Below are 229992 nucleotides of genomic sequence, written 5' to 3' on the forward strand. Positions count from 1 at the left end.
CTCCTTTCATGGCATCCACCAAGATATTCAACACCATTGGAGTCATCATGACTAACACATAACCTAATCCAGCACCTTGCATCATTGAGAAGCCTTTCTCTTTATTACCAATCATAATAAATAAAGCTCCGCCTAATACCACAACCATTGCAACTGGATAAGCCATAGCCTGAACTAAGCCTATTAATGGATCGAATGCTTTTACAACTGAGTTATACATTTGATCTGAACTTTGAGCAAATACTGGCTTTGCTGTGAAAAATGGTGCTACAGCTAAAGGAGCTAATGAAATGCCATGAAATTTAGTCTTTGCCTTGTAACTACCGTCCATAAACTCACCAAACTTATAAGTCTTCGTTTTCATGTGAATCCCCCTTAGATAAAGTCAGTATTTAAATACACATCTGCGTCTAAACCTTCGCATAATTCCAGCAACTTATTTCTCCTGTATTCTGTTGTGGTCATCCAAATTATCTTGGGTACGTTGCGAAATGCGTTACGTTCAATTAAACGCCTATACTTATCTATTTTCGTTCGATTCTTTTTCATTGTCTGTGTATTATCGACTTCGACAATGAAATACCTGTTATCTAATTGAAAGATTGCATCAGGCACAACTGTTATCTTTCCTAATTTAATACGCATCTCATTTTCCCATGTCTCAGGGCTACCATAAGCAACATACAAAGCGTTTCTCATCAAGTAATGATTAATATTCCCAGTTTTTTTACGTACCTTGTCACACTCAACTCTAGAACGTCCCTTACTGTTCAGGTAGTAGATGTTCTGACCATCTTTAAAAGTGTTGAGATAAGGGCTCATTCGTTGCAATACTTTCTGAGCGTTACGGTCACTTTTTAGATCATGTAAGACTTGTAATTGTCCCCTAGTCATATAGTCAAGCTTTTTCAAGGATAAGAGTATCTGTTCTTCCCTCTCCATTCTCTTTGCCTTGTTCTGATCCATGGTGTTCCCCCTTTACATGGTGTTCCCCCTTTGACCGAATCATAATATGCGGCTTAATAATCCTCTCAATATCTTTTTCTTTAATGTAGGGAGTTTGTGTAGTATGATTTTTAACTCTTCTGAATATTGCTCTTCCTTCAATCTCTGGAATCTCCTCAGCCCCACCTTCATCTAATACGGCTCTACTTTGCACATTGGTTTCTAATCGAAAACACAATCTTACACCGACATTTGCACGTACCTGCGAAGGCAGAGTCTCATTTGTAGGGTATTGAGTTGCATAGATCAGTCTGTAACCTGCCGACCTACCACGTCTTGCAATATCTACAACTATATCCCTGCTTTCATCATCGAGACTTGCTGCCTCATCAATAACAATAAAATCACGTTCTTTTTGTCCTGCCCTTTTAATATCTTTTATGCCATTCTCAAACAACCAATCTAATTTCTTTTCCATGTCCTTTTGAATATTTTCTAATATTCGCTTTGCTTCCTTAGTGCTTCTCCCAAAATTATTAGTTTGTTTTAACCCTTTGAAAGTGCCTAGTTCGGAGCCTCCCTTTAAATCGATCAAATTAAGCCTTACCTTGTCAGGTTGGTTCTTGACTAAAACAGAAATCAAAAGTTTTAAAAAGTCTGATTTTCCAAAACCTGTTGCACCAGCTACAATCATGTGGGGTCTTTTCTCAAAGTCATGAGTCATTAATTTATCCAATGTATATCCAACTGGTACTTTCCACCCTTTAACACTCTCCATCATTTCATCACTATAGGGATACATAGTTTCAAGTCCCTTATCGTAAACCCTAAATTTCAGCATTCCGTCATATTCCATTTCTATATGTTTATCTAATTTAATACGGTTGTTAGCAATGTTTCTGATTTGCTTTAATACATCCTTTTTCCAATTGATACTTTTCAGGTTAGACAAATTAAAATCTGACTGACTCTTATTATTTAGTCCATCGATGAACAGTTGTTTCTTTTCCTCAAAATCATTGAACGATAAGCCAAGTGGAATTTTATAAACATACTCGGTATAATTTTCCTTCCTCGTTTTTCGATAAATCCGAATCCCCTTTTTCACCTTATTTTCTCGGACAAACAATCCTGAACTGTCTGCGATTTTCTGGATCTTCGCATGATCATTTGAGTTTTTGTTCTGATAAAAATAAGTCCCTCCGACCACAGCTAACATACTTGCAGATGAAGCAATCTCAAAGAGCAAATCGCCACCCCTTTCAAGGTATCTTGATAAAGATAGTTGCTGTTCAAGCGAATTTTGATAAAGGTTATGGATTCAGTCATATCAACAACTTTGAAATTCGCATAGATGTTACATTGCCGTATTTGAAAACGTATATGCCTAAGTATAGTAATTGCATAGGTTGTCCTATGACAAATTAGTTCTAATTTATTAAAGGGAAAAGTTGATTTATGTAGAAGTAGTATGCAGGTGATAATATGGAATGTAATTTAAATGAGTGGATAAACAAACGTGGGTATAAGAAAAAATGGCTTGCCTCTCAAATAGGCGTAAGTGGAAATGTTCTTTCAAGATGGTGTAATGGGAGAAGCGAACCATCATTAAGAAATGCTTTAATGCTTGCAGAATTATTGGAGTGTAATGTTGAGGACTTATTCAAATTGAAATAAAAAAACCCTACACCTAATGAAAGATGTAGGGGAAAATAGGATTAAAAGGGTGATTCACTTTACATCTCACTAAATTGTGTAGATGTGTGGTATGGAGAAATTATTTCCATTGTAGTATATATTTTCTTTTTTGTGTAGAAGTAATAAAGCATAAGGTATATTTTTACACTTTCTTTACTTCCTTTATTTTTCTACCCTGTATGACAGGCAGTTTATAAGCAAGTATATGGGCCGTTTCTGCAAATACGATTTCCAAACTAGCGTACTGGAGAAAACTTATCAATTGATACCGCAGCTCTTTAAATTGTCTAGACTTCTTGGGGTTAATTTTGGGGATTTGTAACGAATACAAAGAAGAGAATGTATGAGAGATATCATACAAACAAAAATAAGCCCCTCACGTTTTACTTGGTGTAGGGCTTATTACTAAGTCTTCTTTTATCCAAAGGAGAAAACTTTCTAAGTGTATTATTCTTTATAAAGAATTTCTTTGTCGAACTGTTGTTTCTATGTATCTAACTTGAGTAACGGGGTTTTGCGCACTATATTTAGTGTACTCATTTACGAGCCGTGAAAGTTCTGAAGAATCAATAGGTGACCTTCTCTTGTAAATTGACTTATGCAAATCCTCAAAATAATCAATGGTATATAATTCATCCATTTTTATAAATGATGGTGCATCAAGAGGAGGATTAAAATTATTTATTCTTTCATTAGAAGGAAATAATAATTTCCTCTCTTTTCCTCTTATAGATGAAACATTTAATAAATCTAGAGATGAATTATTATAATTCTCAATTACAAGAAAAGGTCTTTTATAATTACATGGGGTTCCGTTAGCAAAGGGTAAACTTAGTACAAGAGCGTGGCCTGCTATAATCGGCATTAGGAGATTATAACTCCTTGTTGCTCATCAAATGTTAGAGTGTAAGCCTCATCTGGACAACCTAAATTTTCTAACATCGAAAGAAGCTCTTCGTTTAACGTTATTTCATCAGGATCATAATAAAAAGTTACCCCATTAACTACCTCTGATACTTTTGAAGTATCATAATCATCATATGCTTCCAGCATTTGCTTTACTTTCTTCACGTCACCCATGAAAATTCCGTCCATTGGTCGAATGATGCTTCTTGCAGTTTTATAAATATGTGGTTGTTCTGTTTTTGATTCTCTGTAAGGTATTTGCCAACTACTTAATTCGTGATTAAGGTCTGACAATTCTTTCGCTGACATTTCACCAAAGATACTAGCTGTTAATTCTAGTGTGTGGGTTACCTCTTCATTTTCAAAAACAAGCATATTTTCAGATTGCTCAATTAAACCGTAAAGTGAATCTCTATAGGTCAATCGTACGTCATTAATAACTGTGCCATTTTCGTATGCTCTCATTTCTTCAGCAAACAACAATTTCCCATACTTAGCAACATGGATAAGTTGGGAAAAATACAATAATTTCTGCAATTTCATGTTTCCATCAAAAGTGTTACGTGGAGAATCTAGATTATTCTTAATAAACCATTTTGCCACATCAATAGCTTTAGTACTCATTTTTCTACCCCCTTCTACAATAGTATCATTAAATATTACATTTGTGATTTTAAAAATACTTTAAAGTGAATTTTTCACCCACTAATCTCTACATTCCCGTTCATATCTTATATTACACTTTTCCCCCTTTCCATAGACCCTATTTCGACAATTAGGTTAAGAATTCCTTCAATTATAAAAATATTACGTTAATAATGTCATAAAAATTTAGTTGGATATCATCTTTTTCTTGTTGGTCGATACAGCTTACTTTCTTTGTATCCCCGTTCATACCTACCACCTTCACAGGTACGTAGGTGTAATTGTGTCCATTATGGTACTTGAGTTCAACAGTTAGATTATCATTCATAGCCATTTCTAACGCAAATGCATGATCTTGGATCTGCTGCTCATCCAGTACAGGTTTATCAACTCTGGTTTGTTCCTTATAGACTTCCTGAACCATTTGAACGTGTTCAGGCATCATAAGCGAAGTCCATTTTTTAGTACCTCGATCATTAATTTCACGCATAGTCTACGCCTCCCAACAAGAACGGTTGTTCTCATTATATCCAAACAGACTAACCTTAATCAATAAAATATTCCGTTAGTTATTAATCTATTTTTTAGTAACTTATTCATTTTATGGTAAAATAGTCTTACAACAAAGGGGGAAGATGGTATGGAAATAAATTATAGAAATGGCGTGTTCTCTGTGGCTGCTGAAGGTGAATACATACTATTATTAAATAAATGTGTTTTTTATCCACAAAACTTTACAGATGAAGATCTTAATAATGAAGTGTGGATTCAGTTGGCGAGTAAAAAAGAAGGTTTTTGGAAGGTATGGTTATATAACGGGAAGTTATTATTTGAAAAATTAAGTGAGGTGAAGTTATGAGTGCGGATATATGGATGGTTATTCTAACAGGATTATACGTCTTTCTAACTTATCTTATATTAAAATCAAACAAGCGTATGATCGAAGAGACAAAGAACATGACTGACGAAACTAAAATTGCCAGAAACATGGCTTATAGACCTGAAGTTATTGGATTTTTTAAGGAAGAAAATAAAGCATTGTATTTCGAAATTAAAAATATTGGCTCTCGAGTTGCGTTTGATTGCACTTTAAGTTTAGAACCAGGGTTTAATATTTATACTTATTTACCTGAAAACGACTTCATGGATGTTGAGTCTCCTAACTTAGTAAAACGGATAAAAGTATTAGCTCCTGATCAAAGATTAGAACAATTTGTTGGAGATCATCAGGAGATTTTGAAACACTACAAGAATAGTGTTGAATCAAATCCAGATCCAATCAATAATAATGCACTTGATACAAAACTCGTAATTAGGTATTTTGATTACGAAGGAAACTGTTACTCCGAAGAATACGAAGTGACTTTATTAGATTATAACAATCACAAAGGTGTTATAAGGCGAGACACACATGACTTAGTGAATGAAATAATTAAGCTGAATAATACGATAAGTGAGTTGAAATCATTTAGAAGAAAATAACCCCACTAATAAGTGGGGAATTATTTATACTTTCCTACCAAACTGACCAGATACGTATCCTCGCTTACCATCGTAGATAACTTCCCAATATCCTCTAGGATTATTTTTGCCTTTAACAGAGCCTGAAATATTTACCGTAGCGTTCTTTTTAATTGTTCCGATATTTTTGCTACTATTCCTGTCCGGTTTATCCATTACAATTGCAGCGCTGTTAACACCAATAATTTTAATCTTGCCTTTTACTGGACTAGAAGATTTCTTAGGTGTGGCTGTTTTTGGTGCTGCTGATTTACTTCCTCCACGCATCTTGCTTAGAAGAGATATGTTTTGTGGAGCAGTACCTTTATATCTAGAAATACCATATTTAGCAGCCAATTTTGCACGATAGTTGAAGCTAGAATCTACTCCAATACTTTTTAGGTATGTAACAATACTTGTTGTTTTCATGTCTCCATTAGAAGCTGGCTTAGGAGCAGGTTTACTTGCAGTTTCCTTAATTTTAATCTTCTCACCAATTTTAAGTTTTGATGGATCAACAGATGGGTTTAGTTTCTTAAGATCGTCAACAGATAATCCTTCGTTTTCATTTGCAATACTCCAGAAAGTATCACCTTGTTGAATAGTGTGAGTAGAAGCACCAGAAGCAGGAACGCTTGCAAATTCTTTTTCGCCTGAACATACAGCACGGTAGTCAAACTCAGGGCAAGCCTTCCAAGAGTATCCCGGGAATTCATTATGCCCACGAGTACGTTTATAGTTAGGCATATCTTTCTTCAAACAATCTACAAGTTGTTTTAGTGACCGTTTTTGTGCTTCAGTAGGTTTTTCTGATCTAAAGTCTCCTACAAGGCAAATACCAACAGCGAATTTATTTGAGTTACCTACATGATAGCTAAGTACACCTAAGTCATGGTTCCATTCGATTGTACCGTCTTTAAGGATTACAAAGGCATAGGCGATTTCGTGCCATCCATTTGTATGTACATGATAATTTGCAAAAGAATAGGAGTCTCCTTCTTTTGTCAATGAATGATGAATAGCTATGTCCGTTTTAACGCTGACATCATAAACTGGTTGCCAGCCGTTATGAGCAGTCTTCCCACGTAGATCTTTTAACTGGCTTAATTTTTCAAAATGTGCCATTATTTATTCTCTCCTTGATTTAAATTTAAAAAGACTCCCTTAAAAGGAAGCCTTAATCATTTATTCTGGTTATTATTAATACCTGGTTTTTCGTCCGATTTTTCAGAAGCTTTAGTCACTGGCTTTGGAATAGGAAGCCTTTTTTTGTCTAACTTCTTGACTATGTTATCCTCTTTACCAATTTCATGTATGTATTTTGCAATACCCTTGGGAATTGGAATACCCATTCTATCTAGATTCTCAAGTATGGAGATTCCTTCATTTCCTATGTAAAAGAATACTGCCATTGTTCTAAATACGGGTGCTCCTGATCCTACGAGTACATCAAGCATATTCGCTAAAATGATGACTAGAATAAACACTCCTTTCTTAAGAATGCCTCTAAATCCTACTGCACTTTTTAACTGTTTGTTGTAAGCACCTGCAGCCATTCCAGTAAGAAAATCAATAACCATAAATACTGCTAAAACAGTTAAGGATACATGCCACCCTCCTATAAGGAACGCTGTAATTGTTCCCCCTACTGCCAAAATCATTTTTAACTCCATTCTTTTATTCCCCTTCTTAACCATTTTGCTCCTTTGTCTCCTTGTGGGATTACCATGTAATTTCTTTGACTTCTTCAATTGTCTTTGCATCTTTTACTTGAGGCTCTAAAAAGTCTCGAAACTTTGAAATATTATTTTGCTTATGCATAAGAATAGCTACAGTTAACTCACTCATAATTTCGGATGTAACAGGTATCCGTGTGTACTCTCCATCTTTTCTCACTGTCCACATGACTTCATCAACGATTCCTTCTTTCAACACTTCCTTTAGATCCCCGAAGTTTACTTGTGCTTCAAGATCATAAGAAAAATGGTACTCAACTCCATCAATGACATGAAAAAAGCCTGCTAAAATAGCAGACTCACATGCCTTATCTAATTCAATTATCTTCTTTTCTTTGGCATCTTTCAGTACCCCACCAGTATCCTTGAACAGCTTTCTGTTTTCGTATTTGTACGCAAATGGAGAGGATAAAACACCATGATTTTCTTCGACTTCAATTTCAATGCTGTTATTAGACGATGGAGAAGTTCCCCAACCGTCCACCCTACCATCTTCCAATACTTCTATGTAAATTTTTTTCAATCCGTTGGACTCCTTTCTTAATAAGATAGTACATACCTTAATACGTTCAAATCTTGAGGTGCTTCCCTGTTTCTGTCATGTCCATTTATTTCCGTGTCTGAACAATAAACATATTTCATTGAAGTTTCTGGACTTGAAATAGGAGTAGTTCCATTAATACACCACATACCACCTGCTGTTAAATTTGCGAACTCTTTAGGAACGTGTGTGAATCCCCAATGTGAGTTATCGGCACTTCCTGTATACCCACTCCAAACTAATATCCACCCATTAGGACACTCAGACATTTTCTTTGAGGGGGTTATTGTTTGGGAAGCCTGCACATACAAAGCTCCCTCCCAAAGAACCCCATAACCTTCTGTACCTATTGGATTACCATTTAAAATAACAACACCATCTTGTACTCTTAAAAGGTCGTAATCTTCTGGATTTGTAGAACCCGATTCAACACCATTTTTCAAGAAGTTTAAGCCTTCGCCTCCACCACCAGAATAATCATTAAAGAAAAGACCATTTAAACCTACAATGTCAGAGTTATTTAAGTCCATTGCTCCTGCGACATCTTCTTCACTTACATTAGAAGCCCATTTATTTGCACCAAAACGAAGACGGCTATTAATTAAAAGCTCATTTTGATTAGTTGGAAAGTCGTTTATACCAATAGATTTAAGTATAGGGTCAATAAAAAATAAAGGCTGTCCCGTGTCCAATTTTTGAGTTATTGTAGTACTGCCTAGTTCATCCATAACTCTGAACTCGAAGTTATAAGCCTTAGTGGAATCTAGTGTTAAGTTTATTTTTTCGCTTGAAAATTCCCCTCCACTTAAAGTGTGATCTAAGGAAGTCCAAAACCCAAAACCTGTCTCTTCAGAATCCTTGTATCTATACTCAATTTGATTTATTACATTCTTAGGTTCGTTATCTACACTTAACAAGGAAATGTCACCTTTAAGTTGGACTGTTGTAGTTTCCTCAAATCCATTTAATCTCTTTGTAGCTGAAACAATTGAAGGATTACTATAAGGAATCACATCTACTGGAATACTTGTAGTTGTAGTAAGACCCCTACTATCCACAGCTTTTACAACAAGTGATTGGTCATTATTTGCATCAATTGAACCGAAATCAAATTGCACATCATCACTTGAACTATAGTCAGCATTTTTACTTGTACCTGCTATTGTAGCTGAGTACGAAACCATTGAAGCTCCATTTTGAGCAGTTGCTTTTGCAGAAGCAGGAATAGTGACCACAAGGTTAGAATGATTGGAGATTATGTATTGATCGTTTAGTGTAATATCCTTCGTAGTTTGATTTGTGTCTGCATACGTATAATTTTCTTCAAATATCGGATTACTGTTTCTAACGTTGAAATTAAGTAATTCACTTGTGGTACTCCTAACCTTTATGCCATTGTAGAACGTCTCAACTTCAATTGAACCATCTTTACTCTTATCGTTCGGCATCTGATCATATAGACTCGTCTTTTCTGTTGCATCAGGAGTCCAAGAAAATGAAGAGTCTACATCTGTAAATGTCTTCGTGTATGAACCTAATTTTATTCTTAGATTATGTTCAAAATCAGAATGATCTTTATCCAGTGTTCCAGAGATTGTATCATCTACATAAACATAATGATCGAACTTGCTATTTGGTTTACTTGCAGACGGTGCTGTTAAAGTACCATCATAATATCTGCTACCAATCCAATTGTCTCCATCATATGTTTGAAGAATTACATGGGTTGGTGCGCTTGATCTTCCGTCTAACAGTTCAAAAATATTAGTATTCTGTAACAAACTGAATGAAGTTGACTTAGAAGTTTCAGAAGTGGATAGCAACACTTGATTTACGTGTTGTTCATCTCCTGATCTATCAAACACATACATTTCAACTTCATGCCTAAACCTAGAAGAATACCTTTTAATTGTTATTGTACGGTTACTACCTGCTGTCCAAGATGGACTAGAGGTTAAATGTGACTGTCTTGGAATCGTGTTTAATGTAAAGGATTGTTGATCTAAATCAATCCTACCTACCCAACCACTAATATCAACCTCAGCGTCAAAATAACCATCTAATGAAAAATTTCCTTTACCATCATCGTCATGATTAATTGTAAACTCGTAGGTCTGAATCCATTTCTTCTGATTAGCTTTAAGAGCAGCCATACCACTAGCTGTTCTTGTTACAAACGAACCGTTATTATATTGCATTGCACATGTTTTCGTTGCACTTGAGTAAACTGCACCGTAATCATCTCTAGCGATCCAGTACATCTTTGCAGTTACATCAGATTTATTTCCTGATATGTCTTGAGTTGCAGACCAATCAATTTGTAACCTCCAATGTCCATTTACATTCTTTCCAAAACTACCACTTAACGCCATACTATTTATCTATCCTTTCTTAATCAATACTTGGGATGAATGCCAGCCCCTTTATTTCAGGAGAGTCTACAACTACCATCTTTACAGGCTTAATGTTAATTTCTTTATCAACTTGTACTTTAGACACTTCTGTAACATCGCCATTTAACGTAAATACTTTTTCCATATAAACATTTCCCTCTTCATCTGCTACCTCTGAATACCCAGAAAACTCTTCAGGTGTGATTGCTGTATAACCTTTAGTATTGAATGAATTAACCTTGATACCGTTCATATCAATCCTTACATTAGTATTGTAAATTTCTCCATTAGCCATCGACCATTGACGGGGAGAGTCACCTTCGTTGAGCATAATGTTTGTGAAAGTAGCATCAGCATCATTTGACCCTACTCTAAGAGTAATATCATCCTCTTGAGCAATAAAGGTTGCTGAATAATATTTATATCCATCTGTATCCACATCGGTTTCAGTGTATTGAGAAAAGGCTCTACGGTCATCATTCATGTCACCGTTGTAAACTATCACATAAGCACGATTGTCGGAATTAGTTGCTTTAACATACCAAGACATTGTATATTCTTGACCAGCACTAACCTTAATATCTTGGTAAAGGTTTACCCAATCCGTACTCTTCTTGAAGTGAAAACCAGAACCAGCACCGATTTTTTTAAGTTCATCGTTTTGAATGGTTTCAGGTGTTCCACCACCGGTATACCAGAAATCCATATCTGCATAGCCAACAGAGTTGTTGATTAAGTTTGTTCCATTACTTTTAGAAATTTTAAAGTCAAAGGATTCTGCAGACTGTGTAAGTTCAGTCTTTGTGGCATAAGGAGAATAGTCAATATTAGCAATCTTATCGTCGGTGTTTGAATTGATTTCCTCAGCTTTTTGATCTAATTCGTCTTTAGATACCTTGTCGCCAAGTTCTTCTGCATTCGCCTTTTCATCCATTGAGTTTTGATAAGAAGGATTTGACATTACAGTTTTAACCATAGCATCTTCAGTAATCTTTTCTTCTGCATTTCCCACACGTGTATCTAATTGATCTGACATTTCTTTTGCTTTAGTCCATTCATTTTGCTTCATAGTTACGGATTGCTGTATTCTTTTAGCTGCAACAATAGGATCAACTCTTAATTGAGCATATTCCCCTAATACCACACTTCCCTTTTCAGGCTCAGTCGTACTAGATATTTTTTCTAATACACGAGCATTTAAGTAAAGCTCTGGTTCAAATGTTCTGTCTTTAATCATAATCGTGTCACCAATTGAAACATTTCCAATTAGAGAAATATCAACTTCATACTTATACTGAGGCTTATTATGCTTTTCTAATTGAGCACAAGTGTTGTTATACAATTCAGTTGGAGATGAAGCGGAATTATCTTGATAAATACCAAAGATATGTTTTCCATTGTTGCCGTATAATTCTAGGGCTTCTGGATCTGCTACAAAGTCATCACCAGTTTCAAATTTATCCCATTTAGGATCACCAACAGCCTTATCTTTAATCATCATTCCATCTCTAATACCAATCATGGCTGTGAAAAGTTGGTCAGTATTTTTAAGACGTCTTACACCTTGCAGGTTGTTACCATATTCAAATATTTTGTTAGTCTTACTTCCTCGTTTATCATATAGATTGACTACTTTTCTAACTATCCTCGTACCATTAAATTCAACCTTAAACTCAATTTCTGCATCGAATGCTTCTATTGCTTGATGAATTGCATCTAAAGAGGTAGGATAGTCTTGATATTGAATAGTCACTACATTATCGTAATAACTTTCACCTAACTCCCAACCAGTATTTGCAAGTAGCGTACTTACTACTTGGGTTAAATTTTGAGAAGTAAATTCTACAGGTCTAATTCGTTGTGTAAGCAGGTCTGCAGTAGCACCTGGCTCGCATTCTACAGTCTTTATCATTTGTTCCCCATGAATTTCTCGTATTCTTTTTATTCGATAAAACTCACTTCCATTATCATCTGTAAACACAACAAAACCTTCTGTTTCCAGAAGGCTTGCAGTCTTATGAATTACAGGAACATCAAAGGTTAATGTGTTGTATCCATTTAGAATTTGTTCTTTTCTATTGTCGTTTAAAATAGGGCAGCCATTTGGTATTGTATTATCTAAAATGCCTACTGGCTTATACTTAGCGTCTAAAACAAACCACATAGACTACTTCCACCTTTCTTTGAAGTTGATGACACAATCAGTAATTGCATCAGTATCAGAAACGGCAATACCATTTAAGCCCTTATCTAACATTAAAAAGGTTGATGAAGGGTATAACCTATCATAAAATTCTTCACCATTTAAATAAATTTCGCCCTTATCATTGTCAATTATTAGGTCATCGTCAACTCTAAATACAAAATCAATACTGTTCTCTTCAAAAGTAAGATGTTCCCATACAGTTGTGCGCCAGATAAACATATCATCAGTAGGTGCTCTGTCGTCATATGCTCCAATATGGATTTGAACGGCTGCTAAACCTTTTGAGTATGTATCTGATTGATCAATCCAGCTTCCTTCAAGTTTTTTGGTGTATCTTTCTTTATCTGAATCCCAATATCTGATACTTGCTTCCCACTCGTTTCCTTTACGGGAAATCTCCATTCTTCCGTAGAACTGGCTAAAATAATCTTTAGTTCTTCCAAAGTCATTAACAAAATAATGACCTTCTTGATAAGAGCCTGCTCGTGCTTCAAATTTTGGAAAGTCACCAGAAGTGTAATTATCAACCAATGCAACTTTACCAATTTTATTTCCATCTATGTCCAACAAGTAAAGCTCTACTCTGCCCTTTTGATCTTTATTCGTTGCTCTAAATCCTATATGCACATGGGCAGTGAAATCCTGAATTTCTGCTCCTATAGAGTGAATCATTGAAGCTCCATGCCACTTTGTTCCTTCTCCATAATCTTTACCGGATTGTCTGAATGACCTGTTATTCGTTTCAAATTCACCTACAACGCTACCACCATCAACACTAACTCCACTTGTCCAACCATCGAATGAATCCATTTCTCGGTAAACATGTTTAGGCTTAAGGTCTTTAATTACATTTACCTCTTCATCGAACGGCTCTCCAAAGTAAAGCATGTTATTATCTGTAGTTACAGCAAAATCAGTAACGTCTTTAACAAATCTCATAGACATAATTGGTGCAGTTTCTTTGTTACCCTCATTATTTACCATAGTCGTAGGATCTTCTTGATTGCCTTCATACACGTATTGCTTATCAGCTCCATAACCGTGAGGGTCATAACAGACAAATGTAATCTGTCCCTTACCAGAAGAACTGAACCGTTCGATGTCCGTTGAGCTTTCTACGATTGCCATGTAATAGATATTAGGTTTGTCTCTGAGAATAAACTTTTGAGGTTCATCATAGTCTAGCCAATCTGCTAAGTCATCCATCATTTCAAGAAGTGTCCTGTCTTTAGGAACTTTTATTGCTACATCAGCAACGAAAGTTCTAATTCCCAAAGTCTTATTTAAAAACATTTCACCATTTTTCATAGGTATGTTCATGGAATTTACTCTAGCTGGTGGGAGTGTTTGAGGTGTAACCCTTTCAACAATTAAAAAAGAGGGTGTTTCCACCCCCGCATAACTCTTTATTTCACTTGCCATTTAAATCACTCCATGCGCACGATTTTTGTCATTATCTTGTCGTTCTAATTCGTATCTAATTTCCTTAACCAATTCCTGTATATCATTACCTTTCGTATTACCTGTGTAAGCAACATAAACATTATAGTTATAATTGTTATTGCTTGTATTTGAGGTAGTGTTTCCACCTCTGGAATATCCGGCAGATGGTAAATCAGGCTGTGGCATATGAATCATACCAAGTTTTTCACCAGCTTGAAGCCATAACTCCTTCGCTCGATCACGGTATTGTTCGAGTGGAATTACAACTTCCTTTTTATTACCTTCACCGACCATAGCGTAATGCTCTTTATTGATGAATCCACCTTGTTCGTAACCTACATAACCTCCACCCTGAGACATAGCTGCGATACCCGGTGTGTTAAACACAGAGCCATAACGAGACTTAATGTAACGAATAGCTGCAACTGCATTATGTATAGGGTTATAAATATCATTCATACCCTTCATTTTATGAGCATTAAATGTAGGATCAATGGTCTGAAATAAACCCTTAGATGGTATCCCTCGTTTAGCGTTAATATCCCAAAGGTTGATTGCTCTAGGATTGTAGCCAGATTCTTTCTGTGCCTTAACCATCATAGCAGGAAGCCAAGACATAGGTGTATTGGTAACACTAAGTGCTTGTTTTACCCATCCTTCAACCTGCTTATTACTTGCAACTTTACCTGTGAAGCTACCTGCTCCGAATCCCCAATCGTCAATAAGGTCATCAATTAAATTCTTAGACCAACCGCCAATAATACCCGAAACGTTACCTACAGCATTTTTAAAGGTTTTAGGTAAGAGGCTGTCACCGAATCCCATTTTTTCAGCAGCTAGTTTCCATACAGCTTTAGAACCTTTTGTAATTACGTCAAAGTAATCTCCAATACCGTTAGCGTACATAGGCGGAAAATTATAAGAGCTAAGGAGAGCTTCTGTATGAGGGTTTGGAAGTACAGATGAGCCTGCAGGAAGGTTCTTGATAAACTCCGGTCCTTTAGTACCAAGCATAGTCAAACCTTTACCCGGAATATGGGCTAATTCTCGACCTTCTTCGCCTACAATTGCTTCTCCACCGGGATGCCTGTTGCCATTGTGTGTACCTTCTGCGTATTTTCCAACATCTCTGAATCCAGTTGCTTTTTCGCCTTTATGCTTATAGCGTAACTTTACCGTACCCTTTTTCTTAAGTTTATCCATGCCGAATAGGTCTCTAATCCAGTTTACAGCGTCAATAACTCCACCATACATTTTGTCCCAACCATTGAGGACTTCACCAGTTTCCCAGTTTACATCATCAACGTGTTCGCCAGCTTGATCTCGTGCGGAACGAACAACATCCTCATGCATATTGTTAGCATTTCTTACTACACCGTCTTTTTGTAACTCAGCTTCGTCAATTAATTTCTGAGCTTGTTCTTCCGAAATAACCCCTAGAACATCTCGTTGGTATGTAATATTGTCAACAGTATCCTCGTATTGCTTTTCAGCATTTTCAACTGTTTTATCACGTTGTTCTTTTGAGTTAGCTACAACGTCTGCTGCTTGTCTTGCTGTAATGTTTTCAGCTTGGTCTTTTAGCCTACCTAAGATAATCATTTGCTCTTCTTCCGATTCGCTCATAGTTTTCACGGCAGATTCTTTCATTTTGTCCTGAATACCTTCGATTTCTATACGTTCGGATTCTGTTAAAGCACGTTTTTCATTACTTGCCGTATTAACAATTTCAGCTATTTGATCTTCGTACTCTTGCTGTTTTTCTTTTCTTGTAGCATGTTTCTTGTCCATATCTTCAAGTATTTTTGCTTCTTCTTCGGCTGATAAAGCACTACTGTCTTCAAACAATTTCTTAGTTTTCCCAAGTTCTTCCTCGTGTCTTTCGTCCATCTTTGTAAGTATAGTGTTATTCATTTCATCATATTGACCTATTAAGTCTTCAGCCATATCTTTTGTGATTTCCGATTGCGACCATGCCATTTCGTTTAAAGCTAAAGTAGCATCTTCATCCATTTTCATGTAATCCCCAACAGCTTTTTGTGTTGAGTCAGATACTTTATCATTAAACAAATCCATTGAAGGAATAACTTCTTCATTAGCTTCCTTAAAGCCTTTCACTGCCGCAACTACTCCACCGAAAGGAGTTGCTAAGGCTAGTATATTTGTTGCCAAAGGTCCGATCTTCTCATTAAGTTTATCCCAGTTTTTCCATAAGAGGACTCCACCTGCAACAAGTCCGCCAATAGCTGCAACTGTTATTCCTATCGGTCCGGTAGCTAAACCTGCTATAGCTGCACCTAATCCACCTGCACCAGCAATAGAACCAATAACTCCTGAAACAATCGGTACTAACCCACCTATTACCCCTGCAATTGATCCTACAGCCACAAGTAACGGACCTGCTGCGGCAGTTACTGCACCTAATTTAAGGGCAAAATCCTGTGTTTTAGGAGATAAATCATTCCACCAATCAACCATACTGCTTACACCATCAGTTATTTTAGGAAGGATATCTTCCCCAACAGCTAAGAGTTTTTCGCCTAGTGGTACTAAGTCTTCCTGTGCAGTACGAAAAGCAACCTTTAATTTATGACCGAATGACTTATCTACATTTTCACCTGAGTTAGCCATTGCTCCATCAACATTTTCTAGCTCACCAGTAATGTTACCCATAGCGTACATAGAATCTTGTTCAAGGTCTTCCCATTTAGTACCGTATAGCTCTACTCCTATTTGGTTAGCTTCTACTTGATCTTCCATTCCTGAAAGGTCTTTGATTGCAGAGTTATGTAAGTCTTTAATAGTAGCTTCACCATTTTTGAAGTCCTCAAATACACCTTGAGTAGTCGGGGATAATTGACCAATAGCCTCAGCTACCCCTTCAGTTCCATCTTTAGTACGAATTTGAAACTCTTTCATAACATCGTTTATGTAATCGAGATTATAAACACCTGAATCAGTACCCTTTTTCAGTAGTTCAAAATATTCTTCTGCAGAAAATCCCATATCTTTATACAAAGGTGCATACTCAGCAAGATTGTCAAACATTTCATTAGAGAAATTCAAGCCATTTTGAGCACCCCATGCCATTAAATCAAAGGCTTCTTCTGAAGTTTCTCCGAAACCTTGCATAAGGTTATTTCCTGCTCTTGTAACTTCATTTACGTCAGCATCGAATACTCCTGCTAATGTCATTGCGTCTCTGGTTACTTGCTCTAAATCAGACTCATTTAAGTCTTTCATGTTCTGTTTTACTTGAATAATACCATCTTCGACAGCACCCATATCTTCACCGAAACCGTCTTTCCATATATCACGGGCTGTTTGGGTTAATTTTTCAGCTTCTTCTTTAGTCGATCCAAAGTATTGTTGTAATCTCTGCCTTGAAGAATCGGCATCATCAGCAACTTTTCCAAGAGCCGTACCTAAACCACCAATAAGAGGGGTAAGACTTGAAGACAGTTTACCGCCCACATCTTTTGATTTATCACCAAACTTCTCAAGTCCCTCTTGTGCTTTCTTAGCTCTGCTAGTTTGATCTTTTAAGGCTTTCTCAACGTCTTTGATTTGCCTCTCCGTCTTATTCATTGCGTTTTTAGTTTTATTGTACTGTATAAGAAGGTTTTCAGAGGCTTTATCATCTTTCCCTTTAGCCTTTACAGAATCGTCGTATCTTTTCTTCAATTCTTTTAACTTAGCTTCCTGCAAGCCGAATTGTCTGGTAAGCATCTCATTCTTGGCTTTAAGACCATCGGCTGATTGAGCAAAATCTTTAGTACCATCATGGACAGCATCAAACTCAGACTTTACACCTTTCAGCTTTCGGTTTAAATCTACCAAACTGGTAGTTGCTTGCGCTGAATCCAAACCAAGAGAGATCTTAAAAGCACCTAAGCCTTCTGACATAATCCCACCTCTTTTCTTAATTCACTTTTAAAAGAAATCCAACGCATCTATACTCACTCTTTCATTTTTACCAATTTCTCGTTTTTTCGTTTTTGCATTTACATTGGTATTCTGTTGAGGCTTAGTCATTTTCTTTTTCATGTCCCAAATAAGATTCAATTTTCTCATTGTCATTCTCCAAAATCTTTCTTCGGGAATATTTAATTCTTGAGTAGCTAAATAATAGTACCAATCCCAAGCAATAGGATTGTCTTGAGATTGGTTATTTAGTTTTTTGAGTCTTCGTCTTCCTTACTTTCTTCTTTAGAATTGTCCTCTTGCTTAAGTTGTGGGAAGAATAACGTTATACCATCAATAATTACTTCAAATATTTCTTCATAATATTTCTTATCTGCAGCCATAATTTGCCCCAAATATCGACCAACTTGATTAAGAGTAAGGTCAAACTCTTCATTTTCCTTTTCTACTAAGTGTCCAGCTAGTAAAGAAGCATATAGTAATGCACGTAAACATTTAACATCTCCCGTAGCCATTCCATTAACAGCTACGAATGGATCAATATAATGATCTTGTAACTCGCATAAAGCGTTAAAATCAAACGTCAATGGTCTTTCTTTGTCCAACTCGATATTCACTAATTTTGCTTGCTTAAAATCTTTACCTTTAATCATTTATAAATTCCTCATTTCTATAATTGGTTGAAAATAAAAAAAGGGGCAAGGAGATTAAAACTCCCTACCCCTTAGTATTTATAATGTTTTATGCAGTAGTATCTTCAGGAGTTTCATAAACAGCGTCAAACCAAGTGTCTGTTGTGCCAGCTCCTACTTCTTCATCGTCAGAATCTACTCTTGCTCTCCATTGTCCATCATCACGTTTAACGAATGTACCAGAAATAGACTGAGTTTGGTGGTCAGCAGAGTCAGCTTGTGTTTGGAAAGTCTCTTCTGGTGATTGGAATTTACCTTTGTAAAGCCAAACATAACGATATTCACCATTTGACTTCTTAGAACGGAAGCCCATAGCAAAGAAAGGTGCTAAATCCTTAGCTGAGTCAATCACTACTCCGTTAGAATCCTTTTCTTTACCAAGTAAGAGTGCATAATTTTCTGAACCTAATTCGTTAATTGTAAATGAAACTTCAACAGAAGAGAACTGTGTAATGATCTCAGCAACCGTATCATCTGCGAATAGATTTTGAGTATCAACAGATGGTGTAATGTTAGCGTCAATCGCATCTTTAATATGTACAGGTGTGTCGTAAGTTTCCACACCGTCTACTTCTTCTAATTTTGCAACGTATAATTTATCTAGACCAACTAAAGCCATTCTAATTTCCTTCTTTCATAATAATTTTTTATGAGCAGGGCAGCATATCCACCTTCTACTCGACTTGCTTATTCAACCTAAAGGACAAGTTTTTACGGTACGTTTTTGTACTAATATCATACAACTCCATAGCCCAAGTCCTTCTAAATCCATGTTCCTTTAAAGCATCTTTAACTTGCTGTTCCAATGTTTCAAGATTTCCCTTGCTATAAAGATCAACTTGTATACTATAAATCGTTGATTTCTCATCATCGTCAGCAATCAATCCTGACCTTTCGTTATAAGTGAAGAATGTTATATAAGTTGTTTCCGAACCTGTATAATGGTGAAAAGCAACAGGGGCATAAGGTTTAAGAGCATTTATGATAGTTGAATTTACACTCATAATTTAGTCGCCTTCCTTATTACTTCACCCATTGCTTGCTGAATCTCTCCTACACTGTTCTCTAATGAAGGACGCATAAACGGTTTTGCGGGAATTGAAGGAGTAGTATAAGTCTTACCATCTTTACCTTTGTATGTACCGCTTTTAGCACCGACTTCATGGAAAAATAAATAAAAGAAATCATCAGATACACCAATATCGTACAGGTCTTCATTTACATTCTTAACAACCTTGAAATTATCACGGGCATGTCGCTTATTTTGGCTTGATACAGGCACATTAGGATGCTTCTCGATCTTACTTTTTACGACTTCTGCGCCTGTTTTCATAGCCTTATCTTTCGTTTCACCGTCAAGATTTTTAGCCATCTTAGCTATTTCCCTAGTTAAATCATCGAATTTTTCTAATCCTTGAACGCCAAACTTGGACATTAAGACACTTCCCTTCCCATAATAGTTAGGGTAATATTTGCCTCATTGTCGTTAATGACTGATTCAATTTCATAAACCCTATCTTTGTAGATAACTTTCATACTATCATCTACGTGTAACCCTTTACGATAACGAATAATAAACCTTGTGATATTCTCAGTCTGATCTGCTTTAGCTTTGTGATATTCTTGTGCTGAGACAGGTTTAACCTTTGCTCGGACACTGTAAGTAGTAGGCTCAGGGTTTTCAATTAAATATCCATCATGGTCATACTGTGGCTCATCAGATGATTTACCTTGTATTTTGATACGCTTATTAAGATCCCCTGCTGAAATCATTCCTCTTCTTCCTCTACATGTGTATAAGTCAACTGAGCCAGTAAAGCTCTTACAGTGAAATCCACTTTATTTACAGCAACGTGTGAACTGGAAACAATTGACCTGTGATCATACCAGTGTGAAGTGAGCAATTTAACTATCAATTTTGCAGTGTCAGGCTGTTCATCTTCAAATTTGAATCCCGTAGCCCTCTTTACATAGTCTTCAGCAGCCAGAATAAAACTGTTAATATCCGCATCTTCTTCAATATCATCTGGTTCCAATCTCAAATAGCTTTTCATTTCGTCTAGGGTGACTAAAATTGGTTCTAACATTTAATCGCCTCCCCTAATTTAAGAAGGGGCTTATAAGCCCCATTTCAATTATGCAGTTTCAGTCACGTCAATTTCTGCTAGTACATATGCACTTGAATCAGCCTGACGCACGTCAAACCTCTCAACTACACGAGCAACGTTTTGGTTCTTAGTGAATCCAGCTTCTGTAGAAACAGCTACTTCATAAACGCCACGGTCAAAGAATTTAGCACCTTCGCTAGTAGCACCGATAAACATTGGAGCTTTGTATCCATCAGTTTCATCACCAGTTGTAGGAAGTTCTGCGTTAGAATAAACGTGTACTGGAAGACCAAGTACTAGGTATTGAGTAGCGTTTGCAGGGTCTTTCTGAAGTAATGGACGACCATTTTCATCTTCCATACCATCAAGAGCATTGAAAGCGTCTTGGTTCATAGCCATTACAGCCAGTGCTTTGATTGCAGGATCAAGGTCAACATTAACGATTTTCTTAAGAGATTTAAGGTCAGTAACAGCTTTAGCAGTCTTACCTTGTTTAAGTGCAGCAAAGATTTTAGCATTTTCAGTACGAATAGCTTTCTTAGCGAAATGTCCATTAAGGAAATTCATGAAATTAGCTGTTTCGTCTTGAAGGAAACTACGAGAAATAGGAGTTACAGAACCATAGTTAGCAACTTTGTACTCAATGTTACGGAATTTAGGCTGTTGTTCAGCAAGACCACTGTTATCTTCGTCAAAGTTTACAAGCTCAGTAATACCAGCAAGGTCTTCTTGTACGAAAGAACCGGCTTCAGTAGATACAGGAACAGTACCAATGATGTCTTTTGCAGACTTATATTGACGCTTAAGTTCGTTAATTTCATTTTTGATTTCTTCTGGTACTAGGTATCCTCCCTCAGCACTAACAGATGCTTGAACAAGAGCTCTTTCTTCTTGTGTAAGAGACTTCCCTTGTACTGCTTTAGTAAATACTGTACGGATCTCTAATTTTTGTTCTTTGTTATCACGTTTTTCCATTTTAATTTCCACCTCACGCTGTTCTTCTTTATCAAGTTCCATTTGGATTTCAATTTGTTTTTCTAGTGAACGTAATTCTTCTAACTTAGTACTTGCTTCCTCAATCTTGTTTTCTGCGTTTAGAGAACGCACTTCTTCTTTAAGTCCAGCCTTCATTTGCTTTAATTCATCTACTTTTTTCATTTAAAATTACCTCTTCCATTAATTTTTGGTATTAAAAAAGAACTTTCCTTTTAGAAAAGTTCCAGTTCAATTTCTATTTGTTTTTGTCGAAGTGCTCTTGCTTCCTTTTGTGCTTGAGCCTTCCTTAAATCTTCTTGAGCTTTCTTATGATCCTCTAGACTACGTTGTGCAATCGTTGATTCACTTGCCTGATAAGCAGGGTATGTAACTACAGATACATCGAAAATTTTGTCGAAACGCTTTATGGTACGTAAGTAAATATCATTTTGTTCATCATATTCCCATTCGTCACCGTCACCTGTAATACTGAATCCAAAGGAGCTTTGATCTATGTCGCCTCGCCCCATAGAGAAGGCTAAATCTCGTGCAAAAGACGTATCTGGTGGATCAATTATGTATTTTAGACCGAACTCGTCAACTTCGAGAGTTAATGTTCCTGATTTTGAGCGAGCTAACACCATATTAGGATCGTGATTAAAAAGTCCTCTCACATCACTCATATCAGCACCATTTAATGCAGATGGATCTATAACTTCCACAAATCCACCTAGATTCTCTGATTTTGAGTTAAATTTAAGAGCATAACCAACAATAACCTGTTTATTCTCATCATTCTCGCTTGCTCTAAGCTCAATCGGCATCGTTAGAGTCCTTGTTTCCTTGTTCATCGTCAATGTTTTCACCTCCTTCAAAGGCATCTTTGCCCTGACTTTCATAAGCCATTCCTACTTTATCAAGAGGTTGCATTGTTCCATTGACAATTAATCGGTCTCCGCCTTCTGCAGATATCAAATCTTCCTTTTTCCTTGCTTCATTTGGCTTCAAGAAACCCTTTTCAATTCCTATCGCATAAGCGTCATAACGAGTCTTAATATCAGCTCTGAGGATAGCATCAACATTAAACTTAAAGAATTTACCTTGGTTAATTTCCTTCTCAGTTAGTAACTTGTATGTAAGTTCTTGCTCATACATAGTGAGGATGGATTGTAATGTATCTCGATAAAATTCTTCATTCTGCTGAGTAACATTATTAAATTTAGCCCCAGACAAATCATTGATCATATGCTGCTTGATACCAAATGCACTTGCTATCTGTCTGATTGACAAGTTAGTTATTTCAAAGAATTGAGCATCAGCCATTGAAGTATTTATGGTTTGAAATTGGTATCCCGGTGGAACAGGCAGGATCTTACCTACGTTATCCATACCATTAGCCATTTTTTCAAACCTTTGTTTGACTCTGTTGATAGCTTCTGGTTCAATATCTCCAGTGTATTGTAAAAGCCCTTTAGCTGTTAGACCGCCTTTAAAATACTTATTTACATAATCAGAACTGTATTGCAGATTCTCTACAACAGTTGATAAGTAATCCTTGATCGGCATACCGTGAATACCATCACGAGTTAAACCTTTGAAATGTAAAACTTCTTCACTTCTGAACTTAAACTCTCTTGTATTCTGTTTGTAAACGTACCAAATAGCACTGTCTTTACCAATAATGGCATTATTATCAACCCAAATTTCAACATTAGCCATATCTAATGGATGCAAACCTTCCACTTTACCGTTAGGTGCAGTATGGATAGCAACAACAGAGTGACCGAAATAATTACGTTGAAACTCGACCATCTTCCAAAAATCAGAGGAAGACATGTTCTTATTAGGTCTTAACTTCATTTTATTATGTAGATAATGCTTACTAGCAACATCTGTTCCATTAGTGGACTCTTCATACAACTTTAATGGGAGTTTCGACACAGTATCACTAAGAATACGTAAACAAGTATAGAATGTAGCTTCACGAGCTTTATTACTCGATATACCGTCTATGTCAATCCCTAATGACCTTGCAAGTTCTTCATCAGTTGTTGTTAAACTTCTCTTACTAATCTTGTTTTTCTTGAATAGCAACTAATTCACCTCCCTCCACGAGCAAGTATATTGGAATCCAAGAAACCTAAGCCCACAAGTACCATAAATACGCCTGCTACATACAAGGCAGGTGCAATTCCAAATGAAATCAATGTTGCAACTACGATTAGCAGCAATCCTAAGAAAATCAATACGTCTTCTACATTGTCAGTTACAAATTCGACTGTATTCTTACTCTTTTTTAGAGTTTTAACTTTAGTTTTAGAACATGTTTTCTTAATCTTAGACCATGTTTCCTTCAATTTTTCTTTCACCTTATCACCATCCCAACTTATCTAACTCTTCGTCACTGTAATTACCTACATCGCCGTATTGATAATGGAATCTTGCATGAGCATGTGCGGTTATAATACTTGCTACTGGATCAATTCTTTGACTTGATTTCGATTTATCCAACATGAAATTTTCGTTATGATCCATTTTTGTGACAGCATTACCCATAGCAAAATTAATTACAGGGTTATTATCATGAATTATTTTTTCTTGATACACCAATTCTCTAAAATCTTTTGAAGCTGGTGCTAATGTCTTCATACCTTGAACGACTTTAACTGTTATGTAACCTAAATCTGCAGCATTATTAGCAAATTGAGTGGCGTTCCAATCGTCATAATAGAGAGCTTTAACTTTCCAATTGTACTTTTCAACCTGTTCGTCTATATACTTTTGCAGAAACCGATAATCCACTACATCTCCGGGGGTAAATGAGAGCCAACCTTGACGTTCGTATAAGTCATACGGCACTTTGTCGGTATTCATCTTAGACATTAACGTATTCTCAGGCATAAACGAGTGTCCTTTGACAACAAATTTATCTTCGCCAATAGGTATTAAAAAAGCCACACTCGTTAAATCGAGAGTAGCACTCAAATCTATTCCTATATAAACTTCTTTACCTGAGATATCAGGAAGGCTTTCACCCTTTCCAATACCACAATTATTCCAACGTTTAAGATCCATATAGCCATTTTCTTTTGCTTGAACCCAAATATTCATGTGTTTAGTTAGAAATTCAGTCATTTTTTCTGGTTGTTCTAAGGCTACTTTCAATCTGCTTCTTAAAGCATCCATACCTTCTTCATAAGTAGCAACGATGGGGTTTGCCTTTATCCAGTTTTTTTCCAATTTTATGTCATCTTCTGGCTCTAATTCGCAGATCATAGCGAAATATTCATCATTATCGACAGTACTTTCAGGGTCTAATATTTTAGATACGTATTCATACTCTTTAAAGCAAGGAACATTTAAATCAAGACCTGCTGTGGTTATGACTACATGGAGGGTGTTCAGCCTACCAATCATACCTGATAATAAAACGTCAAATATTTCAGATGTCTCATGGGCATGGTACTCATCAATAATATTAAGAGAAGGGAATTTACCATCTCCGGTTTTTCTCGCTTCTTTAGATAATGGTTGAATTACAGATCCACTTTTTTTATGTGTAATGACTCCGTAAGAGGTCTTGTATTTACCACTTAAGAATTTTGCATTATCAATTTGATCTAATATCTGTTGATACACAATCTTCGACTGTTCTTTGGTTACGCCAGCTATGTAAATCTGTTGTTTTTCTTCGCTTAAGAAACCTACATATGATGCTATTAATGCTTGCAGTTGCGATTTCGCTTGTTTCCTAGCTAATTGTATGTAAACACGTTTGAACTTTCGTGTATGGTTCTTTTTAGACTTCCAACAAAAGATATTTGCAACTAGAAACAACTGGAAATCAGTTAACTCAATAGGTTGATTAGCAAGTTTTCCTTCAACATGCTTGAACATTTTTGCCCAATCGTAGAAATCAATCAGCTCATCACCATCGAAGTAATACTCAAAATCATCATCTTCAATCTTATTTACATCGTCAAAGAACCTTTGACATGCTTGGACGTGCTTTTTGCAAGCCAGAATATCCCCTTCAACTATGTCAGTTGCATAACTCCATACTCTTTCAATCAGGCTCATACTCGACCACCAAATTTATTGCCTTCATCATCTTCTTTGACTTCATTAATCATGTTTCTAGCTAATGAAGCACGAGCAGCAGGCGTTAATCCAAACTCACCCATTAATTTGCTCATCTGATCAAAGGCTTGTTTCTTCTTAGTCAGGAGTGGATGAGGAATACTGTTTGTTGCCCCTGCTTTGTTCGTTTGCTCAATAGTAAAACCTTCTTCTTCAACGGTTCTTGTACATTCTATGTAATCAAGTAAAGCATCAGCGTATAAGGCTAAAGCATTGACATCAACATTCTTAAGTAATCCAGAACCCTTGAACTCTTTAACCAGTTTATTAAAGTGTTTCTTAGCTTCTTTCCTAAGCCAAGTTGGTGCTCTAACTGCATCGTCTTTAAAATTCATGTCCTCTTCTGCTTGCTTTCTTTTTTCTAATTCATCATTAGAACGATGACTCTTTGAACCCTCTAACAAATGCAAATGAGCAGGTTTTGCTTTTCTTCCCATCGGTATCACTCCTTTCTAAGTGGATTTACTTTTCCCCATCCCCAAATTAAAGGGGAGTTTGTTCACAGAAGACTTGCCGGCGACTACTGAAACATATTTTAAAGTTTTCGACTATCCCCCCATGCCATAAAAAATTTTTCTTCATCAATCTCTCAATTTAAAAAATTCATTTTACTTTTTCATTCATAATTTTATTCAATAAAAAAACATTCGATCAAATATTAATCACGAATGTCTCACCATATTCTAATTCCATAACCATAAACCCTAAACCTTATTCCATAATGCTAATTCCTAATCCTATTGCCTAATACCTATTGCTTAGTCCTATGTATGGATTGGTGACAGGAAACACAAACACTTTGTAAGTTACTTAGTGTTAACCTTAGTGACCAATCTTCCTTGACCTCAACGATGTGGTGAACAATGTCAACAGGTGTTAGCTTATCCTTGGTCATACATATCTCACACAATGGATTCATCTGTCTCTTCACATTCCTTAGATTGATCCATGCTTTACTTGAATAGAACTTCTGTTCTCTCTTATCATTACGATTCTTCTTGTATTCTTTATGTACTTCTTTACTATGCTTATCACAGTACGTATCCTTAGTTAGTACAGGGCAATGCAAATAGGCACATGCTTTAAAAGACTTACCAGGCATAGATAAATACCTACCCTTCTCAAATAAATCCCTTCCGTTACAAACGGGGTAGCCCATCTAAAACACTTACCCCATCAATACACTGTGGGTATCCCTAACCTTACAGTCAGATACCCTTTAACAATAACGGCATAGCTATATCAATACAGTGAGATAGGCTATTACATAATGGCATAAGAAAAGAGGTACAGCATAAGCCATACCCCTATCGTGTAGAACACTATCCCCTATTTAGTTACTCATCATCTAACCCTAACTCCCGTATCTTCTCAGTTACTAACCTCTCAATAACAAATGCAGCAGAGATGTTAAGTTTGCTACCTGTCTGTTTGTATAACTCTTCCTTATAATGAGCTACTAACTTTTCCATATCATCTACAGTATCCTGTTCTAATCTGTAACTCTTTTGCACCTTCAAAATAAACACTCCTAATATACGATCACCAATATCTACTTAATTATAACTGTTGCATTAATTATTGGCATTCCGGTAGATTCATCAGGATCTCCAACAGTCCCATAAACCGTTACGATGTCACCTTCAGCATAAGCTGCTTCAGTAGTGTTGACTAGTTGCACTTCATACATCCCGACCCCATCGCCTTCTTCTGACGATATAGTGAACTGTTCAAATACAGAGTCATCAACTAACGCACTTACTTCGCCTTCAACAAAAACTTTTGTTCCAACTTCAGTTTCACCACTGTTTATTGCTACAAAGTCTGCTTCTACAGCTTCATTCATTAATTCCTCATTTAGTTCTTCTGGAGTTTCTTCATCTTCGTTACTCTCTTCATCTACATTAGTTGTATCGTTTTCTGATGAGTAATCACTTGAATCAGAACTTTCTTCACTCTCGGCAGATCCACAACCAACGACACTAACTAGTAACCCAGCAAGAACAAACAAAGGAAGCAGCTTTTTAGTTTTCATCCCATCGTCCCTTTTAGAGTATTTTGAAACTAATATCATTGTAATTCAATTGTCTTACATAAGTCAACCGTTTGTTTTACATTTAATTCATTTTCGATTATGTATCTATACAACTCATTTGGTTTTAAAACCATATCCTTATCAAACAATAATGTAGTTATAATTTCACTGCAGATGTATGCGTTTGGTGCATTCCAAGGGCGTTGAATTAAATAAGAGATGATCTGTCGATAGTCATACCAACGCCCCGTAAGACTTGCAGCATTACGAACAATCATGTCTTTCCTTATATCGCTCAAAGGTATCCTCACTACTTCATAATCATTAAATTCCATTGGCACTATCCGTACTCGTGTATTCCATTGAGACTCAATACAATGAGTATTAGAAATCATCAAAGCAACATGGGAAAACTCTCCCTGGTCAAACAGTCGCACTAGAAAAGAAACAGGTGATTTACCTCGAACGAAGATTATGTCTCCTATTTCCATATCTAATTTGTTCATTTTTCTTCAAAAGAACCTGACTTTTCAATAGTTTCTTGATGATAAGTACTTATATCAAATGCTCCTTCTTCATTCATCTCAGTCAATTTCTGGTTAGTTTTGTCCATCTGAGCATTAAGTTTTTTAAACATTTCCATCTTACGTTTGTTGCTTTCCTCGAGAGCTTCGATAGCCTTGTTGAATCGCTGTATTTCTATATCATAATAATCAGTCATACTTATTCCATCCTTTCTAATAAAATAAAAAGCCACTCTTAAGGGAGTGACTTAAAGTCCTAATAAATCTTTTTTCTTACTATTAAATTCTTCTGCAGTTATAATTCCGTCATCAAGTAGTTCTTTATACTTCCTTAACTCATCTGCATCACTAGACTGGCCAGATATTTGCCTTTGGGAGGAGTAGTATTCGTTCTGCAGCGATTCAATAAGTTGCTTTAATTCTTTAGCCTGATTTAATTCCTTTTTAGTAAATGTAATGGTGTTTTCATCTTTAACAGCGTCCATTACTCCACCCTTACTTTCTGATGCACCGCTGTAAGCAAATTGAATATATCCAGTAGTAACTTTAGGCTCTTTTAGTTGTATTGCTGAAATTTCCCTAATGGGTATATTCTTTTCACCTTTGGAACCTTGCACGAAAAAGTTTTGCATTCCCTTTCGAGTCCAACGTAAATACCCATTCTCTACAGTCACAAAGAATTTGCCGTTTGATTTAAAAACAAATTCAGGCATAATTTTTTAACCCCCTTTTATCTAATTATTCACTACAATATTTCGACACACAGTTTTTTTCTCCTTCTTTTAAACCAGTATTAAATCAGGTGCTTTTATACGTCTCTTACCATCTTTAAGAAATAAATTAGAATTTATTGTCCTTAAAGTTTTAGTCAACTACCATACCTCTTCGTAGAGTTTAGGCCATATTCATCAGTTTATTACTCATCTAGTTCCCTTCCAGGTCGATTAATTTTTCTATCAACCGAATGTAATTGGTTATTAACAAGATCTAAAACTTGATCATGACGGTCTATTTCTTCATCCAAAGATTCGACTTGATCCCTTAATTCGTCAAGAGTCTTTTTCTGCTTTTCAATTATTTCTTTGTACTTCCTTTTCTCTTCAGTTCGAAGCTCACTAAAATATAGAAGATAAAAAGTAATTCCTAGTGTCATTAAAAATAAATAATTTGCTGTTATTTCTAATTTACCTTCAGGGATATTGTTTAATAAATTTACATTGGGCAATACTATGATGGCAAAAAAAGCGCCTAGATAATTAAATTCTATAAACCATTCAAACCACTTAGCCTTTCTCTCTGATAATGCCCCTAATTCAAATCTTATTTTTGTAAAATCTGCAGTAGCAAGAAAGAAAGAAGAGACGGTTAGTCCTAATAGCAATTGAACATCTAAGTTGACAAAGCCTAGAATATACAGACTCGCATAAAGGATAAATACAAAACCGATAGTATAAGAGAATTTATTCGTCATATTACCACCTCTATCTAATCATCTTCGACAGAAAGTGATATAATCCTTCTCTTGGAATTTTAAAAAGCACCCACACAAAATGTGCAAGTGCCTTAAAACTCTAACCTTAGTAATAAACAATATCGTCAGTTGCATCCACATTCGATGAAGTCTCTTCTAACAACTTCCTAGTGGTAATTAAACTATAGATATTATCTATTTTCCTGTAAAATTCCTCTAAATGATTCTCATTAGTATCTTGTTCGTTATTAAAGTAGAAAACGTTATTTGGAACTTCGACCTTCAAAGTTTGCCTATCAGATTTTTGATAGTCTAATTCAAGCACAATCGATTTGATCTCTTGGTAATTATAATTACTAATCCAAAACATGTTTCTCTTCTCATCAATCGAAACGTGAGTTAATGAGCTATCATTAAACAAAAACATTTCTAAGAGTTCATTAGTAAAAATATTCTTAGGATAAAAAACCTTGGGCTCTCCAATTTTAAGCTTTTTCAACTTTAAAATTGCTTGATGGTAAACTGCTGTTGGTTTACCTTTTAATGAAGAGTAATTTTTCTGAAAGTCTCCAAGTGTTAATGCCATCATTTCACCCCCTTCAGCCTACTACTTCTAGACTAAAAAGAGAAATCCTGCTAGATTCTGTAAATTTCATGTATGCTATTCCTTGCCTTTGCATTCTTCAACTGCTTTACTTATCGCTTGTTGTCTAGTCTCTCCATACGTAAACGTTCTAAATTGATTTGCCGAGTCTGCTCTAAAACAAGAAATTTCATAACCTTCTCCTACTTGCCAAATGTCATACATGAAGACCCCATCCTCGGTTCGATAAACTTCACGCTCTGGTTTTATATACACCTTATATCCCTCCTTCCATCTATCGTATACATTACTCTTTCGAGGGAACTAAGAGAAAAACCTGCAAAAATATGTAAAATTTTAATTTTATTTGACCTAAGTTTATATTATGTATTAAATTAAACCATTTGTTAAACGCTTGTGTGACTTACCTTTCAGTAAATAATAAACAGTATTATAATGCTTCTCATAGGCTTCGCTCATTGCAAGCACAAACGAGGAAAACTTAAATCCTTTAGTATCTCTAAATTCTATAAATTGCTCTAAGATCTCACAAACTTCATCATCTCTAAGTCGCTTAAATTTTCCTAACTTACCACGTACATTAGGATCATACTGATCTTCATATTGTTGTTTGCGTGTGCATAGCGACATTTTATAAAAGCTATCGGGATTCTCCCCAAACTTATCGTCGTGATTTATTTCCAATCCCTGATTGAGCCACCAATTACATTTAACTCCCATACCTGCACTCATAATTAAACTATGTACTGAATAAGGAGAAGATTTACCATTAACTTTGAGTGTAGTATAGCGATATCCAAAACGATTCGCTTTTTGTTTTAGGTAGCGATTACTCTTAACGCTCCAAATTAATCCCTTGTCTAAATCTGCTAAATACTCCTTACTAAAATCCAACTCCGGAATTGGTACTAAAACTGTTTCTTCTTTCATCTAAAACATCCTTCTATAATTTTTTGGTAATGTACAATCGCTTATACATTCCATTCGACTTCATCCACTATTCGGTAATATTAAAATGGACTCCAGATAGCTAACCTGAAGCCCGCACACTACCAAAAAGGACTTAAGGATGAGAAAAGCCCAATGCAACACATAAAAAGATACCCTGCCAATAAGACAGGGCTATATAAGGAGAAAATATTAATATTCCCAACGCTTCTCACCGTTGGATAATTCGCTGTAAAATTTAATTTATCTCTTGCAATTCCATTGACTATCCTTTAATATAGAATTAAGCAATAAATAATCAGGAGAAGTTTGTGATTTTTTAAGTAAAAATAATAAAAAAGAGAAGAGAACGCACCTACTGGTCTTTTAGACTTTCAATGGGCGAAATCAAAGACTAGTCTTCGCACTACATTCTCCCTCTATATTGGAAACTTCACAAACCCCTATAAATCAACCTATATGGCTATTTTTGCGAACTTTTTTCAGTAAATATTGACAAAAACGTCTCTCTATGAGTTGTGTAAAGCATATTCATCATTTTACTAGCAATCTTACTCTTATTATTCAACACATTCTTAATTATGTAATACATGGTGTCCTCATTAATCTTCTTCTTTTCTATGTAAAACTGACAATACTTTACTACATTGTCCATCGCTTCAAACTGTTCAGTTTCATTAGAATACTTTTTAGCCTTAATACTATTTACTTGTCTGACCATTTTACCAACTCGGTCAAGGATATCGTTATGTTGTTTTTTATTTACATTACGTTTTGGGTATGTATTCATTAATTTCATTATGTCAATGTTATCAAGTGGTTCTGATCGTTCAATATTATCCAGTATGTTATGTAAGTAGTCCATTGATGTCTTATAAGCTGTTACCCTATCTTTAATAGTTTTACTTTGCTTAACTGTTTTAAAAAATAAAGGTTTCAACGGCTTCAAATCTGTCGTCTCTTCCATGTATTCGATCTCATCACCAATATTGAGGTCATATAGTTTTTTAGCCATATCTATTGAGATCTCTGAAAGAATGGTGAATATTTCTGTTTTCTTTAACAACTCCTCTAATACTTCATCGTCTTCTCCATTTGTCTTTCCATCCCAATACAAACTAAGGATCTCTTGAGCCAGATTAACAACTGTACCAATGTTATCTGTAGACTCACCTAAAACATGATCGATTTCAGATTTATCTAGCATATTCAATTTATAATTCTTCTTCTGACTTTTTACGTTGTTGATTGACACCGGATATTTGCCATCCATCTCTTTTGCTCGCTGTAGAAGGATTTCAGAATCGAATAAGCAAACGACATCTCCGTCTTGGTCAGCTCCCGATAAAATATCTAAAACAGGAAATCCAATAACGTTAATAGCTACAACGTTACTTCCTAAATTGAAATACTTGTCAATTTTATCACTTTTAACATTATCAGTTATTAACACATTCGATGGGCTAGTATGTGGATTTCTGAAACCAACGTACTCTTTACCAAAAGGAAATAATTCAGTATGTATTTGATTACCTTTTAATGGTTGCTGATCTTCTTTTATGTTATGAATATCAAACTTGCGAATACTATGTAAAAGCATTTCATAGCAATTACCGATTAAAACACAGTAGTCACCGGGTATTCTTAGCTTACCCCTCTTAATGTGGTTTTTAAATCTATTCTTTTCAGCTTTTCGGAAATCACGAAACATTTTAGTTTGTACGAAGTCGGAGTTATGTCGGTACAAATCAATTAACATTTCGTTCATGTTCACTTCATTAATGCCTTTATACAGATGCTCAATATATTCATCATCATTAGATAAATTTCTTATGTATTTCACATCAAACTCTGATAGTTTTTCAACATCTTCCTCTGTAAGTTGCATTGAATTTATCATCTGATAACTGGTTTGTTGAACAAACTGCCCATCATCGTTTGTTCCTCTACTTGTTTTTGATTCAGATTTACAAACACCGAATACATTACCTTCAGTTTCTACAAACTGTCTCCAATAGTCCCACATCTGTCTTTCTTTATTGCCCCCTGAGAATAAGTGGCTGAATTTCAGAAACTTAGCAGACGAAGGAGTAGTGATCATGTCTACATCCTTAGCTTTAATTGGCTGATTAAACATGTTCTTAATTTCCCATTCGTCAAAAGAAGTATCCTCTGGACAATTAGCTTCCATAAAATCAGTTATGTTTGTAGAAAAGCTAGCTGTTTTAAACATGTGGTTTCTAAGTTGCAGCATATGTTCATCTACTTTAAAAAATTTACTATGTAATAAGCTTTGACCGTCAAATAAACTATTGGTTATTTCGGCATTTTCATCTAATATACAGTCCAGGAATCCATTTTTACCTTTTTGGACTACATTAGCCTTCCAGTTAAATGTACTTTCTACATCATCCACAATCAAGATTTTGTTTGGGTCAATGTTAAGTGTCTTTTCAATACTAGATCCAACCAAGCTCTCATATGCCATTAAAGAAGCTAAGTCAACATTAAAATTCTTGTGAAAAGGAAGTTCCATTCTCGACCACTTAATCATCTTGCTATAAAGTGATTTTTTGATAAACAAGCACTCGCCTTTTCTAGATTTTGAAGAGCTTCGTTTGTACATTTTGTATTCAGTTTTTTTACCTTTATCATCCGTTATGGTAAACCCTTTATCGTAGAGTTTCTCTCTTAACTCTTTATTCTTAACTTCCTTCCATTCCGGATACCTTTTTGGGTCACTAAATTCGTTTTCCTTAAACTCTTCAAGGCTTCGCTTGTATTGTTTTTTATTCTGAATGCGTTCTTGAATCTTTTCTTTCTGTTTACTACCTATTTGCTTATCATTAATTTTCGAATTGAGCTCTCTGATTTCCTTTTCAATATCTTTTATCTTCCTCATAACACCTTTTTGAACTTCTCCCCAACCTTCAACTTTCTGATTGAAACGGACATTTATTAAGTCGTTACTCATCAATTTTTCGCTAGTTTTATTGGGAATCGTTTTCAATTTCATTTTATGTAGTTTCATTAGTTCTAAGCTATAAGGTATCATACCCACATGCTCAAGTTTCAGGTTTTGACCTCTTTTCTCATGTCCATACAGAGCAGCGCCTTCTACGCTTGGAATATATACAGATTGTTTTTTGCTCATTACATTACCCCTTTTTATTAGTAGTTTTTAAAATTTGTATGCTAAATCTGAATGATCGTAGTCCATCTTATCTTCATCGTTCCATTCTCCGTTTTCATCTGGACGGTACAACTCTATTTCATCTAATTCCATAATGGATGTAGAGTGAACGCCCCAAACCATACCATCAGGAGACATAGAATCCATAGTTCCATACTGATAATAAATACGGCTTGGGACAGTTTTCTTGTTCCATGCTTTGTGTGAAATCAATTTGTCATTTACAAGCAAAACTACATCATTTGTATTTTCGATGATTTCACCTGCAGCAACCTTGTTTCTCTCTTCATTCTTTGCTTCAACACTTTCTTTGGCTTTTTCCATATATGGTTTATCTACTGACTTCTTGAACCAATCACCCTTAGAACTCTTCATGATCCGTTTACGTTTCTTGTCACACTCTGCTTTAAAATCTTTGTTACTGATATTTTTTATGTAAATTATGTAATCATTTTCATCTAAGTTATTGTTGTTCAGCCAATTACCAGTATCGAAATAATACTCATCGTTAGAGTTAAAATCAGGCTCACTAGAGCGGTTTTCTTCTGCTACTGGCGTTTCCTTGTCGAAAGGCTCAACGCTGTACTGGTTGCTATCCTTTTTCTTCTGACCTGCTCTTACTTCCTTATCTGTGTAATTGCCAGCCTTACAATAAATGACCTCTCTATCAACAGCATCATTAACCTTCCTCTCAGCAGTCTTAGTTGACATGTCTAAGATGTTTCCCCAACGCTCATAAGAACAAGTAAACGATCCTGCTTTCTTCCACCTGGAAACAATAAAAGTTATGTATAAATCGGTTTTACCTGTCTTACCTTCAACTGAATCAAAATAATCGTATGTAATTTGCTCATGACCTAAAACCTTATCTTCCTTTAAACCTTCGACAAATGTTACCTTGAAAAAGTTTGCACTTGAAACTTCTCGATCAATATTGATTACGGCTTTTTCTTGCAGCGACATTAGATATGTAGAAACACGTTGTCTTCCTTCTCTTGCTCTACTGTGGAAAGGACTGTTACAATAATTTCTGACATACTCTTCAATACCGTTAACGTTTACGTATGTTTCACCTTTGTAATTTGATAACCTTCTTAACACTGAATACAAATACAACTCTTCCACTGACAAGTGGTACTGACTTTTTTCCTCACCTAATACGTTATACAATTTAATGAACATTCTTCGATTCTCCATCCTTTTAAAATTAATAACCAACAAACAACAACAAACAATGTCAAAGTTGGTTTTGACCTTGACCTTTTCTCTTATCTTTTGACCTTCAAAGTGAAACTAAACACCTGACCTATATGTATTGTCTATGTGTATATATAGTCTATCTGTATACGTAGTAATTTCATGTACAATCTGTACACGTTTTTTCAAAATACGAGAAATTTTATGTACAATCCGTACAAGATTTTTCAAAAAAGTATGTACAATCTGTACACGTTTTTTTCGGAAACTATTGCTCACCGTAATTATCCAATGCCTTTTGGAGTTTAGAACTCTTTGCGTATAAGCTGAAAGTATGCCCACTCTTAGGATTAACTGCGACTGTTAGAGGGACAATTTTTGAATGGTGATATATCCAATCAGCCAACTTTCGACTATAGCAGTAGAACAGGTCTTCATTAGTAATCGTTTTATTAGTATCCATTTTTAATTATCGTCTCCCTTTCTTCATCTTTTTCTAATGAATCGCTTTCTAATAAAGCATTGAAAAGTATCTTGTAAACGTGGTGAATCTTCCTTTGCATCTCTTCTGGTGGTCCGTCCTCTTTTCTAATTATGGTGTGAAATGTATATTCCTTTCTTTTTCCCATCTTTTCACCTCCCTTCAATATTCCCAATAAAATGTCCATTTTAATCGATTACAAAAATTTCACTCTTAGCCTTGCATTAGATAATGAATCATATTATAATGAAGTCAGTTCTTGAAATGGCGTATAACATTTATTATCACGTCAAAATGAATTACGCTTTAGAGTATTCACCTTTTTATTGACCGAAAATAAGAGTTAATATTAAATTTTCAAGGTCCGAAACAGTAAAATTATGTAAGAAAAGAAAGGCAGTCCTGTAGCTACAGACTACCTCTTTTTAGTATAGCACAAATTATGTGGTTTGTGTGTATTTTCGTGTGTAAAAAATTTATTTTTTGACTATTAATAGGATCTTCACCTAAGAACTTCCAATTAATCGTCTCTTTCTACTTCGAATTCAGTGTTCGTATGAATATAGTCCATTAACATCTCAATCATTTTATCACGAACAGTGTATTCAGAATCTTCTACTATGTTAACTTCACATTCCGACATATCAATTTTTCTTTTCATTGTATCCCCCCTGATATTCTCTCTTTATCAATATAACACACCAATCCAAAAAAAGAGGTCTCTGAGCCATTCTAGAGTTTATGTATGCCTTAGTACTCCAAAGCATATAGAATGGATATAGGAAAGGCTCAGGTAGCCTTGTAAATATTTCTTAGACTAATCCTTCAAATAGTCTGTTCATTGAAAGTGAATCGGAAACTTTAATTTCAGGTCTTTCAAGCTCTCTTAGAAGGCTTTCCGCAGAGTGGTTAGGGTTAAGACTTATTATGTCGTAAAGTCTCACTGCTCCCTTCTCCACTAGGCTCATGCCTACATCTCGTCTGATTTTTTGCTGTAATAAAACCTCGATAGCATTAATGTTAAAATTTTGGATAAATGATTGCTTACTCACCATGTTCTGTGTCTGCTTGAACATTTTAAATTTGTTAATGGATACTGGAATGTTTTCTCCAAGGAAATCTTGAACGAATAATTTAATGTCCTCTACAGATTGAATGGTGTAGTTAAGTACAGATACATGATGTTCAAAAACTAATCCTAGACTCTCAATAAGTATTTCCTTCTCTTGATCCAGACTTAATCCTTCTACTCCACCAAATTCAGGCACTACAGTAAATGTTTGATTTTTCATCTTCATTTCTCCCTTATTCTTTTTTTTGGTTAATACATAGTATTATTATTAAAAACACTATTGGTTACTTTTTTGTAACAGGAAGTTTATTTTTGTAAACTTTTTTCTAGTTAATCTAAATATATACTAGCTTGGAAAATAATACAACCCCTTTTTATGAAAAAAAGTTTATTTTTTTAAACTTTACGTTTTAAGACAAGTTTCGATAGGGTATAATAGGTGACGAGAGGTGAATTTTATATGGCAATTAAAAGAAAACCAACTTCAATCATGCCTTGTTATAAGCCGTTTGAGCACACTCTTATCAATAAGGGAATCAAGAAGCAAACCCTTCGAGACGAATTAGGCATATCCGGGGCTACTTTTAGTAAAATGAAGAGAAATGAAAGCTTAAACATAGACACAATTGGTCTTATTTATGAGTACTTAGAATGTGAAAGCATTGAAGAAATTGTCCGGTTTGTGCCAATTGAGCCTGAAGAAAGCCCCTCCAAATAGGAAGGGCTTTTATTTTGCCTATATATCCAAGAAATTCATAGGTGAATGTTTCTGATATTTTTTACCGATTTCTTCCTCTGTGAAGTCCACATAGGCTTTTTGAGTTACTTCTGCGCTGCTATGACCTAATATCCTACTCAGCGTTGACCAATCCCCACCATTTAACAAATAATACTTAGCAAAGTTATTACGAAGTTGGTGTGGATGAACACTTACTCCTGCTTTATCTCCAACCTTTTTTAATGCACGTTCAAAATTACGAACATCTTGCTTTGTACCTCGTGTTGTTGGAAACACGTAAGGACTGTCTGAATACCGATCACGATATTTCATCCACCTTTTCAGCTCTACATTCATCTTCCTTGAAAAGTAAACATACCTCTCTTTATTGTTCTTGGGATTCCTAATTAGAATAGAATTATATTGAAAATCAATATCCTCTGGAAGCAGTTCGCATGATTCTCCTGCTCTAATACCCGTATCTAGAATTAATCTACATTGGAGCCATGCCCTATAATTGTGAAAAGTTGTAACGTCAAAGTGCTTAAAAAATCTTCTTAGTTCATCAGGAGTCAATAATTTCTTTTGCTTTCTTGATGGTTTAATTGCTGGAATATTATCTACGGGATTCCTCATTATCTCCTTTTCGTTATAAAGGAAATTGAAAAACACTTTAATATTTCTCAAATAATTAGAAATCGTTGTATCAGATATAGTTTTCCCTAAATCACTTCTTCGATCAGGGTAATTCTTGGTCATTGAAGATTCATTTGAAACCACAGAATACTTACCACGTTCCCTCAAATTTTTAATGTACTGCCTAATGTGAGCAGAACTTACTTTTTCTACAGAGCTAATATCATGTTCTTGCTGTAAGTAAATCTGGAACAGTCTGAGTGATTGTTCGTAACTGGCTAGTGTTTTTCGACTCAAATTTTTCGAGTCACAGTAAAGTAAAAAATTGTCTAGTTGAAATTCAAAATTATCCATAAAAATAGCCTCCACTCCACCAATATCACTCGATGAATAGAAGGCAATAAACTAAAATATTGGTTGGCTATAAAGAATAAGTTTATCGGTACACACAGAAGTTTATTGGTAAACTGTGTATGGCTTTATTCCTTATAAAGACCGTCAAATCAACATTAAGACGCTTTGTGCTCTAATCTTAAGCGGTCAGCTACCATCGCTATAAATTCGCTGTTTGTCGGTTTTGCTTTTGTAGAGGAGATTGTATAGCCAAATAAAGATGAAATTGCTTCAATATTTCCTCGGTTCCACGCCACTTCTATGGCATGACGGATAGCTCGTTCTACCCTCGAAGCCGTAGTATTATACTTAGCTGCAATATCTGGGTAAAGGACTTTTGTAATGGATCCAAGCAGGTCAATATCTGTGTAAACCATGGTGATGGCTTCTCTTAAATATAAATAGCCTTTAATGTGAGCAGGAACCCCTACTTCATGAATAATATGAGTTATACTTGTATCCAAATCAGGCTTCTTAGACTTTGTATAACTGCTGCCCATGGCCCGGTTAATTGGATCACCTACATGTTTGATCTGTCTCACCTGCTCACCTAAATGATCTAAATCAAACGGTTTCATCATAAAGTATGCCGCGCCCAATTCAACAGCTTTCTTCGTTACCTCTTCTTGTCCAAAAGCAGTAAGCATGATTACCTCAGGTGATTGGTCTCTACCTTTGAGTTCCTGTAAAACAGCCAGTCCATCAACATGAGGCATAATAATGTCCAGAATAAGTACATCCGGCTTTTTTTCCTTTAACATTTCCAAGCAGTCCCTGCCATTGAACGCCGTACCAATTACTTCAATATCTTTAGCATCTGAGAAATAATCCTCCAGAAGTCTTACTAACTCACGGTTATCATCAGCTAAACACACTTGAATTTTATCCATTTGCCCTTCCTCCTTACAAGATAATCCTGACTCTTATATAACAAATTCGACATCAGGAATAGTAACCCTCTTTATTATAGCAAATTTATTTACAAAAAATAAGGTTATCTTGAAAATGCTCCTATTTGCTCTTATATTCTATGTATTTCGATATATTTCTACATTATAAGTCGAATATTGTCGAATGAATATAAAAAGAGAGCCCTTTCTTAGAGCTCCCTTTATATCAGCTTGCTTTATCATGTTCCTGTTCTTGTTCATAAATATTTACTCCTGCTTCCTTCAGCATCCATTCTATATGAACACCATAACCTGAGGTGGGATCATTAACAAATACGTGGGTCACAGCACCGATTATTTTATCATTTTGAATGATTGGGCTGCCACTCATTCCCTGAACAATTCCTCCTGTTTTATCTAATAACTCCGGATCAGTTATTTTAACAATCATTCCTTTTGTAACAGGAGAATCCTTTGGCATATTTCGTATGATCTCAACATCAAAAGACTGTAATTTATCTCCGTTTAAGACGGTGAGTATCTCAGCTGGACCTTCTTCAATTTCATCATCTAAAGCAATGGGTAAGCCCTCTTTATATTTTTCATTTTTTAAAGGGTTCTCCAATTCTCCAAATACTCCAAAAGAACTGTTCTTTGTTATCGTACCCATACGATCATCCGTCAAGGAAAATTCAGCTTTCTTTTCACCCGGAACTCCTTGATTTCCTTTTTGTATAGAAGTTACGCGTGAATTAACGATGGTTCCTTCATGAATTTCAATTGGCTTTTTTGTATCCATATCTGCAATCACATGGCCAAGAGCTCCATATTTTTTTGAATCTGGGTCATAGAAAGTCATCGTTCCAATTCCAGCGGCTGAATCTCGGACGTACAATCCAATTTGGTACTGATCCTCTGATTTATTTATTTGTGGTTTAATTGACGTTTTAAATGTTTCTTCTCCACGTTTTACGTCAAATTTTACTTCCTCATTTTTTTCTCCGGCTTCTTTCACGATACCAGAAAGATCTTCCATATGATTTAATTCTTTACCATTTCCTTTTAAAAGAATATCTCCTACTTGAATGTCTCCATTCTCTCCCGGTGATGTCTGTCTTTCTTTATCTTCACTAACAAGGTGGTGACCAACTACAAGTACACCTTTTGTTTGTAATTCTACCCCTACCGACTGTCCTCCAGGAACTAAACGAATATCCTTAAGACGCTTCATATCTGTTTTTTTAACAGGAATTCCAGCGTATTCGTGGAATATAGCGTCCGATGTGTTCATTTTATCCATTGATAAGGCAGGGACTGACGAATCTTCATCTGTTTGTGCATTTGCCGTCTGCGATGAAGTCAGATTAATCTCGGTTGGAATTGATATATACTCTTGAAGTGGGCTTAATAAAGGGATAACAAGCATCATCAACAGGAGCATGGAGCCTAGAATATATTTCATCCTTTGTTTCTTATCCAAGGTCTACCACTCCTTTTTACTCCTGAACCAAACAAATGGCTTACTTATAATGTGGGCCTGAAACCACTTTTTTAAACGAGCATAATCACAGAAAATATAGGATGGTTTCCCTTGGCTTGAAACATTCACCAAAAGAAAAAACGCATGAGCTGTTTCATGCGTTCTGCTTATGTTTATTAGCTAAGGATAACAATTCTTTTGCGTGTTCTACAGTTGTTTCAGTCAATTCCGCACCTGTAATCATGCGGGAGATTTCATCAGCTTTATCCCGGTCTGTCAGTTCTTTTACAATGGTTGAAGTCCGTTCATTAACAACCTGCTTTTCTATCCTTATGTGGGTATCAGACATCGCAGCGACTTGTGGCAGATGTGAAATACAAAGCACCTGTGATCCTCGAGAAATTCCATATATCTTTTCGGCGATGGCCTGAGCTACCCTGCCGCTCACCCCTGTATCCACTTCATCAAAAATCACACTCGTCACTCCCTGATGCTGTGAGAAGATCCGCTTTAATGCAAGCATAATTCGTGACAACTCGCCACCTGAAGCGGTCTTATGTATTTCTTTTAAAGGTTCTCCAGGATTTGTAGAAATTAAAAAAGAAATATTATCCATACCTTTAGAATGCAATTTTACAGGTTTCCCGTTTATTTCCGGATCCGTTGCTGACCCTTCTTTCACAGAAAAACCTACATCAAATGCAGCCTTTTCTAAATAAAGGTCTTTTAGCTCCTCAAGAATCGATTCAATTAACTGCTCTGCAGCTTCTTTACGTATATCGTGTAAATGCTTGGCCTCTAATACTGCATCCTCACCACATTCAACAATTTGTGATTCCAATTTGGATAGATGAGAATCCTTGTTCTTAATTTCATCAATTTCTTCTTCAATCCGCGAGATGTATTCCATCATATCTTCAACGGTTTGTCCATATTTTTTCTTTAAACGACTTAATTCGTTCAAACGAGCCTCTATAAAATCTAAACGATCAGGATCGTATTCAAGTTCAGACATTTGAGCACTCAACTGAAAACTAAGCTCTTCAATAATATAGTAGGAGTTAGTCATTTCCTCAGAGAGTTTTCTTACTTGCTCATCGTAACCCGCCGCACTTTCTAGTGAAGACATTGCGTGACTCAGCCAGTCCAAACCTTTTTGCTCCCCGTACAATGCATTGTAAGCATCATGGATTCCCTGATAAAGCTTCTCATAATTCATAAGCTTTTGTCTTTCCTCAGTCAATTGCTCATCTTCGAGAGGTGACAACTCTGCTTCCTGAAGCTCTCTAAATTGAAATTCAAGCAAGTCAAGCCTTTGGGCCATCTCTTGTTCATTTTCACTTAACTCTTTATAACGTTTCTTTAATGTACTTAGATGGTTATACAGCCTGCGGTAGTCCTTTAAAGTACGCTCCAGCTTATTCCTCGCATAAAGATCTAATAGTTCTATATGGCGGTCTGGGTCCATCAATGATTGAGTTTCATGCTGGCTGTGAATATCAATTAATGAGCGTCCAAACTCTTTGAGAATACCTAACGTCACCAGTTTTCCGTTCACTCGGCAAATGCTCTTACCCTGGTTCGTAATCGTACGTTGGAGCACCACCATGCCTTCTTCACCAATGTCCACTCCGAAAAGATCACCCTTCTCATAAACAGGATGATTTTTTTCGATGGTAAACAAACCTTCAATTTCAGCTTTCTCGGTTCCGTGACGGACAAATTCAACCGATCCACGGGAACCTGATAATTGTTGAATCGCATCGATGATAATCGATTTTCCAGCTCCTGTTTCACCTGTTAATACCGTTAACCCCTCTTTAAATTGAATGGATACTTGATCAATAATGGCAAAATCTTTAATTGACAATTCCGTTAACATGAAGGGATCACCTCAATTTATAGCATATTTAACAGCTGGTCACTAATGTCTTCAGTCTGCTCTTGGCTTCTGCAAATAATTAAGCAAGTGTCATCTCCGCAAATGGTACCCATAATTTCTTCCCACTCCAGGTTATCAATTAAAGCACCGACCGCATTAGCATTTCCAGGTAAGGTTTTTAAGATAATAAAATGACCTGCACGATCAATGCTGACGAAGGCATCCATCATCAGGCGTTTTAGCTTTTCCAAAGGATTAAATCGCTGATCTGCCGGCAGACTGTACTTATAACGTCCATCCATCATCGGAACTTTCACCAGGTGCAGTTCTTTAATATCTCTGGACACAGTGGCCTGTGTTACGTTATATCCCATGCCTTTTAACCGATCCACTAATTCATCCTGTGTTTCAATGTCATCATTAGTAATTAATTCACGAATCTTTATGTGACGCTGGCCTTTATTCATAATCACCCTCCCAATTTCTCCTTAATAAAAGAGGCTGCTTATGAGCCTCTTTATTAATTATTATCATCTTTGGTGAACCGCATGTGCTTCATTAATGACAAGTTTAATATCATTAGAAGTCACTGCCTGTTCCTTTGTTTCATCTGTTTGGAAGTGAGCCAGAAACTCAATGTTTCCATCTCCTCCGGTTATCGGAGAAAAGGTTACGGCTTGAGCTTTAAAACCATATTCAGAAGCAAAAGATAAAATTGTCCGAACGACGTTAAAATGCACATCCGGGTCTCTTACAATCCCTCTCTTGCCAACTTGTTCTCTTCCTGCCTCAAATTGAGGTTTAATTAAGGCCACAATATCACTTTTATCTTTCAGTAATGTACGGAGGACAGGAAGGATGATTTTTAAAGAAATAAAGGAAACATCAATAGAAGCAAATTCTGGTTTCCCATATTTTAAATCCTCTGGGGTAACGTAACGAAAATTTGTCCTCTCCATTACGATCACCCGTTCATGATTCCTTAGTTTCCAATCTAATTGATTATAACCAACATCCACCGCATAACTTAACGCCACACCGTTTTGCAAAGCACAATCTGTAAATCCACCCGTAGAAGAACCTACATCAATCATGACTTTATCCTGAAGGTTAAGATCAAAATTCTTTAAAGCTTTTTCTAATTTAAGGCCTCCACGACTGACATACGGCAGGGGTCTGCCTTTTATGGTTATATCCGTATTCTCATCGACTTTAACCCCTGGTTTATCTAACCGGACCTGATCCTGAAAAACCTGTCCTGCCATAATCGTTCGTTTTGCCTTTTCTCTTGTCTCGATAAGACCTCGTTCAACGAGAAGCACATCTAACCTTACTTTTTTACCCATTATTTTAAGCCCTTTGCTGTTTAGTAAAAGTTATTCCTTTAATTTGACTGATTATATTTTCCTCTGTCAGACCGATCTCCTCCCAGAGCTTGCCGACGCTGCCATGTTCAATAAACCGGTCAGGTACACCTAGTCGTTTAATCCATGAATTATAGTTAAACTCTTCTTTGAACTCAAGCACACTTGAGCCAAAGCCTCCTTGTAAAACAGCTTCTTCTATTGTTAACACCGGAATGTTCTCTTTCATAATATCATGAAGCATAGATTCATCTAATGGCTTCATAAAACGAGCGTTTACCACTCGTACGGTTATCCCTTCTTTTCTTAACCGTTTACTGGCGCTAAGAGCAAGGGGGATGGTCGTGCCGAAAGTAAGAATAACTGCATCCTCACCTTCTTCGAGTACTTCCCAGCTTCCAATTGGAATGGTTTTTAACTCTTCGTCCATAGCCACACCAAGTCCATTTCCTCTTGGATAACGAACGGCGATTGGCCCGTCATTATATTGCACAGCCGTATGAACCATATGCTGCCCTTCATTCTCATCTTTAGGCATCATTAGGACGATGTTTGGAACAGAACGAAGGAAGGCAATATCAAAAACACCCTGGTGTGTTTCCCCATCTGCACCGACTAAACCTGCCCTGTCAATTCCAAACATAACATTTAAGTTCTGCCTGGCTACATCATGAATAACTTGATCATACCCCCGCTGCAGGAATGTGGAATAGATCGCCAGAAACGGCTTCATACCTTGTGAAGCCAGCCCCGCTGATAATGTGGTTGCATGCTGTTCTGCTATTCCTACGTCATAAAGCCGGTCAGGAAACTCTGCTTGAAATTTCTCAAGCTTCGAACCAAGAACCATTGCAGGCGTTACAGCTACAATCCTTTTATCATTACGTGCTTCTTTTCTAAGCGTATCACTAATAACTTCACTCCAGGCAGGCGGTCCATCTGCTGCTTTTATTTTTTCCCCTGACTCAATTTTATAAGGCCCAACTCCATGCCATTTGTCCTTCTGGTCAGACTCAGCTGGATGATAACCTTTACCTTTTTGAGTAATTACATGAATGATTACTGGACCTTCTGTCTTTTTTGCATAATTTAAATTTTCAAGTAAATCATGATAATCATGACCGTCTACAGGACCATAATATGTGAAACCAAGCTCTTCAAAGAACATTCCAGGCACCACAAAATACTTCATACTGTCTTTTAGACGTTCTGCAGCTTGTGCAAGTTTACCCCCAACCGCTGGAATTCGTTTTAGAAGCCATTCCAAATCATCTTTCGCACGGTTATATTTACCTGCACTGCGCATACGTCCTAAAGCGCTATGAAGAGCACCTACGTTTCTTGCTATTGACATTTCATTATCATTTAAGATAACGGTTACATTCTTTTTCTCATCACCAATGTGATTCAAGGCTTCAAGAGCCATTCCACCTGTTAAGGCTCCGTCTCCAATTATAGGGAGAATGGAGTGATTTTCACCATTTAAATCCCTGGCAATTGCCATACCCATAGCAGCCGATAATGAGGTTGAGCTATGTCCGGTTTCCCATATGTCATGTTCACTTTCATTTCTTTTTGGAAATCCGCATAACCCTTGATACTGCCGCAGAGTGTCAAATTTTTCAGCACGTCCGGTAAGAATCTTATGAATATAGGACTGATGCCCCACATCAAAAAGAAATCGATCTTTGGGACTTTCAAATACTTTGTGTAAAGCCAGCGTTAATTCAACAACACCGAGATTTGCTCCTAAGTGGCCTCCAGTGGAAGATAAGTTTTCAATTAGAAACTTTCTGACATCCATCGATAATTGATTTAATTGATCAATTGACATTCCCTTCAAGAAAGAAGGATCTTTAATCTTGTACAGATCCATAAATGGACCCCCTTATTAGTCATCGTGATTTTCTGGTGGATTTTGTAGTGGAAAGTATGTTTATTTTCAAATTCGATTCAATCCACGCAATCACTCTCGCAGCTGCAAAAATAATTTTTGTTGAGGAATGGATCGCAAAAAACTTGCCGACAGCCTTGCCGCCAACCGTTAGTGCTGCAACAATACTGGTCAATATTACCGACAGAGTGATTTGAACAGTTGATCCATCAGAGTGACCAAATACATTAGCCAGCTGTATAACTACTACGGCTGATGCCGTTCCACTCACTATACCAGATATATCCCCTATTACGTCGTTACAAAAACTTGCAAAGCGGTCAGCGTTTCTCACTATTACAATTGCTTCTTTCGCTCCAGGAATCTTCTCTGCAGCCATAGCATGGAATGGAGGCTCTGAAGCAGCTGTGGCAGCTATTCCTAGCATATCAAAAATAACACCAGTAAATACAATTAAAAGGACAATGATAAGACCTATTCCCCACACCACTCCGCTTAACACAGAAGAGGATATAATTGAAAAAATAGCCGCTAACACAAAAGTGATAACGGCAATACTAAAACTAAACTTTAGCGATTTTCTAAATTTATTGTCCATTTTCAACCTCAATATTCAAGAATAAGACTTATGTAGAAAGGAATGGTCGCAAATTGAGTAAAAATTACGGCTTAGGTCTAGTAGGTTTTCCCATTCGGATACCGAGTGTCACCACTCTGGCGGTTCCCCTTTAAACCCGAATCAACTCCGTTTCCGAAAGTTGGACTAGATTACCACTCAGTCCGTACTATAATTCCCAATTAACGTCCATAGAACAGCCTAGGGGATTTCCCCGACAGCCTTTAACCGTTCCTTAGCCTCTTTTGCAGTTCTGATTTCATATAGTTACCAGTTCAAATTTTAGTGGCCACCTAAAATCTTGAAAGGTCCATGACTATAATCCCCTCAAAACCACTCAAGGCAGGCTACGCTACCTATACAGAATCACTCCATATAAAAGTAGGTTCATACCCCATTTCATAAGAGTCTCCGGCTTAGAGACTCTCACAAGAATGGGCCTCCGCGGAAGCAGGGTCAACGCCCACATGCCTTTGTGGATCGCCCTGCGACCTTAACTCCCAGCACCGACCCAAGGCTGGGCGCCTCAAGCCGACACAAGGAACTTCATCGATGTGCCCTTTGGCGGATTTTTAGGCCCGCCTTCAGGAACGGAGGGCCGACTAGGATACTGCACCATTCCTTTTGTAAATCAAATATACCACAATCTTTAAACTTCCTCAATTATAAAACTTTGTGATACCCTTACCGGTCTCTTTGGCTTAAATATTTTATTAATTCAGATAAAATGGTGTTATTTACTCCTGCATGATCCAAAGATTTATAAGCAATTTCAGCATAGTAATTTTTTTGGTTAACCGCACCTTCCATTCCTAGAAGCTGGGGGTATGTACTTTTATGATTGCCTTCATCACTTCCAGTGGGTTTCCCAATCGTGTTTACATCCCCAACAACGTCCAGAATGTCATCTTGAATCTGGAACAGCAAACCGAGAGCATCAGCCATCCGGGTTAATTCAATCGTTTCATGATTATTTGCTTGTGCTAAAAATGCTCCCGCCATTATTGAAAATTTAAGTAGGGCACCCGTCTTGTACTTATGAATAGTTTCCAGCTTATCAAGAGGAATTGTTTGGTTCTCACTGTCCATATCCTGCATTTGACCATCGACCATTCCTTTAGGACCACTCGCTGCGGATAATTCCTTTATAAGGTACACTTTTTCTTCACTGGTTAACTCTTTGGATTCCGAAATAATTTGGAAACTTAAGGTTAAAAGTGCATCTCCAGCTAAAATAGCGGTGGCCTCATCAAACTGCTTATGGTTCGTAGGCTGTCCTCTTCTAACAGCATCATTATCCATTGCTGGCAAATCATCGTGAATTAACGAATAAGTATGGATCATTTCTAAAGCACATGCCACACTTATCCCCTTTTTAGTATCCTGTTTAAATGAATCTAATACTGCTAACAAGAGGATCGGCCGTATACGCTTCCCGCCAGCCTGAATGGAATACAGCATAGCGTCACGTAAACGTCCTTCGTTTGTATTATTGATTATATATTTCTCTAATTCAATGGTAATCTGTTGCTTATGTTTCTTAAGAAACACCATTAAACTATCCACTATTCTTCCTCCTGAACATCGAACGGCTCAAATTCCCCATGTTCATTTAGAATTTGCTGCATTTGCTTTTCCACTGTATTTAGTTTTTCATTGCAGATTTTAGAAAGCTTCATTCCATCCTGATAATACTGGATCGCTTTCTCTAAAGGAACTTCCCCTGTTTCAAGTTTTTCAACAAGTTCTTCAAGCTGATTCATTGCTTCTTCAAAACTTAGTTCGTTCTGCTCTGCATTCATTAATTCTCCTCCTCTTTCACACCGGTAATTTCACACCACAGCGTCCCATTCTTTACGTCTACCGTTATTTCATCCCCTCGTGTCACTTGATCTACACTTTTAATAACATGTCCTTTATTCGTATAAGGTATCGCATATCCTCGTTTCATGGTGTCTAAAGGATTTAGCAGAGTCAATTTTTCAAGTGTTGAACGAAATTGGTCTTTTTTCGTCCCCAGGCTGTACTGAAACTGGGTTTGTAATTGCTTCGTTACTTCTTGAAGCTGCTTTTGTTTTGCTTCTACCTCTGCCTGTGGGTGCTGCTGTTTGAGTCGGCTTCTTAAAAAGGTTAAGCGTTCATTCTGCTGTCGTGAAACAGATTTCAAATTAGAAGACATTCGTTCTATAAGTCGATCTAGTTCCTGTTCCTTTTGCTTCATTAATTGTTCAGGGTATTTAAAAGCATAGGATTTGGTTAACTGATGTAACCGCTTTTCAGCAGCAGACCGCTCAACCTCCATTGCTCTTTGCAGTCTTCTTCTTAACTGATCTACTCTTTCCTTTAATTCCAGTAAAGATGGGACTGATAGCTCTGCAGCTCCTGAAGGGGTTGCTGCCCTGATATCGGCAACGAAATCACTTATCGTTGTATCTGTCTCATGCCCTACGGCTGAAATAACAGGTATATTTGAGCGGGCAATTGCTCTTGCCACTTCTTCTTCATTAAATCCCCAGAGATCCTCTAATGAACCTCCTCCTCTACCTACAATTAATACATCACAATCCAGATTGTGATTTGCATAGTCAATGGCCTTTGAAACCGAGCTCGCTGCAGACCTCCCCTGCACAAGTACCGGAAGGATTGACACTTTAACAATGGGATATCTTCTTTTAAGCGTCGTTAATATATCACGGATTGCTGCACCTGTTGGTGAAGTCACCACCCCAATGTGCTTTGGATAGAGAGGGATCTCCTTTTTCCTTTCTGCGTTAAACAAGCCTTCTTTTTGGAGCTTTTCTTTTAACTGTTCAAACGCTAAGTAGAGAGCTCCAATGCCATCAGGCTGCATATCCTGAATATACAGTTGGTAGCTGCCCATCGGTTCATATACATTAATTTCACCACGGACTAAAACGTTCATACCGTTTTCGGGTCTGAACGCCAGTGAGCGATTATTTCCCGCGAACATAACTGCTTGAATTCTTGATTTTTCATCCTTTAAGGAAAGATACATGTGTCCCCTGCTGTGATGCTTGAAGTTTGAGATTTCTCCACGCAGCCAGACCTCCTTAAGATGAGGATCAAATGAAAGCTTCTTTTTTATATATTTAGTAAGAGCCGTAACAGTTAAATAACGATCATTCACTTGAATGTCCCCTTATTGTTTATGAATCCACTTCGCAGCTTTAATTGTATTATTAAGAAGCATAGTAATCGTCATTGGGCCAACCCCTTTAGGAACGGGCGTGATGTAGGAGGCTTTATCTAAGGCGGAATCGAAGTCCACGTCGCCTGTCAGCTTACCATCTACACGGTTCACCCCTACATCAATAACTACTGCACCCTCCTTAATGTCTTCTCCACTAATCATGTGAGGTTTACCTACCGCTACGATAAGAATGTCTGCTTGTTTAGTAAGTTCTTTCATGTTTCTCGTACGGGAGTGACAATAAGTTACAGTAGCGTTTTCGTTTAGCAACAGCTGACCTACAGGCTTGCCTACTAAATTACTGCGCCCCACGACTACTACATGACTTCCTTCAATTTTTATGTTTGCACGTTTTAACATTACAAGGATACCAAAGGGGGTACAAGGGTAGAAAGTATCCTGACCTGTCATTAGCTTACCAATATTAATCGGATGAAACCCATCTACATCTTTCTTAGGATCTATCGCTTCAATTACTTTCTGCTCATTAATCTGCTCTGGTAGAGGAAGTTGTACCAATATACCGTGTACTTCATCATCTAAATTAAGCTCATTAATTATATTTAACAGTTTTTGTTCAGGCGTATCGGCTGGAAGCTCCAATAAATCAGACTTCATACCAATATTGTCAGAGGCACGCTGTTTTCCTTTAACATAGGATTGGGAAGCTGGATCTTCCCCAACGATAATCACGACAAGCTTAGGGTAAATGCCTTCTGTACTTAAAGCAGCTACTTCCTCCTTCATTTCCTGCCTAATCTGGAGTGCTAATTCCTTACCGTAAATAATTTCTGCTGACATAAAATAATCTTCCTTCCTACCTTATCATTTTTGATAAAACACCGTTTATAAACTTACCAGACTGATCTTCCCCAAAAATCTTTGCCAACTCAACAGCTTCGTTAATTGCTACTTGAGAAGGGACGTCTTCGTTAAATTTAATTTCATATGCAGCCATTCGAAGTAGTGTTTTCTCAACACGCGCTAAACGGGCAAACGTCCAGTTTTCAAGATGGCTTTCAATCCAGGTATCAATTTGCTCTTTATTCTCAAGGACACCTAAGACCAATTGGGTCAGAAAATCGTCTGATTCTCCCTCATTAAGTACATGATCGATTGCTTCATGAGCACTAATCTCACTTGAATCCATTTGAAAAAGCGCTTGAAATGCTTTCTCTCTTGCTAATCGTCGTTTCATCTATACTTTTCTCCTTTAAAGTCATATCCGATAGAATCATAACATTTTCAATTGGTAAATGCTATTCACCATTAATAAAAGACCAGCCAGGATGAATCCCCTGCTGGCCTTTTATCATTACTCTTCTTCAGTAGCCGCTTCTTCCCTTGCTTCCATTTGCACACCTACGACATGAACATTAATTTCTTTAATTTCAAGAGCTGTCATATTTTTTAACGCCTGACGGGTGTTATCCTGAATTTGTTGAGCTGTCTCCGGTATTGAAATGCCGTAATCCATAACAACATAAGCATCAATTAGGATTCCTTCTTCATCCAGTTCAACTTTGACCCCTTTTCCATGGCTCTTTTTACCAAGACGTTCGACAACACCGGTAGCAAAATTCCCTCTCATTGCTGCTACACCTGACACTTCAGAAACAGCTATTCCGGCTATTACTTCTATCACTTCTGGAGCAATCTCTACATTACCAAGAGTTGAGCCTTCTGTAACGTTTAACAATTGTCTTTCGTCCACTTGTGACCACTCCTTAATTATTCATCCTCCATAACAGTGTACTTCTCAAGGAATTTAGTGTTAAAATCCCCTTTCACAAATACTTCGTGCTCCATCATTCTTTGATGGAAAGGGATAGTAGTTTTAACACCCTCGATTACAAATTCGTCAAGTGCCCTTTTCATTTTTTGCACGGCTTCTTCACGATCTTTACCGTATGTGATTAATTTAGCTACCATCGAATCATAATAGGGAGGAATCATGTATCCTGGATATGCAGCTGAATCCACCCGAACGCCGAGGCCGCCTGGAGGTAAATACATATCAATCTTACCGGCTGAAGGCATAAAGTTTTTAAATGGATCTTCCGCATTAATTCTGCACTCCATCGCCCATCCTTCAAATTGTATATCCTCCTGTGTAAAGCTTAACTCTTCATTATTGGCTACTTTTAACTGTTCTTTGATAAGATCGACTCCCGTAACCATCTCCGTTACAGGGTGTTCCACTTGAATCCGTGTATTCATCTCCATAAAGTAAAATTTCTGATCCTTTTGGTCATATATAAACTCGACAGTCCCTGCTCCTGAATAATCAACAGCCAGAGCAGCCTTTACCGCTGCATCTCCCATTTTCTGGCGCATATCAGGGTCAATAGCAGGTGAAGGCGTTTCTTCAATTAATTTTTGCAAGCGTCGCTGAATCGAACAATCCCTTTCTCCTAGGTGAACAGCGTTCCCATGGTTGTCGGCAAGCACCTGGATTTCAACGTGACGGAAGTCTTCAATGAATTTCTCAATGTAAACCCCAGGATTCCCAAACGCAGTTTCCGCTTCCTGTTGAGTGACTCTAATACCTTTTTCCAGGTCCTCTTCGTTTCTTGCCACTCGAATTCCTTTTCCGCCGCCGCCGGCAGTCGCTTTAATAATTACAGGGTAGCCGATCTCTTCTGCAATTTGTTTTCCTTCTTCCACATCCTTAATAATACCTGTAGAACCAGGGACAACCGGTACGCCAGCTTCTCGCATAGTTTCTCTTGCTACATCTTTTGTACCCATCTTTTGAATCGCATAGGAAGAGGGACCTACAAAAGTTATTTTACATTCCTCACACATCTCTGCAAATTCTGCATTTTCCGCTAAAAAACCATAACCAGGATGAATAGCATCCGTTTCAGTAAGTGTAGCTAAACTCATAATGTTCGTATAATTCAAGTAACTATCTTTACTTAAAGTAGGGCCTACACAATAAGCTTCATCAGCAATTTGCACGTGTAATGCTTCTTTGTCCGCTTCTGAATATACTGCGACTGTTTCTATTCCCATTTCTTTGCATGCACGTATAATTCGAACTGCTATTTCTCCACGGTTCGCTATCAAAACTTTTTTTATCATGCCATTGAACCCCCCGACTATGCTGTCTTCACTCGAAATAATGGCTGGCCATATTCGACGAGCTCTCCATCTTCTACTAAGATTTCTACAATTTCTCCGGAAACCTCAGCCTCAATCTCATTAAACAGCTTCATTGCTTCTACAATACATACGACTGAGTCTTTTTTCACTTGATCGCCAACTTTAATATAGGCGTCTTGATCAGGTGAAGGGGACTGATAAAAGGTTCCCACCATCGGGGAAGTGATTTCTTTATCATAATCAGTCTGTTTCTCTTCAGATTCTATCTTCTCATCCTTTTTCGGTGCTTCTTCTTTTGGAGCAGGGGCTGTATTAACCGCTGGTTCTGCATCTTTTGAAGCAGGCGCCTGCTGAACAGGAGCCTCTGTTACAACTTGTCCTCCGCTTTTCTTCATACATACCTTTGTTCCATTGGTTTCGTATGAAAATTCATCAATTTCTGATTCATCAATTAATTTAATAAGTTCACGTATTTCTTGAACCTTTAACATAGTTGGGCACCCCTTTATGTATATAGCTTTATGACTGGTATTAATAACTCCTTATAACATTTTACGATAGATGACCACTTCCCTGCAACTTTCCGTATCATTCACTCAAATCAACCATTAAAACCTGGTGGTGTGCAGCACCTTGATAAACTTTAACACAAACAGAAAATCCCCTTCACATCTATTGAGAAGGGGGTTCTAGTGAATTATGAAGTTGGTTGGAATTTCACTTCTACTCTCTTTTGACCAAACTCATCTGAAACCATCTGCATAATTTCTCTCGTTTCTGCCTTTGTCAGTTCTTCTGCTTGAACAGTGACTTGAATAACATCACCTTCTGATCTGACAAGGACATCATCATATGGAATGCTCGCCCGAATTGTATTTTCTAATATAGATTCCTTAGAAGATGTTTCTTGTAAAGTTTCCATTTCTTCCATTGCATCATTTTTTTCTTCTGCAGAGTAATCGCTTGAAGCTACAATCTCCGACAGTTGTTCAGATTTTTGATCTCTTTCATTCTGCATTTCTAACCGAATGGAGGCAAATAATTCATCGGTTGGCATCTCAGAACTCACTACATCTTCCGCCGCTCCTTCTTCTTCTGCGCTTTCGATGTCCTGCCATTCCTCATCCTGTATAAAAGCCATTTCTCCATTATCCGGGGAAGTCATATAATACACACTTAAAACAATAAGTAAGCTCAACATTGTTAACAACCATACCGTTTGTTTTTTTACCAAGTGAAACCCTCCCTATGATTTAGGCAGAACCGAAACTCTGTGACTCGGAACATCGAGCACTCGCGATACAGCTTCTACCACCCATTCTTTTACTTTCATTTGTTCAACACCTTTAGCTGTAACAAACACTCCGCTGACATCCGGTTTATTTGTTTGTGTCAGCAGTGGAACTTCCTGATCACCCTGCCTGACTAATACTAGCTGCTGTTCCTTTGAATAATCCTCAATTTGCCGTTCCCCTCCATTCTTATCTGTTTCTTTAGTTGTCTGCTTTCCAATGATTAGGTTTTTGTCATACACTTTCTCCTCCGTTGCGGCCAGATTAATCATTAGATCAACCTCACTGACTCCTTGAATGTTTTCCAGGAGAGGTTTCAATTGTTGTTCATACTCTTCTTCCAGGTGATCTACAGAAAGCGATGGTTCATCCGCCTTTTCCTTTGCTGTAGAACTTTCATTAGATGGAGGCGGCGGGGCACTAGTGTCAGGAGTTTGAAACCAGTTGCTAAGTAAAATGAACATCACACCAACTAACCCTATAATGATCAAGTATTTTGGCTTGTTCAGTTTCTGCCCCTCTTTCGATGACAAAGGACTTAACAGCTTACTCCACCAATTACTCATGATTTTCCTCCCAGCGTATTTCTATTTGTTCCTTGTTTAGATCCAACTGCTGAGCTGCTAACTCTTTTATCGAATCCTCATCATGATGAGGCTCGTCAGCTCTTTCCTCTTGATCCGATGCTGAGATAATAATTTCCTCGACAGACCCGGCTGCTTCTGTGGAGGACACGAATAACACAAGCTTGTCCAATGACTCAAGGGAATGAGGAGTCTCAAAAAAAGTTAAGTCGACTTCATTAATGGTTACATTCTCCGCCTTTTTAACTGGCTCTTTAAGCTGTGTGATAATTGCTTCCTCTACCTGTTTTAATGTATATGCATCTTGTCCACTCATTATTTCATTTTTCTTTTCTTCTATTGCACTCGTCATCTCTTCCGTTTCCATACTGGACTGCATTTGTCTTTCAACAGAGCTAAGTATCTGGTTGGGATCAAGTTTTAGAAATTGAAGCAGTGGATTTATAATAACGAGCAGTAATAAAATGGACATTACTAACCTTGCATACTTTTTCATAAGGCCTGACGGAAGGAGAGCGTCTGCTACCATTGCCAAAAATAAATATAATACAATTTCAGTAATCCATTGGATAAATGCCTGCATAATTCATCCACCTTATCGAACCATCATTGTAATATTACTAGCTGCCACCATGATGACAATAACTAAGAAAAACATCATCGATACCATAAGCAGTGATGCAAATATATACATCATATGCTTACTGATTACAGACATAGCCGTTACAACAGGGCCGTCTCCTACAGGTTGGAGAAGAGCGGCAGCTATTTTATAAATAAGAGCAATCGCTAAAATCTTTAGTGCAGGAAAAAGAGCAATCCCTAACAGAATAACAACGCCTGCGATTCCCAGAGTGTTTTTCAATATGAGAGAGGCCCCTAATATGGTGTCAGTAGCATCTGTAAATAAACGGCCGACTACGGGAACGAAATTCCCAGTAACAAATCGTGCCGTTTTCATTGTGACCCCATCCTGAACAGCTGTTACGGTCCCTTGTACGGATATTACTCCTAAAAAAAGTGTGAGATAGACACCCATAACAGCCATCCCCGCTTTTCTCAGCAGCTCTGCTAGCTGATCAACTTTAAAGGTTTCATTTAGAGATCCCATAATCATCAGCAGAGCAGAAGAAGCAAACAGAGGAATAAGTATAAACTTTACCAGCAGTCCACTAGACTGAACGAGAGCTACAATAATCGGATGAAAAAAAGAAATCGACATAAGATGACTAAAGGATGCCATGATTCCTAATAATAAAGGGAGTAAACCGATCATAAAGCTGCTCATGTGATTAATAGCGCCTAAAGTATATTCAATGACTTGTCCAAAGCTTTCTAAGGCTAATCCGATTAAAACAAGATAGATAACCATATAAGCTATTCTGCTGACAACTGTGTTTTCAAAAGAGGACTGCATGGCTTGCAATAATGTGCTGAACAGAGTCAGGAACAACAACGATCCTAAAAGCTTGCCATTAGATAGAAGTTCATGGAATAAAAATGATACGATGCCAGTAAGCCATCCTTCATCAGCGCTTTCTTCTTCACCCCATTGACTGAGATCTTTAAAATCCACTTTCGGCATGTATTCCCCATATTGATCTTGAAGCTGATCATAATTCTGCTCGAGTTCTTCGGTAGAGATATGATTCATCAGTGAGTTGACCTCTTCATCATTAGATGTAGTTGATGCCTCAGTGGTGGCTGGATTAATCCATAAGAACAAACTTATGCAGTAAAAAAGTAGTATTATTTTCATTTCAAACCTCAATCCTTACCCTGCGGCTCCGGGTATAAAATCCAGTATGGTCTCAATTAAGGCTGTAATGATTGGAATCGCAAGCATTAAGATAAATAGTTTGCCTGCCAGTTCGACTTTTGAAGCTAAAGAATTTAGTCCGGCATCGCGAATCAGCTGAGCTCCAAATTCAGTAATGTACGCAATGCCGATTATTTTTAAGATTGTTTTAAAGTACACGGATTCTACTTGTGCCTTCTCTGCCATGTATTGAAGAAGGGAAAATATATACTTTACGTGCTCGATCACAGACAGAAATATTAAGATGACTGTGAAGAGCAATAGCAGGAATGCAATAGAAGACTTCTGTTCTTTTAACAATATAATCAGCAGGCTTGCAACAAGACCTAGAGAGACAATCTGCACAATATCCATAGCGCTCTATCCCTGGTATAAAAAAACGGATTTAATTTGCTGAAATAAGTCTGCCAGCCTGTGTAATACAATAAACAAAACAATAATAAACCCTGTCAGCGTCACAACCTGAGCAATTTCCTCTTTCCCCATTTGCTTCAAAATGCTATGGATCATAGCGACGATTATTCCTATGCCCGCAATTTGAAATAGGATGGATGCGTCTTGAAACACAACGGTCCCTCCCCCTCATCATATAAGTAGTAAAACGACTAACAACCCACTTAACACCCCCACACCTCGTGCCAGTTTTTCATGTTTACCTGAACTTTCAATGGCTTCGTTAAGCTGTAAGTCTAGATGATGAGTCGTCAGTTTTATTTGTTTCTGCTGCTGCACCAAGTCGTGCTGGCCTATTGTCGCTCCAAACTGAATTAGTATGTCAAGATCACTCTTAGACATTGCATTCCAAAACCAATGTTTCCTCAATTCAGAACTCCAGAGTTTACTAAAATCTGTGCAATTATCTTTCTCTTTAACGAGTCCTGAGAAAAAATAGCTTACAGGCGGAGGAAGGATATGTGACAATTTTTCACAAACTTCCCAAAGGGATGATTGACTATAAACCATTTCAGCTTCAATCATCTGAAGTGCACTTTTCCATTGTCTGATTTGCCCAGGTCGTTTTCTAAACTTCGCCGCGATATCAAATCCTACCCATGTGGTTGCGACTAACACGATCAGGGCTCCGAACCATTCCATTGTTCCCATCCCCTTTCACGCTCGCCAATCGTTTTCCATTTAAATCTAATACTGTTAAATAATAATTAGATTTCGCTTGCAGCCTTTCCAATACTAAATAGCGCTCAAACAGCTGTTCTTCGACTAAATATCCAACATCCTTCCTTTTACTAACAGAAGATAGATCCTGACCGTGAACACTGCATATTACCTTAACACCTGTGTGAACTGCTTCCTTTACTGCTGCTGCGTCCTCAGCTCCTCCAATTTCATCTGCTATTAACACATCTGGGGACATTGACCGAATCATCATCATCATCCCTACGGCTTTAGGACAGCCGTCCATGACATCGGTCCGGTTTCCCACGTCCATTTGTGGAATCCCTTCGCGGCATGCAGCCAGCTCAGACCTTTCGTCGACAATCCCTATTTTCGCAGCCTCCTGTAGATAATTCGCTGAACCCACCCATCTTGAGATGTTTCGTAACACCGTAGTTTTACCCGAGTGAGGGGGGCCGATAATTAATGTGCTTTTCCAGCTGCGATTCTCAAAAATATATGGCAAAATTTCTTTGGCATTATCTATATGATTGTGGGCAACTCTTATGTTCATAAATGTAATATTTTTTAAAGAATCTATTTCATTGTTTTGAATGTTTGCCTTACCTGCTAATCCTACTCGATGCCCCCCTTCGATAGTGATAAATCCTTCCTTCATTTCTTCCTTAAACTTATAAACAGAGAATTGACTTACTTGATTTAGAACAAATGATAGATCGGCTGAAGAGATGACAGTATTCGCGATAGTTTTTACACCGTTCGCATCAATGACCTCTATCGACTTGTTCACTCGTAACCGAATTTCCTGGACAATTTTCCATCTGACGTGTCGTGATAATGCTGATGTATATACTTGAGGAAACAAGCGCATAATTTCTTTCATCTAAGGTTGTCCCCTTTTCCTGCTTTATCTTATATGTATGTCCTCTCTTAAAATATATGACTGTTGATAGGAAGCTTGATTAAAGTCTAATTGCCCGCCTTTTAAATAAGAAGAACATACTCTCACCAAACCTCTTATCCAAACTGATTGAATGTATTTTTCACAACAAAAAAGAGTGACCCCGTACCGGGATCACTCTATTACCATTATGCTAATTATGCTCGAGATACATATTTACCATCCGAAGTATTGATTACCAATACTTCTCCTTCATTTATAAAGAAGGGTACTTGAACGATTAAACCTGTCTCAAGTGTGGCAGGCTTCGTTCCACCACTTGCCGTATCACCTTTAATTCCTGGCTCTGTCTCAATAACTTTAAGCTCTACGTTGTTAGGAAGCTCGACTCCAATTGTCTCGCCTTCATAAGATTGAATTTGGACTTCCATGTTTTCTCTAAGATAATTCAACTGTTCCGATATCTGGGCAGTAGGAAGTTCAACTTGCTCATAAGTTTCAGTATCCATGAAAGCGTGCATGTCTCCCGAACCATACAAATACTGCATTTTACGGTTCTCAATATGTGCTTTCTCTACTTTTTCCCCAGCACGAAAAGTTTTTTCCTGTATATTACCATTACGTAGATTACGCAGTTTTGAACGAACAAACGCAGCCCCTTTTCCCGGTTTTACGTGTTGAAAGTCTACTACCTGCCATATCCCACCATCCACTTCGATGGTAAGACCTGTTTTAAAATCATTAACTGAAATCATAACTCTTCCTCCTTAAAGCGTAATTAATTCTTTCGGTGAATGACTCAGGGTTTCATTACCTGTCTCAGTCACTACAGTGTCATCTTCAATGCGGCAGCCACCGACCCCGGGAACATAAATACCAGGTTCGACTGTTACAACCATCCCTGATTCAAGTACAACATCCGAACGGTAAGAGAGAGCTGGGCCTTCGTGTACATCTAAACCAATTCCATGACCTGTAGAATGGCCAAAATAATCACCGTACCCTTTTTCTTTAATGTAGTCACGGGTCAGGGCATCAGCTTCTTTTCCTGTTATACCGGCTCTTATACCGTTCATTCCTCTTAATTGAGCTTGTAAAACGGTTTGATAGATTTCCTGCAACTCGTCACTGATTTGTCCGACAGCAACAGTACGAGTGATATCGGAACAATAGCCGTGATAAAGTGCTCCGAAATCCAGGGTTATTAATTCCCCTGTTTCAATCTTTTTATCAGAGGCTACCCCATGCGGTAAAGCCGATCTGTGTCCAGAAGCCACAATGATATCGAAGCTGGATGAAGCCGCACCTTGTTTTCTCATAAAAAATTCAAGCTCATTTGAAACTTCAATTTCTTTAACCCCTGGTTTTATGTAATTAAGAATATGAGAAAATGCGTCATCTGCAATCTTTGCAGCATCCTTTAATATAGTAAGCTCATCTTCGGACTTAATCAAGCGCAAATTCTCGACTAATCCGGACGTGGGGATTAATTCCGCTTTTACATGCTTACGGAATAGATCGTATTGTCCGTATGTAAGTAAATCCTTTTCAAATCCAAGCTTCGTTATATTCAATTGGTTGGCTTGTTTCGCCACTTCTTCCTGCAGGGCAGCTTTATGCTCAATAATTTTAAACCCTTTAGCTTGTTCAGCCGCCTGCTCAGTATATCTGAAATCGGTGATAAACAGAGCTTCATCTTCAGTTATTAGCAAAGCACCTGCAGTCCCAGTGAAATCAGCAATATAACGTCTGTTTTTATCTGACATAATTACTATTCCATCTACGCCCTGCTCCCCGAGGGCTTCGCGCAACTTGCCTAATTTAGTCATTTTAACGGCTCTCCCTTCAATTTATAATTTTTTCAATCAAGCCCAGCGTGGCTAGACGATAACCGTCCGTTCCAAAACCGACAACCTGTCCTGCACAAACAGCCGCAAGCATGGAGCGGTGACGAAATTCCTCACGTTGATGAACATTGGAAATATGGACTTCAATTACGGGAGCAGTTATAGAGGCAACCGCATCTCGTAATGCCACGCTCGTATGTGTATACGCAGCAGGGTTGAAAACTACTCCTGATATTTCTCCTTCTGTCTCGTGAAGTTTGTCAATCAACTCACCTTCATGGTTGGACTGAAAGTGTTCCAGCTGGAAACTGTGTTCTTCTGCTACTTCTTTGACCTTATTAATAATATCTTCTATTGTATCTGTTCCATATGTTTCGGGTTCCCTTTGTCCAAGTCTGTTAAGATTAGGACCGTTTAGAAGTAACAATCGTTGCACCTGCATCATCCACCCAACTTTAACAAAATGAATATCCTCGTCTATTTTATCATACTATGAGCATATCTTCACTTTGCAGGATGCTGATTATATTCCTGATATTCATAGGATATTGAGTAGCCAATAAAAACTCCATATAATATATATAAACAAACACTTGTTACATAAGTATCACCAGTAAGTTCATTCCAGGCCGGGACCGCTGAGAAAATAGGGTTTAATGCAAAAAATATCACAGCAAATAACGCTATTCCAAATACGATTCCAGGCCATATTCCATTTATCCGCTTCAGTGTAACATAGTAAATTAATGACACAAACATGGAGAAAAGACTTACTATAATTACAGCCAGTATCTCTGCTAAAAGAGAGCTCGTCCAATTAGTGTACCAAAAAGACCTAAAGATAAATGAAGCAGCCGATACTTCAGAAAAACTAAAATAATAAGAAATAGCACCAAGTGTACTCCACAAAATTCCTGAAACAAATCCTATTGTTATAGCCTTGGCTAAAACGCTTTGCGGCGGCTCTTGTTTCCTTTGATCTTTCATCTTATCTGCCATTACCATCACCTCACCCTTATATTTTCCAACTTCTCATTTTTCATCCAATTCATTGCAGAAAAATGGTAGTGAAACTTTTAATATTGCTGTAAAATAATAATTGAGAATGTTTTAAGACTGATAATGAAATAATGATAAATTCTCTCTTTCTATGCATAATTAACACGGGCTTGGAAAGAATTTAAAGAGCTGGTTAAATCAACGTCTCAAAATAATATGTTAAATTATGATAATCAGAAGCACTAAAGTGGTATACAAAGAGTAAGAACATCCTTAATTGAATCTAAATAAAGGAGGAACATACTATGACGAGGAACTGGGTGACTCCCGTAATTTATACACTTATTGCCCTGGCTGTATTTTATGTTGGGGTACAACTATTCACTAACACTTCCAGTTTTCTATCCTCTATTGTGATGATGATTGGGATCGCTGTCCTTATTTACGGGGCTATTTATTTCTTCTTCCTTCGCAATCGCATAGGTTCAGGAGCGAACAGGAATGAGATGAGAAAATACAAACAGGCTGTGAAGCAATCAAAGCAAAAATACAAAGCACCGAAGCCGGTCAAAGCTGCCAAAACTAACGCTGCAGCTTCAAAATCTACTTCTTTACAAAAGAAGAAATCAAAACGTAAGCAGCCCTCTCATTTAAGAGTAATTGAAGGGAATAAGAATAATAAAAAAGATCGTGCCTCGTTTTAATAAAGGCTCGATCTTTTATTTTGACCATCTTTTCAGAAAAGTTACCGCCTGTTCTCTTCCGATATTCAGGAGCTTCTCCTTTTGGACAGGACTAATATAGAAATCAGTCGTTTCAACTCCTTCTACTGGTATAAAAATAATGTCACGGCTTTTTGTGGTAGATATATAACGCGCATCATGAGCCTGTTTCATCGTACTGAATAAAGCTTGAAACATCTGGATCGAATTTTTTATTTTCCGCTCAGGCAGTTGATCAGGAGGATCACTCAGCTGCATTCCGATAATGGGACGTTTTCTCCTCCCGTGCTCATTTTCAAATAACCAGATTGGAAAGTTGCTTAACACTCCTCCGTCTACCAATAAAGATTTCCCTTTCTTGCCGTGAAGTTTTACCGGTATAAAAAAATAAGGAAGACTAGCACTGATCCTCACCGCCTTCGCCACTGAAAAAGTTCTTGGATCGATTCCATAAACCTCTTTTAAGTCATCTGGAATAACAACCATCCTGCCTAAAGTAAGATCCGAACAAATTACTTTTAAGCTTCCTTTTGGCAGGTCGCCGAATGTACGAATGTTTTTCTTCCCTAACCATTTTGCTAATAACTGCTCTAATCTTATCCCTTTATACAAACCCATTCTAAAATATAGAAATAACCATTTAGAAAAAGGAAAAATCTGATCACTAAGAGGCTGATCAATGAGCTTCTCAAAGGAGAGTTCATCCAGAATGACATTTAAGTCTTTTGCTTCATAGCCTGCAGCTTTCAAGGAAGCTACAATAGCTCCAGCAGAAGTACCTGCTACTCTTTCAAATTGGTAATTATTTTCTTCAAGCACTTCTAAAGCTCCGATAAAAGCAAGTGCTTTCACTCCACCTCCAGAGAATACACCATCTATATTCATACGCATCCCCCCACACTTATATATAGAAGAAACGCGGATTTTCTAGAACAGTGAACATGAAAAAAAGGCGTCAATAATAAACGCCTTTAAATTTCTTCGTTATTTTGTTCTTCATTTTTCTGTTGAACTTCTCTCAGACTGGAAACACGGCTCTTATCTTCTTCAAAATATTGAACCAGGTCTCCGATCCTGTCTATTGAATCCCAGCTTAAATGGTGCTCAATTCCCTCAACATCTTCATATATTTTGTCATTCTCTACTCCAATGATCTCCAGAAACTGTTCGAGCAGTTCGTGCCGGTACACTAGCCTTTTCCCTACTTTTTTTCCTTTGGGTGTAAGTATCAATCCTCGATATTTCTCGTAATTCAAATATTGGTCCCGATCCAGCTTCTGGACCATCTTTGTCACAGAAGATGGGTGGACTTGCAGATTCTCAGCTATATCCGATACACGTGCATACCCTTTATCTTCAATTAATATGTATATTTGTTCAATATAATCTTCCATACTTGGCGTTGGCATCTTAAACCCCCAATATAGCTAGTGGTCTGTAGTTCTTTTCATGAAAATGATACACTAGTTTCCTTTGGATGACAAGGAAGGTGAGAAGTCACCCAGAGTTAACGCAGACAGACTCCTGCAGCTCAGTGCTTGTTTTTTCTCGATTTTAAAAAGGTACTTGCGAAAACGCAAGTACCTCTTCACTATATTATAACCCGCATTTTAACTGGGCATTACAATTGGTACAAGTATTACATCCTCCAATGTCCTCTACAGTTCCTTTACGGCAGACAGGGCATGTATCCCCTACCTCTGATCCGATAGTTACATTCGTTTTTTCGAGTTCGTGCACAGTATCCATTAATACAACGTGAGGTTTCTTATCTTCTTCAAATTCAAATTCAGTCTGTTCTCCATCAAACGCATTTTCTTCTGCTTTCAATGTCAGCACCTGACTGTCACGGCTTCCGTCAACGTATACTGTGCCGCCTTTTGCGCCGCCATGATACAATCTTTGGTACACTTTCTCTACTTGTTCAACAGAATACCCTCTAGGTGCATTTACGGTCTTGGAAATAGAGCTGTCCACCCAGCGTTGAATGACGCATTGCGTATCTGCGTGGGCTTCTGGAGTCATTGTCATAGCTGTAATAAACCATTCAGGAAGTTGGTCAGCATCCTGCTCCGGATTTCTTTCTAGATATTCTTTAACAATATCAGCTTTTACTTCAATAAATTTACCAAGACGGCCGCTTCGATAATAAGAGAAAGAAAAATATGGTTCGAGTCCTGTGCTTACGCCAACCATTGTTCCCGTGCTTCCGGTTGGAGCTACTGTAAGCAAGTGGGAGTTTCTAATTCCGTATTGGCGGACTCCTTCCCTAATGTCTTCAGGCATATCCTTCATGTACCCTGTGTTAACAAAATTCTCTCGTAATTGTTTCGTCTCTTCATCGGTCTGTCCGATAAGGAAAGGAAAACTTCCTTTCTCTTTCGCTAACTCAATGGAAGAACGGTAAGCTGTTGTAGCGATCACTTCAAAAATCTCATCAACGAGCTGATTCCCTTCTGTGGATCCATATTCCGTTTCACAATAAATCAGCAAGTCATGTAATCCCATTACTCCCAGGCCGACACGCCTTTCACCAAGAGCCTGCTTTTTATTCTCTTCAAGGAAATATGGAGTAGCATCGATGACATTGTCCTGCATACGCACTCCGGTAGCTACTGTTTTTCTCAGCTTATCAAAATCAACCCGCTTAGCTTCTTTGTCCGCTACAGATGCCAAATTTACAGCGGCCAGATTACAGACAGAGAATGGTGCCAGCGGCTGTTCACCACATGGATTCGTTGCTACCACTTTTTGCCCGTAAGCACTGGCATTCGTTTTTTCGTTTGCATTATCGATAAAGAAAATGCCAGGCTCAGCTGAATAAGTGGCACAGATATTAATCAGTTTCCATAATTCTGCTGCTTTTACTGTGCGGTATGTACGCACAGCCAGTCCTCTTTTTTCCCATTCGCGAACATCTCCACTCTCCTGCCACTCAGCGTTGTAAAGCTTCATTTCTTCTTGGGTGTAAGATTCCACATCAGGAAAACGCAGACGATAATCTTCATTATTTTCGACAGCATCCATAAATTCTTTGGTAATACACACAGAAATATTTGCACCGGTTAAAAATTCAGGGTTATTTACTGTGTAAGTTCCTCCAGTGTGAAGTTTCTCTTCCGCTTCACGAATGCTGCTTTCGGTAAAACCACCTTGGCCGGGCATGGCTTTATAGTTAACCACACTCTGGTATAAGTCGCGTTCTGTTTCAGTTAGCGGAGTAAATTTGAGCTTTTCTTTTGCTAGTTCTTTAATCTGTTCATCTTCTGTGTTTTCAATTAAATAACGTAATATTCTCGGGTTTTGCATTTTAGAGATAATAAATTCTACAATGTCCGGATGCCAGTCAGCTAACATAATCATTTGGGCCCCGCGTCTTGACCCACCCTGTTCAACTAAGTGAGTCAGCTTAGCAATATCATCAAGCCAGGATACAGAACCGGAAGATTTCCCGTTAACCCCACGTGCTAACGTATTTCTAGGTCTTAAAGTTGAACCATTTGTTCCAACTCCTCCGCCTCGGGACATGATTTCCATCACTTGTTTACGGTGATCAGAAATCCCTTCACGAGAATCCTGGATGTATGGCATGACATAACAATTAAAGTAGGTAACATCTGTGTTTGACCCTGCGCCATAGAGAACCCTTCCTGCAGGAATAAAGTTTAAATCAGAGAGTTCCTCGTAAAAATCTTCAAAACTCTGCCGACGTGTCTCCTCATTCGATTCTACAGCAGATAACCCTGTGGCATTTCTTAACGCTATTTGTTCATAATATACTTCAAGTGGTTTATCTATCGTGTCTAAGCTGCGTGTAATTAATCCTGACTCTCGTTCTTCTTCACTATCAAGAACGTTGACAAAATCAGGCTCCACTTTTACAACTGCTTTATGAGTCTGCCAGTCAATTGATTGAATGAAACCATATCCTCTAGCCGGAAACTTAGGATCGTCCTTCACCGTTAAGACGACAAAATCACCTTCTGCTAAGGTTAATTTCTCTGTGTCCTTGAATGCATAGCGGTCAAGCATTACTAATCTCGAAACACCGCTGTGTGTAATATGCATATTTGGGGTTATTTCATGAACCTGGTCAAATTGACGAATGTCCTCGTTTAACCGTACTACATTGATTTTTGCATTAGCGTCATTTGTTGTGGACGTCACTTGCATGCAAACCTCTCCCTTCAATCATGCTTCCTGAGGCATGTCCAATAACTTCTAAAATGATTAACTATATGTAACATACCACATACAAGAATTTTTAATCAATATATTGTACTCAAAACAAAAAATATTTCTATATATTGTGGTTTTGAACAAATATGTAGAAGTTTGTCAATTTAAAAATCGTGCAATATTCTAAGTGATCAGAAGATATCTGAAGAAAATACCTTTCTGAACTTAAAAAACCACTTTTTTTATCATTTGCATTGTGAAACTTGTGAAGTTTCGACAAAATCTTTTTGAAAAAGCTTCTCTATCATAAAATATTACCAACTCTATTTCAACGATAAAAAAACTTTGAAATAAGAAGAGTTCCCCCATATAATAGATAGGGGAAGAGGGGGTATATAGAAATGGATCTTTGGATTTTAATTGGCGCAATCGTCTTCTTAATCGCATTCGGTATCTTCCGATTTATGAAGGCTAGAAAAATATTAACAACATTATCTGAAGAAGAATTTCGTCAAGGATACAGAAAAGCTCAGCTTATTGACGTACGTGAACCAAAAGAATTTGACGGCGGGCATATATTAGGAGCACGCAATATTCCACTTTCTCAAATGAGAAACCGCTTAATCGAAATTCGTAAGGATAAACCTGTTTACCTTTACTGCCAAAGTGGAGCACGCTCTACGCGTGCAGCCTTAATGCTTAACAAAAAAGGCTATAAAGACCTTAATCAGCTTCAAGGCGGCTTTAAAAAGTGGAACGGGAAGATTAAAACGAAAAAGTAAAGACGCTGCGATCGCCGCAGCGTCTTTTTTCATTAATTTTCTTTCTGATAACGAAGAATCGGCTTCCTCGCAGCTGTCGTTTCATCCATGCGGCTGACAATTGTAGTATGAGGGGCTTCCTGAACCTTCTCAGGCTCATTTTTTGCTTCTTCAGCAATCTGAAGCATCGCGTCAACAAAAGCATCCAGCGTTTCTTTTGATTCTGTTTCTGTTGGCTCAGCCATAATTGCTTCTTCTACATTTATCGGAAAATAAATGGTAGGAGGATGGTAGCCAAAATCCAACAGACGTTTAGCTATATCCAGCGTACGAACGCCCAGCTTCTTCTGCAGTCTGCCAGATAGTATAAACTCATGTTTACAATGCCGGTCAAACGGCAGTTCGTACTCGCCTTGCAGTCTGCGCATCATATAGTTTGCATTCAGTACTGCATATTCACTAACCTTCTTCAGCCCTTCAGCTCCCATTGTACGAATATAAGTGTACGCGCGGACATTAATTCCGAAGTTGCCATAATAAGGTTTCACACGACCAATTGATTTTGGCCGGTCATAATCAAATTCATAGCTTTCTTTCCGTTTGGTTAGGATCGGTTTAGGCAGGAAGGGTTCGAATTCTGCTGTGACACCAACCGGACCAGATCCTGGACCTCCCCCGCCATGCGGGCCTGTAAATGTTTTATGCAAATTTAAATGGACGACATCAAAGCCCATATCCCCTGGACGTGCATAACCTAGGATTGCATTCAAATTCGCTCCGTCATAATATAACTTTCCTCCAGCCTCGTGAATAATGGAAGCCATTTCTTCAATATGCTCTTCAAATAAACCGAGCGTATTTGGATTGGTGAGCATTAACGCTGCTGTTTGTTCATCGACCACTCGTTTAAGGTCTTCTAAGTCAACAAGTCCCTGGTCATTGGATTTGACTGTTACTGCTTCAAAACCAGCCACTGTAGCTGACGCAGGGTTTGTCCCGTGGGCGGAATCAGGTACGATGACTTTTGTGCGGTTATAATCACCATTTCCTTCATGGAAGGCACGAATCATCATTAAACCTGTCCATTCCCCGTGAGCACCTGCCGCAGGTTGAAGAGTAACACTGTCCATTCCTGTAATCTCTGCCAAAATCTCCTGTAAGTCATACATAAGCTCAAGAGCACCTTGAACCGTTTCAATCGGCTGAAGAGGATGAATATGACTGAACCCAGTAAGCCTTGCGATATCTTCATTGACTTTAGGGTTATATTTCATCGTACAAGACCCCAGCGGATAAAATCCTGAATCTACTCCATGGTTTCTGGTCGATAATGCGGTGTAATGGCGCATAATCTGCAGTTCGCTTACTTCAGGAAGATCGGGTTCATTCTTTCTTACAAATGCATCGCCTAGTTGTTTATCTATATGAGACTCTGGGACATCAAATTCAGGAAGACTAAATCCTGTACGACTCTCTTGACTAAGTTCAAAAATTAATGGAAAGTCTTGTTTAGCCACAAATATCACCTACCTCTTTAACAAACTGATCTATTTCCTCTTTTGTCCGCACTTCCGTGACAGCTATTAGCATATGGTTTTTCAGCTTCCTATTATCTCTGGATAAATCGTAGCCGCCAATTATCCCTCTTTCCAGCAATTTACGATTTACTGTCTCTATATCATCGTTAAGTTTGACTACCAGCTCGTTGAAGAAAGCTCCACTAAAGGGAATTTCAAAACCTGCACGCTCCAGCTGGTCCTTCATATAGGATGCTTTCTGTATGTTCAACCAGGCCATCCTTTTAAGTCCCTGCTTTCCAAGGGAAGACATGGCTGCTGATGAGGCCAGTGCGTTTAAAGCCTGATTCGAACAAATATTGGAAGTTGCTTTGTCTCGTCTAATGTGCTGTTCCCGAGCCTGCAGCGTCAGCACAAAACCCCTTCTTCCTTCTTCGTCTTTTGTCTGACCAACAAGTCTTCCAGGCACCTTTCGCATTAATTTTTTGGTTGTCGCAAAATAACCACAATGTGGTCCCCCAAATTGAGCAGGTATACCAAACACCTGAGCATCCCCTACAACAATATCCGCCCCAAATTCTCCGGGAGGTGTGAGGTATCCAAGAGCTAATGGGTTACTTGACGTAATCATCATCGTTTTTTTCTGCTGATCCACCAATTCTCTCACTCGATCAAGACGTTCAATTTGACCGAAGAAATTAGGATATTGCAAAACCACGCTTGCTGTATTCTCATCCAGTTCCTTTTCTAACTGATCTAAATCAGTAACGCCATTAACATGTTCAATTTCAACAATTTCAACGCCCGGCCCCTTAGCGTAAGAGTAAATAACTGCAAGAGATTCAGGGTGAATAGCTTTTGAAACAAGAACTTTCTGTTTTTTTGTCTGCCCTGCTGACAGGTTTACTGCTTCTGCTAGCGCAGTCCCTCCATCATACATAGAGGAATTGGCTACATCCATACCCGTTAACTCACAAATCATTGTCTGGAACTCAAAAATTGCCTGCAGCTCCCCTTGCGAGATTTCAGGCTGGTATGGGGTGTATGCCGTATAAAATTCAGAGCGTGATATAACGTGATCAACAATGGAAGGGATGTAGTGATCATATACGCCTGCTCCAAGGAAGCTGGTATGGGATTTAGTATCTACATTACGGTTAGCTAATTGAGTAAGCTCCTTCGTTAACGCATATTCATTTTTTGGAGGTTTAATCTTTAATTCTCCGTTGTATCGTACAGATTCCGGTATATCTGCAAATAATTCATCTGTTGACTTTACGCCAATGGTTGACAGCATTTCTTGTTTATCCTGTTCTGTCATCGGTAAGTATCGAAATTCCATAATGATTTCCTCCAATCTTAACGTTTATAAAAAGGGGTAGGTACAACCTTTGCTTTTAACTTTCTCTTGCGGACTTGCACAGTGACTTCTGTTCCGGGTGTTATATATTCGATTTTTACCAGGGCCAACCCAATGTTCTTACCAAGTGTAGGAGATTGAGTTCCTGTAGTTACAAATCCAATGTTCTCATTTCCATCAAACACTTCATAACCAGTACGGGGAATACCTTTATCAATCATTTCTAAGCCAACAAGCTTTCTGGTTAAACCCTGTTCTTCTTGACGAATTAGAGCTTCTTTGCCGATAAAGTCAGCTTCTTTATTAAGTTTAACGGCAAATTTAAGCCCGGCTTCCAGCGGAGTGATGTCCGGACTTAATTCCTGACCATACAGGGCTAAATTCGCTTCAAAACGCAAGGTATCACGTGCGCCAAGCCCAATCGGCTGAACACCGTGTTCCTGTCCATATTGTAGTATTGCCTGCCATAATTCCGGACCTGCTTCACTCGGGAGATAAATTTCAAATCCATCTTCCCCTGTATATCCTGTGCGTGAAACAATTGCTTCCGCATCCACATCCTTAAATCGTACTCTTTGAGCAAAGTTAAAGAATTTAATATCAGCCAGGCTGGTCTCTGTTAACCCCTGTAACGTCTGTTCAGCAGCAGGACCCTGAAGAGCTAGCTGAACATATTCATCCGAAACATCAGAAATAGTTACTTTCTCTCCAGCATGTTTTTTCAGCCAGTCAACGTCTTTACTGCGGTTTGCTGCATTTATAACCAGCAGATATTTATTTTCCTCCAGCATATAAACAATTAAATCATCAACGGTTCCACCATTTTCATAACACATAATCGTGTACTGGGCTTTACCAGGCTTCAGTTTAGATATATCGTTTGTCAGTAATTTTTGCAGGAAAAATAAGCTGTATTCTCCTTCTACCAATACCTCTCCCATATGAGAAACATCAAACAGACCCGCTTTCTTACGAGTAGCATGATGTTCATCTTTTATACTGGAAAATTGAACGGGTAAATCCCAGCCGCCGAAATCAATTGTTTTGGCCCCAAGTTTTTTATATTCAGGATACAAAGGGGTTCGCTTTAAATCTGCCATTTAACCACTCCTTTTTTTCATAGTTGACATAAAAAAGAGACTCCACCGTATAAAGTAGGAGTCTCTGTCCGTGCACCAGAAAGTTTCGCGTTATTCATTACGCTTGCTTCTTGGGTGGTTTACTCTCTTTAGTAAACTCTCTCCAGAGCTGCGTCCTACAGAGGTCTTCTTTGCCTGAGAGATTCACAATCATTTGCTTGCTCCTTCGGCGCTACATTACGTAGGCTCTCCCCCTGCAGTCATTCGCATTAGTATTTAGTTAGATTGAACGGGACATACTAACCTGTAAAGAATACGATAAACTCTCTCATTTTTTCAGCTTCATTATACCATAGCGATTTGAAACGTACAGATCAGATTTTAAAATTTCAAATAAATCTATAAATCGTACCGGAACAAGGAGGAATTTGATGTGATCACAATACACCCGGACAATACGTTTTTACCAAAACTCTCGCAACGCCTTGAAGAATCGGATTCCCTTTGCAGCTATGAAGAATTTAAGCTCGCTTGGCAGGGACTTAAGCTTCAATCCATTCCTCAGTTTGAGGGTGTACTAGCCTTAAATCAGCTGCCGCACATCCAATTTCTTGAACACCAGATTGATGCCTGTAACAAAGTAGTTCATGAAATGAGCGGAAGAGCGATCCTTGCAGACGAAGTAGGTCTTGGAAAAACACTCGAAGCCGGTTTAATCCTAAAAGAATACATGATTAGGGGAATGGCAAAAAAAGTATTGATCCTCACTCCCGCTTCGTTGGTTAATCAGTGGATGCAGGAACTCAGTGAGAAGTTCTATATTCAAGCAGCCTCTCCGAGAAAAAAACATGCTGACTGGAAGCACTGGGATATAACCGTAACTTCTATAGATATGGCCAAAAGAGAGCAGCACAAAGAGGAAATTCTATCTATTTCTTATGACATGATTATTATTGATGAAGCGCACAAACTGAAAAACCATCAAACGAAAAACTTTCAATTTGTGAAACAATTGAAGAAGACATATTGTCTGTTACTTACAGCGACCCCTATCCAAAATAAATTAAGTGACTTATTTAATTTAGTGTCAATACTTAAACCGGGCTATTTAGGTGATTTAACAGAATTTAAAAAGAAATATAAGAATACATCTCTTGAGGAGGAAGATACCCAGAACCATATTCATTCGCTTTTAGGCAAACTAATGATAAGGAACCTTCGAAAAGACACCGGTCTGGATGCTTCGAAACGTAAAGTCAAAAACATTACTTTGAACTTTAATGAAGAAGAACAGCAGTTCTATGATAAATTAGAAGCTTTAAAAGCAGATCACCCGTCGTTTACATGGTTAACACTAGCCAAAGAGCTTTGTTCTTCCAGAGAAGCATGCTTTATGTCTTTAAAATCACTTAATGAGAAAAATCCTTCTGACCTTTTAAAACAGCTTATGGATAGTATTGCCGAGTTACCCCACCATACAAAAGCCGAAAAAATGGCGGATTTGATTGAAAACTCGGGTGAAAAGTTCATTGTGTTTACAGAGTACCGCGCCTCGCAGTTTTATTTACAATGGTTCCTGCAGCAGAGAGGGATATCCTCTGTTCCTTTCAGCGGAAAATTTAATAAAAGTAAACGAGACTGGATGAAACAGCTTTTTAAAAACAAAGCCCAGGTAATGATTGCTACAGAAGCTGGTGCCGAGGGGATTAATCTTCAATTTTGCCATAACATGATTAACTATGATCTCCCCTGGAACCCAATGCGGCTAGAACAAAGAATCGGAAGAATTCACCGTTTCGGACAAGAAAAAGATGTAAATGTATATAATTTTGCCATTAAAAATACTCTTGAGGATCATATTCTCAGCTTACTTTATGAGAAGATACAACTATTTCAAAATGCCGTAGGTGATTTGGATGCCATTTTAGAGCAGATTCCAGGAGGCAGTTTTGAGAAACACGTTCAATCAATTCTTCAGGAATCGGACTCCCAGGGAGAAATTGATATAAAACTGAAAAATCTGGTCAGTTACGTGGAATATTCGGTTGAAGAAAGGAAGGAATTAGGGTGAACAGTGCAAGCCACTATGAATTTACGAAGACGTTTTTCGAATTAAATGGTTGTGAAATCACGGAAAAGAAACGGGGTCATATGAAAGTAAAACTTACTAAAGAAATGGATGAATCTTTGATGAACCGTCCATTCTATTGGCATTACATGAAAAAAATGAATCGTGAAGGAGATCCACTAAGTTTAACGTTCAAAGATATTCAACTAGGAGAAGAGGAGGAGGGTATTTACCTGCACCCCGGGACCCCGAAGCTGCAGCAGATTTATCAAGTGTCTCTGGAAAAAGGCTATACCACAAGGTTATATGAAAACGTGAATGCAACCGTTCAAAATATTGCTCTTCACCCCTGGTTATGTATGAATGTAAGGCTTACTTTCAGGGGAAAGCAGTCCAAAGACCTGTTACTTTCCCTTGGTTTAAACCTTATTAATGGGGCTCTCATTCATGGAATTATGGAAAAACTGGATAACCTCCCTTTAATGTCCAAAGTCGCTGACTATACATTTCCGATGACACCTTTAATTAAAATAGAGAGCGGTTATCAACGAATACTGGATCATATTGAATCTTATCTCTCAAGCCTTGACACTCACTGGGCAGAAGAGTCTCTTTCACAGCTGCACCACGAAAAAGAACTATTAGAAAGCTTCTATCACTCGCAGGATGTTGATGAAGATCAATACGAAAAGGAGCTTGAGCAGCTCCTTATACGCTACCAGCCCAGGATTCAATTGGAAGTGGCTAACGGCGGTTTACTATATTTAACCAATCAAACGTCCAACAATATGCTCACGAAAAAATCCTAACGACGATTTTTTTTAAGCATCTTTAAAGCGAATGGCAGCAGACCAAACCAATATGCTGAATTTTTTTTCGATTGTTTTGTTTGTTTCTGCTCCTTTTTTTCCTGTTTAGTCATATGCATATGTTTCATCATTTCTTCAGTTAAAAACTGTGCATACTCACTCTTTTTCATAAAGTGATCCCACCTTTACAAGAACTACCTTTATTATGTCCGGCGGATCAGCTTTTTAGACTATGAATAATTTCAGCTACAATCGTGTCTGTATCTTTTTTGTCCACGTTAATAATATGATCAGCAAGACCATGATAAACGGGACGGCGCTTATTAAACCGCTGACGGTTTCCTTCTCGATTACCCGTCCACAGAGGTCGGGTGGAATCATTAGAAAGCCTGTCATCAATTGTATCAAAGGAAGCATCCAGGAAAATAACAGTGCCATTTTTTAATGTTGCTTGATTTTCTCTGGATAAAATGACACCACCTCCTGTTGAAATTACTTTCTTTCCTTGAAATGATTTCAACAGGTTTGTTTCAAGCTCACGAAAATACTCTTCCCCATAGCGTTCAAAAATTTCCGTAATGCTCATCTGCTGATCTTTCTCAATTGTTTCATCCATCTCTATGTATTCCATATTTAAAGCGGTGCTAAGCTCCTTTGCAATTGTAGACTTTCCACTTCCCATATATCCGATTAAAAAAAACATCCAAATCACTCCAGTTTTTAAATTATAAGCAGGAATTTTACCATTTATGTCGAATTAGTATTAAAGACAGAGATTTTGAAATGAGGTGATCCATTAAGGTGAGTCAAATTGCCAGTCAAGCTAAAGAAATACTTTTATCTGCTTTTTCCAAGTCAGCCTCTGATATCCATTTCTCTCCTGACGAGAACACTACAAATATTCATTTCCGCATTTACGGTGAAAGACACTTTTACAAGTCTTTACCAACCCCAACTTACCAGAAGCTGCTCGCATATTTCAAGTTTACTTCTGGAATGGATATCGGGGAAATTACTAAACCCCAAAATGCTTCTCTTCAACACCGAGATCAATTCCAGCTATATCATTTAAGGCTATCCACTCTACCCACTATAAATAATGCGGAAAGCTTAGCCATTCGTATTCTCCCTCCTCAAGACTACGTAAACCTTGCCCGGCTTTTTCTTTTCCCTTATCAAATTCGAATAATTAGAAATTGGATGATTCATAAAAGCGGTATGATTCTTTTCACAGGTTCAACTGGCTGCGGGAAAACGACAACGATCTATTCATTACTCGAAACCATTCTTCAGGAACATTCCATCCAGGCAGTTACATTAGAAGATCCGGTAGAGAAAAACCTAAACAATATTATTCAGGTCCAAATAAACGAAAGAGCAGGTATAACTTATGATGTTGGATTAAAAGCTGCACTCCGCCACGATCCTGACTTAATTATGGTCGGGGAAATTCGAGATGAGGAAACTGCCCGCTTTGCAGTACGTGCAGCTTTAAGCGGTCATCTAATCGTAAGTACGATCCATGCAAAGGATGCGTACGGCACCGTTCAACGATTAAAGGAAATGGGTATTAAAACCGTTGATCTGGAGCAAACGCTTATTGCGATTGCCTCTCAAGAGCTTGTTCGTACGAACCTGACTAACGACGTTCCTAAAAGAGCTGCTATTCTTGAGATCCTCCACAACTCCGCCCTTCAAGCAGCTATCCATAGTATTCCCCCGCAGAATGATTCATCCTTCGTCCCCTTTTCTGCCTTAAGGAGGAAAGCCTATGCTCTCGGCTATTGGAAAAATTAAAAATATGCATCAAAGAAGAAAGAACCCTCCGCTGGCTTTTAAGCATCAAATCACCTTCTTGAGCAGAACGTGCAAACTTCTCGATAAAGGCTACCCGCTCGTCAAGTCTCTGCAGATGATAAGCTGGGATGTTCAGTTTAAAAAAGTAACTATGGAGATCATTTACGAATTAAATCGGGGAAACCCTATCGATATAGCATTTAAAAAAGCTAACTTCTCAAGACAAGTTACATCTTTTCTCTACTTTGCACGTATACATCAGGACCTTCCTGCTTTATTTAGACAATGCAGAGAGCTTTTGCAGCTACAACATACCTATAAACAAAAATTTAAAGAGGCTATGCGCTACCCCATTATACTTCTTATCTTTTTGATCGGATCGTTTAATGTGATCAAACACACCATTCTTCCCAGTTTTAGCATCCTGTTTGAGAGCGGGAATTCTTCCCCCTGGAGCCTTTTAATACTCAAAGGTTCCGATATAGCCTTAACAGTTCTCGGCATCGTATTTATGTTCATCGTACTCATAGCAGGAGGGTTTATATTAACCAATTACAAACGCCCCACTTCACAGAAATTAAAAATATATATTAGAACACCCTTTCTTCGTTCCTATAAAATGTTCACTCTGACATTTCTTTTTGCCACCCATTTAAGTTCACTTCTCACAGCAGGTCTTCCTTTAAAAGATTCGTTGAAAGTGATTTCGGATCAAACAAAATACCCCGAACTGGCTTTTTACAGCAGTCACATTCAAAACCAGTTGAAGGACGGGCAAAGTTTATCGGCATCCATCCATCAATGCGCGTTATTTCGTGAAGAGCTGACCTCTATATTCCATCAAACCAATGATTTACCAACACTCGCATCAGAGCTGCAAATGCTCTCTGAACTATTGATGGACCAATTAAAAGAAAAACTTATGAAAGCAGTACAGCTGATTCAACCAATATTTTTCATAATTGTAGCATGCTTAGTGATCTTGATTTACGCCTCCATTATGCTCCCGTTGTATCAATGGATGGATCAAATTTAAAGGAGTGGGTCTGTTGAACCAAAAAGGATTTACACTAATAGAAATGCTTATTGTTTTACTAATAATATCAGTATTACTAATAATAACAATCCCCAATTTAACCGATAATACAGAATCTATTCGAACTAAAGGATGTGAAGCCCTTGTCTTAACAACAGCCGCTCAAGTTGAATCCTATTACATTGAACACAATGCTTTTCCAGAAGATTTGAGTACTCTAGTAGAAGAAAATTATATTACTCAAACTCAATGCCCAAATGGGGAGGAACTTACTTATAACGCTGAGAATGGTCAAGTTGACAGTCCTTAATAAACAAAGCGGCTATACGCTTACAGAAGTACTTCTTGTGTTAACCGTTTTTTCTATTTCTCTTATTCTGGTCATTCCGCTTCAGAATAATGTAGTAAGAAAAATAGAAACACAGCAATATATGGAACAATTTCAAGAGGATATTTTACTTGCCCAGCAACTAACGATGACTGATCACCCTAATTATTGGATTATGATTCGCCCTGCTCATCGTGATTATTATTTGTACGATTATAAAAATAAGCTCACTATTTATCATAGAAAATTTCCAGACCAATGGAAAATAAATCTACAAAGTCTTACTTCCCCTATACGCTTTAACGCGGCAGGTACGCTGCGAAATCCAGGAACGATGACCATTGTCTCTCCCTATGCAACCTATAAAATTACCTTCCCATTTGGAAAAAGCCGGGTGTCCATTATTGAACAGTAAAGGATTAACGCTTATAGAAGTTATATGCTCATTCAGTGTACTGATGGTTGCGTCTTTATTGATTGTCCCATTACTTACTGATATAAGAAGTGATCAAAAAGCTTTATCAGAAAAAAGAAATGCGGTGATCACATTGCAAAACAAGCTGCACGAATATACAGACTCCCCTATAGCTGCACGCATAGAAAATAATATTGATGGTATTAAATTAACCTTTGAGGTTCAGCAAGGTTACATCGAGGGATGTGCTTCCTGGGAGGACCGCAATAATAAAACAGAGAGGTTATGCCTTTATGCGCCACCATAAAGAACTCGGCTTCACTTTTTTAGAAACAATCATATCTTTAACTGTAGTTACTATCCTGTTAACCCTCAGTATCCCAACTATAGAAATGATGAAAAGCAGCGGTTATTATGAAGAACTGGCAGCGTTTCAATTCTTTACTTTTATTGAGGATGAAATGAATGTCTCCACTAAATTACTCATTTCCAAAGAAAAAATCGTCATAACGGATCTTAATAACAGAAACATTGAAATTGAAAAATACAGAGATAATATTCGGAGAAGAGTAGATGCCCAGGGACACGAACTTTTGATTCACGATATTAAAGCCGTCAGTTTTACTGAAGCCGAAGGTAATTTAAAGATTCAACTAACCACAAAAAACAGAGGTGATTACTATAAGACAATTCCTTTACCCGTTCATATGTAATCAAAAAGGGATTGTATTCCCCTGGGTAGTTATTCTGGTGAACCTAATTATTCTTATTACAATTATGACAAGCAGCCTGTATCAAAATCAAATTCGGTCTACGCAGTCTCTTATTTCTTCTGCTCAACTCCAGAATCTATATTACTATGCTGAGGCTGAGATGCTGAAGATAGAGAAGACCGAGTTGCTTCTTTCAGAAAATACATTTACGCTTCCGAGCGGGGAAGCCAGCATTGACTGCGAGTCATTTAGTGAAGACTCCATAAAATGTACATGGAACATAGAAATTACTACTGGCCAAAATAAAAATTTTAAAAAAATTTATCACTATTAAAACCGATGCTTTTACCTGAACACCGGTTTTACGACTAGTGAGTTGGTCACTGCTTAGAGCAGGCTGCTAAATCTTTAAGCCCTTCTTCACTATAACCAATAACCAGCTTCTTCCCATCCGTCAAAATAGGGCGCTTTAATAGTTTTGGCTTGTTGTGAACAAGCTGCAAAAGTTCATTGACCGTTAAATTTTCGACTTCTAGGTGTAATGACTTAAACTCCTTGCTTCTTTTGGCCAGAATTTCATCAATCCCATTTGTGGTCAGTGATAAGATCTCTTTCAACTCTTTTACTGTGGGAGTTTCTCTAAAAAGGTGACGCTCGTCAAACTGAACACCTTCCGTCAATAACCATTTTTTTGTTCGCCGACAGGATGTACAACTTGGATAGCTGTAGAACTTTACTCCTTTTATTGGAATCACTCCTTTTCCTTTAAAAAATTTGTCGAATTATTGATGACCTTTTAATGTATTACCCTGTTTTAATTTAATAAACCTTATTTGTTCCTTTTTCTAACTTTTTGTTAGAGGCGGTTTAAAATTTTAAATTTGGGAAAGAGTATAAGAGATAAGTATTTGGTTTATTTACATTCTGAATTAGGTCGTTTATAATATGGATGATAGCGTTACGATGATAGATGATAAAGGAGGGGGAAGAAGCATGGATCGCATGTTTCGAGTAATGGCTTTTTGGACTGGGATATTTGCTGTCATGTTTTATACTGGCGACATGATGGAGGCAGCATTCTTGTCACTGGCACAAACAGCCTTTTTCCTTGCAATTGGGTACCTCAAACTGTCTGAACGTATGTACATATACATATTCTTTTCGTACTTGACAGTGTTTATGATTGGTTTTACTTACTATTCTTCATTCATTTTGGTTCCATCATTTGGAGGTCACTAAAAACTGCTGCCCGCTTAAAGGGCAGCAGTTTTTTCTTTACTCCATTTATGAAAAAAATGGGTTCTCCTTCTTTTCCTCTTCCACTGTTGTCGGAAGTCCATGACCCGGATAAATTTTCATATCATTTCGTAAACTAAACAGCTGGGTAGTTATACTGTCTTCCAGGATTTCTCGATCTCCTCCTGGCAGATCTGTCCTTCCTATCCCACGCTGAAACAACGTATCACCTGCTACAGTGAATCGCTGGTTCCGAAAAACAAACGATACACTGCCCGGCGAATGACCTGGTGTGTGGCGAACTTCAAAAGTAAACGGCCCGATCTCAAGAGGACCAGGCTTAAGCTCGTAATCAGCTGGTTCTGCTGTTATCTCACCAATTTGAAAAAGGGCGGAACCGTTCAATGTACTATCCGTTAACCAGTCATGTTCAGCCTGATGGAGGTACACCGGTGCTTGATAGGCTTGACGCGCGTCATCTACTGCACCGATATGATCAAAATGAGCGTGCGTTAAAAGGATCGCAATCACCTCTACCCCTTTCTCCTGAATCAATTGGTCAAGCTTTTGAAAATCCCCGCCTGGATCTACCACTAATGCCTTGTTGTTTTCAGTTATAATATAAGAATTCGTACCCATTAACCCTAAAGGTAATCTTGTAATGTTTAACACTTTATCCACCTCAAAATCATGTATTTAAAATACTTTCCAACTACTCGACAAAACCGTGCGAATACTATAAAATAAATGTGGAATCAAAACGGTACATATAGTATAACATCCAAACTGATCGGGTGATAATAAAGAAAAGGATATTGGAGGGTTTCTAGTGGTAACAGCAATTCTTCTTTTACTCGTAACCATTTTATGTGTATTTGCAGTATTTAGAGAAATTAAGACAAAAAATTTCTTTGCTGTATTATTTGCGGCTGTCTCGGCTCTGCTGTTTGGCTGGTTTTCCGTAATGACAATCTATTCAAATTTGTTTGGCTGATGATAAAAAATCCAGTTGCTCCTGCAACTGGATTTTTTATTAAGATTGGTTGCGAATAGCTTCTTCCGTTTCTAGGAGCTGATCCTGTTCATTAAAGAAGTAACGGTACATCGCTAGAGTAATAAACATGGCACTCAATGAAACAGAAGAGAAAATACTCAATGAAATTACGAGCTGATACTTAATAGCCATGGCTGGTTCCACTCCTCCTAGGATCAATCCTGTCATCATACCGGGAAGCTGTACAAGTCCTATGGTTTTAAGTTGATCCACGTTTGGAATAAGGGCAGCGTTTAATGTTTTCTGCACAATTAATTTCGAAGCTGTTTTCGGCTTTGCTCCTAAAGACAACGCGGCCAGTAACCGCCCATTGTTTTCTTTAAATTCATTTTTCATCCTTTCGAGAGCCAGACCCATTGCGACCATACTATTACCAATCACCATTCCGCTCATCGGAATAACTTCAGAAGGGGTAAACTCTACCATATCAAACAGCAGCCACATGCTGAGTACACCTACTTCAATGACTATTAATCCAAATAATATATACCAAAAAACGTGTGGAAGCTCTTTTCCTTTTAATCTTGCGTGAAAGGTAGCTACAGTGATCATAATAGTGATCATTAAAGGAATACCTATGGCAGCCCTTAAATCGAATAAATACGTCAAAAGATAGCCGATTGCAAAAAGCTGAATAGTTCCCCGGATAGTAGACCATAAAATATTCTTACTGAGACCGAGTTGATAAAAGTAAGATAATGAAAGAGGAATAAACACAAACACAATTAAGAATAACAGCGATTGATTCGAAATCTCCGGCTCCATAAACATTCACTCCCTTTATTCTTCGATAAACCTTGCAAGCTCCTTAGTATCAGGCTTGTCTAACATTTCTGGGATATTACCATCTTCAACTAGCTCACCATTAACGAGAAACAATCCTCTTTGCCCTAAACGGCGAGCCTGGTTTAAATTATGTGTAACCATAATCATCGTTAAACCGTGCTCGTTTATTAAGCTCTCTAAACATTCCTCTATTTCTTCCGCTGTCCTGTAGTCTAAAGCACTCGTCGGTTCATCAAGCAGAAGAACCTCCGGGGAGTTAGCTAATGTACGAGCTAAAGATACTCGTTGTTTTTCCCCGCCGGAAAGCTGTTCCACATCTCTATCTAAATATGAAGAAGGCAGCTGGACATAGCGGAGCAGCTGTTCAGCATGTTCATCCTGCCATTCTCCAAATAAGGCAGGTCCGTATTTAATATTGTCTAATACAGTACCAGGAAATAAATTGGGTTCCTGAAGTACTAACCCTACTCGTTTTCTTAAATCAGTAACTTCCTGTTCAACTATATCCCGACCTCCCAAGAGAATCGTTCCGTTATCAGGACTATGTAAACGGTTGAACAAGTACAGCAGTGTACTTTTCCCTGCTCCTGACGGGCCAAACAGCATAACTTTTTCTTTTTTACTAATGGAAAATGATATATTCTTTAAAGGTCCATAAGTCACATCTTCAAAACGAAACATTAGTTTTCCCCCTTTTCACTCTACGGTTCTTTTTGCGGCACCATTCTTATAATACCCGAGACGTCCATATATAAAAGCAAAAAGTCATTATGAGCATAGTCTCATAATGACTTTCCATTTAATTAAAATCATAAAATCTGAATAGATCCCCGTAGATAATATCGTTTGAATACTGTAGTTCCTGATCCACTTTTTCTCTTACCGGAGCACAGGCTTCTTCTTCCTGATCAATTTCTTCCCCTGTCCCGCGATCATAACAAATACCATCCGTATAAATGTAATCTTCACTCACAAAGCTTCCATCTCGCATTGCCACAAATCCTTTACGGTTATCTGAAAACATATCCGAGCCAAAGGTTAGATCATTTTTATCTTCAATTCCTAAAAGATTTAACAATGTTGGTTTTACATCAATCTGGCCAACGACTTCATCCCGTTTCTCCCCGTCTTCATAACCTGGAATGTGAATCATAAAAGGCACACGCTGAAGCTGCATATGTTGGTAACCATCAATTTCTTTACCAATAAACTCGCCCATCGCCTTATCGTGATATTCACTAATGCCATAGTGATCACCCATTAGAACAATGATCGAATCCTCATATAAGCCGGAAGCTTTCAATTCATCAAAGAAGACCTGTAAAGCTTCATCCGTATATCTGGCGGTTTGAAAGGAATTATTCAACGTTTGTGAACCGGAATCATGTTTATCAATATTTGCCTTCTCTTCTGGTAATTCAAATGGAAAATGGTGAGTTAACGTAATAAATTTACTGTAAAATGGTTGTTCCTGTTCCTCTAAATAAGGAATCGATTGTTTGAAAAATTCTTTATCCTCTAACCCCCACCCAAACGAATTTTCTTCTGTTTCTTCAAATGATTGATCACCGTAGAATTCATCATAACCAATGTTGTCATACATTACGTCTCTATTCCAGAAACTCTTGTTATTGGCATGAAAAACGCTGGTTTCATAATCATTCTGATTTAAAATTTCAGGAAGGGCGTTATATTCATTTTGAGCATGTGTGAAATACACAGCGCCACGATCAAGCGGATATAGTGAATTCTCCACAATAAATTCTGAATCAGATGTTTTACCTTGAGCTGTCTGGTGATAAAAATTCTCGAACCAGATAGTGTCTTCCCTTTCCTTAAGATCATTTAAGAAAGGTGTAGTTTCAGTCCCATTTATTTCAGAATCCAATAAATAATTCTGGAAGGATTCGATACTTACAAATATTACATTTTTGTCCTCCGCAACTCCAAACATATCAGAGGATTCTTTAGATCCCGTTTCTTCCTTCATATAACTTTCAATATCACTGATTTGACTGCTGTCGGCAAACACTCGTTGTGCTTTTGTTTTCGTCTGCATGGTTGCATCATAGATATGGTAGTTGTATATCCCAATATTTTTCACGAGGTATTCACGGTCAAATGCCCTCACAAACAGCATTGGACGTTCAATTTCGGCCAGGACTACGTTCCCTGCAAGGAGAAGGAAAGTAACAGCGGTTGCTGCAATCTTAGAATGCTTGTTAAAATGGGTGGCTGCATACGGTGATTTAATGCTTATCAGCCAAATTAAAACCACATCAATGATTAGCAGGATATCTTCAATATGAATAAGGGTAAGAATACTTGAAGTAAGATCAGCAGCATTATTGCCCTGAAACAAAACAGGGATAGTTATAAAGTCAGTGAAATTACGATAAAATACTAAATTTAAATATAGAATTAACGTGCCCACGACGGCTGTCCAGCGTAGATATCTCATTTGGTTTTTCGGTTTCAGCCACACGCTTATAGCAAATACTAAATAGGCGCTGGCAATTGGATTTAAAAATAAAATAACTTCCTGCATCAAATTTTCAATGGTTAAACCAAACATAAAACGATACATAAAATATGCTTTTACACCAAAGAGAAAAGATGCAATCACAAATAAAGGCAGCCGCAATTTGTTAAATTGCATGATATTTCCCCCTCCACCCTGTTTCTCAGGATGTTTATCTTTTATTAATTTCCATGCTTATGCTTTTCTAAACAATTCCCCCTAATATGACGAATATATTATCATAAAAGTTTCATTGAAAGTAGTATTTGCCATTATATTCTATATTTGCGGACGGAGGAAAGGTAATTTCCACCAGCTTGTTAACCACCCTGTTTCCCATAAAAAAAAGCCAACTTAATGACTTTTTTTAAAGACAGACCAGACATCCAACTTCTATGCTGTTTATTTTAATGATACTGGTTAACCAATGAGGCGCCTCCGATTACCCCTGCATCATTCCCCAATTCGGCAAGCTCAAATGTACACGCTTCGGCTGCTCGAGGGAGAGCATATTTCTTATAAGCCGCTCTTAAAGGATCTAACAGCTGGTTACCAGCTTTTGATACCCCTCCGCCTAATACAATCTTATCTGGGTTAATTGTAACCGTTAAATTAGCCAGAGCCAGCCCTAAAGTATCAATAACCTCATCGAGTACTTTAGCTGCTGTCTCATCCCCGTTATTTGCAGCTTCGAATACATCCTTTGCAGTAATACTGCTCAAGTCAGCCAATTGTGAAGATGAATGATGACCAAGCGCTTCCTTTGCTTTCCTAACAATCGCTGTAGCTGATGTTTCTGTTTCTAAACAGCCTGACCTTCCACAATTACACGGAGCCCCTCCTGCTGTTTTCATCGTCATGTGGCCTATTTCTGCAGCAGTACCATTAGCACCATTCAGAATATCTCCATTTGCAATTATTCCCCCGCCTACTCCGGTACCTAACGTGACGGCAATAAGATTCTCTACACCTCTTCCAGCTCCCAGCCAATTTTCTCCCAGTGCTGCAAGATTCGCATCATTGTCGACCCACACCGGCAATCCTGTTAATTCCTTTAATTCAATACCGAAGTCAAAATGTTTCCAGCCGATGTTAATTGCCTCATTGATATATCCTGTTTTCGTATCAACGAAACCAGGGGCCCCTGCACCAATTCCCAGGATAGAAGATTTATGTATGTTCAGCTCTTTTAACGTATCATTAATCGCTATGTTTATATCTCTGGTAATATTCTTCCCATGTTCACTTGTATCCGTGTGAATTTCCCATTTCTTATAAATTTTACCTTCAGTAGAAATCACCGCCAATTTGATCGTTGTACCACCAATGTCTGCTCCAATACAATATTTTTCACTCATTCTGTAATTACTCCCCTTTTTGTTTATCTCTTAATATAGCTATTTCTGAACGCAGCAGCAAAACAGCCATTGAGTACTCTTCTTTCGTTACACATTGCGCTTCATATAAGGTTTGAATTTCGTCCTCCATTAGTTCTAGTTCTGCAAGACGATCTCCTACGTAAATAAACGTCCCGAATTTCTTTAACAGTTGTTGAACATCGTAGATTGTTTTCATTTTATCACCTCTCTCATTATACCAATCCAACAACGGATTGAAAACGATTAAAGCCCTGACCATTCATTAACGGTCAGGGTCTTTAGGATGAAGGAAAGCGGGTCTTCTATTTTTCAATGGAATAGGGGAGCGGATAAAAATATCACGGAAAGCACGTAAAGAAAATGGAAGGAAAGGCCAGAGGTATGGCGTTTTAAAGGTTTGCATATTAGATAGGTACAAAATCCACAGCGTAACTCCGATGATATAGCCCTTCAAACCAAAGAAACCTGTAATTAATAATAGAGCAATTCTTGATATTCGATCGGCTAACCCTACTTCATAACTAGGTGTCGCAAAGGTTCCAATTGCTGCAATCGATAAATAGAGGACGACTTCAGGAGAGAATAGTCCTACATCTACCGCCACTTGCCCTATGAGAATTGCTGCGACAAGCCCAAGAGCTGTAGCCAGGGAAGAAGGTGTGTGTATAGCTGCCATGCGCAGCATATCGATACCAATTTCCGCGATTAAAAACTGGATAAGAAGAGGAGTTGTTCCTTCTTCCTGAGGACCGATGTAAGCCAAAGCATCAGGCAGTAAATCAGGACGGATAGAAAACAAATAATATAAAGGTAATAAGAAGACAGACATAAATAATGCAACGAATCTTACCCAGCGTAAATACGCACCCACTAAAGGCTTCTGCCTATATTCTTCCGCATGCTGCATATGGTGCCAGAAAGTGGCCGGGGTTATCATTACACTGGGGGATCCATCAATTATGATTAGGACGTGCCCTTCATACAAATGAGCAGCTGCAGTATCAGGCCGTTCAGTATAGCGTATCATCGGATAAGGATTCCAATGCTGACCGCTGATATATTCCTCAATAGTTTTTTCCGCCATAGGCAGAGCGTCCGTATCAATTTCCTTTAATACACGCTGAAGATGTTCAATCCGTTCATCATCCGCAATTTCTTTAATATAACAAAGGCAGATATCTGTTTGCGACCTTCTCCCGATTTGTAAATATTCCATACGTAAGGATCGATCCCTTACCCTTCTTCTTGTCAGGGCAGCGTTAAAGACAATCGTTTCTACAAAACCGTCTCTGGAACCTCTTACCACCCTTTCCAAATCCGGTTCTTCCGGTCCCCGTACTGGATAAGTTCTAGCATCAATCATTATGATCTCGTCGACGCCTTCAACGACAAGCGCTGTAGGCCCAGCCAGCACAGAATCCCCTGCCTTTATTAAATCTTTCTCCTGATCCAATTCCACATATGGGATATGAGTCTTTAATAGTTTTTCTAATGGATCGATACTGAGGTCATTAGGGTCGAGATAGGATAGAACCCTCATTAAATAATGGAGAATTTCATCTTTAACAAAACCATCGACCATGAATAAGGACATTTTTCTGTTCGCATAGACGACGTCCAGGTGGATCAAATCAAAGCTCTCATCTACAGCTAAATATTCTTTAAGAAAGTTTACATTCTGCTCATATTTATCGAACATAGGTTGTTTCTTTTTCATTCTCAGCCCCCCATGTTTCTTATGATGATTAGACTTTACCATTCCAGTGAAAACATACATAAACGCTCGATTATAATAACTTTTAAGCATGTCCTCAGCGCTTTCATCATAGTTCTATAACATAGAGTTATAAAGGGGATGCTGAACATTGAAATACATTTGGTTATCCATCTGCGCTTTTTTAATTTTTCTAATGGTATTTTATTTTTACAACGTATCAAAAGAAGAGACAGTCGTTAAATACTTCCCTATTGCTGAGGATGTGACTTTTGACAAGGCAGAGACCTTACTCTCCTATCAGGAAGGAGAGGGGGATGACGAATATGAGGTAGGCTGGAAGACTTCTTCAAAAAGTACTGAGCCGGTTTATCTTAGGCAGGATGTTTCTTTACTTTACGTAAATGGAAGATTAAAAGGCGTCGTTAATAAATGGAAGGAAAATGAAGCGAAGCTCACTAAACATTCCACGCTTCATGGAGAAGAAACTAAAAAATATGAAGCCATTTCTTTTCACCATGGTGAAGTACATAAAGGAGAGGATGTCATCAATAGTATTCAGGCTACTACATACGATAAATTGTACATTGTAGACTCTCCGCATTCAAAAAGGATGGCGTTTAAAAATGCTGAATCAAAAGAAGAAGAAGAATGGCAGAATAAGCTGGATCACTCCATTCATCAGCAGCTTGAAGTACAGTGGGATGGACTTAAATCTTACTACCAAATTCCTCAAGGACAGTATGAACAAGTTCCCTTAACTGATTTGCACTCATTCAATGAAGAAAACCCTTTTCCCTATACTTCATCCGAGCAATACAATAGAATATCCGGTCAGCTCTGGGAGGGATTGTACAAGAATTATGTACTGGGGATTAAGGATGCAAAATCGAAACACCCTATTCAAAGTTATATCCCTCTCCTTCTCTTCGACAAAAACGGCAAGCATTTAATGGTTTTATATGAAGATGATCAAGGTGAAAAACATCAGCTGATCCAGTATTATTAAATTGCAATTCACTATAATTTCTACTAACTGTAAGAAAATCATGTTAGCCAGGTGATTGGAACGATCAAGCCCTTTTCTTCCCTAAGCAGGGCTTGACCGCATATTTTTTTGCTCTTATATAACTGAAACTCATTCACAAAGAGAAGCCATCTCCTTTGAAGATTCCTATACTGAGCATTACTACCATACAAAATCCATAAAGAATAACAGCAACCAGCTTGTTTCTCTTTAAATGCTGCTGTGAAGGGAGCCCCACCATCATCGAAGCAATAAATCCTCCTGCTAATCCTCCTATATGGGCGCCGTTGTCAATCTGGGGTACAATTAGACCGAACGCAATATTTATCCCGATGATCATCAGCAGGTTATATCCCATGGTCTGAAAAAATAACCGCTTGTTTTTTAAACCGAAATATAATAAAGCACCGAACAAGCCAAATATCGCTCCGGAAGCTCCTGCCGCTATATTCGGATTCAGCATAAAGCTAGCTGATCCCCCAAAAATACCAGCAAGAAAATATATCGTGAGAAATCGAGTGGATCCGTATATTTTTTCAACAGCTGCTCCTAAATAAAACAAAGCCAGCATGTTCATAAGTAAGTGAACAATGCCTATATGAAGAAACATTGAGGTGATAATCCTCCACCATTCTCCTTCAATAATGGCTGGATTATATTTGGCCCCGAATTCAATAAGTGTCGAGGTTGATGTACTCGCTCCATACCTCTCCATCAGAGCAAAAACAATTAAGTTTAATATAATAAACACAAAAGTTATCACAGTTTTTCCATAAGAAAATACTTCTTGAAACTCTTTCTTTCTTCTTTTATGGATCGACATGACCTGCTGTTTTAAATATTGAGATTGTCTCTCATATTCAATTTCTTCAGTTGTGGAATGATAGGGCTGCAATGAGATCTGGAAATGTTTCATAAAGAAAGGGAGTTCTTTATACTTTTCCGCATCATCTAAGAAGTGGACACTCACTTCTTTTACATGTTTAGCTGGTGGATATTCTATACTATCCCATTCGTCAACGGGCGGATATTCTGATATGAAAACACAATGAAGACGAGTACGGCCTCCGGGGAAAACATGTTTATTTCTTGATATGTGATACTGCACATCATCAACTTCCCGTTTCAACTCATTCCTCCAATTAATCTCTTTATGAACGAGCCTCACGACAACTTGTATCCCTCGTTGTTCCTTAGCCAGCCATATCTCGCTGTTTTGAGCATCAATGAAAACTATGTCAAACCTTTGATTCACGGCTAGATCGTAAGATAATCTCCATAAATAAAATTCCTGTTGAATAAACAAAGCCTCCCACCCCTTTTTAAAAGCATACCACGTCCTAAAAAAGGAAAGCGAAAAAAGTGCATGTAAAAAAACTACCTTCAAGCCAGGTAGTTTTATACATGGATGATTCATACTTTGCTCTAGCTGCACTCAAGCTGAAAAGGTTACTTAAAAAGATTTCCGATCAGTTTTTTCCTTACAAAAGGAAGCTTCATCATAAAGCGAACACTAAATTTTCTTAGAATGGGTACTGAAGCGACAAATGGGATAAGCTTATTTCTTTGGATAAAGAGAACAGCTCCTAAAGGGAGAAGTAGCAGAGAAAGGATTACACTTTTGTTGTTCATCGTGGAAACCTCCTGATGTATTTGGTTCCCTCTAGTTTTTGTCTATTCGAGTTCAGTTATTCTAATTAGAGAATGTATTTATAATTTCATTTTCTATCATTAACTGCTGAACAGGTTCGTCAAACGTTTCAACAGGAATGGATTTAATCAACTGTTCTTTCGATAACATAGAAGCTGTCCTGCCTTGATAGTCCACCAGGTATCGATCGTAGAAACCACCGCCGTATCCAATTCGGTACCCTTGACGATCAAATAACAGCCCAGGTACTAAAATAAAATCGATGTCGTTTTTTAATACAGGGGTTGTTTTTGAGGGAGAAGGCTCCTTTAAACCATAAAAAACAGTTTCCAACTGATTGAAGTCTGTTAAGTGATAGAACGTCATCTTTTTACTTCTTGGATCGCATTTGGGAACAAATACTTTTTTCTTCTCTTCCCAGGCATGCTTAATGATTGGGTATGTACTCCATTCACCTGGTAAAGAAACCGTAGTCGCAATTGAACCGGACTGCTTAAAAGCAGCAGAGTTAAAAAGCTGTTGATGCAGCTTCTCTTCGATTAATCGCTTCTTGTTATTTGAAAAAGATTTTAGAATCAGTTTACCTTGCTCTCTCAATAATTGTTTTTTCATATAATCATCCCTATAAAAAAACAGCAGAGTATAATACTCCGCTGCTTATTTAGTCTCACGATGAAGCGTATGCTTCCCAACACGCGGGCTGTATTTTTTAAGCTCGATGCGTTCAGGGTTAGTACGCTTGTTTTTTGTAGTAATATAATTGCGGTCACCGGTCTCAGTGCAAGCAAGTGTGATATTTACACGCATGGTTTATCCCTCCAAATCAAGATTCAATTCACTGTCTTTATCCACATAATCAGACTTTATAATCGTACCAAAACTTCTGTCCGCTTTCAAGTGTGGGAATATAAATAGACGAAATAGATCATGGATATCTTCAATTAAATATGGTATAACTGTACGTGGAAAGTGAGGAATGCAACAAAATGATACCTACATTATTTACATTAGCAGCTGTTAGTGTGGTCCTATTCATCGCTTCATTTTTTATGAATGATCGGTTAAAGGATATGGAAGATCAAGTCGAGCAATTGTCCATTCAAGTCATGCAGGATACATATCAAGTTAAGAAGAAGCTTAACGTCTTAGAAGAAGAGCTGTTAACTGGTGATTCCCCTAGACAAATGATAAAACATACGCGTTCTGCTTCATCGCAAGGATCTACACTTGCCCAGACTATTAAGAGCATGTATCAGGGAGGCTATTCACCTGAGCGGATTGCCAAAGAAACAAATATGAATGTTCATGAAATCAAGTCCATTGTACATAATTACTCTTCTAAAGGTGTTACACAATGAAACAGGCCATTCGATTTTTTTCATTAGGAATAATAGTAGCAACCATTACCATTGGTACTGCTTATTGGCTGGGACTGAATGAATCATCTGAAAGTTCAACTACTATGGCTGAGAAAGATATGATCCAAGAGATAGAGAAAAGCAATTATTATGTACTTACCGAAGAAGAACTTCAGGAGCAGATTAATAATGCGCTGGCTGCAAAGAAAGATAGCGAAGACAAAGAGAGTTCAAAAGAAACCGAAAATAAAGAACCTGCTGAAGAAGAAACTGATGAACAATCAAATGAAGATGAACCAGTTCCCTATACTTTGGTTATAGAAGAAGGCGTTAGTTCAACAGAAATCAGCCAGATATTGGAGCAGGAAGGGATCATTGATAATGCTGATTCCTTTGAAACGTATATGGCTGACCGTAACTTAACTCAATATATACAAATCGGTGAATTTGAATTAAACCAAAGTATGAATAGAGATGAAGTTGCTGATGCCATCACTCAGTAATTGAATGAAAAATGACCCCTTCCATAAAAGGGGCCTTTTTTTATTCATTTAAATCGTAAGAGACTCCTTTTACAAGGTAAAGAATGCTCTCCCCTATATTTGTAAGATGATCAGCAAACCGTTCAATGTATCTTGCTGTATAGGCTGTCTGCATAATATATTGAATTTGATCCGGGTTGTTTGCCGTTAGCTCTAACAAATCTTTCGTGACTTGGCCATATAATTCGTCTACTTTATCATCTTTCTCAGCAAGTAATTTAGCAAAGGATATATCCTCGTTATGGTAGCCTTTGGTAGCAATATCAACCATAGACACCGCGTTTTCCATCATTTTCCTAATCGTAGGATGAACCGAAATGGGGTGGTCGTCCCCCAGAAAGAGAGTAGCTTTTGCAATATTTTTTCCATGGTCCGCCATTCTTTCTAAATCACTGGATATTTTAATAGCGGCAATTAATCTTCTTAAATCCGAGGCGACAGGCTGTTGTTTAGCAATCATAATCAAAGCAGAGTCGTTAATATGCTGTTCTTTTTCATTATAAACGTGATCTTCATCGATGATACGTTGTGCTGTTTTAAGATCACTATTGTATAATGCATCAACAGAGGTGCTCAGCACATTTTTAGTATCTTCCGCTAAACCTTCTACTTCAAGCTTTAACTGTTGCAGCTCTTCATTAAAAAAACGACGTGTTGTCATAATTAGGTTCCCCCTCTTGATTATCCAAATCTTCCGCTAATATAATCTTCGGTGCGTCTATCTTTAGGATTAGAAAAGATCTGATCTGTTTTGTCATACTCAATAATTTCCCCATTTAAGAAGAAAGCCGTACGATCAGAAATACGTGAGGCCTGCTGCATGTTGTGAGTCACAACTACTATCGTGTAATGTTCTTTCAGCTGCTGGATTAATTCTTCAACTCTCAGTGTAGAAATAGGATCCAGTGCTGAAGTTGGTTCATCCATCAACACAACATCAGGCTCGTTAGCAATCGCCCGGGCGATACAGATCCTTTGCTGCTGTCCACCCGATAAGCCCATTGCATTAGCATTTAATCGATCTTTCACTTCATCCCAAATTGCAGCTCGCTTTAAGCTTTTCTCCACCATCTCGTCTAAAACAGCTTTTTTACGAATCCCCTTAACTCTTGCACCAAATGCAACATTGTCATATATAGATTTAGGAAAAGGATTTGGGTGTTGAAAAACCATTCCCACTTTCGTCCGGAGTTCTTCTGGGTGATAATTGGCGTTTAAAATATCATCTCCATTATACTTAATTTCCCCTGCTACTTTTACACCAGGCACCATTTCAACCATGCGATTCAAGGCTTTTAAGAATGTAGATTTTCCACACCCTGAAGGACCAATAATAGCTGTGACCTGATTAGAAGGAATATCCATCTTTACTTCATGTAAAGCTTGAGAACTGCCATACCATAAATTTAAATTTTCTACCTGATAAGAGTGTTTCTCCATTTGAACTCATCCTTTTATAAGAAAAGTATCTCTTTAAATGCCTCATATTTATATCTAATAGTTAATAATGATTAACTGAACTTTCCAGAAATATAGTCTTCGGTACGTTGTTCTTTAGGATTTGTAAACAGGTCTGACGTGTTACCGAATTCAATTAAGTCCCCATTGTATAGGAAAGCTGTGTTATCTGAAATCCGAGCCGCCTGCTCCATGTTATGGGTTACAATGGCGATTGTATAGTGCTGTTTAAGTTCCATAACCAGATCTTCCACTTTAGCACTTGAAATAGGATCAAGCGCGGAAGTTGGTTCGTCTAATAATAATACGTTTGGCTGTAATGCCAACGCTCTAGCAATACAAAGTCTCTGCTGCTGTCCACCCGATAGCGAGAGGGCAGAAGTATCTAACCTGTCTTTAATTTCGTCCCATAATGCTGCTTGCTTCAAAGAGGTTTCCACAATTTTATTCATGTTGGACTTTGCCATACCCATAAATTTCAAGGCATGGGTTATATTCTTTCTAATCGGTTTAGGAAATGGATTCGGTTCTTGAAACACCATCCCTATTTCTTTTCTTAACGCTACCACATCAATATCTTTGTTTAAGATGTTGACCCCGTCATAATTAATTTCTCCATCATAATGGGCTGAAGGAATTTGATCATTCATGCGGTTAATAGTACGCAGCAAGGTGGATTTACCACACCCTGAAGGTCCAATAAACGCAGTAACTTTGTTTTTCTCTATCGGCATTGATACGTTTTTTACAGCTTGATGTTCACCGTAATATATACTTAGATTGCGTAAATCAAGAAGTGAATTATATTCGGGTTTATTCGTTTTATCCAAGGTTTTCTCTTTAGTTTGGTTCTCTCCATATGCTTTTTCAGCATTTTTTTCCACTTTTAACATGAGGGATCCCCTTTCTTATTTTGAACCAGTTATCTTGTTGTAAATAATGTTTCCAATCACTCGGGCTGTAACATTAAAAACAAGTACAAAAATAATCAAAACGGCTGCAGATCCGCTCGCAATTTCATCGACATCAGGCATAATTCCCTGCGAATTGACTTTCCAGATATGAACGGATAAAGTTTCAGCCGAACGAAAAGGGTTTAGCGGGGAATCAGAATTAAAAGGGTTCCACGTATCAAATTGTAAGTTGTTTGTGGAAAGCCCGGCCGTAAATAGTAAAGCAGCTGCCTCCCCAAAGATGCGTCCTGCTGACAGTAAAATTCCTGTTAATATACCAGGAAAAGCGGCTGGAACTAATATTGTTTTAACCGTATGCCAATGAGTAATTCCCAGTGCAAGGCTGGCATTTTTTTGTTTTTTAGGAACCGAGCGGATTGAATCTTCTGTTACACGAACAATTATCGGAAGGTTAAACACGGTTAGTGCCAAAGCTCCTGCAATAATTGAATAACCCAGACCGGCATATTGAACGAAAACTAGTAAACCAAACATTCCTACTACAATTGAAGGAAGAGAAGATAGTACTTCTACACTTGTACGAATAACGTTCGTTAATTTACCCGGCTTCGCATATTCTGCCAGATAGATGCCGCCCAATACACCCAGCGGCACTGAAAAAATCAATGTGACAACTAAAATATAGAAGGAATTCCAAAGTTGGTTTTTAATTCCCCCGCCTGCCATAGATGAACTGGAGTCAGAGGTTAAGAAAGACCAGTCTACGTTAGAGAGACCATTTGTCAGGATATAACCTAGTAAATATATTAAGGTTGCCGTCATAATTACCGCACACATAATGAACAAAGATGTGGCAAAATTGTTTACGAGACGTCTACTCATTACACTTTCCTCCTTGAGGACACAAAACGAATAATTATAATAAATACATAGGACATTATTAATAAGAATAGACCTAGAGACCATAGTAAGCTGTTATGCACACTTCCATAAGTGGTGTGCGGCATATCCAGCGTTATAATAGAGGTTAACGTAGCTGCTTGATCGGTAATTGACTCGGGAAGTCCTTTAACGTTCCCTATGACCATTTGAACAGCTAAAGCTTCACCGAATGCGCGTGCCATACCAAGAACGATCGCGGTCATTAAGGATGGCAGCGCTGCTGGAATTATTACTTTATATATCGTCTGCCACCTCGTTGCGCCCAGCCCATAAGAGGCATCTTTAATATCTTGCGGAATAGCTTTAATAGCATCAGCAGAAATACTAGTTATTGTGGGCAGAATCATTACCCCTACAACAATCATTCCGGCAAGCAAACTAAAACCCAGTCCTCCTACGTTCTCTCTTAATAGAGGAACAATAACCGTAACACCAATTAACCCATAAACAACCGAAGGGATACCTACTAAAATTTCAATAACAGGCTGGAGGACTTTCTGCCCCCATTTCTTCGCAATTTCGGTCATAAAGATGGCGCTGCCTATACCTAATGGAGCCGCCACTAAAGCAGCAAGAAAGGTAACGGCAAATGAACCAAATATAAACGAGAAAGCACCGCTGTTTTCTGTACCATCCCATTCAGTGGTCGTTAAAAAGTTCCATACACTCACATCAAATACAAAGAAAGTTCGAATTCCTTTATATCCAAGGAAAACAGTGATTGCAATAGTAGCCAAAATTACAATAAATGCACTGGAATAAACAAGGGCTTTACCCCTGCCTTCATTCTTTTTACTGGAAGAGCTATTCTTCTTTAGTAATCTATGATTGTTATTCTCAGACTTCTGAGCATTCTCCATAAATATCCTCCTAAAGCATGGGAAACGGGTTGAACCCAGCATCTGACAGACTAATGAACTAAGATTCAATCATTAGTTTATGTTCAGATTTCCAGGTCAACCCTTATGATATCCCGATTAAATTGTTAAGTTATAAAGCTTACTCAATATCTGATTCGTTACCTTCAGCGTCGCGTTCTACTTCCATTTCAGTAGCAGGAATATAACCTTGATCCGGAAGAAGAGAAGTTTGAACTTCTTCGCTCATCATATAATCAAGAAATTCTTTTTCCAGACCCTCAGGTTCACCTTGCGTATAGCTGTGCTGATATGCCCAGATCGGGAAATCCCCTGTTTGTACGTTTTCATCTGTAGGTTCGACTCCATCAATGCCTAATGGTACAATATCTTCGTTGCGCTCGAAGTAAGCGAATGATAGATAACCTACAGCCCCAGGAGTATCATTTACAATCTGCATCACACGGTTTGAAGAGTCTTCAGTAATTCCTTCAGCAGGCTCCTCACCGTCTAGTCCGAATTCATTGAACGTTGCTCGGGTTCCTGAACCATCAGGACGGTTGACCAGAGTGATTTCTTCGTCTGCTCCGCCAACTTCAGACCAGTTCGTGATTTCTCCTGTGAAAATGTCTTTTAGTTCATCTTTAGATAAGTTATCAACACCAACTTCTGGGTGAGCAGCTGCCGTCATACCTACAACGGCTACTTTGTGGTCCACAAGTTCATCGGCATCGATGTCATCTTTGGATTCCGCAAAATAGTCTGAATTACCAATGTCGAAGTTCCCGGCAGATACTTCACTTAATCCAGTGCCGCTGCCTCCGCCTTGAACATCGATTTGAGCGTCAGAGTTCTCAGCCATATATTCTTCAGCTGCTGCTGCCACTAGAGGCTGCATGGCACTTGAACCACCAACAGTGATGGAACCTGATTCACCAGACCCTTCTTCAGATCCTCCATCTTCGGAACCTGAACTTCCTTCCTCAGAAGATCCCCCACATGCTGCAAGTACTCCAACTACTAAGAAGAATGCAAATAGTAGTGCTAATCTCTTAAAATTCTTCATTATTTACTCCCCCTACATTCTCTAATGTTTTGGATGTTGGCTGACCAACTCACAATTCATATATTAAAGGGGGAGTATTAATTCCATATGAAAAGAAAGTAAAGGTTTTGTAAATCGTACGGATTTATGTATAAATATTTTCGAAAATGGTGAGTAATGTTGACTCATAGAACAATGGCGCCTGCGCCGGGTATGGGTCTACAAGAAAATATAGCCACAGATTAATATTTTATGGTTTTCTATAATATAAAAAAAGAGCAATGCCAGGAAAGGCATCACTCTTCATTTTCAACTTCTTCTACTTTTTCATCCGCTTCAGTGAGCTCCAGGTTAATCCCATCCTCTGCGCGTTCTTCTTTCAGGTCAAAGTAAGCATCAAGGATCCTTCGGGAGATCTCTCCATTAATGCTTGTATCCGCATCCTGACCTGTAAACGGAACAATTACGGAAAAGGCGACTTCGGGATCATCGTAAGGAGCGTATCCTACCATCGTTAAGTTTAGGGTTTCATACTGCACAGGATCACCATCTGCGTCATAAACAATATTGCCTTCATCATCACGCTCGGTAACAATCTCCTGAGCTGTACCGGTTTTCCCTGCCGGCTGGTAGTCTGCACCCTCGAAATAACCCGAAGCTGTTCCTCCTGGCAGCATTACATCACGAAAGGCTTCCTGTACTCTTGTTATGTCACTGTCATCCATCGTTAAACGATTCATTACAGTAGTATCATTTTTATTATATAGTGGTCCAAGTCCTTCTTCTTCCTGGTTTGGATTGTGCACTTCTTTAACCAGTTTAGGTTGAACTCGATTGCCTCCGTTTGCGATCGTCGAGACATACTGATTAAGCTGCATGGCGGTGTACGTACTGTATTGCCCAATAGAGAAGTCTAATACATTACCAGGGCTATCAAAATCCAGCTCTTCAAAGCCCTTAGCTTCATAAGGGAAGTCAATTCCAGTCTCCACCCCAAGTCCAAACTGGTTAAAGTGATAAACAAACCGCTGCAGCGTATCACTCTGTAAACCTAATGGGCCGTTTTCTACATATTCGTGTCCACCCATCCACATGGCAATAAAAAACATATAAACGTTGGAAGATTGCTGCAAAGCCTGACGATAGTTAACATTCCCTATCCCCGGCCGATACGAGCTTTTATCCTGACTACTTTGAAAGCGCAGGGTACGGTCATTAATTGTAGTTCCAGGGTTGATGACCCCCTCTTCAAGTCCTGTGAGGACCGTAGCTCCTTTAACTGTAGACCCCGGCATATAAGCGTTATAAACAGCTTGATAAGAGGCATCGGAAACTTTATCATCACCTGGTTCACGATCCCGGTTATATTCTTTTCCCGAGACAGCGAGTACTTCTCCATTATTCGGGTCAGACATCACAACTATTGCATTTTCCATATGTCTGTTCGCTTGAGGATTTTTTTCAATCGTTTCGACCAGCTCTTCTTCTACAATCTTGTCAACTTCCTGCTGCAATTCAATATCAAGGGAAAGCATAAGATCCTTACCTCTAGATCCTTCCCTCACCACTTCAGTATCAATTACATTATTACTTTTGTCTGTCGTGTATTGAACTTTTTCTTTCTGTCCACGTAACACACTTTCATACTGCTCTTCCAGGCCGCTCGTACCTACACGGTCGTTACGGCTGTAGTCTAGCGACATGTAGTATTCTTCTTCGTCTCTTGGTATCCCCTGATCACTCGTTGTAATTCCTCCGAGAAAACCTCTGAACGTATTCTCAAATGGGTACTCCCGCTCCCAATCAGAGGTTACATTAATTCCGGGAAGCTCGGAAAGGTGTTCCGCTACTGTTGAATATTCTTCCTGGGAAATTTCTGCATTTTTTACTACATGAGGAGACAAAGTGTATGCTTGATCCAATTCCTTCTTAATAGCAATAATTTCTTTGGTGTCATCGTCAAAGTTGCTGATTTCATCTTCTGTAATGCTATCAATTTGTTCCTGATAAACTTCCCCATTGTCTAAACCTTCTAACTCTTCTTCAGAGAGCCGGGAAGTTACCTCTTCTTCATTTTGTATAAAATAATAATCCTTCAGATCTCTTTCTGTTAATTCATCTTCAAAATCCATGTCTATATATTCGGCCATCTTTTCGGCAACCTCCAGCCTATCCTGCGGCTGAACTCCTTTAGGAGGTGTGTATGTAATCGAATAAAGAGGCTCATTATTTACCATCACACGTCCATACCGGTCATACATCTCGCCTCGAGGGACCGGTATAGTGGTCGTAGTATTTTCCGTACGATCAATCTCTTCCTGGGCAGATTCCCCTGTTAATATTTGTACAACGCCCAATTGAAGAATTAACCCTGCAAATAATAAAAACACGATAAAAAAGATAATATTTAAACGGAAAGGGACGTGTGATTTCTTTTTATTTGTTTTCTTCCCCATGGTTCCTCTCCCTTACTAATAAAGATTCCAACCTATAGTATATCATTGATTTAAGGTTAGAAAACAGTAGGAAAACCAAAGAAAAGGTATCAATTTTGTCCTGATGGTTTTGTTTTAAATTGTATGCCTTTTATTGAAAAGTAAATGATGAAATAACCGCCTCCGATAATCAGCAGAATATAAGGAATTCCAGTCTCAGGGGGGATAAAGGCAATGGCTACTAAAAACACCGCAATGGACAATACTCTTCCGGCATTAAGAAAAATTTCACGTACCACTATATACTCGATCCTCATTTCCCCTGCATTCCACGATTTCCCTATTACATCGAATGTTAAGGATTGATAAGGAACATAAAGCAACGGGAAAAACACTCCTGTTACAGCACCATAGAAGAGGAGCAGCAATAAGCTGTCTCCCATAAGCAGTAAGAGTACAGACACATACAAAACAAGACCTGCATAAAAGATAGCCTGTTTTCTCCGGCTTGGTTTAACGAATCGTGTAACAAGAAAAAAGAAGAGTAATGAAAAGCCTGAATACACAAGATTATAAATTCCTAACGTAAACTCATCTCTTGTTAAGAGATAAACCCAGATGGTAACAGCAAATAAAAATGTACCTTCTCTAAACCCTTGAGATACATGAGCTTGCAGGATTTTATTCCAATTTGCATTGTATTTTCTCTCCAGGACAATCCTTCGAAATGAAAAATTCCCCTTGGCTTTTCTTCTCGATAAACCAAAGCTTATAAAAACCGCTAAAATAAAAAAGCTGAATGAAATGGCAAATATAACCGTATAACCTGTAAGTTGATCCAGAGTAGAAATCACATAACCTGCAAATAAAGGACCTGTCATTCCGCCAAATGACTGGAGTACGCCTAGAAAACCGTTAAAGAAATCTCGTGTGTCCGGTTCAGTGATTTCGAAAGTGAGTACGTTGTAAGCCAGCCAGTAAAATCCGTAGCCAATACCGAGCAGCGATCCGAGGAGGATATTAAATTGCGCAGCCTTTTCTCCGATAATAAGAACGGCAAGAAAAAATGCTGAAAGGACAATGACTCCTGAACGAAGCACAATTACACGGTCAATTTTTTTAGCGCATTTTCCAGCAACAATAAAGGTTAACGGCTGCATAACATATATACTTAAGTTATACAATGCGATGTCTGTATAACTGTTAGACTGCTTCCATAAATAAACATTAACAAACGTACTTGATAAAAAAATACCTAATGAATAAAGTCCTCCAATTAATAGTAAGAAAATAAGATCCTTTGAGACATTTTCCTTGTTTAACCACACCTTTAACATCTTCAGCATAATTGTATATCTCCTTTAACCATCTGTTCTTAGTGTGATCAGAACACTTTGAGATATACAAAAAGAAGGGTACAGAAACGAATCTGTACCCTTCACTTCCTATTATTATTTAGCTGCGTCGTAGCGCTTAGAAACCTCATCCCAATTAACCACGTTCCAGAACGCTTTTGCGTAATCCGGACGACGGTTTTGATAGTTCAGGTAGTATGCGTGCTCCCAAACATCAAGACCAAGAATTGGTGTTTTACCTTCCATGATAGGAGAGTCCTGGTTAAGTGTATCAATCACTTCAAGCTGACCATTATTAACTACTAACCATGCCCATCCTGAACCGAAACGGCCAAGAGCTGTAGCTTCAAATTTCTCCTTGAATTGATCGAATCCACCAAAAGTCTCTTCGATTTTAGAAGCAAGCTCTCCGGAAGGCTCTCCTCCGCCGTTTGGAGAAAGAATGGTCCAGAAAAGACTGTGGTTAGCGTGTCCGCCGCCATTGTTGCGGACTGCTGTTTTAATATCTTCCGGTACAGCTTCAAGGTTATTTGCAAGCAGTTCCTCAAGTGACTTGTCTTGAAGAGCAGCGTGCCCTTCAAGTGCACTGTTAAGCTTTGTCACGTACGTGTTATGGTGCTTCGTATGGTGGATGTTCATCGTTTCCTTATCAATAGTGGGTTCAAGTGCATCGTATGCGTAAGGTAGTTCTGGTAGTTCAAATTTAGCCATGTTTAACTCCTCCTTAAATAGTATGTACATTTTGTGAATGACTTCATTCCACAATTGTACCTTACCAAAATGAAAATTTTCTTGCAAATCATTTGCACCTTGTTTGAGGTGATTTTGATTTCCCGTAATATACATTCCCGTAATGTATTTATTTAAACATAAAAAAACAAGCTTCATCGCTTGTTAGTAAATGGTGGCTCGGGACGGAATCGAACCGCCGACACACGGATTTTCAGTCCGTTGCTCTACCGACTGAGCTACCGAGCCTTATTAATTTATAACCCAGCTCTTAAAGCTGATATTATGGCAAAATATAACAAGCCATTCTGAAGCATGTCGTTCTAAATGGATGTACCGTTACGTAGTACACAAATATCGTCCTACGAATGTATAGATCATTGTCCCGAATACCGCAAAAATCAATATGTAATGGCGGAGGAGGAGGGATTCGAACCCCCGCGGGCCGTGAAGCCCCTGGCGGTTTTCAAGACCGCTCCCTTCAGCCGGACTTGGGTACTCCTCCGCAAAAAAATGGTGGACCCTGCAGGACTCGAACCTGCGACCGATCGGTTATGAGCCGATAGCTCTAACCAGCTGAGCTAAGGGTCCAACATGGGGCGGTTGATGGGGATCGAACCCACGAATGCCGGAACCACAATCCGGTGCGTTAACCACTTCGCCACAACCGCCATGTTTAAAGATAATGTATGTAGTCAAATTCAGTTTTCCATGCGAAAAGCTTCAAAGCCACTCAGCACTTGGTTTATCCAGCTTCACGGGCCAGACACTCGCGAGATAAGTCAGTCCCTTCTATGTTCCAAAGATAGGGAACTTTGCAGCGCCTGTCTTATCCGTTTCGTGTCTAAACAGGCCCCTTCAGCACTTGGTACATCCGGCTTCATGGCTTAGATGCTCGCGTCATAAGTCAATCATCTGAATGGTCAAAGATCAGACCATTACAGCTGCTTGTCTTATGCGAGTCGCATCTATCAAAGCCACTCAGCACTTGGTAGTAGCGGCGGAGGGGATCGAACCCCCGACCTCACGGGTATGAACCGTACGCTCTAGCCAGCTGAGCTACGCCGCCATGTCATAAATTGTGTCGGCTTCAATGAAGCGACGCAAATAAATATACCATGCTTTCAAGAAAGTGTCAACAACAATTTTTAAAGTGAAATCGACAACAAAAATAATATAGCATGTAGCCTCAATCGTTTCAATATATTTCAGAAATATTTTTTAAAAAAATTTGAACCGCTGAGACTCTCAGCGGTTCATTTGCTGGATTTATAAGCTTTCTTTCTCTCCAAGTACTTCTTCTGCAATATTCACTGCATGGTCGCCGATACGCTCTAAGTTACTTAGCATATCTACAAACACGATGCCGGCCTGACCCGTACATAAGCCTTCGTTCATACGGATAATATGCTTTTTACGGAATGTTCTTTCCATTCTGTCTAGTTCATTCTCTTTTTGTACAACGGACAGGGCTTCTTCACGATCCATAAATTCCAGAGATTTCGTTGCCTGTTTTACTGTCATTAACGTTAAGTCGAACATTTCATTTAAATCTTCAATGGCTTGTTCTGTCAGCAATACTTTATTTGAATTCTTATAGTCAATCAGTTCAATTATATTCTCGAAGTGGTCACCAATGCGCTCTATATCCCGGACAGAATCCATTAAAGCCGTATGCTTATGACTGTCTTCATCAGAAAGTTCAGCCTGTGAAAGATCCACTAAATAGTCAGTAATTTTACGATCCAGGTTATTTAATGCTTCCTCAATCTGCATAGCTAACTCAGAATGTTTCTGCTGTTTGTTATTTAAATATAACCCTGTTTCTTCTAGTCCTTTATAGGCATATTCACCCATTCGAATAACTTCTTCTTTCGCTTGATCCAGCGCTAAGGATGGAGATTGTTCAATAAAGATTGGATCAAGGTGTTGTGGCTTAAACTCGATTTCTGAATCATTACCAGGAATGATTTTCATTACAAGCCAAGCTAAAAAGGCGATAAATGGAAATTGAACGATGGTGTTAGCAATGTTAAAAGAGCCATGGGCAAACGCAATGGTCATTTCAGGATTCAAATCTAATGTTATCCTCAGCCAATCCACAAATGCATAAAACGGAACAAGGAGTATTAAGAATACCGTAGCACCGAGTACGTTAAAAATAACGTGAGCCGTAGCAGCTCTTTTAGCACCGACACTGGCTCCTATACTTGCTAAAACAGCCGTAATCGTCGTACCAATATTGTCACCAAACAGAACTGGAAGCGCTGCCTGCAAATCGACAAGCCCTTCACCCATCAATTGTTGTAAAATCCCAATTGTCGCACTGGAACTTTGAACGATCACTGTAAACAAAGTCCCTATAACAACGCCAAGGACAGGATTGTCACTCATGCTCACCGTAAGCTCCTGGAAGGCCTCCAGGCTTCTAAGCGGCTTCATCCCGCCACTCATAACATCTAAACCAAAGAACAGTGCACCTAGGCCAAATAAGGTCTGACCCCAGTTCGCCACCTTTTTACTCTTGAAGAAAAAGAGAAAAAATGAACCTACAGCTAAAATAGGAAGGCCATATGCTCCTACATCAATACCTATAATGAATGCAGTAACCGTAGTACCAATATTGGCTCCCATTATAACCCCGATGGCTTGTCTAAAAGTCATAAAGCCGGCGTTTACGAGGCCGACCGTCAGTACCGTCGTCGTTGTACTGCTCTGCACAAGAACCGTTACAACCAACCCGGCTAATACTCCCATAAATGGATTGCTTGTAAATTTGTCTAATATCTCTCTTAAGCGGTCGCCAGCTGTACGCTGAAGCCCATCCGCCAAATATTTCAAACCAAAAAGGAAAATACCGAGACCACCAATGAACTCAAAAATCATCTGTTGAACATCGATTTCTGCCAAAGTTTCTCCACCCTTTCTTCATCCAAGTTTTGTTTTTTATTTCTTTCTCTTTAAAACACCTTCCTCATTATTGACGATTTAAAAACGCTTTGTAAAGAGAATTCATGAATCTTAACATTAAATTTACATTCGTGTTATTTTGACAGTTTCCCAGCCATTCTTACCTTGCCTTCATGAAGCATTGTCGATTACGATAGAAACGATTAATGTAAAGGAGATATTTACATATGAGTAAAACTAAACAAATGATAAAAAGTTTCTATCATCTAAAGATGATCTCGGCATTTCGTATTCAGCCTATGGGCAGGGCTATTAGTTATTTATTCTACTTGAGTCTTGTGATTTTACTGCCCGTGCTGGGGGGAGCTTTATACACTTACTTTAGTGCTGGTGAGAGTTCTTCCATTACCAGCGGCATATCCAGTGGAATATTTATTGTGATTTTCCTTCCCTTTTTGTATTTCCTTATTTCAGCTGTTTTATTTAGCTTAGTTTCTATTCTTGCTAGTGCCGCTCTTCTCTATGCACGTCTGAAATGGCGGAGAACCGACTATAAACAGCTTTGGAACATTACCGCTTTTTCTATCACAGCACCTACCATCATTTTTGTTGTCATTGAAAGCTTTTTATTTTCTAGCTCCTGGCTGATTATCTTTCACCTTCTTATATCTGTTGTTTACGCAGGACTGGCTGTTCAACATTTACCAAAAAAAAATAGACCAGCTTAACCGCACTGGTCTATTTTTCAATTGGAGCAGATGTTTTTTTAACTAATATCCTCGTTCCATCTACGGAAACTACTCTGATTGAATCTCCTTTGTAAATCCACTGGCCGTTAGATATGGCACTGTATTCTTCTTCATCTATCTGAATGGTTCCAACCGGCCTCATATCCGTTAAGGCTTTACCTGATCGATCAACCAATTGAGAATAAGATTCTTTCATTGAGTTGTAGCCCATTTCAGAGCTAAGTTGATCAACGAGTGCAATTTTTGTCCACATTTCACGTCGTTTAAACACTTTTAGAAACATAAGAGATGAAGCACCGCCAATTAAAACACCGATCACCGCATATAATCCTGAAACCCAATTAGGTGCGCTGAAACCCACGGCAATCACCATGGCAGTAGCTCCTATCGTAGCCAGCGTGCCGTCATTGACTACTTTGCCGTCAATAATAATCAAGGTCAAACCAAGAATATAAACAAACATCATAAGAGCAAACATATCAGGAGTTAAAAAGGAGTAAAAATATACAGTAATAAACCCTAACCCTAACACGCCAAATAACCCCCGCATATTTACGAGCAGCTCGCCGATTAAAAATAATGTACCAAATAATGTAACAAGCAGGACAATCCAATCATGACTTAACAACCCCACTTCAATTCACCCTCCCTCATTCCTCTTTATTATATACGTATGACTAACTTCTTTTGTTTCAAAACAGCTGTAAAGTTTTCTATCTTCCTTCCCTCATGATATAATTTTTAAGGATAGCGCACAATTGCTGACCAATGTAAACGTTCGGTAAGTTTCAAGCGTCTATACTTCTCATTTACCATCATACCCCTTATAATGAGAGGTGGTATTTTTATAATGAGCTTTTTTCAGATACAAAGGAGCGATTATTAATGGCAATAACTCACAGAAAAGATACTCGACCTGTCAAAGTCGGTGATCTGACAATAGGTGGAGCTGATCAAGTTGTGATACAGTCCATGACTACTACTAAAACGCACGATGTTGAAGCTACAGTTGCAGAAATCCATCGTTTAGAAGAAGCAGGTTGTCAGGTTGTCCGTGTAGCTTGTCCAGACGACCGGGCGGCTGATGCAATACCAGAAATTAAAAAAAGAATTAACATTCCTTTAGTGGTCGATATCCACTTCGATTACAAAAAAGCTTTAAAAGCTATTGAAGGCGGAGCTGATAAAATCCGCATTAATCCGGGAAATATCGGGAAACGTGAAAAGGTCGAAGCGGTTGTGGAAGCAGCAAAGGCTAAGAATATTCCAATTCGTATTGGAGTAAATGCCGGGTCTCTTGAACGCCATATTCTTGAAAAATATGGCTACCCTACAGCCGACGGTATGGTGGAAAGTGCCCTGCACCATATTAGAATTCTTGAAGAATTGGATTTCCACGATATTATTGTTTCCCTTAAAGCTTCAGATGTTAAATTAGCCATAGAAGCTTACGAAAAAGCGGCCGAAGTCATTCCTTATCCGCTTCATCTGGGGATTACGGAGTCTGGTACTTTATTTGCTGGTACAGTAAAAAGTGCCGCAGGGTTAGGAGCTATTTTAAGTAAAGGGATCGGAAGCACCCTGCGTGTCAGCCTTAGTGCCGATCCTGTAGAAGAGGTAAAAGTGGCTAAAGAATTACTGAAGTCCTTTGGTTTAGCTTCCAATGCTGCCACCTTAATCTCCTGCCCAACCTGTGGACGCATCGAAATCGATTTAATTTCAATTGCCAACGAAGTTGAAGAATATATTCAATCCATTAAAGCACCGATCAAAGTAGCCGTTCTCGGATGTGCGGTAAATGGTCCTGGGGAAGCAAGAGAAGCGGATATTGGAATTGCTGGAGCGAGAGGAGAAGGGCTTCTCTTCCGTCACGGTGAAATTATTCGTAAAGTTCCCGAAGACATTATGGTTGAGGAATTAAAGAAAGAAGTAGATAAGCTGGCTGAAGAGCACTATGAAAAAGAACGATTAGAGAAAGAACAACAAGAAGCATAAGTAAAAGGTGGACCAAATTGGTCCACCTTTTTTAAGTTAGAACATCTGAGTCACGGGTGCCAGAAATAAAGAGAACAAGATAGAGACGATACTAATAATGATCGCCATATTACCTAACGTATCTGCTCCACGCCTTTTTCCTATGACACCAAATACTATTCCCACAATTCCTAATAAAAACGGAGCAAAGAAAAAGGAAAGAATGGCAGCTGCAAGTCCTACCCAAGCCATTCCTGACTTGACTTCCTCTTCCATATTCGTTTCCGCTTCTTCAGATCTAATGGGTTCATTCACAGGTACTGCCGCTTCCTGAGCATATTCTTCATCATAACTTTCACCATAGACAGGCTGATTGGCTACTCGTTCAACTTCGGTTGAGTGTTCTGCTTCTTCACTATGCTCCTGAAGCTCCTGGTTTTTCTGATCCCCTACAGACTTATTTGTTTCATCCATACTAAACCCTCACTTTCTGTTTGAGAATCATGCTTAGTATGTGAAGAAACCATTTTTTTAGCTGAGGTATATAATGGATTGAAAATCGTGTTAGTTGGCACTTGCGACTGTTTCATGACGGCTGGCTTTAGTTTGAATTTCTTTAGCATACCAGCTTTTCGCATCCCCGTTTTCCTCAATATATTCCTTTAGACCTTCTACTCCCCGATGATAAGCTGTCAGCGCCTTATCCCAGTCATTATATTTATTATATAGGTAGTCGAGATATACGACAGACAGCTGCATGGAATAGTAAGGGTCAAAAAGCAGTTCTTCCTCATAAGGAAGGCCGGCCATATCTGCGATCCATGGTGCTGTATTTTTCATAAACTGCCCCATTCCGTATGCTTTTCCATATTCTGTTTCAGGACCGACAAGATTCGGGTTAAAGGTATCTCCAGTTTCCACTTTCAGCAGCTCGTACACAACAACAGGATCTATGCCGTATTTCTCTGCCTTTTTAACTAAAAATAAGGCCCATGGCTTCTTAAATTCTCCATCACTATCTTTATAAAAAGCATGGGCCTGCTCTTCTAAGTATGCCCAGTCTTCAAAGTCACTGGTTTCTTCGGCTGCACCTTCTGATGATACATATTCATACTCTGACTTCAGTTGTTCATTCTCTTCAGTTAATTGATCATTTTTTTCTGCTAACAGCCGATTATCTCTGTCCTTATAATAATTGACGATTAAAACGGAACCAGTGACAACGACAATCGTTAAGCTGATTTGAATAAATACTGTTACTGCTCTCAAAACTAACACTCCTCACTACTACAATTCCCCACAGGGCGTACCGAATGATTCATCCCCCCGTCTCCTTAAAATAAGATTCAGCAGGAAAACTTAGAACGCTTCCCAACTCCTTAACATAAGGTGTACTGAATAGAAAACGAAGGAGAATGGATAGATGAAAAACATAGCACAACAGTACATTACCCATAAATTAAAGAACTTAACCACAGATGAATTAATTTATTACAGCCAAATGTATAACATCCCCCTGACCAGTCAACAGGCCGATCAAATTGTGAAAGAATTCAAGAAAAACAAAGAAAACCCTTTTGAAAAAAAAGGGAGAAAAAAGATGCTTCATAAACTCGCTCAAATCACCTCGAACGAAACCGCTCATTCTGTAGATATCCTGATTCACCAGCTGGCCAAACAATACGGAGTGGAGGAATGGCTCCATTAAAAAGAGAGTGCGAAATGCACTCTCCTCCCGTATTACTGCGCCATAATTTTTTCCTTTAAATCTTCTTGAAAACGACCTTCTTTAATCATTTCGATTTCAAATCGATAAGGCGGCTGCTTATTCTTTTTATCCTCACCCACATACGGGGTTTCAAGGATCTTTGGAATGTCCTTGAACGTTTCATGATGTATTACATAATGCAGGGCATCAAAGCCGATATGACCAAAACCGATATTTTCATGACGATCTTTACCAGCACCCTGTACGTTTTTACTGTCATTAACATGTACGACCTTTATTCGATCGATCCCTACAATTTTATCAAATTCATTTAGTACACCATCGAAATCATCGGTTACAGGATAACCAGCATCGTGAATGTGACAAGTATCCATGCAAACAGACAATTTATCGTTATGAGTCACACCATCGATAATCTGCGCCAATTCCTCAAAACTTCTTCCGCATTCTGACCCTTTCCCTGCCATTGTCTCTAACGCAATCTGAACGTTCTGGTCTTTATGAAGCACCTCATTTAGCCCTTCTATAATCTTAGCTATCCCCTTATCTGCTCCCTGTCCTACATGAGAACCAGGATGGAGTACAATTTGTTTAGAGCCTAAAGCTTCTGTCCTTGCGATTTCATTTCTTAAAAAATCGACACCCAGCTCAAAAGTTTCAGGTTTCGTTGTATTTCCAATGTTAATGATATACGGGGCATGAACGATAATATCGTCGATTCCGTTTTCAGTCATATGCTTTGTACCATTTTCAATATTTAATTCTTCGATTGGACGCCTTCTTGTGTTTTGGGGTGCGCCTGTATAAATCATAAACGTGGAAGAACCATATGAAGCTGCTTCTTCACTTGCTCCTAAAAGCATTTTCTTTCCCTTCATTGACACATGAGACCCGATTTTAACCATAATGGTACTCCTCTCTAACGCTTCTTACGGTAACTGTCCCGTTTAAGCTTTTTATAATTTTTATCAGCTTCTTGTTTCATCTTCTTTTTATAGCCTGGTTTTACTTTTTTAGGTTTTTTCACCATTTGCTTTGCTTTTTTCTCTAATTCAGAATGAACAGGCGTTCGTTTCTGTCTTTCTTTGTATGATTTAGCCTCTCGCCATTCTCCATTTTTCACTTCATAAAAGTTAAAAGTTAATCCCCTTTTTTCAAGTTTTTCAATTAATGGGAAATCTTCCTCTGTATATAGATTAATTGCCGTACCTTCTAAACCAGCACGGGCGGTTCTTCCTACACGGTGAATATAAAACTCCTCTTCCTTCGGCATTCTGGCGTTTATTACATGACTTACTCCTTGAATATCGATTCCTCTCGATGCCAGATCGGTTGCTACAATATACTGATAGCGAAGGCTTTGCAAATCTTTAAGCATTCTTTTTCGTTCCCGGGGGCTTAAACCACCATGTATAAGACCTGTTTCCAACCCTCTGTCTAATAAGCCTGAGGCCAGCTCATCAGCCTGTTCTTTACCATTTGTAAAAATGATCGCCAGATAAGGCTGAATACTTTTAGAAATATCCATAATTAAATCAGCCGGATCTTTATGCCGTAAAGCGACCAGACGATGTTCCATTGATTCAGGTGAAGGTTTGTTATCATCAATTTTAATGTGTGTCGGGTTTACTAAATATTTTTTTAAAAAGGGCTGAAGCCTTTCAGGAATAGTAGCTGAGAATACGAGTAACTGAAGGTCTTCATTCATGCGAATCAGAATTTGATCAACATCTTCAATAAAACCTAAATCAAGCATTAAATCTGCTTCATCAAGCACGAAAGATTTTACGTTATGCACGTCCAGAGCTTCCTCTGTAACCATATCCAAAATGCGGCCCGGTGTTCCTACAATAATTTGCGGGGGATTACTCGTAAGCTTCTCCACCATTCTTTGCTTATCTGTACCTCCAATCACCAGGCTTGATTTCCATACCTCTTCTTTCCCAGCAAGCTCAACAGCTTTTTTTACTTCATTATATATTTGCATGGCCAGTTCACGAGTAGGAGCCGTAACAACAAATTGTACATGTTGACTATCGTCTTCCAGCTGATTTAACAAAGGTAATAAATACGCGTGAGTTTTTCCGGAACCAGTGTGAGATTGTCCAATCAAACTTTCTCCACGCAATACCGCAGGAATGACCTGCTCTTGAATAGGTGTAGGATTAAAAAAACCTAACCCTTCTATAATCTGTTCAACATTAGAGCTAATTGCATATTCTTTAAATGAATGGTTACCCATAACCGTACTCCTTTAATGTAAAATATCCCTATCCTATTATAATCGACTATTAGCTGAATTGCACGAATCATAGAGATTCTTTGTCTTATTATGCTTTAGCCTTTATAATAGAGGATGAATCAATTCGTAGGAAAAGTTGATTTTTCACAGAACGAAGAGGAGGATTTATGAAATGGAAGTCATAAAAATCGCCCCTCGCGGTTATTGTTACGGAGTGGTGGATGCTATGGTCATTGCGCAGAATGCTGCCAAGGATCCTAACCTGCCGCGCCCTATATATATCTTAGGTATGATTGTTCACAACACACATGTTACAGATGCATTTGAAAGTGAAGGAATTATAACCGTCGATGGTAAAAACCGTTTAGATCTGCTCGAAGGTATTAATGATGGCACTGTCATTTTTACAGCTCACGGGGTTTCCCCTGAAGTAAAAGAACGAGCCAAAAGAAAAGGTTTGACTACGTTAGATGCGACTTGCCCCGATGTAACAAATACTCACAATTTAATTAGAGATCGAGTAGCTGACGGATATGAAATTATTTATGTTGGAAAAAAAGGACATCCTGAGCCTGAAGGTGCCATGGGTGTTGCGCCAGGTAAGGTTCATCTCGTTCAGACAGAAGAAGATGTGGAAGAGCTTGAGGTTGACAATGATAAACTGTTAATTACGAATCAGACAACAATGAGTCAGTGGGATGTTTATGATGTAATGGAGAAAGTGAAAGAAAAATATCCGCAGGTAGAAAAACACCAGGAAATTTGCATGGCTACTCAAGTGAGACAAGAAGCGGTTTCTGAGCAAGCAAAGGATGCAGATTTAACTCTCGTCGTAGGGGATCCTAAGAGTAATAACTCTAACCGTTTAGCACAGGTTTCTATGGAAATTGCCGGTACACAAGCTTACCGTATTGCTGATGTGACCGAAATTGACATCGATTGGCTTGAGGGAGTCTCCACAGTAGCTGTTACAGCAGGGGCGTCAACTCCTACCCCCATCACAAAAGAAGTCATCAAATTTATTGAACAATTTGATCCAGAAGACGAGAATACGTGGATTCGTGAATCAAAAGTAGAGCAGAAGAAAATTCTCCCTCGAGTAAAAACCAAGAAAAAATAAAAAAATAGTCCCCCTTTCTCTTAGGAGAACAGAGGGACTATTTTTTATTCAAATTTAAATGGTTCTGTGTGAGATTGAGAAATAATAACACTTAGATCTTTTCCAAAGTCATCGTCTATCCATTTCGCCAGTTCCGGGAGTATAACTTTTTCCACATGATGGCCTGGATCAATAACCGCCAGGCCGTTTTCTTCAGCTTCCTGGGCAAGGTGAAAAGACATATCACCAGTAATGTAAACATCTGCACCCTGGCTTAATGCTGACGAATAATATTTCTCGCCGCTTCCTCCTAAAACAGCTACTTTTTGAACCTTTTGTTCCGGTTTCCCTACAAAGCGTAATTGAGGTACCTCATATTTATCTTTTATCTGCCTGCATAACTCCTTTAGACTTAAAGGGTTATTTAAAACACCAATTCTCCCGATCCCTTTAGGTGCCCCATCATTTAATAAAGGGTAAAGATCATAAGCTGCTTCTTCATAAGGATGAGCCTTAATCATTGCATCTAAGACCTGAGGAAGAATTGATTTAGAAAGGATCGTTTCTATCCTTTTCTCCTCTACTTTTTCCAATTCTCCAGTATTGCCTATATAAGGGTCACTACCTTCCAAAGGCTTGAAGGTTCCCTCTCCATTTACTTGATAAGTACAGTGGCTGTAGTCTCCTATATGCCCTGCTCCAGCTTCACTTATAGCGTTACGTACTTGTTCAGTATGAGTGTGAGGCACATAAACCGCTAACTTTAAGAGCTCTTCTTTATTCGTCTCTATTAATGGCCTGGTATCCTGCAGGTCTAGCAGTCGGCTCATCACGTCATTCACTCCGCCGCTTGCAATATCCAGGTTCGTGTGTGAAGCATAAACCGATATATTGTGCTTCAGCAATTTTTGCACCACACGTCCTTTAGGCGTTTCCACATCAATTTTGTTTACCTTTACGAACAAAAGCGGATGGTGTGCGATGATAAGGTCAACACCTTCCTCTATTGCTTCATCCACTACGTTTTCCAGGACATCCAGCGTAACCATCACTTTTTCCACGTTCTGCTTCAAAGATCCTACCTGCAGGCCTACATTATCCCAGTCAAACGCATCATAAGCGGGAGCTCTATTTTCGAGCAATGCAACGATCCTACCTACTGTTATTTCTTCCTTGCTCACTGCAATACCTCCTCTAACCACCTGATTTCCTGTTCGAATTGTTCAATCTTACGTTGGTTCGGTTCAGCTGCTTTTTTCATTTGTTTAACAATTTGTTGTTTCTTAGCTTTTTCCTCCGACCACTTCTTATGAAACACCTTATTCTTTTCTCTTATTAAATGAGGGCCCAGCCATAATTCTAAATTCATATGACGTTTACTATATTCCAAATCAGGCTTTCCCTTCTCCCCGACGAGTATTTCGTAAATATGTCCATTTTCTTCAAGGATGACTTCGTTTACAAGATTGTATTGATTGGCTAAGAACCACTTTCTTATCGAACGTGCATCAATATTAGGTTGGGCAATAATTCTATTAATGTTCGATAACTTTTCCTTCCCCTGATTCAGAATCTCAGTTATAAGAGGGCCGCCCATACCAGCGATAACGACTTGATTCACTCGCTCGTCAATAACCTCTAACCCATTCCCTTGAATGACTTTAACCTGATGATCCAACTGTCGCGCTTCCACTTCTTCTAAGGCACTTAAGTAAGGTCCTTTATTTAATTCTCCCGCAATGGCGAAAGCCTCTTCGTCGTGCTGGCACACGTAACAAGGCAAATAGGCATGATCAGATCCTATGTCAGCAAAACGTATGGGTTTTTTTAAAAAACTGGCCACTGTGCCAAGTCGTTTAGACAACTGCTCCGCGTTCATTTTATTCATCTTTCCTCTCATAAAAAGAAAAGCTTCCTGTACATTTACAGAAAGCTTCTCTTCGTTTATTGATGCTCTTCAGCAAGCCATTCTGCCAATGTTGCAGCATCATCACCTGTATAAAGACCAGCCGGCATCGCACCGCCGCCCTTACCATTTTCGATAATGTCTTGAATTTCTGAAGCATCATACCTGGAACCTACTTCCTGCAGGTTCGGTCCATTCTGTCCCTCTAAGTCTCCACCGTGACAGCTTGAACATTGTTGTTCATACATTTCTTCAGGTCCTGCGGCTGTTTCTTCACTTTCTTCGCCATCTTCTGCATTTTCAATTGCTTCTCTTTCGTTAATACCTACTGATGATACAACAATCATCACTAGTATTCCTAACACAGCAATAAGTGCAAAAGGAATCACAGGGTTTCTTCTCATTAGTTGCATCCTCCTTATGTATCCCTTTAAAAGTTTGAGAGATGTCTAATCGACTATATTTATTTTACTTTAAATTCCTTCCTTAGGAAAGGGAAAACATGAAAACTTATAAAACTGTTGAAATAGCTAAACTACACTAAATAAATTTCAAATAGCGCCTGGCTGCACTCCATTTGGTTAAAATTTAATACAAGTTATGAAACTTAATTGAACGATAGTTAATAACATGTTTTTAAAAAACACTATCGATGAAAGAGCATCCTCTAGACATCGCCGGATATTTATGTAAGCGATAACAACAAATATCGACAAAAGCCCTGTTTGCATTATATTACCCATTTCAGTAAAATAAATGACAAGAAATGAAAGCGGAAGCAATAAAAGGCTTTAAAGAATTAATACAAAAATGTATGTAAAGGGAATGCTGATGACCTGCGGTGCCCTGTATATATCTTTTACAGAATATTATGGCACAGGAATCAGCCGTTTCTATTCAATTTCCTTTACTCTGTTCCAGTACGGGGTTGAGAACAACCAATACTTATAAGAAAGGTTCAGGGACCTTAAAGGTCCCTGAAAATAAACGATTAAATTCATTATTCCATAAAGTCCTTTAACCGCTTGCTTCTGCTTGGGTGTCTAAGCTTTCTAAGTGCTTTAGCTTCTATTTGACGGATACGCTCTCTTGTAACTCCGAAAACTTTTCCGACTTCTTCTAACGTTCGTGTCCGGCCGTCGTCGAGGCCAAAACGCAGACGTAATACATTCTCTTCTCGGTCAGTTAACGTATCCAATACGTCTTCAAGTTGTTCTTTTAAGAGCTCATAAGCTGCATGATCAGAAGGAGAAGTAGCTTCCTGGTCCTCAATAAAGTCACCCAAATGAGAATCATCTTCTTCTCCTATTGGAGTTTCCAGAGAAACTGGTTCTTGAGCAATTTTTAAAATTTCTCTTACTTTATCCGGCGTAAGCTCCATGTCTTGTGCGATTTCTTCAGGTGTAGGTTCACGTCCAAGGTCTTGAAGCAGCTGACGTTGAACTCTAATCAATTTATTAATCGTTTCCACCATATGAACCGGAATCCTAATCGTCCTTGCCTGGTCTGCGATAGCACGTGTTATAGCCTGTCTAATCCACCAAGTAGCATAGGTACTAAATTTAAAGCCTTTACGATAGTCAAACTTCTCCACAGCTTTAATCAAACCCATATTGCCCTCTTGAATCAGGTCAAGGAACAACATCCCACGCCCTACATAACGCTTGGCAATACTTACCACGAGACGCAGGTTTGCCTCTGCTAATTCTCTTTTTGCTTCTTCATCACCGTCTTCAATGCGGTGTGCAAGGCTGATTTCATCGTCAGCAGATAGAAGGTTTACACGTCCGATTTCTTTTAAATACATCCGGACAGGGTCATTTATTTTTACTCCAGGCGGCACACTTAAATCATTTAAATTAAATTCTTCTTCTTTGTTAAGCTGCTGCATGCTTGGATCCTGATCTGAGTCACCTATAACTTCAACACCCTGTTCATTCAGGTACTCGTAATATTCATCCATTTGATCGGAATCTAATTCAAAACTCGAGAGTTTTTCGGCTACTTCCTCGTAAGCTAAAATCCCTCGCTTCTTTCCCACTTCAAGCAGCTGTTCTTTCGCTTGCTCCAGGGTTAATTCACTTTCGTTTTCTTTAGAACGTGATGGCTGTTGTTGCTTATCCGCCATGAGTCCCCCTCCTTCCAACTATCCATACCATTAATGAGTATTTTTCAACTCTTGCTTTCGTCTCAATATTTCCATTGCAATTTCTGCAGCTTTTATGGGGTTATTATGCTGCTCTGCTTTTTTTTGTTCTGCCTCTAAGCTTTTTATATCATTGCGATCGGTACTTTCTGAACGAATTCTATGAAGATAATCGGAAATTTCCTGGTCAGATATTTCTTCATCCATTCCTGAGGACATCGTCAGTTCGATCACTAGATTCTTCAAAGATTGATCTTCCAGCCGCTCAATAAATTGACTGACGTTTGGCTCATGGCCATCTTCATAGTATGCATATAAGTGCGTTACAATAACCTGGTGTTCAGAAATATTAAAAGCTCCTCCTAATTCCTCTTGCACTTTATCAGCAATAACAGGGTTTTTCAACATATTTGCTATCAGTTTTCGTTCTGCATTATGAAAGGCTGGCAGCAGCTTATGTTGCGTAGAATTCCTTTTCAGGGGAGCATTTTGCCGATGTTTGGTCCTAGAAGCCTCTGCTTGTTTAACGTTCTGCTTAGATTGAAGATGTTCAACTTCACTTTTTAATGTCTCCATAGACATTTGGAACTCTTCAGCTAAAGCATTTAAATAATGCTCTCTTTCAATCGTACGCTCTAGTTGAGCGATCTCCTGTAATACCTTTTCGATATAGGCAATACGATCTCCTTCTAATTGAAGGTTATAATTTCTACGAAGGTAATTTATAATAAACGACGTATAAGGATCACTTGCTTCTATTACTTCTTTTTCAAAGCGATCTCCGCCAAATTTCTTTATATAGTCATCAGGATCCATGCCTTCTGGCAATCGAGCAACATGAGTCTGGCAGCCTGTCTGTTTTAAAAGCTGGGCTGCTTTTGCAGCTGCAGCTGTGCCGGCATCATCGCCATCGTAGCAGATGACCACTCGATCAGAGTATCTCTTAATTAACTTTGCCTGAGTCTGGGAGATTGAAGTCCCCATAGTTGCTACACCGTTATGAATTCCTGCCTGGTCTGCAGCAAGCACATCTGCATATCCTTCAAAAAGAACCATGGTTTTTGTCTTCCTTATTGAGGAACGTGCGAGATCAAAGTTAAAGAGCAGCCTCCCCTTCTGAAAAAGTTCAGTTTCTGGAGAATTTAGATACTTTGGTTCCTGATCTCCTAGTGACCTTCCTGCAAACGCTACGGTCTTTCCTAAATGATTTCGAAGAGGGAACATAATTCTACCACGAAAGCGATCGAAATATTCTCCATTTTCACTGGAAGTCAGCAGTCCTGCTTTTACCATGGTTTGAGGATGAAACCCCTTCTTTTCCAGGAAAGTCGCTACGAATGATGGAGATGTAGGGGAAAAACCAAGCTGGTATTTCTTTATTGTCTCTTCGGTAAAACCTCGATCCAGTAAATAACGCAAGGCTTCCTTACCCTCTTTAGAGTTTCGAAGCATGTGATTGTAAAGCTTCGTCATCCATTCATGGGCATCCAATATACTTTGAGACTCAGGATCAGTCTGCTGAACCGGACCTTCGCTTAATTCCTCAGGGAGAGAATGACCCGTGACCTCTGCCACTTTAGAAACGGCCTGAAGAAAACTGAAGCCCTCTACTTCCATTAAAAACGTATAAACGTTTCCACCCTTTCCGCATCCAAAGCAATGAAAGATCTGTTTATCACTGGATACAGAAAAAGAAGGGGTGTTTTCTCCATGAAATGGGCATAGTCCGAAGTAGTTCCTGCCCTGTCTTTTTAATTGGACATATTCCGCAACTACATCTGCAATATCAACGGACTTTCTTATCTCGTCTACTTTTTCTTCTGGGATGTGTCCAGCCATTATCATCACCGTACCAGTTGTATAGAATTACTTACTCTCGATTTTCAATGCCCGTTAAGAGTTCAGTTAAAGTTTGCGTAAACACCCTTCGATCCTCATCCGTAAATGCCCGTGGACCTTTCCATTTTTTTTTACGCTTCAATGACTGCTGTCGAAGATGCTTCTGATTCATAATATCAGTGGCTTCCCCCTCTTTTATCAGTTTACCTCTTGGCGTAATAACATAAACCCCTCTAGGCGTCAATAATACAGCTAAAGAGTAATCTTGAGTAACCACTATATCCCCTGACTTTACGCGGTTTAAAATAAAAAGGTCCACAGATTGCGAACCGTGATCAAGATACGTCCAGTTTTCATTATTTGTGCCATGCTTATAGTGATTTACTGTTGCCACAAATTTAGGCTCTAATTGAAAACTTGAGCAAACCAAACGAATCTCTTCTTGAACAGGACAACTATCGGCATCTACCCACACACTACTGTTTAAATTCTGCATACTTGAGTAATTCTACAATAATCGTTAGATTCCTTCCCTTTTCTTAATGTTTTATTATTCAGAAAAGTATATTCATGTAAATAGCAATATGATTATTTTTACACAAATAATTATTATAATACATAAGAATTAAAAAATCTATATATTTTCAAGAAAAAAAGCGCTTAAAAAATAAGCGCAAATTAATGATTTTTAATCGGCTGAAATAGAATTCTGCCGTTTTAAGTTCATAATGACGTTGGCCGTTTCTTCTACTGCTTTATGAGAAACATCGATAACATGGCAGCCTATTCTATCTACAACATCCTCAAAGTGTTCAATTTCCTGCTGAATCCGATCCATATTTGCATAGCTCGCTTCTGACCCCAAACCTAGCGACTTCAAACGTTCGCGACGGATATCATTTAATTTTTTAGGGCTGATCTTCAATCCTATACATCGCTTAGGATCAACTTTAAATAATTCTTCCGGAGGTTCTACTTCAGGCACAATTGGGACATTTGCCACTTTTAGCCGCTTGTGGGCCAGATATTGGGATAAAGGAGTCTTTGAAGTTCGTGAAACGCCAATGAGAACAATGTCTGCCTTAGTAATCCCTCTGGAATCTCTTCCATCGTCGTACTTCACAGCGAATTCGATGGCTTCTACCCGTTTGAAATAATCCTCATCCAATTTATGAACAAGGCCTGGTTCCAATCGCGGTTCCGCTTGGAAGTACCTTTGCATAGCGTCCATCATAGGGCCCATAATATCGATACACTCAAGCTCATACTCTCTGGCTTTCTTTATTAAATGAGACCGGAACTCGGGAATTACCAATGTAAAACCAATCATTGCACCGCGTTCTTTAGCTTGAGCTAAAGCTTCATTAATTGTACCTTTATCCTCAACATAAGGAATTCTCTGTACTTCAAACGGACCGTCGTCAAACTGACTCAATGCTGCTTTGACTACAAGTTCAGCAGTTTCCCCTACGGAATCGGATAGTATATAAATAAAAGGTTTCTTCAATGTTTTTCCTCTCCTTCTTAGAAGGGATTCCTATAAATGTTGATCAGTAGCAAGCTCAACCAGAGCTTTTGTAACACTAGTTTTTGTCAGTCTTCCTATAACTTCCATTCCATTCTCAACCGGCTTAACAACAGGCAGACCATCTATCTGCTTTTCAATCAGCTTCTGAGCTGCATCTAATAAAAGGTCATCTTTCTCGCAGACTGAAATATTAGGCATTCTAGTCATAATGATATGAACAGGAACCGAAGTTAAGTCCTGGTTTCCAATGCTTGCCCGAAGCAGGTCCTTCCTCGATAAAACCCCGACGAGTAAAGAATGATCATTAGTGACAAATAAAGTTCCAACATCCTCTAAGAACATTGTACAAATAGCATCATAAGCAGATACATCTTCTGCCACTACTACGGGCATAGCCTGATACTCATGAACCTTAAACTTCTTGAGTTTTTCTGTTAGAAGCTCCGACCCCGTCTTCCCTGTAAAAAAATAGCCTACTCTCGGACGCGCATCTAAATAACCGGCCATCGTTAATATAGCTAGATCAGGACGTAAAGTCGCTCTTGTAAGACTTAAGCTTTCAGCAATATTTTCCCCGGTAATCGGTCCGTTATCTTTAACAATTTGAATAATTTGCTCTTGTCTGTTGGATAGTTCCATTCTTTCACCACCCTAATCACCAACTGTGACATACTATTTATTCATTATAGCTCATTTATTTATCGGGGTAAAAGAATGAAAGTTAATACTGTTGTTTCCATTCAACTTTATTTAGGTCGGCAAAGAGAAGAACATCATCTGCAATGTTCCTAAGCAGTGCCAAACGATTCGCACGGACGGACATGTCTTCGGTCATTACCATCGTTTGATCGAAGAATGAGTGGATCGGCTCAGCAAGTTCAGATAACTGCTCAAGAGCTGACTGAAAACGACCTTCATTGTATAGGTATATATAAGATTTATGCACGTTTTTATAGTGGTTAAAAAGCGCATATTCACTATCATTTTCAAATAGCTCCGGGTTAATTGATAATTGCTCTGCTTTTGCAGCCAGATTCAATACTCGTCCCAGTGCTTCATGCACCCTTTTGAATTCCGGATCATTTCTCTTGGCAGATAGTAGCTCAGCCTTCCTTAAAGTAGACGTATATTGCTGAATTCCATTCCTAAGTACCGCTTTCACTACATCAGGAGCAATACCTTCATCTCTAAACAAGAAGCTTGCCCGCGTAGAAAAGAATTCACGTATTTCCATCTCTAACTCATTTTTACTGATGGTAGGCAGCTTTTTCTCTTCGTAAAGATGAATAACATCATCAAGCAAATCTTCTACGAACAGCGGCCAGTTACGCTCCTTTAGAATTTGTAATACACCTAGAGATTGTCTTCTTAGTCCGTATGGATCCTGAGAGCCTGAAGGCATTTTGCCGATCGCTATTGAACCTACAATTGTATCTAACTTATCAGCAACACTTACAATTGCGCCAATTTCTGTAGCAGGCAGCTGGCCATTAGCCTGCCTGGGCATGTAGTGTTCTTTTATTGCTGTTGCTACTGCTTCATCCTCACCGAATAGTTTTGCATATTTCTCGCCCATGATTCCTTGTAATTCTGTGAATTCGTCCACCATGTGGGTCACTAGATCAAATTTGCTTATTTCTGCCGCTCGTATAGCCTTACTTTTAATACTTTCCTGACCAAGTTCCTCGCAAATATGCTGAGTAATTGTTTTTATTCGATTAACCTTATCCGCCAAGGTTCCAAGTTCAACCTGGTATACCATTCGATTTAATTTTTGGAGCTTTTGATTAATTGAACCTTTTTGATCTTCATGATAGAAAAATTGAGCATCGGCTAACCTTGCTTTGAGAACTTTTTCATTTCCCTTCGACACTTTTTCAATGTGCGCAGAATTTCCATTTCGAACAGCAATAAAATGAGGTAGTAATTGACCATTGGTCGATTGGACTGGGAAATAACGCTGATGTTCTTTCATTGACGTAATTAATACTTCATCTGGAACTTCCAGAAATTCTTCACTGAACGCCCCACTAAACACAGTTGGATATTCGACAAGGTGTGTAACTTCATTTAGTAATTCCCTATCTGTCAGTATTTCCCACCCTTTTTCGGCTTCAATTTGCTTTAACTGCTTTTGAATTTCCATTTTTCGTTTATTTTTATCAGCTATAACAAATTCATCGGTCATGACTTTTTCGTAGGAATCCGCATGGGGGACAGAGGTTTTCGAACCGAGAAAACGATGACCATAGGTTTCCTTACCGGTTTCAACGTTTTCTATCTGGAAATGAATAACTTCATCTTCAAAAAGCCCAACCATCCATCGAATGGGGCGGACGTACCGCAGATTAAAGTCACCCCAGCGCATATTCTTTGGAAAAGTCAAACCCAATAGAACTTCTTTAAAATCCTGCAGCAGAACTTTTGTATCTTTACCTTCGATATATTTTTTTATATGGACATACTCTACACCTTTAATTTCTTTAAAGTATATGTCTTCAACTGTTTTGCCCTGACCTTTAGAAAACCCCTCAGCAGCTTTGGACCATTCCCCTTTTTCATTTAAAGCAATTTTCTTTGCTGGTCCTTTTGCTTCCTCTTCAATATCAGGCTGCTTGCTTTCAACACCAAAAATCTGTATCGCTAACCTGCGGGGAGTAGAATAAGATTTGACTGATTGGTAAGGTATTCGCTGATTCTTCAGCCAGCTTTCAGTATTTTCAACTAGCTGTTTTTCTGCGTTATCAATAAAGCGGGCAGGAAGTTCTTCAAGCCCTAATTCAAATAACACTGTATTACTCATGAGACGACTCTCCTTTCTGAAGCATTGGGAACCCTAATCTTTCTCTTTCCTCTACATACGTTTTAGCTATCGACCTTGCCAGGTTTCTTACTCTTCCGATATATCCGGTACGTTCGGTAACAGAGATGACTCCTTTTGCATCCAGTAAATTAAACGTATGAGAACATTTCAGTACGTAATCATAGGCAGGAAACACAAGTCCTTTTTCCATAATACGTTTGGCCTCAGATTCATAAGTTGTAAATAAATCGAACAACATATCGTCATCAGAGGCTTCAAAAGTGTACACGGAATGTTCGTATTCTGGTTGAGTAAATATATCTCCAACAGTAACACCGTTCGTCCATTCTAATTCAAATACATTTTCCTTATCCTGAATATAAGAGGCCAAACGCTCAAGACCATAAGTAATTTCAGCGGATACCGGCCGAGCCTCGAGTCCGCCGATTTGCTGAAAATACGTAAATTGGGTAATTTCCATGCCATCAAGCCACACTTCCCACCCAAGACCTGCTGCCCCAAGTGTCGGGTTCTCCCAGTTGTCCTCAACAAAGCGGATATCATGTTGATCAGGGTCGATTCCTAGTGCTTTCAACGAATCTAAGTATAGTTCCTGAATGTTATCAGGTGAAGGCTTCATAATGACTTGAAATTGGTGGTGCTGATACAAGCGGTTAGGGTTCTTGCCATAGCGACCGTCAGCGGGTCTTCTGGATGGCTCTACATAAGCCACATTCCACGGCTCTGGACCTAAACTTCTAAGAAGCGTCATTGGCGACATCGTTCCCGCCCCTTTTTCCACATCATATGCCTGCATAAGCAGACAACCTTGATCAGACCAATACTTCTGCAAAGTTAAGATCATTTTTTGAATATTCATTCATTTTCCCTCCTGTATGATAAGACATAGAGAAACCCCGTCTCTATGCCGGATTGACATAGGGACGGGGTTTTTCTCCGCGGTTCCACCCTATTTGCTTTCAACTTGTGAAAGCCACTTTAAACGCTTATCGCTCCAGAACGCCTTCATCGCCCAATGCCATCCGATTCACACCATCACGGATTCTCTGCTCACATTGGATTCGACTACTACTTTCCTTCAAAGCGATACATATAGTAAGTTAAGTAGAATCATACTGAATCGTTTTTATTTTGTCAATTATTATCCTTAAACATATCGAGCTGCTTTATAAACTTTTTTGACTTTAGGAAGTATCCGCCATAACGGTCATAGTACTCGTCCATTAAAGTTCTCAATTTGGTCTTATTTTCTGCTTTCATCGTAATTTGACCAACTCTTTTAACGTCCATATGTAAAAACAAGCGGAGCAACTTAGAAAGCGGCTCGGTTAAACCGTATGCCTGAGGGTCTAGATGTTTACATCGAAAGCACAAGTATCCCCCTTCTATTACAGAAAAAGAAAATGGCCCATCAGAAACTCCGCAATTCAAACAAGCGTCGACCTTCGGGGCAAATCCAGCCTTGCGATACATTTTCAACTCATACATCATAGAAAGAATTTCCGGATCCTTTCCTTCTGCCATCCAGGTAAGCGTTTGAAGCAGCTGTTCATAAAGAAAAGGGTCAGGTTTTCTTTCATCTAACAACTTGTCCGTTAACTCAGCAAGATAAGATGCATAAGCTGTTTTAACAATATCTTCCCGTATGGAACGCAAAGAAGTGAGCATCTCCCCCTGACTCAAAGATCCAAGTCCTGACCCTATGTGAATTAAAAATTGACCATGAATAAAAGGCTGGGTAACAGACGCCATTCGGCTTTTAGGCTTTTTGGCTCCCCGGGCCATAACACCGATTTTCCCTTTCTCTCTCGTGAATAATGTTACGATTTTGTGGGTTTCCCCGTAATCGCGGGTGCGTATTACAATTCCTTCCACTTTTTCCAACAAAGCATTCACCTGCTTTATCCGATTGGATCCTCACGTTCTATTGCAGATGAAGCCTCTTCATTTCCTTTTTTACTGTCTGCTTCTAATTCCTTCATTAGCAAATAGGTTTCTATGTTTCCTGTCTTACTAAACACATTCCAATACAAATCTAGCACAAGAAACACCCCTTTCCTAAAATCATAAAGAAAATGTTATGACAAACTTAGGTTGCTTCATCTACTTCAAACAATGAATTTTAATTTTTACCAATCTTAGTATTCTTCTTCCTTATATCCAAAATCACTAAGTTGAACTTGGCGGTTTCTCCAATCCTTCTGCACTTTCACCCACAGTTCCAAAAATACTTTACTTCCGAGCAGGGCTTCAATGTCTTTTCTTGCCCTTTGGCCAATTTCTTTCAACATACTTCCTTGCTTGCCTATAATAATTCCCTTTTGTGACTTTCTCTCAACGATAATTGCGGCTTGGATAAAAACAGCATTTGAATCCTCACGAGGCTTAATTGTTTCAATAACGACTGCAATAGAATGCGGGATTTCCTCACGAGTTAGATGAAGTACTTTCTCGCGAATCAATTCACTTACAATAAAGCGTTCTGGATGATCGGTTATATGATCTTCCGGATAGAATTGCGGTCCTTCCGGCAAGTGGGATTTAAGAACCCCGAGCAAGTGCTCAACATTGTTACCTTCTAGAGCAGAAATCGGAATAATCTCCTCAAAATTTAGCTTCTCACGATATTCATCTATTAAGGGCAGCAGTTGATCAGGGTGAACTTTATCAATCTTATTCACAATAAGGAAAACCGGCTGATTCACTTTCTGCAGGCGCTCAATAATAAATTGATCACCCCGTCCGTAACCTTCTTCAGCGTTAATCATGAACATAATAGCATCTACTTCATTTAAGGTATTTTCAGCCACATTTACCATAAAATCCCCAAGTTTATGCTTAGGTTTATGAATACCTGGTGTATCGATAAAAATCATTTGAGCATCCTTTTCAGTCAGCACCCCTTGAATTTTATTCCGTGTTGTCTGTGGTTTGTCACTCATAATCGCAATTTTTTCTCCGATTACACGGTTCATAAACGTTGACTTCCCAACATTCGGCCTACCTATAATAGCAACAAATCCTGACTTAAATTGTTCTTCCATTGTATTGCCTCCATCACATTAGCTTCAACCTAAAACATTACCATGAACTTAGGTAAAAAGATAATAAAACCGATAATAATTGAACTAATAGCTGCAATTAAGACGGCGCCGGCAGCGATATCTTTTATTGCCCCTACTAAATGGTGAACTTCTGGCGCTAAATAATTCATAACCCGTTCGATGCTTGAATTAATCATCTCTAAGGTGATCACAAGAGCTATCGTCAGTACTAGTAATGCCCACTCTAAAGAGGAGACCTTGAAGATCCCCCCAAAAACAACCACTATAATACTGATAATCAGATGTATTCTTAAATTTCTTTCATTACGGAACGCTGCTATAATTCCGTTAATTGCAAAAGACAGTCCTATCCATTTCTTACGACCTTTGTAATCCGAATTCATTTAAAATATCCTCTTGTCGCTGAAACATTTTCTTTTCTTCTTCCTCATTCATATGATCGTACCCTAAAAGGTGAAGAAAGCCGTGAAGCGAAAGAAAAGCGTATTCTCTTTCCAGCGAATGGTTGTAGTCTTCAGCCTGTTCTTTGGCTTTATCTACTGATATGACAATGTCTCCTAACAGGACGGGAAGGTCTTCATTTTGCACTTCCACTTCCCCATCACCGAGTTCCTGCATGGCAAAAGAAATGACATCAGTCGGCTGGTCCTTCTGGCGGTAATTACGGTTCAATTCCTGGATTTCCTTGTTATCAACAAATGTAATGGACAGTTCGGCTTCATGAGCGGCCTTTTCTTTTTCTCCAGCAAATTGTATGACTCTCTCTACTAAATCTACAAAAGCTTCATCTACTGAGTTGGTTTCGTCGTGAAAATCAATGTGTATCACTTTATTATGCCTCCTTTACGGCCTTATCCTGATTAGGGTACTTAACCCGCGAGTGGAATATTCCTTTCAGCGTTTCACAAATCGCATTTTCCACCCTTACCATCTCATTTAATGTAAGACTGCAATCGTTTAACTGACCATCAAGCATTCGATCTTCAATGATCGTATGCACAATGTTGTTTATCTTTTCCTGAGTAGGGTGGTCAAGTGATCGAACAGCAGCCTCTACTGAATCGCATATGCAAACGATCGCTGCTTCTTTTGATTGTGGCTTTGGTCCTGGATAACGAAAATCCTTTTCTTCAGCCGCTGGATCTTTTTCCTGTGCTCGATAGTAAAAATACTTGAGTAGAGTAGTACCATGATGCTGTTCAGCAATATCAATAATTTCCTTTGGGAGTTTATGCTCTTCAAGCAGTCTGGCACCTTCATAGGGGTGATTGATTATTATCGTAGCACTTTCCTCTGGTTTAATAAAATCATGCGGATTTTCTATACCCATCTGGTTTTCAATAAAATAATGCGGGTGGATCGTCTTCCCTAAATCATGGTAATAAGAAGCTACTCTTACCAACAGACCTCTTGCTCCAACTGCTTCACAGGCCGCTTCGCTTAAATTTGCTACCATAACACTGTGGTGATAGGTTCCTGGTGCTTCAGTTAATATTTTTCTTAACAGGTCATGGTTCGGATTGGCTAAAGCCAGCAGCCTGCTGTCAGACAGTATATCGAAAGCTGATTCTATTAAAGGTAATAGCCCCAGGGTTAATACAACTGCCAGCAGTGCGCTAATGATCCCGTAACTGGAAAATACTACCCAATCCGTCCACGTATACCTTTCAAATGCCAGGAATACAGTAAAACTTAACGTCATACAATTGACTAATGCAATTGCCAAACCAGTTTTAGCAATAAACTGCCGGCCATTTGTATTCCATAAGAAAAATATACCCGCTAATTGAGTGAACAATACATAAATTCCAGCATGAGCATTAATTGTACCAGCTACATGACCATTAAATATAACTGCAGCCATTAATGCAAAGACGACACTCATTAATAATGCGAACCGCTCGTTACAAAGAACCTTAATTAAAAGAGCCCCCATCGCAGCCGGCACCAAGTAAAAAAGTGATTCATTCGACATAGGGATAAGGCTAATGCCTTTCATAAGGCTTACCAGGATAATGGAAATCACTACAGTTACGTAAATATGCTGAAGAGTAATCGATTTTTCTTTAACCATGTGGATAAAGTGATAATAAATTGCAGTAGTTAAAAGAATAGAAAAAATAGCCAAACCGATGTATGGCATCACATTCCTTTCTTCATTCAACAGCCCTGTAATTTCTAATTCTTCATATACCTCGTTTGTTATGGTGACACCTTGAGAGACTATTACTTCTCCAGCCTGAATTAAGTCCGGCTGAACCTGAGAGACCGCTTCTTTCCGTGCTTCATCTGTAGCTTCAGCGTCAAAAAATGAATTCTCTACTAAACCAAATTTCGCCACCTCTGTTGTTTCTTCCTTTAAATTATCAGGAAGGGTAGAATAACGGATTTTCAATTGAAGAGTCTGCCCGGCATCCTCTAATTCGGTTGTTCTAATTCCATCATCAAAATAGGATTCAAGAGAGGAAATCAGTAAATCCTCTGCTTTTATTAAGTCATCTTTATCTGCTTGAACAAATGGACGGAAAATTTCAATGGGCAGTTCGTTAGTAATGTTCTCTGATAGCAGCGACTGAAGCTGGGCCATCTTTTGACCTGTAGAGGCTTCTTCTTCATTTACTTCTTCAACTGCTTCAAATATCTCTTCAATATAGGACAGCCTTTCCTCAGTAATCGTATCGGATACCTGATAACGGTCGTCTACATCCTGGGTGGCTTTGCGAATTCTTTGTTCTGTTTTCTTTTCATTCTCAATGGTGATTGGGGAATGAATTGTTTTTTCGGCTGTACTGAATTTTTCAAGATTATAAGTCTCAGTATGTACGTTTGAAAAACTAAGTATAAAGAAGAACAAGCCGATAAATAGTGCAGAGCTCATTAATTTAAAATGGTTACTCCCTGCCTTTTTAAAGCGCTTTCTTTTGAGTTTAAGGGGTTTAATGATGTCACCGCCTTACAATTTATTCCAAAATAAACAAATATTAAAGGCCCTTCTTCGGGCCTTAGTTTTTTTCATAAGCGTCAATTACTCGTTGAACCAATGGATGACGCACAACATCAGTCTGGTCTAAGTGAATAAAAGCTGAGCCTTTCACATGACTTAACTTATCTTCAGCTACCTTCAATCCTGAGGTAACCCCTTTCGGTAAGTCAACCTGGGTTATATCCCCAGTTATAATCATCTTGGAACCGAATCCCAAGCGTGTCAAAAACATCTTCATTTGTTCTGGAGTTGTATTTTGTGCTTCGTCTAAAATCGCAAAGGCATCATCAAGTGTTCGTCCTCTCATGTAAGCAAGAGGGGCAATTTCTATCGTACCCCGGTCAATCAGGCGAGCCGTATGCTCAGCTCCAAAAACATCATGAAGAGAATCATATAACGGACGTAAGTAAGGATCCACTTTTTCCTTAAGATCTCCAGGCAGGAAGCCGAGACTCTCACCTGCTTCGACAGCAGGGCGAGTTAATATAATTCGTTTTACTTCTCCGTTTTTCAATGCATTTACAGCCATTACCACAGCTAAGTACGTTTTACCAGTACCTGCTGGACCGATACCAAACACGAGGTCATTATTCTTTATTGCTGCCACGTAACTGCGCTGTCCTAATGTTTTCACTCTAACTGACTTGCCTTTGGCATTCTTTGTGATCTCATCTTCAAACAGAGCTTCAAACTGATTGATTTTTCCTTTTTTTGCTAACTCTACGGCATAAACAACATCGCGCTCAGAGATAGATAAGCCTTTTCGAATAAGCTCAAGTACAGCCAGCAACACTTCCTCTACCAGTTTGACATGTTCTGCCTCACCTGATACATTCACCTGTTCTCCACGTGAAATGATGGTTACTTTTAACTGCTCTTCTATTCTTTTTAAATGACGATCTTCAGTGCCAAATAAAGATAAGGCTTCAGTAGGATTATTTAATTGGATGTCTATAGTTTTCAAATCTCCTTGCATACTCAATCTCCTTGGGAAACATACTTAGTTTCTGCAATATTCTCTTCAACTTTTACTAAAAGGATTAATTTTACTTTACCATGGTCCTCACTCTCGTGCAAAATTTTTTCTTCCGTGATCTCAGCGTCTTCCTCTAGTTGTAACAAGAGGGATTGTCTTGCTGTATCGACGGACTCCTTTGTTGTTTGCTCATCGGTTAAGGACTGGAACTGTTCTTCATTTTTATAAGTTGTTGTTTCTCTTAATAGGATAGGGAATTTCCAGCCAAATAGTTCTAAGCTATGGTCATAGCTTTCCTTCCTTACTTGATCTTCATACTTTCTCCAGAAACCCCACACTGGTATGCTAAAATTATTGACTACAAATGAGTAGGAGTGATCTGATTCTCCATCCGTTACATTCTGCTGCCTTTCCCTAGTGCCCTCCACTTCAACGCGGTACCAGGTTTCTGCATAAACCTCCCCCTCTGCTTCTATGAATTCCTCACTGTCTTCCTTCAACTCACCTGTAGCTAAAAGTTCCCCCTTTTTAACTACGTTGTTCACTTCGACCATAGGCCGCCCTTTTGAAATAAACATTCTAGTTACCAAACCTTTTTTCGCTGCCACAATATTAGATGGCCTGGGCTCCTCTTCTTCATCAAAGGTGGTTTGTTTCACACCATATAAATGATAACTTGTCCCTTGTTTTTTTACTCCAACCCAAAGCAGGTCAGGGATATCTTCTAGAAGCAGCCGCTGGACTTCCCGAGGCTGCTTCATAGAAAAGGTCGTGGAGCCAGGTTTGATACCGTAAGTTTTTAATTTAGATTCCACTTCGGCTTCCAACTCTGGATCAAGGCCGGTTATTTTTATCGACCATAACGTATTTGCTAATAAGAAAGCTGCCATAAACCCAATCAGCAAAGCTGCCAAAAGCGATTTTCTATTTTTTAGACGTTGTAAAAAAAAGGGGACTCCTTTTTTTGAAACGATATTAATTTTACAGTGATAAGCTTTTCTTAATTCTCTTATCTTTTTCCAGTCCTTCAAAAAAATGGTTGTCTGAACTTTGCGGTCGTTTAAATACGTAATTTCAGAGAAGGTACACCCCTTCTTTACACAAGCCTGTATAAAGGCCTCCAATACTTGTCCCTCTATGGTTATCACGAGTGTACCTTGTAAGGAAGTAAGCTGTTCCTTCTTCATTACACCCCTCCCTCCCTCACTTCTTTAAAGTCAATCGACTTTAATTCACCTTCAAGTAGCAACTCTTCTTTTAACATCATTTTGATCCTTAAATCTTTCCCTTTAATAAGCAATTCACCTCTGCGGTGCTGAATTCTTACTTCTTTATCAGAAAAATGGAGAAGCCCCGTACAATTTTCTATGTACGCGTGCAGTGAGCCTATAGTCGTAACCCTTGGAAGGTCAAGCATGACATCAGCCGGCAGGTCAAAATATTGACTTACCCAATTTCTTAATTGATTTTGCCACTTTGACATGCAGCTCCCCCCTCACTTATACATACGAAAAACGCACGAATTGTATCACTACAATTCGTGCGTTTCTTTATCTTTTTCTCGGGTGAGAGCTATGCGGTTTATAAGCTCGCGGCTGACCTAGAATTTCTGACATCACAATTCCCTCAGCAAGACGATTCCGGTTAAACTTCGTCGAATACTTTAAGGAAGACTTCCTTTCCACGGAGTCGTCTTGAACAAAGACTTCCATTTTGTCCTTATTTAAATCTTTTTGATCAAAAGTTAAAGACTCTTGAGCCCGTCTGTCTTGATAGTCAGCCATCTCTTCAAGCCGCTGCTTCTTCTGTTCATAGTACTCCTCTACTCGCCCTTTTGTCTCTTGAGCAGCCTCTTTTGTCCTGCTTTTAACTTCTTCCGCCTTTTCAGCATAAGGCCGATGCTGCATTGGACCTGAAGGAGTCTTTGTAGGCTTTGGTTGTTTTGGAGCTCGGTCTTGCTTATCTGATTCTTCTTTGCTCATTCCTGAGAACCAGCTGATGATCCCTCCAATAATTGCCGCTACAATTAAAAAGTTGCTAAAGATTAATTCAATTAGATCATTCATAGCAATTCTCCTTTATGTCATTAGGAAAATTATTGATCATCATTCTCCTTATCTTCTGACATGCCGCCTAATGTCTTTCTCATATCAGTATCAGCATTTATATTCTGGTAGTTCATGTAGTCCATAACACCCATTTTCCCTGAACGTAAGGCTTCAGCAAGAGCCTGTGGCACTTCTGCTTCAGCTTCCACAACTTTAGCCTGCATTTCCTGCACACGTGCACGCATCTCTTGTTCCTGGGCAATCGCCATCGCGCGACGTTCTTCAGCCTTAGCCTGGGCAATATTCTTATCTGCTTCTGCCTGGTCAGTCTGAAGGATAGCACCAATGTTTTTACCGATATCAATATCAGCAATATCAATTGATAAAATCTCAAACGCTGTACCTGCATCCAGACCTTTCCCAAGTACATTTTGTGAAATCATATCAGGGTTCTCTAGTACTTTATTATGGTTCGTACTTGAACCAATTGTAGAAACAATTCCTTCCCCTACACGAGCAATAACAGTATCTTCACCTGCACCACCGACTAATCGATCGATATTCGCACGCACTGTTATACGGGCTTTCGCTTTAACCTCGATTCCATCCATTGCCACCCCGGCGATGAATGGAGTTTCAATTACTTTCGGGTTTACACTCATTTGCACAGCTTCAAGCACATCACGTCCTGCTAAATCAATAGCTGCACAGCGCTCAAAGCTTAATTCAATATTAGCTCGCTGAGCAGCAATTAATGCATTAACCACTCTGTCAACGTTACCACCTGCTAAATAGTGGCTCTCTAATTGATTCGTATCCACGTTGACTCCTGCTTTATGTGCTTTAATTAAAGGATTAATAACTCTTGAAGGTATAACCCTTCTCAACCTCATTCCAATAAGTGTAAATATACTGATCTTAACCCCTGCGGCTAAGGCACTGATCCACAGCATAACCGGGATAAATGTAAATAGTACAGCCAGTACAATGATGATAACCCCAACAATAATGATGGGCATTAATTCCTGAATAGACATCTTCTATTCCTCCTCTGATTTGTGTAATGCTCTTACTACAATTCTCGACCCTTCTGTTTTCACAATAACAACCGTCTGGTCAGCTCCAATAAAACTCCCTTCCGTCACAACATCCAATCTTTCATTATCAAACAAAGCAGTTCCTGAAGGTCTGAGCGGAGTTATGGATTTACCTTCTAATCCGATCAGCTCTAACCTTGTGACAGAAGACACATACCCTTTTTCTGCCGATGTAGCATCACTTAAAATCACTCGTTTGAAAAATCCTTTCTCTAATCCGATTGTTTTAAACAATATGATGGAAACAGCAATTGTAACGAGAAGAGCAACTCCAATACTCATCGCCATTTGCCCCATATCTGCGGAAGACAGCATTAATGACGTAACGATTGCTGCAACACCGGCGATCCCTAATATACCACTGGAAATAAAAAACTCTGCAACAATTAATCCTATTCCTAATACAAGCAGAATTATGGCCTCATAGCCGGCGAGACCTGCAACAATATGTCCGTAGAAGAATAATACCAGGGAAAGGATTCCCATCGTTCCGGGGATGCCAAAACCAGGGGAATATAACTCAACGACTAAGCCAATGCTGGCTACCGATAACAATATAGGGATGACGACTGGATCTGTAAGGAACCTTGCAAAATTCTCTGCAGGAGTAGGACTAGTTTCAACTACTTGAGCTTCAGACAAATCAAGTTCATTAAGTAATTCTACGCGATCCTGTACGATGCCTTCAGCATAACCTACCTCTTCCGCTTGGTTAGGACCAAGCGTTAAGAATTCCCCCTCAGGTGCACCGTAATCCGGTAAATCAATACTGCTGTCGGCCATCGCTCTGGCATAGATTGGATCTCTATCATTGGCTTCCGCAGCAGCTACCATTGAAGAAATCCAGGCCGATTGTGCTTTCTTATCTGCTGCAGTACCATCAGAATTAATAACTCCGGACGCCCCCATCGTTGCCTGCGGCTTCATATAGATCTGATCTGCATTCAGTGCAATATAAGAACCGGCGGAATAGGCCTGACTTGTAATGTATGCCGTATTCGGCACATTTAAGTCCTGGAGGAGTTCACCAATCGTGCCAGCAGCATCAACTCTGCCTCCTGGAGTATCAATCTCAAATATGATATGGTCAGCTCCGTTTTCAATCGCCTCACTCGTTGTCCTTTCCAGAAAAGCAGTCATCCCCCGCTCCACGGTGCTCTCCACAGGAATGACATAAACTTGTTCGCCTTCCCCATCAGCACTGACGAATGAAGACAGGTGAACCACTATTAAGAATACAGCTAATAAAGCGCTTGCCCAGAGAGGAAACCGCCCCGCCTTTTTACTCAACCTATCACCCCCTTATTCTATCTTAACCGTTGAATACTATCTATACGTTTTTATTATAAAATAAGTTTCATTAAATTAAAAAAGACTCCCCTTAAAATTAAAGGGAGTCTTCCTCTTACAATTACGATAATTGCTTAAGTACGAGCTGATTCACCTTAGAACCATCTGCTTTGCCTTTAACTTTAGGCATAACAGCACTCATCACTTTACCCATGTCGGCTTTAGACGAGGCCCCTACTTCTTTAATGGTATCCTGAACAACCTGCTCAAGTTCCTGATCAGACAGCTGCTCCGGCATATATACTTGTAAAATCTCAATTTCATGATTAAGTTCTTCTACAAGATCGTCACGTCCAGCTTCTTTAAACTCATGGAGGGAATCGTTACGCTGTTTTACCTCGCGGGATAAAACGGTAAGTTCTTCTTCTTCAGATAGTTCATTTTTACCCAGTTTAATCGCTTCATTCTGAATTGAAGCTTTCACCATGCGAATCACAGATAGAGTCTTTTTGTCTCTAGCTTTCATCGCGGTTTTCATATCTTGGTTTAGACGTTCAGTAATTGACATCTATTTTGCACCCTCTTTAGATCACTTGCGCTTTCTAGCGGCCTCAGACTTTTTCTTACGGCGTACGCTAGGCTTATCGTAGTATTCACGCTTACGATATTCAGCTAATGCACCGCTTTTTGATACATCGCGCTTGAAGCGACGAAGAGCATCTTCAAGTGACTCGTTTTTACGAACGCGAGTTGTTTTTGACATGCTATTTCCCTCCCTCCGAAGCAAAAAAACTGTTTCTCTGCTTGTATAGGCGACACCACCCATACCTTCGACAATTATATTATATTGAAGGGATGTGGTCAACTTTTTTTGATAAACATTATCTATTAATAATCAGAAGAGCCTGTCTCACCATTTATAATGGCAATCCCCGCACTTGCTCCAATCCTGGTTGCGCCTGCTTCAATAACTGCTTTGGCTCCCTCATAGTCTCTTACTCCTCCGGAAGCTTTAACCCCTAAATCAGGGCCTACTGTTTTTCTCATCAGACTGATATCTTCCACAGTAGCTCCCCCACCTGAGAATCCGGTTGAAGTCTTCACAAAATCAGCCCCGCCATCCTTAGTTAGCTCCGAAGCTGTAACTTTCTCTTCTTCAGTAAGCAGAGAGGTTTCAATAATAACTTTGACTAAAGCTTGCCCTTTAGCTTCTTTGACAACTGCCTTAATATCCTCTAATACAAATTCTTTATTACCTGATTTTAATTCACCCACATTAATTACCATATCAACTTCCGCAGCACCATTCTTAATAGCCTGACGGGTTTCGAAGACTTTAGTTTCTGTGGTGGTAGCACCGAGCGGGAATCCTATAACCGTACATACTTTTACATCTGTACCTTCTAATAACTCCTTACAGTAACTGACCCAGTGAGGATTAATACAAACTGACATAAAGTTATTCTCGCGTGCTTCCTTACAAATTTGTTCAATTTTATCTTTTGTTGTATCCGGTTTTAATTGAGTATGATCAATTAACTTCGCTAAATTATGCTCCATAGCAGTCTTCCTTTCTGGTGGTTGTACGTACATCTCTTGTATCATAGCACTATTATACAGAAAAAGCGAGCAATTATGAAAAGGCTCTCATGTTTTATACATCCACTATGTTTTCCATAGCAGATCTTTACCTATTCTTCTAGTTGATATGAAAGAGCAGATAGGAAATATAGAGGTGCTGTTTCCATCCTTAAAATCCTTGGTCCTAAGGAGATAGAGAAGAAACCCTCTTCAAGAAAAGCAGATACCTCGTGAGGTGAAAAACCGCCCTCAGGGCCAAAAACCACTAGCACATTTTCCCCTGGATTTATCCTTGTGAGAGCAGTGTGAAGAGTATTGGACTTCCCCTCCCTTGCTTCCCCTTCATAAGCAAGGAATTTGTGTTCATAGTCTTTTAAACGAGTTACTTCACTAAGTTTCATTAGTTTTCTAATAGAAGGAATACGGGTTCGTTCTGATTGTTCACTGGCCTCTTTTGCGATTTTTTCCAGACGGATAATCTTTTTGTCTGTTTTTTTATTGTCCCACTTAGCAACAGAGCGGTCTGCTTGATAAGGAATAAATGAAAAAGCCCCAAGTTCAGTCCCTTTTTGTACAACTTGTTCCATTTTATCCCCTTTTCCCAGGCTTTGCACGATTGTAACTTTCACAGGCAATTCCAGGTCTTCGGCCATTTTCTCTTCAATCTTGCAATTCACCTGTCCTGTACGAATGGCTGTAATTGAACATACAGCCGGCCCCTCATCAGGGTGGATACATATCAACTTATCTCCCTCGGTCATACGCATGACATTAACGATATGATGAACGTCGTCATTATTAATGTAGACGTGAGTTTGATCCCAATTTGAAGATTCTACAAAGTAACGCTGCAATGGTTTTCACACCCTATTTTTTAGCTATAACTGAAATCCAGTCTTCCATTTTATTAGTTTCTACTATTTCAAAGCCAGCTTGCTTTAAACGGTTTAACACAACTTCTTTTTTTCCTGAGATAATACCCGAAGTTATAAAATAGCCGCCTTTTTTCAGGAGCTTATAAGCATCGTCCACAAACTTAACGATGATTTCCGCTAAAATATTAGAAACAATTAAATCGGGCGTCACGGATACACCACTCAGCAGGTCATTTTTACTGGCAGTGATTTGATTCTGGACCTGATTTAACTCTGCATTAATTCCGGTGCTGCTTACCGCGACTTCGTCAAGGTCAAATGCATGTACATGGTCAGCCCCTAGTAAAATAGATGCTACACTTAAAATTCCTGATCCTGAGCCGACATCAACGACTACATCATCTTGCTTTAAGTATTGTTCCAATGCTTGCATGCTTAGAACTGTGGTTGGGTGTGTGCCCGTACCAAATGCCATACCTGGATCCATTTCAATAATCAGTTCATCACTGGATACAGGTTCATAGTCTTCCCACGTAGGAATAATCGTAATACGCTCTGAGATTTTTACGGGTTTATAATATTTTTTCCAGGCAGTAGCCCAGTCTTCCTCATGAATTTCATTAAGTGATACGTTGTTATAACCAATATCTATGTCATATTCCTTTAAGTTGGTGACAGATTGTTTAATGGATTCTACTGTCTCGCCAAGAAAGCTGTTCATTTGTAAGTAGGCCTTTACGTAAACACCTTCTGCCGGGTAGTCTTCCGGGTTTAATTCGTAAATTTCACCGAGTCCTGTCTCTTCTTTAATCATATCTCGAGGATCTTCAATAACAACTCCGCTTGCTCCAGCTTCATGCAGCACATTAGATACAGGTTCTATGGCTTCATTGGTTGTATGAATACATATTTCAGACCACTTCATTATCAATCAACTCACTTTTCTAATTTAAGTATGGGTAGAATATGAAACAATGAGGATTCCACTAATTTTTAAAATCTAATGGGGCTCATCTGACATAGATAGTAGAAAAAAAGAAGTGCCTAGCACTCAAGGCTCCGGGTTGTCCCGTAAACTGATATCTGCTAGACACTCTCTTCGTTGTGATTAATCACCTTTAAACGCACGCTTCATTCTTTCAAAGAATGTACCATGCTGTTCCTCTGTAACTTCGTTACCACTAATTTCATTAAATTCACGAATTAACTCTTTCTGACGTTCTGTTAAGTTTTTCGGAGTAATCACACGAATCTTAACATGTTGATCTCCCTGTCCCCGGCCATGAACATTAGGTGCTCCCTTATCTTTTAAGCGGAACGTCTTACCAGTCTGTGTACCCGCAGGTATTTTTAATTTTACTTTTCCATGCACAGTCGGCACTTCTATTTCATCACCCAGGGCAGCTTGTGCAAAGGTTAGTGGGATCTCACAAAAGATGTGATCGCCCTCACGTTCAAAGAACTCATGAGGCTGTACACGGATGACCACAAACAAGTCTCCCGCAGGTCCGCCGTTCACACCTGCTTCCCCTTTTCCTGGAACACGAATCTGCTGTCCTTCTTCAATACCAGCAGGAATATCAATATGAATTTTTTTACGATTGGTGACCCGTCCATCGCCGCCGCAAGTATTACATTTATCTTTTACGATTTGACCGCTTCCCTGGCAGTAATGACACACACGACGATTTACCACTCGGCCAAATGGAGTATTCTGCTCCTGATTAATTTGACCGCTTCCTTGACAATGGGAACATGTTTCCGGAGAGGTACCTGGCTTAGCGCCTGATCCATCACATGTTTCACACGTCTCTTCAGTTGGAATCTCAACATCCGTACTTTTACCGAAAATAGCTTCTTCAAATTGGAGTGTCATGGAATACTGGAGATCGGCTCCCTTTCGCGGAGCATTTGGATCTCTACGGCGACCACCGCCGCCAAAGAACATATCAAATATATCTCCAAAACCACCAAAATCTTCTCCACCGCCAAAGCCTCCAAAACCCTGGCCTTGTGGACCGGCATGGCCAAACTGATCATACTGGGCACGTTTCTGCTGGTCACTTAGTGTTTCATATGCTTCTTTAGCTTCCTTAAATTTATCGGAGGCATTTTCCTCTTCACTTACGTCTGGGTGGTATTTACGCGCAAGCTTTCGGTATGCTTTCTTAATTTCTTCCTTAGAAGCATCCTTGGATACCCCCAGAACTTCATAATAATCTCGTTTACTCACTTGTCGATCACTCTCCCGGACACTATTGCATAAAGTCTATATTAACACTCTCTCTTATGTTCAAGCAACTCATAGAGAGAAATACAGGATAATGCAATTGACCTGAAAAAAGTCAAAGCCAAGATGATCCTGACTTTGACTTTTTCATTTCAATCACTTACTTTTTATTTTCATCTTCGTTTACTTCTTCATAATCTGCATCAACCACATCATCTTCAGCATTTCCCTGCTCTCCTTGAGCCGCTTCGGCTTGCTGCTGAGCCTGTTCATAGAGTTTAACTGAAAGATTTTGGACTTGTTCTTGAAGCGCTTCTTTCTTCTCTTTAATAACTTCGAGATCTTCGCCTTCAAGTGCAGTTTTTAATTCTTCTTTGGCTGATTCAGCTTTTTCCTTCTCTTCATCAGTTACTTGATCACCTAGATCCTTGATCGTTTTATCTGTAGTAAAGACTAGCTGGTCAGCTTCGTTGCGAAGTTCAATCGCTTCACGTTTCTTCTTATCTTCTTCTGCGTTTTCTTCCGCCTGACGAACCATTTCTTCTACTTCTTCATCAGAAAGGCCGGAAGAAGACTTAATTGTAATGGACTGCTCTTTGTTCGTACCCATATCCTTCGCGCGTACGTTCACAATACCGTTCGCATCGATATCGAAGCTTACTTCGATTTGCGGTACACCGCGTGGAGCCGGTGGAATATCAGTCAACTGGAAGCGGCCAAGCGTTTTGTTATCCTGCGCCATCTCACGTTCACCCTGAAGTACGTGGATATCAACAGCTGTCTGGTTATCAGCTGCAGTAGAGAACACTTGTGAGTGGCTGGTTGGAATTGTAGTATTACGCTCAATCAATTTTGTCGTTACGCCGCCCATTGTTTCAATTCCAAGAGAAAGCGGCGTAACGTCTAGAAGCACAACGTCTTTAACGTCACCCTGAAGCACTCCGCCTTGAATAGAGGCACCAAGTGCTACCACTTCATCTGGGTTAACGCCTTTAGAAGGTTCTTTTCCAACTTCTTTCTTAATAGCCTCTTGTACTGCAGGAATTCGAGTAGATCCACCTACAAGGATTACCTTGTGAATATCATTTGCACTTAAACCAGCATCTTTAATTGCCTGACGAGTCGGCTTCATGGAACGCTCAACAAGATCTGATGCCAATTCTTCAAATTTAGCACGAGTCAACGTCATTTCTAAGTGAAGCGGGCCTGCTTCTCCAGCAGTAATGAATGGCAGAGAAATCTGAGTTTGGGCTACACCGGATAAATCTTTCTTCGCTTTCTCAGCAGCATCTTTCAGGCGCTGTTTAGCCATTTTGTCTTGTGAAAGATCGATACCATTTTCTTTCTTGAATTCAGCAACCATGTGATCAATGATTACTTCATCAAAGTCGTCACCACCAAGACGGTTATCTCCAGCTGTAGCTACAACTTCAAAGGTACCCTCACCAATATCCAGGATAGACACGTCGAACGTACCACCGCCAAGGTCATAAACAAGAATCGTTTGGTCCTGGTCTTCTTTATCAATACCGTATGCCAGCGCAGCAGCTGTCGGTTCGTTAATGATACGCTCAACTTCAAGGCCGGCGATTTTACCTGCATCTTTTGTTGCCTGACGTTCTGCATCGTTAAAATAAGCCGGTACAGTAATAACCGCTTTATCTACTGTTTCACCAAGATAGTCTTCAGCATAGCCTTTAATATATTGAAGAATAATCGCTGAAACTTCCTGAGGCGTATATTCTTTACCTTCGACTTCCACCTTGTGGTCTGTACCCATATAGCGTTTGATGGAAAGAATTGTGTTAGGGTTTGTAATTGCTTGACGCTTCGCTACTTCCCCTACCTGACGCTCACCATTTTTAAATGCTACGGCAGAAGGAGTTGTACGGTTACCTTCCGGGTTAGGAATAACCTTGGATTCCCCACCTTCCATTACTGCTACACAAGAGTTTGTTGTACCTAAATCAATTCCAATGATCTTACTCATAAATCTTATCCTCCTCTACGAAATTCACTAATTATTGATTTACTTTAACCATAGCCGGTCGAATTACACGATCGTTTAAACGATATCCTTTTTGAAGCTGTTCGACGACTATGTTGGATTCATAATTTTCATCCTCTACCTGCATGACAGCCTGATGCAGATGAGGGTCAAACACCTCACCCTGAGCCGGGATTTCTTCAACCCCTTCTTTATCAAGAGCGGACTGGAATTGGTCGTATACCATCTTCATCCCATTGGCGAAGTTTTGAGCTGACTCTCCATCCACCTCCACTTGCAGGGCGCGTTCAAAGTTATCCAGCACAGGGATAAGTTCTTCTACTAAAGATTGAGATTTATATTTCCGGTCAGCCTCTCTCTCTTTTTGAGTTCGGCGACGGAAATTATCATAATCAGCCTGAAGACGAAGAAGTCGATTTTGGATCTCTTCTTTTTCCTCGCGAAGTCGATCAGCTTCACTGTATTCTTCGCTCGTTTCAGCCTGGTCACTTTCAGTGTTGTTATCATCTTCATTCGGTTGATCTATAATTTCTTGTTCCACTGTTTCTTCCTGTTTCTTACCTTCCATGACGTACACCTCCTTGATTCCCTTTCACCGTTATGACTATAACATGAATTTATATTTATAAAAAAGCAATAGACAAAAAGAAGCGATGGGAGTTTTAGCTTTCCCATCTGATTTCCCTCTTTACGACGTTAACTAATACCACGCACGAAAAGTGTCTGTCATTTGCTTAGATAATACATTCAATAGTGACACTACCCGATTATATTCCATCCTGGTAGGACCTAACAAAGCGATTGTTCCTACTTGTTCGTTGCCGAGTGTATAACTTGCTGTGATTAAGCTGCAATTTTGCATCGCATCAAATGGATTTTCATGACCAATACGGACATGCACACCTTTTTCCCCGGACCTCAGAAGGTCAGCCATTTCACTTTCTTTTTCAATGACTGCATATAAAGAGCGGACTTTATCCAGATCTTTAAATTCCGGCTGCATTAAAATGTTTGTTTTTCCGCCTATATACAGCTTAGTCTGATGGTCATCCAGCAAAGCTGCTTGTAAATAGGAGAAGGCATAATCATGCTGGTCAGTATGTGACCTGATTAGCTCTAGAATTTCGGACTGCAGCTTTTCATAAAGCTGAACTAAAGGAACACCTCTTAAACGGTCATTCAGGATATTAACCATTTTCTCCAATTGTGACTGATCCATTTCAACTGGAACATTGAAGGCTCTGTGTTCCACGTGACCTGTATCTGTAACGAGAATCGCAATAGCCGATTGTTCATTTAAAGGCACAATCTGCAGTTGCTTAAGCTTAGTTTCGAACACTTCAGGTCCGAGTATAATGGATGTATAATTGGTTAACTCAGATAAGATTCCAGCAGATTTCTGAACAATTCGCTCAAACTCCATTCTTCTATCATTGAATGCTTGTTTGATCGTCTTTAACTCCTGGTTAGTTAACCGCAGAGGTGACAGTAAATGATCAACGTAGAACCGGTAACCTTTTTCAGAAGGAACCCGTCCTGAAGAAGAGTGCGTTTTTTCCAGGAAGCCCATTTCTTCTAAATCTGCCATTTCATTTCTTATAGTAGCAGAACTGTAAGTGATCTCTTCCTTCTTAGACAAAGACCTGGACCCAACAGGCTGTGCAGTAAGGATAAATTCATCAATGATGACTTGCAGAATTAATAGTTGTCTCTCCGTTAACATCGATAATCACCCCTATTAGCACTCGGGTTAAGTGAGTGCTAAATCTAATAATAAATTATCAAAAGGCCTTTTCATTGTCAATGGATTTACTTCGTTTTTTATCCTTCCAGCAGAAATTCCTGAAAGACCTCATTCCCTAGCAGCTGGCCACGTTCTGTAAGATGGAGATATCCCGATTCCTCCTTAAGCAATCCTCTCTCCTTCAACTGAGGAAGGGCAGTTGTAAATACTGCATGGATCGGACGGCCGTACTTCTCTTCAAAACGTGCTGAAGATACTCCTTCCACTTTTCTTAAGCCAAGAAACATTTCTTCTTCCATTTGTTCTTTTAACCCTACTGGTTCTTTATGCAGGATTGGACGTCCATTTGCTGTCGCTTGTTTCACATAAGCCGGAAGCGGACGGATATTAATCGTGCGGACCCCTGGGAGGTATCCATGAGCACCTGCACCGATTCCAAAATAATATTCATTATTCCAGTATGTCAGGTTATGCTTACTCTCATAACCAGGCTTTGCAAAATTACTAATTTCATACTGCCTAACCCCATGAACTTTTAGCTTAGACTGAAGAAGCTCATACATTTCCGCCTCATCTTCTTCAGGTGGTTTTACGAGCGTGCCTTTTTTATAACGCTGATAAAATATAGTTTTCGGCTCAATTTGTAATGAGTACGAGGAATAGTGAGGCAGATCAAACTCCAAGGCTTCGTCAATTGTAGTTTCAAAATCTTTTACCGACTGTCCCGGCAAAGCGTACATTAAATCAATGCTGATATTTGTTAATCCTTCACTTAGAAGACGACTCACATTCGTATAGACATCCTGGACTTTATGAATACGGCCGATTTTTTCAAGCATCTCGTCATCAAATACTTGCACTCCAAGAGAAATTCGATTAACACCATATGCTTTTAACATTTTCACTTTTTCTAAATCTAAATCTCCAGGGTTTGCTTCAAATGTATATTCTTCACACTTTTCAACTTGAAAATGGTTTTCGATCATCATAAGCAGTTTTTTTAGCTGAGGTGCTGTTAATGCAGTTGGCGTGCCGCCGCCTACGAAAATTGTCTTTACTGCTGCTTTTTCTTCTGGAATGTACGTGTGAATTTCATTTTGTAATGCTGATAGATATTCGTCAGCAAGCCGCTCATTATAGAAAAATTTTGTAAAATCACAGTAATGACAGATCTGCTGACAAAACGGAATGTGTATATAAGCTGAAGAAATATTCATGCTGCCCAACCTTTCATAAGGAAAACCGCAAGAGGGGTGCTCCTGCGGTCTGCTCCTTGCACGTATTAGTCTTCATCAATTTCTAAAACGGACATAAACGCTTCCTGAGGAACTTCAACTGAACCTACCATCTTCATCCGTTTCTTACCTTCTTTTTGCTTTTCCAAGAGCTTACGCTTACGGGAGATGTCTCCTCCATAGCATTTAGACAGGACGTTTTTACGCATTGCTTTAATGGTCGTCCGGGCTACGATTTTATTGCCGATTGCTGCCTGCACCGGGACTTCAAACTGCTGTCTCGGAATCAGCTTCTTCAATTTTTCAGCAATCATCTTTCCTCTTTCATAAGCAAAATCACGATGGACGATAAAAGATAACGCATCGATGGTATCGCCGTTTAGCAGGATGTCCATTTTCACTAAATTAGAACTCCTGTACCCAACTAATTCATAATCAAATGAAGCATAACCTTTAGTTTGTGACTTTAACGAGTCGAAGAAGTCATAAACGATTTCGGATAATGGAATTTCATATACAATATTTACTCTGTTATCATCCAAGTACTGCATATCCATAAAATTACCACGTTTCCGCTGGCAAATTTCCATTACTGGACCGACAAAGTCGTTTGGCACCATAATGGTAGCTTTAACATACGGTTCCTGAACCTCTTCCACCTGTTGGTTATCAGGCATCATAGAAGGGTTGTCCACCTCTACTTCACTGCCATCTGTTAATTTAACTGAATAGATTACGCTTGGGGCAGTCGTAATAAGGTCAATTTTATATTCTCTTTCTATTCTTTCCTGTATGATTTCCATGTGCAGCATTCCAAGAAAGCCGCACCTGAAGCCAAAGCCCAGCGCCTGGGAGGTTTCAGGTTCATATTGAAGGGAGGAATCGTTCAGTTCCAACCTTTCAAGAGCATCTCTTAGATCATTGTAATTAGCTGCATCTACTGGATATAGACCACAGAAAACCATCGGGTTCATCTTTTTGTAGCCGGGGAGCGGTTCAGCGGCAGGTCGATTCGCTTTTGTGATCGTATCCCCAACACGGGAATCGCCGATGTTTTTTATAGAGGCCGTTAAATAGCCGACATCTCCTACATTTAGTTCTTTAAGAGGTGTCGGGGTCGGTCTGAACACCCCTACCTCATTGACTTCGAACTCTTTTTCTGTTGCCATCATCTTAATCGTATCCCCAACTTTTACTGAACCTTCCCGGACACAAGTATAGGCTACCACTCCACGGTAGGAATCGTATAAAGAATCAAAAATCAGAGCTTTTAACGGGTCGTCGGCATTTCCTTCAGGAGCCGGGATGTCCGTTACGATACGCTCTAGTATTTCATCAATGCCTACCCCTTCTTTTGCCGATGCTAAGATAGCATCAGAAGCGTCAATTCCAATTACATCTTCAATTTCCTGTTTAATTCTTTCAGGGTCTGCGCCTGGGAGGTCAATTTTATTAATGACAGGAATAATTTCCAGGTCATTCTCTAGAGCCAGGTAAACATTGGCCAATGTCTGGGCTTCGATCCCCTGGGCAGCATCTACTACTAAAATTGCACCTTCACAAGCAGCTAAACTACGGGACACTTCGTATGTAAAATCGACATGTCCTGGAGTATCAATTAAATGAAACGTATAGTCTTGTTGATCATTTGCTTTGTAATTAAGCTGCACAGCGTTTAGTTTAATTGTGATGCCACGTTCTCTTTCTAAGTCCATCGCATCTAAGAACTGCTCTTTCATCTCCCTTTGAGTCAGAGCTTTAGTTTTTTCTAAAATCCGGTCGGCAAGCGTCGATTTCCCATGGTCTATATGAGCAATAATCGAGAAATTGCGAACCCTTTCTTGATTTGATCGTGTTGTCATTATCATCACTCCTACTATTTCGACACACCTATCTACGATGATTATAGCAATAGGAATGACTCGGTTCAATCGATAGTTAAGAAAAAAGCCCTAACCCGAACTCACAAACGAATAGAATAAGAGAAGGATAAAATCAAAACCATGCCTGACGCCTTCCCCCAGTCCATCAGCCATTTCCGCTATCAGCGGGGTCGTTTCCTCATATTCAGGGGCTGTATTCTCATGTTCATCAGGCTCGCAAGCTTTTTCCACTGGTTGAACTTCCTGAGCCTTCTCTGATTGTACCTTATCATATTGATCACTGTTCTTGATCATATATAATGAGCCGCTTACAAATAGAAACAAACCAAGCGCGGTAACCAAAAGAATTTTCATTAGTCTCCACCCTCTTCGTCTGAAACTTCTTCTGCCTGCCAGTAATACTCGCTGAATACTTCCCCTACGGCCTCGGCTGAACGGTACAATTCATCTAAATCATTTTCAACGCCGCCAAACTCAATCAAACTGGCATTAGGGTCTAAATCCTGGTTGTATACTCCATCTACGCCTGATCCTTTTTTCGTTATAACTCCTCTGCTTAGACCTGGATATTCTTCTTCAAGTCTGTTATGAAGTTCTGTTGCTAATTTAAGGTTTTGCTCATATTCGCTGTGCTCCGCTCCTATAACAAAGATGGTTCTTGCATAGTTCTGTCCGTCTATTTCAACAGTCGTGACGTCACGAGGGAGACTATCCCGGTGAAGATCAAAGAAGTAATTAAATGTTTTAGTTTCTGCAATAGCATCTTCTACCACAGTACGGGCCGCATCGTAAGACTGATGATATTCCATATTTTTTTCTTGAAGGACGGAAGTCATATCTGTGTAGTCCACAGAGGTACCAATCCCGTTCTTCTCAAGTGTTTCAGCCAGCCGTTCGCCTACCTTAGTTATATTTACCTCTCCATGGAACGCTTCAGCCACAGGTGTGCCTTCAGGTAAATGTGGAAGGAAGGATTCTCTATTATGGGTGTGATAAATAAAAACTTTATCCTCCGTAATTTCCTCCTGAGACTGATCTTCACTTTCCTCATCCCCTTGTTGTTCCTGGTCCGCATCCTTTGCTTCCCTGTCTTTCTGGACTATATCTACAGGGGCTTCTGATTCTATCGGCAATGTAGTGTAATCTGTTCCTTCCCCTGCAATTACGATGTCACTGTTATAGGAAGACAGGCCGGGAATTTCACGGCCTAACAGGCTCCTTAAATCATGTGGTTTAACACTTGTAAGCATTTGAAAAGAAAGGGAAGACAGACCAGGAAGTTTTGAACCATCTGGATGAGCCTCTGCAAATTGCCGATTTTCCATTTCGAATAAATGAATAAAAGCTCGTCCTTCGATTTGGGCAGTGACATTCTGTATGGTTTGTGAATACAGTTTATATGTAGTCTTGGCACCCGTTAAAAGACCGATACCAAGGAATAATAAGAGAAGGACGATCATAGCTCCGGCAGCTATTACCGACCATTTCTTTAGTAGATGCGGGTTGCGTTTCTTAAATTTCTTTATAGATCCCATCATTCTTCCCCCTATCATGGACTCTAGTAAATCCTATGAAAGGGAGAAATATAATAGAACGACTTCTCTTAAATTGCTTAGAATTTCGTATAGGAAGAAGCTTCTCCTTCTTCAATTTCAGCATGTAATGCGCTGTTTATACCTGAGGCAATCACATTTGCCATATCATGAACAAATGCGTCTACTTCTTTAGGCGTCACCATTAAATTGTGGCCCAGGGGAGTAAGAACCTCTTTGATTAACTGTTTTTTCTCTTCCATGCCTAACTCTCCCAGCATACCCAACACAGCCTTTCTCTCCTCATCCCCCGGCATATCCTCTTCGGTTAATTTTTTTCTTTCAAAAGGGTTTAATGATGGAGATAAAGCATTGGCGGGTCTGTCTTTTTCCTGCCATTCCCGGCCGAAGTGTTTTAAAATGTAGTCGATACTGTCATTTGTAATTGTTACTGCATCAACCACAGTCGGCACACCTATTGAGATAACTGGTATCCCGTACGTTTCCTTACTAATTTCTTTTCTTTTATTCCCTACACCGGAACCAGGATGTATGCCGGTATCGGAAATTTGAATCGTTGCATTAATCCTATTGATCGACCTTGAAGCAAGGGCATCTACTGCAATAACAAAGTCCGGGTTAATTTCGTGAATAATTCCGTGGATCATATCACTCGTTTCAATTCCAGTCACTCCCATTACCCCTGGAGTTACAGCAGAAACAGGACGATAACCTTCTGCTACGGTCTCCGGGTGCAGTTCGAACAGATGACTTGTGACGACCACTTCATTTGTGACGAGAGGTCCAATAGCATCCGGAGTCACATTGTGATTCCCGAGCCCCACGATTAAACAACGGTCTGACTCTTTAATCCCAACTGCTTCCATTACCTTCTGGAGCTGTCTCGATAAGCAAGTTGACAGCCTTACTTGCATGTCTGTATCCTGTTTCCGAATGGCAAGAGATTCGAGTGTAATGTAATTACCGGCTTTTTTTCCAATTCGCTCTGCTCCTGCTTCATCCACCTTAACGTAAGTTAACGTGATATCCTCAAAGCTTTCCTCATTTACAGTAACACCATCCTGCGATTGGCTTTTTTCTTCTTCAGGATGAACATTCATCTCCTGAGCCTCTAAGGCCAGGTCCGTACGAACCGAATATTCCTCTTGATTTAACATATTTTTCAGCCCTCCTTAGGAATAAGTTCTCCCTTGAACAAAATACTATGCAAATGTTCGAAGGAAACCTATTGAAAACGGCGCTCTGCTTTGGTAAAATGACTCTTGTTCGATTATGAACGAGTTTGATGTTTTTACCTGGGAGGTGAAACCATGCCTAATATTAAATCAGCGAAAAAACGCGTACGTGTTAACCAAGATGCTCGTGATTTGAACGCTGCTTTCAAATCTGACATGCGTACGGCAGTGAAGCGTGTGGAGAAGTTAGCAGCAAGTAATGAAGCGGACCAAGCTAAAGAAGCACTTGCAACAGCTGTTAAGAAAATTGATAAAGCAGTACAACGCGGTGCTCTTCACAAAAATAACGGGAACCGTACAAAGTCTCGTTTATCTAAAAAAGTTAACGCGCTTTAATGTGTAACGTTTTTTATGACCAACAGACGATCCTTATTAAGGATCGTTTTTTATTGCTCAAAACTATGGTCGCGTAAATTAAGCGGTTGAGACTAAACTGCATACAGCATAAAATAATCCGAACCGATTTTATTGAAATCAGTTCGGATTATTTAATATGCCAGGAAAGGATTTTTACCATTGCCCGTCAAAATATTTCGCTTTCTGTAGGTACGGCCTTATTTTCTTTGTTAAGCAAAGAGGGCTTTGCTGGCTCTTCAACTCGCTCTGTTCCCGCAGAAGTCTTAAGCATTTTGACAAAGCTAATGACTTACATATCCTATTCAATTTTTTACTGTTCTTTCCTATCATTGCTTTACTTTAGTCTCTGTCTCTTATTTTATAAACTTCCTGACAGGGTATTTGTTCTTGTTTGTTTAATGTGTATTAATTGATATAACAGCATCTCAAAAGCGAGCTCTTTTTCCATTTGCCCCTGTTTCATCATGAAATCCGTATTGGCAAGTTCCTGGATAATTCGGTTGAGCTCTTCATTTGTAAAAGCACGTTCCCTTTTTAACGCCATTTTAATTACAAAAGGATGTGCTTTAACATAATCCCGCATTTGATTTTGAGCATACCCTTTTTGCTTAAGAACTTTCACCTGACTGATTATTCTAAACTGAGAAGCCAGAAGAGCGACTAATGATATAGGTTCTTCATTCGCTTTTAATAAATCCTTAAAAAGCATAACCGCTTTACCTAAATCCCTTTCCATAACTGCATCCACCATTTTCAATCCGGAGGTTTCTGAACTGTGGGATAATAAATCCTCTGCCAGGGCCCGAGTAACCGTACCTCCTTCACCTACATTTAATGCCAACTTTTCCATCTCATTGCGAAGAGCCAGCAGGTTCGTCCCAACTTCCTGTGCGAATAACTCATGGATAGATTCAGGGACAGTAATACGAAATTCTGTCGCAATTGATTGAATCCATTTGTCAATATCCCACTCTTTTACAGGTTGACAGGATTCAACTTTTGCAGCTTTTTTCAATTGTTTAAACACTTTTTTTCTTTCATCCAATTTTTCATAAGGAGCAATGATGATAAGGACAGTATATTCCGCCGGGTTATTTATGTATCGTATAAGCGACTCGACATCATGGTCGAAGGTTAAAGACTCAGGTTTAGCTTTAAGAAACACAGGATTGTAAGCAATAACGACTTTATTCTCGCCTAAAAATGGAAATGTTTCAGCATCGGTAACTACATCTTCTACGGGCGTTTCTTCCAGGTCATATTGAGCTACATTAAATTCGCGGTCTTCCGGTGCGAGCGTCGTTTCTATAATTTTCTTTTTATGGTTCTGTATTAAATAATCCTCTGCTCCATATAATAAATAAATCTGCTTAGCCAAAATTTTTCTCCCTTTCCGGTTTGTAAAAAAGTTGCGGTGGTGTCCCTTTTCAGGGAATGGTTTCGTGCTTCTATTTTATGGTTAAACTTAGAGATCTGTCAAAACTGCACCACCGCAAACATCTATATAAACGTCTCTTCCATAGCCCCGGACGCTACAAAAGAAAACGATGTTGTCTCCCTCATGACATTAGTGTGACCGTTTAGGGGAGAATTATCTTTGACAAGTCTTGCTAGATGAGGCAAACAAAAAATCGAATAGAGGATCACTTACAAAGCATGTGGATTTTTGATCATATATCACTTATAATGGAAAATGATATAGGAGGGGTAACCATGAATGAGTTCAAGAAAGATATTCAATCAAAAACAAATGACGTCATTGATTCTGGAATCGGTTTTGTTGCTTCATTTGTTTTCTTCTTCGTCATTTTTGGGATAGGCGTGGTATTCTCAGTTATTGGACAATAATCCATAATCAGGATGAAAGGCTGCTTACTATAAAGCAGTCTTTTTTAATTTCTTTCCGCATTATACGTTAGTTCCGTATAAAACGTTCCATCTTCTCCTTTAAATAAATATTGAACGGCACCATGTATATCAGTTCTATAAATATCCACCCCTTCTTTTTCAAGCGATTCCATGACCACTTGGTGAGGATGTCCGTATCGATTGTTTTCCCCCGCAGAAACTAAGGCTGCTTCAGGCTGAGTCTGCCTGAGCCATTCCTCTCCTGTTGAGGTATCGCTCCCATGGTGACCTACTTTTAATACATCAGCTGATAATTCCGGATAATCCTTTAAGAGCTCTCCTTCTATACTCTTTGATATGTCCCCTGTGAATAACCAGGAACGTCCCCCCAGCTCTGTATAGATAACTAATGAATTATTATTTTCATCTCTGGTATCCCTTCCTGGATGGAGAATAAAAAACTGATAATTATGGATATGTAAAGTATCTCCTTTTTTCACTACTTTCCATTTCTTTTCGGCTTGTTCATAAAAGGGACTGACAAAAATGTGGTTAATATCCATTGAGGAATTTAGAAAATCAACACTACCACTATGGTCCTGGTCTTTGTGTGATACAAACAACGCATCAATTGTTCTTATCCCATTAGATTTAAGAAAAGGTTCGATAATGTGATCTGCTGTACTGGAAGGGTTATTTGAGAAAAAAGATGGGCCTGCGGCATCAACCATAACTACACCTCTTCGATAAGGAAGCTCGATTACAAAGGAATCCCCCTGCCCGACGTCAAGCATGGTAACTTTGCCATAAGGATTAAAATAAGGAATAAAGCAATACACCATTAAAAGAATAACCATTATAACTCCATAAGCAAAGGCTTTTATTAATCGGCCCTCTCCCCACTTCTTCATCATCCCTGCAAATATAAATAAATAGACAACTCCCCATTCGACCGGCAACTCACCAACTGTCCATTGTATATTTATTCCATCACTAAGAGAAATAAGTAACTGAAGAAACCCCTCATGTATTTTTACAAGTAGTTCTGACACTTCCTTAACTGTGGACGGAAGAAGCCAACACATAATGACCAGCATTAATATAATAGGAATGACAAATAAAGAAAAGTAAGGAACAAGGACTATATTTAAAATCAGTGAAAGAGGGTTAAATTCATAAAAATGATTAAGCTGAATAGGAAGGATAGCTAATTGACTTACCATGCTGATAATAGCTGAAATTGTTAGAGGAATCTGGGATAATAACAGGGGTTTTGACAACAGGAGAGCAAATGTAACTAAAAATGAAAATTGGAAACCTAGATGAAACAAATAAGCCGGTTCAAAGCATAGTAAAAAGAAAGCAACTACGGCTAAAACATCCGTGACATTCACCCTGTATCTAACCATAGTAAACCCGATTAAGAGCATCGCCATTATGGAAGCTCTAATTACTGAAGGCTCAGCACCAGCCAGAAAACAATAACCCGGAAGAACAATAAACAAGCATAGCCTCGTCTTTTCGATCGTTACAAAGCCCGTCCTGTAGAGTAAGAAAAAAAGCCCTCCAATAAACAACCCTACGTGAAGTCCCGAAATAGCCAGGAGATGAGACAAGTTAAAATCTCTAAACCAATCCATAACTTCTGTATCTAAATAAGCGCTGTCACCGAAGACCAGAGCAGAGACCCAGGGATAGGCTCGGTCGTCTACCGAAGCTGCTGTGTAATCAATTAAGGTTTGGCGTGCCATATAAACTTTATGAAAGAACGAAGCCCCATTACAGTTTAACTGCGAGGACGATTCTATAATGATCTCAGAATAAATCCCTTTTTGGAACAAATAATTTTTGTAATCAAACTGGCCAGGATTTCTAGCAGAATCGGGAGAACGATTTAAACCTTTGATGTCGCAAACAGCACCATATTTCAATTTAGAAAGCACTTCATCATCAGGTTGTTTATTAAATAAATACTGAAGAACTGATTTTTCCGTAGAGGTTTCATGCTGAAGGGTCACTCTTATAGTAGAAGGTGTTTGTGTAACCGGGGAAACTACTGTACCTCTAATGTTCCTTACCTTTTCTTCATAGAGTGGCGGATCCGGGGAATTATAGTAGAAGGTAAAACCGAAAATGAAGAGGAAAAGAAGTCCGCCTCTCCATTTCCAGGATTGAAATTTAATAAGCCAAATTATTAGTAAAATCAGAATTACTCCACCAATTATAGCGTCAAAAACTGCCGTTAAGGCCCCTAAAAGAAACGCTAATACGAGGAGGTGAAGGTTAGCTCTCATAAGTTTTCTGCAGAGGGTTGTGGAATAGCTGCCTCGCACGTTTCTTCAGGTCAGATACTGAGGATTCATCAGCATTGCTGTGCTCCAGTTGTTTTACAAGTTCATCCACAAGTTGAGCTTTTTCTAGAGATTCTTCTGCTGTTCCTAATGAGTGCTCTACTTTAACCATTTTCACGTTGGCATCCTCTAAAAGCTGAATGGCGTAAGGGTGGTTCCGATAATCTTCACTGTAATAAACAGCCTTAATCCCTGCTTGGATAATAGCTTTTGTACAATGCAGACAAGGAAAGTGCGTCACATATATTTCTGCTCCTTCTGTAGCCACTCCAAATTTGGCGCATTGAAGCAGCGCATTCATCTCTGCATGAATGGTACGAACGCAGTGGCCATCTATTACATAACAGCCTTCGTCTATACAATGAATGCCTCCACTGACACTGCCGTTATAACCGCCTGCAATCATTCTTTTATCCCGGATTATGACTGCACCTACTGCAAGTCTCTGACATGTACTGCGTGTTTTTAACAAATAACTTTGCGCCATAAAATAGTGATCCCACGATATTCGCTCCATCAGACTTCTCCTTTTCATACTATATATTTTTCAAGTTTACTCCCACTATAGATCAGCGTCAATCAGCGAATCAGGGAAGTTGGATATATTCCTCCAAAGTTTCAAGTGTTTTCTCTCCTATTCCGGCAACACTTAGTAGATCCTCATTGGTTTTAAATAAGCCATTTTCCTCCCTATATTGAACAATTGCCTTGGCTTTTGACGGACCTATACCAGGCAGGGATTGAATTTCTTCGCCAGAAGCATAATTAATGCGTATAGTAGAAGGACTGTTATCGGTAGTGCTTAAGGAGGAACCTTTGATACCTCCACTTTCTTCCATAACCAGTATTACCATTTCATCCTGGACTTTTTGAGCAAGATTCACTGACGTTTGATCCGCTTCTTCAGTAAGTCCTCCCGCTAACCGTATGGCATCATTTACCCTCATCCCTTCATCCACTTCATAAATTCCAGGTTTAGCTACTTCTCCTTTTACGTCTACTACAAATAGGTGGTCTCTTCCCTCATTTTTGTTTTCATCTAGTGTATCAGCATCAGCTTCCTCTGTTAATTGGCTTTTTACTTGTAAACCTGCTTCCTGATTTATGTTTATTAGCATCAAGATCATAAACACAATAACTGCAAGCGCTATCCAACCGTACTTTTTCAGCAGCAGCATAAGTAATCAACTTCCCTTCATATTTTAAAATAGGGTGAATAAAGTAGTTAGGTAAACGATAAGGAGGGGTTGCCCATGAAATACGGCATAATCGGTACGGGAAATATGGGAAGTCTGCTCACTAACGCTTTTATTTCCAGCGGGGCAGTACAGGCAGATCAGATTACCATTTATAATCGAACCACAGATAAAGCTCTGAAGTTGAAAGAGGAATTCTCCGATATTACTATCGCACCGTCTATTAAAGAAATAGGTGAACACAATGATATCGTCTTTGTTTGTGTGAAACCGCATAATTACGAGAATGTTTTAGGAGAGTTAACTCTTTCACCAAACCAATGCCTCGTTTCGATTACAAGTCCTGTGTCAGTTGAAGATTTGGAAAACACCGTTAACAGCCAGGTAGCTCGAATCGTACCTTCTATTACAAATCGAGCGCATGGAGGAGTAAGTTTATTTACTTTTAGTGATAAGATAACAAGTACTTTTAAAAACGAGCTTCTTTCCGTTTTTACTCACTTCTCTAAACCTGTAGAAATTGAAGAAGAACATATTCGGGCAGCTTCCGATATCGTTTCCTGCGGTCCTGCATTTTTAGGATTTTTAATCGAAAATATGATTGAATCAGCCCATAAAATCGGAGGAATACCTGAAGATAAGGCCACAGTGCTAATGGAGGAAATGATTATAGGGCTCGCGGGACTTCTGGAAAAGAAAATCTACAGTTTCCCGGAGTTAATCAAGAAAGTTACCGTAAAAGGAGGTGTAACCGGGGAGGGGTTAGTCGCACTTGAGGAAAACGTGGATGACTTATTCGTAATGATGTTTCAAGCCACCCATTACAAGCATTATAGAGATAAACTTTCCATAAAGCTGTAATAACTATATTCGACATCAATCGTGATTTTCCTGCAAAAAAATTAAGGTGGCTGACTACCGCCACCTTTAAATCTTCTGACAAACGAAAAAGATCCTTTCACCTTCGTCTTTCTCAGTGAGAGAAAAATCAGCGAATACACCTAAAATGGTAAATCCAGTTTTTTTAAGTTCATCATTCAAGAAACGTTCGGAATATCTTTTTTGATAATGAATTTCGTCAAATCGCTCAAATAAATCACCGTTTTTTATAAAGAAGGTGAGGTCATGTTCAATCACATCTTCTTCCTTACCTCGATCACAAAACCAAATATATGAAAGGTCTTCGTATACTTCAGCAAACGTCTGACCTAATAAATTACAATTCACATGATCACTCGAATGCACGTCAAACATAAACAATCCATTCTTCTGCAGAGCTTGGTAAGCGCGCTGGAATACAGAGGCTAACCCACGTTCTTCTACAATATAGTTCATTACGTCACAATAGCTTATAACGCATTCAAAATCACTAAGCCCATTAAGATCTGAAATATCCTGCCGAAGCCATTGAACCTGCTGATGCTTATCTTTATTAGATGCAATAGCTAGCATATCTTCTGATAAATCCACACCAGTCATCTTGTAATCTTGAGACAACCTGATAGTTATTTCCCCAGTGCCACAGCCTAAATCAAGAATAGTAGAGGCATCTCCATGGAATTTCATAATCATGTGTTTCGTCCAGTGGACCCAGTCCTCGTAGGGGGCGTCCATCATTAAACGATCGTAAACTTCTGCCATTCGGCGGTAACTCAACGTTGAATACCTTCAACAGAAACGGTTGAAGCGTCTCCCCACAGTCTTTCTAAATTGTAGTATTGACGCTCATCCTTGTGAAAAATATGGCACACAACACCATTTAAATCCACCAGGATCCAACGGGCTTTATCAAACCCTTCCATGCGTTTTACCTCGATCCCGCTTTCTTCTGCCTGATCCTTAACTTCCCTTGCTATTGCTTGTACCTGTCTTTCATTCGAACCTTCACAAATTAGAAAATAGTCCGCTACAAGGGAAACATCCGCCATATCGAGAACAACAATATCCTGTGCTCTTTTCTCATCACAAGCTTTTGCTGCTACCATAACTAATTCTTTACTATCCATGTTATTCCTCCCGTTTTAATAATTACGAAACCAACTATACTAAAGCATTATATGCATGAAATGTATCAGGATAAACCGTTCTTTTAGTATTCGTTAAAAAATGGACGGTATTAATTAAGGATTGTAAACAAGCTGAATTCAAATCATCCTTTGCCAGCTCACGAACTTCTTCAACACCTTCAAAATTCCGTCCTGGTTCAATATAATCGGCGAGAAATACTACCTTGTCCAATAGGCTCATATCCTTTTTACCGGAAGTATGGCAGGCTATAGCAGATAATATTTCTTCATCCTTGATTTGAAGTTCTTCTTCGAGCATCAACGCACCTGCTGGTCCATGCCACAATTCGTGGTGGTAGTCCAACAGTTCATTAGAAACCCGACTGTCCTTAATGATCCATTGTCTTAGTTCTTCTTTTGGTTTATGTTTTGCGAAATCATGTAAGATGGACGCAACTTCCGCCTTTTCTACATCTGCTCCATACCGTTTAGCAAGTTCAACCGCCGTATCTGTAACTCTCACAGTGTGCTCATACCGCGACTGCTTTAGATGGGGGCGGACGAAAGCTAATAATTGCTCACGATTCTGGTGCATATAACGAATTCTCCTTTATAAAATCATATACTTGATCTGCTACCAAGTATCTTGCACTACCGCCTTTTGCCAACTTCTCTCTTATCAGCGAAGAAGAAATATCAACTCTGGGAATATCAACCATTATTACATCCCTTGCTGATTTAACAGCCGTATCGCCCCGGTCCACTCCTATAAACTGTACAATGGATTCAAGTTCGTCTATTCGATGCCAGCGATCCAGATGATCGACCATGTCTCCTCCTATAATAAAAGAAAACTCATGGGCTGGAAACTGCTTGATTAATTGTTTCAAGGTATCAATTGTATAGGATTTCCCTTCTCTCTCCAACTCAATTGAAGAAACACGAAAACGCGGATTGGTGTCAATTGCCTTTTCCACCATTTTCAAACGAATATCAGCTGAAATAACCGACTTCTGTTTATGAGGGGGCACATGAGATGGAACAAACCATACCTCATCCAATCCCATAGCTTCCAATACGTGTTCAGCAATGATCAAATGGCCAAGGTGTGGAGGATCAAATGTACCTCCCAGCAATCCTATCTTCATAGCAGCAGCTCTCCTTAAGGCAGCTCAATTTGCTTATTATTAGCAGACTCTTTATACAAAATAACAATATTCCCAATTACTTGTACAATGTGAGAGTCTGTTTGAGAAGCAATCTCTTCTGCTATGGTTTGATTATCTTCAAAGTTGTTTTGCAATATGCTTACTTTAATAAGTTCTCTTTTCTCAAGAGCCTCACCAATTTGCGTGGTCATATTTTCATTGACTCCCCCTTTTCCCACCTGAAAGATAGGTTGTATATGGTGAGATTCTTTACGCAGGTATTTCTTTTCTTTACTCGTTAACATTCTATTCTCCTTCCAATTTCCGCTCAAAATCAATTAAAATTTTTTTAGTTTCCGGACTAGTATTTGTCCAGATTTTGAAAGCATAAACAGCTTGATGAAACAACATTTCATATCCAAAATGAAGGTCGGCACCAAATTCCTGTGCCTGCTTTAGAAACATTGTCAGCTTAGGCCGGTATACGATGTCACTAAACAATGCCCCGTCTAGTTTTTTGTCTACCTTTACTATTGACTGCTGGTCGTTTGGTGACATACCTACGGAAGAGGTCTGTACAACGATATCGTATTTGTCTAATTTTCGTTCAGCCTCCTCTATCGAGAGTGGAGAGGATTTTTCCCGGCCGTTTAAATCATCAATAATATGTTCTGCTTTAGCAACCGTACGATTAGCTATGTCCACTCTACTGATTCCCCTTTGTAAAAGGGCGTAATATATTCCGCGGGCCGCACCACCGCTCCCTAAGATCAACACCTCGCTTAATTCTTTTAGGTGTTCAGGATAACGGTCGGCTATAGACGTCACGTATCCGACACCATCCGTATTATAACCAATCCATTTCCCGTCTTTTACTTTAACGGTGTTTACAGCTCCAAGGAAACGAGCCGCTTCATCTATCTCATCAAGATACTCTATAATTCGTTCTTTATAAGGGACGGTTACATTAAAGCCGTCCAGCTCTTTTTTCTTTAAGTTAAGAATTTCTTTATTAAAATCTGCGGGTTCAATTTCAAATAATTCATAAGATCCGTTCAACTGCTGATCTTCCAGAAGCCTGTTATGGATCCATGGGGATAAAGAGTGTGCAATTGGAAAACCAATCAAACCAAATCGAAGCATGCGTTTACCTCCTAAATTAACGATTCACGAAGTGACACCTTCACTCCTTCAGGAACATGAGCTGTCACAGAAATTTGACCTTCAGGAATTGTAACCCAGCCCAGCCCGGAAAATACAAGATCAGTTTTTTCGTTAGGAATTTTAAAAGTTTGAGACACAAGCTGAGGGAGCTTTTTTAACGTTTCTTTATCTGGCGGAGTCAGCAGCTCACCCACGTGTTTATTATACAATTCATCAGCCTTTTCTAATTTTGTTCTATGAATTTCCACCTCATTAGAAAGGTAGCAAATAAACGAACTTCTCTCTCCTGTGTTGAAATCTAATCTGGCTAACCCGCCAAAGTAAAGGGTCTGACCCTCATTTAACTGATATACTTTAGGCTTTACTTCTTTCCGAGGTGTAATTTGTTTTAAATCCTGGTCAGAAACATAATGGGCCATCTGGTGTCGGTGAATCACTCCAGGCGTATCATATAAAGAGGTGTTTTTATCCAATGGAATGTCTATAAATCCAAGGGTAGTACCCGGGAAGTAAGAAGTTGTAATGACGTCATCCACCCCGGATGTTTGATGAATAAGCTGATTAATGAAAGTAGATTTACCCACATTTGTAGTGCCCACAACATATACATCCTGTCCCTGACGGTGTCTTTCAATAGATTTTGAAAGTTCTTCCATTCCAGTCCCTTTATGGGCTGAGATTAAATGAACATCCTGAACTTTTAATCCCATTTCCTTAATCGTGGATTTCAGCCACTGTTTTAGCTTATTAGGGTTGACCGACTTAGGCAGTACATCCATTTTATTACCTGCCAGAAGAATAGGATTTTGACCGGTCAGTCTCTGAAGCCCAGGAATAAAGCTTCCGCTGAGATCAAAAATATCTACTAATTGTACAACAAGACCTCGGCTTTCACTAATTTGGTTTAACATATTTAGAAAATCATCATCTTCAAAAGGAACATCTTGAACTTCGTTATAATGCTTTAAGCGAAAGCAGCGCTTGCATATAACATCTTCCCTTTCAAGTGCCGATTTTGGAGCATAACCTGCTGCATTCGGGTCGCTCGTCTGAATTAACGCCCCGCACCCTTGACATTTTATTTCTGTCATTAATTTTCCTCCCAGTTAATCTTTCCTTTTCGTTTCATCCATTTAAGGATTCTTCGCTCAATTTTTCGGTTGAATTTAGTAAAGAAACCATCCGTTTCCACTATTGGAACGACGAGAATCGTGTGAATCCCTGCAAGATTGCCGCCAAGTACGTCTGTCATAATTTGATCACCCACTACCACTAGCTCATCTTTTTTCACATTCATCTCTTTTTGTGCTTTTTTAAATGCTTTTGATAAAGGTTTCCGTGCACTGTGAATAAAAGTGGTATCTAAAGGTTCAGAAAAAAGCTTGACTCTTTTTTCATTATTATTCGACGCTATAATCACCTTAATCCCATGCTTATGCATTCGTTGAAACCATTCAACGATCTCTTCAGTTGCATCTGGAGCATCCCATGGCACTAATGTATTGTCTAAGTCTGTTATTACTCCTTTTATTCCTTTATCTTTTAAAACAAGAGGACTAATATCATGTACACTCTCTACATGTTCATTTGGTAAAAAGTTCTTCAGCATTAAACTTCTTCCACCCTTCGCGACAAAATCTCCCTACCTATCATAAACAAAAATAGTCACCGTTTCAAAACAATCCTTTTCCAGCTTTAATTATTCCAAAAATCGTTCGACAAATCGCGACAGTACTGGTGTGTGGATAACTTTATTCACACATTCCACATCGTGTAAAAGTGATACTAGCAGGAACTTCTAATATGATAATTTCCACTTATCTACAATGATCTGTTGATAAAGGGGTTATTGTAGCCTCAAGCCTCCCGTGATAAGGTGAAATAGTAATAAAACTTCCAATTCCTAAATACTCAGGAGGTGGCTGCCATCCGGCAGAGGAAGATGAAACAATTATCTGATAACCTGTTACTACAATCTTACCACAAAGCCATTCAACTCAATCTATCACGCGACTTTATAAAACAAATAGAACGCGAAATCATCGAGAGAAAGTTATACCATCTTTTAGATCGCTCAAATTTTCGTGTAGGTTAGTTCCATTTTCAGGAAAATCCTACCTCCTGGACAGACGTCAATTATTGAATTGGCGTTTTTTTATTGAGATTTTTTATAAAATAGTTTAGACGCATTTCTACATATTTATATATTCTTGGAATTTAGGCTACAATAATAGTCTTAGTAATAGTATTCAGTTGAATATTCGACTATTTTTTGATTACAATTGAGTGAACCAACTATTTGAACTTAGGCCGAGGGAGGAACAACCAGATGCTACTGGCTGTATTATTGCCTTTTATTATTGCAATTTTCATTCCATTTTTAAGTCGATGGAAGCACCATCTTCACACTGGATTCTTTGTCACAGCAGTACCAGTTGTGATTTTTATTTATTTTATCCGCTTTATAGGACCAGGATTTGAACCCGTTGGAAGGGAGTATTCCTGGATTCCATCACTCGATATGAATATACTTCTTTATCTTGATGGTTTGAGCTTGCTATTTGTTTTATTAATTAGCGGTATTGGCTCCCTAGTTGCTTTCTATTCGATCTATTACTTACATAAATCGGAGCAGCTGGGACATTTTTATGTTTACTTTTTACTGTTTATGGGCTCTATGCTGGGAGTCGTTCTATCAGATAATGTATTTGTATTATATACATTCTGGGAGTTCACATCCCTATCTTCCTTTCTGTTGATTGGTTTTTGGAATTACCGGGAAGGTTCTCGCTATGGAGCACTAAAATCCATGTTAATCACAGTTTTCGGAGGATTAAGTCTTCTTGGTGGTCTTGTATTTATGAGCGTAATTACAGGGACGGCCAGCATCCAGGAAATTATGAGTCAGCAGGAGCTGATCCTGAACCATGAATATTTTCCGCTTATATTAGGACTCGTTCTGTTAGGAGCTTTCACAAAGTCAGCACAGTTTCCATTTCACATTTGGCTGCCTGATGCTATGGAAGCCCCAACACCTGTAAGTGCTTACTTGCACTCTGCCACCATGGTTAAGGCCGGTATTTTCTTAGTCGCCCGCTTCTTTCCTATGCTGTCTGTATCCGAATGGTTTTTTATTACGGTCTCAACAGTAGGAATCTTCACACTATGCTGGGGGTCTTATATGGCCGTCAGACAGACAGATTTAAAGGCTATTCTTGCTTTCTCTACAATTAGTCAGTTAGGTATGATTATGGCTATGCTGGGATTCGGAACTGAGCTTGCTGTTTTTGCTGCTGCCTTTCACATTTTAAACCACGCTACTTTTAAAGGGAGCCTATTTATGGTAGCGGGGATAGTGGATCACGAAACCGGTTCGCGTGATATAAGACGGCTAGGAGGCTTAATGACTTTCCTGCCTATTACAGCCACATTAGCGTTAGTAGCTTCATTCTCTATGGCAGGTCTGCCCCTGCCGTTCTTGAACGGATTTTATAGTAAAGAGTTGTTCTTTCAGTCAGTTTATGAATTAGATCTGTCGGTAGCTGGAATTACTGCTCTTCTACAGTCCATATTCCCTTATCTTGCCGTTTTCGGGAGCATCTTTACTTTTGTTTATTCTATGTACTTTTTCTTCGGGACTTTTAGAGGTAAGGGGGATATAGAGGAACTTCCAAAGAAGCCGCATGAAGCACCTGTGGGAATGCTTATTTCCCCTCTTATTCTGGTAGCTGGTGTTATTGTTATCGGATTAATACCGGACCTTATAAATGAACCTTTTGTCGAGCATGCAGCGTCTGCTATTGGAGGCACAGAAATCGCCAAGGACATTTATTTCTGGCACGGAATTTCTCCCGCTTTCATAATGTCGATTACCGTAGTGGTGTTCGGAACAATTTTGTTCCTTGTCCGACCAAAGTGGGCAGGGGTTTATCGCGTCATTCCTGGATTATTAAGTTTAAACAAGTTCTACGATTGGCTGGTAGACCGTACGGAAAGATATTCTACCTTTATAACAAATAGTTATATGAATGGATCGTTAGGCAGATACGTACGTTTAATTCTTGCAGCTATCCTTCTTGTGACGTTCAGCGCAATGTCATTTACCGGAGGCTTTACTGTTGATACAAGCAACTTATCGACAATCACAGTCCATGAGGTGTTGATTGCAATTGTCATGGTTATAGCTGCGTTTGGAACGATTATCGCAAAAAATAGAATTGCAGCTATTCTCATTTTAGGAGTTGTGGGTTATGGATTGGCTATGCTTTTTGTTGTCTACCGTGCGCCTGACCTTGCCTTGACTCAATTAATAGTTGAAACTGTTACAGTTGGGCTCTTTTTATTAGTGTTCTATCATTTACCAAAGCTTCAAAAAACTGATGAGGCCCCTGTGACTAAAACATTGAACGTTATTATTTCTGTTGCGTTCGGCTTAATGATGACTATGGTAGCTATTTCGGCACACAGTTCAAAGCTTTTTGAATCTATGTCCAGTTACTTTGTTGACAATTCATACAAGCTTGGTGGAGGAGATAACATTGTTAACGTTATACTTGTAGACTTTCGTGGTTTAGATACATTGTTTGAAATTGCTGTACTTGGTATTGCAGCAATGGCTATCTTTGCATTAATCCGACTAAGAGAAAAGAAAAAGGAGGAGTAAGCATGGAAATTGTAATGTCCGTACTAGCTGGAATTTTATTTACGACTGGCGTGTATAACCTCCTCCAAAAACAATTGCTTCGAATTGTCATTGGGACAGCACTTATTTCTCACGGGGCACACCTGTTTATATTAACTATGGGCGAGTTAAAAAGAGGAGCCCCTCCTATCTTAACGGATGGGATTGAGCAATATACCGATCCACTTCCTCAGGCTTTAATTCTAACTTCTATTGTTATCAGCTTTGGGGTTACAAGTCTGCTGCTGGTATTAGCCTACCGGGCGGCTAAGATTAACGGAACAGACAATATGGAGCAACTGAGGGGTAACGACTATGAGTAATTTATTAGCTTTAACAATCATATGGCCGTTAATCGCAGGCATTATAGCGGCCTTTCTCAATAGAAAAAAAAGAATTGTAAGACCATTATCCCAGCTTTTTGCAGTTCTCAACTTAGTATTGGCCGGGATTGTCCTTTATCTGGTTTCTGCTAATGGTACCATTGTTTTAGAAACAGGAAGCTATGAAGCTCCCTTTGGTATTGTGATTGTGGGAGACCTCTTATCTGTATCACTCGTCTTAACGACAAATATTATAGCTTCGGCTTGCGTTTTTTATGCACCCAAATCTCTAACTGAAAAGCAGGAGTCTTTTTTCTTTTACAGCTTTTTCTTCATGCTTATCTCAGGCGTGAGCGGAGCGTTTCTAACAGGTGACTTGTTTAACCTGTTTGTATTTTTTGAAGTCTTATTAATGGCTTCATATGGACTGATTGTGCTAGGTAATGGAAAAGAACAGCTGCGTGAGTCTCTAAAATATGTGCTGATTAACCTCTTTTCTTCAATGCTGTTTGTAACGACGATCGCTTTTCTTTATTCAGTGGTAGGGTCAGTTAACATGGCCCAAGTGTCCCAGAGGGTCCAGGGAGTAGAACAGCAAGGGATATTAACTACTATTGCGATTTTATTCTTCTTTGTGTTTGCGACTAAGGCAGCTGTATTCCCATTGTATTACTGGCTGCCCCGTCCCTACATTGTACCTAATCCAGTCGTATCCGCATTGTTTGGAGCACTGCTTACTAAAGTCGGCATTTATTCCATATTAAGAGTGTTTACGTTGATTTTTGTAGGCGAAGTAGATATTACCCATACTATTTTCGTGTATCTCGCGGCTTTTACTATGATCTTCGGTGTTATTGGCGCGTTATCCACGCATAATATTAAGCTTATTGTAGCGTATAACATTATCCCTGCAGTTGGATTTATGATTATGGGGATTGGTATCTTCTCTGAGATATCTTTAAGCGGCACGATTTATTATTTAATTAATGACATGCTCATTAAAGGAGCACTATTCCTTCTTGTCGGTGTAATTGCTTATGTGGCAGGCACCTCGGACTTAAGAAAGATGAGCGGATTGATCCACCATTACCCTGCTTTAGGCTGGTTCATGTTTGTCTCAACTTTAGTGTTAGCCGGCATTCCTCCATTTAGCGGCTTTGTAGGCAAACTCCTACTCATCCAGGGCGGGCTCGCGAACGAGGAAATTATGGTGGTTATCGCTTCACTCGTATCAAGTCTTCTCATCTTATTCTCTATGATCCGTATCTTTATTAGAGGATTTTGGGGAGAAAAAACAGAAGCACCTCCCCATCCTGAACGCAGCGGGACAGCACGGAGGATGATATGGCCAATCGCTGTACTTCTTTCGCTTACTGTTCTTTTAGGTGTTGGGGCTGAATGGTTTTATCCTCCTGTAGAATGGATGGGAGAATATTTAATGGATCCGCAAATGTATATCGATTCTGTTATAAAGGAGTAGACTATTCATGCCATTTCAAATTTTGCTCAATATCATTATTGCAGTAATGTGGATGTTTTTAAGCGAAGCCTATGATTTTACTACTTTTTTTGTAGGCTATATCCTCGGTATTCTCATGCTGTTTGTACTACAGCGTTTTATTCCTGGAACCTTTTACTTTAAAAGAGTTCTTAGTGTAGTAAAGTTAATTCTTTTATTTGTCAGAGAGCTCCTGTTATCAAACCTGGAAATCGTAAAGCTTGCTTACAAACCCAAGTTAGACATCCAACCGGGCATCTTTGCTTTACCGATCGAGTTAAAGAGTAACTGGGAAATTACACTGCTGGCGAACTTAATTTCTCTTACCCCGGGTACGTTATCCATTGAGGTAAGTGAGGACTATTCCAAAATTTACATTCACGCTATGGATATTCCAGACGTTGAGCAATCGATAAACGACATTAAGGATACGTTTGAGAAAGCCATAATGGAGGTGACGCGTTGATGGAGGAACTGCTGGAAGTAACTAAGACATTGATCAATGTATCTGCTATGATTGCTATTATCGGTGTTTCCTTTTCAGTCATGCTGTTGTTATACAGAGCCATAAAAGGACCTTCAAGTCCTGATCGAGCGGTTGCCTTAGACGTGATAGGAATAAATATAATGGCCCTTGCAGGAATTATTGCTATTTTACTGGTGTCTACACAATTCAATGATGTAATTCTTTTAATTGGAATATTGTTATTTATAGGAACGATTGCGTTAGCAAAATTCTTGGAAAAGGGTGTTATTATTGAACGGGACATGGATTAACATCATCTTTGATTTACTGATATGTACTTCCCTGCTGTTAGGCACCTTCTTTCTTATATCAGGTTCTATTGGTGTATTAAGGTTCCCTGATGTTTATACAAGGCTTCATGCAGCGACCAAAAGTTCTACGCTTGGAGTTGCAGGCATTTTAATCGGAGCATTTTTGTTTATGTATGTAGAACATGATGTTGTGAGTGGAAAGCTTCTCTTAGGGATTCTTTTCGTATTGCTAACGGCCCCTGTATCCGGACACATGATTGGAAGGGCAGCATATCGAAGCGGAGTTAGATTATGGGATCGAAGTATTCAGGACCAGTATAAAGAAGTGTACGATCAATCCAAACATACAAGTAAGTAAGCAGCCATACAGTGGCTGCTTTCAGACTGTCGAGGAAGTCTCGACAGTCTTTATTTTTTTCTGGAACTTTCATTTTTCACCGCGTTAATTTGGTACACTATAGGTAAGAACTCTCTAAGGCGGTGTTAGTCATGTTTCTAGAAAAGAACGCCAAAATGAAATCGAAATCGTGACCATTGAAGAACTGGTACCCGAAGATCACTTGCTTCGTAAGATTGATCAATACATAGAGTTTTCCTTTATCCCTAAAAGAGTACATGCTTATTACTCGGTAGACAATGGCCGTCCTTCTCTTGATCCTCTTGTGTTATTCAAAATGATGTTTTATCGGCTATTTCTATGGGATTCGTTCGAAACGGGAATTGGTAAGACAAATCAAAACCAATGTTGCCTACCGTTGGTTCTCGGGACTGAACCTCACCGATCCTGTCCCTCATCATTCCCCCATTAGCTGGAACCGTCGGAAACGATTCAAGGAGACAGATATCTAACAAGAGGTCTTCGATGAAATGATCCTCCAGGTGATGAATCACCGTATGGTGGGAGGAAAGGTCCTGATGCCGGATATCTGACGAATCCCATCTGGCATGGACTTATTATAGAAAGAGGAATATTTGGAGTCATCGCCCTTCACCTGGACAGGGTTAGCCAGGTGAAGGAGAGTCTTTTTAGGTTACGGGCGGGCGAATACTGCGAGACTCATGCGGAAAAACGGGCGATCCGAGACCCCGCAGTGTGGGTTTCACGAGGAGGCTCGGGCGTTCGTCCGCGGAAAACGAGGGGTATTCGCCCGCCCGTGCACACAAAAAAAGCTTGCAGAAAAACACAGGGTTTCTCTACAAGCTGTAAGCAGCCATACAGTGGCTGCTTTTTTTATTTCCGAATGTACAGGCACAGTCATCTTCACAGTGACATACACTTGTGTTAGGCAGGTGCCCAAATCTCAGGGAGGTGTATGCATTTTGAGCAGCATTGTCGCTTCGATTTTATATTTCTTTAAAGAAGCCTTATTTTTTGTGTCTTATGTAAAGAACCAGGCTTTTCCCAACCCTTTATCAAAAGAAGAAGAAGCAAAACAGCTGCAGTTGATGAAAGAAGGTAATAAAGAAGCCAGAGATAAACTGATTGAACATAATTTACGACTCGTAGCCCACATTGTAAAAAAGTTTGAAAATACTAAGGAAGACTTCGAGGATTTGATATCAATTGGAACAATAGGGTTAATAAAAGGAATAGAGAGCTATTCTACAGGCAAAGGAACTAAACTTGCCACCTATGCAGCCCGGTGTATAGAAAACGAAATTCTGATGCATCTACGTTCCACTAAAAAGATGAACAAGGACATCTCTTTGCAAGATCCCATCGGTCATGATAAGGAAGGAAATGAGTTAAATCTGCTCGATATTTTGCAAGCAGATGTCGTTGACATTGTTGAAGAAATACAACTGCACATGGAGATTGAACAAATCAAGAAATATATTTCCGTACTGGATGAGCGGGAAAAGGAAGTAATTGTTTTTCGATATGGATTGAATGAACAGGATGAGAAGACTCAGAGGGAAATCGCCAAGGAGCTCGGCATCTCAAGGAGTTACGTTTCGCGTATAGAAAAACGAGCGTTAATGAAAATCTTTCATGAGTTTTATAAACAGAGTAAATATGGCAATTCATCTTAAAAACGACAAAAGCCACTACATCCTTCTGCAGTGGCTTTTGTTTATTCTTCTCTTAATTTTTTCTGCCATTTGTTTATCTTTTTAACAAAAATAGAAGCAGTTATCAGCAGTGCAGTGATAACAGCAAATAAATAGTAACACGCATTTGTTTGGTACTCATATAAGCTGATTATTACACCCGCATACATATATCCACTCAGTATAAGAAGAGTTAATGTAAAACGTCGGTAGTCTGCTAATTTATTCTCTAATTGTTTATTAGAATCCATCAAACCACCTCCTGTACGTTCATGATTGTAACATAACAGAGAGGGAAAACTTGATGGTAATTTCTACTATTCTATTGCATTAAGCATAGCCAGAATCATTACAGCAGCATTATTCGCAGCTTTAGGCAGGAATTGTTCAAAGGAAATGGAAGATTCCTTTCCTGCAATGTCTGATAAGGCACGAATGACGACGAACGGAGTTTCATATTTATAGCAGACTTGAGCTATTGCTGCAGCCTCCATCTCGGCAGCAATCATTTCAGGAAATTTATCTCTGACAAAGCTTACACGGCTCTCTTCCTGCATAAATGAATCGCCCGTAGCGATAATTCCTTTTTTAGCTTTTACGTCAGTTGATTGAACAGCCCTCATCGCTAGCTCTATTAATTCCTCGTCAGCTGCAAACATCGCCGGTAAACCGGGCACCTGACCGTATTCGTATTTAAAAGCCGTTACATCTACATCATGATGAGTTACTAAAGATGAAATTACAAGATCTCCCACTTCCAGCTCTTTAGCAAAACCACCTGCTGAACCAGTATTAATTACACGGTCGACCGAAAAGCGCTCATGCATAATTGTCGTTGCAATAGCTGCATTTACTTTACCTATACCAGATTTCAACAGGACAACTGAATGGTTACACAATTCCCCTTCAATAAAAATGCTGTCAGCTGCATGATGAACTTCTCTAACTTTCATTTCATTTTTTAATCGTTCAATTTCTTCGTCCATTGCTCCAATAATTCCAATCGCCATCACATAAGAGCTCCTTCCATTCTATTTCCCTAGTTATAAGGATTGCCGTTTAACTCTTCAACTTGGATCGGGCGGTAGCCTTCACCGTCAACCCATTCGATTAATACACGATAAACCGGGTCCTGAGACTGATTTGAGATAACAGCGTGCACTTGGCCGTCCCCTGCATTTTCTACACGCCATTCAATAATTTCTTCTGAATTGAGTCCTGTAGCAACTCGAGCAGCTTTAATAACCTCTTCCCAGTCTTGTGAACCCTGCTGGTAAGTGGTTGTATGGTCGCCTGACGTATCTTGTTCCGTACCGATTGGCTCCCAGTCTTCAGTTATTACACGATCTACATTTTCATCGGAGCTCTCTTCCACCTGGCGATCTTCTTCAGATGACTCCTCTTCATCATTAGAATTCTCTTCTTCTTCGGAGGAATCCTCCTCATTGGAATCTTCTTCTGAATCTTTTTCTTCTTCATTTTCTTTAACTTCTAATTCTTGAGAGTTGTCGTTATTATTGTCTTCTGACTCTTGATTGCTATCATTTTCTTTGTTTTCTTCCTCATTAGCTGACTCTGTAGCTGTATTTTCCGACTCAGGTCCAGTTCCTCCTGTAAAAGTAAAGAGACCTATATATACCAAGACCAAAATCACTGCTGCTGCACCTAAGGCAGCCATTAGTTTTTTTGTTCTATTTCTTTTTTCGAACCGATTAGTTCTTGTAGATGTTGTATGGTCTTTTTTCATTGGTGTTCCTCCTTTATGAAATACATTATAGTCCATTCGAAGCCATGAGCCAACCTAAGACTGTTAAACATAAAATCAACGAGAAAAGACAGGGGCTTAAACCCCTGTCCTTACTGTGCAGTAACGGTAATAATTTTAACGTTGATTTCTCCACCAGGTGTAGCTACTGTTACCTTATCTCCGACTTCATGACCAATAAGACTTTGAGCCATTGGAGAATCATTTGAAATTTTTCCTTCAAATGGATCAGCTTCTGCACTTCCTACAATAGTATATGTTTCTTCATCACCATCAGGCAGCTCTTGAAACGTTACAGATTTACCCATCGATACGCGATCTGGATTGTCATTATCGCTTTCAATAATAACAGCATTGCGAATCATATTTTCAACCGATTGAATACGTGATTCAACAAACGCCTGCTCATCCTTAGCTGCATCATATTCTGAGTTTTCTGATAGATCTCCAAACCCACGAGCGATTTTAATACGCTCTACAACTTCTTTTCTACGTTCATTTTTTAAATATTCAAGTTCTTCTTCGAGTTTAACTTTACCTTCTTCTGTCATGTAAAAGCTTTTTTCTTGGGCCATGCCAACACGCTCCTTCTATCCGACAATGTAATTAAATTGTATTCAGGGTTAAGCACCTCTGAATTTATGAGACCAATCAACTGCTTGTACACTTATTATCAATAAAAACTTTACACTCGTTATGCGAATGTTAATTAATATAATGTATACGAGAGTCAGGTTATCTAGAACTTCTATCAAAAACTATGCCAGACTTTTTAAAACTTTTCAACTATTTTCTTAGCTTAATTTTTGACCTTTTTCGTAAAGCACAGTTTGAATCTTTGTAGCCATTAAGTCAATTGCTACGTGATTTTGTCCCCCTTCAGGGATTATAATATCCGCATATCTCTTAGTAGGCTCTACGAACTGTAAATGCATCGGACGAACCACATTAATATATTGATCAATTACTGAATCAAGGGTTCTTCCACGTTCGTTGATATCACGCATCATTCGGCGGATTATTCTTACATCAGCATCAGTATCAACAAAAACCTTAATATCCATTAAATCACGTAAACGTTCATCTTCAAGCACTAGAATTCCTTCAACGATTATAACTTCCTTAGGCTCCACATGTATCGTTTCATCCGAACGAGTATGGATTTTGTAATCGTATACCGGCTTTTCAACCGTTTTTTCGTCAATTAGCTGCTCTAAATGTTCAATCAATAAATCATTATCAAAGGCCAGAGGATGGTCGTAATTCGTCTTCAATCTTTCTTCCAAAGGTAGGTGGCTTTGGTCTTTGTAATAATAGTCCTGCTCTACCATTAGAATGGTCTTATCAGTAAATCGTTGAATTATCGAACGAGTGACGCTTGTTTTTCCGGAGCCTGTCCCTCCAGCAACGCCAATTACAACAGGTTTGTCAGTCATAACTTATGGTTCTCCTTTCACCATATTTATATTTAAGCTTTTACTGTTATAGCTACTCCATCACCAATAGGAACGATAGTGGTATGGTAATCACTATTTTCTTTTAGCGATTGATTGAACGCCCTGACTTTTGAAGCCGTTTTTTGTATACGGTCTGACGCTTCATCAGGATTGGCCACAGCCCCCCTAAACAGAACGTTATCCGAAATGATCATCCCTTCTTCATGTAAAAGAGGAGCATATAAGTGAAAGAAATCTTCATATTTACCTTTTGCTGCATCGATAAATATCAGGTTATAGCAACCAAAGTTCATCACCTGGTCTCTGACTTCTAAAGCATCTCCTTGAATGATCTTTATCTGATTTTCCCTGCCAAATGAGCTAATATTTTTTTTTGCCTCTTCTGCACGCTCTGCGTCTCTTTCTATAGTTATTATTTCTGCAGAAGGCTGAGCTTCCAGCATCCTAAGGGCAGAATAACCAATTGCTGTTCCAATTTCTAGAATGCGGTTCGGCTTGTGGACCCGGACCAATTGCATAAGAAAATTCATCCCTAAAGGATCCATGATGGGAATTTTATGTTGTTTAGCATAGTTTTCTAATCGTTCTACTTCTTTAGAAACAGGTGGCAGCAAAGAATGCAAATATGCTTTACTTTCCATTAGTACTGTCTCCTTTCAGAGTGGACATCGCATTACAACCCTAATATTTTAACATATAAAAAAGAAGGAATGCGAGTAGTTATTCGCATTCCCAAGAAATTTATTCCGGCTCGTCTTCAGGCAGCGGTTCTTCATCACTATCTGAATTAATGTGTTCTTCTCTAAGCTCATTGTGTTCATCCAGTGTTTCAGAATAAAAAATTTCCCCATCGTCGTTTGCGAGAAAGTAAAGATAATCTGAATCTGTCGGTTCTAATACTGCGTCGAGTGAATTGACATTAAAGCTGGAGATAGGACCTGCTGGAATCCCTTCAACCTGGTACGTATTATAAGGAGAATCCACTTCTAGGTCTTCATATAATACTCGATCTTTATGTTCACCTAAAGCATAAAGCACAGTAGGGTCAGTCTGGAGCATCATGTCTTCTTCAAGCCGATTATAAAACACGCCTGCTATTTCTTTACGACTGTCTTCATTAGGAGCTTCATTTTCTACTAATGAAGCCATGGTTATAATTTCATGAACAGACATATCCCGTTCTTCAATAGCTTCACTACGTTCACTGACAGTAGCTTCAGTTCTTGATACCATTTCGTCAATAATCTGCTCGATTGAAGGATCTTCAACAAAATAATCATACGTTGTGGCATAGAGGTATCCTTCAAGTGGATAACGAATGTCGTCATCAAGTACCTCATCTGTAAGCAAAGTAGAATGTTCTTCTATTAATTCATTTACATACTCTTCATCGTTAGCGGTTTCTAGAAACTCTTCTTCGCTAAATTCAAATTCTTCTGCATAAATCTGAGCAATTTGCTCTAAGTTTCTGCCTTCAGGTATTGTTACTCTGACTACCGGCTCTTTAACAATTTTCCCAGTTTTTAATGACTCGATAATTTCATCTAATGTCATTGAAGCTGTAAAGCTGTAGTCCCCGGCTTGAAACCCAGTTTCGTTTTTAAATTTGGTGTAAAAGCGAAAGATTAATTCATTTTTTATTACATCATTATCTTTTAATATACTCGCTATTTGAGAGGTAGACGATCCGATAGGAACTTCTACATTGATTTGAGATTCATCGTCTGGATCTACAGGCTGCAATGATGATTTAATATAAAAATAACCTGAAATTATACCGATGATAAGTAAAACGGCTAAGACAGCCAATACGATAGCGACTATTCTTCGAACAGTTGTTGCTTCCTCACTTCGATGCTGTAATCGTTCTTTATAGCTTTTCTTAAAGTCTGACACCTAAGCTCCTCCTTCCACCCGATACATTATACTACAAATTATTAGCGCTTTTCTACGAATTTAGACAGATTCCATCTTATTATCATAGTAAACTTCGCTTATAGATGACAATAATTTATACTGTTGATTGGAATTCAGGAGGCAATTCTATAAAAATAGGCGGAAACAACCAATTAAATCCTTATTCTTCCAATTTGGCCTGTCTCTTTCTATTCAATAACCTGCTAACTATATAAGAGGCTGAGCCATAAGTCCAGCAATGCCAGAAAAAAGAACAATAAAAATTGAATCATATATACGCAGAACGTTAGCGTAGTCAAAATGCTAAATGGGAACAGCGCGAGTCGAAGATCCCGCAGGAAAGCGTTCTTTTCTTTACGAGGAAGCTTAAGGCCGTGCCCACGAAAAAGCAAAGTTTTTTGACAAAACAATGGTCAAAGTCTTTTCTTGGCAAATAAATAATCCGAACTGATTTCAACAAAATCGTTCGGATTATTTTATGCTTTATTCAGTTTTGTCCCGATCTCTCTTCAAAAAACTATGTTAAATCTTCTTCAGTCAGCGTATTTAACATTTCTTCAACCATTTCCCACTCTTCATCGGATTCAATCTGATAAAGCGCAAGGTCATCTTCCTCGTTGCCTTTCTCTTCATATCTGAAAGCGAAAACTTCAACCTCATCGCCCTCTTTTTGTTCGGCAGGTACTACCGCAATGTAAGATTGTTCAGTTTGTTCTACATCAAACGTAAACAAAACCTCAAATAAGTGTTCTTCTCCATTTTCATCCGGAATAATAATTCTTTCTTCTTTTTCTAATGCCATGGTAAAGCCTCCTTTTATTGTTGTGCATCTAAATAACTTTGCAGAATAATGACAGCCGCCATCTTATCAATGACTTTTTTCCGTTTTTCCCTGCTTACATCTGCATCGAGCAGGACGCGCTCAGCGGCCATGGTAGTAAGACGCTCGTCCCAGTATTGCACCCTTAGTCTGAATTCCTTCTCAAGCCATTTTCCAAACCTTTGACTTGCTTCAGCCCTTGGACCAATCGTTCCGTTCATGTTCCTGGGAAGCCCTATGACCGCTTCACTAACTTCATTTTCATCAATAATTTGGTGCAGAGGTGTTTTTGCCGTGGTGTAGTTATTCTCATCCCAATGAAGCGTAGTCAATCCCTGGGCGGTCCATCCTAATGCATCAGAGATAGCTATACCAATCGTTTTTTCCCCCACGTCCAGTCCTAGTTTCTTCATTAAATGTCCTCTTTATTATTTTCCAGATAAAATTTTACTAATTCTTCAATTAGTTCGTCTCGTTCCATTTTGCGGATTAAATTTCTTGCATCATTATGACGCGGGATGTAAGCCGGGTCCCCTGAAAGTAAATACCCTACAATTTGATTAATTGGGTTGTACCCTTTCTCCTGTAATGAATTATGCACAGAGAGAAGCAGGGTTCTCACATCTTCGTCAAAAGGCTCTTCTGAAAAATTAAAACGCATTGTTTTGTCCATCGAACTCATCTTATGTCACCTCGCCCAATTAGTCTTTGTTCTATTATATACTTAATTTCAGCTGTTTGTAAAAACCAGTCATTTTTGCTTAACGTATTCTTTAGCATAATTTAGGGCTTCTGTAATCTTAGATGAATCTTTACCGCCGGCCTGTGCCATGTCAGGACGGCCTCCACCACCGCCTCCACAGATGGAAGCAGCTTCTTTAATTAAATTTCCTGCGTGATACCCTTTGTCGATTAAATCTTTGGAAACGCCGGCAATGAGCTGAACCTTTTCTCCATTTTCAGCAGCAAGCAGAAGGATACCTGAATCAATCTGCTGTTTTAAGTCATCCATCATTGTCCTGAGGGCATTCATATCCTTTACATCTACTTTTTTGGCAAGTATTTTCACTCCATCTACTTCTTCAAATTCATTTAGGATAGAGGAAGCTTCCATATTAGAGAGCTTGGCGGAAAGTGATTCATTTTCACGCTGAATCTCTTTCATTTCCTGATATAGAGCCTGAACTCGATCAGGAACTTGTTCTGGCCGGGTTTTTAATAATGCCCCTGCCTGATTAAGCACTGCTTCCTTCTGATTCATGTAATCATATGCACCTTTGCCTGTCACAGCCTCTATTCTTCTCGTACCTGCTCCAATACCCGCTTCACTAACCAGCTTAAATATACCGATTTCGGCAGTATTGGAAACGTGACAGCCTCCACAAAGTTCCAGGCTGTAGTCTCCTACTTGGACCACTCGTACTTGAGAGCCATACTTCTCGCCAAAGAGAGCCATAGCCCCTTTTTCTTTTGCTTCCTCTAAACTATTATATTCAACAGCAACAGGGAGAGAAGCCCAAACTTTTTCATTAACAATTCTTTCAATTTGGTTTAATTCCTCTTCAGTTACCGAACTAAAGTGAGAAAAGTCAAATCTAAGGCGGTCTGGAGCGACATATGATCCTGCTTGATTCACATGGTCACCAAGGACGTCCTTCAAGGCCTGATGCAGCAGATGAGTGGCTGTGTGATTTTTTACGATATAAGAACGGGTTTCTTTGTTAACAGAAGCTTTGACAGTATCACCTTTTCGAATCAAGCCAGATTCTACTGTGGCTTCGTGCATATGCTGACCATTAGGTGCTGTTTGGACATTTCTTACCGTCAAAGCAGCTCCTTCGCTCTCCACAATACCCTTATCTGCTATCTGTCCACCACTCTCAGCATAAAATGGTGTATGGTCAAGGAAGAAGTATACTGTTTCTCCTGCCTCAGCATAATCAGCAAAATCATTGTTTTTAATTATTTCAACAATCTGTGCTTCAGCAGTTAAACGATCATACCCTACGAATTCACTTTGAGCATAAACCTCTCCAAGGACTCCCGACTGTATTTGCATACTATCTGACTTCTGCCGAGCACTTCTGGCACGTTCACGCTGCTTTTCCATTTCTTCCTGAAAGCCTTCTTCATCTATCGTAAACCCGGCTTCCGCCACATATTCATCCGTCAGCTCTTTAGGAAAGCCAAACGTATCATACAGACGAAATACCTCTTTGCCAGGGAAAATATTACTTCCTTTTTCCGTCTCCTGTTTCATAATAGCCGATAAAATAGCGAGACCTTCATTTAAGGTTTCGTGGAAGCGTTCTTCTTCTGTCTTAATCACATTTTGTATAAATTCTTGTTTCTTTCTGATTTCCGGATAGAAATCATTCATTATTTCAGCAACTTCAGGAACTAATTTATACATGAAAGGTTCGTCAATTCCAAGTTGTTTAGCAAACCGGACAGCACGGCGGAGAAGCCGTCTTAACACGTATCCTCTTCCTTCATTAGAAGGGAGGGCACCATCACTTACCGCGAAACTTACCGTACGCATATGGTCAGCAATTACTTTAAAAGCTGAATCCTGCTCAACGGTCTCTTGATACTTTCTGCCTGATATTGTTTCGGTTGCTTTAATAATCGGCAGGAATAAGTCTGTTTCAAAATTGGTTGGCGTATCTTGTATAACACAAACCATACGTTCAAGACCCATACCTGTATCAATATTTTTCTTTGGAAGTGGTGTATAGGTATCGTCCGGGTTGTGGTTAAATTGAGAAAACACGAGATTCCATATTTCTAGATAGCGTTCATTCTCTCCACCAGGGTAAAGCTCTGGATCTTCAGGATCATTTCCATAAGTCTCCCCTCTGTCATAGAAGATTTCAGTGTTTGGCCCACTTGGCCCCTCTCCTATATCCCAGAAGTTTTCTTCCAGGCGTATAATACGCTCTTCCGGCACACCGATTTTATCTTTCCATAGAGAAAAAGCCTCATCATCTTCCGGGTGTACAGTCACAGATAATTTTTCTTCTTCAAAGCCTATCCATTTAGGACTTGTTAGAAACTCCCACCCCCATTCAATTGCTTCTTCCTTAAAATAATCTCCAATGGAAAAGTTCCCAAGCATTTCAAAAAATGTATGATGTCTTGCTGTAAATCCTACATTCTCTATATCATTTGTGCGAATAGATTTTTGAGCATTAACGATTCTAGGGTTGTCAGGAATCACTCTTCCATCAAAGTATTTTTTTAATGTAGCCACTCCACTGTTAATCCACAATAGGGTAGGATCTTCATGAGGAACCAACGAAGCACTTGGTTCAACACTGTGTCCTTTTTCTTTAAAAAAATCTAAAAACATTTGTCTTACATCAGCAGAAGTTAATGATTTCATCGTAATAGCCTCCTTTTTTATACTCGATCTTCCTATGAACACAAAAATCCCGTCCCTGCACTACGGCAGGGACGGGATTATAATCCGCGGTACCACCCTGATTATAGACGAATACGTCTATCACCTTTAACGTTACTAACGGCTCGTGAAACCGGCGGGGATTAACCGCACTCAGGAATAGCTTTCAACAATGCAGGATAACTCTCTTGCAGCCCAGGGAGAAGTCTCTCTTTAATCCGCTTATTGTTTACTCAGTTCCGTCATCGTGTTATTTCAGCGTTCATATAATTATAGATAGCGTCATTATAGATAAATTGCGCTTATCTGTCAACGTTCATACGTGCTTGATAAAATTCTTCGATTACCACCTTAACGCAGGTTAGGACCGGGACCGCAAGTACCATACCGGCAATCCCAGCTAACTCACCTCCGGCAAGTAAGGCAAAAATAATTAATAAGGGGTGGGTATGGATACTTCTCCCCATTATATATGGGGATAGTAAATTACCCTCTATTAACTGGATAAAAACTATAGCAGCGATTGTTATTATTAATGTCTTTACTGATAGGGTGACAGCTACAACCAGTGCCGGAACAGCTCCAATCAGAGGACCAAAATAGGGAATGATGTTCGTGATCCCGGCAATCACTCCTAATACAAGGGGGTAAGGCAGGCCTGCTGCCCAAAAACCTATAGTGGCCAATATACCAACGAACAAGCTGATTAACAGTTGTCCTCTAATATAGCCCCCAAGGGAATGGTTGAGTTTCTTTATAAGGTGGACCGATTCCCTCTTCCATTTTCCTGGAATAATGTATAGCATTGCATTCATAATATAATGATGATCTTTTAAAAAATAAAATGTCATTACTGGAATTACTGCAATTAGAATAATAACATTAAAAAGGCCGCTCATCCCTGCTATCAGGTTCATTAATCGTTCATTCATCCACTCCTCAAAGTTCGCAAAGCTCTCCTCAAGACGGTCGTGGAAACCATCGGGAAATCGTTCTGTTTGTTCATACATTTCTTTCGTCCAGAGCTCATAAGCCTCTATTAAGTGAGGGAGTTGTTCATTTAACAATTTAATCTGCTGAACTAAATGAGGATACCCACGGTAAATACCATACCCTGCAAGCAGAAAGAAGGCCAGGAAGATCACTAAAATTGAAATAGTCCGTTTCATACCAAGTTCCTGTAAATGGCAGACAAGCGGATGAAGCAGCATGGCTATGATGATAGACAAAATAAACGGCAGAAAAATTCTGCCGATCAATAATACGACGTGGTCGTAATGAGGGAACAGCCAGGCCAGAAAAAGCAGCATTAATAAAACAACGAAAAAGAAAGATAAGCGAATCCCCCAGGTAATTAAGCGTTTATTCATTAGGATCCCGATTGGTAAAATATATCGTTTAACGAGCTTAAGCTGCCATCTTCCTCGATCTGGTTAATATTAACTTTGCCATTTTCAACCGAAAGCTCCAAACAACAGTTCCAGCAATAATAATGATCGTTTCCGATGCGTCCCAGGTTTTTACTTTCGCAATTAGGACATTTCATAAGCCAGACTCCTTTTTTTAAATAGTCTGTCCGTATGAAATCCAATTTATACCTTACATAAAGTCATAAGGTGATAGTTCGACTTCCTCTTCCTCCAGGACCTCCGGGATATCCTCTGCTTGCAGCTTCTCCGCTAACGCTGTAAATCGTAAATTCGTATCCGTTGTATTTACTCCTTCAAGAAAAGCTTGTTCATCTCCGCATATAATTAATGAATGTTTAGATCTTGTAATCGCGGTATAAAGAAGGTTTTTACGGAGCATTCTACGAAAACCTCTTACGACAGGAAGAATAACAACCGAAAACTCACTTCCTTGCGATTTATGAATGGAAGTGCAGTAGGCATGCATAATATTATTTAAATCTTTCTTAGGATAAACTACTTCTTTTCCATCATAATCTACTACCACCTGCTCTACCTGATCCACATTTTCCTCTGCCCTGAAGATGGCCGCAATTTCCCCGATATCTCCATTAAACACGTGATCCTCAGGCTGATTAACTAATTGAATAACTTTGTCTCCTTTTCGGAAAATCGTTTCTTTAAAGGTTAAATCTCTTTTTTGTCTGCTCTTGGGATTCACCTTTTTTTGCAGTTCCTCATTCAGCTTATGGATGCCGACCTCCGTGCGGTACATCGGAGCCAACACCTGGACTTCACGCAATTCGATGCCTTTATCTACCGCCTTTTTAACTATATTAGTCACTAATTCTTTGATTTGCAGCTCACCGGCAGGAATGAAATTAAAATCTTTATCTTTCTTTAGAGACTCTGCATTACATTGATTATTCTTTATCTCGTGGGCAAGCTGGATAATGCGGGAACCTTCCTTCTGTCTGTAAACCTCAGTTAACTGCACAGAAGGGACAAACTCAGATTGTAATAAGTCTGCCAGTACCTGGCCGGGACCCACTGAAGGAAGCTGATCCTCATCTCCCACTATTAATACTTGCATATCCTGAGGAATTGCCCGGAAAAGCTGGTTTGCAAGCCAAATATCCACCATAGAAAATTCATCAATAATCAATATCTTTCCTTCCAGCTGGTTATTTTGATTTTTATCAAAGCTTTGATGACCATCCCATCCCAGAAGGCGGTGAATAGTGCTCGCAGGCAAGCCTGTTGACTCTGTCATTCTTTTGGCTGCTCTTCCTGTAGGTGCGGCCAAAACAAATGGAAAAGGTTCATCATTGTCATAGTCCTTAGGATCGACAGAAAGCTCATTAAGCTTGGCATAGGCCTGGATAATCCCTTTAATCACGGTCGTTTTGCCGGTTCCAGGTCCTCCCGTCAAGATCATTACTTTAGAATGTAATGCTTGCTCAATCGCATTGAACTGATCTTCTCCATAACTCATGCTTTCCTCTTCTTCTAGTGCTCCTATAATCTTAAGCAGGTCGGCCTGCGTATATTCAAAATCCATCTTACTGGAATTAATCCGCTCAAGCTGATGACAGAACCCATTTTCGGCGTGGTATAAAGAAGGAAGGTAAACTTTGTCCTCTTCAATATACACAAATCGTTCCTCAGCCAGCTGAATCACTTGTTTTGACAGATCATCAAAAGAAATCCCATTCTTACTTCCACTATTGAGCAAGCCATCGACTTGAAGTAAACAGTCCTTCGTAGGCAGGTAGACATGCCCGGCTGATAAACTCTGCTGTAAAATATAGAGACAGGCTGCTCGAATTCGAGTGGGGTGATCCTCAGGGAGTTCCTGTACCTTTGCCATCTCATCCGCACGATGAAAGCCAAATCCTTCTACATTAAACACCAGTTGATACGGGTCTTCTTCAATAATAGATAACGTTTGATCTTTAAAGGCTTCATAAATTTTTTGAGAAAGCTTCAAACCAAAACCATACTTATTAAGCTGAATCATGACGTGCTCAAATCCCTGGTGTTCTTTAAGTGAATCGATCAACTGCTGCTTTTTTTCTTTAGAAAGCTTAGGAACTCGATCTAAAGCTTCAGGATTTTGGAGGATAAGAGATATTGCCTGTTCTCCTAGTTCATCTACAATTCTTTCAGCTGTTTTTTTACCGATCCCGTGAAATAAATCACTTGATAAGTAGACGACAAGACCATCCTTCGTTTCAGGCATAATCCGTTGATAGAAATCTACTTGATATTGCTTACCAAACTTTTTATGTTCCTGAAAACTCCCTTGAAAATAGTAAGTTTCCCCGTCTTCCAGTGGAGGAAAATGCCCCTTGATGACTAAGCTTTTTTCCGAAAAATCTTCGTTCGTCTCAATCACATGAATAGAGGCAATTGAAAAATGTTCACCTTCGTTGTGGAAAATCATACGGTTCAATTCTCCTTTTATGTAACGAGACTCTTCTTCAGTTGATTCAGAAAAAAGCGTTTGTTCATCCATTTCATGTTACTCCTTTTATTCCCCATTTAATGCTTGTTCAATTTGAGCTTTCCCATGAGCAGCTAACATATGCTCTTCGTTACATTCAAGGGCCTTATTGAAATATTCCAGGGCCATAGCAGCATCTTCCTTATGAAGCGCTGCTACCCCCAGATTATAATACGCATCACTATGATTTTCTTCTAATTGTAGCACAGTCTTCATTGTTTCTTCAGCAGCTTCTATTTGGCCATTCTGAGCTAAACAAAGCCCGTATTGAAATTGAACATCTACATCATCAGGTGCGAGTTCAGCGGCTCTTAACAAATAAGGCAAAGCGAGTTTGATATATTCCTGGTGGACAAATGTCATACCAAGCATAAAGTACACATCTGCTTCATCTAACCCTTTTTCAACAGCCTGTAAAAATTGGTTTTGCGCCTTTGTATAATTCTCCTGTTCGTAATAAACATTTCCTAAGCCATAGTACGCTGTAGCTGACTGCTCATCCAGATCAATAGCTTTATTGTAAAATCGCTCAGCACGTTCAAACTCACTCAAGTGCACAAGTAAATTACCGAAGTTAATATAACCCACAGGTTCTTTCGGATTCTCTTCAATCGCTTCAGTAAAAAGCTTTGTTGCTTCTTCAAATTGCTGATTCTGCATATGTTCAATAGCTTTTTCAAGTTTATTCATTCTTGTCCTCCTACTTAAAACAGCCATGTCCTTCAGAACCGGACATGGCTTTTTTTATATTTTAATTACCCTACATAATCAAGAGGCTTATTTTCTTTCACAATTTGCTCGATCGTAGCACCACCAAGGCAGATATCCCCATCATAGAAAACAACAGCCTGTCCCGGGGTGACTGCACGTTCCCTTTCGTGGAACGTCACAACGTAAGTACCATCCTCCCCAGGGGTTACGGTTACAGGACTATCATCCTGCCGGTAGCGAAACTTAGCTGTGCATTCAAACGTATTCTCTGGAACTCTCCCGCTTGTCCAGTTTGCCTGACTTGCAATTAATCCATCAGAATAAAGGGCCTCATGATGATATCCTTGACCTACATAAAGAACGTTCTCGTTGACGTTTTTTCCTACGACAAACCAAGGTTCTCCTGCTCCGCCAATACCAAGCCCTTGTCTTTGACCGAGAGTGTAATACATCAAGCCGTCATGCTTGCCTTTTACTTCCCCATCAAGCGTTTGCATTTCACCGGGCTGGGCAGGAATATATTCACTTAGAAATTCTTTAAAGTTCCTTTCACCAATAAAGCAAATACCAGTGGAATCTTTTTTCTTCGCTGTAGCCAGTTCATATTCCTCAGCAAGCCGGCGAACTTCTTTTTTCTCTAGATGACCCAGCGGAAACATTACTTTAGCCAGTACATCCTGAGATAACTGATTTAAAAAGTAGGTTTGGTCCTTATTATTGTCTGCTCCTCGCAGCATTTCATACTTGCCGTTAACTTCCCGCACTTGGGCGTAGTGACCTGTAGCGAGGTAATCTGCTCCGAGTGCTAAAGCATGGTCGAGAAATGCTTTAAACTTGATTTCTTTATTGCACATCACATCAGGGTTAGGCGTGCGCCCTGCTTTATATTCATCTAGAAAATACGTGAATACTTTATCCCAGTATTGTTTCTCAAAGTTTACGGCGTAATAAGGAATCTCAAGCTGGTTACATACCCGGATAACGTCTTCATAGTCCTCGGTTGCTGTACAGACCCCATTTTCGTCGGTATCGTCCCAGTTTTTCATAAAAATCCCAACTACATCATAACCTTGTTCCTTAAGCAGGGCAGCAGAAACAGAAGAATCAACCCCCCCGCTCATACCTACTACAACTCGTGTATCTTTCGGCTCTTTCATTTTTCATTCACCTTCCTAACTCAGTCGTTTTATGATTTGACTGATTTTCTCGGCAGCTACTCTTAGCTGGTCTTTATTATTCGCCATTCCAAAACTGAAACGAATAGAGTTGGTTGTTCTTGGATCCTCCGCTCCATACATTTCTGATAATACGTGTGAGGGCTCTACAGACCCAGCTGTACAGGCACTTCCACTCGAAGCAGCAATCCCAGCCAGATCAAAGTTAGTAAGAAGCGTCTCCACATTCATCCCCGGAAAGCTGATATTGACAATAGTTGGAGCACTGTACTTTTTTGCTCCATTTATAGAAAAATCTACTGATTCTTTTTCTAATGTTTCCAAAAATGTATCTCTATAGTGTTGATACTCATCTTTTCTATCCCGGCGTTCCCTATTCATGAGTTCGACTGCTTTTTGAAAGCCAGCAATACTCGGTACATTCTCTGTCCCGGCACGTCGTTTGCGCTCCTGCTCACCTCCGTGCTGCTGAGCATGTACCGCAGTACCCTCTCTTATATAAAGAAACCCGGTTCCTTTAGGACCATTTATCTTATGACTGGAAACCGCCATCAAGTCAACAGAGAGGTTCTGGGTGTCAAGTTCATAAAGTCCAAACGCCTGGACAATGTCTGAGTGAAAATAGGCCTGATGTCCGCTGACTAACTTACTTAATTCCTGGATAGGCTGAATAACACCTGTTTCGTTGTTTACCATCATCACTGACACTAAAATTGTATCTTCTCTAAGCCGTTCTTTGAGGTCTTCAAGCGTAACACGACCATCCTCATAGACTGGTAAATACTCGATTTCAAAACCCTGTCTCTCCAGGTATTCTACAGCGTGTAAAGAAGCATGATGCTCGATCGGTGTTGTAATTATATGCTTTCCTTTATGCTGGTTGGCCATGGCAGTCCCTATAATAGCCAGATTATCCGCCTCGGTACCCCCGCTCGTAAATATAATTTCTTTTTCATTAGCATTTATACTCTTAGCTACTGTTCTTCGTGCCTCATCTAAAAGCTTTCTCGCCTTTCTTCCAAAGAGATGAACACTTGAAGGATTTCCAAATGTTTCTTTAGACACAGTCGTCATGACATCAATCACTTCTGGATGAACAGGAGTGGTAGCCGCATGGTCTAAATAAATAGATTCCATTATCTCTGCCTCCGTAATTAAATATAGAACATATACGCATCTTGAGTCTGGTCATCTACATGATCTTTTAAATCTTCTAAAGTAGTTGTATCTAACACGTCTTTTACTGCATCTCTCACTCTCTTCCACAGTGCCTGCTTGGCCGGTTCCTCATCTTCAATCCCCTCAACCGGGGTGATTGGTCCTTCAAGCACCCGGATGACATCTCCTGCAGTAATTTCGTGAGGTGATTTTGTAAGCATATAGCCTCCATACGCTCCTCGTACACTTTTTACAAGACTTGCGTTGCGTAGAGGGGCAATAAGTTGTTCCAAGTAATGCTCTGATAATTCGTTATCTCTTGCAATTTGCTTAAGTGAAATTGGCCCTTCTCCATGCTTCCTAGCTAATTCGATCATAATGGTCAGGCCGTAGCGACCCTTTGTAGAAATCTTCATAACCTTCACCTTTCCTTATTAAGAAGTTCAATAACTGTTTAGTCAACGGAAGGGAATATCCGACAAACGTACCGAGGAATAAGGCAATAAAAATAGTTCCTAATCCTACAGGGCCCCCAAGAAGCCATCCAGCCAGGGCTACCGTAATTTCAATTCCATTTCGAACCGTTGAAACCTTCCATTGCAGCCAATCCGTTAGCACTAACATTAAACTATCACGAGGACCGGCTCCCATATCCGGAGCGACGTATAACCCGATGCCTAACGCAGTTATAAGAGTTCCTAATACAAAGACAGCGATTTTTGAAAGAAACCACTCCGGTTCAGGAAGTAACCAGTTAAAGAAATCGATAAATACACCAATCAACACCATATTTAAAATTGTCCCGATTTGAGGGATTCTCTTCAAAGTAAGTGAACTGATAAGCACAATCACAATTCCTGCAACTATAGACCACGTGCCTACTGTTAAACCAAACTGTTTATACAAACCATAGTGAAATACATCCCATGGACCTATACCAAAGCCCTTTACCTGCATTGTTAATGATATTCCAAATCCTAATACCGCTAATCCTACAATAAAAAAAGACCAGCGTAAGCCCGTAACCGGGCGGTTCAACCGATCATTCCTCATAGCTGACCTCTCCTTACCTCATTATACCAAACGCTATTATAGCATGAATAGCAAGTCCCTTGCATTTTAATAGCTTTAAGAATACCCTTAACATGATGACCAATGTAAAGGAGCTATTTCCTTATGAGCGTACAACCTTTAGCCTATCGGATGAGGCCCTCGACTATTGACGATATTATCGGTCAAAAGCACTTAGTTTCCGAAGGTAAAACAATAAATCGTATGGTTAAAGCAGATAGATTGGCTTCTATGATTCTTTTCGGTCCTCCCGGTACTGGAAAGACATCAATGGCCACAGCTTTAGCCAAACACCTTCAGCTTCCGTTTAAGATGCTGAATGCTGTAATTGATAAAAAGAAAGATATGGAAATTGTAGTTGAAGAAGCAAAAATGCACGGAGAAATGGTTCTCATTCTCGATGAAGTACATCGACTGGATAAGGCGAAGCAAGACTTCCTGCTTCCTCACTTGGAAAGCAATCGATTAACGATGATTGGCTGCACTACGAGCAACCCTTATCATTCCATTAATCCAGCCATTCGGAGTCGATGTCATCTGTTTGAACTTTACCGTCTGGGAGAAGAAGACATTAAAGAAGCTATTCACAAAGCTTTAGCAGACGAGAAGGAAGGGTTGGGCCATTTACCGATCCAATTGGAAAATGAAGCGATGGAACATCTGGCTCTCAGCGCAAATGGGGATTTAAGAGCAGCACTCAATGGCCTGGAGCTCGCAGCTTTCTCCACACCGGAGAACGAAGAAGGCCGTATCATGATCGACCTAGCTGTAGCAGAAGAGTCCATGCAGAAAAAAAGTTTTTCCCACGATAAAGGAGGAGATGCACACTACGATGTGTTATCCGCTTTTCAGAAATCGATACGAGGCAGTGACGTAAATGCTTCCTTACATTATCTCGCTCGTCTTATTGAAGCAGGCGATCTTGACAGCATTGCACGACGGCTCGTCGTCATTGCTTACGAAGATATTGGTTTAGCTAATCCTCAGGCTGGTCCTAGAGCGCTGGCTGCTGTCGAAGCAGCTGAACGCCTTGGTTTTCCTGAAGCACGAATTCCTTTAGCAAATGCTGTAACTGAGCTCGCATTATCCCCTAAATCCAACAGCGCTTATAAAGCCTTAGATGCAGCATTGGATGATATCCGTAAAGGTAAAAGCGGAGACGTTCCTCCGCACTTAAAAGATTCCCATTATAAAGGGGCAGCCACTTTAGGCAGAGGAATAGAGTATAAGTATCCTCATAACTATCCAAATTCCTGGATTGCTCAGCAATATCTACCAGATAAATTAATTAACGCTAATTACTATGAACCTAAGACTACAGGGAAATTTGAACAGGCGTTAAAGCAGGTGTTTGATAAAATTAACAATCAAAAATCGTAATCAAGTATATTCTTTGTCCGCTTTGGTCACAATAGTAGCAAATCTGACAAACTATTGTTCTAATAGTCCAACAGGAGGGTTATTATGCCAAAGGTAAGACAAGATGCTTGGTCTCATGAAGATGATTTATTATTAGCTGAAACAGTACTTCGACATATTCGGGAAGGAAGCACTCAGTTAAAAGCATTTGATGAAGTGGGAGATGTGCTTAACCGTACGTCTGCTGCCTGTGGTTTTAGGTGGAATGCGGAAATCCGTCAGAAATACGAACAAGCTGTAGAACTTGCTAAGAAACAACGTAAAGAAAAGAAGCGCAGCGAAGCTACCTTCAGTCCACCTGCCGCGAAGAAAAAGCAAGTGCTGCATAAACAGCCAAGTGTTGTACAGCAGCCAGCAAACCAGGAGTCAATGATTGATTTAGCTCAGGTGATCTCTTATCTCCAAACACTTCAAGACAGCAACCACGACCAATCTATTTTAAACCACGAGGTTGAAAAGCTGGAAGAAGAGAACCGGCACCTGGTTCAAACAAATCAAAAGCTTCAAGATCAGCTGGATTCTTTAAAAGAGGACTATCAAGCGTTTATTTCAATAATGGACCGTGCGAGGAAAATGACAATGTTCGAGGATCAAGATGCCTTGAACAAACCATTTTTTAGAATGGAGAAAAACGGTAATCTTGAACATCTTGCTAAATAGAAAGTGCGAGCTGGTAATCAGCTCGCACTTTCTTTTCAATAATAAAAACCAATCCCAATTGTGCCGTTGTATCATGAGTTTTGAACCCGCTCCAGGCAGGTGGGTGCCTTGCTTCACATTTCTTGCGTCCTCTAAATGTAATAGAGAGGCTTGCATTCCATGTGAAGACGTCAGGCTCCCGTCTCAAAAATGTTCGGTCAAAACGTACATTCGAACAACGTACACATCAGGATTGGTTTATTTATTTTGTAATGAAATCATAGCATAAAATATACTGCTAATCAAGCATAGACATAAGGATTCTATATGCTACTTCAGTCCTGTTTTTGCTTCTTCAGCTGTAAATGTAATTCATCTAATTGTGCTTTACTGACAGTTCCAGGCGCATCGGTTAATGGATCCTGCGCAGAAGCTGTTTTAGGAAATGCAATAGTATCACGTAAATTTGTTCTTCCGGCTAGCAGCATTATAAATCTGTCAAAACCAAGAGCAATTCCTCCATGAGGAGGTGTGCCATATTCGAGAGCTTCAAGCAGGAATCCAAATTGTTCGTCTGCTTCTTGTTTTGAAAACCCTAATGCTTCAAACATACGATCCTGCATTTCTTTTTTATATATACGTACGGATCCTCCGCCTAACTCATAACCGTTTAATACAATATCATAAGCTTCAGCCCTGGCCTCTTTTGGATTTTCAATAATTTGGTTTACATCCCCGTCTTCAGGCATAGTAAATGGATGGTGGGCTGCGAAATACCTTCCTTGTTCTTCGTCGTATTCAAACAACGGCCACTCTGTTACCCACAAAAAATTGAACTTAGAATGATCTATTAAATCAAGTTTCCTGCCTAATTTTAATCTTAGGGCGCCGAGGCTGTCATAAACGACGGAAGTTTTATCAGCCACGAATAATAACAAATCTCCATCTTCTGCCTTAAGAGCTTCCATCAACGGAGAAGCTTCCTCCTCAGAGAAAAACTTAGCAATTGGACCATTTAATTCCCCTTCTTTTACTTTCAGCCATGCTAATCCTTTGGCTCCGTATACTTTAACGTCTTCTGTCAGCTTATCAATATCTTTTCTGGAGAAAGAGTCCGCCTCCCCTTTAACATTTATGGCGCTTACTTTTCCTCCTGATGCAACTGCATCACTGAATACTTTAAATCCGGAATCTCTAACGATTTCTGAAAGAGTTACAAGTTCAAGACCGAATCGTGTGTCTGGTTTGTCAGAACCAAAACGCTCCATTGCTTCATCATAAGGCATCCTGTCAAAAGGAGCTTTAATGTCTACCCCTTTTACTTCTTTCATTACTTTAACCATCATTCGTTCCGTCATAGCCATAATATCTTCTTTTGACATAAAGGATGTCTCTATATCTACCTGAGTAAATTCAGGCTGCCGGTCTGCTCTTAAGTCTTCATCACGGAAGCATCTTGCAATCTGATAGTATTTCTCAAAACCAGCCATCATCAGCATTTGTTTAAAAAGCTGTGGAGACTGTGGAAGGGCATAAAACTCCCCTTCGTGGACACGACTTGGTACTAGATAATCTCTTGCACCTTCTGGAGTGCTTTTTGTCAGCATAGGTGTTTCCATTTCCAAATACCCTTCGTCGTTTAGAAAATTTCTCATAACCTGAGTCGTTTGATGACGAAGCTTTAACGTTTCCTGCATTTCCTTTCGTCTTAAATCCAGGTAGCGATACTTCAGGCGAGTATCCTCTGCTACTTCCGAACTCTCCTCTATCATAAAAGGGGGTGTTTTAGCTTTGTTTAACACGCTAACTTCCTTAGCAAGTACTTCAATTTCCCCCGTTTCCATGTTGGGGTTAACTGTGTTTTCATCACGAATTACCACTCTACCAGAAACCTCTACTACATACTCACTTCGAATATCCTCTGCTATGTTCAGCGCCTCTAAGGACTCATCAGGGTTAAATACAATTTGAACAAGTCCGGAACGGTCTCTTAAATCAATGAATATTAAACCTCCAAGATCCCGCCTTTTCTGAACCCATCCTTTAAGTTTTACTTCCTGACCTTTATGCGAAGGTCGTAACGTGCCGCAATGTATTCTTTCCATCACTTTTCCCCTCCTGACAGCTTTTCATTTAAATATGTTACGATTTGGTTGATCGGTAGTTCTATTTGGTCTCCAGATTTCATCTCCTTAACCGAGACAGCATCCTGTTCAATTTCTCGATCTCCTAAGACAACGACATATTTGGTATTTAATCGATCTGCTGCTTTGAATTGGCCTTTCATTTTTCTTTGTAAGTAATCCTTATCAGCTTGAACTCCGGCCTGGCGGAGATTATACATTAAACGTACAGCTTCTTTTTCAGCCTTTTCTCCCAAAGCAACAACGTAAACGTCCAGAGATTCTTCGATTGGCAGTTCTACTCCTTCAGCCTCCAGTGCCATTAATAAACGTTCGATACTTAATGCAAACCCAATTCCTGTTGTTTCCGGTCCGCCTATATCTTTCACAAGTCCGTTGTACCTGCCTCCACCGCTCAATGTGGTAATAGCACCAAAACCTTCTGCCTCACTCATAATCTCAAAAGCGGTATGATTATAGTAATCCAAACCTCGTACTAAATTTGCATCGATTTCGTATTTAATTCCCATTACATCTAAACATTCTTTTACCTGCTCAAAATAATCATGAGAGGGTTTATTTAAATAATCCAATATCGATGGAGCTGTCTCCATTGCGGGATGATCCTTATCCTTTTTACAATCAAGTACACGCAAAGGATTCTGTTCTAAACGAATTTGACAATCAGCGCACAGCTCTTCTTTGTGTGGAGTAAAGTGTTGAATAAGCGCATTCTTATGAGCCTCTCTGCTCTCTTTATCCCCTAAGCTATTTAAAACGAGTTTTAAAGATTTTAAACCCAGTTCTTCATAAGCATTCATCGCAAGGGCCATCACCTCTGCATCAACTGATGGATCATCACTGCCAAGTGCCTCTATACCAAATTGGACGAATTGTCTTAAACGCCCCTGCTGCGGGCGCTCATAGCGAAACATAGGACCGATATAAAATAACTTAGTCGGCTGATTCGGCAGCCCGAATAATTTGTTTTGAACAAAGGACCTTACCGTAGAAGCCGTTCCTTCTGGGCGCAGGGTTACACTGCGCCCTCCACGATCTTCAAACGTATACATTTCCTTTTGTACAATATCTGTACTGTCCCCTACGCCACGCTGAAACAACTCCGTGTGCTCAAAAATGGGTGTTCTTATCTCTTTATAATGATAACGTCTGCAAATATCTATTAATTTTTCTTCTACATACTGCCATTTTTCTGACGTTCCCGGTAATATATCCTGAGTACCTCTAGGAGCTCTCATTTTCATTTCCTCCTTGTTTAGCTATATTGATGTTAGAAAAACTTGGTTTACCACCAAGTCCAATGGCGGAAAACGTAGTTTTTCTGATACTTTAGTCCTGTAAAAAAGTTAAACATTCTTAACGTACAATAAAAAACTCCCGTCCCTTTCTAATCATTGACTAGAAAGGGACGGGAGTCTATCCCGCGTTGCCACCCTAATTGAGGCTTTGCCTCCACTTCATACAGTTAACGCCTGTGTACGGATCTATTTACTACTTAAGTTAGTTTCAATAGAACACCTAAGAAATGTCTTTCACTTGGCCAGTGTAAGCAATGCTTTCAGCCCAGGCATTCCCTCTCTAGAATACACTAGAACCCAAGTTACTCTTTCCCTCAATGGTTTTATCGATTCATAAGAATATGAATACTATCATAAGGTTTCTTCTTCGATAATGTCAAGTTTTAATAAAAATAAATTTCAATTTAAATTTTTTGCAGAAAAAAGAAGGGATATCAACCTTTTTGTCGAATGGTTATTGTGCATTACAAAATATTGGAGGTGGAGACAATTATATGAAAGGATGGCTGGCATTATTTTGTATAGTAGCCGGCTTAATTTGGATAATCCCGACTACAGCCCACGCTGAAACCGTCAACGTGCAGGTTGATAATCTGCATGTTCGATCAGGCCCTGGTCTTTCTGACTCAATTCTAGGCAAAGTCCAGAAAAACGAATCCTATTCCGTTGTTGAAGAAAAGAATGATTGGGTTAAGATTAAGTGGAATAATAAAACAGGCTGGGTAGCAGGCTGGCTTGTCCAAATTAAGCAAAATAAAGAAGTTAAATCAAAAGTAGATTATTTAAGGGTTCGAGAAAAAGGAAGCCTGAGTGGAAATGTTCGTGGTTACTTAATGAAAAATGAAAGAGTAACTAAAACAGGAGAATCGGGGAACTGGATAAAAATTGAGCGCAGCAAAGGTGCTTCAGGTTGGGTACACAAAGACTATTTAAGTACATACAACGAAAATGAACAATCCAGCAGTGATCTTTCTTCCGAAAACGAGATGCAATCCCTTGGAAAAGTCAAGGTCGCAACGGCTGTTTTAAATGTAAGAAGCAAAGCCACGACCACCAGTTCTATCAAGCAGCAGGTCAGAAAAGGGGACAGCTTTGAATACAGTGAAGAAAAACAAGGCTGGTATAAAATTAAACTCAGCTCCGGCAACACAGGCTGGGTAGCTGGCTGGCTCGTTACTAATCAAAACAACGATTCTTCTTCTGATTCCGTTGAGAATCAATCGAAAGTTACACTAAAATATGACGTGACGAATCTTCGTTCAGGTCCTTCCACGAATCATAAAGTGCTTGGCCGTGGGACGAAAGGTGACCAGTTTGAAGTAGTTGATAAACAAGACAACTGGTATAAAATCTCTTACAAAGGAAGTCACGCTTATGTCGCAGGGTGGATTGTAGAGGAAAGCCCCTCTGCCACTCCAGGTCCCGATCCGGTATCATCTTCCGGCTTGAACGGAAGAACAATCATTGTGGATGCGGGGCACGGAGGATTTGATCCTGGCGCTGTTGGACGAACCGGAATTCTGGAAAAAACTCTAACTTTACAGACTGCTCAAAAACTCAAGTCAACTTTAGAGCAAAATGGAGCGGATGTAATTATGACGAGATCGAATGACTCTTACTTATCTCTTTCAGCAAGAACTGCACTGTCCAATGCTTCAAAGGGAGACGCATTCATAAGTGTTCATTATAATAGTGTGCCTCAATCGATTAAGGCTAGCGGGATTAACACTTATTTTTCCGGTTCAAGCACAAGAACATTAGCATCAAATGTCCAGGCTGGTGTGACAAAGGAAACAGGTTTACGTGACCGGGGGATACGGAAAGGTACTTTCCATGTACTTCGATATAATGATAAACCATCCATTTTAGTAGAATTAGGCTTTCTCTCAGATATGAAAGAAGAGAAAACCGTTCAAAGTTCAAGCTATCATTCAAAAGCCGGTCAAGGCATTACGAACGGATTAATTCAATATTTCCAATAAAAAATCAAGGGAGTCAGTTCCCTTGATTTTTTAACGTTCTTTACTATCCATTATTAGTGTAACAGGACCATTATTTGTTAGTTGGACATCCATCATCTCCCCAAAGCTCCCCGTTTCCACGTGGACCCCTTCACTACGGACAAACTCATTAAATTTCTTATACAGCTCATCTGCTTCAGATGGTTTGGCGGCTTTCATAAAATTAGGGCGTCTGCCTTTACGAGTATCACCGTATAAGGTGAATTGTGAGATAGATAACATTTGGCCGTCTACATCTTTTAAGGAACGATTTAATTTGCCTTCTTCATCTTCAAATATGCGAAGGTGAGGAATCTTGGAGGCTAGATAGCGAGCATCTTCTTCAGTATCTTCATGGGTAACCCCAAGTAAAATGACAAGTCCCTCACTTATCTCGCCTACCTTCTCATTGCTTACTGTTACACTTGCTTCTGTTGCGCGTTGAACTACTGCTTTCATTGGTCATTCCCCCGTTTACTGCATCACGCGGCGAACCGTATATACATCATGAATCTGTTTAATACGTTCTACAATTTTTCTTAAGTGATCCGTATTCTGAATGAGAATCGTAATATGAATAGTAGCCATTTTATTACGATCTGACTTGCCTGATACGGCTGTAATATTTGTTTTGGTTTCATTTACTGCTTGAAGTACTTCATTTAATAATCCACGCCGGTCGTAACCCCATATTTCTAAGTCGACGTGATATTGCTTAGTGTCTCTTGGACCTTTCTCCCAATAAACAGGGAGAAGTCTGGCCTCAGCTTCCTCGGTTTGAACATTTGGACAATCAGCCCTATGCACAGAAACGCCTCTGCCTTTTGTAATATAGCCTACAATTTCATCGCCTGGAACCGGGTTGCAGCATTTGGATAATCGAACCAGCAGATTATCGACTCCTTCAACACGAACACCGGAATCTTTCTTCCCTTTTGAGGAGGAGGTCTTAATTTCTGTTGTAGACACGTCTGCCAATGTCTGTTCAAGATCCTGCTCTTTCTGAATCTGCTTTCGAAGCTTCTCGGTTAAACGAGTTGCAATCTGTGAAGCTGTAATCCCTTGATAACCTACAGCAGCAAACATGTCTTCCTCATTTGTGAAGTTAAACTTCTCCGATACTCGATCTAAGTTGTCAGATGTGAAAACTTCTTTCGGCTGCAATCCCATGTTACGAATCTCACGTTCAACCAATTCTTTTCCTTTAACAATGTTCTCTTCTTTTCTTTGACGTTTAAAAAATTGCTTGATTTTGTTTTTTGCCTGCGAGGTTTGAGCGAGTTTAATCCAGTCTTTCGAAGGACCATAGGAATGTTTAGAGGTCATCATTTCAACGATGTCCCCGGTATTTAACTTATAGTCCAGAGGTTCCATCTTGCCATTGACCTTCGCCCCTATGGTCTGATTGCCAACTTCCGTATGAATGCGGTAAGCAAAGTCAATCGGTACTGAGCCTGAAGGCAATTCAACTACCTCACCTTTAGGAGTAAATACGTACACCATGTCAGAGAATAAATCAACTTTTAATGACTCCATGAATTCTTCGGCATCGTGAGTTTCACTCTGCGAATCCAGGATCTCTCTAAACCATGTTAATTTCTCTTCGAAAGAATGCGTGGAGGATGCCTGTTTTCCTTCTTTATACGCCCAGTGTGCAGCAATTCCATATTCCGCAATTTCGTGCATCTCATGTGTACGAATCTGCACTTCTAGAGGGTCTCCCTTAGGGCCAATGACTGTGGTATGCAGCGATTGGTATAAGTTAGGTTTAGGCATGGCAATATAATCCTTAAAACGACCCGGCATAGGCTTCCAGCATGTATGAATAATACCTAAAACGGCATAACAATCCTTAATACTGTTTACGAGTATTCGTACAGCTAATAAATCGTAAATTTCATTAAATTGTTTGTTCTGCAGCACCATTTTGCGATAAATGCTGTATAAATGCTTAGGTCTGCCGTTTAAGTCCGCTTCAATATTGACATCCTGCAACTGCGTCCTGATTTCATTCATTACGTCATCAATATAATATTCTCTTTCATTTCTCTTTTGTTTCATTAAATGAACGATTCTATAATATTGCTGCGGATTTAAATACCTCAAAGCCGTATCTTCGAGCTCCCACTTGATCGTTGAAATTCCAAGTCGATGAGCGAGAGGAGCAAAAATCTCTAATGTTTCATTAGAAATTCTGCGCTGTTTTTCTGAAGGTAAATGCTTAAGGGTCCGCATATTGTGCAGACGGTCAGCTAGTTTAATTAATATAACTCTCATATCTTTAGCCATGGCCACAAACATTTTTCTGTGGTTTTCAGCTTGTTGCGCTTCTTTGGACTTGTATTTGATTTTACCCAGTTTCGTAACTCCATCGACAAGCATGGACACTTCTTCCCCAAACTGCCGCTCGATATCCTCAATAGTGTAATCCGTATCCTCAACTACGTCGTGAAGAAAACCTCCTGCAATTGTTTCAGGATCCATTTCTAAATTAACTAGAATGCCTGCTACTTGAATCGGGTGAATAATATAGGGTTCGCCCGATTTTCGATATTGCTCGCTGTGTGCCTGATTGGCATACTCAAAAGCCCTGCGGATAAACCCCAGATCTTCATCGTTCATATATTGACGAGCCTGCTCAATCACTTCTTCGGCCGTTAAAATTTTATCCTTCGCCATACAATCACCCTGATTTCTCTTAGCTTCCTAAAAAATGATGGTTATTTTTCATTATCAAAAAAAGACAGTCAAAAGTAAAGAAAAAACGTTTAAATGAAGAGTTTAAAACAAAAAGCGCCCTGAACCAGGGCACTCTTTCATCTTAATATTGCATTAACGTCAGGACATCATAACCTTCAAGCTTTTCTCGTCCGTCCAGGTAAGTAAGTTCCACGAGGAAAGCGCATCCTGCAACTACTCCGCCTAGTTGTTCGACAAGATTTATCGTGGCCTCAATTGTACCTCCAGTAGCTAACAGGTCATCAACAATAAGTACTCTTTGTCCAGGCTTAATCGCATCTTTATGAATGGTTAGAATATCTTTGCCGTATTCTAATCCGTAATCTACTTTAATCGTTTCACGCGGCAGCTTGCCTTCTTTACGCACAGGAGCAAATCCGATCTCAAGGGCATAGGAAACAGGACAGCCTACAATAAATCCTCTGGCTTCCGGCCCTACCACAATATCGATTTCCTTGTCTTTTGAATATTCTACAATTTCATCTACTGCCGATTTAAATGCTTTCCCGTTATCCATCAGCGGGGTAATATCTTTGAACCGAATACCTTCTTTCGGCCAATCTTCCACGATAGCAATATGCTGTTTATAATCCATTCAAAACTTCCTCCTTGATCGGCTCACGCTGCTTACTGAACCAATCCTTTAGTTCTTTATAAGTAGAATAATAAAGAGCTTGTTCAACCGTAAGCTGCTCTTTTCTTTCCTGGTAAATTTCTGATTCAGTCAAGTCCTTTTGCTGAGGCTTATTTTCAATCGTCAAAACACCATCTTTTATTTTAACAAAACCAAGCTCAAAAAACACCTGGGAAATAAAATTTACCATATCTGCATTCCAGCCCTTACGATGAGCAAGCTTTTCACGTTCTTGATTTAAATCAAAGGACTTCCGCTTCATCAGCATACCATAAAACCACTTAAAATGATCTCTTGTAGGCCACGAGGTAAAGAAAGCACTGTCTGTTACTTGATAGCAGGCATAAATGTTGTCCGGCGCAAGTCTGCGAACAGCGTTTGACAGTTCAGCGAGAGAAGCAGGGAGATCCATCAGGACAAGACTATGAAGAGGTCCGTTGGCAAGGACGTCTTCCAAATCTTTGTTACTGAAAACAGGCAGGTTGAGTGGCGCAGAATCTGCTTCGTTAAATGTTAGGGCTACTGCATTATGATCCTTTGGGAAGCTCAGTTTTTTCTCAAGGTGTTTAGACCCTCTGTAATCAAACAGTTGCCATGCTTCCACTTTTAGATCTTTAACCATTACCTGGACATTTTTCCTTCCATTCCACTCATTTATCCCGAGTTCTCCAATGACCTCAAGCTCAGAGTGCGGAGATATCCGAGTGAATAAATCCCCCATTCCAAAGGCAATTCCGTCTAATTTCGAACGTTCTTTTTTAAACAAAAGCTTTAGATGGTTCTGACGGCTGCCGATTAAACGAATTTCTTTTGGTTTCTCTTTTATATGAAATAATGGCTTAGGGTTACCCATTCCAAATGGACGAAGCTTATTGACTTCCTGAATTTGTTCCAAAGTTATATCTTCTATATTTACTGTCGTTTCTATATCAAGAACTTGCTGGTAATCTTCATCGGATAGCTTTTCCTGGGCTTTTAAGCATAAAAGATTCCGCACGTTATCTATATTATCAATATCAAGAGTCATACCAGCAGCCTGAGCATGCCCGCCAAAATGAATAAAATGATCTCTGACTTCCATACAATTTTGAAAAAGGTCATAGGCAGCTATACTTCTTGCTGAGCCTTTGGCATATCCCTTTTCCGGATCAATGCCAAGGACGACTGCAGGCCTGTCAAACTGTCTGACTAGTTTTGAAGCAACGATTCCGAGCACTCCTGAATTCCATCCTTCTTTTGCAACGACAATGACTTCTCCTAAAGGCTGCTCACCACTTACTAAAAGTTCTTCCGCTTCTTTTGCTGTTTGTGTAACTATTTGCTGCCGTTCTTGATTAAGTGAATTAATCATATTTGCCAGATGCACAGCTTCTTTCGCCTCTTCAGTTAAAAACAACTCTACAGCCGGCGAAGCATCCTGCAGCCTCCCGACGGCATTAACGCGGGGACCAATACTAAACCCAATCGTCTCTTCATCCACTTCTCCCTCAATACTGCAAACATCCTTCAACGCTTTAAGACCTGCACGATCGGATTGATTTAGCGCCTTAAGACCTAAGTAAACGAGTGTGCGGTTTTCACCTTGAAGTGGAACTAAATCTGCAATCGTTCCAATTGCAGCCATATCCAGGAGGTGATCAGGGAGTTTTTCCAGGAGCGCCTCGGCAACCTTAAACGCCACCCCGACTCCCGCCAATTCCTTAAATGGGTAGCTGGGAGAAGTCTTCGGATGGATGATCGCAAAAGCATCTGGCAGGGTTTCCTGAACTTCGTGGTGATCTGTAATGATTAAATCAATTCCAATCCGTTTTGCCACTTCTGCTTCATGTAAGCCTGCAATTCCGTTATCTACCGTTATGATGACACTGAATCCGTCCTCCGAGGCTTTAAGAAAAGCCGTCTCGTTAGGTCCATATCCCTCTGTAAATCGATTAGGAATATAGTAATCACATATCGCTCCAGCCTCTCTTAAAGCTTCGACCATTACTGTTGTAGAGCTGACTCCATCAGCATCATAATCTCCATATACAAGAATGTGCTCCCCTTGATCAATCGCTGAACGGATTCTTTCTATTGACTCTTTCATTCCATTAAGAAGAAACGGGTCATGCAGGTCTTTATAGGTTGGATGAAGAAATCGCTGCACTTCATCTTGATCGGTAATTCCTCTTTTTTTTAGCAACTGAGAGGTTAATGTTGAAACTCCCGGGAAGCTCTCAGTATCTTCGTCCATCTTACTATATGTAAAATTCCATTTTGCTTTACTTTTTAACATAAATTCACCCCTGACTAGTCTATTATACAAGACGTCATCAGGGGGGGCAAACACGATTAATTCGTTTTTCCGTCTTCATTTCCAACAGCTCTTGCCGTTTCTCTTTTTCTAGAACGACGTGACGGTGTCTCTTTGGTGTCGGAAGTTTTAGTAGAGCTTAATTGACTTCGCAAGCTTTTATTTTCACGTTTCATCTGATAAAACTTCACGGCTCCAAATGAGAAAGTGATTAGGCCCCCCATTAAAACAGAGCCCAATATCACTAGAATTAAAGGAGCTTCTCCCGTGCCAAAAAGATAGTTCACCTGTACAGCACCTACGTTAATTACAGCAAATATGGCTATTAGAATAGCGATAATAAGTGCAAAAATAAAATAAGTCTGTCCCTTCAATGTTCTCCCTCCTTCTATCTCTTTACTATTATTTTATACCCTTTTCCTGTTACATTTAACCAAAATCCAAGGGGGAGTGCCTTCATACCTTCATTAGAAAAACTTTTGATTTTGGGTGCACTGAGCGAGAAGCGGCCACTTCTTACATCGGGCGGGCTCTTTTCTTGACTGAAACAAAATATCCCCGCCTAAACAGATTCTTATCTACAGGATAACAAATGAACGCTGTGAAAAATAAAAAAATCAGGCTGTCGAAACTTTATCGACAGCCTGATTTTTTTATTAAACTTGTGGGCCTCCTGTTTTCTTCTTCTTCACATACTCAATAGGTTTGTTCTTAATATTTCTGCCTCTCCAGACCAGCCACAGCTGAGCAGCAATAAATAATGAAGAATACGTACCGGCAACTAATCCTACCACCAGCGCAAAAGCAAAGTTAGTAATAGAAGAAGCTCCGAAAATAAACAGCATAGCCGCAGCAAACACAACGGTAATAACAGTATTTAAGCTTCTTGCCATCGTTTGGAGCAGACTGTCATTTACGACTTTAGCAAGGTGTCTAAATGATTTGACCTTCTTCTCAAATCTAAGATTTTCTCGAATACGGTCAAACGTCACAATAGTATCATTCACTGAATAACCGACAATCGTCAAGATTGCTGCAATTATTGTAATATCAAATTCCAGTCTCGTTATACTAAACAATGCAATAATAAAGAATGCATCGTGTAATAAGGCAAGGATTGCTGTTAATGCAAAGAAGAATTCAAATCTAAACGTCACATAGATGATGATTCCAATCGATGCATAAAGCACAGCTAATGCCGCATTTTTGGCAAGCTCTTGTCCGACCACTGGAGAAACAGTGCTTACGTTTGGACTGCTGCCATATTCTTCAGAGAAATACTCCTGAATTTCAGCAATCTTATCTTGAGAAAGCTCTGTTTCAAACCGAGTAACCGCGATATCATTATTATCTCCTGAGAGGACGATCTGCTTAGGAGAAACGTTCAACTCATTCTCAAAAGCCTCTTCGACTTCATCAGGAGAGATGCTCTCTTCAGAAGTAATTTCAACCCGGGAGCCGCTCGTAAAGTCTATTCCTAGATTTAACTTAAAGATGCCCAATGCTATGGCACCTGCTGCCAACAATGCTAAAGAAAGAGCAAAGAATTTCTTTCGATGCTTAATAAGATCCAGTTTACGGTTCATGAATTTAGGATCTTCTGTTTCCCCTTCAGCAAGGGAATGAATTTGATCCTTCTTCACACCAAACCATCCTGGTCTTTTCGTTAAGAAACGGCTCTTCACCCAGAGGCCGAGCAGCAGTCTGGTCCCGTACACAGCCGTTATAAAGCTGACTAATATACTTACAATTAACATAGTTGCAAAGCCTTTTACAGAGCTTGTACCAAAAATAAAAAGAACCGTTGCTGCAATCAGAGTTGTAATATTCGCATCTAATATCGTTGCTAAAGATCGCTTATTTCCTGATTTATAAGCAGCCATTATAGATTTGCCTGACTTCAGTTCTTCCTTAATCCGCTCATAGGTGATAATATTGGCATCCACTGCCATACCGACACCGAGGATTAAGGCTGCTATACCTGGTAATGTCAGCACTCCATTCAATAGTTCAAATACTACTAAAATGAGATAAATATAGGCTGACAAGGTGATGACAGAAATTACGCCTGGGAACCGATAGTAAAAAAGCATGAAAAGGAAAATAAGACCCACACCTATAAAGCCAGCATAAATCGTTTTATCCATCGCTTGTTCTCCAAATTGAGCTCCCACCGAAGTGGAATAGGTTTCTTCCAATTCAACAGGAAGAGAACCCGCATTTAAAATATCTGCAAGCTGTTGGGCTGACTCCTGGGAGAAATCCCCTTCAATTTGTACAGTATTACTTCTGATTCCTTCGCTTACCTGGGGAGCGGATACATAAGCAGGGTCCTCAGAACCGTATTCGTCCGCAAAAGAAACCTCTTCATCATAGTCCAGCCAAATCACTAATAAGTTCGGAGGATACACCGCATCCTCAATTGGTTCTTTGTTAGCTATTTCCTGTGTAACATTATAGAATTCAGAAGCACTTTTCACCTCCAGGGAAACGATAGGAGAGTTATTCTGGTCATAAGTCTGTTGAGCACTTCCTTCTCTGATATCAGAACCATCCATGTATTCGTTACCTTCAACATCACGGAAAGAAAGCTGAGCAGTAGTTGACAAAAGCTCTCGCGCTTCCTGCTGATCCTGTACCCCTGCCAGTTGAACACGAATACGATCTCCACTCTCTATGGATATATTTGTTTCGCTGATTCCTAATACGTCCACCCGTTCGTAGAGAGATTCAACAGTGGATTCTAATACTTGCTGATTTACTTCCTGATCTTCATCAACGGTTTCTACATCATAAAGAATTTCAAAACCACCCTGTAGATCTAAACCAAGATTGATATCTTTTGTTACTCCTGTAACCGTTGTGCCAATCGTAGCTGCTATTAAAATAACGGCTATAAAAAAGGCCACGATCCGCCCTCTTTTCACCATATTTCTCTTTGCCTCCTTCAACATTCAAACACGTGCATATGTATATTGGAATATATTTTCCTTATACAATTCTACTACTAATTTTATATTTAACAATCATAAGTTGTTACTTAGATGGTTCTGACCCTTGTTTTAAAGCTTCGATCGATGCCATCAAGTCATCGTTTTGATAGGCTTCCACTGTTATGTAACTTACATATTGATTATTACTTAGATGAAAGACATCCTGAACAACTTCATAAAGTCTTTTCTTAGAATTGTTTTTCCAGATTTTCTTCAGCATACACTGCCAAACGTCTTCTGCTGTTGCATTTTTATACCCTAACAGCCGGAATTCATTTGCTTTACTGTTAAGAACAGGGTTAATGGCATCCTTCCACTCATTGACTGGTTTTATTTTATCCATATAGAGGCACTCCCTTAAAATATTATAAAAAAGGATCTTGAAGTCCTTGTCATCCCTTGTCCACCTCAATGCATATAATTCATTGTATATGAATTTTATTCCTTTGAGAAGGCGGATTCCCTGATGACAAAACAAACCTTTCTGCATGGAGCCTTAATATTAGTAGCAGCTGGTCTCATCACCCGGCTTTTAGGATTTATTAATCGAATCGTAGTCGCCAGAATTATGGGAGAGGAAGGGATGGGACTTTACATGATGGCTCTCCCTACTCTAATTCTTGTAACGACAATTACTCAGTTTGGCCTTCCTGTAGCCATTTCAAAAAGGGTATCGGAAGCTGAGGCAAATGGCGACGAAACACAGGTCAAGCGTATTCTGGTTATTTCTTTATCAATAACAGGAAGCTTAAGCCTCATTTTTACTGCTGGTTTGTTTTTATTTGCCCCAATTGTAGCTGAATATTTTCTTACTGACGCCCGTGCAATGGCTCCATTGCTGGCTGTAACTCCAATAATCCCGATCACTGCTGTTTCTGCCGTACTTAGAGGGTATTTTCAAGGACGGCAGAACATGAAGCCGCAAGCTATATCCCAGGTTATTGAACAAATTGTGAGGATTACGACTGTGGCATTTTTAACAAAGCTTTTTTACCCCTACGGAGTTCAGTACGCAGCGGCAGGGGCTATGATTGCCGTAATCATAGGAGAATTTGTTTCTCTGCTTTATATGACAAGACAATTCGCCCTTCACAAAACTTTCAAATGGAGAAAATCGTGGAAAAAGCATATTCAGGAAGGTAAAGAAACGCTGCAGCAGCTAATGACGATTGCTATCCCTACCTCAGGGAGTCGTCTCATTGGGTCGCTCACTTATTTTTTTGAACCTATTCTAGTCGCTCAAAGTTTAGCGATTGCAGGTTTAACGGCAGTTGAAACAACTAAGCAATATGGAGGTCTTACAGGTTATATATTACCTTTATTGTTTCTCCCTACTTTTCTTACGCATGCTTTAGGCGTATCTCTCGTTCCTTCTATTAGTGAATCTGCTGCAAAAAAACAGTTTGGCACGATTAACTATCGGATTTTGCAGGCTATTCGATTATCACTCGCTTCAGGTGGCTTGATTACTGTAATCTATGTTCTCTTTCCGGTTGCAACACTGTCAATCGTCTATGGTACAGATCAGGGCGGATTTTTGCTGCAATTCATGGCTCCTTTTTTTCTAATGCACTACATACAGACACCGCTTCAAGCAAGCCTGCAGGCATTAGACTTGGCTAAATCAGCCATGTGGAACACTTTAATAGGGGCCGCTGTCAAATTTATAGTCCTGGCAGTATTAAGCTCGCAGCCAGAGTTTGGGATTAACGGGGTAGCCGTTGCTATGGTTGTCGGGAGTGTCATCGTTACTCTCCTTCACCTCTCCGTCTTAGTTCGAGCTACCAGCTTTACTTTTCCTTTCCAAATGCTGTTTAAATTTTTAACGGTTCTAATTATAACAGCCGGGGCTGGGTATATTTTACACGAACAAGGATATTTTTCTTCCAGCCCACTTGTAGAATTACTGACAATCAGTATAGTCCTTGCAGCAGTTTACATTTGTCTTCTGTTCAAACTGAAACTGCTTACTAAAGACGAGTGGCATATGATTCCCTGGAATAAGTTTAGGAAAAAGTAAAAGGGAACACTACGGCTGTTTTATTCAGCAGGAAAATTTACTCATAAGATTCAGCGAATGGTACGTAGTTAAACACCTAAACTGCTATAATAATACGACAAAACTGCGCTGATTACTCAAAACTTAGATGGTGAGGCTAAAACTGAATAAAGCAAAAAATAATCCGAACGATTCTAGTGAAATCAGTTCGGATTATTTATGGGCAGAAAGGATATATAGCTTCGCTCCATTAACACACTACTGTTGAAGAGGGCACGGGTCTCAGCTTCCTTGGAAAGCAAAGAGTGCTTTCCTGCGGGATCTTCTTCTCGTGCTGTTCCCACAGGAGGCTTCATATTTTGACTACGCTGATGACCTATTGCCTTGGTTTACTCACCTCAGGAGATATTTACTTCATTTCATCCTCGTAATCCATGCATATCTCTCCATTTAAATTAATTGTACAAAGCGAAATTTCCTCTACGCTTTCAATACCTCTCTTGTTCATTTCGTTCATTAACCAGTCCTTTGTTTTGTCAATTTGCTTTAAGCCCGCATACTGCACTTGTCCATCTTCGATCAAAACCACTGCGTAATCCGAGGAACCGTCTTCTTTTTTCTTGAAAACGGATAATTTACCCGATGGTTCCAATACTGCAAAGTCAATGTCTTCTAAATGCTGGACTTCCTGTTCTCTTAACTGGAGCAGTAAATCGGAAAAATTATACCGCTGTCTTCGCATTTCCTGTTCATCAATTTTTCCATGCTTAATCAATACTGATGGTTTCCCATCAAACCAGTCACGGAACTTTTTACTTTTTAAAGATAAGACTGCGCTGACCCACTGGATGGATAAAAGGACGCCCATGGGCACAATAGCCCGCCAGATTGATGAGTCAGGCTTTTCGATTAGAAAGATTGCAATTTCAGCCAGCATAATAAATACAACTAAGTCCATTACACTTAGTTCACCGATTTCACGTTTTCCCATCATTCTAAAAATGATTAATATAAACAAATAAGTGATTACCGTTCGGAGGATCAGTTCAAATATCACCAATTGCCATCAGCCCTTCTTAAACTCTACATGCTTAAGATGAGCTAACTTTTTGTTTTTATGAAAGAAACGGAAGTAAATATCTAAATAATACGTAAACCGTACAAATCCCCAGGGACAATAGAAGCATTGGTATTCCGTAAACTGCAAACTTAATAAATGGAATCGGCTCTTTGTAGCTGGCAGCAAGTCCTGCTACCACCACATTGGCTGAAGCTCCAATTAATGTGCCATTTCCGCCGAGGCAGGCCCCTAAAGCGAGAGACCACCAAACAGGGTCTACGTCCATCATGCCATATCCCTGAAGTTCTTGAACAACCGGAATCATTGCCGCTACAAAAGGGATGTTATCAACGATTCCTGAAATCAACCCTGCGCTCCAGAGCATCATCATAGAAGTAAACGGAAGATCTCCACCAGAAATCCAGATCATTCCCCGGGCCAATTCATCTATAAGCCCCACTGTCTGCAGTCCGCCGACCAGCATAAACAGTCCCATGAAGAAAAATAATGTAACCCATTCAACTTCCTTAAACACTTCTTCTACGTCAAGAATGTGATCAGTCGTAAAAAGTAACAACAATGCTCCACTCACGGCAATGGTCGTAATATCCATATGAATAAAAGGGTGAAGCATAAATCCGGCTATTGTCAGGAACAACACAGATAATGAGCGGATTAGCAACTGGCTTTTCTCTAAATACTCGTTCGCATCTTCCCTCATAAATCTCTGTGCCAGTCTTTCATCATAGTGCAGCTTATTCTTAAATAGAAGAACAAGTATAAGCAATGTCACTCCAAAAACCACAACCACTACTGGACCCATATTATTGAGAAAGGATAAAAACGAAAAATGATCTACCGCCTGTCCGATCATAATATTTGGTGGATCACCAATTAAAGTAGCTGCCCCACCTATGTTAGAAGAAAAGATCGCGGTAACAAGATAAGGGAAAGAAGGAAGCTGTAACTGTTTAACTAAAGAGAGTAGTACTGGCACAAACAATAATACTGTGGTCACGTTATCAAGAAAAGCAGATCCAACCGCTGTAAACAAAGCCGTAACGACAAGAAGTGGGATGGGACGTCCATTTACTAACTGTGCCAAACGAACAGCAACATAGGTGAAGACTCCCGTTTTCTTAGTAATGGATACGAGAACCATCATAGAAAACAGTAATGCAATTGTGTCCCAGTCAATAAAACCAAATGCTTCTTCCCATTCGTACACGTTGCATATGAGAAGAAGAACGCCGCCAGTTAGAGCAACAGTAGCTCGATTCCATTTCTCTACCATAAGCAAGCAGTAACTTATTATAAAAATAATTATCGTAAGCAAAGTGGTCATAAATCTTCCCCTTTACACATGCTTTTTCTATATCTATTCAAAAGCTCGTCTGAATATCTACTTCTATTTACAATATCTCTATGCATATAGTAAGGAAGACAGGCTAAATAAGGGGGCGGAAGCAATGAAAAAATTTTTACAAGGAGTTCTTGGTTATGGTGTCGGTTCCATTTTTATTCTAATGATATTATTCTCAGCTGTTTTAGCCAGCTTACTGCGATTTACAACGATGGACACGGATACATTAAACCAACTCTCTTTAATTGCCGGATTAACCATTCTTGCTCTTGGAGGCTTGCTTGCTGCTTATAAAGCCCGGCAAAAGGGGTGGTTTACCGGATTATTAACAGGACTGATTTTTATTGTAATTATGATGTTGTTTCAAATTATCTTTGAAAACCGGTGGGTATCTGTGGCCCAGCTCAGTTATTTTGGAGGGCTTGTATTAGCCGCAACACTTGGAGGGATGATTGGGGTAAATATGCCATCGCGTAAGGCGCAATAGGTGTTAGGTACCAGTTAGCACTTCAAACAGCTGCAAAATAAAAAACCCCATGGATATGGGGTTTTAGTTACTTATGTAGACAAGCTTAGGCCTATCACTATTGTAGACAGACCTATGGGGCTTTATCTTTAATCCTGGTTCAGTTTCTCTCTAACTGAAGAACGGTCAAATTTCAATTGAGAGCCATCCTGTACACTTACGATAAGAGTATTCTCATCAATGGCGTGAATAGTACCATGGAGACCTCCAATTGTAATAACTCTATCTCCTTTTTGCAATTCCGACTGCATATTTTGAACCTGTTTCTGCTTTTTCTGCTGTGGCCGGATGAGCAAGAAATAGAAAATGACAAACATCAAGATGATTGGTAATAACCCTAATAATGTGTCCATTCGTATTCCCCCTTTCTAAAAGTTCTTTGCGTTTGGTCTGTTGAAACCATACTGTTCAAAGAATTCTTCTCTAAAGTCACCGAGTCGATCTTCTCTAATGGCTTCACGAACTCGCCTCATTAATTTTAACAGAAAATATAAGTTATGATAAGTAGTAAGCCTGAAGCCAAACGTTTCATTCGCTTTTACCAAATGTCGTATATAGGCACGGCTGTAATTCCGGCAAGTATGACAATCACAATCTTCATCAATCGGACGAAAGTCACGGGCAAATTTAGCATTACGAACCACAAGTCTTCCCTTAGACGTCATAAGTGTCCCATTTCTAGCAATCCTGGTTGGCAGAACACAGTCAAACATATCAATCCCTCTTAAGGCACCATCGATTAAGGAATCCGGCGACCCGACTCCCATAAGGTAGCGAGGCTTTTTATCTGGCAGAAGTGGTGTAGTGAAATCAAGCACCCGATTCATTACATCTTTTGGTTCGCCAACAGACAATCCTCCGACCGCATAGCCCGGAAAATCCATTGATGTAAGGTCCTGTGCGCTTTGACGGCGTAGTTCTTCATATTCACCGCCCTGTATAATGCCGAACAACCCCTGATCATGAGGTCGCTTATGTCCTTCAAGACACCTCTCAGCCCACCGGCTTGTCCGTTCAACAGATTTTTTCATATAATCATATTCTGCAGGGTATGGAGGACATTCATCAAACGCCATCATGATATCGGCCCCTAAAGAATTTTGGATGTGCATAGCTTTTTCTGGAGATAAAAATAATTTTTCCCCACTAATATGGTTTCTAAAATGCACACCTTCTTCTTCAATCTGCCTTAGGTCACTTAAGCTGAAGACCTGGAAGCCACCTGAATCTGTAAGAATTGAACCGTTCCAATTCATAAAACTGTGCAGGCCGCCCGCCTCTTCAACGATATCCTCGCCAGGGCGAAGCCAAAGGTGGTACGTATTCGATAAAATGATCTGGGCCCCCATCTGCTCCAATTCTTCCGGACTCATCGTCTTTACCGTTGCAAGGGTTCCAACAGGCATAAACATCGGTGTGTCAAATGAACCATGCGGGGTATGCACCCTTCCCAGCCTGGCTCCTGTCTGTTTACATGTTTTAATTAACTCATAAGTTATTGCCATCGTTTCGATCCTTTCTTCCCCATCCATCTCATTAATAAATAAACATTGCATCTCCAAAGCTGAAAAAGCGGTATCGTTCCTCAACTGCCCTCTGATAAGCTTCTAGAATAAATTCTCTGCCGGCAAAAGCGCTGACCAGCATAATCAACGTTGACTTTGGCAGATGGAAGTTCGTAATTAAACCGTCAATTGATCGAAGCTGATATGGTGGGTAGATAAAGATATCAGTCCAGCCGCTTGCCGCTTTGAACGCCCCATGATCACGAACGATTGTTTCGAGTGTACGAGTAGACGTAGTCCCTACTGCAACAACACGTCCGTTGTTTTTCTTTACTTCATTTAGTTTTTGAGCCGACTCTTCATTTAATGTATAAAATTCAGCATGCATTTCGTGCTCCTCAACTGACTCCACACTGACAGGCCGGAACGTTCCTAATCCCACATGTAACGTAAGGTAGACAATTTCCACACCTTTGGCTTTAAGTTCGTTAAGCAATGCTTCTGTAAAATGAAGGCCTGCGGTAGGAGCGGCAGCTGATCCTTCCTCCCTGGCATAGACAGTCTGGTATCTCTCCTGATCAGGTAACTGTTCCTTAATGTAAGGAGGGAGAGGCATCTCACCCAATGATTCTAATACCTCTAGAAAAATTCCATCATATAAAAATTTAACTTTTCTTCCTCCGTGGTCTTGAACTTCTGTACATTCGGCTATAAGCTGGCCATTACCAAACACTATACGTGTTCCTTCTTTTACTTTTTTGGCAGGTTTAATCAGTACTTCCCATTCATCATTATCAGTTTGATGGAGAAGCAAAACTTCTACTTTTCCTCCCGTACCTTCTTTAGAACCATATAATCTTGCAGGGAGAACACGTGTATCATTAAGGACGAGACAGTCTCCTCTATGCAAATGTTCAGTAATATCACTAAAATGCTGATGATCAATAGTATTTGCAGTTCGGTTAAGGACCATAAGTTTGGAAGAAGATCGATCTTTTAAAGGAACCTGGGCAATTAATTCCTCAGGTAATTCAAAATTATATGCATTAATATCCATTTGAGACTCCTATTCTTGCCTAACGCATTTTACTAATTAAATAAAAAATAAGTGTTAATATGACACTCGCAATAATTGAGGTCATAATAGGAAAATAAACGGTGACCGGACCTTTCTTAAAACTGAAATCGCCTGGAAGCTTTCCAAATAAGCTCCATAATAAACCGATCACAATAAATACAACCCCTATTACAATAAAGATTTTCCCCATGCCCGTCAAGAGCCTGGCACCTCCCGGTTAAAATGTTGATATGCTTTAGGAGTGACTACTCTTCCCCGGGGAGTCCGCTGTATAAAACCTGTCTGCAGCAGGAAAGGTTCGTAAACATCCTCTATCGTCTGAGGTTCCTCTCCAATTGTAGCCGAAATGGTATCGAGGCCTACCGGGCCACCCTTAAAGTGATCAATTATTGCAAGAAGGAACTTATGATCAATATGATCCAGACCTTCTTCATCCACTTGAAGCATTTTCAAAGCGGTTTGAGTCGTTTCGTACGCAATCACGGATTCTCCGCTGACCTGCGCTATATCACGAACCCTTTTCAACAGACGGTTAGCAATCCTCGGAGTCCCACGTGACCTCCGTGCTACTTCTACAGCCGCATTGGCCTCAATGCCGATTTGGAAGATATCAGCGGTCCGTTCCACTATTTTACATAATGCCTTTGTATCATAATATTCCAGTCTGCTGTGCACACCGAACCGATCCCTCAACGGTGCTGAAAGTAAACCGGCCCGCGTTGTAGCTCCTACAAGTGTGAATGGGGGCAGGTCAAGACGAACAGAGCGAGCGCTGGGCCCAGTCCCCACTACAATATCAAGGCAGAAATCTTCCATGGCTGGATACAATATTTCTTCAACAGAGCGCGGCAGCCGGTGAATCTCATCGATGAAAAGTACGTCTCCTGCCTCAAGAGAAGAAAGAATAGCAGCCAGGTCACCTGCACGCTCAATCGCTGGTCCGGCTGTTGTTCTAAACTGAACATTCATTTCATTAGCAATAATGGAGGCAAGTGTAGTTTTCCCGAGACCCGGTGGCCCGTATAAGAGAGTATGATCCAAAGGTTCTTCCCGCATTTTAGCCGCCTCAATAAATATGCGTAAATTCTCTTTAGTTTTATCCTGCCCTATGTATTGGCGAAGCCATTCAGGACGCAGGCTTAATTCTATATCTTGTTCAGTCTCTTGCAATTCGCCAGAAATCATACGTTCTTCCATGCATGATTCTCTCCTTTTCTAGACCTTCATCAGCAGCTGCAGGCCTTGTCTAATATAATCATCCACACTGGCTTGGTCTGCCTTGGCAAGTTCAGGCTGCACCATCTTAAGTTCTTTATCTGAATAGCCAAGGGCCTTCAAAGCCTCAAGTGCTTCATCTATTCGTTCACGATTCTGCTTAGCTGACCCTTTCTCCTGATAAAAAATACTTTGTTCATTTTGTTCGTCAGGAAGCCATACAATAAGTTTCCCTTTTAAATCTAAAATCATCTGACGGGCTGTTTTCTTTCCCACACCAGGAAATTTCGTCAAATATTTATCATCTTCCTGCTCAATAGCCGAAACGAATTCCGGCACACTTACACTCCCAAGAATAGCCAGGGCTCCTTTAGGTCCGATCCCCGAAACATTGAGTAACTTAGAAAACAACAGCTTGTCTTCTTTTTTCTTAAATCCAAAGAGAAGTTGTTGATCCTCCCTTACATAATGGTAAGTGTGAACTTTAATTTCTTTATGTAATTCCTCCTGAAAGTTAAAAGGGTTTGGACATAAGACTTCATATCCTACTCCTTGCGTCTCAATAGCAATGGATTCTTCGTCAATAGAAGTAACATTTCCTTTAATATAAGCAATCATGGTGCTTTTCCCCTCAATCCCATTAATAATCTACATTTCATTGTAACACACAAGCACATGTTCCCATAAGCCTGAAAGCATAGAAAAAAACCGCCGTCATTCAGCGGTTTTCAACTTTTTATGCATGATCCACCTGTCTTTGAAAAACAATTTGACCAATTTTTTGATCCTCCACTGTCCAGCCATCATAATTTGACCAGAAGTCCTCCATGGCCCATATTTTCTCATTCGTCACTTCTGTATCTACTAATTCATCATCATCATACGTTTTAAGAATCACCTTTAGCTCTAATGGTTCCTGATAAACAAAGGCAGGTACGTCCTTATTAAAGGTTGAAGTGCTCGCATAACTATGATCCACGGCTCTTTTTTCAGTAACTTCAGGCGCCGGCTGCAAAACCAGACTGATGATCAGGACAATAGATATCCATATGGTTTGCAAGTTATATCCTCCTCATAATAAAAGCTGTTATCTCTAGTATGCTCACAAATAACTGCTTTTATAAGAGGTCAATTATGATAGTTTCTCTAATACTTCATCATCAGCATCTAAATTGTGATAAACTTCTTGCACATCGTCATTATCCTCTAGCATATCAATAAGGGAAAGCATCTTTATGGTCCCTTGCTCTTCCAGATGGGTGTAAGTGGTTGGAATCATGGTAACTTCGGATGTGTGAAACGTATATCCGTTTGCTTCCAATGTAGCTTTAACCTCACTGAAGTCTTCTGGCGCAGTGTAAATCTCAAACTGCCCTTCTCCGGACTCCAATTCTTCTCCTCCAGCTTCTATTACTTCTAAAAGCAATTCTTCTTCGTCCACTTCAGTTTCAGCCCGGTCGATGACCAGGTAGCCTTTCCTATTGAACATAAAAGCTACACAGCCATTCTCCCCAAGATTTCCATCATTCTTATTGAAAGCATGACGTACTTCTGCGGCCGTACGATTCTTGTTATCGGTTAACACCTTAACCATCACTGCTACACCGCCAGGACCATACCCTTCATAAGTGAATTCTTCATAATTCACTCCGTCCAGGTCACCTGTTGCCTTTTTTATAGCCCTGTCTATATTGTCGTTAGGCATGTTATTTGATTTAGCTTTATCAACAGCTAAACGGAGGTTTGCGTTCATTTCCGGATCTCCGCCGCCTTCTCTGGCCGCCATAAAAATTTCTCTGGCGTGCTTCATAAACAGTTTCCCTTTTTTCGCATCTTGTGCACCTTTACGGCGCTTGATGTTATTCCATTTGGAATGTCCAGCCATAGGTATCTCCTCCCCCGGAGCAATTCTTTATCCTATATCAATATATCACAAAAATCATTCCAAATTAAATATGAGCCGCTACTCTTCATTGTCTTTAAAAAAGTCCCGAATCCTTTCTCTTATTTTATCAGGAGCTTCATCTGCCCCTTTTCTCGCATTTTCGTCTTTCTTCTTATCCCAGGAATTAACGTTAGTATAAACAACGACGGGGAGGTCCGTTACTGATTCCGCTTTTTTCAATACTTTCTCCTCTATATCCTCATCCCGCCAATCGTAAGGGTTCAGCATAACAGCTACATATGCTTTTTCTCCGTTCGTAAAAGCTTGAGTCATTGTTACTTCTTTTAATTCATTTACTTCTTCAGTAATAGCCATTGACTCTTCATTGTTAAAAGCATTATCGTGACCTGGTGTTGTCTTTGAATACTTGGAATTACGCATTTCTTGCTGACTGGAACGTTTAAAAAACTGATCCTCCCCCGTAGGAATTTGTTCGCCTTTTGGTATTCCTTCATCCTCCGTATATTCAATTGGCTGATACAGCTCTTCTGACTGGCTCTCTTCTGTCTTATCAGGAACATCATTTGTACAGGCGCCCATAGTTGCAAGCATTACGATTAACAATCCACATCTGCGGTACATAAAAAACAATCTCCTTTTTCCATACTATTTGAAAAAAGAGATTGTTTTAGTCTGTTAATTTAAGGCATTTATTGTGGTGGCCCAGGAGCGATCGTTCGCTTATGCATAGTACGTTTATGCATAGCTTCAATAATTTCTCTGTCTTTTTCTGGAATCTGCTCCCCTTTTAAATGCCGGTCGATCATATCGTAACTCGTACCCATTTCATTTTCATCGGTTTGGCCTTCCCACAGTCCTGCGCTAGGTTGTTTGTTTACAATTTGATCAGGTACACCCAGGAATTTAGCTATTTCCCGAACTTCACCTTTCGTAAGGTTAACAAGAGGCACCAGATCAACGCCTCCGTCCCCAAATTTAGTAAAGTAACCAGTATACCATTCAGCAGCATTATCTGTTCCTACAACCAGATAACGGTGATTTGTAGCTACTGTATATAACGTGCTCATTCTTAATCTAGCCCTCAAGTTAGCGTCTGCAATTTGTTCTTGTTCTTTGTTAAAAGTATCACTTGTTTTCAATTGATCCACGATATTACCAAACATAACTCGGTGGGTCTCAGTCAGATCTACCTTAAGTGATTCAATCCCACATGAGTCAATTACTTTTTTAGCGTGTTCTTGATCATCTGGGTTACTCTTACACGGCATAATAACACCTAAAGAGTGATCAGGGTACGCACGCTTAATTAAATGAGCTACGACAGCTGAGTCAATACCTCCGCTTACACCTACGAGCAAACCATTAACATTAGCCTGTTCCGCTTGCTTTCTTAACCATTGTACTATTTCTTCGACTTTTTGCTCCACTTTGCATGTTCATCCTTTCACACTCAAGATACTAATTATCTTAGCATGAATTCTGTATAACGGACAAACGGTTTACGGCGGTTCCATGCTTCCTCGAACTTATTTATGTGGCCGCTGAGTGTACCCTCTCCTTTTCTACACTTATTATAACCATACAGCCATTCACGGATAAGATCTGCAGGGACTAATACGCCTCTTAACCAAAGCTGTGGATCTTCTACATGATGAAAAAGCTGTAAAAAAGCTGACTTATTTTGTTCTAAAAATGGTAAAAACCGATGCGCAAGCTGAATCTCATCGTAAAGCTTTGGCCCAACATGAAGGAGGTCAAAATCAATCATTTTCACTCCGCCATGTTGATTTATAATAAAATTATGGTGAGCCACATCACCATGAAGCCATTGCTGGTTCTGCCAGGCCTCCTGTTCAATTTCTCCCCAAGGATATAAGGAAAAGTTATATAGAAGCCGCTCAGAAGTCGACCGTACTTCATTATAGAACCTTTCCTTGTTATGAGTGATGAAAACCTCTTTAGTTTCTTCAAATTGTTCTATCCGACGTTTCCATTTAATATATAAAGGGTCTCGAGGGACCGATAATGCTTCCACCCCTTTTGATGAACGATGAAACTGCCTAAGACAGTTATAGACTCTCTTTCGATCTTCAGGATTATCGAAGTTGGCATGACGTCCGTCCATCCAGTGAAACAGCCCCCACTCACATCCTAGTTTGCTTACACTGTGCTCCCCTGTAGGGAATGGCATGGGAAGCGCGGCCATATCTTTCGCTCTTTTCCAATTTTGAAAAAAATCAAGCTGCTGGGTCAAAATAGTTGATCGACGGTAGCCTTTAAGTAAATAACAGTGTTCCTCTACCCATATCTTAAAGATCTTCGGCTTTATTTCTACGACTTTCGTTATACTTAATCTCTTTCGGTCTTCCAACCAATGAAAAAGGCGATCCGTATAAGAATCGCCTTTGTTTAATTTAGTCTTCATCCTCATCATCCTGCCAAGGCTGTTCAGCTTCCCAATTATACAAAGGCTGCGGCGGCTGGCCAGGCTGAGGAAAATAACCTCTCATCTGTTCATTATCATTCATCATTGGGAACCAGTTATTCATATTAGGGTCCATCATTTGGTTAGGGGGCTGGTTCTCGTATCCCATAGGCATCGATTTCTTACCACTACAGCCGCATCCTCCCTGTTTTTGTCCCTCTCCCATCATGAAGGGATGATTCTCTGAGTCATCACCTTCCATACCATGCATAAAAGGCATTGGGTGATGCGGATTAGCCATTGGATGATTCATCGGCTGATTCATCGTTGGCTGGTTCATCGGCTGATTCATCATTGGATGGTTCATCGGTTGATTCATCATTGGATGGTTCATCGGCTGATTCATCATTGGCTGGTTCATCGGTTGATTCATCATTGGATGGTTCATCGGCTGATTCATCATTGGCTGGTTCATCGGCTGATTTATCATTGGCTGGTTCATCGGTTGATTCATCATTGGCTGGTTCATCATTGGTTGATGAGACATTCCCATGTAGGGAGGGCACCAGAAATAATCCCAGGGAGTAGGATACGGCATTGGTGGTCCATAAGGAAGTTCTTGAACTTTCTGTTGGTGTTGAGGTTGATAATATTCTACATTTTCTTGTTTCGGATGATTCATAGGCTCGTTTGGTTTAGCTTCTTTAGGTTTCATTTCTTTAGGTTTCATTTCTTTGGGCTTTATGTCGTGAGATTTCATTGGTTTAGGCTTTGCAGCTTTAGGCTTTGGCTTTTTGGGCATAGGCATTTGAGGCAGATGGAATGTAGTGTAATAATTCTGCATATGCTCCATAGGCATTTGTATCGGCATATTCATTTGAATGGGCATCATTGGCTTTTCCATCATTGGCATATTCATCGGCTTCTTTTCGTCTTCCTGAATCTTAGGCATTGGCTTTGGCTTTGGTTTTGGTGTAGGTTTTGGTTTAGGCATTTCCTTTTTAGGAGCTTCTTTTTTAGGCGCTTCTTTTTTAGGCGCTTCTTTTTTAGGCATTTCCTTTTTAGGGGCTTCTTTCTTCTGGGCCTCTTTTTTAACTTGCTTCTTCCCTTGAGGAACTTTTATTTTCATGCCAGGCATGATCATATCAGGATTAGATAATTGAGAGTTCACTGACTTCAATTCCTCAAAGTCCACCCCATATTTTTTTGAAATTTTCCACAGCGTATCACCTTTTTGCACAACGTGAATTCTCACAATTGCAACTCCTTTCCTATGATCTAAAAAAGTATAAGAGCATAATCGTTTCCTAACACTTTATGCATAGGGAAAGAAAAGAATGATTAAGTTGCCTAATGTTTTTCTATATTTAATAGAATAATTAGTCTATTCCGCCTTTTAAAAAACAGAGTTTAAGCAAGTATGCTTAAACTCTGTTCATAACTCCTACTGGCAGACAGGGGCGGGAATATCTATGTTGTAGCTTGGATAGGTTCCAAGCAGTTTCAGTTGACAGCCTAATGCTTCTAATTCAGCTTTTACTCCTGGGAACAAAACATCATCGTAAGGCTGGTCGACGTCGATCAAGAAAAAATAATTTCCTAACCCAGTCTTCATAGGTCGTGATTCAATTTTCGACAAGTTCATTTTTCTCCAGGCGAAAGCAGCTAACACCTGATGAAGTGCACCTACGAAATCTTTAGGTAATGTTACCATCACTGTTGTTTTCTGGGTCGTAACCGGGTGATCCTTTACTTCAAGCTTTTTTGGTGTTTTTTGAACTACGGCAAATCGCGTATGGTTATTGTCATAATCATGAATACTTGGAGTCAAAATTTTTAAATCGTTCTCTTCAGCCGCTAAATGATTTCCGATTGCAGCAATGTGAGCTCCTTTTTCGATGACTATTTCAGCTGCTCTTCCAGTAGAAGCGGTGTACTCGAGTTCTGCATTCGGATAGTTCTTATATAAATATTGATGACATTGTGCAATCGCGTGGCTATGAGAATAAATATGAGTGATTTCTTCCCCATTATATTCAGGATGCACCAGTAAATGCTGGCGAATCGGAACGGTTAGCTCAGCCATGACAGACTGCTCTACCTGATGGATGAGGTAATCGATGGTTAAATGCACAGAGCCCTCAATCGCATTTTCTAATGGGACGACTCCTGTGTCAATTTCTCCTCGTTCCACTGCATCCAGGCAGGCCGGGATACTATCAAAGCCTACAAAAGATCCTTGATCAAATAAGGCATCCACCGCCATTTTTGTAAATGTCCCTTTTGGTCCTAAATATCCAATTCGTTGCATATTATAAACTCCTTCTTTCTAAGCCCCAGAACTAAGAATCTCAACTCGATCGACAAAGTCCAATTTATGAAGCCTTTGTAGTAATTGTTCAATAGAATATACCATACCTGTTGTATTTAATGATAGAGTAACATTTGCTTTTCCCTGCAGGGGAATCGTCTGATGGATGGTTAAGACATTACAGCCTGATTCGGCAACTGCTATTAAAAGGTTGGATAATGTACCAGTTCTATCCTCAAGGTGGAAGAACAACGTAATCATCTGCTCCTTTACCATCGCTTGAAACGGAAAGACGGCATCTCTATACTTATAAAATGCACTTCTTGAAAGACCTACTTCCTGAACCGCTTCGAAGATAGAAACAGTCTTACCACGCTCAATGAGAGCTTTAGCATCAATGGTCTTCTTCATTGCTTCCGGTAGTATATCGCTACGGACTAAATAGAACTTCTCATTATAATCGGCCATTAATTAGCACCTCATTAATCAACAAATTCAAATTCATAATCAAGCAATCTCACAGTGTCTCCGTCCTTAGCACCACGCTTCCTAAGCTCTTCATCCACACCCATGCTCCGCATCTGACGAGCAAAACGATTGATGGATTGATCACGGGAGAAGTCGGTTTTACGAAACACGGATTCAATTTTTTCACCATAAAGAACAAAGGCTCCATCATCTGCTCTTGTTACTTTAAACGGAGCTTCTTCTTTCTCATATTTGTAGATAACTCGTTCCTCTACTTCTTCAATTTCTTCAGTTTCCTGTTTAGGAAGTTCCTCCAGCTTATCAGCTACAGCATAAAGAAGTTCATCAATACCAGTCCTTGTGGCAGTAGATATAGGGTATACTGCTACTTCTCCGCTAACTTTCTCCTTAAACTCTTCTAAATAAAGTTCAGCTTCCGGTATATCCATTTTGTTCGCTACAATAATTTGCGGGCGGCGAGTCAGTCTTTCATCATAAGATGATAACTCGTTATTAATTGTTAAATAATCCTCATATGGATCGCGGCCTTCCATTCCTGACATATCAATAACATGCAAAAGAAGGCGTGTTCGTTCCACGTGACGTAAAAATTGGTGGCCGAGTCCAACTCCTTCATGAGCTCCTTCGATTAAACCCGGCAGGTCAGCCATGACAAAGCTTCTGTTATCCTGACTTTCGACCACCCCCAAATTAGGGGCCAGTGTCGTAAAATGGTAATCAGCAATTTTTGGTTTTGCTGCAGTAACCGTTGATAGGAAGGTAGATTTTCCTACACTGGGGAAACCGACTAAACCTACATCGGCAAGCAGTTTTAATTCTACCTGCACATCTAACTCCTCACCCTGCTCTCCATTTTCAGCAATCTCAGGGGCTGGATTACGGGCTGTAGCGAATCGCGCGTTGCCTCTTCCCCCTCTGCCTCCTTTGGCAATAACTGCTTGTTGTTTATGTTCAGTTAAATCCGCAATCACTCTACCTGTTTCAACTTCTTTTACTGTCGTTCCTGGCGGCACACTAATGATAAGGGGAGGAGAGTTTTTTCCATGCTGTTTCTGATTCATCCCGTTCTCTCCACGTTTTGCTTTAAAGTGGTGCTGATATCTGAAATCCATTAATGTATTCAATCCTTCATCCACTTCAAAGATAACATCTCCACCGTTTCCACCGTCGCCGCCGGCTGGTCCACCCATTGGAACATATTTCTCACGACGGTAAGCAACAAGGCCATTACCTCCATCACCGCCTTTAACAAAAACCTTGACCTGATCTACAAACATAATTTCCACCTCTTTATTCTATCGTACAATTCAATTTTACTTCCTGGGGATTATCTATATCGGTTACCCCAAAGCTTTCAAGCTTTTCTGCGAGCTCTTGTTTGCGATTAAATTCGCCAACCCAGGACCAGTTCAATGAAATGAGCTCATTTGATTTGTAAATATGAAGGATCCCTTCATATAGTTCATCGTTTATGCTGTGTTCATCCAATGTCGATACAATTTTCTTCGCATAAGCCGCCAATTGTTTATCATGACTTGATAAATCAATGTCTTCGTCTAATAAATAAGTGAGCTGGTATTGGTTGTAACTCCAATTAAAAGTGAACAGCCAAAGGGAAAAATTGTCTGCCTTACAGTTAAGTAGTCTTCTTTCATGCTCAGCTTGATCAACAATTTGGCGCAAATGTTCTTTCACACGTTCCATTTTTCCCATTGATGCATACCCTTGCACGAGTTGAATTTGATTCATCCAGTCATGACGCTTATGTCTTAAGATATGAAGTACTTCGTGACTTTCCACTGCCATCCGCTCCCCTTAGCTTTCCATAATAAGAAAAGTATAGCAAAATTGCGGACAAACTGAAATGAAAGTTAGTCAAACAAGTTTTCTTGTGAAACAGCTGACAGCATGAAAAGTAGTTTATCATCCTATAAAATAAGCCGCGCATATGCTATAGCATAGCGCGGCTTACTTTTTTGTATCAAAGTCATTACGGAAAATATTACGCTTCCTGAACTGCAGGATAAACGCTCACTTTTTTACGGTTACGACCGTAACGTTCAAATTTAACAACACCGTCTACTTTAGCAAACAAAGTGTCGTCTCCTCCGCGGCCAACGTTCTCGCCAGGATACACTTTTGTACCACGTTGACGATAAAGAATAGATCCGCCTGTTACAGTTTGACCATCGGCACGCTTAGCTCCAAGACGCTTGGATTCAGAGTCACGGCCGTTCTTCGTACTACTTACACCTTTTTTGGTGGCAAAAAACTGAAGATCTAGACGTAGCATGTGTTCCACCTCCTTACATATTCTTAATTCTTATATATTCATGATAATCATTTTCGATCGTTTGTAAAGAAACCAGCATCCCCTCAAGAAGCAGTCGAGCTTTAGATAAAGTTTCCTGCTCTAAATGAGGCGGAAGTTTAACATGTAAAAAACCGCCTTCACCGCCTTGAGCAATGTCAAGTTCTATGTCACAAAGGGAGATAATGGCATTCACAGTTCCAAAGGATACTGCTGAAACGGCCGCGCATACAAGGTCATGTCCATAGGGACCGCTTTCTGCATGTCCGGAAATTTCAAAGCCGCTTAAACCACCTTGTGAACGATACACCGATACGTTAATCATCGCTCCGTTTACGCCTTGATGCTCTCAACAACAAGTTTTGTATACGGTTGACGGTGACCTTGTTTACGTTTGTAGTTCTTTTTTGGCTTGTATTTGAAGACAGTCAGCTTCTTCTGACGACCCTGCTTTTCAACTTTAGCCGTTACAGTAGCTCCATCTACGAATGGGGCGCCTACTTTAGTGTCGTCGCCGCCTACAAAAAGAACTTTATCAAAAGTTACGGTTTCGCCAGCTTCTACGTTTACTTTCTCAACGTAGATCTCCTGACCCTCTTGAACTTTGATTTGTTTACCACCAGTTTCAATAATTGCGTACATACCTGCACCTCCTCAATATACTCAGACTCGCCATCCAGGTACCATATTTGGTTTAATAAACCTGTTCTGTGCGGTTGTAGCCTGAAGTGCTACTTGAATAACATAATGATGTTACCACAGATCAAAACAAGTTGTCAACAGCGTGACCACGGAGTTCAGCCGCTTCCTTCACGATGTCTAGTGACCCTTCAAGCTCAATTTGCCAGCCAGTGATATAATCATCTCGCTTAACAAACAGCTCCTGTGGAATTTTACTAGAAATCGGCTCTAAACGCAATTGTTTTTTTCTATCATAGAGCTCGCTGCTCACTCTTAGCAGAACAGCTTCAACATGACTATTATTCCTTAAGTACCTTTCCAGTCTGTAGCTCTGTGTGTCAATATTATAGGTGATACCGGGAGACGATAACAGCTGTTCATTAACACTAGGCAGTCGACGGGTGCGTGTCAATTCCACTATACCTAATTTTGTTATACCATGAACTTTTGTCACAACAGGATCATTGGCTGTCTCTTTCTTTAAAAACGAGAGCAGCTGCTCCTTATGAGATGGATTTCGCATAGAAATGAAGTCAATTAATATCATTCCAGAATAATTACGAAGTCTAATAAGTCTCGCTATCTCTGTCGCAGCATGTTGATTTACTTTAAGCGCCTCGGTGTTCGAAAGGCTTCGACCTGCATAACGATGACTATTAACATCAATCACTATCATTGCCTCAGTGGGATCAATGATTAACTGCACCCCTTTAGCTGTAGTGACAGTTCGCTGTACAAGCTTGTCTTGAAGCTCGTTAATCGTATGGCCAATGTCATGTTCTAAATTATTCCTCCATTGTACTCTTCCCGCCAATGAAGGAAACCTACATTTTATAAGTTGACTAACCTCCACGTCATCTACTAAGATCTCATCACTTGAGCCCCCGTAAGTACGTATAAACTGATTAAGAATGACGTCGTCTTCCCAGATGATACCTGGCTTTTTGGGGATTTTCAGGGAGTTCCAGTTCCTTCTTAATCGTTCTAACTCTTCAACTACTTGAGAAATTTCCACTCCGGCTGCATTCGTTCTTAGAATTGCTCCTTCACAACCTTTAAGAACAGCTTCTATTTCACTTTTTAACTTAAATCCTTTGTTTTTTTCTATTTTCCTTGATATCGCAACATTATTTCCAAAAGGCTGGTAGATGATATACAATCCTGGGACTGCAGGATCAGCAGTGACTTGAGCGCCTTTATTTCCTGCAGGTTCTTTCGTTACCTGGACTATCACTTCCCGTCCTTCTGTTATTGACTGTTCGATTGAAGTGGAGCACCAGGGAATCAATTCTTTCTTTAAAAAAGCATGTTTCTGTTCACCAATGTCTACGAAAGCAGCTTGCATCCCTTTATGAATACTCTGTACTTTTCCTTTATAAATAGAACCCGAAAGCAAAGCAGCCTCCGGGCGTGCAGCAGTGTATTCAATTAATCGACTGTGATTCATAACAAGCCCGATCTTCTCAGGTGTTTGTGTATGTAGAGCTATCGTTCTCATCGTTTCATCCTTTTCAACTTGAAAGACTTGAAATGTCTCCCAAACAAAGCTTTGGCTGGTTTTTCTTTAGATAATAGTGAAGACACTCCTGTTCATCTACTATATATAAACCTTCTTTATGTTTCAATACATAATAGTGATGGCGGTTGGCACGAATATTTTTAATCACAGCACTTACTGTGGTTTGAGGGTCCACTTTAAAATATTTCACCTTTAACTTAGAAACATCCCGTTCCAGACAATGAATAATATAACGCATAAACACGTACATTTGCCGCTTCCATTCCAATATATTCTCTAACAATAAAAAACCGGCTAAAAGTGTTCCTGCAAGCGTCATTCTATGATCCACTATCATAAAACCGAGACTGAGGAATAGGCATATAATCGAAATAAAAAGGGCAGCCTTTAAACTTGTCTTAAAGCACATCCTCTGGCTTAACAAATAAAATAAAAGCTTACCTCCGTCAAGCGGCCAAATAGGCAGAAGGTTTAACAGAAGAATGATACTATTATAGGTGAATGCAGCTGATAATAAGGGGTGGGGACCAATGGAAAACGACAGGATTTGCAGACTGATAAAAATCCATACATGCTGAATCGGTCCGGCCAGTGTTACATGAATTTGTTCTTTTACCGGACGGGTTGTATGCTCTTCACTGACAACTTTACCTCCAAGCAGCCAGAACTCAATGTGAGAGACTCTCCATCCATATGCCTGTGCCGCTCGATAATGCCCTAATTCATGCAGCGCCACAATACTAAATAATATAATAAATTCGTAAATCGCTCCTGTCATAAAAGCAGACAGTGCTAGAAGGAAAAACAGCGGATGAACGTGAATCGATTGATGGACCTTAAGAGCCTTCATCGACTTTTATCACTTCAATCGGATCTAGATATTGCTTGTCTTTTTCTACAGCAAAGAAAAATTCATTCGTTTCCTTTTCATCGAGTGTTCCAATTGTTTCATGAGAAGGAATATGTTCATAGAGATGCACGTCAATCGAAGATAATAACCCATAAGTTGTATTCGTACCATCTTCGTGCTGGATGATAATAGTTTTGTCTGTTTCCGGGTCATTCCCTGCAAAAATAACCGTGCCCCCTTTGACTGCTTTTACTTCTTCTCCTTTTTCAATACTCATAATAATGCCTTTGCCGTGGTTTTCAAAGGGCTGGGTAACGACACCATTCACAGGAAGCGCAGCTTCCTCAGCAGCTTTCTCCTTCTTTGGTTCGACCAGCTGCAGTGGTCCGCCAAATCGATCACTGTACCAGGCGGTAGCTTTAGCAAAAGGAAACTCCTCCTGCAGCTGGGAAGAGACCCACTGTCTAGGTGCCTCAGCGATTGCTGTCTGAGATTGCTCGCTTACTAATATGACTAGAAAGAACAGGGCAGAAGCTATTGCTTGTACACGTAAAACAGAAGAAGCTTTGCCAGTTCCGTTTCTAAGTTTGTCCGATACCACTAAAGGAGGGTAACCATGCAATTCTTCATCTTGAGGGGTATAAAACACTGGAGACTTTGTCCGATTTGCAGATGGGATCCCTTTTCTTCGTTTACGATCAGCGATGTTTTTTCTCACATCATGAATGTTTTTTCTCAATTTAAACCCCTTCTCTCTTCAACCTTTTTTACTACTCTATGGCAGTTGAAGAGAGAATATGAATGGTGTTAAAACCTCATATCTGTAAAAATTCCGGCTGCTCTTACCGCCTCGTTTCCTATGAGGAGAATAAAATTTCCCATATAAAAAACTGCGAACTATGTTCGCAGTCGTAATTAAGCACGCATACCAAAAAACTTTTTCACCTTTGCTAAAAACCCGGGTTCTTCCTCCAAGTTTAATAGGGGAACTGATTCACCTAAAATTCTTCTAGCAATATTACGATAGGCTAGAGAAGCTTTCGTATCAGGTGATAAAGCAACAGGTTCTCCGCTGTTTGAACCTTTAATGACAGCATCATCATCCACTACAATGCCTAAGAGATCAATAGATAAGATATTAACGATATCATCGACATCCATCATTTCTCCTGACTTCATCATATGACTTCTAATTCGATTAATCACCAATTTTGGAGGCTCAAGCTCCTCTTGTTCTAAAAGACCGATGATACGGTCTGCATCCCTGACACTGCTTTTTTCCGGAGTAGTAACGACAACGGCTTTGTCGGCTCCCGCAACAGCATTTTTATATCCCTGTTCAATTCCAGCAGGGCAGTCAATGACGACGTAGTCATAATCCTGCTTTAGTTCTTCGATAATCTGCTTTACCGCTTCCGGATTGACGGATGATTTGTCAGAAGTTTGCGCAGCAGGTAATAAATGAAGACAATCAAAACGCTTATCCGTAATGAGTGCTTGTTTCGTTTTACATCTTTCTTCCACCACATCTACAATATCATAGATAATCCGGTTCTCGAGCCCCATAACTACGTCTAGATTACGCAGTCCAATATCTGTATCTACAAGACAAACTTTTTTATTCTGTAGTGCTAAAGCTGTACCTAAATTGGCAGTAGTAGTAGTTTTACCCACCCCGCCCTTTCCGGAGGTAATAACAATGGCTTCACCCATTAAGCATTCTCCTTTCAAAGCTCACTAATCCAGGCTTTTGTTTTAGAACTTCCTGAAGGGGAGCAATACGAATAGCCTCATTTTTTTTGTCTACAAACCCGCATTCAATGTATAGATCATCTGAATCCTGATCAGGGGCACGTGATATTTGATTGGCTATTCTGAGCTGATTGGGCTTCATATAAGAAGCGGCTATGATGGTCTCTTCATTTCCTTCTGATCCTGAGTGGGCGATGCCCCGTAAATGGCCTAATACAAATATGTTCCCAGAAGCTATGATTTTCCCTCCAGGGTTTACATCTCCAAGAAGTAGAAGATCTCCCTTCACTTCTATAACCTGTCCGGATCGAATGGTTCTTGTAATCGCAGTGATTTCAGTATTTTCTTTCCAGGATAAGGCTTCATCCTTTGTCATAACATTTGATTCAATCTGTTCGACAACCAGTTTCTGCTTCTCCCGAACGATTTCTTTTAGTTGTTCTTGTTGTTCATTTGTTAAAAAGCGATTACCTAATTGAATCGTTACTCGAATCATAGGCTGGCTGTCATCTACTCCATTTACAGAAAGTTTCTCTTTAAGTTCCTCCAAAATGGAATCATAGGAACATTGATCATTTAACTGAAGGGTCAAGCCGTCCCTCGTTCCTTTTATTGTAACCAGTTGACTGTTAGCTGACATAAGACTCCACCTCAAACTCTGCACATTTAATCACCATTAAGCGCTTTGCCATCGTTCGGACCATTCTTCTACTCGATTCTTTAGCAGGGGATAGAGTAATATAAAAAACAGGGCATTCGCCAAAACTGTAGGAATCAATCTTAGTGATACATAATCTCCCCAGGCCATCTCTGTGACTTGTACAAAGGAATATATAAAATATAAGATCATATCCGCTAAAGCTACGCCTAAAATAGCCAGAAGCAAAGAAGCAACAAAATTAGCGTGAAACCACTTCTGCAGCCCATGGGTAACATAGGCAGTTATTGCGTAAGTCACCATATACACCCCTAGAACCCCTGTATAAACCACATCAATTAGTAAACCAAATGCCAAGCCATACCATACGGAGTGGTAAGTCTCATCTTTATCAAAGAATATGGCAACAAGCATAATTAAGCATAATACCCAATGAGGCGTGACCAGCAATTCTGAATACACAATCCTTGATGGAAGAAGGCTCATTGCCATGCCCTGGAAAACTAAAAGAATGACCATAATTATAGAAATCCAAAACCTTATCATTGCTCTTCGCCTTCCTCTTGGTCTTCCTCACTGACTGTTTCCATGTCACGATCAACCACCATCACGTGGTCAATATCGAACAAGTCAGCGAATGGCTCGACATAAGCAGTTTTCGTTAGTCCTGAACGGTCATTTTTCACTTCCTCTACTGTACCAATCCTCAGATCACTTGGAAAAACGCCTCCCATCCCGGAGGACATTACTACATCGCCTTCCTCAAGCTCTTCATCAAGACTAATACCTTCTAAGAGCAAGCGGCCGCTTTCACTGTCAAAACCTTCTATTAGGCCGAAGACGTTATCTTCACCTTCTCTAACTACCCATGAGGAGATTTTATTAGATTCATCGAACCCACTGAGAAGCTGGACATTTGAGTGAAAAGCACCGGCTGACTCTACTTTACCTACCATGCCTTCACTGGTGATGACAGCCATATCTTTCTCTACTCCATGTTCTTCGCCTTTATTAATGGTCATTTGTTCAAACCAGCGATCGGAACTTCGCGCGATAACTGTCCCCTGGATTGGAGTATAATCTCTCATAGAGTCAGTCTTATCTAACGTATCTCTTAGTTCACGGTTATCTTTTTCTAATTGCTGGTTTTCCTGAATAAGTCCTTTGTATTCATCCAGTCTCGATTTAAGTACTTCATTCTGTTCATATACATTCAGCATGTTCTGGATATTCTGATAAGCATTATCCACGAGTTGAACAGGAGAATGAAATACGGTCTGAACCCAGCCTACTGAGTCTTGAAGAAACTTCTCTGGTACGGATAATTCACTGCGGTCCCTCATGGAAAAACCGATGAGAACCACTAAAATAATAAAGCCTATTAGTACGGTCATAAGTCTTTTTCTACGAAACAATGAGGGCATACTTAGACTCCTTAATCCGTTTTCGGACGGGTTGCAACATTAGGCTGAGACTTGAAGTGATGAATGTATTCGAGTGATTTTCCCGTCCCAATAGCTACGCAATCCAACGGCTCATCTGCAATAAATACCGGCATGTTCGTTTCTTCACTTATGACACGATCAAGGTTTTTCAGTAAAGCTCCTCCGCCCGTCAGTACGATACCGCGCTCCATAATATCAGCAGAAAGCTCCGGTGGGGTTTTTTCGAGTGTATTCTTTACAGTTTCTACTATAGAGTCTACAGTATCCTTCAAAGCCCGGCCAATTTCTTCGGAATGAATCTCTATTGTCTTAGGAAGACCACTCAGCAAATCTCGGCCACGGATCTCCATAGTTTCATGAACATCTATTTTCCCGGCTCCACCGATTTCGAACTTAATCTCTTCAGCCGTTCGTTCTCCGATCATTAAATTATACTGCTTACGTACATGCTGGATAATCGCATCGTCCATTTCATCTCCTGCGACTCTGATGGATTGGCTCGTCACAATTCCGCCCAGCGAGATAATTGCAACTTCTGTCGTTCCTCCACCGACATCAACGACCATGCTTCCCGTCGGTTCCCAAACAGGAAGTCCTGCACCAATAGCGGCAGCAAAAGGTTCAGCAATAGGAAAAGCATCCTTTGCGCCAGCTTGTTTTGTAGCATCAATAACAGCTCGCTCTTCCACCATCGTAATTCCTGAAGGCACACAGACCATTACATTTGGTTTACTTGCAAAGGAAGAACGGTTGCGTAAAGCCTGTTTAATGTAATACTTCATCATCTGCGCTGTTGTATCATAGTCCGCAATGACCCCATCCTTCATTGGACGAATAACTGATATGTAATTCGGCGTACGTCCTATCATGTTTCTAGCGTCATTTCCTACAGCTTCAATTTCGCCTGTCTGACTATTTTTTGCCACGACCGTCGGTTCTCTTAAAATAACTCCTTTATTTCTCAAAAATACTAGTGTATTCGCGGTTCCTAAGTCAATTCCTAAATCTTGTGAAAAACCGAATAAACCCAATAATATCTTCCTTTCTCCTACACATTCAAAGTGCTGTCAATACCTCAATATATCATGAGAAGAAGCGCCATATTATAAGAAAAACTTATAAATGGCGCTTAATTTTTTTCATCTATTCAATTATACGAAAAATAACAAAAAATAGATAGTGTTATAGATATCCTTTTTCTTTTAAGGAAATGAATTTTCGATCACCGATGACTAAATGGTCAAGCAGTTCAATTCCCAGCATCTTACCGCATTCATTCAGTCTTCGAGTAACTTGAATATCTTCTTGTGAAGGAGAAGGGTCTCCAGAAGGGTGATTGTGCACACATATAATAGAAGCCGCTGAACGCTTCACCGCTTCTTTATACACCTCCCGCGGATGTACGATTGAAGCATTTAAACTACCTATAAATACTGTCTGCCTGTGGAGCACCTGGTTTTTGGTATTGAGAAAAAGACAAATAAAGTGTTCCTGTTTTAAATCTCTCATTTCTTCCATTACATAATCCGCCCCGTCTTCGGGACTACGGATGACATACTTCTCCACGGGCTTCATTTGCTGCAGTCGTCTGCCAAATTCGATGGCAGAAAGCAGCAGGACCGCTTTGGCAGACCCAATTCCTTTTATAGCAGTAAGCTCTTCCACTGCGGCATCCTTTAACAGCATAATCCCTTCAAAATGGATAAGGATCCGCTTGGCCAGATCGGTAACCGATTCCTCCTTCGTACCGCTTCCCAGAAGAATCGCAAGCAGCTCCTGATTTGATAAATGGTGGGCCCCGTGTTTTAATAATCTCTCTCTCGGGCGGTCTTCTTTAGGTACGTTACGAATCATTACACTTGGTGAATCCATTCTGTACTTCACTTCCTTTCACATTTAATCCTCCGACTTAAATTAGTTGGGGTATTAATAGTTTATAAAAAAACAGCCACTTCTGAGAGCGGCTGTTTTTTTATAACACAGGAAGAAAAGTGAGTAATATTTTCTTTTTTAATACAATTGATTTGTTTTTCAGCTCCTTCTACCTGGTAAAAATTAAAAGAATTATTAATTTTTCATTGATTCCAATGATTTAGCTAATGAAAGCCAGCTTACCCCATGATTTGTTTCGTCCACCCAGCCTTTTAAAGCCGCTTCAAACTCCTCATGACTACCACCATCAGCTTCTTTCCATTCATTAAGTATTTTCTCCCTTTCCTCGACAGAAACGGTATGGAGAGTATTTTCTTGCAAATGAGTGATTAAGCTTTCTATAGTACCTGTCTGACTCTTAGGAACTTCTACTTCTCCTGCAGTAACCTCCCATGTTTTCAAATAGGTCGGTATATCCATGTCCGCCAGATCTGCTGCTACTTTATCCACCCCATCCTCCCCGTCTGCACTGCCAGACAACAGAAAATATTGATCTTGCTGCTTCCAAATAACAGAAGGCAGCGACTGCTCTGTTAAATTCCCCTGCCATTCTTCTGCCGTTTCCAAACTTGTAAATACACCGCTTTGTACAACTTCTGACTCAAGAGCAGGCAATTCAACACCTGCCATAACAGCTCCTGCACTTTGAGATTGAGCCTGGTTACCAGACGTTACATTACTTTCAGGAGGAGGTGACTCTTCCGTAACAGTTACGAATAATTTCAACAAAATAAAACCTAATGCAAAACTAACCACGATTGCTGTAATTATAGACAAGCTTACATGTTTGTAAGAGAAAGGAGATAATCGTTTTTGGAAAGATGGGATCTTACGTACTTTTGAATAGGAATCAGGCCGTCTTTCTTGTATTTTTTCCGCTTCCGTAGCAGCCTGCTCTTTTTTAGCTTGTACAATTTCCTTCCGAGTCTCTTTATCTCTATTATAAGAAATGACGATTTTGTTATTTTTTTGAGCCATTTATGTTTCCCCTCCTTTTTCTTTTATACAACTTATCACAGCTGCAAGAAAAAGGACGTAGAATTTTGTCACCAGTACTTCGACAATAATTCCACAAAAATTCATAGTCCAAGAAAGGATTTTTACCATCACTCCGTTAAAATTTGCTTTCGATAGGCACGCTTCATCATTATTAGATGACACTCAGATACCAGTCAATTATAAACACCCCATGAAAGACTGTAATTAGTCCACCTGCCACAATATAAGGTCCAAAAGGAATCGGATCTTCTCTGGAAATGATTTTCAACTGTAACATGCTTACACTCAGTACGGTTCCAATTAAAGAAGCGAAAAAAAAGGTTAATAGAAGCAGT

The 229992-nt window shown here is 39.4% G+C and carries 251 protein-coding genes, 5 tRNA genes, 1 other RNA gene, 1 pseudogene, 1 riboswitch and 3 other annotated features (2 of these 262 only partly in view); of the genes and pseudogenes, 41 read left to right on the forward strand and 217 right to left on the reverse strand.

Translation table 11 applies throughout. From position 1 onward, the window contains the following. The 3 genes in view from C1A12_RS12485 to C1A12_RS12495 are tightly spaced (at most 11 nt apart) and all read right to left on the reverse strand, a layout consistent with a single transcriptional unit that may run on beyond the window. Window positions 1-364, reverse strand: the 5' portion of a protein-coding gene (locus C1A12_RS12485) for a TrbC/VirB2 family protein (protein WP_101844198.1). 8 nt of this gene lie to the left of the window's left edge; the window shows 364 of its 372 coding nt (coding positions 1-364); the start codon lies at window positions 362-364; its stop codon lies beyond the left edge, outside the window. Between the two features lie 11 nt (window positions 365-375). Further along, a complete protein-coding gene (locus C1A12_RS12490) occupies window positions 376-966 on the reverse strand; it encodes a replication-relaxation family protein (RefSeq protein WP_101844199.1) in 591 nt (196 codons plus the stop codon). Further along, window positions 899-2194 (reverse strand): FtsK/SpoIIIE domain-containing protein, encoded by a 1296-nt coding sequence (locus tag C1A12_RS12495; protein WP_235001592.1) that lies wholly within the window; start codon window positions 2192-2194, stop codon window positions 899-901. Before C1A12_RS12495 ends, C1A12_RS12490 begins: the two co-directional genes overlap by 68 nt. A 236-nt stretch (window positions 2195-2430) precedes the next feature. On the opposite strand from C1A12_RS12495, the gene C1A12_RS12500 reads away from it, so the two are divergent. Further along, complete coding sequence (locus C1A12_RS12500; RefSeq protein WP_101844200.1) at window positions 2431-2622, forward strand: helix-turn-helix transcriptional regulator; 192 nt, start codon at window positions 2431-2433, stop codon at window positions 2620-2622. A gap of 475 nt (window positions 2623-3097) precedes the next feature. On the opposite strand, the gene C1A12_RS12510 is transcribed toward C1A12_RS12500, so the two are convergent. From C1A12_RS12510 to C1A12_RS12520, 3 genes are all read right to left on the reverse strand, one after another. Then, a complete protein-coding gene (locus C1A12_RS12510; RefSeq protein WP_101844202.1) occupies window positions 3098-3508 on the reverse strand; it encodes a hypothetical protein in 411 nt (136 codons plus the stop codon). Further along, window positions 3508-4173 (reverse strand): Panacea domain-containing protein, encoded by a 666-nt coding sequence (locus tag C1A12_RS12515; protein ID WP_101844203.1) that lies wholly within the window; start codon window positions 4171-4173, stop codon window positions 3508-3510. The genes C1A12_RS12510 and C1A12_RS12515 overlap by 1 nt, the downstream gene beginning before the upstream one ends. A 172-nt stretch (window positions 4174-4345) precedes the next feature. Then, on the reverse strand, window positions 4346-4684 hold the full coding sequence (locus tag C1A12_RS12520; protein WP_101844204.1) for a YolD-like family protein: 339 nt from the start codon (window positions 4682-4684) through the stop codon (window positions 4346-4348). 150 nt (window positions 4685-4834) lie between these two features. Between C1A12_RS12520 and C1A12_RS12525 the strand changes: the two genes are divergently transcribed. Continuing rightward, the gene (locus C1A12_RS12525; RefSeq protein WP_101844205.1) at window positions 4835-5053 is read left to right on the forward strand and encodes a hypothetical protein; all 219 of its coding nucleotides are present in this window, start codon (window positions 4835-4837) and stop codon (window positions 5051-5053) included. After that, window positions 5050-5676: a hypothetical protein gene (locus C1A12_RS12530; protein WP_101844206.1), complete on the forward strand. Its 627-nt coding sequence runs from the start codon at window positions 5050-5052 to the stop codon at window positions 5674-5676. Before C1A12_RS12525 ends, C1A12_RS12530 begins: the two co-directional genes overlap by 4 nt. 24 nt (window positions 5677-5700) lie before the next feature. Here C1A12_RS12530 and C1A12_RS21570 read toward each other — a convergent pair whose 3' ends face one another. The 34 genes from C1A12_RS21570 to C1A12_RS12695 form a co-directional block, all read right to left on the reverse strand. After that, window positions 5701-6819, reverse strand: a complete 1119-nt coding sequence (locus C1A12_RS21570) for an N-acetylmuramoyl-L-alanine amidase (RefSeq protein ID WP_101844207.1) — start codon at window positions 6817-6819, stop codon at window positions 5701-5703. A gap of 56 nt (window positions 6820-6875) precedes the next feature. Further along, on the reverse strand, window positions 6876-7367 hold the full coding sequence (locus C1A12_RS12540; RefSeq protein WP_101844905.1) for a holin family protein: 492 nt from the start codon (window positions 7365-7367) through the stop codon (window positions 6876-6878). A gap of 49 nt (window positions 7368-7416) precedes the next feature. Further along, window positions 7417-7953: a hypothetical protein gene (locus C1A12_RS12545; protein WP_101844208.1), complete on the reverse strand. Its 537-nt coding sequence runs from the start codon at window positions 7951-7953 to the stop codon at window positions 7417-7419. Between the two features lie 17 nt (window positions 7954-7970). Further along, the gene (locus C1A12_RS12550; protein ID WP_101844209.1) at window positions 7971-10343 is read right to left on the reverse strand and encodes a hypothetical protein; all 2373 of its coding nucleotides are present in this window, start codon (window positions 10341-10343) and stop codon (window positions 7971-7973) included. Window positions 10344-10362: 19 nt separating this feature from the next. Then, window positions 10363-12528: a phage tail spike protein gene (locus C1A12_RS12555; protein WP_101844210.1), complete on the reverse strand. Its 2166-nt coding sequence runs from the start codon at window positions 12526-12528 to the stop codon at window positions 10363-10365. Window positions 12529-12531: 3 nt separating this feature from the next. Next, window positions 12532-13992 carry a distal tail protein Dit gene (locus C1A12_RS12560; RefSeq protein ID WP_101844211.1) on the reverse strand — a complete coding sequence of 487 codons (1461 nt, stop codon included), beginning with the start codon at window positions 13990-13992 and terminating at the stop codon, window positions 12532-12534. Continuing rightward, a complete protein-coding gene (locus C1A12_RS12565) occupies window positions 13993-17919 on the reverse strand; it encodes a phage tail tape measure protein (protein ID WP_101844212.1) in 3927 nt (1308 codons plus the stop codon). Between the two features lie 266 nt (window positions 17920-18185). Then, entirely contained in the window at window positions 18186-18590 is a 405-nt protein-coding gene (locus tag C1A12_RS12570; protein WP_101844213.1) for a hypothetical protein, read from the reverse strand. A gap of 88 nt (window positions 18591-18678) precedes the next feature. Then, the gene (locus tag C1A12_RS12575) at window positions 18679-19248 is read right to left on the reverse strand and encodes a major tail protein (protein WP_101844214.1); all 570 of its coding nucleotides are present in this window, start codon (window positions 19246-19248) and stop codon (window positions 18679-18681) included. Window positions 19249-19303: 55 nt separating this feature from the next. Further along, window positions 19304-19633 (reverse strand): hypothetical protein, encoded by a 330-nt coding sequence (locus C1A12_RS12580; RefSeq protein ID WP_101844215.1) that lies wholly within the window; start codon window positions 19631-19633, stop codon window positions 19304-19306. Next, window positions 19630-20064 (reverse strand): HK97-gp10 family putative phage morphogenesis protein, encoded by a 435-nt coding sequence (locus C1A12_RS12585; protein WP_101844216.1) that lies wholly within the window; start codon window positions 20062-20064, stop codon window positions 19630-19632. Before C1A12_RS12585 ends, C1A12_RS12580 begins: the two co-directional genes overlap by 4 nt. Then, window positions 20064-20402, reverse strand: a complete 339-nt coding sequence (locus tag C1A12_RS12590) for a phage head closure protein (protein ID WP_101844217.1) — start codon at window positions 20400-20402, stop codon at window positions 20064-20066. The genes C1A12_RS12585 and C1A12_RS12590 overlap by 1 nt, the downstream gene beginning before the upstream one ends. Continuing rightward, on the reverse strand, window positions 20399-20716 hold the full coding sequence (locus tag C1A12_RS12595) for a head-tail connector protein (RefSeq protein ID WP_101844218.1): 318 nt from the start codon (window positions 20714-20716) through the stop codon (window positions 20399-20401). Before C1A12_RS12595 ends, C1A12_RS12590 begins: the two co-directional genes overlap by 4 nt. Window positions 20717-20764: 48 nt before the next feature. Next, window positions 20765-21895: a phage major capsid protein gene (locus tag C1A12_RS12600; protein WP_101844219.1), complete on the reverse strand. Its 1131-nt coding sequence runs from the start codon at window positions 21893-21895 to the stop codon at window positions 20765-20767. Between the two features lie 50 nt (window positions 21896-21945). After that, complete coding sequence (locus C1A12_RS12605; protein WP_101844908.1) at window positions 21946-22563, reverse strand: HK97 family phage prohead protease; 618 nt, start codon at window positions 22561-22563, stop codon at window positions 21946-21948. Further along, on the reverse strand, window positions 22526-23806 hold the full coding sequence (locus tag C1A12_RS12610) for a phage portal protein (protein WP_101844220.1): 1281 nt from the start codon (window positions 23804-23806) through the stop codon (window positions 22526-22528). Before C1A12_RS12610 ends, C1A12_RS12605 begins: the two co-directional genes overlap by 38 nt. A 5-nt stretch (window positions 23807-23811) precedes the next feature. Then, complete coding sequence (locus C1A12_RS12615; protein ID WP_145997049.1) at window positions 23812-24069, reverse strand: hypothetical protein; 258 nt, start codon at window positions 24067-24069, stop codon at window positions 23812-23814. Between the two features lie 16 nt (window positions 24070-24085). Next, window positions 24086-25792: a terminase large subunit gene (locus C1A12_RS12620; protein WP_101844222.1), complete on the reverse strand. Its 1707-nt coding sequence runs from the start codon at window positions 25790-25792 to the stop codon at window positions 24086-24088. After that, complete coding sequence (locus tag C1A12_RS12625; protein WP_200816589.1) at window positions 25789-26298, reverse strand: phage terminase small subunit P27 family; 510 nt, start codon at window positions 26296-26298, stop codon at window positions 25789-25791. Before C1A12_RS12625 ends, C1A12_RS12620 begins: the two co-directional genes overlap by 4 nt. A gap of 305 nt (window positions 26299-26603) precedes the next feature. Next, window positions 26604-27011 carry an HNH endonuclease signature motif containing protein gene (locus C1A12_RS21600; RefSeq protein ID WP_306417005.1) on the reverse strand — a complete coding sequence of 136 codons (408 nt, stop codon included), beginning with the start codon at window positions 27009-27011 and terminating at the stop codon, window positions 26604-26606. Window positions 27012-27189: 178 nt separating this feature from the next. Continuing rightward, window positions 27190-27372, reverse strand: coding sequence for a hypothetical protein (locus tag C1A12_RS12635; protein WP_101844224.1), 183 nt, complete (start codon window positions 27370-27372; stop codon window positions 27190-27192). 32 nt (window positions 27373-27404) lie between these two features. Then, window positions 27405-27887 (reverse strand): hypothetical protein, encoded by a 483-nt coding sequence (locus C1A12_RS12640; protein WP_101844225.1) that lies wholly within the window; start codon window positions 27885-27887, stop codon window positions 27405-27407. Between the two features lie 35 nt (window positions 27888-27922). Then, the gene (locus C1A12_RS12645) at window positions 27923-28393 is read right to left on the reverse strand and encodes a hypothetical protein (RefSeq protein WP_101844226.1); all 471 of its coding nucleotides are present in this window, start codon (window positions 28391-28393) and stop codon (window positions 27923-27925) included. Further along, window positions 28390-28608: a hypothetical protein gene (locus tag C1A12_RS12650; protein ID WP_101844227.1), complete on the reverse strand. Its 219-nt coding sequence runs from the start codon at window positions 28606-28608 to the stop codon at window positions 28390-28392. The genes C1A12_RS12645 and C1A12_RS12650 overlap by 4 nt, the downstream gene beginning before the upstream one ends. Before the next feature lie 51 nt (window positions 28609-28659). Beyond that, window positions 28660-29124, reverse strand: a complete 465-nt coding sequence (locus C1A12_RS12655; RefSeq protein WP_101844912.1) for a DUF4429 domain-containing protein — start codon at window positions 29122-29124, stop codon at window positions 28660-28662. Between the two features lie 203 nt (window positions 29125-29327). Further along, window positions 29328-29882, reverse strand: coding sequence for an SNARE domain-containing protein (locus C1A12_RS12660; protein ID WP_101844228.1), 555 nt, complete (start codon window positions 29880-29882; stop codon window positions 29328-29330). A 106-nt stretch (window positions 29883-29988) separates the two neighbouring features. Then, window positions 29989-30468: a hypothetical protein gene (locus tag C1A12_RS12665; protein WP_101844229.1), complete on the reverse strand. Its 480-nt coding sequence runs from the start codon at window positions 30466-30468 to the stop codon at window positions 29989-29991. A 75-nt stretch (window positions 30469-30543) separates the two neighbouring features. Further along, on the reverse strand, window positions 30544-30741 hold the full coding sequence (locus C1A12_RS12670) for a hypothetical protein (protein ID WP_101844230.1): 198 nt from the start codon (window positions 30739-30741) through the stop codon (window positions 30544-30546). A gap of 114 nt (window positions 30742-30855) precedes the next feature. Then, window positions 30856-31416 (reverse strand): hypothetical protein, encoded by a 561-nt coding sequence (locus C1A12_RS12675; protein WP_101844231.1) that lies wholly within the window; start codon window positions 31414-31416, stop codon window positions 30856-30858. 481 nt (window positions 31417-31897) lie between these two features. Next, window positions 31898-34588, reverse strand: coding sequence for a hypothetical protein (locus C1A12_RS12680; protein WP_101844232.1), 2691 nt, complete (start codon window positions 34586-34588; stop codon window positions 31898-31900). A 27-nt stretch (window positions 34589-34615) separates the two neighbouring features. Further along, window positions 34616-35809: a hypothetical protein gene (locus C1A12_RS12685; protein WP_101844233.1), complete on the reverse strand. Its 1194-nt coding sequence runs from the start codon at window positions 35807-35809 to the stop codon at window positions 34616-34618. Between the two features lie 467 nt (window positions 35810-36276). Then, a complete protein-coding gene (locus C1A12_RS21115; protein WP_159462189.1) occupies window positions 36277-36453 on the reverse strand; it encodes a hypothetical protein in 177 nt (58 codons plus the stop codon). A gap of 372 nt (window positions 36454-36825) precedes the next feature. Beyond that, window positions 36826-36966 (reverse strand): hypothetical protein, encoded by a 141-nt coding sequence (locus C1A12_RS21120; RefSeq protein ID WP_159462190.1) that lies wholly within the window; start codon window positions 36964-36966, stop codon window positions 36826-36828. Window positions 36967-37117: 151 nt separating this feature from the next. Beyond that, window positions 37118-37597, reverse strand: a complete 480-nt coding sequence (locus C1A12_RS12695; protein WP_101844235.1) for a hypothetical protein — start codon at window positions 37595-37597, stop codon at window positions 37118-37120. Window positions 37598-37837: 240 nt separating this feature from the next. On the opposite strand from C1A12_RS12695, the gene C1A12_RS12700 reads away from it, so the two are divergent. Then, window positions 37838-38095 (forward strand): helix-turn-helix transcriptional regulator, encoded by a 258-nt coding sequence (locus tag C1A12_RS12700; RefSeq protein WP_101844236.1) that lies wholly within the window; start codon window positions 37838-37840, stop codon window positions 38093-38095. An 18-nt stretch (window positions 38096-38113) separates the two neighbouring features. Here C1A12_RS12700 and C1A12_RS12705 read toward each other — a convergent pair whose 3' ends face one another. The 28 genes from C1A12_RS12705 to C1A12_RS12840 form a co-directional block, all read right to left on the reverse strand. After that, the gene (locus C1A12_RS12705) at window positions 38114-39085 is read right to left on the reverse strand and encodes a tyrosine-type recombinase/integrase (RefSeq protein ID WP_101844237.1); all 972 of its coding nucleotides are present in this window, start codon (window positions 39083-39085) and stop codon (window positions 38114-38116) included. Window positions 39086-39240: 155 nt separating this feature from the next. Further along, entirely contained in the window at window positions 39241-40014 is a 774-nt protein-coding gene (gene spo0A, locus C1A12_RS12710; RefSeq protein WP_101844238.1) for a sporulation transcription factor Spo0A, read from the reverse strand. A 226-nt stretch (window positions 40015-40240) separates the two neighbouring features. Then, a complete protein-coding gene (gene spoIVB / locus C1A12_RS12715; RefSeq protein ID WP_306417006.1) occupies window positions 40241-41494 on the reverse strand; it encodes a SpoIVB peptidase in 1254 nt (417 codons plus the stop codon). A 154-nt stretch (window positions 41495-41648) separates the two neighbouring features. Next, on the reverse strand, window positions 41649-43376 hold the full coding sequence (gene recN / locus C1A12_RS12720) for a DNA repair protein RecN (RefSeq protein ID WP_101844239.1): 1728 nt from the start codon (window positions 43374-43376) through the stop codon (window positions 41649-41651). Between the two features lie 17 nt (window positions 43377-43393). Further along, window positions 43394-43843, reverse strand: coding sequence for a transcriptional regulator AhrC/ArgR (gene ahrC, locus C1A12_RS12725; RefSeq protein ID WP_101844240.1), 450 nt, complete (start codon window positions 43841-43843; stop codon window positions 43394-43396). A 63-nt stretch (window positions 43844-43906) separates the two neighbouring features. Beyond that, window positions 43907-44725, reverse strand: coding sequence for a TlyA family RNA methyltransferase (locus C1A12_RS12730; protein WP_101844241.1), 819 nt, complete (start codon window positions 44723-44725; stop codon window positions 43907-43909). A 1-nt stretch (window position 44726) separates the two neighbouring features. Beyond that, window positions 44727-46616 (reverse strand): 1-deoxy-D-xylulose-5-phosphate synthase, encoded by a 1890-nt coding sequence (dxs, locus tag C1A12_RS12735; protein ID WP_101844242.1) that lies wholly within the window; start codon window positions 46614-46616, stop codon window positions 44727-44729. Between the two features lie 19 nt (window positions 46617-46635). After that, window positions 46636-47232, reverse strand: coding sequence for a hypothetical protein (locus tag C1A12_RS12740; protein WP_101844243.1), 597 nt, complete (start codon window positions 47230-47232; stop codon window positions 46636-46638). Between the two features lie 702 nt (window positions 47233-47934). Beyond that, window positions 47935-48819, reverse strand: coding sequence for a polyprenyl synthetase family protein (locus C1A12_RS12745; RefSeq protein WP_235001619.1), 885 nt, complete (start codon window positions 48817-48819; stop codon window positions 47935-47937). Further along, on the reverse strand, window positions 48816-49052 hold the full coding sequence (locus C1A12_RS12750) for an exodeoxyribonuclease VII small subunit (protein ID WP_101844244.1): 237 nt from the start codon (window positions 49050-49052) through the stop codon (window positions 48816-48818). Before C1A12_RS12750 ends, C1A12_RS12745 begins: the two co-directional genes overlap by 4 nt. Beyond that, on the reverse strand, window positions 49052-50398 hold the full coding sequence (gene xseA / locus C1A12_RS12755) for an exodeoxyribonuclease VII large subunit (RefSeq protein ID WP_101844245.1): 1347 nt from the start codon (window positions 50396-50398) through the stop codon (window positions 49052-49054). Before xseA ends, C1A12_RS12750 begins: the two co-directional genes overlap by 1 nt. 12 nt (window positions 50399-50410) lie before the next feature. Beyond that, window positions 50411-51262, reverse strand: coding sequence for a bifunctional methylenetetrahydrofolate dehydrogenase/methenyltetrahydrofolate cyclohydrolase FolD (folD, locus tag C1A12_RS12760; protein ID WP_101844246.1), 852 nt, complete (start codon window positions 51260-51262; stop codon window positions 50411-50413). A gap of 16 nt (window positions 51263-51278) precedes the next feature. Further along, window positions 51279-51659 (reverse strand): transcription antitermination factor NusB, encoded by a 381-nt coding sequence (gene nusB, locus C1A12_RS12765; RefSeq protein ID WP_101844247.1) that lies wholly within the window; start codon window positions 51657-51659, stop codon window positions 51279-51281. A gap of 117 nt (window positions 51660-51776) precedes the next feature. After that, window positions 51777-52175, reverse strand: coding sequence for an Asp23/Gls24 family envelope stress response protein (locus C1A12_RS12770; protein WP_101844248.1), 399 nt, complete (start codon window positions 52173-52175; stop codon window positions 51777-51779). A gap of 17 nt (window positions 52176-52192) precedes the next feature. Further along, window positions 52193-53548, reverse strand: coding sequence for an acetyl-CoA carboxylase biotin carboxylase subunit (accC, locus tag C1A12_RS12775; RefSeq protein ID WP_101844249.1), 1356 nt, complete (start codon window positions 53546-53548; stop codon window positions 52193-52195). Between the two features lie 17 nt (window positions 53549-53565). Beyond that, window positions 53566-54060, reverse strand: coding sequence for an acetyl-CoA carboxylase biotin carboxyl carrier protein (gene accB / locus C1A12_RS12780; RefSeq protein ID WP_101844250.1), 495 nt, complete (start codon window positions 54058-54060; stop codon window positions 53566-53568). A gap of 206 nt (window positions 54061-54266) precedes the next feature. After that, entirely contained in the window at window positions 54267-54803 is a 537-nt protein-coding gene (locus tag C1A12_RS12785) for a SpoIIIAH-like family protein (RefSeq protein ID WP_101844251.1), read from the reverse strand. 12 nt (window positions 54804-54815) lie between these two features. Continuing rightward, window positions 54816-55427: a stage III sporulation protein AG gene (gene spoIIIAG, locus C1A12_RS12790; RefSeq protein ID WP_101844252.1), complete on the reverse strand. Its 612-nt coding sequence runs from the start codon at window positions 55425-55427 to the stop codon at window positions 54816-54818. After that, window positions 55420-56028, reverse strand: coding sequence for a stage III sporulation protein AF (gene spoIIIAF / locus C1A12_RS12795; RefSeq protein ID WP_101844253.1), 609 nt, complete (start codon window positions 56026-56028; stop codon window positions 55420-55422). Before spoIIIAF ends, spoIIIAG begins: the two co-directional genes overlap by 8 nt. Before the next feature lie 12 nt (window positions 56029-56040). Continuing rightward, complete coding sequence (gene spoIIIAE / locus C1A12_RS12800) at window positions 56041-57204, reverse strand: stage III sporulation protein AE (RefSeq protein ID WP_101844254.1); 1164 nt, start codon at window positions 57202-57204, stop codon at window positions 56041-56043. Window positions 57205-57219: 15 nt separating this feature from the next. Continuing rightward, the gene (spoIIIAD, locus tag C1A12_RS12805; protein WP_101844255.1) at window positions 57220-57618 is read right to left on the reverse strand and encodes a stage III sporulation protein AD; all 399 of its coding nucleotides are present in this window, start codon (window positions 57616-57618) and stop codon (window positions 57220-57222) included. 6 nt (window positions 57619-57624) lie between these two features. Further along, the gene (gene spoIIIAC, locus C1A12_RS12810; RefSeq protein ID WP_101844256.1) at window positions 57625-57831 is read right to left on the reverse strand and encodes a stage III sporulation protein AC; all 207 of its coding nucleotides are present in this window, start codon (window positions 57829-57831) and stop codon (window positions 57625-57627) included. Between the two features lie 18 nt (window positions 57832-57849). Then, on the reverse strand, window positions 57850-58359 hold the full coding sequence (spoIIIAB, locus tag C1A12_RS12815) for a stage III sporulation protein SpoIIIAB (protein ID WP_101844257.1): 510 nt from the start codon (window positions 58357-58359) through the stop codon (window positions 57850-57852). Continuing rightward, window positions 58304-59281 (reverse strand): stage III sporulation protein AA, encoded by a 978-nt coding sequence (spoIIIAA, locus tag C1A12_RS12820; RefSeq protein ID WP_101844258.1) that lies wholly within the window; start codon window positions 59279-59281, stop codon window positions 58304-58306. Before spoIIIAA ends, spoIIIAB begins: the two co-directional genes overlap by 56 nt. A 215-nt stretch (window positions 59282-59496) precedes the next feature. Continuing rightward, a complete protein-coding gene (gene efp, locus C1A12_RS12825) occupies window positions 59497-60054 on the reverse strand; it encodes an elongation factor P (protein WP_101844259.1) in 558 nt (185 codons plus the stop codon). 12 nt (window positions 60055-60066) lie between these two features. Then, entirely contained in the window at window positions 60067-61128 is a 1062-nt protein-coding gene (locus tag C1A12_RS12830; protein ID WP_101844260.1) for a Xaa-Pro peptidase family protein, read from the reverse strand. Window positions 61129-61144: 16 nt separating this feature from the next. Further along, window positions 61145-61588, reverse strand: coding sequence for a type II 3-dehydroquinate dehydratase (gene aroQ, locus C1A12_RS12835; RefSeq protein WP_101844261.1), 444 nt, complete (start codon window positions 61586-61588; stop codon window positions 61145-61147). Window positions 61589-61650: 62 nt separating this feature from the next. Beyond that, the gene (locus C1A12_RS12840) at window positions 61651-62145 is read right to left on the reverse strand and encodes a YqhR family membrane protein (protein ID WP_101844262.1); all 495 of its coding nucleotides are present in this window, start codon (window positions 62143-62145) and stop codon (window positions 61651-61653) included. A 305-nt stretch (window positions 62146-62450) separates the two neighbouring features. On the opposite strand from C1A12_RS12840, the gene C1A12_RS21605 reads away from it, so the two are divergent. Continuing rightward, window positions 62451-62849, forward strand: coding sequence for an SA1362 family protein (locus C1A12_RS21605; protein ID WP_101844263.1), 399 nt, complete (start codon window positions 62451-62453; stop codon window positions 62847-62849). A gap of 15 nt (window positions 62850-62864) precedes the next feature. Here C1A12_RS21605 and C1A12_RS12850 read toward each other — a convergent pair whose 3' ends face one another. The 3 genes from C1A12_RS12850 to C1A12_RS12860 all read right to left on the reverse strand — a co-directional run bounded on the left by C1A12_RS12850 (window position 62865) and on the right by C1A12_RS12860 (window position 67040). After that, window positions 62865-63752, reverse strand: a complete 888-nt coding sequence (locus tag C1A12_RS12850) for a patatin-like phospholipase family protein (RefSeq protein WP_101844264.1) — start codon at window positions 63750-63752, stop codon at window positions 62865-62867. Between the two features lie 86 nt (window positions 63753-63838). Then, the gene (gene mntR / locus C1A12_RS12855; RefSeq protein ID WP_101844265.1) at window positions 63839-64276 is read right to left on the reverse strand and encodes a transcriptional regulator MntR; all 438 of its coding nucleotides are present in this window, start codon (window positions 64274-64276) and stop codon (window positions 63839-63841) included. Window positions 64277-64463: 187 nt separating this feature from the next. After that, complete coding sequence (locus C1A12_RS12860) at window positions 64464-67040, reverse strand: vitamin B12-dependent ribonucleotide reductase (RefSeq protein WP_101844266.1); 2577 nt, start codon at window positions 67038-67040, stop codon at window positions 64464-64466. Window positions 67041-67447: 407 nt separating this feature from the next. Here C1A12_RS12860 and C1A12_RS12865 point away from each other — a divergent pair, with 407 nt between their 5' ends. After that, on the forward strand, window positions 67448-67828 hold the full coding sequence (locus C1A12_RS12865; protein ID WP_101844267.1) for a rhodanese-like domain-containing protein: 381 nt from the start codon (window positions 67448-67450) through the stop codon (window positions 67826-67828). A 32-nt stretch (window positions 67829-67860) separates the two neighbouring features. Here the strand turns inward: C1A12_RS12865 and gcvPB are convergent, their stop codons facing one another. Genes gcvPB through gcvT form a run of 3 tightly spaced genes read right to left on the reverse strand, consistent with a single transcriptional unit; the run spans window position 67861 to window position 71784 of the window. Then, on the reverse strand, window positions 67861-69324 hold the full coding sequence (gene gcvPB / locus C1A12_RS12870) for an aminomethyl-transferring glycine dehydrogenase subunit GcvPB (RefSeq protein ID WP_101844268.1): 1464 nt from the start codon (window positions 69322-69324) through the stop codon (window positions 67861-67863). Then, window positions 69317-70666, reverse strand: a complete 1350-nt coding sequence (gene gcvPA / locus C1A12_RS12875; RefSeq protein WP_101844269.1) for an aminomethyl-transferring glycine dehydrogenase subunit GcvPA — start codon at window positions 70664-70666, stop codon at window positions 69317-69319. Before gcvPA ends, gcvPB begins: the two co-directional genes overlap by 8 nt. A gap of 17 nt (window positions 70667-70683) precedes the next feature. Next, window positions 70684-71784 (reverse strand): glycine cleavage system aminomethyltransferase GcvT, encoded by a 1101-nt coding sequence (gene gcvT, locus C1A12_RS12880; RefSeq protein WP_101844270.1) that lies wholly within the window; start codon window positions 71782-71784, stop codon window positions 70684-70686. 151 nt (window positions 71785-71935) lie between these two features. Next, a riboswitch (glycine riboswitch) is annotated at window positions 71936-72027 on the reverse strand. A gap of 169 nt (window positions 72028-72196) precedes the next feature. Here gcvT and C1A12_RS12885 point away from each other — a divergent pair. Continuing rightward, window positions 72197-73834: a DEAD/DEAH box helicase gene (locus tag C1A12_RS12885; RefSeq protein ID WP_101844271.1), complete on the forward strand. Its 1638-nt coding sequence runs from the start codon at window positions 72197-72199 to the stop codon at window positions 73832-73834. Beyond that, window positions 73831-74640, forward strand: a complete 810-nt coding sequence (locus C1A12_RS12890) for a YqhG family protein (RefSeq protein WP_101844272.1) — start codon at window positions 73831-73833, stop codon at window positions 74638-74640. The genes C1A12_RS12885 and C1A12_RS12890 overlap by 4 nt, the downstream gene beginning before the upstream one ends. Here the strand turns inward: C1A12_RS12890 and C1A12_RS12895 are convergent. Further along, a complete protein-coding gene (locus C1A12_RS12895; protein ID WP_101844273.1) occupies window positions 74637-74810 on the reverse strand; it encodes a YqzE family protein in 174 nt (57 codons plus the stop codon). The two genes, C1A12_RS12890 and C1A12_RS12895, sit on opposite strands and share 4 nt — an antisense overlap. Window positions 74811-74857: 47 nt before the next feature. Continuing rightward, on the reverse strand, window positions 74858-75343 hold the full coding sequence (locus C1A12_RS12900) for a shikimate kinase (RefSeq protein ID WP_101844274.1): 486 nt from the start codon (window positions 75341-75343) through the stop codon (window positions 74858-74860). Between the two features lie 98 nt (window positions 75344-75441). On the opposite strand from C1A12_RS12900, the gene comGA reads away from it, so the two are divergent. From comGA to C1A12_RS12935, 7 genes are read left to right on the forward strand one after another with little or no spacing between them, the layout of a single operon-like run. Further along, entirely contained in the window at window positions 75442-76437 is a 996-nt protein-coding gene (comGA, locus tag C1A12_RS12905; protein WP_101844275.1) for a competence type IV pilus ATPase ComGA, read from the forward strand. Beyond that, window positions 76412-77473 (forward strand): competence type IV pilus assembly protein ComGB, encoded by a 1062-nt coding sequence (gene comGB / locus C1A12_RS12910; protein WP_101844276.1) that lies wholly within the window; start codon window positions 76412-76414, stop codon window positions 77471-77473. The genes comGA and comGB overlap by 26 nt, the downstream gene beginning before the upstream one ends. Window positions 77474-77477: 4 nt before the next feature. Continuing rightward, entirely contained in the window at window positions 77478-77783 is a 306-nt protein-coding gene (gene comGC / locus C1A12_RS12915) for a competence type IV pilus major pilin ComGC (protein WP_306417007.1), read from the forward strand. Next, window positions 77770-78216, forward strand: coding sequence for a competence type IV pilus minor pilin ComGD (comGD, locus tag C1A12_RS12920; protein ID WP_159462191.1), 447 nt, complete (start codon window positions 77770-77772; stop codon window positions 78214-78216). The genes comGC and comGD overlap by 14 nt, the downstream gene beginning before the upstream one ends. After that, window positions 78206-78523, forward strand: coding sequence for a type II secretion system protein (locus tag C1A12_RS12925; RefSeq protein ID WP_101844278.1), 318 nt, complete (start codon window positions 78206-78208; stop codon window positions 78521-78523). The genes comGD and C1A12_RS12925 overlap by 11 nt, the downstream gene beginning before the upstream one ends. Then, a complete protein-coding gene (locus C1A12_RS12930) occupies window positions 78510-78929 on the forward strand; it encodes a competence type IV pilus minor pilin ComGF (protein WP_101844279.1) in 420 nt (139 codons plus the stop codon). The genes C1A12_RS12925 and C1A12_RS12930 overlap by 14 nt, the downstream gene beginning before the upstream one ends. 37 nt (window positions 78930-78966) lie before the next feature. Further along, window positions 78967-79263: a hypothetical protein gene (locus tag C1A12_RS12935; protein ID WP_101844280.1), complete on the forward strand. Its 297-nt coding sequence runs from the start codon at window positions 78967-78969 to the stop codon at window positions 79261-79263. Between the two features lie 46 nt (window positions 79264-79309). Here the strand turns inward: C1A12_RS12935 and C1A12_RS12940 are convergent, their stop codons facing one another. Beyond that, entirely contained in the window at window positions 79310-79675 is a 366-nt protein-coding gene (locus tag C1A12_RS12940) for a Spx/MgsR family RNA polymerase-binding regulatory protein (protein ID WP_101844919.1), read from the reverse strand. Window positions 79676-79922: 247 nt separating this feature from the next. Here C1A12_RS12940 and C1A12_RS12945 point away from each other — a divergent pair, with 247 nt between their 5' ends. Beyond that, entirely contained in the window at window positions 79923-80168 is a 246-nt protein-coding gene (locus C1A12_RS12945) for a DUF2626 domain-containing protein (RefSeq protein ID WP_101844281.1), read from the forward strand. A gap of 45 nt (window positions 80169-80213) precedes the next feature. On the opposite strand, the gene C1A12_RS12950 is transcribed toward C1A12_RS12945, so the two are convergent. Continuing rightward, window positions 80214-80837, reverse strand: coding sequence for an MBL fold metallo-hydrolase (locus C1A12_RS12950; protein WP_200816590.1), 624 nt, complete (start codon window positions 80835-80837; stop codon window positions 80214-80216). Between the two features lie 157 nt (window positions 80838-80994). On the opposite strand from C1A12_RS12950, the gene C1A12_RS12955 reads away from it, so the two are divergent. Next, complete coding sequence (locus C1A12_RS12955; protein ID WP_101844282.1) at window positions 80995-81159, forward strand: DUF2759 family protein; 165 nt, start codon at window positions 80995-80997, stop codon at window positions 81157-81159. 39 nt (window positions 81160-81198) lie between these two features. Here C1A12_RS12955 and fetB read toward each other — a convergent pair whose 3' ends face one another. From fetB to C1A12_RS12985, 6 genes are all read right to left on the reverse strand, one after another. Further along, window positions 81199-81984 carry an iron export ABC transporter permease subunit FetB gene (gene fetB / locus C1A12_RS12960; RefSeq protein ID WP_101844283.1) on the reverse strand — a complete coding sequence of 262 codons (786 nt, stop codon included), beginning with the start codon at window positions 81982-81984 and terminating at the stop codon, window positions 81199-81201. A 15-nt stretch (window positions 81985-81999) separates the two neighbouring features. Next, the gene (locus C1A12_RS12965) at window positions 82000-82686 is read right to left on the reverse strand and encodes a phosphate ABC transporter ATP-binding protein (RefSeq protein ID WP_101844284.1); all 687 of its coding nucleotides are present in this window, start codon (window positions 82684-82686) and stop codon (window positions 82000-82002) included. 118 nt (window positions 82687-82804) lie between these two features. Then, window positions 82805-84664 (reverse strand): LTA synthase family protein, encoded by a 1860-nt coding sequence (locus C1A12_RS12970; RefSeq protein WP_101844285.1) that lies wholly within the window; start codon window positions 84662-84664, stop codon window positions 82805-82807. Window positions 84665-84933: 269 nt separating this feature from the next. After that, window positions 84934-85884, reverse strand: a complete 951-nt coding sequence (locus C1A12_RS12975; protein ID WP_101844286.1) for an ROK family glucokinase — start codon at window positions 85882-85884, stop codon at window positions 84934-84936. 7 nt (window positions 85885-85891) lie between these two features. Continuing rightward, window positions 85892-86101, reverse strand: coding sequence for a YqgQ family protein (locus tag C1A12_RS12980; RefSeq protein ID WP_101844287.1), 210 nt, complete (start codon window positions 86099-86101; stop codon window positions 85892-85894). A 66-nt stretch (window positions 86102-86167) separates the two neighbouring features. Further along, the gene (locus C1A12_RS12985) at window positions 86168-87622 is read right to left on the reverse strand and encodes a spore germination protein (RefSeq protein ID WP_200816591.1); all 1455 of its coding nucleotides are present in this window, start codon (window positions 87620-87622) and stop codon (window positions 86168-86170) included. A gap of 148 nt (window positions 87623-87770) precedes the next feature. Here C1A12_RS12985 and C1A12_RS12990 point away from each other — a divergent pair, with 148 nt between their 5' ends. Then, on the forward strand, window positions 87771-88628 hold the full coding sequence (locus tag C1A12_RS12990; RefSeq protein ID WP_101844288.1) for a hypothetical protein: 858 nt from the start codon (window positions 87771-87773) through the stop codon (window positions 88626-88628). A 133-nt stretch (window positions 88629-88761) separates the two neighbouring features. Here the strand turns inward: C1A12_RS12990 and C1A12_RS12995 are convergent, their stop codons facing one another. The 4 genes from C1A12_RS12995 to rpmG form a co-directional block, all read right to left on the reverse strand. Continuing rightward, on the reverse strand, window positions 88762-89952 hold the full coding sequence (locus C1A12_RS12995; RefSeq protein ID WP_159462192.1) for a rhomboid family intramembrane serine protease: 1191 nt from the start codon (window positions 89950-89952) through the stop codon (window positions 88762-88764). Window positions 89953-90095: 143 nt separating this feature from the next. Continuing rightward, window positions 90096-90278 (reverse strand): hypothetical protein, encoded by a 183-nt coding sequence (locus C1A12_RS13000; RefSeq protein ID WP_101844290.1) that lies wholly within the window; start codon window positions 90276-90278, stop codon window positions 90096-90098. Between the two features lie 61 nt (window positions 90279-90339). Next, window positions 90340-90909, reverse strand: coding sequence for a 5-formyltetrahydrofolate cyclo-ligase (locus C1A12_RS13005; protein ID WP_101844291.1), 570 nt, complete (start codon window positions 90907-90909; stop codon window positions 90340-90342). Window positions 90910-90954: 45 nt separating this feature from the next. Then, window positions 90955-91104: a 50S ribosomal protein L33 gene (rpmG, locus tag C1A12_RS13010; protein ID WP_101844292.1), complete on the reverse strand. Its 150-nt coding sequence runs from the start codon at window positions 91102-91104 to the stop codon at window positions 90955-90957. 179 nt (window positions 91105-91283) lie between these two features. Between rpmG and C1A12_RS13015 the strand changes: the two genes are divergently transcribed. Continuing rightward, complete coding sequence (locus tag C1A12_RS13015) at window positions 91284-91655, forward strand: hypothetical protein (protein ID WP_101844293.1); 372 nt, start codon at window positions 91284-91286, stop codon at window positions 91653-91655. Further along, window positions 91652-92158 carry an endolytic transglycosylase MltG gene (locus C1A12_RS13020; protein ID WP_101844294.1) on the forward strand — a complete coding sequence of 169 codons (507 nt, stop codon included), beginning with the start codon at window positions 91652-91654 and terminating at the stop codon, window positions 92156-92158. The genes C1A12_RS13015 and C1A12_RS13020 overlap by 4 nt, the downstream gene beginning before the upstream one ends. 40 nt (window positions 92159-92198) lie before the next feature. On the opposite strand, the gene phoU is transcribed toward C1A12_RS13020, so the two are convergent. The 15 genes from phoU to C1A12_RS13095 all read right to left on the reverse strand — a co-directional run bounded on the left by phoU (window position 92199) and on the right by C1A12_RS13095 (window position 104818). Further along, window positions 92199-92858, reverse strand: coding sequence for a phosphate signaling complex protein PhoU (gene phoU, locus C1A12_RS13025; protein ID WP_101844295.1), 660 nt, complete (start codon window positions 92856-92858; stop codon window positions 92199-92201). Window positions 92859-92878: 20 nt separating this feature from the next. Then, window positions 92879-93637: a phosphate ABC transporter ATP-binding protein PstB gene (gene pstB / locus C1A12_RS13030; protein ID WP_101844296.1), complete on the reverse strand. Its 759-nt coding sequence runs from the start codon at window positions 93635-93637 to the stop codon at window positions 92879-92881. Between the two features lie 71 nt (window positions 93638-93708). Beyond that, window positions 93709-94548, reverse strand: coding sequence for a phosphate ABC transporter ATP-binding protein PstB (gene pstB / locus C1A12_RS13035; RefSeq protein ID WP_101844297.1), 840 nt, complete (start codon window positions 94546-94548; stop codon window positions 93709-93711). A gap of 15 nt (window positions 94549-94563) precedes the next feature. Then, the gene (gene pstA, locus C1A12_RS13040; protein ID WP_101844298.1) at window positions 94564-95451 is read right to left on the reverse strand and encodes a phosphate ABC transporter permease PstA; all 888 of its coding nucleotides are present in this window, start codon (window positions 95449-95451) and stop codon (window positions 94564-94566) included. Next, a complete protein-coding gene (gene pstC, locus C1A12_RS13045; RefSeq protein WP_101844299.1) occupies window positions 95451-96371 on the reverse strand; it encodes a phosphate ABC transporter permease subunit PstC in 921 nt (306 codons plus the stop codon). The genes pstA and pstC overlap by 1 nt, the downstream gene beginning before the upstream one ends. A 139-nt stretch (window positions 96372-96510) precedes the next feature. Then, window positions 96511-97437, reverse strand: coding sequence for a phosphate ABC transporter substrate-binding protein (locus tag C1A12_RS13050; protein ID WP_373420469.1), 927 nt, complete (start codon window positions 97435-97437; stop codon window positions 96511-96513). 272 nt (window positions 97438-97709) lie between these two features. Next, complete coding sequence (locus tag C1A12_RS13055; RefSeq protein WP_101844301.1) at window positions 97710-99869, reverse strand: penicillin-binding protein 2; 2160 nt, start codon at window positions 99867-99869, stop codon at window positions 97710-97712. An 89-nt stretch (window positions 99870-99958) separates the two neighbouring features. Beyond that, window positions 99959-101194 (reverse strand): MFS transporter, encoded by a 1236-nt coding sequence (locus C1A12_RS13060; protein WP_101844302.1) that lies wholly within the window; start codon window positions 101192-101194, stop codon window positions 99959-99961. Window positions 101195-101299: 105 nt separating this feature from the next. Continuing rightward, a complete protein-coding gene (locus C1A12_RS13065) occupies window positions 101300-101914 on the reverse strand; it encodes a superoxide dismutase (protein WP_101844303.1) in 615 nt (204 codons plus the stop codon). Between the two features lie 191 nt (window positions 101915-102105). Beyond that, window positions 102106-102181: transfer RNA gene (locus C1A12_RS13070), tRNA-Phe, on the reverse strand. A 163-nt stretch (window positions 102182-102344) separates the two neighbouring features. Beyond that, window positions 102345-102437: transfer RNA gene (locus C1A12_RS13075), tRNA-Ser, on the reverse strand. 9 nt (window positions 102438-102446) lie between these two features. Next, a tRNA-Ile gene (locus C1A12_RS13080) sits at window positions 102447-102523 on the reverse strand. Window positions 102524-102527: 4 nt separating this feature from the next. Beyond that, window positions 102528-102603, reverse strand: a tRNA-His gene (locus C1A12_RS13085). 324 nt (window positions 102604-102927) lie between these two features. Then, a tRNA-Met gene (locus tag C1A12_RS13090) sits at window positions 102928-103001 on the reverse strand. A 200-nt stretch (window positions 103002-103201) separates the two neighbouring features. Then, window positions 103202-104818 (reverse strand): Na/Pi cotransporter family protein, encoded by a 1617-nt coding sequence (locus C1A12_RS13095; RefSeq protein WP_101844925.1) that lies wholly within the window; start codon window positions 104816-104818, stop codon window positions 103202-103204. Between the two features lie 251 nt (window positions 104819-105069). Here C1A12_RS13095 and C1A12_RS13100 point away from each other — a divergent pair, with 251 nt between their 5' ends. Beyond that, window positions 105070-105570 carry a DUF1189 family protein gene (locus tag C1A12_RS13100; RefSeq protein WP_101844304.1) on the forward strand — a complete coding sequence of 167 codons (501 nt, stop codon included), beginning with the start codon at window positions 105070-105072 and terminating at the stop codon, window positions 105568-105570. Window positions 105571-105580: 10 nt separating this feature from the next. Here the strand turns inward: C1A12_RS13100 and C1A12_RS13105 are convergent, their stop codons facing one another. Beyond that, a complete protein-coding gene (locus C1A12_RS13105; RefSeq protein WP_235001594.1) occupies window positions 105581-106225 on the reverse strand; it encodes an NfeD family protein in 645 nt (214 codons plus the stop codon). 251 nt (window positions 106226-106476) lie between these two features. On the opposite strand from C1A12_RS13105, the gene ispG reads away from it, so the two are divergent. Continuing rightward, on the forward strand, window positions 106477-107586 hold the full coding sequence (ispG, locus tag C1A12_RS13110; RefSeq protein ID WP_101844305.1) for a flavodoxin-dependent (E)-4-hydroxy-3-methylbut-2-enyl-diphosphate synthase: 1110 nt from the start codon (window positions 106477-106479) through the stop codon (window positions 107584-107586). Between the two features lie 36 nt (window positions 107587-107622). Here the strand turns inward: ispG and C1A12_RS13115 are convergent, their stop codons facing one another. Beyond that, entirely contained in the window at window positions 107623-108039 is a 417-nt protein-coding gene (locus C1A12_RS13115) for a DUF4190 domain-containing protein (RefSeq protein ID WP_101844306.1), read from the reverse strand. A gap of 90 nt (window positions 108040-108129) precedes the next feature. Beyond that, the gene (locus C1A12_RS13120) at window positions 108130-108834 is read right to left on the reverse strand and encodes a lytic transglycosylase domain-containing protein (RefSeq protein WP_235001595.1); all 705 of its coding nucleotides are present in this window, start codon (window positions 108832-108834) and stop codon (window positions 108130-108132) included. A gap of 154 nt (window positions 108835-108988) precedes the next feature. On the opposite strand from C1A12_RS13120, the gene C1A12_RS13125 reads away from it, so the two are divergent. Beyond that, the gene (locus C1A12_RS13125; RefSeq protein ID WP_101844307.1) at window positions 108989-109273 is read left to right on the forward strand and encodes a DUF2624 family protein; all 285 of its coding nucleotides are present in this window, start codon (window positions 108989-108991) and stop codon (window positions 109271-109273) included. 32 nt (window positions 109274-109305) lie between these two features. Here the strand turns inward: C1A12_RS13125 and C1A12_RS13130 are convergent, their stop codons facing one another. Then, window positions 109306-110199 carry a deoxyribonuclease IV gene (locus C1A12_RS13130; protein ID WP_101844308.1) on the reverse strand — a complete coding sequence of 298 codons (894 nt, stop codon included), beginning with the start codon at window positions 110197-110199 and terminating at the stop codon, window positions 109306-109308. Window positions 110200-110213: 14 nt separating this feature from the next. After that, complete coding sequence (locus C1A12_RS13135) at window positions 110214-111536, reverse strand: DEAD/DEAH box helicase (protein ID WP_101844309.1); 1323 nt, start codon at window positions 111534-111536, stop codon at window positions 110214-110216. Window positions 111537-111708: 172 nt separating this feature from the next. Between C1A12_RS13135 and C1A12_RS13140 the strand changes: the two genes are divergently transcribed. Continuing rightward, window positions 111709-112656, forward strand: a complete 948-nt coding sequence (locus tag C1A12_RS13140; RefSeq protein WP_101844310.1) for a 4-hydroxy-3-methylbut-2-enyl diphosphate reductase — start codon at window positions 111709-111711, stop codon at window positions 112654-112656. Between the two features lie 44 nt (window positions 112657-112700). Here C1A12_RS13140 and C1A12_RS13145 read toward each other — a convergent pair whose 3' ends face one another. The 36 genes from C1A12_RS13145 to gpr form a co-directional block, all read right to left on the reverse strand. Then, window positions 112701-113816, reverse strand: coding sequence for a Nif3-like dinuclear metal center hexameric protein (locus C1A12_RS13145; protein WP_235001596.1), 1116 nt, complete (start codon window positions 113814-113816; stop codon window positions 112701-112703). Next, on the reverse strand, window positions 113813-114523 hold the full coding sequence (locus tag C1A12_RS13150; RefSeq protein WP_306417008.1) for a tRNA (adenine(22)-N(1))-methyltransferase TrmK: 711 nt from the start codon (window positions 114521-114523) through the stop codon (window positions 113813-113815). The genes C1A12_RS13145 and C1A12_RS13150 overlap by 4 nt, the downstream gene beginning before the upstream one ends. A 56-nt stretch (window positions 114524-114579) precedes the next feature. Then, the gene (gene cccA, locus C1A12_RS13155) at window positions 114580-114945 is read right to left on the reverse strand and encodes a cytochrome c550 (protein ID WP_101844311.1); all 366 of its coding nucleotides are present in this window, start codon (window positions 114943-114945) and stop codon (window positions 114580-114582) included. 596 nt (window positions 114946-115541) lie between these two features. Beyond that, window positions 115542-116669, reverse strand: coding sequence for an RNA polymerase sigma factor RpoD (gene rpoD / locus C1A12_RS13160; RefSeq protein ID WP_101844312.1), 1128 nt, complete (start codon window positions 116667-116669; stop codon window positions 115542-115544). A 30-nt stretch (window positions 116670-116699) separates the two neighbouring features. Continuing rightward, window positions 116700-118526 (reverse strand): DNA primase, encoded by a 1827-nt coding sequence (gene dnaG, locus C1A12_RS13165; protein WP_101844313.1) that lies wholly within the window; start codon window positions 118524-118526, stop codon window positions 116700-116702. 31 nt (window positions 118527-118557) lie between these two features. Next, entirely contained in the window at window positions 118558-119022 is a 465-nt protein-coding gene (locus C1A12_RS13170) for a DUF188 domain-containing protein (RefSeq protein ID WP_101844314.1), read from the reverse strand. 192 nt (window positions 119023-119214) lie between these two features. Beyond that, complete coding sequence (locus C1A12_RS13175; protein ID WP_101844315.1) at window positions 119215-120033, reverse strand: pyruvate, water dikinase regulatory protein; 819 nt, start codon at window positions 120031-120033, stop codon at window positions 119215-119217. A gap of 30 nt (window positions 120034-120063) precedes the next feature. Beyond that, window positions 120064-120693: a helix-turn-helix transcriptional regulator gene (locus tag C1A12_RS13180; RefSeq protein ID WP_101844316.1), complete on the reverse strand. Its 630-nt coding sequence runs from the start codon at window positions 120691-120693 to the stop codon at window positions 120064-120066. An 82-nt stretch (window positions 120694-120775) separates the two neighbouring features. Next, a complete protein-coding gene (glyS, locus tag C1A12_RS13185) occupies window positions 120776-122857 on the reverse strand; it encodes a glycine--tRNA ligase subunit beta (RefSeq protein ID WP_101844317.1) in 2082 nt (693 codons plus the stop codon). After that, on the reverse strand, window positions 122850-123737 hold the full coding sequence (glyQ, locus tag C1A12_RS13190) for a glycine--tRNA ligase subunit alpha (RefSeq protein ID WP_101844318.1): 888 nt from the start codon (window positions 123735-123737) through the stop codon (window positions 122850-122852). The genes glyS and glyQ overlap by 8 nt, the downstream gene beginning before the upstream one ends. Before the next feature lie 275 nt (window positions 123738-124012). Further along, entirely contained in the window at window positions 124013-124765 is a 753-nt protein-coding gene (gene recO / locus C1A12_RS13195) for a DNA repair protein RecO (RefSeq protein WP_101844319.1), read from the reverse strand. 14 nt (window positions 124766-124779) lie between these two features. Next, window positions 124780-124920: a YqzL family protein gene (locus C1A12_RS13200; protein WP_101844320.1), complete on the reverse strand. Its 141-nt coding sequence runs from the start codon at window positions 124918-124920 to the stop codon at window positions 124780-124782. A 96-nt stretch (window positions 124921-125016) separates the two neighbouring features. After that, on the reverse strand, window positions 125017-125922 hold the full coding sequence (era, locus tag C1A12_RS13205) for a GTPase Era (protein ID WP_101844321.1): 906 nt from the start codon (window positions 125920-125922) through the stop codon (window positions 125017-125019). Window positions 125923-125951: 29 nt separating this feature from the next. Further along, a complete protein-coding gene (locus C1A12_RS13210) occupies window positions 125952-126326 on the reverse strand; it encodes a diacylglycerol kinase family protein (RefSeq protein WP_101844322.1) in 375 nt (124 codons plus the stop codon). Then, the gene (ybeY, locus tag C1A12_RS13215; RefSeq protein WP_101844935.1) at window positions 126301-126768 is read right to left on the reverse strand and encodes an rRNA maturation RNase YbeY; all 468 of its coding nucleotides are present in this window, start codon (window positions 126766-126768) and stop codon (window positions 126301-126303) included. Before ybeY ends, C1A12_RS13210 begins: the two co-directional genes overlap by 26 nt. A gap of 7 nt (window positions 126769-126775) precedes the next feature. Beyond that, window positions 126776-128821 carry an HD family phosphohydrolase gene (locus C1A12_RS13220; protein WP_101844323.1) on the reverse strand — a complete coding sequence of 682 codons (2046 nt, stop codon included), beginning with the start codon at window positions 128819-128821 and terminating at the stop codon, window positions 126776-126778. Between the two features lie 124 nt (window positions 128822-128945). Beyond that, window positions 128946-129902 carry a PhoH family protein gene (locus tag C1A12_RS13225; RefSeq protein WP_101844324.1) on the reverse strand — a complete coding sequence of 319 codons (957 nt, stop codon included), beginning with the start codon at window positions 129900-129902 and terminating at the stop codon, window positions 128946-128948. A 2-nt stretch (window positions 129903-129904) separates the two neighbouring features. Next, entirely contained in the window at window positions 129905-131089 is a 1185-nt protein-coding gene (gene yqfD, locus C1A12_RS13230; RefSeq protein ID WP_101844325.1) for a sporulation protein YqfD, read from the reverse strand. Further along, window positions 131089-131385, reverse strand: coding sequence for a sporulation protein YqfC (yqfC, locus tag C1A12_RS13235; protein WP_101844326.1), 297 nt, complete (start codon window positions 131383-131385; stop codon window positions 131089-131091). The genes yqfD and yqfC overlap by 1 nt, the downstream gene beginning before the upstream one ends. Before the next feature lie 67 nt (window positions 131386-131452). Then, window positions 131453-131968 carry a hypothetical protein gene (locus C1A12_RS13240; RefSeq protein WP_101844327.1) on the reverse strand — a complete coding sequence of 172 codons (516 nt, stop codon included), beginning with the start codon at window positions 131966-131968 and terminating at the stop codon, window positions 131453-131455. A 29-nt stretch (window positions 131969-131997) separates the two neighbouring features. Then, entirely contained in the window at window positions 131998-132987 is a 990-nt protein-coding gene (gene floA / locus C1A12_RS13245) for a flotillin-like protein FloA (protein WP_101844328.1), read from the reverse strand. A gap of 3 nt (window positions 132988-132990) precedes the next feature. Beyond that, window positions 132991-134337, reverse strand: a complete 1347-nt coding sequence (locus C1A12_RS13250) for a nodulation protein NfeD (protein WP_101844329.1) — start codon at window positions 134335-134337, stop codon at window positions 132991-132993. Window positions 134338-134458: 121 nt separating this feature from the next. Next, window positions 134459-134905 carry a GatB/YqeY domain-containing protein gene (locus C1A12_RS13255; protein WP_101844330.1) on the reverse strand — a complete coding sequence of 149 codons (447 nt, stop codon included), beginning with the start codon at window positions 134903-134905 and terminating at the stop codon, window positions 134459-134461. Between the two features lie 21 nt (window positions 134906-134926). After that, a complete protein-coding gene (rpsU, locus tag C1A12_RS13260) occupies window positions 134927-135100 on the reverse strand; it encodes a 30S ribosomal protein S21 (RefSeq protein WP_082233792.1) in 174 nt (57 codons plus the stop codon). Window positions 135101-135225: 125 nt separating this feature from the next. Further along, window positions 135226-135897 carry a deoxyribose-phosphate aldolase gene (deoC, locus tag C1A12_RS13265; protein ID WP_101844331.1) on the reverse strand — a complete coding sequence of 224 codons (672 nt, stop codon included), beginning with the start codon at window positions 135895-135897 and terminating at the stop codon, window positions 135226-135228. A gap of 131 nt (window positions 135898-136028) precedes the next feature. Further along, window positions 136029-136772: a 16S rRNA (uracil(1498)-N(3))-methyltransferase gene (locus C1A12_RS13270; RefSeq protein ID WP_101844332.1), complete on the reverse strand. Its 744-nt coding sequence runs from the start codon at window positions 136770-136772 to the stop codon at window positions 136029-136031. A 13-nt stretch (window positions 136773-136785) separates the two neighbouring features. Next, the gene (prmA, locus tag C1A12_RS13275; RefSeq protein ID WP_101844333.1) at window positions 136786-137718 is read right to left on the reverse strand and encodes a 50S ribosomal protein L11 methyltransferase; all 933 of its coding nucleotides are present in this window, start codon (window positions 137716-137718) and stop codon (window positions 136786-136788) included. A gap of 183 nt (window positions 137719-137901) precedes the next feature. After that, window positions 137902-139026: a molecular chaperone DnaJ gene (dnaJ, locus tag C1A12_RS13280; protein ID WP_101844334.1), complete on the reverse strand. Its 1125-nt coding sequence runs from the start codon at window positions 139024-139026 to the stop codon at window positions 137902-137904. A gap of 157 nt (window positions 139027-139183) precedes the next feature. Continuing rightward, complete coding sequence (dnaK, locus tag C1A12_RS13285; protein ID WP_101844335.1) at window positions 139184-141013, reverse strand: molecular chaperone DnaK; 1830 nt, start codon at window positions 141011-141013, stop codon at window positions 139184-139186. Between the two features lie 31 nt (window positions 141014-141044). Then, window positions 141045-141599, reverse strand: a complete 555-nt coding sequence (gene grpE / locus C1A12_RS13290) for a nucleotide exchange factor GrpE (protein ID WP_101844336.1) — start codon at window positions 141597-141599, stop codon at window positions 141045-141047. A 132-nt stretch (window positions 141600-141731) separates the two neighbouring features. Then, the gene (hrcA, locus tag C1A12_RS13295) at window positions 141732-142754 is read right to left on the reverse strand and encodes a heat-inducible transcriptional repressor HrcA (protein WP_101844337.1); all 1023 of its coding nucleotides are present in this window, start codon (window positions 142752-142754) and stop codon (window positions 141732-141734) included. 98 nt (window positions 142755-142852) lie between these two features. Continuing rightward, a complete protein-coding gene (gene hemW / locus C1A12_RS13300) occupies window positions 142853-143992 on the reverse strand; it encodes a radical SAM family heme chaperone HemW (protein ID WP_101844338.1) in 1140 nt (379 codons plus the stop codon). Between the two features lie 65 nt (window positions 143993-144057). Continuing rightward, entirely contained in the window at window positions 144058-145872 is a 1815-nt protein-coding gene (gene lepA, locus C1A12_RS13305; protein WP_101844339.1) for a translation elongation factor 4, read from the reverse strand. A gap of 90 nt (window positions 145873-145962) precedes the next feature. After that, window positions 145963-146247, reverse strand: coding sequence for a hypothetical protein (locus tag C1A12_RS13310; RefSeq protein ID WP_101844340.1), 285 nt, complete (start codon window positions 146245-146247; stop codon window positions 145963-145965). After that, window positions 146247-147428 (reverse strand): stage II sporulation protein P, encoded by a 1182-nt coding sequence (gene spoIIP, locus C1A12_RS13315; protein ID WP_101844341.1) that lies wholly within the window; start codon window positions 147426-147428, stop codon window positions 146247-146249. The genes C1A12_RS13310 and spoIIP overlap by 1 nt, the downstream gene beginning before the upstream one ends. Before the next feature lie 77 nt (window positions 147429-147505). Beyond that, window positions 147506-148612: a GPR endopeptidase gene (gene gpr / locus C1A12_RS13320; RefSeq protein ID WP_145997050.1), complete on the reverse strand. Its 1107-nt coding sequence runs from the start codon at window positions 148610-148612 to the stop codon at window positions 147506-147508. A 144-nt stretch (window positions 148613-148756) separates the two neighbouring features. Here gpr and rpsT point away from each other — a divergent pair, with 144 nt between their 5' ends. After that, the gene (gene rpsT / locus C1A12_RS13325) at window positions 148757-149017 is read left to right on the forward strand and encodes a 30S ribosomal protein S20 (protein WP_101844343.1); all 261 of its coding nucleotides are present in this window, start codon (window positions 148757-148759) and stop codon (window positions 149015-149017) included. Window positions 149018-149396: 379 nt separating this feature from the next. Here rpsT and holA read toward each other — a convergent pair whose 3' ends face one another. Next, a complete protein-coding gene (holA, locus tag C1A12_RS13330; RefSeq protein WP_235001597.1) occupies window positions 149397-150416 on the reverse strand; it encodes a DNA polymerase III subunit delta in 1020 nt (339 codons plus the stop codon). Between the two features lie 335 nt (window positions 150417-150751). On the opposite strand from holA, the gene C1A12_RS13335 reads away from it, so the two are divergent. Beyond that, the gene (locus C1A12_RS13335; protein WP_101844345.1) at window positions 150752-150886 is read left to right on the forward strand and encodes a YqzM family protein; all 135 of its coding nucleotides are present in this window, start codon (window positions 150752-150754) and stop codon (window positions 150884-150886) included. A gap of 44 nt (window positions 150887-150930) precedes the next feature. Here the strand turns inward: C1A12_RS13335 and C1A12_RS13340 are convergent, their stop codons facing one another. From C1A12_RS13340 to C1A12_RS13350, 3 genes are all read right to left on the reverse strand, one after another. Next, a complete protein-coding gene (locus tag C1A12_RS13340) occupies window positions 150931-153180 on the reverse strand; it encodes a DNA internalization-related competence protein ComEC/Rec2 (protein ID WP_101844346.1) in 2250 nt (749 codons plus the stop codon). Continuing rightward, window positions 153170-153754, reverse strand: a complete 585-nt coding sequence (locus C1A12_RS13345) for a ComE operon protein 2 (protein ID WP_101844347.1) — start codon at window positions 153752-153754, stop codon at window positions 153170-153172. The genes C1A12_RS13340 and C1A12_RS13345 overlap by 11 nt, the downstream gene beginning before the upstream one ends. Before the next feature lie 70 nt (window positions 153755-153824). After that, window positions 153825-154415 (reverse strand): helix-hairpin-helix domain-containing protein, encoded by a 591-nt coding sequence (locus C1A12_RS13350; protein ID WP_101844348.1) that lies wholly within the window; start codon window positions 154413-154415, stop codon window positions 153825-153827. Window positions 154416-154490: 75 nt separating this feature from the next. Between C1A12_RS13350 and comER the strand changes: the two genes are divergently transcribed. Next, complete coding sequence (gene comER / locus C1A12_RS13355) at window positions 154491-155294, forward strand: late competence protein ComER (protein WP_101844349.1); 804 nt, start codon at window positions 154491-154493, stop codon at window positions 155292-155294. Window positions 155295-155360: 66 nt separating this feature from the next. Here comER and C1A12_RS13360 read toward each other — a convergent pair whose 3' ends face one another. The 8 genes from C1A12_RS13360 to C1A12_RS13395 are packed head-to-tail and all read right to left on the reverse strand — an operon-like array spanning window position 155361 to window position 160360. Beyond that, on the reverse strand, window positions 155361-156089 hold the full coding sequence (locus tag C1A12_RS13360) for a class I SAM-dependent methyltransferase (RefSeq protein ID WP_101844350.1): 729 nt from the start codon (window positions 156087-156089) through the stop codon (window positions 155361-155363). Further along, window positions 156086-156439 (reverse strand): ribosome silencing factor, encoded by a 354-nt coding sequence (rsfS, locus tag C1A12_RS13365; protein ID WP_101844351.1) that lies wholly within the window; start codon window positions 156437-156439, stop codon window positions 156086-156088. The genes C1A12_RS13360 and rsfS overlap by 4 nt, the downstream gene beginning before the upstream one ends. A gap of 34 nt (window positions 156440-156473) precedes the next feature. Beyond that, on the reverse strand, window positions 156474-157034 hold the full coding sequence (gene yqeK, locus C1A12_RS13370; RefSeq protein ID WP_101844352.1) for a bis(5'-nucleosyl)-tetraphosphatase (symmetrical) YqeK: 561 nt from the start codon (window positions 157032-157034) through the stop codon (window positions 156474-156476). Next, complete coding sequence (locus tag C1A12_RS13375) at window positions 157018-157587, reverse strand: nicotinate-nucleotide adenylyltransferase (RefSeq protein ID WP_101844353.1); 570 nt, start codon at window positions 157585-157587, stop codon at window positions 157018-157020. Before C1A12_RS13375 ends, yqeK begins: the two co-directional genes overlap by 17 nt. Before the next feature lie 14 nt (window positions 157588-157601). Next, on the reverse strand, window positions 157602-157892 hold the full coding sequence (gene yhbY, locus C1A12_RS13380; protein ID WP_101844354.1) for a ribosome assembly RNA-binding protein YhbY: 291 nt from the start codon (window positions 157890-157892) through the stop codon (window positions 157602-157604). Window position 157893: 1 nt separating this feature from the next. Further along, window positions 157894-158730: a shikimate dehydrogenase gene (gene aroE / locus C1A12_RS13385; protein WP_101844355.1), complete on the reverse strand. Its 837-nt coding sequence runs from the start codon at window positions 158728-158730 to the stop codon at window positions 157894-157896. Window positions 158731-158741: 11 nt separating this feature from the next. Continuing rightward, entirely contained in the window at window positions 158742-159842 is a 1101-nt protein-coding gene (gene yqeH, locus C1A12_RS13390; protein ID WP_101844356.1) for a ribosome biogenesis GTPase YqeH, read from the reverse strand. Then, window positions 159842-160360, reverse strand: a complete 519-nt coding sequence (locus tag C1A12_RS13395; protein ID WP_101844357.1) for a YqeG family HAD IIIA-type phosphatase — start codon at window positions 160358-160360, stop codon at window positions 159842-159844. The genes yqeH and C1A12_RS13395 overlap by 1 nt, the downstream gene beginning before the upstream one ends. Window positions 160361-160693: 333 nt before the next feature. Here C1A12_RS13395 and C1A12_RS13400 point away from each other — a divergent pair, with 333 nt between their 5' ends. The 9 genes and pseudogenes from C1A12_RS13400 (at window position 160694) to sigK (ending at window position 168064) form a co-directional block, all read left to right on the forward strand. Further along, window positions 160694-160846, forward strand: a complete 153-nt coding sequence (locus C1A12_RS13400) for a sporulation histidine kinase inhibitor Sda (RefSeq protein ID WP_101844358.1) — start codon at window positions 160694-160696, stop codon at window positions 160844-160846. A 234-nt stretch (window positions 160847-161080) separates the two neighbouring features. After that, window positions 161081-163414 carry a Na+/H+ antiporter subunit A gene (locus C1A12_RS13405; RefSeq protein WP_101844359.1) on the forward strand — a complete coding sequence of 778 codons (2334 nt, stop codon included), beginning with the start codon at window positions 161081-161083 and terminating at the stop codon, window positions 163412-163414. A gap of 2 nt (window positions 163415-163416) precedes the next feature. After that, complete coding sequence (locus tag C1A12_RS13410) at window positions 163417-163755, forward strand: Na(+)/H(+) antiporter subunit C (protein ID WP_101844360.1); 339 nt, start codon at window positions 163417-163419, stop codon at window positions 163753-163755. Then, window positions 163748-165235: a Na+/H+ antiporter subunit D gene (locus C1A12_RS13415; RefSeq protein ID WP_101844361.1), complete on the forward strand. Its 1488-nt coding sequence runs from the start codon at window positions 163748-163750 to the stop codon at window positions 165233-165235. Before C1A12_RS13410 ends, C1A12_RS13415 begins: the two co-directional genes overlap by 8 nt. Window positions 165236-165242: 7 nt before the next feature. After that, window positions 165243-165719: a Na+/H+ antiporter subunit E gene (locus C1A12_RS13420; RefSeq protein ID WP_101844362.1), complete on the forward strand. Its 477-nt coding sequence runs from the start codon at window positions 165243-165245 to the stop codon at window positions 165717-165719. Next, the gene (locus C1A12_RS13425) at window positions 165719-166030 is read left to right on the forward strand and encodes a Na(+)/H(+) antiporter subunit F1 (RefSeq protein ID WP_101844363.1); all 312 of its coding nucleotides are present in this window, start codon (window positions 165719-165721) and stop codon (window positions 166028-166030) included. The genes C1A12_RS13420 and C1A12_RS13425 overlap by 1 nt, the downstream gene beginning before the upstream one ends. Next, complete coding sequence (gene mnhG / locus C1A12_RS13430; RefSeq protein WP_101844364.1) at window positions 166011-166388, forward strand: monovalent cation/H(+) antiporter subunit G; 378 nt, start codon at window positions 166011-166013, stop codon at window positions 166386-166388. The genes C1A12_RS13425 and mnhG overlap by 20 nt, the downstream gene beginning before the upstream one ends. A gap of 160 nt (window positions 166389-166548) precedes the next feature. Continuing rightward, a pseudogene (locus C1A12_RS13435) lies at window positions 166549-166954 on the forward strand (transposase); the annotation flags it as partial. A gap of 396 nt (window positions 166955-167350) precedes the next feature. Next, on the forward strand, window positions 167351-168064 hold the full coding sequence (gene sigK, locus C1A12_RS13440; RefSeq protein ID WP_101844365.1) for an RNA polymerase sporulation sigma factor SigK: 714 nt from the start codon (window positions 167351-167353) through the stop codon (window positions 168062-168064). 41 nt (window positions 168065-168105) lie between these two features. On the opposite strand, the gene C1A12_RS13445 is transcribed toward sigK, so the two are convergent. From C1A12_RS13445 to C1A12_RS13530, 19 genes are all read right to left on the reverse strand, one after another. Continuing rightward, on the reverse strand, window positions 168106-168333 hold the full coding sequence (locus tag C1A12_RS13445) for a YrhC family protein (RefSeq protein WP_101844366.1): 228 nt from the start codon (window positions 168331-168333) through the stop codon (window positions 168106-168108). Window positions 168334-168399: 66 nt separating this feature from the next. Further along, on the reverse strand, window positions 168400-169092 hold the full coding sequence (gene mtnN / locus C1A12_RS13450; RefSeq protein WP_101844367.1) for a 5'-methylthioadenosine/S-adenosylhomocysteine nucleosidase: 693 nt from the start codon (window positions 169090-169092) through the stop codon (window positions 168400-168402). Window positions 169093-169121: 29 nt separating this feature from the next. Further along, complete coding sequence (locus C1A12_RS13455; RefSeq protein ID WP_159462193.1) at window positions 169122-169829, reverse strand: YrrS family protein; 708 nt, start codon at window positions 169827-169829, stop codon at window positions 169122-169124. Between the two features lie 110 nt (window positions 169830-169939). Further along, entirely contained in the window at window positions 169940-170422 is a 483-nt protein-coding gene (greA, locus tag C1A12_RS13460; protein WP_101844369.1) for a transcription elongation factor GreA, read from the reverse strand. Window positions 170423-170641: 219 nt separating this feature from the next. After that, complete coding sequence (gene udk, locus C1A12_RS13465; protein WP_101844370.1) at window positions 170642-171283, reverse strand: uridine kinase; 642 nt, start codon at window positions 171281-171283, stop codon at window positions 170642-170644. Window positions 171284-171315: 32 nt separating this feature from the next. Continuing rightward, on the reverse strand, window positions 171316-171945 hold the full coding sequence (locus C1A12_RS13470; protein ID WP_101844371.1) for an O-methyltransferase: 630 nt from the start codon (window positions 171943-171945) through the stop codon (window positions 171316-171318). Between the two features lie 100 nt (window positions 171946-172045). After that, entirely contained in the window at window positions 172046-173200 is a 1155-nt protein-coding gene (gene mltG / locus C1A12_RS13475) for an endolytic transglycosylase MltG (RefSeq protein ID WP_101844372.1), read from the reverse strand. A gap of 538 nt (window positions 173201-173738) precedes the next feature. After that, a complete protein-coding gene (locus C1A12_RS13480) occupies window positions 173739-174023 on the reverse strand; it encodes a DUF1292 domain-containing protein (protein ID WP_101844373.1) in 285 nt (94 codons plus the stop codon). 14 nt (window positions 174024-174037) lie between these two features. Beyond that, the gene (gene ruvX / locus C1A12_RS13485; RefSeq protein WP_101844374.1) at window positions 174038-174454 is read right to left on the reverse strand and encodes a Holliday junction resolvase RuvX; all 417 of its coding nucleotides are present in this window, start codon (window positions 174452-174454) and stop codon (window positions 174038-174040) included. Beyond that, window positions 174454-174723, reverse strand: a complete 270-nt coding sequence (locus tag C1A12_RS13490; RefSeq protein ID WP_101844375.1) for an IreB family regulatory phosphoprotein — start codon at window positions 174721-174723, stop codon at window positions 174454-174456. The genes ruvX and C1A12_RS13490 overlap by 1 nt, the downstream gene beginning before the upstream one ends. 69 nt (window positions 174724-174792) lie before the next feature. Continuing rightward, the gene (gene alaS / locus C1A12_RS13495) at window positions 174793-177426 is read right to left on the reverse strand and encodes an alanine--tRNA ligase (protein ID WP_101844376.1); all 2634 of its coding nucleotides are present in this window, start codon (window positions 177424-177426) and stop codon (window positions 174793-174795) included. A 64-nt stretch (window positions 177427-177490) separates the two neighbouring features. Beyond that, window positions 177491-177699, reverse strand: a binding site (T-box leader). 47 nt (window positions 177700-177746) lie between these two features. Next, a complete protein-coding gene (locus C1A12_RS13500) occupies window positions 177747-178814 on the reverse strand; it encodes an AI-2E family transporter (protein ID WP_101844377.1) in 1068 nt (355 codons plus the stop codon). Next, window positions 178814-178990, reverse strand: coding sequence for a hypothetical protein (locus tag C1A12_RS21245; RefSeq protein ID WP_200816592.1), 177 nt, complete (start codon window positions 178988-178990; stop codon window positions 178814-178816). The genes C1A12_RS13500 and C1A12_RS21245 overlap by 1 nt, the downstream gene beginning before the upstream one ends. 53 nt (window positions 178991-179043) lie before the next feature. Further along, a complete protein-coding gene (locus C1A12_RS13505; RefSeq protein ID WP_101844378.1) occupies window positions 179044-181371 on the reverse strand; it encodes an ATP-dependent RecD-like DNA helicase in 2328 nt (775 codons plus the stop codon). A 15-nt stretch (window positions 181372-181386) separates the two neighbouring features. Further along, window positions 181387-182049 (reverse strand): lipopolysaccharide assembly protein LapB, encoded by a 663-nt coding sequence (locus C1A12_RS13510; protein WP_101844379.1) that lies wholly within the window; start codon window positions 182047-182049, stop codon window positions 181387-181389. Window positions 182050-182114: 65 nt separating this feature from the next. Next, window positions 182115-183227, reverse strand: coding sequence for a tRNA 2-thiouridine(34) synthase MnmA (gene mnmA, locus C1A12_RS13515; RefSeq protein ID WP_101844380.1), 1113 nt, complete (start codon window positions 183225-183227; stop codon window positions 182115-182117). Window positions 183228-183242: 15 nt separating this feature from the next. After that, on the reverse strand, window positions 183243-184382 hold the full coding sequence (locus tag C1A12_RS13520; protein ID WP_101844381.1) for a cysteine desulfurase family protein: 1140 nt from the start codon (window positions 184380-184382) through the stop codon (window positions 183243-183245). 17 nt (window positions 184383-184399) lie between these two features. After that, entirely contained in the window at window positions 184400-184819 is a 420-nt protein-coding gene (gene cymR / locus C1A12_RS13525) for a cysteine metabolism transcriptional regulator CymR (RefSeq protein ID WP_101844382.1), read from the reverse strand. Next, window positions 184764-185456: a YitT family protein gene (locus C1A12_RS13530; protein ID WP_101844383.1), complete on the reverse strand. Its 693-nt coding sequence runs from the start codon at window positions 185454-185456 to the stop codon at window positions 184764-184766. Before C1A12_RS13530 ends, cymR begins: the two co-directional genes overlap by 56 nt. 123 nt (window positions 185457-185579) lie before the next feature. On the opposite strand from C1A12_RS13530, the gene C1A12_RS13535 reads away from it, so the two are divergent. Together C1A12_RS13535 and C1A12_RS13540 are read left to right on the forward strand one after the other, a co-directional pair. Beyond that, entirely contained in the window at window positions 185580-186854 is a 1275-nt protein-coding gene (locus tag C1A12_RS13535) for a replication-associated recombination protein A (RefSeq protein WP_101844384.1), read from the forward strand. 84 nt (window positions 186855-186938) lie between these two features. Further along, window positions 186939-187553: an RsfA family transcriptional regulator gene (locus C1A12_RS13540; RefSeq protein ID WP_101844386.1), complete on the forward strand. Its 615-nt coding sequence runs from the start codon at window positions 186939-186941 to the stop codon at window positions 187551-187553. Between the two features lie 47 nt (window positions 187554-187600). Here C1A12_RS13540 and ssrS read toward each other — a convergent pair. From ssrS to hisS, 3 genes are all read right to left on the reverse strand, one after another. Continuing rightward, window positions 187601-187789: non-coding RNA, 6S RNA (gene ssrS / locus C1A12_RS13545), on the reverse strand. Between the two features lie 78 nt (window positions 187790-187867). Then, the gene (aspS, locus tag C1A12_RS13550; protein ID WP_101844388.1) at window positions 187868-189637 is read right to left on the reverse strand and encodes an aspartate--tRNA ligase; all 1770 of its coding nucleotides are present in this window, start codon (window positions 189635-189637) and stop codon (window positions 187868-187870) included. After that, window positions 189637-190920, reverse strand: coding sequence for a histidine--tRNA ligase (gene hisS, locus C1A12_RS13555; RefSeq protein WP_101844390.1), 1284 nt, complete (start codon window positions 190918-190920; stop codon window positions 189637-189639). The genes aspS and hisS overlap by 1 nt, the downstream gene beginning before the upstream one ends. A 157-nt stretch (window positions 190921-191077) precedes the next feature. After that, window positions 191078-191301, reverse strand: a binding site (T-box leader). Window positions 191302-191468: 167 nt separating this feature from the next. Here hisS and C1A12_RS13560 point away from each other — a divergent pair. Next, entirely contained in the window at window positions 191469-192956 is a 1488-nt protein-coding gene (locus tag C1A12_RS13560; protein WP_101844392.1) for an SH3 domain-containing protein, read from the forward strand. A gap of 30 nt (window positions 192957-192986) precedes the next feature. On the opposite strand, the gene dtd is transcribed toward C1A12_RS13560, so the two are convergent. The 7 genes from dtd to C1A12_RS13595 form a co-directional block, all read right to left on the reverse strand. Then, window positions 192987-193433, reverse strand: a complete 447-nt coding sequence (gene dtd, locus C1A12_RS13565) for a D-aminoacyl-tRNA deacylase (protein WP_101844394.1) — start codon at window positions 193431-193433, stop codon at window positions 192987-192989. Between the two features lie 15 nt (window positions 193434-193448). Beyond that, window positions 193449-195653 carry a bifunctional (p)ppGpp synthetase/guanosine-3',5'-bis(diphosphate) 3'-pyrophosphohydrolase gene (locus C1A12_RS13570; RefSeq protein ID WP_101844396.1) on the reverse strand — a complete coding sequence of 735 codons (2205 nt, stop codon included), beginning with the start codon at window positions 195651-195653 and terminating at the stop codon, window positions 193449-193451. A 142-nt stretch (window positions 195654-195795) separates the two neighbouring features. After that, a complete protein-coding gene (locus tag C1A12_RS13575) occupies window positions 195796-196308 on the reverse strand; it encodes an adenine phosphoribosyltransferase (RefSeq protein ID WP_101844398.1) in 513 nt (170 codons plus the stop codon). Beyond that, a complete protein-coding gene (gene recJ / locus C1A12_RS13580) occupies window positions 196298-198622 on the reverse strand; it encodes a single-stranded-DNA-specific exonuclease RecJ (RefSeq protein WP_101844400.1) in 2325 nt (774 codons plus the stop codon). The genes C1A12_RS13575 and recJ overlap by 11 nt, the downstream gene beginning before the upstream one ends. 56 nt (window positions 198623-198678) lie before the next feature. Continuing rightward, window positions 198679-199014 carry a lipopolysaccharide assembly LapA domain-containing protein gene (locus tag C1A12_RS13585; RefSeq protein ID WP_101844402.1) on the reverse strand — a complete coding sequence of 112 codons (336 nt, stop codon included), beginning with the start codon at window positions 199012-199014 and terminating at the stop codon, window positions 198679-198681. A gap of 282 nt (window positions 199015-199296) precedes the next feature. After that, window positions 199297-201570: a protein translocase subunit SecDF gene (gene secDF / locus C1A12_RS13590; protein ID WP_101844403.1), complete on the reverse strand. Its 2274-nt coding sequence runs from the start codon at window positions 201568-201570 to the stop codon at window positions 199297-199299. A gap of 106 nt (window positions 201571-201676) precedes the next feature. Beyond that, a complete protein-coding gene (locus C1A12_RS13595; protein WP_101844405.1) occupies window positions 201677-201976 on the reverse strand; it encodes a post-transcriptional regulator in 300 nt (99 codons plus the stop codon). A gap of 123 nt (window positions 201977-202099) precedes the next feature. Here C1A12_RS13595 and spoVB point away from each other — a divergent pair, with 123 nt between their 5' ends. Beyond that, window positions 202100-203653: a stage V sporulation protein B gene (spoVB, locus tag C1A12_RS13600; RefSeq protein WP_101844407.1), complete on the forward strand. Its 1554-nt coding sequence runs from the start codon at window positions 202100-202102 to the stop codon at window positions 203651-203653. Window positions 203654-204041: 388 nt separating this feature from the next. Here the strand turns inward: spoVB and C1A12_RS13605 are convergent, their stop codons facing one another. Further along, complete coding sequence (locus C1A12_RS13605) at window positions 204042-204689, reverse strand: DUF421 domain-containing protein (protein WP_306417014.1); 648 nt, start codon at window positions 204687-204689, stop codon at window positions 204042-204044. 58 nt (window positions 204690-204747) lie between these two features. Then, window positions 204748-206037, reverse strand: a complete 1290-nt coding sequence (locus C1A12_RS13610) for an ArsB/NhaD family transporter (protein WP_101844409.1) — start codon at window positions 206035-206037, stop codon at window positions 204748-204750. Window positions 206038-206161: 124 nt separating this feature from the next. On the opposite strand from C1A12_RS13610, the gene C1A12_RS13615 reads away from it, so the two are divergent. After that, window positions 206162-206542 carry a TIGR04086 family membrane protein gene (locus C1A12_RS13615; RefSeq protein WP_101844411.1) on the forward strand — a complete coding sequence of 127 codons (381 nt, stop codon included), beginning with the start codon at window positions 206162-206164 and terminating at the stop codon, window positions 206540-206542. Window positions 206543-206670: 128 nt separating this feature from the next. Here the strand turns inward: C1A12_RS13615 and yajC are convergent, their stop codons facing one another. The 30 genes from yajC to C1A12_RS13765 all read right to left on the reverse strand — a co-directional run. Beyond that, entirely contained in the window at window positions 206671-206934 is a 264-nt protein-coding gene (gene yajC, locus C1A12_RS13620; RefSeq protein ID WP_101844413.1) for a preprotein translocase subunit YajC, read from the reverse strand. Window positions 206935-206949: 15 nt separating this feature from the next. Beyond that, window positions 206950-208086, reverse strand: a complete 1137-nt coding sequence (gene tgt / locus C1A12_RS13625; protein ID WP_101844939.1) for a tRNA guanosine(34) transglycosylase Tgt — start codon at window positions 208084-208086, stop codon at window positions 206950-206952. 31 nt (window positions 208087-208117) lie between these two features. After that, window positions 208118-209143 carry a tRNA preQ1(34) S-adenosylmethionine ribosyltransferase-isomerase QueA gene (gene queA / locus C1A12_RS13630; RefSeq protein WP_101844414.1) on the reverse strand — a complete coding sequence of 342 codons (1026 nt, stop codon included), beginning with the start codon at window positions 209141-209143 and terminating at the stop codon, window positions 208118-208120. 19 nt (window positions 209144-209162) lie between these two features. Continuing rightward, window positions 209163-209354 (reverse strand): DUF2905 domain-containing protein, encoded by a 192-nt coding sequence (locus tag C1A12_RS13635; protein WP_200816603.1) that lies wholly within the window; start codon window positions 209352-209354, stop codon window positions 209163-209165. Window positions 209355-209359: 5 nt separating this feature from the next. Then, a complete protein-coding gene (gene ruvB, locus C1A12_RS13640) occupies window positions 209360-210361 on the reverse strand; it encodes a Holliday junction branch migration DNA helicase RuvB (RefSeq protein ID WP_101844418.1) in 1002 nt (333 codons plus the stop codon). 18 nt (window positions 210362-210379) lie between these two features. Further along, complete coding sequence (gene ruvA, locus C1A12_RS13645) at window positions 210380-210997, reverse strand: Holliday junction branch migration protein RuvA (protein WP_101844420.1); 618 nt, start codon at window positions 210995-210997, stop codon at window positions 210380-210382. Between the two features lie 118 nt (window positions 210998-211115). Next, complete coding sequence (locus tag C1A12_RS13650) at window positions 211116-211439, reverse strand: BofC N-terminal domain-containing protein (RefSeq protein ID WP_101844422.1); 324 nt, start codon at window positions 211437-211439, stop codon at window positions 211116-211118. Between the two features lie 72 nt (window positions 211440-211511). Further along, window positions 211512-212264: a YebC/PmpR family DNA-binding transcriptional regulator gene (locus C1A12_RS13655; RefSeq protein WP_101844424.1), complete on the reverse strand. Its 753-nt coding sequence runs from the start codon at window positions 212262-212264 to the stop codon at window positions 211512-211514. 78 nt (window positions 212265-212342) lie between these two features. Continuing rightward, window positions 212343-212906, reverse strand: coding sequence for a YhcN/YlaJ family sporulation lipoprotein (locus C1A12_RS13660; protein WP_101844426.1), 564 nt, complete (start codon window positions 212904-212906; stop codon window positions 212343-212345). A gap of 68 nt (window positions 212907-212974) precedes the next feature. Further along, on the reverse strand, window positions 212975-213712 hold the full coding sequence (gene nadE, locus C1A12_RS13665) for an NAD(+) synthase (protein WP_101844428.1): 738 nt from the start codon (window positions 213710-213712) through the stop codon (window positions 212975-212977). A gap of 35 nt (window positions 213713-213747) precedes the next feature. Beyond that, complete coding sequence (locus tag C1A12_RS13670) at window positions 213748-214710, reverse strand: phosphotransferase (protein WP_101844430.1); 963 nt, start codon at window positions 214708-214710, stop codon at window positions 213748-213750. Beyond that, window positions 214700-215965 (reverse strand): SafA/ExsA family spore coat assembly protein, encoded by a 1266-nt coding sequence (gene safA / locus C1A12_RS13675; RefSeq protein ID WP_101844432.1) that lies wholly within the window; start codon window positions 215963-215965, stop codon window positions 214700-214702. The genes C1A12_RS13670 and safA overlap by 11 nt, the downstream gene beginning before the upstream one ends. A gap of 189 nt (window positions 215966-216154) precedes the next feature. After that, window positions 216155-217021: a prephenate dehydratase gene (pheA, locus tag C1A12_RS13680; RefSeq protein WP_101844434.1), complete on the reverse strand. Its 867-nt coding sequence runs from the start codon at window positions 217019-217021 to the stop codon at window positions 216155-216157. A gap of 18 nt (window positions 217022-217039) precedes the next feature. Next, the gene (locus C1A12_RS13685) at window positions 217040-217489 is read right to left on the reverse strand and encodes an ACT domain-containing protein (protein WP_101844436.1); all 450 of its coding nucleotides are present in this window, start codon (window positions 217487-217489) and stop codon (window positions 217040-217042) included. A 14-nt stretch (window positions 217490-217503) separates the two neighbouring features. Then, complete coding sequence (obgE, locus tag C1A12_RS13690; protein ID WP_101844438.1) at window positions 217504-218787, reverse strand: GTPase ObgE; 1284 nt, start codon at window positions 218785-218787, stop codon at window positions 217504-217506. 13 nt (window positions 218788-218800) lie between these two features. Beyond that, window positions 218801-219316, reverse strand: coding sequence for a Spo0B domain-containing protein (locus C1A12_RS13695; protein ID WP_101844440.1), 516 nt, complete (start codon window positions 219314-219316; stop codon window positions 218801-218803). A 196-nt stretch (window positions 219317-219512) separates the two neighbouring features. Next, a complete protein-coding gene (rpmA, locus tag C1A12_RS13700; RefSeq protein ID WP_101844442.1) occupies window positions 219513-219803 on the reverse strand; it encodes a 50S ribosomal protein L27 in 291 nt (96 codons plus the stop codon). A 13-nt stretch (window positions 219804-219816) separates the two neighbouring features. Next, window positions 219817-220146 carry a ribosomal-processing cysteine protease Prp gene (locus C1A12_RS13705; RefSeq protein ID WP_101844444.1) on the reverse strand — a complete coding sequence of 110 codons (330 nt, stop codon included), beginning with the start codon at window positions 220144-220146 and terminating at the stop codon, window positions 219817-219819. A gap of 8 nt (window positions 220147-220154) precedes the next feature. Next, on the reverse strand, window positions 220155-220463 hold the full coding sequence (rplU, locus tag C1A12_RS13710; protein WP_101844446.1) for a 50S ribosomal protein L21: 309 nt from the start codon (window positions 220461-220463) through the stop codon (window positions 220155-220157). A gap of 13 nt (window positions 220464-220476) precedes the next feature. After that, window positions 220477-220549, reverse strand: a sequence feature (ribosomal protein L21 leader region). Between the two features lie 35 nt (window positions 220550-220584). Continuing rightward, on the reverse strand, window positions 220585-222000 hold the full coding sequence (locus C1A12_RS13715) for a ribonuclease E/G (RefSeq protein WP_101844448.1): 1416 nt from the start codon (window positions 221998-222000) through the stop codon (window positions 220585-220587). 13 nt (window positions 222001-222013) lie between these two features. Next, window positions 222014-222871, reverse strand: coding sequence for a site-2 protease family protein (locus C1A12_RS13720; RefSeq protein WP_101844450.1), 858 nt, complete (start codon window positions 222869-222871; stop codon window positions 222014-222016). Beyond that, window positions 222858-223610 carry a M23 family metallopeptidase gene (locus tag C1A12_RS13725; protein WP_101844452.1) on the reverse strand — a complete coding sequence of 251 codons (753 nt, stop codon included), beginning with the start codon at window positions 223608-223610 and terminating at the stop codon, window positions 222858-222860. Before C1A12_RS13725 ends, C1A12_RS13720 begins: the two co-directional genes overlap by 14 nt. Before the next feature lie 176 nt (window positions 223611-223786). Continuing rightward, window positions 223787-224584, reverse strand: coding sequence for a septum site-determining protein MinD (gene minD, locus C1A12_RS13730; RefSeq protein ID WP_101844454.1), 798 nt, complete (start codon window positions 224582-224584; stop codon window positions 223787-223789). Then, window positions 224577-225263: a septum site-determining protein MinC gene (gene minC / locus C1A12_RS13735; protein WP_101844456.1), complete on the reverse strand. Its 687-nt coding sequence runs from the start codon at window positions 225261-225263 to the stop codon at window positions 224577-224579. Before minC ends, minD begins: the two co-directional genes overlap by 8 nt. Before the next feature lie 36 nt (window positions 225264-225299). Beyond that, complete coding sequence (mreD, locus tag C1A12_RS13740) at window positions 225300-225827, reverse strand: rod shape-determining protein MreD (protein ID WP_101844459.1); 528 nt, start codon at window positions 225825-225827, stop codon at window positions 225300-225302. Continuing rightward, window positions 225824-226705 (reverse strand): rod shape-determining protein MreC, encoded by an 882-nt coding sequence (gene mreC / locus C1A12_RS13745; protein WP_101844461.1) that lies wholly within the window; start codon window positions 226703-226705, stop codon window positions 225824-225826. Before mreC ends, mreD begins: the two co-directional genes overlap by 4 nt. Window positions 226706-226716: 11 nt before the next feature. Next, window positions 226717-227757: a rod shape-determining protein gene (locus C1A12_RS13750; protein WP_101844463.1), complete on the reverse strand. Its 1041-nt coding sequence runs from the start codon at window positions 227755-227757 to the stop codon at window positions 226717-226719. A gap of 151 nt (window positions 227758-227908) precedes the next feature. Continuing rightward, window positions 227909-228598: a DNA repair protein RadC gene (gene radC / locus C1A12_RS13755; RefSeq protein WP_101844465.1), complete on the reverse strand. Its 690-nt coding sequence runs from the start codon at window positions 228596-228598 to the stop codon at window positions 227909-227911. Between the two features lie 195 nt (window positions 228599-228793). Next, window positions 228794-229636, reverse strand: a complete 843-nt coding sequence (locus tag C1A12_RS13760; RefSeq protein WP_101844467.1) for a hypothetical protein — start codon at window positions 229634-229636, stop codon at window positions 228794-228796. A 172-nt stretch (window positions 229637-229808) separates the two neighbouring features. Beyond that, window positions 229809-229992: the 3' portion of an A24 family peptidase gene (locus C1A12_RS13765; protein WP_101844469.1), read on the reverse strand. 569 nt of this gene lie beyond the right edge of the window; 184 of the gene's 753 nt are visible here — the last part of the coding sequence; its start codon lies beyond the right edge, outside the window — the gene reads right to left on this strand; the stop codon is at window positions 229809-229811.

This window comes from Halobacillus sp. Marseille-P3879, assembly GCF_900240285.1.
Lineage (GTDB): Bacteria > Bacillota > Bacilli > Bacillales > Halobacillaceae > Halobacillus_A.

What these genes read in the sequence shown, in the direction of transcription:
- C1A12_RS12490 (WP_101844199.1), bottom strand. Translation starts at nt 966, where the DNA reads ATGGATCAGAACAAGGCAAAGAGAATGGAGAGGGAAGAACAGATACTC.
- C1A12_RS12500 (WP_101844200.1), top strand. Translation starts at nt 2,431, where the DNA reads ATGGAATGTAATTTAAATGAGTGGATAAACAAACGTGGGTATAAGAAA.
- C1A12_RS12510 (WP_101844202.1), bottom strand. Translation starts at nt 3,508, where the DNA reads ATGCCGATTATAGCAGGCCACGCTCTTGTACTAAGTTTACCCTTTGCT.
- C1A12_RS12515 (WP_101844203.1), bottom strand. Translation starts at nt 4,173, where the DNA reads ATGAGTACTAAAGCTATTGATGTGGCAAAATGGTTTATTAAGAATAAT.
- C1A12_RS12520 (WP_101844204.1), bottom strand. Translation starts at nt 4,684, where the DNA reads ATGCGTGAAATTAATGATCGAGGTACTAAAAAATGGACTTCGCTTATG.
- C1A12_RS12525 (WP_101844205.1), top strand. Translation starts at nt 4,835, where the DNA reads ATGGAAATAAATTATAGAAATGGCGTGTTCTCTGTGGCTGCTGAAGGT.
- C1A12_RS12530 (WP_101844206.1), top strand. Translation starts at nt 5,050, where the DNA reads ATGAGTGCGGATATATGGATGGTTATTCTAACAGGATTATACGTCTTT.
- C1A12_RS21570 (WP_101844207.1), bottom strand. Translation starts at nt 6,819, where the DNA reads ATGGCACATTTTGAAAAATTAAGCCAGTTAAAAGATCTACGTGGGAAG.
- C1A12_RS12540 (WP_101844905.1), bottom strand. Translation starts at nt 7,367, where the DNA reads ATGGAGTTAAAAATGATTTTGGCAGTAGGGGGAACAATTACAGCGTTC.
- C1A12_RS12550 (WP_101844209.1), bottom strand. Translation starts at nt 10,343, where the DNA reads ATGGCGTTAAGTGGTAGTTTTGGAAAGAATGTAAATGGACATTGGAGG.
- C1A12_RS12555 (WP_101844210.1), bottom strand. Translation starts at nt 12,528, where the DNA reads ATGTGGTTTGTTTTAGACGCTAAGTATAAGCCAGTAGGCATTTTAGAT.
- C1A12_RS12560 (WP_101844211.1), bottom strand. Translation starts at nt 13,992, where the DNA reads ATGGCAAGTGAAATAAAGAGTTATGCGGGGGTGGAAACACCCTCTTTT.
- C1A12_RS12565 (WP_101844212.1), bottom strand. Translation starts at nt 17,919, where the DNA reads ATGTCAGAAGGCTTAGGTGCTTTTAAGATCTCTCTTGGTTTGGATTCA.
- C1A12_RS12570 (WP_101844213.1), bottom strand. Translation starts at nt 18,590, where the DNA reads ATGATTAAAGGTAAAGATTTTAAGCAAGCAAAATTAGTGAATATCGAG.
- C1A12_RS12575 (WP_101844214.1), bottom strand. Translation starts at nt 19,248, where the DNA reads ATGGCTTTAGTTGGTCTAGATAAATTATACGTTGCAAAATTAGAAGAA.
- C1A12_RS12580 (WP_101844215.1), bottom strand. Translation starts at nt 19,633, where the DNA reads ATGAGTGTAAATTCAACTATCATAAATGCTCTTAAACCTTATGCCCCT.
- C1A12_RS12585 (WP_101844216.1), bottom strand. Translation starts at nt 20,064, where the DNA reads ATGTCCAAGTTTGGCGTTCAAGGATTAGAAAAATTCGATGATTTAACT.
- C1A12_RS12590 (WP_101844217.1), bottom strand. Translation starts at nt 20,402, where the DNA reads ATGATTTCAGCAGGGGATCTTAATAAGCGTATCAAAATACAAGGTAAA.
- C1A12_RS12595 (WP_101844218.1), bottom strand. Translation starts at nt 20,716, where the DNA reads ATGTTAGAACCAATTTTAGTCACCCTAGACGAAATGAAAAGCTATTTG.
- C1A12_RS12600 (WP_101844219.1), bottom strand. Translation starts at nt 21,895, where the DNA reads ATGAAAAAAGTAGATGAATTAAAGCAAATGAAGGCTGGACTTAAAGAA.
- C1A12_RS12605 (WP_101844908.1), bottom strand. Translation starts at nt 22,563, where the DNA reads ATGAACAAGGAAACAAGGACTCTAACGATGCCGATTGAGCTTAGAGCA.
- C1A12_RS12620 (WP_101844222.1), bottom strand. Translation starts at nt 25,792, where the DNA reads ATGAGCCTGATTGAAAGAGTATGGAGTTATGCAACTGACATAGTTGAA.
- C1A12_RS21600 (WP_306417005.1), bottom strand. Translation starts at nt 27,011, where the DNA reads ATGGGCTACCCCGTTTGTAACGGAAGGGATTTATTTGAGAAGGGTAGG.
- C1A12_RS12640 (WP_101844225.1), bottom strand. Translation starts at nt 27,887, where the DNA reads ATGAAAACTAAAAAGCTGCTTCCTTTGTTTGTTCTTGCTGGGTTACTA.
- C1A12_RS12645 (WP_101844226.1), bottom strand. Translation starts at nt 28,393, where the DNA reads ATGAACAAATTAGATATGGAAATAGGAGACATAATCTTCGTTCGAGGT.
- C1A12_RS12650 (WP_101844227.1), bottom strand. Translation starts at nt 28,608, where the DNA reads ATGACTGATTATTATGATATAGAAATACAGCGATTCAACAAGGCTATC.
- C1A12_RS12655 (WP_101844912.1), bottom strand. Translation starts at nt 29,124, where the DNA reads ATGCCTGAATTTGTTTTTAAATCAAACGGCAAATTCTTTGTGACTGTA.
- C1A12_RS12660 (WP_101844228.1), bottom strand. Translation starts at nt 29,882, where the DNA reads ATGACGAATAAATTCTCTTATACTATCGGTTTTGTATTTATCCTTTAT.
- C1A12_RS12665 (WP_101844229.1), bottom strand. Translation starts at nt 30,468, where the DNA reads ATGGCATTAACACTTGGAGACTTTCAGAAAAATTACTCTTCATTAAAA.
- C1A12_RS12675 (WP_101844231.1), bottom strand. Translation starts at nt 31,416, where the DNA reads ATGAAAGAAGAAACAGTTTTAGTACCAATTCCGGAGTTGGATTTTAGT.
- C1A12_RS12680 (WP_101844232.1), bottom strand. Translation starts at nt 34,588, where the DNA reads ATGAGCAAAAAACAATCTGTATATATTCCAAGCGTAGAAGGCGCTGCT.
- C1A12_RS12685 (WP_101844233.1), bottom strand. Translation starts at nt 35,809, where the DNA reads ATGTTCATTAAATTGTATAACGTATTAGGTGAGGAAAAAAGTCAGTAC.
- C1A12_RS21115 (WP_159462189.1), bottom strand. Translation starts at nt 36,453, where the DNA reads ATGGGAAAAAGAAAGGAATATACATTTCACACCATAATTAGAAAAGAG.
- C1A12_RS21120 (WP_159462190.1), bottom strand. Translation starts at nt 36,966, where the DNA reads ATGAAAAGAAAAATTGATATGTCGGAATGTGAAGTTAACATAGTAGAA.
- C1A12_RS12695 (WP_101844235.1), bottom strand. Translation starts at nt 37,597, where the DNA reads ATGAAAAATCAAACATTTACTGTAGTGCCTGAATTTGGTGGAGTAGAA.
- C1A12_RS12700 (WP_101844236.1), top strand. Translation starts at nt 37,838, where the DNA reads ATGGCAATTAAAAGAAAACCAACTTCAATCATGCCTTGTTATAAGCCG.
- C1A12_RS12705 (WP_101844237.1), bottom strand. Translation starts at nt 39,085, where the DNA reads ATGGATAATTTTGAATTTCAACTAGACAATTTTTTACTTTACTGTGAC.
- spo0A (WP_101844238.1), bottom strand. Translation starts at nt 40,014, where the DNA reads ATGGATAAAATTCAAGTGTGTTTAGCTGATGATAACCGTGAGTTAGTA.
- recN (WP_101844239.1), bottom strand. Translation starts at nt 43,376, where the DNA reads ATGTTAACGGAATTGTCAATTAAAGATTTTGCCATTATTGATCAAGTA.
- ahrC (WP_101844240.1), bottom strand. Translation starts at nt 43,843, where the DNA reads ATGAATAAAGGCCAGCGTCACATAAAGATTCGTGAATTAATTACTAAT.
- dxs (WP_101844242.1), bottom strand. Translation starts at nt 46,616, where the DNA reads ATGGATCTGTACAAGATTAAAGATCCTTCTTTCTTGAAGGGAATGTCA.
- C1A12_RS12740 (WP_101844243.1), bottom strand. Translation starts at nt 47,232, where the DNA reads ATGGACAATAAATTTAGAAAATCGCTAAAGTTTAGTTTTAGTATTGCC.
- C1A12_RS12750 (WP_101844244.1), bottom strand. Translation starts at nt 49,052, where the DNA reads ATGAATGCAGAGCAGAACGAACTAAGTTTTGAAGAAGCAATGAATCAG.
- folD (WP_101844246.1), bottom strand. Translation starts at nt 51,262, where the DNA reads ATGTCAGCAGAAATTATTTACGGTAAGGAATTAGCACTCCAGATTAGG.
- nusB (WP_101844247.1), bottom strand. Translation starts at nt 51,659, where the DNA reads ATGAAACGACGATTAGCAAGAGAGAAAGCATTTCAAGCGCTTTTTCAA.
- accC (WP_101844249.1), bottom strand. Translation starts at nt 53,548, where the DNA reads ATGATAAAAAAAGTTTTGATAGCGAACCGTGGAGAAATAGCAGTTCGA.
- accB (WP_101844250.1), bottom strand. Translation starts at nt 54,060, where the DNA reads ATGTTAAAGGTTCAAGAAATACGTGAACTTATTAAATTAATTGATGAA.
- spoIIIAG (WP_101844252.1), bottom strand. Translation starts at nt 55,427, where the DNA reads ATGAGTAATTGGTGGAGTAAGCTGTTAAGTCCTTTGTCATCGAAAGAG.
- spoIIIAF (WP_101844253.1), bottom strand. Translation starts at nt 56,028, where the DNA reads ATGCAGGCATTTATCCAATGGATTACTGAAATTGTATTATATTTATTT.
- spoIIIAE (WP_101844254.1), bottom strand. Translation starts at nt 57,204, where the DNA reads ATGAAAATAATACTACTTTTTTACTGCATAAGTTTGTTCTTATGGATT.
- spoIIIAD (WP_101844255.1), bottom strand. Translation starts at nt 57,618, where the DNA reads ATGGATATTGTGCAGATTGTCTCTCTAGGTCTTGTTGCAAGCCTGCTG.
- spoIIIAB (WP_101844257.1), bottom strand. Translation starts at nt 58,359, where the DNA reads ATGGAATGGTTCGGAGCCCTGATCGTGTTAGTCGCAACCACATGGGTA.
- spoIIIAA (WP_101844258.1), bottom strand. Translation starts at nt 59,281, where the DNA reads ATGAAAGAAATTATGCGCTTGTTTCCTCAAGTATATACATCAGCATTA.
- efp (WP_101844259.1), bottom strand. Translation starts at nt 60,054, where the DNA reads ATGATTTCAGTTAATGATTTTAAAACAGGTCTTACCATCGAAGTGGAT.
- C1A12_RS12830 (WP_101844260.1), bottom strand. Translation starts at nt 61,128, where the DNA reads ATGACTAAATTAGGCAAGTTGCGCGAAGCCCTCGGGGAGCAGGGCGTA.
- aroQ (WP_101844261.1), bottom strand. Translation starts at nt 61,588, where the DNA reads ATGCAGGTGCAACGATTGTTACTTCTAAACGGTCCTAATCTTAACAGA.
- C1A12_RS12840 (WP_101844262.1), bottom strand. Translation starts at nt 62,145, where the DNA reads ATGGCAGATAAGATGAAAGATCAAAGGAAACAAGAGCCGCCGCAAAGC.
- C1A12_RS21605 (WP_101844263.1), top strand. Translation starts at nt 62,451, where the DNA reads ATGACGAGGAACTGGGTGACTCCCGTAATTTATACACTTATTGCCCTG.
- C1A12_RS12850 (WP_101844264.1), bottom strand. Translation starts at nt 63,752, where the DNA reads ATGAATATAGATGGTGTATTCTCTGGAGGTGGAGTGAAAGCACTTGCT.
- mntR (WP_101844265.1), bottom strand. Translation starts at nt 64,276, where the DNA reads ATGCCAACGCCAAGTATGGAAGATTATATTGAACAAATATACATATTA.
- C1A12_RS12860 (WP_101844266.1), bottom strand. Translation starts at nt 67,040, where the DNA reads ATGCAAGTGACGTCCACAACAAATGACGCTAATGCAAAAATCAATGTA.
- C1A12_RS12865 (WP_101844267.1), top strand. Translation starts at nt 67,448, where the DNA reads ATGGATCTTTGGATTTTAATTGGCGCAATCGTCTTCTTAATCGCATTC.
- gcvPA (WP_101844269.1), bottom strand. Translation starts at nt 70,666, where the DNA reads ATGGAATTTCGATACTTACCGATGACAGAACAGGATAAACAAGAAATG.
- gcvT (WP_101844270.1), bottom strand. Translation starts at nt 71,784, where the DNA reads ATGGCAGATTTAAAGCGAACCCCTTTGTATCCTGAATATAAAAAACTT.
- C1A12_RS12895 (WP_101844273.1), bottom strand. Translation starts at nt 74,810, where the DNA reads ATGAAAAAGAGTGAGTATGCACAGTTTTTAACTGAAGAAATGATGAAA.
- C1A12_RS12900 (WP_101844274.1), bottom strand. Translation starts at nt 75,343, where the DNA reads ATGTTTTTTTTAATCGGATATATGGGAAGTGGAAAGTCTACAATTGCA.
- comGB (WP_101844276.1), top strand. Translation starts at nt 76,412, where the DNA reads ATGCTCTCGGCTATTGGAAAAATTAAAAATATGCATCAAAGAAGAAAG.
- C1A12_RS12930 (WP_101844279.1), top strand. Translation starts at nt 78,510, where the DNA reads ATGCGCCACCATAAAGAACTCGGCTTCACTTTTTTAGAAACAATCATA.
- C1A12_RS12945 (WP_101844281.1), top strand. Translation starts at nt 79,923, where the DNA reads ATGGATCGCATGTTTCGAGTAATGGCTTTTTGGACTGGGATATTTGCT.
- fetB (WP_101844283.1), bottom strand. Translation starts at nt 81,984, where the DNA reads ATGGAGCCGGAGATTTCGAATCAATCGCTGTTATTCTTAATTGTGTTT.
- C1A12_RS12965 (WP_101844284.1), bottom strand. Translation starts at nt 82,686, where the DNA reads ATGTTTCGTTTTGAAGATGTGACTTATGGACCTTTAAAGAATATATCA.
- C1A12_RS12970 (WP_101844285.1), bottom strand. Translation starts at nt 84,664, where the DNA reads ATGCAATTTAACAAATTGCGGCTGCCTTTATTTGTGATTGCATCTTTT.
- C1A12_RS12975 (WP_101844286.1), bottom strand. Translation starts at nt 85,884, where the DNA reads ATGAGTGAAAAATATTGTATTGGAGCAGACATTGGTGGTACAACGATC.
- C1A12_RS12980 (WP_101844287.1), bottom strand. Translation starts at nt 86,101, where the DNA reads ATGAAAACAATCTACGATGTTCAACAACTGTTAAAGAAATTCGGGACG.
- C1A12_RS12985 (WP_200816591.1), bottom strand. Translation starts at nt 87,622, where the DNA reads ATGAAAAAGAAACAACCTATGTTCGATAAATATGAGCAGAATGTAAAC.
- C1A12_RS13000 (WP_101844290.1), bottom strand. Translation starts at nt 90,278, where the DNA reads ATGAACAACAAAAGTGTAATCCTTTCTCTGCTACTTCTCCCTTTAGGA.
- C1A12_RS13005 (WP_101844291.1), bottom strand. Translation starts at nt 90,909, where the DNA reads ATGAAAAAACAATTATTGAGAGAGCAAGGTAAACTGATTCTAAAATCT.
- rpmG (WP_101844292.1), bottom strand. Translation starts at nt 91,104, where the DNA reads ATGCGTGTAAATATCACACTTGCTTGCACTGAGACCGGTGACCGCAAT.
- C1A12_RS13015 (WP_101844293.1), top strand. Translation starts at nt 91,284, where the DNA reads ATGATACCTACATTATTTACATTAGCAGCTGTTAGTGTGGTCCTATTC.
- C1A12_RS13020 (WP_101844294.1), top strand. Translation starts at nt 91,652, where the DNA reads ATGAAACAGGCCATTCGATTTTTTTCATTAGGAATAATAGTAGCAACC.
- phoU (WP_101844295.1), bottom strand. Translation starts at nt 92,858, where the DNA reads ATGACAACACGTCGTTTTTTTAATGAAGAGCTGCAACAGTTAAAGCTT.
- pstB (WP_101844296.1), bottom strand. Translation starts at nt 93,637, where the DNA reads ATGGAGAAACACTCTTATCAGGTAGAAAATTTAAATTTATGGTATGGC.
- pstB (WP_101844297.1), bottom strand. Translation starts at nt 94,548, where the DNA reads ATGTTAAAAGTGGAAAAAAATGCTGAAAAAGCATATGGAGAGAACCAA.
- pstA (WP_101844298.1), bottom strand. Translation starts at nt 95,451, where the DNA reads ATGAGTAGACGTCTCGTAAACAATTTTGCCACATCTTTGTTCATTATG.
- pstC (WP_101844299.1), bottom strand. Translation starts at nt 96,371, where the DNA reads ATGGAGAATGCTCAGAAGTCTGAGAATAACAATCATAGATTACTAAAG.
- C1A12_RS13055 (WP_101844301.1), bottom strand. Translation starts at nt 99,869, where the DNA reads ATGGGGAAGAAAACAAATAAAAAGAAATCACACGTCCCTTTCCGTTTA.
- C1A12_RS13060 (WP_101844302.1), bottom strand. Translation starts at nt 101,194, where the DNA reads ATGCTGAAGATGTTAAAGGTGTGGTTAAACAAGGAAAATGTCTCAAAG.
- C1A12_RS13065 (WP_101844303.1), bottom strand. Translation starts at nt 101,914, where the DNA reads ATGGCTAAATTTGAACTACCAGAACTACCTTACGCATACGATGCACTT.
- C1A12_RS13095 (WP_101844925.1), bottom strand. Translation starts at nt 104,818, where the DNA reads ATGATTTTTGAGTTCATTGGTGGTCTCGGTATTTTCCTTTTTGGTTTG.
- C1A12_RS13100 (WP_101844304.1), top strand. Translation starts at nt 105,070, where the DNA reads ATGAGTAAAACTAAACAAATGATAAAAAGTTTCTATCATCTAAAGATG.
- ispG (WP_101844305.1), top strand. Translation starts at nt 106,477, where the DNA reads ATGGCAATAACTCACAGAAAAGATACTCGACCTGTCAAAGTCGGTGAT.
- C1A12_RS13115 (WP_101844306.1), bottom strand. Translation starts at nt 108,039, where the DNA reads ATGGATGAAACAAATAAGTCTGTAGGGGATCAGAAAAACCAGGAGCTT.
- C1A12_RS13125 (WP_101844307.1), top strand. Translation starts at nt 108,989, where the DNA reads ATGAAAAACATAGCACAACAGTACATTACCCATAAATTAAAGAACTTA.
- C1A12_RS13130 (WP_101844308.1), bottom strand. Translation starts at nt 110,199, where the DNA reads ATGGTTAAAATCGGGTCTCATGTGTCAATGAAGGGAAAGAAAATGCTT.
- C1A12_RS13135 (WP_101844309.1), bottom strand. Translation starts at nt 111,536, where the DNA reads ATGGGTAACCATTCATTTAAAGAATATGCAATTAGCTCTAATGTTGAA.
- C1A12_RS13140 (WP_101844310.1), top strand. Translation starts at nt 111,709, where the DNA reads ATGGAAGTCATAAAAATCGCCCCTCGCGGTTATTGTTACGGAGTGGTG.
- C1A12_RS13150 (WP_306417008.1), bottom strand. Translation starts at nt 114,523, where the DNA reads ATGAATAAAATGAACGCGGAGCAGTTGTCTAAACGACTTGGCACAGTG.
- cccA (WP_101844311.1), bottom strand. Translation starts at nt 114,945, where the DNA reads ATGAGAAGAAACCCTGTGATTCCTTTTGCACTTATTGCTGTGTTAGGA.
- rpoD (WP_101844312.1), bottom strand. Translation starts at nt 116,669, where the DNA reads ATGGCGGATAAGCAACAACAGCCATCACGTTCTAAAGAAAACGAAAGT.
- dnaG (WP_101844313.1), bottom strand. Translation starts at nt 118,526, where the DNA reads ATGGCTGGACACATCCCAGAAGAAAAAGTAGACGAGATAAGAAAGTCC.
- C1A12_RS13170 (WP_101844314.1), bottom strand. Translation starts at nt 119,022, where the DNA reads ATGCAGAATTTAAACAGTAGTGTGTGGGTAGATGCCGATAGTTGTCCT.
- C1A12_RS13180 (WP_101844316.1), bottom strand. Translation starts at nt 120,693, where the DNA reads ATGGAACTATCCAACAGACAAGAGCAAATTATTCAAATTGTTAAAGAT.
- glyS (WP_101844317.1), bottom strand. Translation starts at nt 122,857, where the DNA reads ATGAGTAATACAGTGTTATTTGAATTAGGGCTTGAAGAACTTCCTGCC.
- glyQ (WP_101844318.1), bottom strand. Translation starts at nt 123,737, where the DNA reads ATGAATATTCAAAAAATGATCTTAACTTTGCAGAAGTATTGGTCTGAT.
- era (WP_101844321.1), bottom strand. Translation starts at nt 125,922, where the DNA reads ATGGAAGAACAATTTAAGTCAGGATTTGTTGCTATTATAGGTAGGCCG.
- C1A12_RS13210 (WP_101844322.1), bottom strand. Translation starts at nt 126,326, where the DNA reads ATGAATTCGGATTACAAAGGTCGTAAGAAATGGATAGGACTGTCTTTT.
- C1A12_RS13220 (WP_101844323.1), bottom strand. Translation starts at nt 128,821, where the DNA reads ATGAGCTCTGCACTATTTATCGGCTTGTTCTTCTTTATACTTAGTTTT.
- C1A12_RS13225 (WP_101844324.1), bottom strand. Translation starts at nt 129,902, where the DNA reads ATGCAAGGAGATTTGAAAACTATAGACATCCAATTAAATAATCCTACT.
- yqfD (WP_101844325.1), bottom strand. Translation starts at nt 131,089, where the DNA reads ATGAAGAAGGAACAGCTTACTTCCTTACAAGGTACACTCGTGATAACC.
- yqfC (WP_101844326.1), bottom strand. Translation starts at nt 131,385, where the DNA reads ATGTCAAAGTGGCAAAATCAATTAAGAAATTGGGTAAGTCAATATTTT.
- C1A12_RS13240 (WP_101844327.1), bottom strand. Translation starts at nt 131,968, where the DNA reads ATGAATGATCTAATTGAATTAATCTTTAGCAACTTTTTAATTGTAGCG.
- floA (WP_101844328.1), bottom strand. Translation starts at nt 132,987, where the DNA reads ATGTCTATTCAGGAATTAATGCCCATCATTATTGTTGGGGTTATCATC.
- C1A12_RS13255 (WP_101844330.1), bottom strand. Translation starts at nt 134,905, where the DNA reads ATGTCAATTACTGAACGTCTAAACCAAGATATGAAAACCGCGATGAAA.
- rpsU (WP_082233792.1), bottom strand. Translation starts at nt 135,100, where the DNA reads ATGTCAAAAACAACTCGCGTTCGTAAAAACGAGTCACTTGAAGATGCT.
- deoC (WP_101844331.1), bottom strand. Translation starts at nt 135,897, where the DNA reads ATGGAGCATAATTTAGCGAAGTTAATTGATCATACTCAATTAAAACCG.
- prmA (WP_101844333.1), bottom strand. Translation starts at nt 137,718, where the DNA reads ATGAAGTGGTCTGAAATATGTATTCATACAACCAATGAAGCCATAGAA.
- dnaK (WP_101844335.1), bottom strand. Translation starts at nt 141,013, where the DNA reads ATGAGTAAGATCATTGGAATTGATTTAGGTACAACAAACTCTTGTGTA.
- grpE (WP_101844336.1), bottom strand. Translation starts at nt 141,599, where the DNA reads ATGGAAGGTAAGAAACAGGAAGAAACAGTGGAACAAGAAATTATAGAT.
- hrcA (WP_101844337.1), bottom strand. Translation starts at nt 142,754, where the DNA reads ATGTTAACGGAGAGACAACTATTAATTCTGCAAGTCATCATTGATGAA.
- hemW (WP_101844338.1), bottom strand. Translation starts at nt 143,992, where the DNA reads ATGAATATTTCTTCAGCTTATATACACATTCCGTTTTGTCAGCAGATC.
- lepA (WP_101844339.1), bottom strand. Translation starts at nt 145,872, where the DNA reads ATGACAACACGATCAAATCAAGAAAGGGTTCGCAATTTCTCGATTATT.
- C1A12_RS13310 (WP_101844340.1), bottom strand. Translation starts at nt 146,247, where the DNA reads ATGAAAATTCTTTTGGTTACCGCGCTTGGTTTGTTTCTATTTGTAAGC.
- spoIIP (WP_101844341.1), bottom strand. Translation starts at nt 147,428, where the DNA reads ATGGGATCTATAAAGAAATTTAAGAAACGCAACCCGCATCTACTAAAG.
- rpsT (WP_101844343.1), top strand. Translation starts at nt 148,757, where the DNA reads ATGCCTAATATTAAATCAGCGAAAAAACGCGTACGTGTTAACCAAGAT.
- C1A12_RS13335 (WP_101844345.1), top strand. Translation starts at nt 150,752, where the DNA reads ATGAATGAGTTCAAGAAAGATATTCAATCAAAAACAAATGACGTCATT.
- C1A12_RS13340 (WP_101844346.1), bottom strand. Translation starts at nt 153,180, where the DNA reads ATGAGAGCTAACCTTCACCTCCTCGTATTAGCGTTTCTTTTAGGGGCC.
- C1A12_RS13345 (WP_101844347.1), bottom strand. Translation starts at nt 153,754, where the DNA reads ATGGAGCGAATATCGTGGGATCACTATTTTATGGCGCAAAGTTATTTG.
- C1A12_RS13350 (WP_101844348.1), bottom strand. Translation starts at nt 154,415, where the DNA reads ATGCTGCTGCTGAAAAAGTACGGTTGGATAGCGCTTGCAGTTATTGTG.
- comER (WP_101844349.1), top strand. Translation starts at nt 154,491, where the DNA reads ATGAAATACGGCATAATCGGTACGGGAAATATGGGAAGTCTGCTCACT.
- rsfS (WP_101844351.1), bottom strand. Translation starts at nt 156,439, where the DNA reads ATGGATAGTAAAGAATTAGTTATGGTAGCAGCAAAAGCTTGTGATGAG.
- yqeK (WP_101844352.1), bottom strand. Translation starts at nt 157,034, where the DNA reads ATGCACCAGAATCGTGAGCAATTATTAGCTTTCGTCCGCCCCCATCTA.
- C1A12_RS13375 (WP_101844353.1), bottom strand. Translation starts at nt 157,587, where the DNA reads ATGAAGATAGGATTGCTGGGAGGTACATTTGATCCTCCACACCTTGGC.
- yhbY (WP_101844354.1), bottom strand. Translation starts at nt 157,892, where the DNA reads ATGTTAACGAGTAAAGAAAAGAAATACCTGCGTAAAGAATCTCACCAT.
- aroE (WP_101844355.1), bottom strand. Translation starts at nt 158,730, where the DNA reads ATGCTTCGATTTGGTTTGATTGGTTTTCCAATTGCACACTCTTTATCC.
- yqeH (WP_101844356.1), bottom strand. Translation starts at nt 159,842, where the DNA reads ATGACAGAAATAAAATGTCAAGGGTGCGGGGCGTTAATTCAGACGAGC.
- C1A12_RS13395 (WP_101844357.1), bottom strand. Translation starts at nt 160,360, where the DNA reads ATGCTGAAGAACTTTTTACCAAATGAACATGTAGAGAGTGTACATGAT.
- C1A12_RS13400 (WP_101844358.1), top strand. Translation starts at nt 160,694, where the DNA reads ATGAAACAATTATCTGATAACCTGTTACTACAATCTTACCACAAAGCC.
- C1A12_RS13405 (WP_101844359.1), top strand. Translation starts at nt 161,081, where the DNA reads ATGCTACTGGCTGTATTATTGCCTTTTATTATTGCAATTTTCATTCCA.
- C1A12_RS13410 (WP_101844360.1), top strand. Translation starts at nt 163,417, where the DNA reads ATGGAAATTGTAATGTCCGTACTAGCTGGAATTTTATTTACGACTGGC.
- C1A12_RS13415 (WP_101844361.1), top strand. Translation starts at nt 163,748, where the DNA reads ATGAGTAATTTATTAGCTTTAACAATCATATGGCCGTTAATCGCAGGC.
- C1A12_RS13420 (WP_101844362.1), top strand. Translation starts at nt 165,243, where the DNA reads ATGCCATTTCAAATTTTGCTCAATATCATTATTGCAGTAATGTGGATG.
- C1A12_RS13425 (WP_101844363.1), top strand. Translation starts at nt 165,719, where the DNA reads ATGGAGGAACTGCTGGAAGTAACTAAGACATTGATCAATGTATCTGCT.
- C1A12_RS13445 (WP_101844366.1), bottom strand. Translation starts at nt 168,333, where the DNA reads ATGGATTCTAATAAACAATTAGAGAATAAATTAGCAGACTACCGACGT.
- mtnN (WP_101844367.1), bottom strand. Translation starts at nt 169,092, where the DNA reads ATGGCGATTGGAATTATTGGAGCAATGGACGAAGAAATTGAACGATTA.
- C1A12_RS13455 (WP_159462193.1), bottom strand. Translation starts at nt 169,829, where the DNA reads ATGAAAAAAGACCATACAACATCTACAAGAACTAATCGGTTCGAAAAA.
- greA (WP_101844369.1), bottom strand. Translation starts at nt 170,422, where the DNA reads ATGGCCCAAGAAAAAAGCTTTTACATGACAGAAGAAGGTAAAGTTAAA.
- udk (WP_101844370.1), bottom strand. Translation starts at nt 171,283, where the DNA reads ATGACTGACAAACCTGTTGTAATTGGCGTTGCTGGAGGGACAGGCTCC.
- C1A12_RS13470 (WP_101844371.1), bottom strand. Translation starts at nt 171,945, where the DNA reads ATGGAAAGTAAAGCATATTTGCATTCTTTGCTGCCACCTGTTTCTAAA.
- C1A12_RS13480 (WP_101844373.1), bottom strand. Translation starts at nt 174,023, where the DNA reads ATGGCATTAGAAAAAGAAGAAAGAATTATTATTCCGGATGAAAATGGA.
- ruvX (WP_101844374.1), bottom strand. Translation starts at nt 174,454, where the DNA reads ATGAAGAAACTAGGACTGGACGTGGGGGAAAAAACGATTGGTATAGCT.
- C1A12_RS13490 (WP_101844375.1), bottom strand. Translation starts at nt 174,723, where the DNA reads ATGAGTTCGATGGACAAAACAATGCGTTTTAATTTTTCAGAAGAGCCT.
- alaS (WP_101844376.1), bottom strand. Translation starts at nt 177,426, where the DNA reads ATGAAATCATTAACTTCTGCTGATGTAAGACAAATGTTTTTAGATTTT.
- C1A12_RS13500 (WP_101844377.1), bottom strand. Translation starts at nt 178,814, where the DNA reads ATGAATAAACGCTTAATTACCTGGGGGATTCGCTTATCTTTCTTTTTC.
- C1A12_RS21245 (WP_200816592.1), bottom strand. Translation starts at nt 178,990, where the DNA reads ATGAAATGTCCTAATTGCGAAAGTAAAAACCTGGGACGCATCGGAAAC.
- C1A12_RS13505 (WP_101844378.1), bottom strand. Translation starts at nt 181,371, where the DNA reads ATGGATGAACAAACGCTTTTTTCTGAATCAACTGAAGAAGAGTCTCGT.
- C1A12_RS13510 (WP_101844379.1), bottom strand. Translation starts at nt 182,049, where the DNA reads ATGAATAAACTTGAAAAAGCTATTGAACATATGCAGAATCAGCAATTT.
- mnmA (WP_101844380.1), bottom strand. Translation starts at nt 183,227, where the DNA reads ATGAAAGAGCCGAAAGATACACGAGTTGTAGTAGGTATGAGCGGGGGG.
- C1A12_RS13520 (WP_101844381.1), bottom strand. Translation starts at nt 184,382, where the DNA reads ATGGAATCTATTTATTTAGACCATGCGGCTACCACTCCTGTTCATCCA.
- cymR (WP_101844382.1), bottom strand. Translation starts at nt 184,819, where the DNA reads ATGAAGATTTCTACAAAGGGTCGCTACGGCCTGACCATTATGATCGAA.
- C1A12_RS13530 (WP_101844383.1), bottom strand. Translation starts at nt 185,456, where the DNA reads ATGAGGAATGATCGGTTGAACCGCCCGGTTACGGGCTTACGCTGGTCT.
- C1A12_RS13535 (WP_101844384.1), top strand. Translation starts at nt 185,580, where the DNA reads ATGAGCGTACAACCTTTAGCCTATCGGATGAGGCCCTCGACTATTGAC.
- C1A12_RS13540 (WP_101844386.1), top strand. Translation starts at nt 186,939, where the DNA reads ATGCCAAAGGTAAGACAAGATGCTTGGTCTCATGAAGATGATTTATTA.
- aspS (WP_101844388.1), bottom strand. Translation starts at nt 189,637, where the DNA reads ATGGAAAGAATACATTGCGGCACGTTACGACCTTCGCATAAAGGTCAG.
- hisS (WP_101844390.1), bottom strand. Translation starts at nt 190,920, where the DNA reads ATGAAAATGAGAGCTCCTAGAGGTACTCAGGATATATTACCGGGAACG.
- C1A12_RS13560 (WP_101844392.1), top strand. Translation starts at nt 191,469, where the DNA reads ATGAAAGGATGGCTGGCATTATTTTGTATAGTAGCCGGCTTAATTTGG.
- dtd (WP_101844394.1), bottom strand. Translation starts at nt 193,433, where the DNA reads ATGAAAGCAGTAGTTCAACGCGCAACAGAAGCAAGTGTAACAGTAAGC.
- C1A12_RS13570 (WP_101844396.1), bottom strand. Translation starts at nt 195,653, where the DNA reads ATGGCGAAGGATAAAATTTTAACGGCCGAAGAAGTGATTGAGCAGGCT.
- C1A12_RS13575 (WP_101844398.1), bottom strand. Translation starts at nt 196,308, where the DNA reads ATGGATTATAAACAGCATATTGCTATCGTGGAAGATTGGCCGAAAGAA.
- recJ (WP_101844400.1), bottom strand. Translation starts at nt 198,622, where the DNA reads ATGTTAAAAAGTAAAGCAAAATGGAATTTTACATATAGTAAGATGGAC.
- secDF (WP_101844403.1), bottom strand. Translation starts at nt 201,570, where the DNA reads ATGGTGAAAAGAGGGCGGATCGTGGCCTTTTTTATAGCCGTTATTTTA.
- C1A12_RS13595 (WP_101844405.1), bottom strand. Translation starts at nt 201,976, where the DNA reads ATGGATAAAATAAAACCAGTCAATGAGTGGAAGGATGCCATTAACCCT.
- spoVB (WP_101844407.1), top strand. Translation starts at nt 202,100, where the DNA reads ATGACAAAACAAACCTTTCTGCATGGAGCCTTAATATTAGTAGCAGCT.
- C1A12_RS13610 (WP_101844409.1), bottom strand. Translation starts at nt 206,037, where the DNA reads ATGACCACTTTGCTTACGATAATTATTTTTATAATAAGTTACTGCTTG.
- C1A12_RS13615 (WP_101844411.1), top strand. Translation starts at nt 206,162, where the DNA reads ATGAAAAAATTTTTACAAGGAGTTCTTGGTTATGGTGTCGGTTCCATT.
- yajC (WP_101844413.1), bottom strand. Translation starts at nt 206,934, where the DNA reads ATGGACACATTATTAGGGTTATTACCAATCATCTTGATGTTTGTCATT.
- tgt (WP_101844939.1), bottom strand. Translation starts at nt 208,086, where the DNA reads ATGGCAATAACTTATGAGTTAATTAAAACATGTAAACAGACAGGAGCC.
- queA (WP_101844414.1), bottom strand. Translation starts at nt 209,143, where the DNA reads ATGGATATTAATGCATATAATTTTGAATTACCTGAGGAATTAATTGCC.
- C1A12_RS13635 (WP_200816603.1), bottom strand. Translation starts at nt 209,354, where the DNA reads ATGGGGAAAATCTTTATTGTAATAGGGGTTGTATTTATTGTGATCGGT.
- ruvB (WP_101844418.1), bottom strand. Translation starts at nt 210,361, where the DNA reads ATGGAAGAACGTATGATTTCTGGCGAATTGCAAGAGACTGAACAAGAT.
- ruvA (WP_101844420.1), bottom strand. Translation starts at nt 210,997, where the DNA reads ATGATTGCTTATATTAAAGGAAATGTTACTTCTATTGACGAAGAATCC.
- C1A12_RS13655 (WP_101844424.1), bottom strand. Translation starts at nt 212,264, where the DNA reads ATGGCTGGACATTCCAAATGGAATAACATCAAGCGCCGTAAAGGTGCA.
- C1A12_RS13660 (WP_101844426.1), bottom strand. Translation starts at nt 212,906, where the DNA reads ATGTACCGCAGATGTGGATTGTTAATCGTAATGCTTGCAACTATGGGC.
- C1A12_RS13670 (WP_101844430.1), bottom strand. Translation starts at nt 214,710, where the DNA reads ATGAAGACTAAATTAAACAAAGGCGATTCTTATACGGATCGCCTTTTT.
- pheA (WP_101844434.1), bottom strand. Translation starts at nt 217,021, where the DNA reads ATGCAACGAATTGGATATTTAGGACCAAAAGGGACATTTACAAAAATG.
- C1A12_RS13685 (WP_101844436.1), bottom strand. Translation starts at nt 217,489, where the DNA reads ATGGCCGATTATAATGAGAAGTTCTATTTAGTCCGTAGCGATATACTA.
- obgE (WP_101844438.1), bottom strand. Translation starts at nt 218,787, where the DNA reads ATGTTTGTAGATCAGGTCAAGGTTTTTGTTAAAGGCGGTGATGGAGGT.
- C1A12_RS13695 (WP_101844440.1), bottom strand. Translation starts at nt 219,316, where the DNA reads ATGGCAGTGGAAAGTCACGAAGTACTTCATATCTTAAGACATAAGCGT.
- rpmA (WP_101844442.1), bottom strand. Translation starts at nt 219,803, where the DNA reads ATGCTACGTCTAGATCTTCAGTTTTTTGCCACCAAAAAAGGTGTAAGT.
- C1A12_RS13705 (WP_101844444.1), bottom strand. Translation starts at nt 220,146, where the DNA reads ATGATTAACGTATCGGTGTATCGTTCACAAGGTGGTTTAAGCGGCTTT.
- rplU (WP_101844446.1), bottom strand. Translation starts at nt 220,463, where the DNA reads ATGTACGCAATTATTGAAACTGGTGGTAAACAAATCAAAGTTCAAGAG.
- C1A12_RS13715 (WP_101844448.1), bottom strand. Translation starts at nt 222,000, where the DNA reads ATGAGAACGATAGCTCTACATACACAAACACCTGAGAAGATCGGGCTT.
- C1A12_RS13720 (WP_101844450.1), bottom strand. Translation starts at nt 222,871, where the DNA reads ATGAAGGCTCTTAAGGTCCATCAATCGATTCACGTTCATCCGCTGTTT.
- minD (WP_101844454.1), bottom strand. Translation starts at nt 224,584, where the DNA reads ATGGGTGAAGCCATTGTTATTACCTCCGGAAAGGGCGGGGTGGGTAAA.
- minC (WP_101844456.1), bottom strand. Translation starts at nt 225,263, where the DNA reads ATGTCAGCTAACAGTCAACTGGTTACAATAAAAGGAACGAGGGACGGC.
- mreD (WP_101844459.1), bottom strand. Translation starts at nt 225,827, where the DNA reads ATGATAAGGTTTTGGATTTCTATAATTATGGTCATTCTTTTAGTTTTC.
- mreC (WP_101844461.1), bottom strand. Translation starts at nt 226,705, where the DNA reads ATGCCCTCATTGTTTCGTAGAAAAAGACTTATGACCGTACTAATAGGC.
- radC (WP_101844465.1), bottom strand. Translation starts at nt 228,598, where the DNA reads ATGGATTCACCAAGTGTAATGATTCGTAACGTACCTAAAGAAGACCGC.
- C1A12_RS13760 (WP_101844467.1), bottom strand. Translation starts at nt 229,636, where the DNA reads ATGGCTCAAAAAAATAACAAAATCGTCATTTCTTATAATAGAGATAAA.